Origin of the sequence: Vibrio sp. YT-18 (assembly GCF_033337345.1) — a bacterium.
In the GTDB taxonomy this organism is placed as follows: Bacteria; Pseudomonadota; Gammaproteobacteria; order Enterobacterales; family Vibrionaceae; genus Vibrio; species Vibrio alginolyticus.
This window is the reverse complement of record NZ_JAWOQO010000007.1, coordinates 57,462-284,711: the sequence shown is the minus strand read 5'-3', so window position 1 is coordinate 284,711 and position 227,250 is coordinate 57,462. Positions and strand designations below refer to the sequence as shown.

General features: G+C 43.8%; 187 protein-coding genes, 2 pseudogenes and 1 riboswitch (1 of these 190 cut by a window edge). Of the genes and pseudogenes, 83 read left to right on the top strand and 106 right to left on the bottom strand.

The genetic code is table 11. From position 1 onward, the window contains the following. From R7M72_RS12350 to R7M72_RS12340, 3 genes are all read right to left on the bottom strand, one after another. On the bottom strand, positions 1-351 hold a 351-nt coding region (locus R7M72_RS12350; RefSeq protein ID WP_318056204.1), incomplete at its 3' end, for a DUF1293 family protein. A 3-nt stretch (positions 352-354) separates the two neighbouring features. Beyond that, positions 355-1,503: a replication initiation factor domain-containing protein gene (locus R7M72_RS12345; protein ID WP_318056203.1), complete on the bottom strand. Its 1,149-nt coding sequence runs from the start codon at positions 1,501-1,503 to the stop codon at positions 355-357. Beyond that, the gene (locus R7M72_RS12340; protein ID WP_025526117.1) at positions 1,487-1,702 is read right to left on the bottom strand and encodes a hypothetical protein; all 216 of its coding nucleotides are present in this window, start codon (positions 1,700-1,702) and stop codon (positions 1,487-1,489) included. The genes R7M72_RS12345 and R7M72_RS12340 overlap by 17 nt, the downstream gene beginning before the upstream one ends. 156 nt (positions 1,703-1,858) lie before the next feature. Here R7M72_RS12340 and R7M72_RS12335 point away from each other — a divergent pair, with 156 nt between their 5' ends. Next, positions 1,859-2,227 carry a DUF3693 domain-containing protein gene (locus tag R7M72_RS12335; RefSeq protein ID WP_005490072.1) on the top strand — a complete coding sequence of 123 codons (369 nt, stop codon included), beginning with the start codon at positions 1,859-1,861 and terminating at the stop codon, positions 2,225-2,227. 167 nt (positions 2,228-2,394) lie between these two features. Here the strand turns inward: R7M72_RS12335 and R7M72_RS12330 are convergent, their stop codons facing one another. The 3 genes and pseudogenes from R7M72_RS12330 to R7M72_RS12320 all read right to left on the bottom strand — a co-directional run bounded on the left by R7M72_RS12330 (position 2,395) and on the right by R7M72_RS12320 (position 5,757). Further along, a complete protein-coding gene (locus R7M72_RS12330; RefSeq protein WP_017634894.1) occupies positions 2,395-4,116 on the bottom strand; it encodes an ATP-binding protein in 1,722 nt (573 codons plus the stop codon). Continuing rightward, positions 4,106-5,287, bottom strand: a complete 1,182-nt coding sequence (locus R7M72_RS12325) for an FIST signal transduction protein (protein ID WP_017634895.1) — start codon at positions 5,285-5,287, stop codon at positions 4,106-4,108. Before R7M72_RS12325 ends, R7M72_RS12330 begins: the two co-directional genes overlap by 11 nt. Positions 5,288-5,400: 113 nt before the next feature. Further along, positions 5,401-5,757 (bottom strand): annotated as a pseudogene (locus R7M72_RS12320) (hypothetical protein). Positions 5,758-6,014: 257 nt separating this feature from the next. Between R7M72_RS12320 and ccoN the strand changes: the two are divergent. The 10 genes from ccoN (at position 6,015) to uspE (ending at position 15,016) form a co-directional block, all read left to right on the top strand. Next, positions 6,015-7,442 (top strand): cytochrome-c oxidase, cbb3-type subunit I, encoded by a 1,428-nt coding sequence (gene ccoN / locus R7M72_RS12315; protein WP_005396488.1) that lies wholly within the window; start codon positions 6,015-6,017, stop codon positions 7,440-7,442. 12 nt (positions 7,443-7,454) lie between these two features. Continuing rightward, positions 7,455-8,075: a cytochrome-c oxidase, cbb3-type subunit II gene (ccoO, locus tag R7M72_RS12310; RefSeq protein ID WP_005377475.1), complete on the top strand. Its 621-nt coding sequence runs from the start codon at positions 7,455-7,457 to the stop codon at positions 8,073-8,075. Positions 8,076-8,084: 9 nt separating this feature from the next. Continuing rightward, positions 8,085-8,258 (top strand): cbb3-type cytochrome oxidase subunit 3, encoded by a 174-nt coding sequence (locus tag R7M72_RS12305; protein WP_005377485.1) that lies wholly within the window; start codon positions 8,085-8,087, stop codon positions 8,256-8,258. After that, positions 8,258-9,232: a cytochrome-c oxidase, cbb3-type subunit III gene (ccoP, locus tag R7M72_RS12300; protein ID WP_017634897.1), complete on the top strand. Its 975-nt coding sequence runs from the start codon at positions 8,258-8,260 to the stop codon at positions 9,230-9,232. Before R7M72_RS12305 ends, ccoP begins: the two co-directional genes overlap by 1 nt. Before the next feature lie 105 nt (positions 9,233-9,337). Continuing rightward, positions 9,338-9,814 carry a FixH family protein gene (locus R7M72_RS12295; protein WP_005377489.1) on the top strand — a complete coding sequence of 159 codons (477 nt, stop codon included), beginning with the start codon at positions 9,338-9,340 and terminating at the stop codon, positions 9,812-9,814. A 4-nt stretch (positions 9,815-9,818) separates the two neighbouring features. Next, the gene (locus R7M72_RS12290) at positions 9,819-12,182 is read left to right on the top strand and encodes a heavy metal translocating P-type ATPase (RefSeq protein ID WP_054576883.1); all 2,364 of its coding nucleotides are present in this window, start codon (positions 9,819-9,821) and stop codon (positions 12,180-12,182) included. Positions 12,183-12,197: 15 nt separating this feature from the next. After that, positions 12,198-12,362 carry a cbb3-type cytochrome oxidase assembly protein CcoS gene (gene ccoS / locus R7M72_RS12285; RefSeq protein ID WP_005377493.1) on the top strand — a complete coding sequence of 55 codons (165 nt, stop codon included), beginning with the start codon at positions 12,198-12,200 and terminating at the stop codon, positions 12,360-12,362. Between the two features lie 8 nt (positions 12,363-12,370). Next, positions 12,371-13,051, top strand: a complete 681-nt coding sequence (locus tag R7M72_RS12280; RefSeq protein ID WP_213968829.1) for a sulfite exporter TauE/SafE family protein — start codon at positions 12,371-12,373, stop codon at positions 13,049-13,051. A gap of 90 nt (positions 13,052-13,141) precedes the next feature. Further along, the gene (locus tag R7M72_RS12275; protein WP_005377497.1) at positions 13,142-13,888 is read left to right on the top strand and encodes an FNR family transcription factor; all 747 of its coding nucleotides are present in this window, start codon (positions 13,142-13,144) and stop codon (positions 13,886-13,888) included. 180 nt (positions 13,889-14,068) lie between these two features. Next, positions 14,069-15,016, top strand: coding sequence for a universal stress protein UspE (uspE, locus tag R7M72_RS12270; protein WP_005377500.1), 948 nt, complete (start codon positions 14,069-14,071; stop codon positions 15,014-15,016). Positions 15,017-15,156: 140 nt separating this feature from the next. Here uspE and ttcA read toward each other — a convergent pair whose 3' ends face one another. The 4 genes from ttcA to R7M72_RS12250 all read right to left on the bottom strand — a co-directional run bounded on the left by ttcA (position 15,157) and on the right by R7M72_RS12250 (position 18,552). Continuing rightward, complete coding sequence (gene ttcA, locus R7M72_RS12265) at positions 15,157-16,050, bottom strand: tRNA 2-thiocytidine(32) synthetase TtcA (protein WP_005377502.1); 894 nt, start codon at positions 16,048-16,050, stop codon at positions 15,157-15,159. Between the two features lie 199 nt (positions 16,051-16,249). Next, positions 16,250-16,912, bottom strand: coding sequence for a DUF2987 domain-containing protein (locus tag R7M72_RS12260; RefSeq protein ID WP_025766641.1), 663 nt, complete (start codon positions 16,910-16,912; stop codon positions 16,250-16,252). Between the two features lie 13 nt (positions 16,913-16,925). Further along, the gene (locus R7M72_RS12255) at positions 16,926-17,762 is read right to left on the bottom strand and encodes a glucosaminidase domain-containing protein (protein WP_025766642.1); all 837 of its coding nucleotides are present in this window, start codon (positions 17,760-17,762) and stop codon (positions 16,926-16,928) included. Next, positions 17,755-18,552 (bottom strand): hypothetical protein, encoded by a 798-nt coding sequence (locus tag R7M72_RS12250; protein ID WP_005389175.1) that lies wholly within the window; start codon positions 18,550-18,552, stop codon positions 17,755-17,757. The genes R7M72_RS12255 and R7M72_RS12250 overlap by 8 nt, the downstream gene beginning before the upstream one ends. A gap of 400 nt (positions 18,553-18,952) precedes the next feature. On the opposite strand from R7M72_RS12250, the gene potA reads away from it, so the two are divergent. From potA to R7M72_RS12225, 5 genes are all read left to right on the top strand, one after another. Beyond that, complete coding sequence (gene potA, locus R7M72_RS12245) at positions 18,953-20,068, top strand: spermidine/putrescine ABC transporter ATP-binding protein PotA (RefSeq protein WP_017634901.1); 1,116 nt, start codon at positions 18,953-18,955, stop codon at positions 20,066-20,068. Then, on the top strand, positions 20,049-20,909 hold the full coding sequence (gene potB, locus R7M72_RS12240; protein ID WP_005377512.1) for a spermidine/putrescine ABC transporter permease PotB: 861 nt from the start codon (positions 20,049-20,051) through the stop codon (positions 20,907-20,909). The genes potA and potB overlap by 20 nt, the downstream gene beginning before the upstream one ends. Continuing rightward, entirely contained in the window at positions 20,909-21,679 is a 771-nt protein-coding gene (gene potC / locus R7M72_RS12235) for a spermidine/putrescine ABC transporter permease PotC (RefSeq protein WP_005389180.1), read from the top strand. The genes potB and potC overlap by 1 nt, the downstream gene beginning before the upstream one ends. Before the next feature lie 102 nt (positions 21,680-21,781). Then, positions 21,782-22,813 carry an extracellular solute-binding protein gene (locus R7M72_RS12230; RefSeq protein ID WP_171344706.1) on the top strand — a complete coding sequence of 344 codons (1,032 nt, stop codon included), beginning with the start codon at positions 21,782-21,784 and terminating at the stop codon, positions 22,811-22,813. 249 nt (positions 22,814-23,062) lie between these two features. Next, entirely contained in the window at positions 23,063-24,100 is a 1,038-nt protein-coding gene (locus R7M72_RS12225; protein ID WP_025766646.1) for an extracellular solute-binding protein, read from the top strand. A gap of 88 nt (positions 24,101-24,188) precedes the next feature. Here R7M72_RS12225 and cobB read toward each other — a convergent pair whose 3' ends face one another. Further along, on the bottom strand, positions 24,189-24,920 hold the full coding sequence (cobB, locus tag R7M72_RS12220; protein ID WP_005377522.1) for a Sir2 family NAD+-dependent deacetylase: 732 nt from the start codon (positions 24,918-24,920) through the stop codon (positions 24,189-24,191). Between the two features lie 118 nt (positions 24,921-25,038). Here cobB and R7M72_RS12215 point away from each other — a divergent pair, with 118 nt between their 5' ends. After that, complete coding sequence (locus tag R7M72_RS12215; protein ID WP_005377524.1) at positions 25,039-25,212, top strand: hypothetical protein; 174 nt, start codon at positions 25,039-25,041, stop codon at positions 25,210-25,212. A gap of 32 nt (positions 25,213-25,244) precedes the next feature. Here the strand turns inward: R7M72_RS12215 and R7M72_RS12210 are convergent, their stop codons facing one another. The 12 genes from R7M72_RS12210 to R7M72_RS12155 all read right to left on the bottom strand — a co-directional run bounded on the left by R7M72_RS12210 (position 25,245) and on the right by R7M72_RS12155 (position 41,438). Beyond that, positions 25,245-26,465 (bottom strand): ammonium transporter, encoded by a 1,221-nt coding sequence (locus R7M72_RS12210; protein ID WP_064368422.1) that lies wholly within the window; start codon positions 26,463-26,465, stop codon positions 25,245-25,247. Positions 26,466-26,807: 342 nt separating this feature from the next. Beyond that, positions 26,808-27,710 (bottom strand): immunity 49 family protein, encoded by a 903-nt coding sequence (locus tag R7M72_RS12205; RefSeq protein WP_318056202.1) that lies wholly within the window; start codon positions 27,708-27,710, stop codon positions 26,808-26,810. A gap of 2 nt (positions 27,711-27,712) precedes the next feature. After that, positions 27,713-32,098 carry an RHS repeat-associated core domain-containing protein gene (locus tag R7M72_RS12200; RefSeq protein ID WP_318056201.1) on the bottom strand — a complete coding sequence of 1,462 codons (4,386 nt, stop codon included), beginning with the start codon at positions 32,096-32,098 and terminating at the stop codon, positions 27,713-27,715. A 423-nt stretch (positions 32,099-32,521) separates the two neighbouring features. Continuing rightward, positions 32,522-32,938 carry a membrane protein gene (locus R7M72_RS12195; protein WP_005377532.1) on the bottom strand — a complete coding sequence of 139 codons (417 nt, stop codon included), beginning with the start codon at positions 32,936-32,938 and terminating at the stop codon, positions 32,522-32,524. After that, entirely contained in the window at positions 32,922-33,974 is a 1,053-nt protein-coding gene (locus tag R7M72_RS12190; protein WP_182016360.1) for a formate dehydrogenase subunit gamma, read from the bottom strand. The genes R7M72_RS12195 and R7M72_RS12190 overlap by 17 nt, the downstream gene beginning before the upstream one ends. Positions 33,975-33,988: 14 nt before the next feature. Next, entirely contained in the window at positions 33,989-34,597 is a 609-nt protein-coding gene (gene fdh3B / locus R7M72_RS12185; protein WP_005377536.1) for a formate dehydrogenase FDH3 subunit beta, read from the bottom strand. 11 nt (positions 34,598-34,608) lie between these two features. Then, entirely contained in the window at positions 34,609-37,464 is a 2,856-nt protein-coding gene (locus R7M72_RS12180) for a formate dehydrogenase subunit alpha (RefSeq protein ID WP_172563266.1), read from the bottom strand. Positions 37,465-37,474: 10 nt separating this feature from the next. After that, complete coding sequence (locus R7M72_RS12175) at positions 37,475-37,675, bottom strand: twin-arginine translocation signal domain-containing protein (protein ID WP_005377542.1); 201 nt, start codon at positions 37,673-37,675, stop codon at positions 37,475-37,477. A 73-nt stretch (positions 37,676-37,748) separates the two neighbouring features. Then, on the bottom strand, positions 37,749-38,375 hold the full coding sequence (locus tag R7M72_RS12170; protein ID WP_017820684.1) for a molecular chaperone: 627 nt from the start codon (positions 38,373-38,375) through the stop codon (positions 37,749-37,751). Between the two features lie 9 nt (positions 38,376-38,384). Beyond that, the gene (locus tag R7M72_RS12165; RefSeq protein WP_017634908.1) at positions 38,385-40,046 is read right to left on the bottom strand and encodes a 4Fe-4S dicluster domain-containing protein; all 1,662 of its coding nucleotides are present in this window, start codon (positions 40,044-40,046) and stop codon (positions 38,385-38,387) included. Between the two features lie 308 nt (positions 40,047-40,354). Next, the gene (locus R7M72_RS12160) at positions 40,355-40,984 is read right to left on the bottom strand and encodes a DUF3306 domain-containing protein (RefSeq protein WP_258474870.1); all 630 of its coding nucleotides are present in this window, start codon (positions 40,982-40,984) and stop codon (positions 40,355-40,357) included. Continuing rightward, positions 40,974-41,438: a DUF3305 domain-containing protein gene (locus R7M72_RS12155; protein WP_017634910.1), complete on the bottom strand. Its 465-nt coding sequence runs from the start codon at positions 41,436-41,438 to the stop codon at positions 40,974-40,976. Before R7M72_RS12155 ends, R7M72_RS12160 begins: the two co-directional genes overlap by 11 nt. Positions 41,439-41,761: 323 nt before the next feature. Between R7M72_RS12155 and R7M72_RS12150 the strand changes: the two genes are divergently transcribed. After that, positions 41,762-42,586 carry a formate dehydrogenase accessory sulfurtransferase FdhD gene (locus R7M72_RS12150; RefSeq protein ID WP_005377552.1) on the top strand — a complete coding sequence of 275 codons (825 nt, stop codon included), beginning with the start codon at positions 41,762-41,764 and terminating at the stop codon, positions 42,584-42,586. A gap of 240 nt (positions 42,587-42,826) precedes the next feature. On the opposite strand, the gene R7M72_RS12145 is transcribed toward R7M72_RS12150, so the two are convergent. From R7M72_RS12145 to R7M72_RS12135, 3 genes are all read right to left on the bottom strand, one after another. Further along, positions 42,827-44,419: an ABC-F family ATPase gene (locus R7M72_RS12145; RefSeq protein WP_258479536.1), complete on the bottom strand. Its 1,593-nt coding sequence runs from the start codon at positions 44,417-44,419 to the stop codon at positions 42,827-42,829. A 216-nt stretch (positions 44,420-44,635) separates the two neighbouring features. Next, positions 44,636-46,675: a cache domain-containing protein gene (locus tag R7M72_RS12140; protein WP_315957034.1), complete on the bottom strand. Its 2,040-nt coding sequence runs from the start codon at positions 46,673-46,675 to the stop codon at positions 44,636-44,638. Beyond that, the gene (locus tag R7M72_RS12135) at positions 46,665-48,116 is read right to left on the bottom strand and encodes a sigma-54-dependent transcriptional regulator (RefSeq protein WP_025766656.1); all 1,452 of its coding nucleotides are present in this window, start codon (positions 48,114-48,116) and stop codon (positions 46,665-46,667) included. The genes R7M72_RS12140 and R7M72_RS12135 overlap by 11 nt, the downstream gene beginning before the upstream one ends. A 334-nt stretch (positions 48,117-48,450) precedes the next feature. Between R7M72_RS12135 and R7M72_RS12130 the strand changes: the two genes are divergently transcribed. The 6 genes from R7M72_RS12130 (at position 48,451) to R7M72_RS12105 (ending at position 53,425) form a co-directional block, all read left to right on the top strand. Further along, positions 48,451-49,269 (top strand): substrate-binding domain-containing protein, encoded by an 819-nt coding sequence (locus R7M72_RS12130; RefSeq protein ID WP_005389522.1) that lies wholly within the window; start codon positions 48,451-48,453, stop codon positions 49,267-49,269. 6 nt (positions 49,270-49,275) lie between these two features. Beyond that, positions 49,276-49,974: an ABC transporter permease gene (locus R7M72_RS12125; protein WP_315957033.1), complete on the top strand. Its 699-nt coding sequence runs from the start codon at positions 49,276-49,278 to the stop codon at positions 49,972-49,974. A 50-nt stretch (positions 49,975-50,024) separates the two neighbouring features. Continuing rightward, positions 50,025-50,744: an energy-coupling factor ABC transporter ATP-binding protein gene (locus R7M72_RS12120; RefSeq protein ID WP_025766658.1), complete on the top strand. Its 720-nt coding sequence runs from the start codon at positions 50,025-50,027 to the stop codon at positions 50,742-50,744. After that, entirely contained in the window at positions 50,722-51,309 is a 588-nt protein-coding gene (gene mobA, locus R7M72_RS12115; RefSeq protein WP_005389527.1) for a molybdenum cofactor guanylyltransferase MobA, read from the top strand. The genes R7M72_RS12120 and mobA overlap by 23 nt, the downstream gene beginning before the upstream one ends. Continuing rightward, a complete protein-coding gene (locus R7M72_RS12110; protein ID WP_053303075.1) occupies positions 51,306-53,084 on the top strand; it encodes a bifunctional molybdopterin-guanine dinucleotide biosynthesis adaptor protein MobB/molybdopterin molybdotransferase MoeA in 1,779 nt (592 codons plus the stop codon). The genes mobA and R7M72_RS12110 overlap by 4 nt, the downstream gene beginning before the upstream one ends. 74 nt (positions 53,085-53,158) lie before the next feature. Next, positions 53,159-53,425, top strand: a complete 267-nt coding sequence (locus tag R7M72_RS12105; protein WP_005377584.1) for a DUF2960 domain-containing protein — start codon at positions 53,159-53,161, stop codon at positions 53,423-53,425. A gap of 214 nt (positions 53,426-53,639) precedes the next feature. On the opposite strand, the gene nagK is transcribed toward R7M72_RS12105, so the two are convergent. Next, positions 53,640-54,548, bottom strand: a complete 909-nt coding sequence (gene nagK, locus R7M72_RS12100) for an N-acetylglucosamine kinase (protein WP_182016366.1) — start codon at positions 54,546-54,548, stop codon at positions 53,640-53,642. A gap of 175 nt (positions 54,549-54,723) precedes the next feature. After that, complete coding sequence (locus R7M72_RS12095) at positions 54,724-55,473, bottom strand: tRNA-uridine aminocarboxypropyltransferase (protein WP_021033873.1); 750 nt, start codon at positions 55,471-55,473, stop codon at positions 54,724-54,726. Between the two features lie 140 nt (positions 55,474-55,613). Here R7M72_RS12095 and R7M72_RS12090 point away from each other — a divergent pair, with 140 nt between their 5' ends. Further along, on the top strand, positions 55,614-56,429 hold the full coding sequence (locus tag R7M72_RS12090) for a sterol desaturase family protein (protein WP_031777247.1): 816 nt from the start codon (positions 55,614-55,616) through the stop codon (positions 56,427-56,429). A gap of 103 nt (positions 56,430-56,532) precedes the next feature. Here R7M72_RS12090 and R7M72_RS12085 read toward each other — a convergent pair whose 3' ends face one another. The 4 genes from R7M72_RS12085 to R7M72_RS12070 form a co-directional block, all read right to left on the bottom strand. Next, a complete protein-coding gene (locus R7M72_RS12085; RefSeq protein ID WP_005389537.1) occupies positions 56,533-56,751 on the bottom strand; it encodes a hypothetical protein in 219 nt (72 codons plus the stop codon). Between the two features lie 48 nt (positions 56,752-56,799). Continuing rightward, positions 56,800-57,180: a hypothetical protein gene (locus R7M72_RS12080; protein ID WP_033905266.1), complete on the bottom strand. Its 381-nt coding sequence runs from the start codon at positions 57,178-57,180 to the stop codon at positions 56,800-56,802. A gap of 211 nt (positions 57,181-57,391) precedes the next feature. Next, positions 57,392-57,805, bottom strand: coding sequence for an NUDIX hydrolase (locus R7M72_RS12075; protein ID WP_033905265.1), 414 nt, complete (start codon positions 57,803-57,805; stop codon positions 57,392-57,394). Positions 57,806-58,075: 270 nt separating this feature from the next. After that, positions 58,076-60,094, bottom strand: coding sequence for a methyl-accepting chemotaxis protein (locus tag R7M72_RS12070; protein ID WP_213971251.1), 2,019 nt, complete (start codon positions 60,092-60,094; stop codon positions 58,076-58,078). A gap of 134 nt (positions 60,095-60,228) precedes the next feature. Here R7M72_RS12070 and R7M72_RS12065 point away from each other — a divergent pair, with 134 nt between their 5' ends. Further along, positions 60,229-60,723 (top strand): NlpC/P60 family protein, encoded by a 495-nt coding sequence (locus tag R7M72_RS12065; protein WP_171342971.1) that lies wholly within the window; start codon positions 60,229-60,231, stop codon positions 60,721-60,723. Between the two features lie 44 nt (positions 60,724-60,767). On the opposite strand, the gene R7M72_RS12060 is transcribed toward R7M72_RS12065, so the two are convergent. The 3 genes from R7M72_RS12060 to R7M72_RS12050 all read right to left on the bottom strand — a co-directional run bounded on the left by R7M72_RS12060 (position 60,768) and on the right by R7M72_RS12050 (position 63,239). Beyond that, positions 60,768-61,112: a DUF3802 family protein gene (locus tag R7M72_RS12060; protein ID WP_005377620.1), complete on the bottom strand. Its 345-nt coding sequence runs from the start codon at positions 61,110-61,112 to the stop codon at positions 60,768-60,770. Positions 61,113-61,302: 190 nt separating this feature from the next. After that, positions 61,303-62,265: a GGDEF domain-containing protein gene (locus tag R7M72_RS12055; RefSeq protein WP_005377621.1), complete on the bottom strand. Its 963-nt coding sequence runs from the start codon at positions 62,263-62,265 to the stop codon at positions 61,303-61,305. Next, positions 62,265-63,239 carry a response regulator gene (locus tag R7M72_RS12050; protein ID WP_021033872.1) on the bottom strand — a complete coding sequence of 325 codons (975 nt, stop codon included), beginning with the start codon at positions 63,237-63,239 and terminating at the stop codon, positions 62,265-62,267. The genes R7M72_RS12055 and R7M72_RS12050 overlap by 1 nt, the downstream gene beginning before the upstream one ends. 224 nt (positions 63,240-63,463) lie before the next feature. Between R7M72_RS12050 and R7M72_RS12045 the strand changes: the two genes are divergently transcribed. After that, positions 63,464-64,330: a fructosamine kinase family protein gene (locus tag R7M72_RS12045; RefSeq protein ID WP_005377623.1), complete on the top strand. Its 867-nt coding sequence runs from the start codon at positions 63,464-63,466 to the stop codon at positions 64,328-64,330. Positions 64,331-64,583: 253 nt separating this feature from the next. Further along, positions 64,584-64,778 carry a CPXCG motif-containing cysteine-rich protein gene (locus R7M72_RS12040; protein ID WP_017634925.1) on the top strand — a complete coding sequence of 65 codons (195 nt, stop codon included), beginning with the start codon at positions 64,584-64,586 and terminating at the stop codon, positions 64,776-64,778. Between the two features lie 75 nt (positions 64,779-64,853). Here the strand turns inward: R7M72_RS12040 and R7M72_RS12035 are convergent, their stop codons facing one another. After that, on the bottom strand, positions 64,854-65,465 hold the full coding sequence (locus R7M72_RS12035) for a riboflavin synthase (RefSeq protein WP_065274526.1): 612 nt from the start codon (positions 65,463-65,465) through the stop codon (positions 64,854-64,856). Positions 65,466-65,857: 392 nt separating this feature from the next. Between R7M72_RS12035 and R7M72_RS12030 the strand changes: the two genes are divergently transcribed. Both R7M72_RS12030 and R7M72_RS12025 read left to right on the top strand, forming a co-directional pair. Then, on the top strand, positions 65,858-67,228 hold the full coding sequence (locus R7M72_RS12030; RefSeq protein WP_005377626.1) for an MATE family efflux transporter: 1,371 nt from the start codon (positions 65,858-65,860) through the stop codon (positions 67,226-67,228). 134 nt (positions 67,229-67,362) lie between these two features. Next, positions 67,363-68,361 carry a DUF3080 domain-containing protein gene (locus R7M72_RS12025; RefSeq protein ID WP_318056200.1) on the top strand — a complete coding sequence of 333 codons (999 nt, stop codon included), beginning with the start codon at positions 67,363-67,365 and terminating at the stop codon, positions 68,359-68,361. Between the two features lie 15 nt (positions 68,362-68,376). Here R7M72_RS12025 and R7M72_RS12020 read toward each other — a convergent pair whose 3' ends face one another. Next, positions 68,377-69,222, bottom strand: a complete 846-nt coding sequence (locus R7M72_RS12020) for a DNA ligase (RefSeq protein ID WP_053307085.1) — start codon at positions 69,220-69,222, stop codon at positions 68,377-68,379. Positions 69,223-69,643: 421 nt separating this feature from the next. Here R7M72_RS12020 and R7M72_RS12015 point away from each other — a divergent pair, with 421 nt between their 5' ends. The 16 genes from R7M72_RS12015 (at position 69,644) to R7M72_RS11940 (ending at position 88,052) form a co-directional block, all read left to right on the top strand. Then, positions 69,644-69,964: an STAS domain-containing protein gene (locus R7M72_RS12015; protein WP_017634929.1), complete on the top strand. Its 321-nt coding sequence runs from the start codon at positions 69,644-69,646 to the stop codon at positions 69,962-69,964. A gap of 26 nt (positions 69,965-69,990) precedes the next feature. Then, the gene (locus R7M72_RS12010) at positions 69,991-70,857 is read left to right on the top strand and encodes an OmpA family protein (RefSeq protein WP_318056199.1); all 867 of its coding nucleotides are present in this window, start codon (positions 69,991-69,993) and stop codon (positions 70,855-70,857) included. Then, positions 70,854-72,956: an SLBB domain-containing protein gene (locus tag R7M72_RS12005; RefSeq protein WP_315957029.1), complete on the top strand. Its 2,103-nt coding sequence runs from the start codon at positions 70,854-70,856 to the stop codon at positions 72,954-72,956. The genes R7M72_RS12010 and R7M72_RS12005 overlap by 4 nt, the downstream gene beginning before the upstream one ends. Continuing rightward, positions 72,956-73,642, top strand: a complete 687-nt coding sequence (locus R7M72_RS12000) for an AAA family ATPase (protein ID WP_005377635.1) — start codon at positions 72,956-72,958, stop codon at positions 73,640-73,642. The genes R7M72_RS12005 and R7M72_RS12000 overlap by 1 nt, the downstream gene beginning before the upstream one ends. 11 nt (positions 73,643-73,653) lie before the next feature. Next, on the top strand, positions 73,654-74,034 hold the full coding sequence (locus R7M72_RS11995; RefSeq protein WP_005377636.1) for an Hpt domain-containing protein: 381 nt from the start codon (positions 73,654-73,656) through the stop codon (positions 74,032-74,034). 307 nt (positions 74,035-74,341) lie between these two features. After that, on the top strand, positions 74,342-75,868 hold the full coding sequence (locus R7M72_RS11990; RefSeq protein ID WP_042522937.1) for a sigma-54-dependent transcriptional regulator: 1,527 nt from the start codon (positions 74,342-74,344) through the stop codon (positions 75,866-75,868). Beyond that, positions 75,843-76,913, top strand: a complete 1,071-nt coding sequence (locus tag R7M72_RS11985; protein ID WP_318056198.1) for a glycosyltransferase family 4 protein — start codon at positions 75,843-75,845, stop codon at positions 76,911-76,913. The genes R7M72_RS11990 and R7M72_RS11985 overlap by 26 nt, the downstream gene beginning before the upstream one ends. A gap of 144 nt (positions 76,914-77,057) precedes the next feature. Then, complete coding sequence (locus R7M72_RS11980) at positions 77,058-78,242, top strand: glycosyltransferase (RefSeq protein ID WP_213903963.1); 1,185 nt, start codon at positions 77,058-77,060, stop codon at positions 78,240-78,242. An 11-nt stretch (positions 78,243-78,253) separates the two neighbouring features. Beyond that, a complete protein-coding gene (locus R7M72_RS11975) occupies positions 78,254-79,426 on the top strand; it encodes a glycosyltransferase (protein WP_138939127.1) in 1,173 nt (390 codons plus the stop codon). Continuing rightward, positions 79,419-80,849, top strand: coding sequence for a lipopolysaccharide biosynthesis protein (locus R7M72_RS11970; RefSeq protein WP_318056197.1), 1,431 nt, complete (start codon positions 79,419-79,421; stop codon positions 80,847-80,849). The genes R7M72_RS11975 and R7M72_RS11970 overlap by 8 nt, the downstream gene beginning before the upstream one ends. Continuing rightward, entirely contained in the window at positions 80,846-82,210 is a 1,365-nt protein-coding gene (locus R7M72_RS11965; RefSeq protein WP_175413444.1) for an O-antigen ligase family protein, read from the top strand. Before R7M72_RS11970 ends, R7M72_RS11965 begins: the two co-directional genes overlap by 4 nt. Positions 82,211-82,325: 115 nt before the next feature. Further along, on the top strand, positions 82,326-83,450 hold the full coding sequence (locus tag R7M72_RS11960) for a glycosyltransferase (RefSeq protein ID WP_318056196.1): 1,125 nt from the start codon (positions 82,326-82,328) through the stop codon (positions 83,448-83,450). Further along, positions 83,447-84,880, top strand: coding sequence for a GumC family protein (locus R7M72_RS11955; RefSeq protein WP_005377649.1), 1,434 nt, complete (start codon positions 83,447-83,449; stop codon positions 84,878-84,880). The genes R7M72_RS11960 and R7M72_RS11955 overlap by 4 nt, the downstream gene beginning before the upstream one ends. A 221-nt stretch (positions 84,881-85,101) precedes the next feature. After that, the gene (locus tag R7M72_RS11950) at positions 85,102-86,220 is read left to right on the top strand and encodes a glycosyltransferase (RefSeq protein ID WP_182016378.1); all 1,119 of its coding nucleotides are present in this window, start codon (positions 85,102-85,104) and stop codon (positions 86,218-86,220) included. Further along, positions 86,213-87,403 (top strand): glycosyltransferase family 2 protein, encoded by a 1,191-nt coding sequence (locus tag R7M72_RS11945; protein ID WP_025766681.1) that lies wholly within the window; start codon positions 86,213-86,215, stop codon positions 87,401-87,403. The genes R7M72_RS11950 and R7M72_RS11945 overlap by 8 nt, the downstream gene beginning before the upstream one ends. Positions 87,404-87,413: 10 nt before the next feature. Next, a complete protein-coding gene (locus R7M72_RS11940; protein ID WP_005377654.1) occupies positions 87,414-88,052 on the top strand; it encodes a sugar transferase in 639 nt (212 codons plus the stop codon). A gap of 19 nt (positions 88,053-88,071) precedes the next feature. On the opposite strand, the gene R7M72_RS11935 is transcribed toward R7M72_RS11940, so the two are convergent. From R7M72_RS11935 to hrpA, 5 genes are all read right to left on the bottom strand, one after another. After that, the gene (locus R7M72_RS11935) at positions 88,072-88,461 is read right to left on the bottom strand and encodes an ATP-binding protein (RefSeq protein WP_315957024.1); all 390 of its coding nucleotides are present in this window, start codon (positions 88,459-88,461) and stop codon (positions 88,072-88,074) included. 126 nt (positions 88,462-88,587) lie between these two features. Further along, on the bottom strand, positions 88,588-90,168 hold the full coding sequence (locus R7M72_RS11930) for a BCCT family transporter (RefSeq protein ID WP_005377659.1): 1,581 nt from the start codon (positions 90,166-90,168) through the stop codon (positions 88,588-88,590). Between the two features lie 362 nt (positions 90,169-90,530). After that, positions 90,531-91,046 carry an outer membrane beta-barrel protein gene (locus R7M72_RS11925; protein WP_005377661.1) on the bottom strand — a complete coding sequence of 172 codons (516 nt, stop codon included), beginning with the start codon at positions 91,044-91,046 and terminating at the stop codon, positions 90,531-90,533. Between the two features lie 199 nt (positions 91,047-91,245). After that, on the bottom strand, positions 91,246-91,725 hold the full coding sequence (locus R7M72_RS11920) for an outer membrane beta-barrel protein (protein WP_021033871.1): 480 nt from the start codon (positions 91,723-91,725) through the stop codon (positions 91,246-91,248). Between the two features lie 182 nt (positions 91,726-91,907). Beyond that, the gene (gene hrpA, locus R7M72_RS11915) at positions 91,908-95,894 is read right to left on the bottom strand and encodes an ATP-dependent RNA helicase HrpA (protein WP_315957023.1); all 3,987 of its coding nucleotides are present in this window, start codon (positions 95,892-95,894) and stop codon (positions 91,908-91,910) included. A gap of 185 nt (positions 95,895-96,079) precedes the next feature. On the opposite strand from hrpA, the gene R7M72_RS11910 reads away from it, so the two are divergent. After that, positions 96,080-96,664, top strand: a complete 585-nt coding sequence (locus R7M72_RS11910; protein ID WP_017634939.1) for an FMN-dependent NADH-azoreductase — start codon at positions 96,080-96,082, stop codon at positions 96,662-96,664. Between the two features lie 94 nt (positions 96,665-96,758). Here R7M72_RS11910 and R7M72_RS11905 read toward each other — a convergent pair whose 3' ends face one another. Both R7M72_RS11905 and R7M72_RS11900 read right to left on the bottom strand, forming a co-directional pair. Further along, positions 96,759-97,148: a hypothetical protein gene (locus R7M72_RS11905; RefSeq protein WP_236147214.1), complete on the bottom strand. Its 390-nt coding sequence runs from the start codon at positions 97,146-97,148 to the stop codon at positions 96,759-96,761. A gap of 62 nt (positions 97,149-97,210) precedes the next feature. Next, positions 97,211-98,515 carry a MipA/OmpV family protein gene (locus tag R7M72_RS11900; protein WP_154204608.1) on the bottom strand — a complete coding sequence of 435 codons (1,305 nt, stop codon included), beginning with the start codon at positions 98,513-98,515 and terminating at the stop codon, positions 97,211-97,213. Between the two features lie 235 nt (positions 98,516-98,750). On the opposite strand from R7M72_RS11900, the gene R7M72_RS11895 reads away from it, so the two are divergent. The 3 genes from R7M72_RS11895 to R7M72_RS11885 all read left to right on the top strand — a co-directional run bounded on the left by R7M72_RS11895 (position 98,751) and on the right by R7M72_RS11885 (position 101,675). After that, the gene (locus R7M72_RS11895; RefSeq protein WP_017820645.1) at positions 98,751-99,095 is read left to right on the top strand and encodes a hypothetical protein; all 345 of its coding nucleotides are present in this window, start codon (positions 98,751-98,753) and stop codon (positions 99,093-99,095) included. Between the two features lie 9 nt (positions 99,096-99,104). Next, positions 99,105-101,045: an alkaline phosphatase D family protein gene (locus R7M72_RS11890; RefSeq protein ID WP_017634943.1), complete on the top strand. Its 1,941-nt coding sequence runs from the start codon at positions 99,105-99,107 to the stop codon at positions 101,043-101,045. 189 nt (positions 101,046-101,234) lie between these two features. After that, complete coding sequence (locus R7M72_RS11885; protein ID WP_017820644.1) at positions 101,235-101,675, top strand: TerB family tellurite resistance protein; 441 nt, start codon at positions 101,235-101,237, stop codon at positions 101,673-101,675. 241 nt (positions 101,676-101,916) lie between these two features. Here the strand turns inward: R7M72_RS11885 and R7M72_RS11880 are convergent, their stop codons facing one another. Together R7M72_RS11880 and R7M72_RS11875 are read right to left on the bottom strand one after the other, a co-directional pair. Further along, positions 101,917-102,447, bottom strand: coding sequence for a 3'-5' exonuclease (locus tag R7M72_RS11880; protein WP_258657652.1), 531 nt, complete (start codon positions 102,445-102,447; stop codon positions 101,917-101,919). An 83-nt stretch (positions 102,448-102,530) separates the two neighbouring features. Beyond that, complete coding sequence (locus R7M72_RS11875) at positions 102,531-104,072, bottom strand: sensor domain-containing diguanylate cyclase (protein ID WP_318056195.1); 1,542 nt, start codon at positions 104,070-104,072, stop codon at positions 102,531-102,533. A gap of 291 nt (positions 104,073-104,363) precedes the next feature. Between R7M72_RS11875 and R7M72_RS11870 the strand changes: the two genes are divergently transcribed. The 3 genes from R7M72_RS11870 to R7M72_RS11860 are packed head-to-tail and all read left to right on the top strand — an operon-like array spanning position 104,364 to position 109,841. Continuing rightward, positions 104,364-104,996 (top strand): DUF2760 domain-containing protein, encoded by a 633-nt coding sequence (locus R7M72_RS11870; RefSeq protein ID WP_005389474.1) that lies wholly within the window; start codon positions 104,364-104,366, stop codon positions 104,994-104,996. Then, the gene (locus tag R7M72_RS11865) at positions 104,996-106,960 is read left to right on the top strand and encodes an Hsp70 family protein (protein WP_315957022.1); all 1,965 of its coding nucleotides are present in this window, start codon (positions 104,996-104,998) and stop codon (positions 106,958-106,960) included. The genes R7M72_RS11870 and R7M72_RS11865 overlap by 1 nt, the downstream gene beginning before the upstream one ends. Before the next feature lie 55 nt (positions 106,961-107,015). Continuing rightward, positions 107,016-109,841: an Hsp70 family protein gene (locus tag R7M72_RS11860; protein WP_053350568.1), complete on the top strand. Its 2,826-nt coding sequence runs from the start codon at positions 107,016-107,018 to the stop codon at positions 109,839-109,841. Positions 109,842-109,926: 85 nt separating this feature from the next. Here the strand turns inward: R7M72_RS11860 and R7M72_RS11855 are convergent, their stop codons facing one another. Next, positions 109,927-110,121, bottom strand: coding sequence for a hypothetical protein (locus R7M72_RS11855; RefSeq protein WP_005377692.1), 195 nt, complete (start codon positions 110,119-110,121; stop codon positions 109,927-109,929). 86 nt (positions 110,122-110,207) lie between these two features. Between R7M72_RS11855 and R7M72_RS11850 the strand changes: the two genes are divergently transcribed. Further along, on the top strand, positions 110,208-110,894 hold the full coding sequence (locus tag R7M72_RS11850) for a DNA-3-methyladenine glycosylase I (RefSeq protein WP_213893828.1): 687 nt from the start codon (positions 110,208-110,210) through the stop codon (positions 110,892-110,894). A gap of 82 nt (positions 110,895-110,976) precedes the next feature. On the opposite strand, the gene R7M72_RS11845 is transcribed toward R7M72_RS11850, so the two are convergent. Beyond that, the gene (locus R7M72_RS11845) at positions 110,977-111,954 is read right to left on the bottom strand and encodes a Gfo/Idh/MocA family protein (protein WP_104979153.1); all 978 of its coding nucleotides are present in this window, start codon (positions 111,952-111,954) and stop codon (positions 110,977-110,979) included. Between the two features lie 11 nt (positions 111,955-111,965). Then, a complete protein-coding gene (locus R7M72_RS11840) occupies positions 111,966-112,253 on the bottom strand; it encodes a putative quinol monooxygenase (RefSeq protein ID WP_115385959.1) in 288 nt (95 codons plus the stop codon). Positions 112,254-112,356: 103 nt separating this feature from the next. Here R7M72_RS11840 and R7M72_RS11835 point away from each other — a divergent pair, with 103 nt between their 5' ends. From R7M72_RS11835 to R7M72_RS11810, 6 genes are all read left to right on the top strand, one after another. Continuing rightward, entirely contained in the window at positions 112,357-113,235 is an 879-nt protein-coding gene (locus tag R7M72_RS11835; RefSeq protein WP_025766692.1) for a LysR family transcriptional regulator, read from the top strand. A gap of 425 nt (positions 113,236-113,660) precedes the next feature. Next, positions 113,661-115,004: a sodium/glutamate symporter gene (locus R7M72_RS11830; RefSeq protein ID WP_158159647.1), complete on the top strand. Its 1,344-nt coding sequence runs from the start codon at positions 113,661-113,663 to the stop codon at positions 115,002-115,004. Between the two features lie 203 nt (positions 115,005-115,207). Then, a complete protein-coding gene (locus R7M72_RS11825) occupies positions 115,208-115,699 on the top strand; it encodes a type II secretion system protein (protein WP_318056194.1) in 492 nt (163 codons plus the stop codon). 271 nt (positions 115,700-115,970) lie between these two features. Beyond that, entirely contained in the window at positions 115,971-117,710 is a 1,740-nt protein-coding gene (locus tag R7M72_RS11820; RefSeq protein WP_005389070.1) for an ABC transporter transmembrane domain-containing protein, read from the top strand. A gap of 3 nt (positions 117,711-117,713) precedes the next feature. Further along, a complete protein-coding gene (locus tag R7M72_RS11815) occupies positions 117,714-119,489 on the top strand; it encodes an ABC transporter transmembrane domain-containing protein (RefSeq protein WP_315957021.1) in 1,776 nt (591 codons plus the stop codon). Between the two features lie 250 nt (positions 119,490-119,739). Then, a complete protein-coding gene (locus tag R7M72_RS11810; protein ID WP_017820633.1) occupies positions 119,740-120,288 on the top strand; it encodes a hypothetical protein in 549 nt (182 codons plus the stop codon). Positions 120,289-120,330: 42 nt separating this feature from the next. Here R7M72_RS11810 and R7M72_RS11805 read toward each other — a convergent pair whose 3' ends face one another. The 8 genes from R7M72_RS11805 to R7M72_RS11770 all read right to left on the bottom strand — a co-directional run bounded on the left by R7M72_RS11805 (position 120,331) and on the right by R7M72_RS11770 (position 130,977). Further along, positions 120,331-122,553, bottom strand: coding sequence for a TonB-dependent siderophore receptor (locus R7M72_RS11805; protein WP_315957020.1), 2,223 nt, complete (start codon positions 122,551-122,553; stop codon positions 120,331-120,333). A 200-nt stretch (positions 122,554-122,753) separates the two neighbouring features. Continuing rightward, positions 122,754-124,730, bottom strand: a complete 1,977-nt coding sequence (gene fhuB / locus R7M72_RS11800) for a Fe(3+)-hydroxamate ABC transporter permease FhuB (RefSeq protein WP_170893809.1) — start codon at positions 124,728-124,730, stop codon at positions 122,754-122,756. Continuing rightward, positions 124,727-125,611 (bottom strand): iron-siderophore ABC transporter substrate-binding protein, encoded by an 885-nt coding sequence (locus tag R7M72_RS11795; RefSeq protein WP_005377718.1) that lies wholly within the window; start codon positions 125,609-125,611, stop codon positions 124,727-124,729. The genes fhuB and R7M72_RS11795 overlap by 4 nt, the downstream gene beginning before the upstream one ends. Before the next feature lie 11 nt (positions 125,612-125,622). Further along, the gene (locus tag R7M72_RS11790; RefSeq protein WP_005377721.1) at positions 125,623-126,387 is read right to left on the bottom strand and encodes an ABC transporter ATP-binding protein; all 765 of its coding nucleotides are present in this window, start codon (positions 126,385-126,387) and stop codon (positions 125,623-125,625) included. Positions 126,388-126,711: 324 nt separating this feature from the next. After that, positions 126,712-126,930, bottom strand: coding sequence for a hypothetical protein (locus R7M72_RS11785; RefSeq protein WP_005377723.1), 219 nt, complete (start codon positions 126,928-126,930; stop codon positions 126,712-126,714). 87 nt (positions 126,931-127,017) lie between these two features. Beyond that, positions 127,018-128,142, bottom strand: coding sequence for an HD-GYP domain-containing protein (locus R7M72_RS11780; protein ID WP_054574122.1), 1,125 nt, complete (start codon positions 128,140-128,142; stop codon positions 127,018-127,020). A gap of 274 nt (positions 128,143-128,416) precedes the next feature. Further along, positions 128,417-129,622: an aromatic amino acid transport family protein gene (locus R7M72_RS11775; protein WP_033905238.1), complete on the bottom strand. Its 1,206-nt coding sequence runs from the start codon at positions 129,620-129,622 to the stop codon at positions 128,417-128,419. Between the two features lie 161 nt (positions 129,623-129,783). After that, positions 129,784-130,977 carry an iron-containing alcohol dehydrogenase gene (locus R7M72_RS11770; protein ID WP_315957019.1) on the bottom strand — a complete coding sequence of 398 codons (1,194 nt, stop codon included), beginning with the start codon at positions 130,975-130,977 and terminating at the stop codon, positions 129,784-129,786. 629 nt (positions 130,978-131,606) lie between these two features. On the opposite strand from R7M72_RS11770, the gene R7M72_RS11765 reads away from it, so the two are divergent. Continuing rightward, positions 131,607-132,872, top strand: coding sequence for an HD-GYP domain-containing protein (locus R7M72_RS11765; RefSeq protein WP_318056193.1), 1,266 nt, complete (start codon positions 131,607-131,609; stop codon positions 132,870-132,872). A gap of 54 nt (positions 132,873-132,926) precedes the next feature. On the opposite strand, the gene R7M72_RS11760 is transcribed toward R7M72_RS11765, so the two are convergent. Together R7M72_RS11760 and R7M72_RS11755 are read right to left on the bottom strand one after the other, a co-directional pair. Next, entirely contained in the window at positions 132,927-133,529 is a 603-nt protein-coding gene (locus tag R7M72_RS11760; protein ID WP_262644971.1) for a 2OG-Fe(II) oxygenase, read from the bottom strand. A gap of 160 nt (positions 133,530-133,689) precedes the next feature. Then, on the bottom strand, positions 133,690-134,460 hold the full coding sequence (locus R7M72_RS11755; protein WP_054579462.1) for a TerC family protein: 771 nt from the start codon (positions 134,458-134,460) through the stop codon (positions 133,690-133,692). Between the two features lie 411 nt (positions 134,461-134,871). Here R7M72_RS11755 and R7M72_RS11750 point away from each other — a divergent pair, with 411 nt between their 5' ends. Continuing rightward, positions 134,872-135,810, top strand: a complete 939-nt coding sequence (locus R7M72_RS11750; protein ID WP_005377737.1) for a LysR family transcriptional regulator — start codon at positions 134,872-134,874, stop codon at positions 135,808-135,810. Positions 135,811-135,829: 19 nt separating this feature from the next. Here the strand turns inward: R7M72_RS11750 and R7M72_RS11745 are convergent, their stop codons facing one another. From R7M72_RS11745 to R7M72_RS11730, 4 genes and pseudogenes are all read right to left on the bottom strand, one after another. Continuing rightward, positions 135,830-136,711: a YjjW family glycine radical enzyme activase gene (locus R7M72_RS11745; protein WP_170890610.1), complete on the bottom strand. Its 882-nt coding sequence runs from the start codon at positions 136,709-136,711 to the stop codon at positions 135,830-135,832. Positions 136,712-136,733: 22 nt separating this feature from the next. Then, positions 136,734-138,273 (bottom strand): annotated as a pseudogene (locus R7M72_RS11740) (YjjI family glycine radical enzyme). A gap of 211 nt (positions 138,274-138,484) precedes the next feature. Next, complete coding sequence (locus tag R7M72_RS11735; RefSeq protein ID WP_213986791.1) at positions 138,485-139,108, bottom strand: LysE family translocator; 624 nt, start codon at positions 139,106-139,108, stop codon at positions 138,485-138,487. 201 nt (positions 139,109-139,309) lie between these two features. Then, positions 139,310-140,527 (bottom strand): HD-GYP domain-containing protein, encoded by a 1,218-nt coding sequence (locus R7M72_RS11730; protein ID WP_170890609.1) that lies wholly within the window; start codon positions 140,525-140,527, stop codon positions 139,310-139,312. 487 nt (positions 140,528-141,014) lie between these two features. On the opposite strand from R7M72_RS11730, the gene R7M72_RS11725 reads away from it, so the two are divergent. Continuing rightward, positions 141,015-142,718 (top strand): putative bifunctional diguanylate cyclase/phosphodiesterase, encoded by a 1,704-nt coding sequence (locus R7M72_RS11725; RefSeq protein WP_138939414.1) that lies wholly within the window; start codon positions 141,015-141,017, stop codon positions 142,716-142,718. Positions 142,719-142,825: 107 nt separating this feature from the next. Here the strand turns inward: R7M72_RS11725 and R7M72_RS11720 are convergent, their stop codons facing one another. The 5 genes from R7M72_RS11720 to R7M72_RS11700 all read right to left on the bottom strand — a co-directional run bounded on the left by R7M72_RS11720 (position 142,826) and on the right by R7M72_RS11700 (position 147,156). After that, positions 142,826-143,299 (bottom strand): response regulator, encoded by a 474-nt coding sequence (locus R7M72_RS11720; RefSeq protein ID WP_053303110.1) that lies wholly within the window; start codon positions 143,297-143,299, stop codon positions 142,826-142,828. Further along, positions 143,286-144,623 (bottom strand): ATP-binding protein, encoded by a 1,338-nt coding sequence (locus tag R7M72_RS11715; protein ID WP_005389108.1) that lies wholly within the window; start codon positions 144,621-144,623, stop codon positions 143,286-143,288. The genes R7M72_RS11720 and R7M72_RS11715 overlap by 14 nt, the downstream gene beginning before the upstream one ends. A gap of 3 nt (positions 144,624-144,626) precedes the next feature. Further along, positions 144,627-146,045, bottom strand: coding sequence for an SLC13 family permease (locus R7M72_RS11710; RefSeq protein WP_054576918.1), 1,419 nt, complete (start codon positions 146,043-146,045; stop codon positions 144,627-144,629). 248 nt (positions 146,046-146,293) lie between these two features. After that, positions 146,294-146,758 carry a GNAT family N-acetyltransferase gene (locus tag R7M72_RS11705; protein WP_017820619.1) on the bottom strand — a complete coding sequence of 155 codons (465 nt, stop codon included), beginning with the start codon at positions 146,756-146,758 and terminating at the stop codon, positions 146,294-146,296. Positions 146,759-146,793: 35 nt separating this feature from the next. Then, positions 146,794-147,156, bottom strand: coding sequence for a hypothetical protein (locus tag R7M72_RS11700; protein WP_054576919.1), 363 nt, complete (start codon positions 147,154-147,156; stop codon positions 146,794-146,796). Between the two features lie 479 nt (positions 147,157-147,635). On the opposite strand from R7M72_RS11700, the gene R7M72_RS11695 reads away from it, so the two are divergent. Further along, entirely contained in the window at positions 147,636-148,193 is a 558-nt protein-coding gene (locus tag R7M72_RS11695) for a DUF3750 domain-containing protein (RefSeq protein WP_054574115.1), read from the top strand. A gap of 51 nt (positions 148,194-148,244) precedes the next feature. Here the strand turns inward: R7M72_RS11695 and R7M72_RS11690 are convergent, their stop codons facing one another. The 11 genes from R7M72_RS11690 to R7M72_RS11640 all read right to left on the bottom strand — a co-directional run bounded on the left by R7M72_RS11690 (position 148,245) and on the right by R7M72_RS11640 (position 172,458). Further along, positions 148,245-149,822, bottom strand: a complete 1,578-nt coding sequence (locus R7M72_RS11690) for a sensor domain-containing diguanylate cyclase (RefSeq protein WP_005389121.1) — start codon at positions 149,820-149,822, stop codon at positions 148,245-148,247. A 184-nt stretch (positions 149,823-150,006) separates the two neighbouring features. Beyond that, positions 150,007-150,477 carry a heme-degrading domain-containing protein gene (locus R7M72_RS11685; RefSeq protein ID WP_054576920.1) on the bottom strand — a complete coding sequence of 157 codons (471 nt, stop codon included), beginning with the start codon at positions 150,475-150,477 and terminating at the stop codon, positions 150,007-150,009. Then, entirely contained in the window at positions 150,474-151,514 is a 1,041-nt protein-coding gene (locus R7M72_RS11680; protein ID WP_054576921.1) for an oxidoreductase, read from the bottom strand. The genes R7M72_RS11685 and R7M72_RS11680 overlap by 4 nt, the downstream gene beginning before the upstream one ends. A gap of 11 nt (positions 151,515-151,525) precedes the next feature. Beyond that, the gene (locus R7M72_RS11675) at positions 151,526-152,299 is read right to left on the bottom strand and encodes a DeoR/GlpR family DNA-binding transcription regulator (protein WP_053306490.1); all 774 of its coding nucleotides are present in this window, start codon (positions 152,297-152,299) and stop codon (positions 151,526-151,528) included. 177 nt (positions 152,300-152,476) lie between these two features. After that, the gene (locus tag R7M72_RS11670) at positions 152,477-153,319 is read right to left on the bottom strand and encodes a phosphate ABC transporter substrate-binding protein (protein WP_213896343.1); all 843 of its coding nucleotides are present in this window, start codon (positions 153,317-153,319) and stop codon (positions 152,477-152,479) included. Then, positions 153,309-153,929, bottom strand: a complete 621-nt coding sequence (locus R7M72_RS11665; RefSeq protein ID WP_053303115.1) for an OmpA family protein — start codon at positions 153,927-153,929, stop codon at positions 153,309-153,311. The genes R7M72_RS11670 and R7M72_RS11665 overlap by 11 nt, the downstream gene beginning before the upstream one ends. Next, a complete protein-coding gene (locus R7M72_RS11660) occupies positions 153,922-155,235 on the bottom strand; it encodes a TolC family outer membrane protein (RefSeq protein ID WP_005377756.1) in 1,314 nt (437 codons plus the stop codon). The genes R7M72_RS11665 and R7M72_RS11660 overlap by 8 nt, the downstream gene beginning before the upstream one ends. A 15-nt stretch (positions 155,236-155,250) precedes the next feature. Further along, positions 155,251-156,564 (bottom strand): HlyD family type I secretion periplasmic adaptor subunit, encoded by a 1,314-nt coding sequence (locus R7M72_RS11655; RefSeq protein WP_021033865.1) that lies wholly within the window; start codon positions 156,562-156,564, stop codon positions 155,251-155,253. Beyond that, positions 156,561-158,732 carry a type I secretion system permease/ATPase gene (locus R7M72_RS11650; RefSeq protein ID WP_238855375.1) on the bottom strand — a complete coding sequence of 724 codons (2,172 nt, stop codon included), beginning with the start codon at positions 158,730-158,732 and terminating at the stop codon, positions 156,561-156,563. The genes R7M72_RS11655 and R7M72_RS11650 overlap by 4 nt, the downstream gene beginning before the upstream one ends. Then, the gene (locus R7M72_RS11645) at positions 158,729-170,869 is read right to left on the bottom strand and encodes an Ig-like domain-containing protein (protein ID WP_318056192.1); all 12,141 of its coding nucleotides are present in this window, start codon (positions 170,867-170,869) and stop codon (positions 158,729-158,731) included. The genes R7M72_RS11650 and R7M72_RS11645 overlap by 4 nt, the downstream gene beginning before the upstream one ends. Before the next feature lie 152 nt (positions 170,870-171,021). Next, positions 171,022-172,458, bottom strand: coding sequence for an arylsulfatase (locus R7M72_RS11640; protein ID WP_225478180.1), 1,437 nt, complete (start codon positions 172,456-172,458; stop codon positions 171,022-171,024). A 247-nt stretch (positions 172,459-172,705) separates the two neighbouring features. Here R7M72_RS11640 and R7M72_RS11635 point away from each other — a divergent pair, with 247 nt between their 5' ends. After that, a complete protein-coding gene (locus R7M72_RS11635; protein ID WP_005377761.1) occupies positions 172,706-174,223 on the top strand; it encodes an arylsulfatase in 1,518 nt (505 codons plus the stop codon). A 107-nt stretch (positions 174,224-174,330) separates the two neighbouring features. Here R7M72_RS11635 and R7M72_RS11630 read toward each other — a convergent pair whose 3' ends face one another. From R7M72_RS11630 to R7M72_RS11620, 3 genes are all read right to left on the bottom strand, one after another. Beyond that, a complete protein-coding gene (locus R7M72_RS11630; protein ID WP_054579698.1) occupies positions 174,331-175,329 on the bottom strand; it encodes an HAD family hydrolase in 999 nt (332 codons plus the stop codon). Positions 175,330-175,491: 162 nt separating this feature from the next. Beyond that, entirely contained in the window at positions 175,492-176,589 is a 1,098-nt protein-coding gene (locus R7M72_RS11625; RefSeq protein WP_136976956.1) for a hypothetical protein, read from the bottom strand. A 53-nt stretch (positions 176,590-176,642) separates the two neighbouring features. After that, complete coding sequence (locus tag R7M72_RS11620; RefSeq protein WP_318056191.1) at positions 176,643-177,968, bottom strand: anaerobic sulfatase maturase; 1,326 nt, start codon at positions 177,966-177,968, stop codon at positions 176,643-176,645. A gap of 238 nt (positions 177,969-178,206) precedes the next feature. Here R7M72_RS11620 and R7M72_RS11615 point away from each other — a divergent pair, with 238 nt between their 5' ends. Then, a complete protein-coding gene (locus R7M72_RS11615; protein ID WP_372081184.1) occupies positions 178,207-178,935 on the top strand; it encodes a formylglycine-generating enzyme family protein in 729 nt (242 codons plus the stop codon). A 45-nt stretch (positions 178,936-178,980) separates the two neighbouring features. Here R7M72_RS11615 and R7M72_RS11610 read toward each other — a convergent pair whose 3' ends face one another. Further along, positions 178,981-181,311, bottom strand: coding sequence for a tetratricopeptide repeat protein (locus tag R7M72_RS11610; RefSeq protein ID WP_206970117.1), 2,331 nt, complete (start codon positions 181,309-181,311; stop codon positions 178,981-178,983). 389 nt (positions 181,312-181,700) lie between these two features. Between R7M72_RS11610 and R7M72_RS11605 the strand changes: the two genes are divergently transcribed. Continuing rightward, positions 181,701-183,266, top strand: a complete 1,566-nt coding sequence (locus tag R7M72_RS11605; protein WP_086046732.1) for an arylsulfatase — start codon at positions 181,701-181,703, stop codon at positions 183,264-183,266. A 188-nt stretch (positions 183,267-183,454) separates the two neighbouring features. On the opposite strand, the gene R7M72_RS11600 is transcribed toward R7M72_RS11605, so the two are convergent. From R7M72_RS11600 to R7M72_RS11570, 7 genes are all read right to left on the bottom strand, one after another. Further along, positions 183,455-184,876, bottom strand: a complete 1,422-nt coding sequence (locus R7M72_RS11600) for an aspartate kinase (protein ID WP_086046731.1) — start codon at positions 184,874-184,876, stop codon at positions 183,455-183,457. A gap of 86 nt (positions 184,877-184,962) precedes the next feature. Then, the gene (locus tag R7M72_RS11595; RefSeq protein ID WP_005377769.1) at positions 184,963-185,349 is read right to left on the bottom strand and encodes an ectoine synthase; all 387 of its coding nucleotides are present in this window, start codon (positions 185,347-185,349) and stop codon (positions 184,963-184,965) included. A gap of 14 nt (positions 185,350-185,363) precedes the next feature. Further along, entirely contained in the window at positions 185,364-186,629 is a 1,266-nt protein-coding gene (gene ectB, locus R7M72_RS11590) for a diaminobutyrate--2-oxoglutarate transaminase (protein ID WP_017820939.1), read from the bottom strand. 34 nt (positions 186,630-186,663) lie between these two features. Continuing rightward, the gene (ectA, locus tag R7M72_RS11585; RefSeq protein ID WP_005393379.1) at positions 186,664-187,197 is read right to left on the bottom strand and encodes a diaminobutyrate acetyltransferase; all 534 of its coding nucleotides are present in this window, start codon (positions 187,195-187,197) and stop codon (positions 186,664-186,666) included. Between the two features lie 314 nt (positions 187,198-187,511). After that, positions 187,512-189,170 carry a BCCT family transporter gene (locus R7M72_RS11580; RefSeq protein ID WP_005377772.1) on the bottom strand — a complete coding sequence of 553 codons (1,659 nt, stop codon included), beginning with the start codon at positions 189,168-189,170 and terminating at the stop codon, positions 187,512-187,514. 192 nt (positions 189,171-189,362) lie between these two features. Then, complete coding sequence (locus R7M72_RS11575) at positions 189,363-190,109, bottom strand: 3'-5' exonuclease (protein ID WP_017820938.1); 747 nt, start codon at positions 190,107-190,109, stop codon at positions 189,363-189,365. Further along, the gene (locus R7M72_RS11570; protein ID WP_005377775.1) at positions 190,109-191,989 is read right to left on the bottom strand and encodes a DUF294 nucleotidyltransferase-like domain-containing protein; all 1,881 of its coding nucleotides are present in this window, start codon (positions 191,987-191,989) and stop codon (positions 190,109-190,111) included. The genes R7M72_RS11575 and R7M72_RS11570 overlap by 1 nt, the downstream gene beginning before the upstream one ends. Positions 191,990-192,427: 438 nt before the next feature. Here R7M72_RS11570 and proV point away from each other — a divergent pair, with 438 nt between their 5' ends. From proV to R7M72_RS11540, 6 genes are all read left to right on the top strand, one after another. Continuing rightward, the gene (gene proV / locus R7M72_RS11565) at positions 192,428-193,615 is read left to right on the top strand and encodes a glycine betaine/L-proline ABC transporter ATP-binding protein ProV (RefSeq protein ID WP_182039013.1); all 1,188 of its coding nucleotides are present in this window, start codon (positions 192,428-192,430) and stop codon (positions 193,613-193,615) included. Between the two features lie 4 nt (positions 193,616-193,619). Continuing rightward, entirely contained in the window at positions 193,620-194,705 is a 1,086-nt protein-coding gene (gene proW / locus R7M72_RS11560) for a glycine betaine/L-proline ABC transporter permease ProW (protein WP_005377778.1), read from the top strand. After that, positions 194,698-195,705, top strand: a complete 1,008-nt coding sequence (gene proX, locus R7M72_RS11555; protein WP_005385703.1) for a glycine betaine/L-proline ABC transporter substrate-binding protein ProX — start codon at positions 194,698-194,700, stop codon at positions 195,703-195,705. Before proW ends, proX begins: the two co-directional genes overlap by 8 nt. A gap of 194 nt (positions 195,706-195,899) precedes the next feature. Beyond that, entirely contained in the window at positions 195,900-197,849 is a 1,950-nt protein-coding gene (locus tag R7M72_RS11550; RefSeq protein WP_315957007.1) for an LTA synthase family protein, read from the top strand. A gap of 145 nt (positions 197,850-197,994) precedes the next feature. Next, the gene (locus R7M72_RS11545; RefSeq protein WP_315957006.1) at positions 197,995-198,360 is read left to right on the top strand and encodes a VOC family protein; all 366 of its coding nucleotides are present in this window, start codon (positions 197,995-197,997) and stop codon (positions 198,358-198,360) included. Between the two features lie 99 nt (positions 198,361-198,459). Next, a complete protein-coding gene (locus R7M72_RS11540) occupies positions 198,460-198,843 on the top strand; it encodes a hypothetical protein (protein ID WP_005377782.1) in 384 nt (127 codons plus the stop codon). A gap of 90 nt (positions 198,844-198,933) precedes the next feature. Here R7M72_RS11540 and R7M72_RS11535 read toward each other — a convergent pair whose 3' ends face one another. Then, positions 198,934-199,668, bottom strand: coding sequence for a chromosome segregation ATPase (locus R7M72_RS11535; RefSeq protein WP_017820934.1), 735 nt, complete (start codon positions 199,666-199,668; stop codon positions 198,934-198,936). Positions 199,669-199,699: 31 nt separating this feature from the next. Then, positions 199,700-199,858: a hypothetical protein gene (locus R7M72_RS11530; protein ID WP_005377784.1), complete on the bottom strand. Its 159-nt coding sequence runs from the start codon at positions 199,856-199,858 to the stop codon at positions 199,700-199,702. Positions 199,859-200,385: 527 nt separating this feature from the next. Continuing rightward, positions 200,386-200,485, top strand: a riboswitch (glycine riboswitch). Positions 200,486-200,608: 123 nt separating this feature from the next. On the opposite strand from R7M72_RS11530, the gene R7M72_RS11525 reads away from it, so the two are divergent. Continuing rightward, positions 200,609-201,985: a sodium:alanine symporter family protein gene (locus tag R7M72_RS11525; RefSeq protein WP_318056190.1), complete on the top strand. Its 1,377-nt coding sequence runs from the start codon at positions 200,609-200,611 to the stop codon at positions 201,983-201,985. A 118-nt stretch (positions 201,986-202,103) separates the two neighbouring features. Here the strand turns inward: R7M72_RS11525 and R7M72_RS11520 are convergent, their stop codons facing one another. Both R7M72_RS11520 and R7M72_RS11515 read right to left on the bottom strand, forming a co-directional pair. Then, on the bottom strand, positions 202,104-202,670 hold the full coding sequence (locus tag R7M72_RS11520) for a hypothetical protein (protein ID WP_005385713.1): 567 nt from the start codon (positions 202,668-202,670) through the stop codon (positions 202,104-202,106). Then, positions 202,670-203,305 (bottom strand): LysE family translocator, encoded by a 636-nt coding sequence (locus R7M72_RS11515; RefSeq protein ID WP_017820932.1) that lies wholly within the window; start codon positions 203,303-203,305, stop codon positions 202,670-202,672. Before R7M72_RS11515 ends, R7M72_RS11520 begins: the two co-directional genes overlap by 1 nt. Before the next feature lie 223 nt (positions 203,306-203,528). Between R7M72_RS11515 and R7M72_RS11510 the strand changes: the two genes are divergently transcribed. Continuing rightward, positions 203,529-205,001 carry a carboxypeptidase M32 gene (locus tag R7M72_RS11510; protein WP_315957003.1) on the top strand — a complete coding sequence of 491 codons (1,473 nt, stop codon included), beginning with the start codon at positions 203,529-203,531 and terminating at the stop codon, positions 204,999-205,001. A gap of 70 nt (positions 205,002-205,071) precedes the next feature. On the opposite strand, the gene R7M72_RS11505 is transcribed toward R7M72_RS11510, so the two are convergent. The 3 genes from R7M72_RS11505 to R7M72_RS11495 form a co-directional block, all read right to left on the bottom strand. Then, complete coding sequence (locus R7M72_RS11505) at positions 205,072-206,022, bottom strand: LpxL/LpxP family Kdo(2)-lipid IV(A) lauroyl/palmitoleoyl acyltransferase (protein WP_064369089.1); 951 nt, start codon at positions 206,020-206,022, stop codon at positions 205,072-205,074. A gap of 420 nt (positions 206,023-206,442) precedes the next feature. Continuing rightward, entirely contained in the window at positions 206,443-206,778 is a 336-nt protein-coding gene (locus R7M72_RS11500) for a DMT family transporter (RefSeq protein WP_069593657.1), read from the bottom strand. A gap of 123 nt (positions 206,779-206,901) precedes the next feature. Then, the gene (locus R7M72_RS11495) at positions 206,902-207,288 is read right to left on the bottom strand and encodes a DUF6559 family protein (RefSeq protein ID WP_005377791.1); all 387 of its coding nucleotides are present in this window, start codon (positions 207,286-207,288) and stop codon (positions 206,902-206,904) included. Positions 207,289-207,628: 340 nt separating this feature from the next. Between R7M72_RS11495 and metA the strand changes: the two genes are divergently transcribed. The 7 genes from metA (at position 207,629) to R7M72_RS11460 (ending at position 217,740) form a co-directional block, all read left to right on the top strand. Next, positions 207,629-208,570 carry a homoserine O-acetyltransferase MetA gene (metA, locus tag R7M72_RS11490; protein WP_005377792.1) on the top strand — a complete coding sequence of 314 codons (942 nt, stop codon included), beginning with the start codon at positions 207,629-207,631 and terminating at the stop codon, positions 208,568-208,570. 179 nt (positions 208,571-208,749) lie between these two features. After that, positions 208,750-209,475, top strand: coding sequence for a type IV pilus biogenesis/stability protein PilW (pilW, locus tag R7M72_RS11485; RefSeq protein WP_062730688.1), 726 nt, complete (start codon positions 208,750-208,752; stop codon positions 209,473-209,475). Between the two features lie 267 nt (positions 209,476-209,742). After that, positions 209,743-210,672, top strand: coding sequence for a phosphate/phosphite/phosphonate ABC transporter substrate-binding protein (locus tag R7M72_RS11480; protein ID WP_005385723.1), 930 nt, complete (start codon positions 209,743-209,745; stop codon positions 210,670-210,672). Beyond that, positions 210,672-212,828 carry a GGDEF domain-containing phosphodiesterase gene (locus R7M72_RS11475; protein ID WP_206949100.1) on the top strand — a complete coding sequence of 719 codons (2,157 nt, stop codon included), beginning with the start codon at positions 210,672-210,674 and terminating at the stop codon, positions 212,826-212,828. The genes R7M72_RS11480 and R7M72_RS11475 overlap by 1 nt, the downstream gene beginning before the upstream one ends. A gap of 156 nt (positions 212,829-212,984) precedes the next feature. Next, positions 212,985-216,161, top strand: coding sequence for a response regulator (locus R7M72_RS11470; RefSeq protein ID WP_080773706.1), 3,177 nt, complete (start codon positions 212,985-212,987; stop codon positions 216,159-216,161). Between the two features lie 9 nt (positions 216,162-216,170). Beyond that, positions 216,171-216,647: a hypothetical protein gene (locus R7M72_RS11465; RefSeq protein ID WP_017633987.1), complete on the top strand. Its 477-nt coding sequence runs from the start codon at positions 216,171-216,173 to the stop codon at positions 216,645-216,647. 1 nt (position 216,648) lies between these two features. Further along, positions 216,649-217,740, top strand: a complete 1,092-nt coding sequence (locus tag R7M72_RS11460; protein WP_318056189.1) for a sulfate ABC transporter permease — start codon at positions 216,649-216,651, stop codon at positions 217,738-217,740. Positions 217,741-217,890: 150 nt separating this feature from the next. Here R7M72_RS11460 and R7M72_RS11455 read toward each other — a convergent pair whose 3' ends face one another. The 4 genes from R7M72_RS11455 to R7M72_RS11440 all read right to left on the bottom strand — a co-directional run bounded on the left by R7M72_RS11455 (position 217,891) and on the right by R7M72_RS11440 (position 219,818). After that, entirely contained in the window at positions 217,891-218,202 is a 312-nt protein-coding gene (locus tag R7M72_RS11455; protein WP_005377799.1) for a hypothetical protein, read from the bottom strand. A gap of 202 nt (positions 218,203-218,404) precedes the next feature. After that, positions 218,405-218,839, bottom strand: a complete 435-nt coding sequence (locus R7M72_RS11450; RefSeq protein ID WP_005377800.1) for a DUF962 domain-containing protein — start codon at positions 218,837-218,839, stop codon at positions 218,405-218,407. A gap of 119 nt (positions 218,840-218,958) precedes the next feature. Next, a complete protein-coding gene (locus R7M72_RS11445) occupies positions 218,959-219,312 on the bottom strand; it encodes an MmcQ/YjbR family DNA-binding protein (protein WP_054577888.1) in 354 nt (117 codons plus the stop codon). Positions 219,313-219,335: 23 nt separating this feature from the next. Next, positions 219,336-219,818 (bottom strand): MarR family winged helix-turn-helix transcriptional regulator, encoded by a 483-nt coding sequence (locus R7M72_RS11440; protein ID WP_017633984.1) that lies wholly within the window; start codon positions 219,816-219,818, stop codon positions 219,336-219,338. A gap of 110 nt (positions 219,819-219,928) precedes the next feature. Between R7M72_RS11440 and R7M72_RS11435 the strand changes: the two genes are divergently transcribed. Beyond that, positions 219,929-220,816: a DMT family transporter gene (locus R7M72_RS11435; protein WP_005385740.1), complete on the top strand. Its 888-nt coding sequence runs from the start codon at positions 219,929-219,931 to the stop codon at positions 220,814-220,816. A 132-nt stretch (positions 220,817-220,948) separates the two neighbouring features. Here R7M72_RS11435 and R7M72_RS11430 read toward each other — a convergent pair whose 3' ends face one another. The 5 genes from R7M72_RS11430 to aguB form a co-directional block, all read right to left on the bottom strand. Further along, entirely contained in the window at positions 220,949-222,271 is a 1,323-nt protein-coding gene (locus R7M72_RS11430) for an EAL domain-containing protein (protein ID WP_081007901.1), read from the bottom strand. A gap of 520 nt (positions 222,272-222,791) precedes the next feature. Next, a complete protein-coding gene (gene gabT, locus R7M72_RS11425; RefSeq protein WP_318056188.1) occupies positions 222,792-224,063 on the bottom strand; it encodes a 4-aminobutyrate--2-oxoglutarate transaminase in 1,272 nt (423 codons plus the stop codon). A gap of 14 nt (positions 224,064-224,077) precedes the next feature. Beyond that, positions 224,078-225,505, bottom strand: a complete 1,428-nt coding sequence (locus R7M72_RS11420) for an NAD-dependent succinate-semialdehyde dehydrogenase (protein WP_054574098.1) — start codon at positions 225,503-225,505, stop codon at positions 224,078-224,080. Positions 225,506-225,559: 54 nt separating this feature from the next. After that, complete coding sequence (aguA, locus tag R7M72_RS11415) at positions 225,560-226,642, bottom strand: agmatine deiminase (RefSeq protein WP_318056187.1); 1,083 nt, start codon at positions 226,640-226,642, stop codon at positions 225,560-225,562. 12 nt (positions 226,643-226,654) lie between these two features. Then, a protein-coding gene (gene aguB / locus R7M72_RS11410) for an N-carbamoylputrescine amidase (RefSeq protein WP_132936616.1) crosses the window boundary here: on the bottom strand, positions 226,655-227,250 show its 3' portion. It continues 271 nt past the right edge of the window; 596 of the gene's 867 nt are visible here — the last part of the coding sequence; its start codon lies beyond the right edge, outside the window; its stop codon occupies positions 226,655-226,657.

Here is a 227,250-nt window from a genome sequence, read left to right as displayed (position 1 = left end):
AACTGTTTTCATTGAAGCTTCAAAGTGCTTCTTAATTTCTTGGTCGACTGGAATAAGCTCAGTCACGATAGCGCCTGACAATGGGTCTTCTGGGTTAATCTCCAAGCGCAATTGGTATTCACGGCGAGGAACGAGAGCACCAGTGCGCTCAAGAAGCAGGGCATATTCATGGTCAATCATCAACGGTTGATCCCATTGGGGATTCACATCACCGGATTCACCGATAGTGCGGCGTTTGAATTTCTCCGAGTTGATTTCACGTAGAGGTCGTGACACGTTCAGTTGAGCACTGTCACCACGTGCTGAGTTCCAAGTGATATCCATGCCAAGTACAAAAACGGATTTAGCCATTTGTTAAGTCTCCAATATGTGAGTCACCAACTTGCCGTAGGTATCGGGGAAGGTGAATTTAGTTCCATCACGGACAAGGGAACCGACCACGGTTTCAATGTCGCCCTCATGGAATTCGATTAAAGAGTTCAGAATTTTCCCGTACTGGCGACGCATCCAGTGCGCAGAGGCCAACAGGTCTAACGCCGCGCGTTTCGTCGGGACAGGTTTGGTATTGAATTTCTTTGCAGTAGAAATTGACGCAGCGAAATCATTGAGCGCGGCATACGCGCCAGCTGGATTCAGCAACACATCAACATTCCATTTTTTAAGCTCGACTTCGGAGCGGTACCAGACAAGACCCGTGTTTGCGAGTTTCTGCTCAAGAGCTTTGTTGTAGATACGCCAGTAAATGCGCGAGGTACGCGAACCAATCGAGTATTGTTCTTTGGTGTAAATTGGTTTGCCATCTTTGCCGATACTAGCAATGGTCATGTCTTCATGAAGCACCGGACCACGACCACGTTCAGCGGTGCGGAAACAGTCGTCACGCCACGCCTTGTAAGCGTACTCGCAATCGAAAATCCCGTCGTAATCGTCATAGGCCAAGTCAACACGCGCCAGAGTTTGCACACCAAGTACATTGGTCAGCCAGTCATGCAGCGACCACGCAGGACGACGGGCAAATACATGCTTGCATCCCGTTCCGTTGATTTGGAAATGCACCGTGTCATTGTTACCGCCGATACCAACGAAGCCGCAAAAGTCTTCACCATCTGGCGACGTCAGTTTCATGGATTCGGTGTAGAACTGAAAACCCAAACCGCGAGGCGCAGACAACGACAAACCAAGCACTTGATTGGTGAAGATTCGCAAGCAGTCTTCCAAATAGTTGCGATAGCAGATATCAAACGCTTTGTTGTACGCTTCAATTTCCTCAGACGTCTTAGCGACGGTCGGATTAAACACAGGTGGAGCAGGGAACTTAGGTGCACGACAGTGACGCTGTAACAGCCCTGATTTGGCAAAGCCTTTGTATTCCTCATGCTTGTGCAATCGACGAACCGCATCATGACAATGGCGTAAGTCTTTCACTGCAAACGTAAAACACAGGTAATCAATATGAACGCTTTGCTCATCGAAACTTTTAAGGATGTTAGTTGCGATAGTCATCGAACACCCCCATATTGATACGTTGTTCAACGGTCGTGTTGGTGATGGACACCAACTCATAAGAAGCGAACTGAGACGAAGCCCAAGACTCAAGATGAGACATGGATTTAAGCAAATCCCATTCGTCGCAACCTTTGACCAACACAGAAACCGTGTAGTCAGGCAGCAAGTCGTAATAGATGATTTGAGCTTCGTTCATGAAATCGCCTTGACCAGTTCCGAACGACCATCCAAGAGGTCGAGTACATTAAATTCTGTAGCGATTAAATACAGAATCTTATGTATCGTCAATACAGCAAATTATGTGTTAAAAGACTAAAATCGGTTTAATGACGTGAATTGAGGATGCTACAAAATGTATACAAACAAGCTGCTCGACGCTTATAAAGACAAGATGAACTACGTTCAATACAAACAAATAGCTCATGACTTGGGTGTAAGCCCGCAAATGATCACTGAAGTTAGAAAAGGTCGAACATTTCTTAACGAGAATCAGATACTTATGCTTGCAGACGCTGTAGGCGAAGACAAAGAAAAAGCTCTGATTGGCTTAGCGATGGATAAAGCAAAAACGCACGAAGCGCAGACACTGTGGCAGAACATAGGAAAAAAGTTTAACGGACTTGGATTATCAAGCATTTCAATGGCTTGTGCTGGATTGGCCTTAGTGATTGCAAGTCCACAGGAACCCCTATATCAGTGCGCATTATGTATATTATGTTAAATTGTATATTGCTGTACGCTAAATGTTGTCTGAGTATGCTCCTATTCCCTTGCAGATTTTAAATTTAAGGGCTTTAGCATTAAACATAATGGTTATTTACCATAAAATACTTAATATAGATCTTAATAATCTATCGATTGTTAAGATCTATATTAACGCCTTTTTACTTATTGAAATGACCGTATAGCTTCAAATATATCTTGTCTTCTAACAGGCTTGGAAATGAATCCGTCCATCCCGGCATCCAGGCATTTATCTCTATCGCTTTCTAGCGCATGTGCAGTTAACGCTATAATTGGAGTCTTGAGGCCTTTATCTCGAATAAGTCTTGTTGCGGTAATTCCATCCATCACTGGCATCGAGACATCCATGAGAATCAAATCGATTAAATCCTCATTCTCCTCTAAAAATGTTAATGCCTCTGCTCCATGGCTTGCGATATGAACATTATGGCCAAGCTTATTTAAGATAAGCTTTATTACGAACTGATTCGACTCGGTATCTTCTACGACGAGAAGTTCCATTGCTTTTGTCGGTTGATTGGTTTCGATTCTAACTGGACGATTTTGATTGCAACGAGTCAAAACTGGAATCGAAATCGTAAAGGTTGAACCAACATGCTCATCACTTTTAACGGCAATCTTGCCACGCATCATTTCAACTAAATGCTTGGTTATTGCGAGCCCCAGTCCTGTACCACCGAAGCGTCTCGTGATGGAACGGTCTCCTTGATGAAATGCCGTAAACAAGTGCTCTTGCTTTGCTTTAGATATACCAATTCCAGTGTCAGATATTGAGATCACAAGTTCAGCATCTTGCTCAGATACAGAAACTTTTACTTCACCTTCGTCTGTAAACTTTATTGCATTCCCTATTAGATTAAACAGAATTTGAGATAACCGCGTGGAGTCAATCCAAAATTGTTTGTCATTAGTGACAGTACAGTTGAGCTTGAATTTAAGATTTTTCTTCTTAGCGATTTGTTTTTGCTGAGAAATAACAAAAGTGACAGTGTCTCTTAAGTTAATCCATTGTTCATTGAGCTGAAAGCGACCTGACTCGATTTTAGAAAGATCAAGAATGTCACTGATTATCGCGAGAAGTAACTCTGCAGAGCACTCCATTTGGCTCAAAGCATCAATTTGTTCTTCTGACAAGGTTGATTGCTTCAGTATATCTAGCACTCCAAGAACGGAATTTAAAGGGGTTCTTATTTCATGGCTCATCATCGCTAAGAACTCCGACTTAGAGCGGTTCGCAAGCTCTGCTTCTTCTCTTGCTTTAGCGAGCTGAGTTGTTCTTACCTCAACGATACGTTGTAACTTCTCTTTGGTCTCGATATCAATGACCGCCCTTTCAATTAAGGGACGAAACCGCCTCAAGGTTTCCTTATTCTCTATGCTAAAGTGCCCTTTCTGAGCTCCAATAAGTAGGATTACGGTTTGCGTTACTTCTGAACGTATACCAGTTAAAACGACCGAGTTTACATGGCTTTTTATAAAGCTGTTTAAGTTAACAAACTCAGCGAGTTTATCTGGCTCGAACAGTAGAATGCATTCACCATTGAGAGCTCTTTGATAGGTGTTACCGTGTAACCAGGATACATTGTCAAATACGCTATTAGTTGATATCAATGTCCTGAAGGGATATCGCTCACCATCGCGAGTCAGTACAATAAAATCATCGAAGTTGATGTACTTTTTGAGGACATTGTTTAATCCCGTAAATATCTCATGCCGATTCTTTGCCTCACTCATCGCAGATATCGCGGAAAGAATGGCCTTGTTTTCATCGGCGAGTAGTCGTTCTCTTTGTCTAGCCTGCTTTAGCTCAACTAACGCTTCTTGAAGCGCTTCCTGTTGATATATGTCTAAGTATTTATCTTTCATAAGGTTTATGGAATATAGCCGATGAGATCATCAGGTTTCCATGTCCATTCTCACCACCAATAAATCTACCTTGCTCGCCGAAAGTAAAAGGGCAAATAAAAGGCAAATGTTCTAGTTCTTGGTTAATTTGTTCACAAACGCTATTCATGTCTTGCATTAAGTGCAACATGGGACCTGCGCAAAAGATATTTATCACTCCAATTTTTCGAGACTCTTCTAATTTTTGGTTAAAAGCGGCATTGACGACTTTTGCAGCGCGCGCAACGAGATGCTCACGACTTCCTTTCATTAATGTGAGCTCGTCACCCTCTTCTATTCGTGTAAACAACTCGATTCCACCATCTGGCGTCTCACGGATCGGATGGGATAACTTGTAATATGGGCGATCATAGAGATGACCTGCGATCCGCCCTAATGGATAAGCACTCGAGTTTGTAAACAGCATATTATCTTTACCTACTTGGTTATCCTGGTGATTTGTCCACCTTCTATAAACATTGAGCGCAGGTTCATTATCAATTTCAAGTAAGCATCTATCGTTGGTCTTGGTTGCAACACCTTTGATATTAGTTGGTGTATGCCCAGCGCTAAAAGCGATATCAACAGGTTGAGAGGAGTAAAAGAGAGTTAAGCTTAAACCTGAAGTTTGAGAGCCTTGGGCGGTTATCACAGACCATTTCCCAGCGATGTTATTATCAGCGGCCGAACCACCAATAATTGGAATTAGAGTTCCAAATCTTTCATCTATAGACGCAATGATTGATTCCTCTTGCCCTGGTGTAGCATGAAGTAGAATTAAGTTTGGTACCTCTCCTACACGGTTTGCGTTCTCAAGGGCCATATCCAAAGCCTTGGTGACGCTGTCACCTGAGTTGTGATTAGAAATACCAGTACCATAAGCATGAGGACCTGTATCATAAACAGCAAGTGCCGCAATTACTGGTCCTGTATGAAAGCCCTGATCTGTCATTACGGCTTGACATGAACTGGCGCCATGAAAAGGCACACCAGGAAAATGCGCAAGAAACGCTTCTCGAATCAACTCGAAATTGTATTCTTCCGTGTAGTAACACATCACGTAAGACAAGTTCTGTTGTGTCAATTCGGACCTGAGCGTTTTTATCGCTGAGTCTTCATCTTTAATATGAGTAAAAACTGATTGGCAATGCATACGATTTTATAATTGGATATCACTCTGCTGTTATACCATTCCAACCAATTTTCTCTAGGTAAGAAGGTGTTAATTTCATTAATAAGTTACGATTATCTCGTGATAGATCGTATTTATAATTGAACTACAACAATGTTTTCACCTTTTTTAAAGGTGATTTTTTTCGATTCAGGCATGATGTCTCATTCTACTGACTTATGCTTTTCGTTGAGATTGATAAAATTACCAGATTGATTTAGATCAATTTTTAGAGTGCTACTTTCTGTCGTTTCGAGCGAAATTCCCATTGAGTCACTATTAATCGTGATTATTTCTCCTTCAATTGTTACATCGCATCGTTCTTTTTGTGAACAGTCAACGCTATTAACACTCTCGTGTGTAAAGGTACGCCAGAAAAATGCGCCTATTAAAACACTGAGCATGATTAAGATTTGTGCAAGTCGCGCCTTTGTTAACTTTTGTGCAGGCATAATTACTAATATCCTTGTTACAAACTTCAAACTTTTTAAATAAAAAATGATTTCCAGAGGTCCAGTAAGGTTACTACCCTGTCATTGAATTGTTAATTCAAGTATAGTGTCACGCTGAAAATGCCACTTTTTATTAAAGTCAGCAATGGAAATAAGGTGATGATAACACTTGAATTCTAGAGTTTACTTGGGTGGTGTTACGACGCAAGTCGTGTTGGAAGTAAAAGTGTAGTTAATTAGAAATTGGAAGCATGCAAATGAGCCAAGTAAAGCAGCTTGAACAAAACTACAACTATACAGTCGTTCGCCAATTTACCCTTGTGACCATTTTATGGGGCATAGTTGGTATGGCTGTTGGTGTTTTGATTGCCGCTCAATTAGTTTGGCCACAGCTAAACTTTGATACGCCGTGGTTGACGTACAGTCGCTTACGTCCACTGCATACTAATGCGGTAATTTTTGCGTTTGGTACCAGTGCTCTGTTCGCAACGTCTTATTATGTTGTACAGCGCACATGTCAAACACGTCTTTTTGGTGGCCCACTCGTTGCCTTCACCTTTTGGGGTTGGCAAGCAATCATCCTGGCAGCAGCCATTACTTTGCCTCTCGGTTTAACATCGGGTAAAGAGTATGCTGAGCTAGAATGGCCTATTGATATCGCAATTGCGCTAGTATGGGTATCATATGCGGTGGTGTTCTTCGGCACACTAGTGAAGCGAAACACGTCACATATTTATGTGGCAAACTGGTTCTTCGGTGCCTTTATTATCACAGTAGCAGTACTTCACATCGTGAACAGCATGGCTATTCCTGTGTCACTTGGTAAGTCTTACTCGATTTACTCGGGCGCAGTGGATGCGATGGTTCAGTGGTGGTATGGACACAATGCGGTAGGTTTCCTACTGACCGCTGGTTTCCTAGGTATGATGTACTACTTCGTTCCTAAACAAGCTGAACGTCCTGTTTATTCTTACCGTCTATCTATCGTTCACTTCTGGGCACTTATTTCTCTATATATTTGGGCAGGCCCTCACCACCTTCATTATACAGCGCTACCAGACTGGACTCAGTCTCTAGGTATGGTTATGTCGCTGGTTCTATTTGCTCCTTCTTGGGGTGGTATGATCAACGGTATTATGACGTTATCTGGTGCATGGCATAAGCTTCGTTATGACCCTATCCTACGTTTCCTAATCGTTTCACTGTCGTTCTACGGTATGTCTACCTTTGAAGGCCCGATGATGTCGATTAAGACGGTTAACGCACTTTCTCACTACACAGACTGGACCATTGGTCACGTTCACTCTGGTGCGTTAGGTTGGGTTGCGATGGTTTCTATCGGCTCTGTATATCACTTGGTACCTCGCCTATTTGGCCAAGAGCGTATGTACTCTGTTGGTCTAGTTAATGTGCATTTCTGGCTAGCAACAATCGGTACCGTTCTTTACATCGTTGCGATGTGGATCTCTGGTGTAATGCAAGGTCTTATGTGGCGCGCGGTTAACTCTGACGGTACGCTAACTTACAGCTTTGTTGAGTCTGTAGAAGCGTCTTATCCGTTCTACTTTGTACGTTTCCTAGGCGGATTTATCTTCCTATCTGGTATGTTCCTAATGGCATACAACACGTACAAAACGGTAAGTGCACCTAAAGAAAGCCTAAAAGCTATCCCACATCCGGCATAAGGAGATTTAAGAATGAGTAATAATTCTAATAATCGCCATGAAATCTTAGAACGTAATGTCGGTTTGTTGGCTATTTTTATCGTGTTTGCTATCAGTTGGGGTGCTCTTGTAGAGATCACTCCTCTGATTTTCCAAAAGCAAACGACTGAACCTGTAGAAAATCTGCGCGCTTACACTCCTTTGGAGATGGAAGGCCGTGATATCTACATCCGTGAAGGTTGTAACGTCTGTCACAGCCAGATGGTTCGTCCTTTCCGCTCAGAGACTGAACGTTACGGTCACTACTCTGTTGCTGGTGAGAGTGTTTGGGAACACCCATTCCTTTGGGGCTCTAAGCGTACAGGCCCGGATTTAGCTCGTGTTGGTGGTCGTTATTCTGACGAATGGCACCGTGTTCACCTGTTAGATCCTCGTGAGCTTGTACCTGAGTCAAACATGCCAGGTTTCCCGTGGCTAGCTGAAAACGTTTTAGACGGTAAGCTAACTCAGAAGAAACTTGAGCTATTTCGTGATCAGTTCGGCGTTCCATACACTGATGAAGAGATCGCGAATTCGGCTAAAGAAGTAGAAGGTAAAACAGAGATGGATGCAATCATCGCTTACCTTCAGTCTCTTGGTCATGCAATGAAGTAAGGGGATCATATGGATTTCGGTACAATTCATAGTATTTATACCGTTGTACTCTTCGCTAGTTTTATTGGCATCGTATGGTGGGCATTTAGTAAAAAGCGTAAAGCACGCTTTGAAGAAGATGCCAACTTGGTGTTTGCTGACGAAGAACAAAAGACCCCTAATAACCAAGGAGTGAAGAAGTAATGACTACATTCTGGAGTCTCTGGATTATCGTGATTACTGTCGGTACGCTAGTAGGCTGTGCGATTCTCCTGACTTGGTGCGCTAAAGATAAAATGGGCGTCGAGGAAGGGGAAGACATGGGCCACGAGTACGATGGTATTCGCGAGCTAAACAACCCTCTACCAAAGTGGTGGACTTACCTGTTTGTAAGCACATTTGTGTTCGCAGCAGTTTACCTTGCCCTATTCCCAGGTCTAGGTAGCTTCAAGGGCTTTTTAAACTGGCAGAGTTCGGCTCAAACCGTTCGCTCACTAGAAGAGTCAAAAGAAGCCATCGCTGCAGCACAAGAGAACAAGCAACTAAACCAATATGCAAAAGAACTGGATGATGCCGACGCTTACTTCGGCGAAGCATTCCGTAAACTTGCGCACAATGACAGTGGTCTACGCCCAATTCCTGAAATTGCGCAAGATCCTGAAGCATTAAAAGTTGGTCAGCGTTTGTTTTTGCAAAACTGTTCTCAATGCCATGGCTCTGATGCACGTGGTCAGAAAGGCTTCCCTAACCTGACTGATGATGCATGGCTATATGGTGGCGAGCCATCAGCGATCGTTACAACCATCATGCACGGCCGTATTGGTCAAATGCCAGCATGGAAAGATGCCCTTGGTGAGCAAGGTGTTCAAGAAGTTGTAAGTTACACACTTAGTCTATCTGGTCGTAAAGTAAATGCTCGTGAAGCCGCGGCAGGTAAAGCACGCTTCGTAGTGTGTGCTGCTTGTCATGGTACGGATGGTAAGGGTAACCCTGCAGTCGGTGCGCCTGACCTTACAGACCAAGACTGGTTATTTGGTGACTCTCGTGCAGCTGTAACAGAAACCGTAATGAACGGCCGCTCGGGTGTAATGCCCGCGTGGAAAGACATTTTGGGTGAAGATAAAGTTCAGCTCGTTGCCTCTTATGTCTGGAGCTTAAGTAACTCAGAGAGTAAGTAACTGAGATATTAAGTAACATAGCAATAACAGCCCCTTTCATAGGGGCTGTCTTTCCTTTAAATTTAACGCCTTACATTTTTTCATTTAGCTGTTGAGAACTTTTTTATGGTAAAGCCTTGGTATAAACAATTTTGGCCGTGGTTCCTAATCATCCTTCCTCTTACTGTCGTAGTTTGGACTGTGATTACTGTGGTCGTTTTCTCGAACAACTCTGTTTCTTTAGTCGCCGAGGATTACTATAAAAAAGGCAAAGGCATTAATATCGACATTAGTAAAATGAATGTCGCTCGTGACCTAGGTCTTAACGCTGAGATTTCCTCTGAAAATAACAATGTTGTGATTGTTTTCGCTAAAGGGAAGCTACCTCATTACCCTGCTCTAACGGCCACTTTCACTCATCGTACTCTTCCTGATCGTGACTTCACAAAGCTTGTAACAGCGGATGCATCTGGTAATTACCGACTAAAAGCTGAGGAATCTATTCAAGGACCATGGTTTGTTGAACTACAACCACACGACAAGCAATGGATGATCCAAGGTAAAGTTGAGTTTCCTGCCTCTTCAACACCGTTAATGAAGTAAGCATATGTGTAAATCCTGTTATCACTGCGGTGAAGATGTACCAGCCAACACGGATTTCAAAGTAGAAATATTGGGTGAAATTCGCGACATGTGTTGTCCGGGCTGCGAAACTGTGGCGCAGACTATTGTAGATAGTGGTCTTGTATCATATTACCAATACCGCACTGCGCCTGCAGAAAAGGCAGACCTAGTACCAGAGCAACTCCAAGCTTTAATTCATTATGACAATGCGGATGTACAATCTGAATTCGTACGAAATCGCGAAAATGTTTCTGAAGTAACCCTTTCTTTGGAAGGCGTTTCATGTGCCGCTTGTGCGTGGTTAATCGAAAAGCAAGTTTCTAATACGGCCGGGTTGGTATCTATCCGTGTTAATACAACCACCAATCGAGCGTTACTAGCCTGGGATAAAACTCAGGTACGGTTAAGCGAGCTCCTTTCCGTTATTCATAAACTTGGTTACAAAGCTGCACCTTTTGAAGCAGATAAGCAAGAAGCCTCTTACCATCGAATGATGAAGCAATATCTATATCGACTAGGTATTGCAGGTTTAGCAACCATGCAGGTCATGATGCTCGCCGTTGCACTGTATCTCGAAGTCTTTGGTGATTTAGAGCCAGAGTTTAAAAGTTACTTTCGTTGGGTAAGTTTGATTTTTGCTACTCCTGTTTTGCTTTATTCCGCTCTTCCATTTTACTTAAACGCATGGCGTAGTATCAAAGGTCGAACCCTTGGTATGGATGTCCCGGTTTCTATCGCGTTGATCTTTGCCTATGTTGCAAGTTTAGTTGCAACAGTAACTGAACAAGGCGAAGTCTTCTTTGAATCTATCTCGATGTTTACCTTCTTTTTGTTAGTAGGTCGATTCTTAGAGATGCGCGCTCGTCGCAAAGCTGCTGCAGCGAGTGGTAACCTTCTTAAGTTGATTCCTGCAATTGCTACAACGCTGGACGGTGATCAGATCCCCGTGAAGACGCTAAAAGTTGGCGATCGTATTCGCGTTCTACCTGGTGAACATATCCCCGCTGACGGTAAAGTTATTTCAGGCCGTATTCATATTGATGAATCCATGTTAACGGGTGAGTCAGTGCACGTTGTGAAACGAGAAGGCGATGTCGTCTATGCGGGAACACTAAACGGAGACGAATCATTTGAACTTGAGGTAGTAAGCTCAAAGGCCGATTCAATGATTTCTAACATCGTGCGTTTACAAGATGAAGCTCAACACTCCAAACCTAAAATTGCGGAAATTGCAGACATTGTCGCCCGTTACTTTGTTGGTGTGATTCTTATTATCTCTGCTGGTACTTGGTTTTACTGGCATCAAACAAAACCAGATGATGCGTTTTGGATCATGCTGTCTGTGTTAGTCGCTACATGCCCATGTGCGCTATCTCTGGCTACTCCGACCGCTCTCACTTGTGCTACCTCTAGAATGGGTAATTTTGGCATTTTGCTTCGTAAAGGCCATGTGTTTGAGACACTATGTAAGATCAACCACTTAGTTGTAGATAAAACAGGCACTCTAACGAAAGGTGATATTGAGATCTGTGAAACAAAGGTACTTAGTGATCTCCCACAGAAAGATTGTCTATCACTAGCTGCAGCTTTAGAGGCTCATGCAAACCACCCTATCGCTCGTTCTTTTGCAACTTACACCAATGATGACTTTATCGTGTCTGACGTGCAAAACGTGATTGGTTCAGGGATTGAGGGTATGTGGAATGGCAAAATCGTTAAGATAGGTAGTGCTGCTTTTGTTCAAGGCAAAGAAAGTGGTGAAAGCCAGGCGGTCTATCTGTCGGTTGATGGCAAGCATGTCGCTAGCTTTTACTACCGCGACCCTATCCGAAAAGAAAGCAAAGCCTTTATTCAACGTTTTGCTGACGCTGGAATTAAGACAACCCTGCTAACTGGTGATTCTCTCTCAAACGCCCAACCAGTGGCGAATGAAATTGGTATCGATCACATCGTCGCGTCAGCAAAGCCAGAAGATAAGCTTGCATACCTTAAGAGCTTGGACGAAAACAGTATCACTATGATGGTTGGTGATGGAATCAATGACGCGCCGACTCTCGCCGGAGCTCACCTTTCTGTCGCAATGGGCGGTGGTACAGATGTCGCTAAAGCTTCTGCAGATATGACGTTACTTGGGGATAATCTCGAAAAGCTACTAGAAGCACGTTTGCTTGCACTGCGTACAAGAAAGATTATTCGAGAAAACTTGGCTTGGTCTTTGGGTTACAACCTGTTAATTTTGCCTTTGGCGGTCGCAGGTTTAGTGGCTCCCTACATTGCAGTAGTTGGCATGTCTGCAAGCTCAATTATCGTTGTATCTAACTCTTTGCGCCTGCTCAAAGAGAAATAAGTAGAGAAAGCAAACATGGAAAGTCTTTATATATTGATTCCCATCGCTATCGTTCTCGTTTGTGTTGCTGTCGCCGTTTTTCTTTGGGCGGTAAGAAGCGATCAGTTTGAAGATCTTGAACGGCAAGGGCACAACATTCTTCTCGACGAAGAAGACCAATCTAATAGTGATAAAAAGTAGCGACCTTTATGACTCCTGATTTTATCGGTGCGTTGATGATCGGCTTAGTAGGAGCCGGTCATTGTATGGGTATGTGTGGTGGTATCGCGTCTCTGCTTACCATGGGCTCTTCTGCTAAAAATAAAACTACCCCTCTTATCCCCCTCTTCTACAACCTCGGACGATTGATCAGTTATACCTTAATAGGTGCATTAGTGGGTGGTGCTATATCAGGTTTATCTGAGCTTAGTGGGTTAACGCACTCTCTTGTTTGGTTAAGGCTGATTGCTGCGTTATTCATGATCCTGGTCGCGCTGTATATTGCTAAATGGTGGCAAGGCTTACTTTTAATAGAAAAGCTAGGGCAGTATATCTGGCGCTTTATCTCGCCGGCAGGGAAGAATCTGTTGCCACTAAAGCATCCTCTTCACGCGTTGCCATTTGGCTTTATTTGGGGTTGGTTACCATGTGGCTTAGTTTATTCAGCCCTTACTTGGTCGGCGGTTTCTGGTAGTGCGATGAACGGCGGCCTAATTATGCTTGCGTTTGGGCTCGGAACGCTACCTGCAATGCTTATTATTGGATACGGTGCCAATCATTTTCAGAAATTACAAAAATCATTAATATTTAGAAATATTTCAGCATTAATCCTTATTGGCTATGGTACGTATACCGCTGTAGGAGCCTTAGCGTTACTCGGTTTCATATAACGTTAAACTCTATTGAGGTGACATTTTTGCTACCCTTTAGGATTAAGCGATGCTAAAATATTGATGTATATCAAATAGTGAAAGGTTGTTATGATTTCTGAAAAACCTGCAACAAAGCGTATCCAATCAGGCGGTTGCGCCATTCATTGCCAAGATTGTAGCATTAGTCAACTGTGTATCCCGTTCACTCTAAATGAGGCAGAACTTGACCAGCTTGACCAAATCATCGAACGTAAGAAGCCTATTCAAAAAGGACAAGAGCTTTTTAAGGCCGGTGATGAGCTAAAATCGCTATACGCTATCCGCTCTGGTACCATCAAGAGCTATACGATCACAGAGCAAGGTGATGAGCAAATCACAGCGTTTCACTTAGCTGGAGACTTAGTCGGTTTCGATGCTATCACTGGTGACTCCCACCCTAGCTTTGCTCAAGCACTCGAAACGTCGATGGTATGTGAAATCCCATACGAAATTTTAGACGATCTATCGGGTAAGATGCCTAAACTTCGCCAGCAAATCATGCGTTTGATGAGTAACGAAATTAAAGGTGATCAGGAAATGATTTTGCTTCTTTCTAAAAAGAATGCAGAAGAGCGACTAGCTGCTTTCCTTTACAACCTATCAACGCGTTTTTCTCAGCGTGGCTTCAGCCCTAGAGAGTTTCGTTTAACTATGACTCGTGGTGATATTGGCAACTACCTTGGTCTTACAGTCGAAACGATCAGTCGTTTGTTAGGTCGTTTCCAGAAATCTGAGATCCTAAGCGTAAAAGGTAAATATATCACTATCTTAGACCACGATGCATTGATGGAACTTGCTGGTGTAACTAAAGAATAATACACCCTAATTATTGATGTAGCTCGAAAATGAGCTACATCATATTTCTCATAAATTCCTTTCGAAAGTCCTCAAAAAGTTCTCCAAACTAAGCTACAGTAAAAATGTACGGTGAGTACTCCAAAATACTGATTTAATTTACATTCAGTATCTGGTTTTGCAATAGAAGTGGGCTTAGTTATGAGTATATACAGTAAGATCCTTGTTGTAGCTGACATCAATAATGATGAGCAGCCCGCACTTGCAAGAGCTGTTCAATTAGCTCAGAAAAGTGTATCTAGAAGCCGAATCACTTTCTTTTTATCCATTTACGATTTCTCGTATGACATGACGTCAATGCTATCAGTGGATGAAAGAGATGCTATGCGTCGAGGTGTCATTCATCAGCGTGAGCAGTGGATGCGTAAAATTGCTCAACCATACCTAAACGATGGCTTCGACTTTGATGTTTGTGTTGTCTGGCACAACCGCCCTTATGAGGCGATTATTGCTGAAGTCTATGCAGGCAATCATGACCTAGTCATCAAAGGCACACGTAAGCATGATGTTTTAGAGTCTGTCATTTTCACACCGACAGATTGGCACTTGTTGCGAAAATGCCCTATTCCAGTGCTTCTTATCAAGAATGCTGCTTGGCCGGAACAGGCAAGTATCCTCGCCTCAGTACATGTGGGCTCAGAAAACCCGACTCATATTGATCTCAACGATACGATGGTCGAGCGATTAAAAGAAATCACCACTCGGCTTGAGGCCAAGCCATATCTTGTTAACGCCTACCCCGTTACACCGGCGAACATTACGATTGAACTTCCTGAATTTGACCCAACGACTTATACCGATGCGGTGCGAGGTCATCATTTAACGGCTATGAAAGCACTACGCCAAAAACATGGTCTTGATGAAGAGCAAACGATAGTTGAGCAAGGTTTACCTGAAGATGTCATTCCGGCAGCTGCAGAGCGCTTGAACGCAGCAATGGTTATTTTAGGTACCACAGGGCGAACAGGGCTTTCTGCTGTCTTTATTGGTAATACAGCGGAGCACGTAATTGATAAAATAAATTGCGATGTGTTGGCTCTAAAACCAAAAGGCTACATTAGTCCTCTCGATCCAAATACAGCAACCTAATCTCTCTTTAGTATTGTTATGTATTGAGCGCTTTCAAATAAGCGCTAATAAATCCCCCCAATACAGGGGGATTTTTGTTTGGGAACAGTTAAAGCATTGGGTACAAAAAAGGAGGTCTAATTGACCTCCTTTTTTACGAGTTAGATGTTCGTAACATCGATGAACATTGATTCATCAATATTCGTCGAAGAAACGACAGCCTCATTAAATTCATACTCTTCGCGGTTACCTTCACGATCTAGCGGTAAGTTAACAAAGTCGAACAATTCGCGGTCTGCTAGTTGGCTTGGGCTTACGTTTTGAATTGATTTAAAAATTGCTTCCACACGCCCTGGCGTCTTCTTATCCCATTCAATCAACATTGCTTTTATAGATTGACGCTGAAGGTTCTCTTGAGAGCCACAAAGGTTACACGGAATTATTGGGAAATCCTTGTGCTCAGCGTATTTGATCAAATCTTTTTCACGACAGTAAGTCAATGGACGAATGACCACGTTACGACCATCATCAGAGCGTAGCTTTGGTGGCATCGCTTTAAGGCGAGAGCCGTGGAACATGTTCAAGAACATTGTTTCGACGATGTCATCCATGTGATGACCTAGCGCAAGCTTAGTTGCACCAATCTTCTCTGCAAATGAATACAGCGTACCACGTCGCAGGCGTGAACAAAGACCACAAGTGGTTTTGCCTTCTGGTACCTTCTCTTTTACGACGGAATACGTGTCCTTATCGACAATATAGTAAGGGATATTCAGTGTTTCGAAATACTCTGGCAGAATGTGCTCAGGGAAGCCCGGTTGTTTTTGGTCTAGGTTTACTGCAACCACTTCAAATTTGATTGGCGCAGCTTTTTGAAGATTCAACAGGATATCAAGCATCGCGAATGAATCTTTACCACCGCTAATACATGCCATCACAACATCGCCTTCTTCGATCATGTTGTAATCAGTAATGGCATTTCCAACATGTCTTCTCAGGCGTTTCTGAAGCTTGTTGAATTCTAGGGTTTCTTTTCTTGTATCTATTTGGTTCATTGCGGGCTCTCACATCGCCGATAAATCGACTAGGACTTCCTAACATGGGTTTCTTTGGGGCGTGGATTATACGAGCTTTTTACACAGGATTAAATGCTTGTCTTATTGAGTCTTTAAGAAAAGAGTGTGAAAGATACTTTAGTTACGGTCACAAATGAAAAAAGAGCTGCGATTGCAGCCCTTTCTAAACGTTCAGTGTTCATTTCTTTGCGTTAGGTAGGTAAGGTAACACTCGCATCGTCGGTTCTGGTAGTGTCATTGTGCCACCTTGCCCTATTTCACTTAGTGCGACTTGTATCTTGCCATTGACAATTGGCTTTTCGGTTCCGTTTGAGAAAATCACTTTATCATTCAGTTGATTTGCAAACTCCATCGTCACACCTTGAACCTCCGGTGTAAACCAACCCGCAAACATACCGCCTAAATCTTCCAGCATCGTCTGCATTTGAGGTAGAAGAGGCTTAAGTTGGTCGTAAGAAACGTTACCCTGTAATGGTTCTTTGGTCATCACGACAAGTGAGTAATCGCAACGTGTATCTTTTGGGGTATCGACAAAAACCAACGGATTCGCTGACTTTAAGTTTTTATCAACAGGTAAAGGCAACTCTTGTGAAGCAGGGATAACAAACTCTTCATAGTGCTCTTCTTTTTCCATCCAAGCTTTTTCTATCATACAAATTTGTTTAGTTTTTGCGTCCACAAAAAAGACACCAACTTTCACATCGTCATGCCCTTCTTTATTGTTGTTTTTTAGTTGAGTATATAACTTTGAGTACGTGAACATGTACTCTTGAGCTTGGGTTATCGGCGATGCAAGAATTAGCGCCGCACTTCCCAACAGACTTAGGCTTAACTTTTTCATTTTATCCGTTATTTTATTGCGTCCAGTAGGCGTTGTTATGACGAATCATAGCGCGAAGATCGTGTACATAGGCGATGCCACGTTCAGAATAGGCTAGCAACCCATGCGTTAACTCTGACGCGGTTGCGACCGTTAACAAGCCCTTGTTCTTTTCAGCCAGAGATGTTCTGATTTCACGCAGGTCTGCATACGCTGGGTTTCGATTAACGTTCATAAAGTAGCCATGAACAGACTGTTGTACAGAATCGAATTTTTCAACTTCATGAACTTTGTTAGCGCCACGTTGCGCTGGAACAATTCCACAGCCCTTTTTATAACACCATTGGCCGAACAAGTTGTTTGCTTGAGTAGCAAAACGAGAAGTGCCCCACGCAGATTCATTTGCCGCTTGAGTTAGAACCAAGGCTTCAGGTAAGACGTTCACTCGCACAAGCATCTCATCTAGCCACGTTTGATCAATCTTATCGTTACTCAAGGGCAACGAATACAGAGATGATAACCGCTGAGCATACTCTTGTTGTTCTTGCGTCACTTGTCCCACCTTTAAAGAGGTAAGAAAGGCCCGCTCATGACGAATTCGTTGATTCTCAAGAGCAATTTTAGGCCTTAAAAAATCAAAAAAAGCAGCTTTTTTCTCTTTCGTATCTTTTATTGAATTGAAGTCTGGGATATCACCGATGTAGGGCAAGTGTGATAAATCGACATGCTTAATCTTGCCAGAGAGTACGTCAGGATTTTCCACATATTTAAACTGTTTCTCGTAGTGTAAATATGGGCCTATAGAAATGAAAGTGGCGGCTATACAGGTTGCCGCCACTCGTAAACTTATTGATTTCAAAGAATTAGGCATCAAACACCTGTGAGTTACCATCGTGATCATTATCGTTTTTCTGTGTTGTAACGATCTTAAGCTTAATTCCAAACATTTCGCGGTAGAGTATGCCTTTCAAATGGAAGAAGAATGGCAGCACAAAAATCAAGCCAATACCGTAGAACATTGCTGCAATAATAAACATTAACATCACGCCTAAGTAAAGCCCCGCGACCACAAAAATCTTCTTGTTGATTGCGCGAAGTGATAACAGCAACGCTTGCATTGGTGGCACCCTTTTCTCACAAATCAACAAAATAGAGTGACTAAATGCCAAGGAAAGATACAGCGACAGTAAAGGAAAAATCATACCAACCACACCTTGTAGCATTAAGCTCATGAGCGTTGCTAGAATAACAGGAATGGTGAACTGCAACCCCTTTCCAACATGGCGCAACTTAGTCTTCAGGCCAGCGACATGGCTCATAGCCATCAAGCTGATCCCCGCATAAATTGGGGCGCTAATCACCTCATAACTGAAATTCGCGACATAAATAGAAGACACAATATCGTTTGTGAACGACTCTGGGTTCTCAAATGCATCAAGAATAACGCTCAAATCGCCCAACTGCAGTTTTAATGCAATATAGAAAATACCTAACTGGACAAAAAGCAATACAATAATGGCAGGAGAAAATGATAAAAAGTGCTGGATGGTTGCTCGCCAAGCTTCGTTAAAAACCGCGCCAGCTTTAAGCTCGTAGTTGCCAGACAAAGCTCGCTCTACACTCCCCCCAAGATTGAAATCTTTCTCAAAATCGTCGTTCATAGTTTATCCAAGACTAACTTGTAAAATTTTGACTGGAATTCCAGCCAATTAATGTAATCGTCATTATAAAGAAATCTTTCCACATCTAACATCACAACTCACCTACAATCCTTGCAATCTCAACTGTATGGTTGATAATTAACCACTTTCAAGGTCATGAAATTGAAACAATTGTTGAACAAAGTTTAGTGCTATCAAACTGTGTCTAGATGCCAATTAATCTCATAAAAACAGTATGGTAAGGAATGATGGCTTTTTCCTGCAAAATTATTTCTGTTTCAAGATAAGAAAATGCTTTAATTTCACACTTTTGGTGATTATGATGCGCGCCTCAAAAGTGAATGGTTAGTGTCACATCAGCTGGGATAATCCCGGCTTGAACGTGGGGGAAATACAGACGTTGAACGCAAAACCGCAAGCAGGAAAGCCAGTTATTCGTTTATCTGGTATTAGTAAAAGTTTCGATGGTAAGGAAATCATCGGTAATTTAAATCTGGATGTTAATCATGGTGAATTTCTGACGATTCTCGGGCCTTCTGGTTGTGGTAAGACAACAGTTTTACGCATGATTGCAGGTTTTGAAACGGCAGATAACGGTCAAATTATTTTGGATGACCAGGATGTAACACAGGTTCCTGCAGAGCAAAGGCACGTCAACACGGTATTTCAAAGTTACGCATTGTTTCCACACATGACCGTATATGAGAATGTCGCTTTTGGTCTTCGTATGCAGAAAACGCCTACTGCGGACATTGAACCACGAGTAATGGAAGCACTGCGCATGGTGCGCCTAGAAAAAATGGCACAGCGTAAGCCTCATCAGCTTTCTGGTGGTCAGCAACAACGTATCGCCATTGCGCGTGCGGTTGTTAACAAACCAAAAGTACTGCTGCTAGATGAATCTCTATCTGCACTTGATTACAAACTGCGTAAGCAAATGCAAATTGAGCTTAAACAGCTTCAGCGTCAACTTGGTATTACCTTTATCTTCGTTACGCACGATCAGGAAGAAGCCCTATCGATGTCTGACCGCATTATTGTAATGCGCGACGGTGTTATTGAGCAGGATGGTTCTCCACGTGAGATTTACGAAGAGCCGAAGAACCTATTTGTTGCTCGCTTTATCGGTGAGATCAACGTATTCAACGCAACCATGCTAGAGCGTATCGACGAGAAACGTATCCGTGCAGAAATCGAAGGTGTCGAGTCTGTTGTTTACTACGATCAGGAAGCGCAAGCAGGTGAAAAACTGCAAGTACTACTTCGCCCAGAAGACTTACGTATCGAAGAGATCAAAGAGTCTGAAGAAAAAGGCATCGTAGGTCACGTAACAGAGCGTACCTATAAAGGTATGACGCTTGATTCAGTTATCCAATTGGATTCGGGCATGCGTGTAATGGTTAGCGAATTCTTTAACGAAGATGATCCTGATGTGGACCACTCACTTGGCCAGAAAGTCGCTATCACTTGGGTTGAGAGCTGGGAGGTAGTCCTCAATGATAAGCAAGAAGATTAATCTTCAAAACGCGATCATTACCTTAATCGTCGGTTGGCTAACACTTTTCGTGTTGGTACCAAATGTGATGATTATCGGTACGAGTTTCTTAACGCGTGATGAAGCAAACTTAATCGAAATGACATTTACTTTCGACAACTACTTACGTCTACTCGACCCCTTGTATGCGAAAGTGCTGATGCACTCGTTCTACATGGCGATTGTGGCGACGTTGTTGTGTTTAGTAATTGGTTACCCATTTGCTTACATCATAGCGAAAATGCCAGAGAAATGGCGCCCATTCATGTTGTTCTTAGTTATCGTACCTTTTTGGACAAACTCTCTTATCCGTACTTACGGCCTGAAGATTGTTCTGGGTACACAAGGTATTTTGAACAAATCATTAATGGCGATGGAAATCATCGATAAGCCATTACGTATTATGTACACCGAAACAGCAGTAATGATTGGTCTTGTGTACATCCTGCTTCCATTTATGATTCTGCCGCTTTACTCGGCAATCGAGAAGTTGGACAACACTTATATCGAGGCGGCGAAAGATCTTGGTGCGAACAAGTTCCAAACCATTACGAAAGTGATTCTACCTCTTACAATGCCTGGCATTATCGGTGGTTGTTTGTTGGTTCTGCTACCAGCACTAGGTATGTTCTACATCTCTGACCTTCTTGGTGGTGCGAAGAACCTACTGATTGGTAACGTTATTAAGAGCCAAGTATTGAACGCTCGTGACTGGCCATTTGGTGCTGCGACCAGTATCGCCCTCACCTTCGCAATGGCTGTGATGCTTTACGCTTACTACAGAGCAGGCAAACTATTGAATAAGAAAGTGGAGCTAGACTAATGGGACGCACAGTTAGATTTAGCTTTATGGCGCTGGTGTATGCATTTTTGTATCTGCCAATCATCGTCTTAATTGTTAACTCATTTAATGCCAACAAATTTGGTATGAAATGGGGTGGTTTCACCACGAAATGGTACGAAACCTTAGTAAATAACGACAGCCTAATGCAAGCTGCATGGCATTCATTGAACGTAGCGGTATTCTCAGCGACAGCAGCAACCATCATTGGTAGCTTAACGGCCGTTGCCCTATTCCGTTACTCGTTCAAAGGTAAAGGTGCGGTAAACGGCATGCTGTTTGTCGTGATGATGTCTCCCGATATTGTAATGGCGATTTCATTACTTGCTCTGTTCCTAGTATTAGGCGCACAGCTTGGCTTCTTTACACTATTGATTGCTCACATCACCTTTTGTCTACCATTCGTTGTGGTAACTGTATACAGCCGCTTAAATGGCTTTGATGTGAAAATGTTGGAAGCAGCAAAAGACCTTGGTGCAAGCGAGTGGGTTATCTTGAAACAGATCATCCTTCCTCTCGCTAAACCAGCGGTTGCCGCAGGTTGGCTATTGAGCTTTACCTTGTCTTTGGACGATGTGATCATCAGCTCGTTTGTAACGGGTCCAACATACGAAATCTTGCCATTGAAGATTTACTCCATGGTTAAGGTGGGCATTTCACCGGAAGTTAACGCCCTAGCAACGGTGATGTTGATTGTTTCTTTGGTCTTGGTAGTAATTTCTCAGTTGCTAGCAAGAGAAAAAGTGAAGTAGAATCCGCACCTGTTAACATCACGAAACAGAATGGTTACATGCCATTCTGTTTTTCTATCTATCGTCCAAAATTGGACAACGTTTGGTTTGGAGCTAACGTCAATGAAAAAATGGGCTACTCTATTAGCTGGTAGTGCATGTGCGCTTTCTCTGTTCTCTGGTACAGCGACAGCGGATGATAAAGAACTAGTATTTATGAACTGGGGTCCTTACATCAACAGTAATATCCTAGAGCAATTTACTAAAGAAACTGGCATCAAAGTGATCTACTCGACTTACGAGTCGAACGAAACTTTGTATGCAAAGCTAAAAACCCATAACCAAGGTTATGACCTAGTAGTACCTTCAACGTACTTCGTGGCGAAGATGCGTGACGAAGACATGCTACAAAAGATCGATAAGACTAAGCTGAAAAACTTCGGCAACCTAGATAAAAACTACCTAGACAAGCCTTACGATCCAAATAACGACTACTCTATTCCACACGTTGTTGCGATTACAGGCCTAGCGGTTAACGCAGATATGTACGATCCAAACGACTTCCAAAGCTGGGCTGACCTATGGAAGCCTGAGCTTGAAGGTCAAGTAATGTTGATGGACGACACTCGTGAAGTGTTCCATATCGCTCTGCGTAAACTTGGCTACTCAGGTAACTCAAAAGACCCTAAGCAAATCGATGAAGCGTACGCTGAGCTACAAAAGTTGATGCCTAACGTTTTAGTTTTCAACTCTGACAACCCTGGCGCACCTTACATGTCTGGTGAAGTGGGCGTTGGTATGCTTTGGAACGGTAGCGCCGCAGCGGCACAAAGTGAAGGCCTGAACCTTAAACTCGTTTTTCCTAAAGAAGGCGGTATCGGCTGGGTTGATAACTTCGCTATCTCTTCCGGTGCGAAGAACGTAGAAGCCGCTCACAAGATGATTGACTTCCTACTGCGCCCAGAAATCGCAGAGCAAATCTCTCGTGATACTGGCTACCTAACGGCGGTGGAAGAATCGAATGCTAAGTTTAAAGACGTTGCCCCACTGTTCCCTTCTCAAGAAGACCTTGACCGTGTTGAATGGCAAGATGCGGTTGGTGATCTAACCGTTAAGTACGAAGATTATTTCCTCAAGCTGAAAGCGGGACAATAATCTAGCTTGTGTAACAAGTCATCAACCATAGGAAAATAGGCAGCAATACGCTGCCTATTTTTGTCTTAGGCTGATATAATCGCGCGTTGCTAGGTTTATTTGTCTTGGTATCATAGATTTATCGTCTCATAACAAGGAGACAACGATATTCAAGCTAAATGAACATATTTGTGCTTACTGCGATTTGGCTCAACTCGATAACTCCAGCTAGTATTGACTTGTCCAATCGCGAAACAAAACGGAAAACAAATGAAAAGTAAATTCTACGCAAGCGCTCTATGTGCAGCGACGCTCATCGCTACCCCTGCAATGGCTGCTGATCAAGAACTGTATTTCTACAACTGGTCGGAATACATTCCAAACGAAGTTCTTGAAGACTTTACAAAAGAAACCGGAATCAAAGTTATTTACTCTACATACGAATCTAACGAGAGTATGTACGCAAAACTAAAAACTCAAGGTTCTGGTTACGACTTGGTAGTACCGTCTACCTATTTCGTCTCTAAAATGCGTAAAGAAGGCATGCTACAACAGATCGACAAAGAGAAATTATCTCATTTTGCCGATCTTGATACTAACTTCCTAAACAAACCGTTCGATCCGAACAACAACTACTCTATCCCATACATTTGGGGTGCGACCGGTATTGGTATCAATGCTGACATGCTAGACAAATCATCGGTTACTAAGTGGGATGATTTTTGGGATAGTAAGTGGGAAGGTCAACTAATGCTGATGGATGATTCTCGCGAAGTATTCCACATTGCATTGACTAAGCTTGGTTACTCACCAAACACGACTAACCCAGAAGAAATCAAAGCCGCTTACGAAGAACTGAAAAAGCTAATGCCAAACGTATTAGTATTTAACTCAGACTTTCCTGCAAACCCTTACCTTGCGGGTGAAGTTTCACTAGGCATGCTTTGGAACGGTTCTGCATACATGGCTCGTCAAGAAGGTGCGAACATCGACATCATCTGGCCAGAAAAAGGCACTATCTTCTGGATGGACAGCCTAGCAATTCCAGCTGGTGCGAAGAACGTTGATGCAGCTCATAAGATGATCGATTTCCTACTACGTCCTGAGAACGCAGCTAAGATTGCACTAGAGATTGGTTATCCTACGCCAGTTAAAACGGCACACGATCTGCTACCGAAAGAATTTGCTAATGATCCAAGCATCTTCCCACCACAAGAAGTGATGGACAGCGGTACTTGGCAAGATGAAGTTGGCGAAGCGAGCGTAATGTACGATGAGTACTTCCAAAAGCTAAAAGTGAACAACTAATTCGTTAGTTTTAAAGATATGAAAAAGCGGCTCATGAGCCGCTTTTTTGTTCTTAATGACAAGACAAAAACTCTTCCTGTTGAAGTTATTACGCTCTTTCTTTTCCTTCTAGAGCCAGTATCTCGTCAACTAATTTTGGAACCTCAACGCTTGCTTTTCCGTAGCGTTTTTCCTCAAATTCACTTTCTACCGCACTAGGTTCTAGGTTAATTTCAATGGTATGTGCGCCGTGCATTTTTGCATCATGAACAAAACCTGCTGCGGGATACACAACGCCAGAAGTCCCAATAGAAATAAACAAATCTGCTTCTTCTAATGACGCGTAGATATCCCCCATTCGCAGTGGCATTTCACCAAACCAAACAATATGTGGTCGCATTTGTGAAGGGATCTGACAACAGTGACAAAGTTCGCCTGTCTTAATGTCCTCATTGTGCTCTACTACTTGGTTAGATTCACTACAGCGCGCCTTGAGCAACTCACCATGCATGTGAATCACATTCTGACTGCCGCCTCTTTCGTGAAGGTTGTCTATATTTTGAGTGATGACCGTCACTTTACCTTCTAACTCAGCCTCTAAACGACCTAATGCTTCATGCGCTGCATTAGGCTTTATCGCATTATCTTGAAGTTTCTTGCGGCGTTGGTTGTAAAAGTCTTGAACAAGGTCCGGATCGCGAGCAAACCCTTCAGGCGTTGCTACATCTTCGATACGGTGATTCTCCCATAGGCCATCTTGCGCACGAAATGTTTGAATACCAGATTCGGCCGAGATACCTGCACCAGTAAGTACTACAATATTTCTATAAGGGAAATTCATAACTCATCCTTGCTGTTTTTTCATTAGCTTAACACTGAAAGAATAGCAACAGTAGTAATATGGATTAGACCATAGTCGTAATGGTCACTATTAGAATTACAATTTAAGAGGAACAGCAATGAGACAAGTATCTCTAACGTTTACATTGCTTCTGACTTTGGCAGGCTGTCAACTTACCAATGTTGAAGGCGAAGTCGATGATGTAAAGGTAAGAGTCAGCACCAATGATGATGACCATCGAGGTAATGGTAATTTCTGTCCTCCGGGCCAAGCCAAGAAAGACAATTGCTAAAAGAGCGGCTTTATGCCGCTCCCATATTGGCCTCAATCCTCGTTGGTCGAAGATATTTTATGAATGGCTAGGTCAGCGCCATTGAATTCGTCTTCTTCTGAAAGCCTCAGTCCCATACTGGTATTAATCGCACCGTAGACTACAAGTGCACCAAGCACTGCGATGGAAAGGCCCAAAAGCGTTCCTAGAAGCTGAACGATAATACTCACGCCACCTAGCCCACCCAATGCGCTTTGACCAAAAATCCCAGCGGCAATACCACCCCAAGCGCCACATACACCGTGTAAAGGCCAGACACCTAGCACATCATCAATCTTGGTTTTGTTTTGTAGGTGGGTAAAAAGATAAACAAATAGCACGCCAGCAATCGCACCTGTCACTAAAGCACCGATAGGATGCATTAAGTCTGAGCCCGCACATACAGCAACCAAGCCAGCTAGTGGGCCGTTATGAATAAAGCCAGGGTCATTCTTACCAGCCAACAGTGACGCGACAATGCCCCCGACCATTGCCATCAATGAGTTCATAGCCACCAAGCCACTTATGCCTGACACAGTTTGAGCTGACATGACGTTGAAGCCAAACCACCCCACACATAAGACCCAAGCTCCCAAAGCCAAAAACGGAATATTCGAAGGTGCAAAGTTGGTGTGCTTTCCTGCTCGAACTCTGCCTTTTCTCATGCCCAAAAACACGACGGCAACAAGCGCTATCCAGCCGCCAACACCATGCACAACGACTGAACCTGCAAAATCGTGGAAGCCATAACCAAAGCTATTTTCAAACCAAGCTTGAACACCAAAGTTTCCGTTCCAGATCATTCCCTCAAATAACGGGTATACGATGCCGACAGTGAAAAATGTTGCGATTAGAATCGGATAAAAACGAGCTCGCTCTGCGATACCACCAGAAACAATAGCAGGAATCGCTGCAGCGAAGGTCAGCAAGAAAAAGAACTTCACCAACTCGTAACCATTGCCTTGAGATAACGTCTCTGCATCAGCAAAGAAGGTGCCGCCATAAGCGACCCAGTATCCAATGAAAAAATACGCAACGGCGGAAATACCGAAATCGGCCAAGATTTTAACTAAAGCATTAACTTGGTTCTTTTGGCGCACGGTTCCTACTTCAAGAAAAGCAAAACCAGCATGCATCAAAAAAACCATGATTGCGCCAAGTAGTAAGAAAAGTGTGTCGGAACTTTGCGTGAGAGTTTGTACAGCGCCGTGTACCTGATTGGCAGTTACACTCATTATGATTGTCTCCGTTGATCTGTAGCGCACTTATCCTGTGCATCAAAGTTAGGCTCATCACCAATTTGGTGAACTTAATTTATAGAGCGTCTAACAGAGCAATTCTCATTCCATAATTTATATTTCTAACACTTACGCTTTAATTTATTGTTTTGTATGAACTTTAATAAAATTACGTATTCTTGAAATGGTGTTTAACATGCTAATAAATGCACCAATATGGTTTTAGTGCACCAACATAATGCGCACTATATGGTTCAACAAACAGCAAACTCTCTACCATAAACGTAAAAGCCACCCCATGAGAGGTGGCTCATATACGGAATTGCTAACTAAAGGGGTTTATCGAGTGATCTTCCCTGCTTTTACATCTTCTAACCAACGTCCTTCGACAAGATAGGGAGGAAGCCAACCAGTTTCAACAGATAGACGGTTGCCTTTGTCGTACCACATGCAAGCCATACCAAGTAGAGGGAAAGAGATGAAAGTTTCTATAGAAATCAAGTCCTCTGGCTGATCGAGCCTCATTTGGTATTGCTCTTGGAATTGAAGGTTCTTAATGAGTACATCTTCGAAATCATAACCGATGTCGGTTGTCAGGGCGGCAAAAGTTTCCAAAATACCCATGGCAATTTCTAACGCCCAATCATCACCCTGAGCAACTGCCGTGTCCATCGCGGCCACCAATTTATCAGGGTAGTCTGCTGTACGGTTATGGAAAGACTGAATCACATCCACCAGCATATAAGACAGCTCACCCGCTTTGGTAGAACTCTGTCTCATCAAAGAAATCGGAAAGTTTGCCAACACATCCATACTAGCTTTGTCACGGACGATTACAGAGGTAAAATAGGTATCCAGCCACATTGAAGGACAAATGAAGCCCATCTCTAAGATACCTTCACCATCCCATGTTACTTCTGGGTAACCGAGTATCTTAATAGTTAATGACTCATTCGGAAACATAGTAAGCCGATGATAACAAGCGCCCATTAGAGAAGTTTCATAAAGACGCAAGGTACATATTTGTTCATCTTCATGTGAGGTTTGGAACCAGGTATACCAGCGAACCTGGTCGATGGCAAAATCACCAAGACTGATTAGATTTTCCCTCCTGACTTTAAGACCTTCTTTTCTGTTATCTAGGACCCTGTTTATAAATTTTTTTTTACTCGCAATGGCTTGTGCGTCAAGTTCAGGATTTGCTTTGCGCTCTACGATCTTGATCGATTCATTACTTTGCATTTTTACTTTAATCCTTTGGAATTAATTTTAAACTCTGCCACTTCTAGTTTTAAGTCCGAGGCCTTTCCACTTTCAGGGATGCTTGCTTGAGTATGTATATATCGAATAGGTCTGCCGGATAAAGCGGCGTATTGAATTTCGTCGGCAGCTACTTTTTCCGTCGTTCCTTCTATATTTTTCGACATTAACTTAACTATTTCCGCCGCATATTTACTTGTACCTTGCTGATATGCCTCGTTTCCAATCTTACGGCTACCCAGCGGGCTGCTCCCCCCTTTGGCCTCAACAATGATAATTTCACCTGGTGGTGGCTCTTCCACCTCGTAAACCATGTCAAAGTCGCCCGGCTTCGAAATTGAAGTTCCAATATTTTTGGGATGAAGCAACTTAGCATTGGGACATTTATTTCGAACAAAGTCATCCGCGGCCAACTCACCAATTTTTGCAGACTGTTGGTTAATATTGCCGATTTGAGCGTTATATCCCTCTTCGCCAGTTCGAGCGTCCATAGCCTTTTGACGCTCTTTCAAACATTCATCAATTTTTGCTTTGTTTCTTTCTGTTAGCTCATAACCACTCGTATTGAGTTCTGAGTTTTCTTTATACTCAGCTTTATTCAGCACAAGATCTTCAGTAAAGATCGTGCAACCTTCTTCCCCGCCAACTTTCTCTGAGTCAAAAACATGCGCATTGACAAACTCCTCAATCCCAACAACATACTGCACTTCGTGTCGGCTGCCATCTGAATGATTGATATGACGATAAAAAGTAATCTCGTTTCTTTCGCAATCAATATGGTCTAAATCGTATTCATATCGAATATGATTTTTACCTTTGGGTTTTCGGATTTTGACTTGCGAGCGAACGCCATCTTCTCCGACGGATGATTCTTTTGCTGCCTCTAAAATCTGATCGCAAACCTCTTGGGGGACATCGCTTTGCGCCTGATACTCTGCCAACATTTGACCCAAGCGTTTTAGCCCTTCTTCACAAAGGAAACCTGTTGGATCAATCCACTGGATAGGGTTGACTGCATATTGGTAATGATTAATACCACCAGCAATAGATATCGGATCTTGTTGGATAAAGCGTCCTAGCTTAGGATCGTAATACCGAGCGAGGTTGTAGTGTAAGTCGGTTTCTTGATCGAAGTACTGCCCTTGAAAACGCAGTGGATTTGCTACATTTTCAATATGTACATGAGCAAAGCCGTGAGCATCGTAACTGGCACTCCATACAACATTCCCTTCGCAATCGATCAGCCGCTCTGGTTTACCAACTTGATCACACTGGTACCAATAAATAACGTCGTTTTCTAGCAGTGCCACTGGCGTGTAGGTTTCTGGTTGATATAGGTACCATCGGAAAGCACCTGAAGAGCGTTCACCAATTAAACGTTCCCCTTCCCACAAGAACTCCGTAACGCCTTGTTGTGTAATTTTCTTCGTCCTGCGCCCTAATGCATCATATTCATATTGACTGATGCCATCGTCGGTGTGAACTTCAATGAGCTGATTTAACGCATCAAATACGCGAGTCTGAACATGTCCTTGCCCCTCACGTTTTGTCTGGTTTCCTTGCGCGTCATATTTGAACCGGACATCATCGTGTACTTCAATACGATCAGCGAATACCTCTGAAGATGGCAAAGTAGGATTGCCAAAACTATCGTATTCAAATTTAGTCACTTCTCCGGAAGCATTGACTCGTTTCAGTTGTCCTAAGGCATCGTACTGATAGTGTGTTGCTCCTGCCGTATTATCAATGATTGATGAAATACGGTTTTGCGCATTGTAAACGTACTTTTTCTCTCTATCAGGCCAATGTTGTTCGACCAAACGACCAACACCATCATAAATGATGCGCTCATTAAAATGTGCCGTTTCAATTTGGGAAACTCGTCCCATTTCATCGTAATGAAATTTGATTTGAGGTAAATCTAGGTTTCCAAACCGAATCGCTGAAAAACGCCCATATCGATCATAAGAGAAGTTCAGCTCCGTATTATCTGGCAGTACCTGAGATACGCGTTGGCCAACTCTGTTAAACTCCTGCGCTATCTCAAACTGACCTTGAATGCGCTTTGTTAAATGCCCGAATGAAGAGTATTGGTATTGCAGTGTTTGATGGCGATTGGATGCGAAAGTAAGTCGCCCACTAAGCGTATAATTGAAGTGGTGCTCTACAATACTGCTAGCATTTCCTGCTTTGACGTGCTTGAGATAACCCGCAGCGTCATAGCGGTACAGCACGGTCCTATCGGCGACTTGCTTACGATGGATCCGCCCCATATCGTCATAATCAAATTGGCTTTGTAGATTATCAAACCCAATAGTTCCTGATAGCTGGCCTTCATCGTCATACAGGAATTCGAACTCTAAGCCGTCACTCCGAACTAATTTAGTCAGGTTACGTTGTTGATCGTATTCGTAAGAAATATGGCTGCCATCGGGAAAGATGACTGCTTCTTGTTGCGCGAGTGCTCCCCATTGATACGAGGTAATGCCTGCTGGCGTCCGAATCTGAGCAACACGACTGTGCTCATCGTAAGAATATTCTTCGCTATAACCGACTTTGTCTTCGTCGTTAAAATAACGAACTGATGTACGCCTGCCGAATTGATCATAAGCGAGTTGAGCAATACACCCATCGGGATAAGCGACGCCATTCACTAGATCTTCTTCGTTGTAGCTGTAACGAAGTAATGTACCGTCTATTTCATTCGCGATAAGTCTTTGTTGTTCATCCCACCACCACTGACTTTTCTTACCATCTTCAGACTCTTTTTTGACGACTTGACCGTGTTTATCGTAATCATACTCCGTGACACAGCCGAACTGATCGGTATCCCAAACTCTTTGACCGAGACTATTGTAGTAAGCCTTCTCGATATCCCCGTCAGGTGAAACCGTTTTAACTAACTTACCTAAGCCGTCATAGCCATATTGAATTTCTTTGCCAGAGGAATGAAACTTAGAAACTAATTGACCATGCTGATTATATTGATAATTGACCGTTGACTGATCAGGATAGATAGCTTGTGCTTTTCGTCCCAATTCATCATATTGCCATCGCCAAGTTCTACCTGTGGGGCTTATTTTCTCGAGTAAGTTACCCTGCTCGTCATGCAAGAAAGACCATTGATGATCTAACGAGTCAGAATAAGAAGAATGATTTCCCTGATAATGGAAGCGATAGTCATAAATTCCTGCGTCCCCAACGTTTCTGATGCACTTCGCTTTTGCACCTTCGCCATCCCATTCAAAATAATGAGTAAAGCCAGTTGGTCGTACACGCTTAATAATTAAATGGCCGAGGTATTGATACTGTTCCTTTAGGCCCAAATGATTAGTTGCACTGACCAAATCATCGTGCTCATCATAGGTATAAGTTGCCAGAACTTTTTGGGACTTTGCATTAAGCAGTTCTACAAGGCGTCCTTGCTTATCATATTGACATTCAAGAACCGGACGCTTGTTATATGCGATCTCGATCAATCGATGGTTTCGAGAATACTGCAATTGAAACGTTGAAAACGTGCCATTTCTAACTTGTTTAGCTAGCCAACGATCATCTTTTTGCTCAAACCGATATTGATGCCCACTAGCGAGCGTTACAATCCGAGTTGTTGAGCTCAGGAAATAACAGCTCGCACCAGCGTATATCTGGTAACTTGTTGCTCCAATATCTACTGGCTCAAATTCTGTGATATCTGCCTTATCGTCAACAAACTCCCAAGCGATAACGTTGTCTTTCTCGTCCGTCTTCTCGCGTAATTCAAACTGAAATGCATGTCGCCAACCAAAGCCCATTCCATGATTTACATCCGACTGCGAAGAGCGGTAAGTACGCTGCCAAGTAGTACCTTGTTGTAGCTCGATATCATAGAGTTCGAGAATTTCTTCACCCGTCACAAGTGATACAGGATCACCGGCTTTCTCATGTTTTTCGCTGCTTTGTTGCTGAGGCTTGGCGGATGCGGCACTTCTGCCACTCTTTTTATTCGACTTCCCCTTTCCCTTCGATGGTTTTGCATTGACGGTATTTTGAGTCGGTGGAGGCGTAACCGCTGACGAGAGTGCGTAGTTTTCGCCGGTAGGTACAATTCGAGCGACATGCAAATCACCGTTCACCAAAGCATTGGCAAACGTTGAATTATAGTGTTGGGAAGTAAGCTCACCGTCAGGTATGTTTGGCTTGAATTGACCAATCGCATAGAACAAGTCCTCGACAGAGCGAAGGTCAAGCTCACCAAAGCTCTCAAGAAACTCTATTGCCTCTTGTTTGGTCACGAATGTTTTAGGTTCGCCGCTAGTAAGTAACTGACCAGAGAAGTGATAACTTTCGCCAAAGCGATTCGTGATAGGAATGACGAATTGAGGGATCATAGCCGTAACGTGTTTGTCCTTTTCTTACCTTGCCGCATCATTTAATGCTCGTTTCGCTCTTTTTATTTGTGAGAGCAAGATGCCTTAATCAAACATCCTCCGATAGAGATTCCTCTGTATGCGTAGACTGAATGTATTGATGGCAATTTTCACGTATGCAACTCTTTGAATTTCTGAGCGCAGCGTACTTTAACGGGACGATGAATCCTGAGTAAATGAACAATAGCGTGAGTGAGACTAATGTCTCATCGTGACGCGATTTTTTTACATGTTTCTTACTTAACTATGATTTTCTGCCCAGTTACGTAAATTCACTCAATAAGTTGCATCAAGTATCACCACTGCGACTAAGTGCTTCATATTTGAGACAAAACAGCAACAAAAAAACCGCCTATTACGGCGGTTTTGCTTAAAGAATACTGATTAAAGGTTTGGACCTGTCGATGGTCTGTGTGGTTGGTTATTGAGCAGTTGCTGCATCCCTTGAAACATTCGCATAAACCACACCAAGATGGCTAATGCAGCAAACACCATCCCTACCCAAGGAATAAAGTAAGCGATGGTTTCAAGCAAAGTACTATGCAACCAATAATCACTCACGCCAACGAGTACACCGTTAGAAGTCGCGACGGTGACGATCAACACAACAAAAAACGTCAGGTAGAGAAAGAAGGTGCGAATTAAACCGTAGTAATGAGAAATCACTACGTCGCTGTCTTCTCCCTTATCTAATCGGTAACCCGCATAGATAATTGCGATAACGCCTGAGATCAGAAACGTAAACGGGGTCAGACAGCTCAGGATGTACGCAACCCAAATCCCGTTATGAGGTTTGTTCATTCGCTTTCGCTCCTTTTACTTCCGTTTGTGCCGTATCTGTTTCACCCATCGCTTCTTTGGACTTCACTTCCTCATACCAAAGATCGTGATGCTCTTTCGCCCATGTTTCATCAACTTCACCTGTCACCATGCCTTCTAGCGCACCTTCCATACCGAATAGACCAATATAGATGTGGAAGATAAAACCACAGATTAGAATCAGCGCCGAAATCGCATGAACTAAGTTAGAAAGCTCCATGTCACGGCGAGTTTGGCCAAAGATAGGAAAGTCCAGAACTAAGCCACTCACTGCCGCGATAGCACCAAAGAAGATTAACAACCAATAGATTGCCTTCTCACCACCGTTTGAGAAACCAGCTGACGGATGTGTGCCTTTGTGTTTACCAACCATGCCGCCCATTTTCATAAACCAACGAACATCTGTCATGTTTGGAATCGACTTGCGCCACCATTTAAAGAGCACGAGCATCAGTAAAATGAAGAACAATGGTCCCATGTAATTGTGGTAATGCTTCGCCAACATGACGATAAAGCCCCAGAACTCAGTAGGAACGTACGGTTTTAAGAAGTGCTTACCGTAAACCAGCATCAAACCACTGAATGCCAGCGTTAAGAATGTAAACGCCATACTCCAGTGAAGCGCGCGGTCTAAACGAGACCAACGCTTCATTTTTTTACCAGTACGCGGCTTGCTAAGCATCAAAGGACCAACGAATACGTAAGCCATGATTACCATTGCAATACTGCCGAAAATCGCGACAGCACCCGCTGGAGACATCCATTTCTCTTTTAGAATGTACCAAGTCTCACCAGGTTTACTGATCAATACGCCATGTTCTGGCGATTGAGACGTGGTGTAGCCTTCTTGCCCCTCTCTGACTTCGCGCCAATAGTCTGCCCCGGCGAGTTGCGTGATCTCCTGTTGAATAACTTTAGAAGATTGTTCCTCTGCTGAAGCAGGCATTGCGAAAGTCAGCAGCAATGCTGTCATCATTGACAGCATTGCTAAAGATGCACGTTTAAGCGTGTTTAACATGTGCCTCTCCTTACTTAGCTTTTCGTCGCATCGTAAGAAAGATCGTTTCCGTCTGTCCAACCTGCGTTTTTCGCGCCGCGTTCTACCACACGTTGACGGAAAATGTCAGAGACTTTCTCTGCGTCACCCGCAAGCAGCGCTTTAGTTGAACAAAGCGATGCACACATCGGTAACTTGCCTTCTGCGATACGGTTCGCACCGTATTTTTGACGTTCTTCCTCAGAGCCAGGCTCTGTTTCTGGGCCGCCCGCGCAGAAAGTACATTTATCCATTTTGCCACGTTCACCAAACGCTTCTTGTTTAGGAAATTGAGGTGCGCCAAACGGACAAGCAAACAAACAGTAACCACAACCGATACACAGATCTTTATTGTGAAGAACGATGCCGTCTTCGGTATGTTCGAAACAATCAGCTGGACAAACTGCCATACAAGGCGCATCGGTACAGTGCATACAAGCAACAGAGATAGAGTTTTCACCAGCTTCACCGTCGTTTAGTGTTACCACGCGGCGACGTTGAATGCCCCATTCAAGCGCATCGTCGTTTTCGTTCTTACATGCAGTAACACAGCCGTTACACTCGATACAGCGTTTGGTGTCACATAGAAATTTCATTCGTGCCATTGTCAGACTCCTTACGCTTTACGAATGTTACATAGGGTTACTTTGGTTTCCTGCATCAAGGTAACCGGGTCGTAACCGTAAGTGGTTGCCGTGTTAGCCGATTCGCCAACAACGTAAGGTTGTGTACCTTCTGGGTATTTAGGGCGTAGGTCTTCACCTTCGAACTTACCGCCAAAGTGGAACGGAATGAACGCCAAACCAGGTTTCACACGACGTGTTACCATCGCTTTCACCTTGATTCGTCCTTTCTCTGCACCTTCAACCCAAACATCATCACCATCTCTAAAGCCAAGATCGTTTGCGTCTTTCGGGTTCACTTCAACAAACATTTCTTGTTGAAGCTCGGCAAGCCAAGGGTTTGAACGCGTCTCTTCACCACCACCTTCGTATTCAACCAGACGGCCAGAAGTCAGAACGATTGGGTACTCGCCCGATTTGTCTTGCTCTTGAATGGATTTATACAACGTAGGAACACGGAAGATTGCATCTTTGTCTTCCCAAGTTGGGTAATCCGTTACAAGGTCACGACGTGGTGTGTAAAGTGGTTCACGATGCAGTGGCACACGGTCTGGGAACGTCCAAACAATCGCACGCGCTTTCGCGTTACCAAATGGAATACAACCGTGCTTGATCGCGACACGCTGAATACCGCCAGAAAGGTCAGTCTTCCAGTTTTTACCCTCTGCTGCCACTTTCTCTTCAGCAGTTAGATCGTCCCACCAACCAAGTTGTTTCAACAACTTGTCAGTGAACTCTGGGTAACCGTCTTTGATTTCACAGCCCTTCGAATAGCTGTCTTCAGCAAGTAGGCTCTTGCCTTCAAATTCCACACCAAAGCGCGTACGGAAGTTACCGCCACCTTCTGCAACCGTCTTAGACGTATCGTACAGAATGTGCGTGCCTGGGTGTTTCATTTCTGGTGTACCCCAACATGGCCAAGGTAGACCGTAGGTTTCACCGTTGACAGGGCCACCTTCCGCTTCCAATGTGGTTTTGTGGAACGTATGCCAGTTTTGTTGGTGCGCTTTCAAACGCTCTGGGCTTTGGCCTGTGTAACCAATCGTCCACATGCCTTTGTTGAATTCACGCGTTAGGTCTTCAATCACCGGCTGGTTGTTTTCAACACGGATGTTTTTGAACAGAAGATCGGAATAGCCCAGTTTCTTCGAAAGCAGGTACATGATTTCGTGGTCTGGTTTTGATTCAAACAAAGGTTCAATCACCTGCTCACGCCATTGTAGAGAACGGTTAGATGCGGTAACGCTGCCGTGTGTTTCAAACTGTGTTGTTGCAGGAAGCAGGTAAACGCCGTCGGTACGGTCGTTCATTACCGCAGCAACCGTTGGGTAAGGGTCCACAATCACCATCATGTCCAACTTCTGCATCGCTTTTTTCATCTCAACACCACGTGTTTGAGAGTTCACTGCGTGTCCCCAGTAGAACATTGCACGGATGTTTTCGCGCTGACGAATGTTGTCTTTGTTCTCCAGTACACCATCAACCCAACGAGATACAGGAATACCTGCACTGTGCATTGGTTTCTGACCGCTGTAAGCGTTGTCATCGAAACGACCTTTGATCCATTCGTAATCGATTTCCCACACTTTTGACCAATGACGCCAAGCGCCTTCAGAAAGGCCGTAGTAGCCAGGCAGCGTGTCAGAAAGTACGCCAAGGTCGGTTGCGCCTTGTACGTTATCGTGACCACGGAAGATGTTTGCACCGCCGCCTGATTTACCAATGTTACCAAGCGCTAGCTCAAGCACACAGTAAGCGCGTGTGTTGTTGTTACCAGTAGTATGCTGAGTACCACCCATACACCAAACAATACAGCCCGGGCGATTTTCAGAAAGCAGTTTTGCTGTTTGGTAAACGTCTTCTTCGCTTACGCCTGTTACGCGCTCAACTTCTGCTGGCGTCCATTTCGCTACTTCAGCACGGATTTCATCCATACCGAATACACGTTGACGGATGAACTCTTTATCTTCCCATTGGTTTTCGAAGATGTGCCACAACACACCCCAAATAAATGCTACGTCAGAACCAGGACGAAGTGATACATAGTGATCCGACTTTGCTGCCGTACGTGTACGACGAGGATCCGCTACGACGATCTTACAGTTGTTCTTCTCTTTCGCGATCAGAATGTGCTGCATCGCTACTGGGTGTGCTTCAGCTGGGTTTGAACCAATGAATAGCATCGACTTACAGTTGTGCATGTCATTGAAAGAGTTGGTCATCGCACCGTAACCCCAAGTGTTCGCTACACCCGCCACGGTTGTTGAGTGACAAATACGCGCTTGGTGGTCAACGTTGTTCGTACCCCAAAGTGATGCCATTTTGCGGAACAAGTACGCTTGTTCGTTGCTGTGCTTTGCGCTTCCCAAGAAGTAAACCGAATCAGGGCCGGACTCTTTACGGATGTCCATCACCTTGTTACCGATTTCTTCGATCGCTTGATCCCAAGAAAGCTTTTTCCACTTACCGTTTTCAAGCTTCATTGGGTATTTAAGACGGCGCTCACCGTGGCCATGTTCACGCAGTGCTGCACCTTTTGCACAGTGACCACCGGCGTTAAATGGGTGGTCGAATGCAGGCTCTTGACCCGTCCAAACACCATTTTGAACTTCTGCGTAAATACCACAACCCACTGAACAGTGAGAACAGATAGTACGTTTTATTTCTGTTTTCGCTTCTGGATCGACAGATTTTGCTTGCGCTTTTTTCATCATTCCCGGTGCAAATAGACTAGCACCAACCACTGCGCCACCAGCGGCAAGCGAAGTGTTTTTCATGAATGCACGACGAGATACGCCAAGCTGGTTCGTTTCTTTGCTCACACTGTCGGAGCGTTTGACAAGTTTCATCCGTTATCTCCTAAAGTGTGTCGTAGTAATCGCGAATGTGTTGAGTTTCACGATACCCTTTCTTCTTCACGTCGTTTTCAGAAGGCTCAACCGTTTCTGAAGCAACGGCCACTTTCGTGGTTCCCGCAACAACAGCACCGGCAACGGCAGCGGTTGTGAAGCCTTTTAGGAGATCCCTACGGCTTGTGTTTATTTCTTTATTATCTTTCATCATTGCTTCCTTACCTTACGGTAGATCTTTGGAGACTCATGCCTCTCTATCGATATGACCAAGTACTGCTCGATTACTCGTAATCAGTGACGTTTTTCACATCAATTTTTAATTTGTTCTTACTGCTTTTGGTGTTCACGCTAAAGCGGACTTGCTCTAACGTTAAAAATGCATCGCAAAGCTGTGCAGCTGGCTTGTAGAAGTTCACGCTTTCGGCGCTCTCTAGTTGGCGCGTAAAAGATTGGAACCAAGGAGCAATGTGTTTGTTAAACACCGCTTGTTGAAGTTCTTCCTCTTCACCTGTCAGCATTGCCATCACTTCGCACAGTGCAGAAATATGGTCTTCAGGCTCTTTCACGTTCTCTTCTCGTTCGATGCCTAAAAGATCCAAATCGCGACGAATTTCCGCTAACGGTTTTTCCATCATCGAGCCAGTGCGATGCCAAGATCCGAATGGCACAACTTCACCACGTCCAATGCCAATAAACAGATCTTGATATTCTTCTTCTAACGCTTCTCGCTGCGCTTCGTTCGCGGCTTGTTGCAGTGCGAGCCAAGCTTTTTGCATCGCGCTCTCAGACGGTTCAATTTCTAGCGATTTCAGGAACGCCAGCATTTCATCACTAGGCGCACTACGAAAAAGTGCGGATAAAACGAGATAAATGTCTGTTCTCAGTGTTTGTTCTTGTTGTGTGTCCACTGCGAGCTCCTAGTATTTCAGTTGTTTCATTGGGTCTTCTGCCATCGACTCAAACATGTCGATCACACGGCAGTCTTCACACATCGCGATACGATTGATCGCCGCTTCATCAGAGAAATGAGAGTGACCGCGTAACTTGTTTTGTAGCATGTCGATCATCGATTGCGGAGCAAAGGGCTTGTGACAACGAATGCACTCGGCTGCCTTTTCTTCATGAATCACAACCGCTTTCTGGCGTTCTTCTTTCACCCAGTTCATACGAGGAGTAAGCGTCAGCACTTTCTCTGGACACGCTTTCTCGCACAGCCCACATTGAATGCAGTCTTGCTCGACGAATTTAAGCGACGGAGATCGACCGTCCGTATGCAATGCACGTGTTGGACACACCGCCACACAGCTCATACACAACGTACAACCTTTACTTTCACAAGAGACTGTGCCGTAAGGTGCGTTCGCTGGAAGTTCAACAATGTTCTCAACTGGAATACGTGATGCGGACAACGCATCCAACGCCGTAAATAGACGCTGACGTTTGTTGCCTTGCAAGTCTCCTAATGCCAAATCAAAAGACTCGGTACAAAGTGTCGGAGCACCTTCACGTAGTGACTCTAGATACAGAATGTCGATGGTTTCTTTGGCGATACCAAGCTGACCGAGCAGCTCTTGAGCAATACCTACTTCGCTATTAAGCACACGAATAATGGTTTGAGGCATAAAACGTGAAGCCGCAAACAGCACCTGAGTAGCACCATTCACAAGCGCGGCGAACCAAGTATCAATACCAACCGAAGGCAGTTCTTCCACCACAATTGGAATCACATTATCTGGCAGTGCTTTTAGTGCCATCACGTTGTAGCTCTCGTGGCGAGAACTGCAAATCAATACGATAGGATCTAAACCACCCGCTTGCTCATAGTTGGCGAGCGTACGTTCAATAAACTTTTGCGTATCTTCAGGGTTTGGCAGTGCGTAATGAATCGCTTCTGTCGGACACGCTGTAGCACAAGTACCCACGCCTTGACATAGGTATGGGTTGATCTCGATGCGATGGCCCGTTTTGTCGCTGCCTTCACTCGATAGTGCCCCTGCCGGACAAGCATCCACACACCGTTCGCAACCTTTTACGCCACGAGAGCTGTGTGCACATAAATCGGTATCTAAACGGAAGAATTTCGGTTTATCGAACGTCCCCATTAAGGTTGGAATCTCTTCCAACGCTTCAGCCAGTTTCGGATAGCCACGACCTACTGGGTAGTAGCCCGGTACTGGGACTTCTTCCGACATGCAGCTGTTAAGGCAAAGATCGAGTACGATATCGAAACAATCGCTATTGATCGCGACCTTGGCAAGATTGTTGGTCGAACCATGATTTTCAATCAGAACTTCAAACGTACCTAAGAACCCTGAAACCTGAACCGAATTGGCGTAATAAAGCTCGGGATTTGTGCCCTTTTCGCCATCGGTAGAAAGCAGCGTTAGGCTGTTCATTTGCGACAATTGCGCTGCCGCACTTTCGATGATTGCTGTTGGGCCCACAATCAAAGTATTACCACCGCTTTCATAGCTTACGGTTGGTGGAATAAGATTGGTCAACTCTACGGTATTTTCGAAAGCGTACAGCCTCGCTTTACCGTTATTGGAAGTTGCTTGTTCTAATAATTGTTTCAGCATTGCTCAATTCCATTTATGAACATGGATAGTCTTTTCCATCTCTTAGTGTAGTTAGCGCCGGAGATTCTGCTGATTAACTTATCAATGAGCATTCTTATTCCGCCATCTATAGGCGATGAATACTACGCAGTGCGTCCGTACTAACTTCAACCAGATTGGTATTGAGCAACAGATAGCAAGTGTCATGCCAATAAAATATCAACTAAAAATCAATAGGTTATCAATTTTACTGACAAATAGTAGGGATAAAAAAACCGGTTGAGACATTTTGTCTCAGCCGGCTCATTGAGTGTTTAGTCAAAATGTACCTATTCTTTGTGTGGTATATTTTGTCTCACCTCGTTAGGCTGTGATTCTTCAGCAAAAGTATCACTTTCGCCAGGAACTGTATTTATATACAGTTCATTTTCATATTGAGTAATTTGGCCACTTTTGTCGGTGTTTGACTCTGCGTCTTCAACTACCCCAGATGCGATATCGTTAACGTTAAGCTCAGCCCCTTGCGCAGTTTCAGCGTCTGGTTCGTCTTCCACTTTGTCTTTAACCCAATCACGCAGCGTCTCAGCGACGTCTTGAGAAAGTGACTTTAAGTTACTGTAATCATCATCGTAATCGTCTAGGCCGTCACGCACGTTAAATTCTTCGGACAAGAACATTTTGCGCAGCGCAGCTTTCTTGACGCTTTCTGAGGCTTCAGAAACCAGCAGTTGCGCCACAGACATTTCTTCGGTTTTTTCAGTCTCTACACTCGCGGTAATGTCTGGAGCCTGACTATCCTCATTGACGTTCAAAGCATCTGAGCTTTCGTCAGCGTTTGAAAGCGCTGTGACACTATCTTCGGATTGCGCCGTCTCTGCTATCGGCGTGATCTCTTCATCATGTTGGGAAGATTCTTCTAACTTACGTTTCGACCAACGGCTTAAAAAACTAGTTGCCATTTGCTCTGCCCGCTCCTTTGCGTTTCTTACGTCTTACTTCTAACAACTCACCGTGGCGACCGATAAAGGCTTCCATCCAAGCCTGAACGGCTAACGGCATATCGTTAGATAGTACAAGGTTATCACCATCCATATATTGCGCCGCAACAGATTGTGAAGCCGTCAGTAACTGTATCGCTGGTTTTTCACCAGACTCGACGTTATCCATCACTAAAAAGAGTTTAGGTTGCAGAGAGCTTAAGTTAAAGCGGTAGTCTGTACGTTCATCTTTATGTAATTGCAACGGACAAACATCTGGAGTCTCTTCCGTCGGATTCAGCGCAAATCCTGTCAACTGCCATTGGGTTGTCACCCAAATCCCTGTACTGATCTCATGCTCAACAAGCTCTACGCCGATTGGCCATGTATCCTCAGTCTTTTCGTAATTTTTTTCGAAATCTTTCTTATCCGACATAACTCACCCAGTCTTTCTATTTTTGGTCTGAAAACACACAGGACATTTTGCCCCCGTTTTCGACCATTTTTATTGTCTTCGAAGCAATAAACGCGCCAAGCTGATATAACTTAGTCTATATACTCCCTCAGGCTATAAGTACCAAACTAGACGAAACTCAAATGTATTGATGTGTCATTACTGCGAACTCGCAGTTTTAATGCATTGTTGACATAAAACCTCGCAACTTCTGTGGGAACCGCTATTTTGGAATGAGATTTGCTAGCCACTTAACAAGCTAAAATGCGTAGCAACCTAACGCTCTTAATCACTAGGACACGACTGTGCTGAAACCAAATATTATTAAAACCAGTGAAAATCCCCTGCAAACCATTGAAGTCGATGTGTACGACGAGTACGGCGAAAAGCTCACGAAGCAAATCGCTTGCGAGCGTCCTCTTACGGTCATGCTGAACTGGAAAGAAGTGGTCACGCTCATGACGCTAGGTTCGCGTCCAGAAGCACTAGTACTGGGTTATTTAAAAAACCAAAGCTTCCTGTCCGATCCAGCCGCGATTGAATCCGTTATTATTGACTGGGAAACGCATTCCGCAGCGGTGATTACTAAAGAAAACACTGAACACTTAGAAGGCGCCCTGAAAAAGAAAACCGTCACCTCAGGTTGTGGCCAAGGCACTATGTATGGCAACGTGATGAAGCAGCTTGAAAATTATCAAGTGCCTCAAGTTTCTCTTAAGCAGTCAGAAATTTATTCTGCGCTGGAAGCGTTAACTCATTACAACGACACCTACAAAAAAGCGGGCGCAGTACACGGCTGTGCGGTTTGCAAAGGTAATGAAGTGTTGTCATTTGTGGAAGATGTCGGCCGTCACAACGCAGTGGATACACTTGCAGGTGAGATGTGGCTCAAAGAAGAAACAGGTGAAGATAAAATTTTCTACACAACTGGTCGCCTTACATCAGAGATGGTGATTAAAGTGGCTCAAATGGGCATTCCTGTTCTGCTTTCTCGCTCTGGCGTTACTCAAATGGGGTTAGATCTAGCGAAGCAATTTGGTATTACGACCATTGCGCGTGCGAAAGGTTTGCGCTTCCAAGTGTTTACAGGAGCCGACAAGGTTGAATTTGATGTAAAAGGCAACCAATAACACCTTTTCAGTGTAAACTAAAACCAATAATGCGGATTCACAGAGGATGTGGACTATGAATAATGACCAATTGTGGAATTTTCTGCTTACGCCCAGCGGTATCATGCTTTCTATGATTATTACCTTTGGCGTGGTCGGAATCTATGCGTATATAACCGGTCAGTTTAAGGATTAAGGCCAAATATTAAAAAAGCCTCGCTAAATAGCGAGGCTTTTGCTTTTTAAACGCTTTGCGAGTAATTACGCGTCAACACCACGAGATTTTAGGAACTCAGAGTAAGTGCCTTTAAAGTCTGTGATTTTACCATCGCGGATTTCGATAATACGCGTTGCTAGTGAGTCTACGAATACACGGTCGTGAGAGACGAAGAACAACGTGCCTTTGTATTGCTCAAGCGCAGTGTTCAAAGATTCGATCGATTCCATGTCCATGTGGTTGGTTGGTTCGTCCATTAGCAGCATGTTTGGCTTGTGCATCATTAGCTTACCAAGCAGCATACGACCTTGCTCACCACCAGACAGTACTTTTACTGACTTCTTAATGTCATCTTGACCAAACAGCATACGACCAAGGAAACCACGAACGACTTGCTCGTCATCACCTTCTTGACGCCATTGCCCCATCCAATCCGTTAGATTCATGTCTTCTGCAAAGTCATGCGCGTGGTCTTGCGCGTAGTAACCGATGTTTGCATTTTCAGACCATTTGAACTCACCAGCACGCGGTTCAAGTACACCAGCAAGCGTGTTTAGAAGTGTTGTTTTACCCACACCATTTTCACCGATGATCGCAACGCGCTCTCCCACTTCAAAAATTGCATTGAAGTCTGAGAACAAGTCCTCTTCAAAACCTTGGCTCAGGCTTTCTACAATCAGAGCGTTACGGAACAGCTCTTTAGACTGTTCAAAACGAATGAATGGGTTTTGACGGCTAGACGCTTTCACTTCGTCCAATTTGATCTTGTCGATTTGCTTCGCACGAGATGTCGCTTGTTTTGCTTTCGATGCGTTTGCAGAGAAACGTGCAACGAACGTTTGTAGCTCAGCAATTTGTGCTTTCTTCTTCGCGTTGTCGTTTAGTAGACGTTCGCGAGCTTGAGAAGCCGCCGTCATGTACTCGTCGTAGTTACCAGGGTAAACGCGTAGCTCACCGTAGTCCAAGTCAGCCATGTGTGTACATACTGAGTTTAGGAAGTGACGGTCGTGCGAAATGATGATCATTGTGCAGTTACGCGCGTTTAGCGTATCTTCCAACCAACGGATTGTGTCCATGTCCAAGTTGTTGGTAGGTTCGTCAAGAAGCATCACATCTGGGTCTGCGAATAGAACCTGCGCTAGAAGCACACGAAGTTTCCAGCCTGGTGCTACTTCACTCATTAGACCGAAGTGTTGCTCCATTGGGATACCTACAGCAAGAAGAAGCTCGCCCGCTTTGGCTTCTGCCATGTAGCCGTCCATTTCAGCAAACTGAACTTCTAAGTCAGCCACTTTCATGCCGTCTTCTTCGCTCATTTCAGCAAGTGAGTAGATGCGGTCACGCTCTTTCTTCACTTCCCATAGCTCTTTATGGCCCATGATGACGGTATCGATTACCGTAAATTCTTCGTAAGCGAACTGGTCCTGGTTCAGTTTTGCAACGCGCTCGTTTGGATCGTAGCTTACGTTACCGCTGGTTTGCTCAAGCTCGCCGCTGAGGATCTTCATAAAGGTTGATTTACCACAACCGTTAGCTCCAATTAAGCCATAGCGATTGCCTTCGCCGAACTTAACTGAAATATTTTCGAATAGCGGCTTAGCGCCGAATTGTTGAGTAATATTCGCTGTGGAGATCAAAACCTTTACCTTAGCAATTGGGGTGTATTTAGAAAAACCGGGCAACGGTACTTGTTCATGCTACATACTGCAAGTGTTGTTTTTATTAATTCACTCCAAGTGAAATCATTGTTAGGTTTCTAAGAAGCAAAAGCGTAAACATAAATGCGTCATTAAATACAAAAAAGAGCCACTATCGTCAGTGACTCTTTTTCCATTAATACTTCAAAAAAGTGACTAAGCGATGTTCGTCACCTCTAGGATCAGTTCGGCTTTTTTAGGTAAATAAATACTGAATTTACTGCCTTTTCCCCATTCAGACTCTGCTTTTAGCTCACCACCCGTTTGGCTGAGGATACTTTGAGAGACCGACAGCCCTAACCCTGTGCCTTCTCGCTTCGTCGTGTAAAATGGTGAGAAGATTCGATTCAAGTTTTCTGGTTTAATACCGCAGCCCTCATCGATAACATGAATCGCGGCTCCTTTCACTTCGCCCTCTTCAATCCAGTCTTCACTGACTACTGTTAATGTTCCTTTACCGCTCATTGCGTGAATGGCGTTCATTTGCAAATTAACTAAGATTTGTAGCAAGTGGTGACGGTTTATCTCAACGGACGTATGCGCTTGTAGGTCAGTCACAAACTCGACGTCGCGTTTCTTGGTGCCAGTTTTAACCAAGGTGATGCTTTCATCAATGATAGGATTGACATGTTGCCAAGTGATTTCATCTTGAACACCACCTTGGCGACTGTATTGCAATAAACTGCGCGTGATATTGCGGATACGATCAATTTGCGCGTGAATCGCATCAATCTCCTCTTGTACTCGACTTGCATCGTCACCCAATTCAAAATGGATCAATTCTACGTTGCCAAGAATCACGGCGGTTGGGTTATTAATTTCGTGAGCAATCCCCGCGGTGAGTTCTCCCAATGCTGCCAGTTTTTCATGAACAACGAGTTTGTCGCGAGTTTGGTTAAGCAATTGAATATGCAGCTCAAGATCTTGGGTTTTTTCTCTCAGGCTTGCCGTACGCTCTTGAACTTTGCATTCAAGTTGAGCTGCGGAGTTTTTCAATTCAATTTTGCGCTCTTCTAGCGCGTCTAACATATCATCAAACTGTCTGGCTAACTGCGCAAGTTCATGATCGGCATCTAATCCTAACGGACCAATCCGTTTTTCTTTACCTTGTTGGACCTGCTTCACCACTTTATGAATGCGTTCGATCGGTCGAAACAGATCATAAGAACCGCGATATACCATCACGCCGGAAACCAGCAATAACATAACCGTAATCAAGCTGATTTCGGCAATGTTCGTCATGTAGGCTTTAACGAATGGCCACATGAGGTAACCCGTATAAAGCATACCAATAACATTGTCGTATTGGTCTTTGATTGGTTGATACGCCGTAATATACCAAGCGTCATACACATAAGCGCGATCAACCCACTGTTCACCCTTCGAAAGTACTTGGTTATACACTTCTGCACTCACGCGAGTTCCTATGGCGCGCCCTAGCTTATGATCGCTGTCTAAAGGAACGTTGGTGCTCACACGCAAATCATCGAGAAATACCGTCAACGTACCCACAGGGCGAAGGCGGTCATTATCACTTAAGTATATGAGATCGCGGATTTGATCCACCAGCACTGTACTATTGTTAAGGAGCAAACCACCATCCAGAAAGCCGATCAAATCGTTCGCTTGGCTGTATACCGGAATCACGGTTCGACTGACTAACCCACGCGCCTCCCTGTCACCATCAGCAAGAATAGGCACTTCTGCTCGTTTGGCGAGTTCAGGATCGAGGCGTTCGAGTTCTTCTTTATTGAGTACATCAAAAAACGATTCGCGCTTGGTGAGATCCATAAAGCGGAATTTGTTTTCCATGGAATTAACGCGTTGGAAAGAGAGAAAATCTAAAGCATATCTTTTCTTCTGCTCTGTGACCCACTTTTGCAGGTCACCTTGTGGCGTTCCTTTATTAATGCGAATACGGAAATCGTACGAATCGGCAAACGCCCGCACGTAATTGGCTTGCTTTTGCTGTAACAACGTTACACTGTTATTTGCAACACCAAGACGTTCCGAGACATCAAGCAGCGCATTTTGCCACGTGTAATGAATAGACCAATAAATGGTAATGCCGATCAGAGCTAACAACGTGAGGAAAATCGGCGCAGAGGTTAAGAATAACAAACGATAACGCACCATGGTTTTAAAACGGTGCGTCCATTTTGACAATCCTTTGTGCTGTGGGCCGTTAGTCGGCATATTCCTCATCCTCAGAATCCCATTCTTTGTATTTACGTTCTAAGGTCTTGCGAGCTACGCCCAAGTCGCGAGCAGCGGCTGATTTGTTGCCTTCGTGCAAGTTAACGACTTGTTTAATATGTGCTTTCTCGACTTCTTTTAACGTCCAGCTGTTTGGATAGCCCTCGCCAGTAAATTCTTTGCCTTCTTTAAAGGTTGGTAACTCAGCTGAGTGAGAAACAGTAATCGATACATTAGGCAGTGAATGCCCGCCATTCAGCTCTCGCCAATAGTGTGCAGGTGGTTTGCCAAGCAAGATACAACGCTCAATCAAGTTTTTCAGCTCACGAATGTTTCCCGGCCAATCGTACTCACTCATGGCTTCCATGTCCTCGTGCGCCCATTTGGGCGCAGGCATACCGAGCTCGCGCGTCAGCATGTTGCTGAAAAATGGCACCAACTCAAATAAGTCGGTTTTGCGCTCTCGCAGCGGACACACTTCAATTTTCAGAACGTTTAAACGGTAATAGAGGTCACTGCGGAAATTACCTTGATTGACCTCTTCTTGCAGGTTTCGGTTGGTTGCCGCTACGATACGGACATCAATACTGATCTCTCTTTCTGAACCGACAGGGCGAATCGTACGCTGCTCTAACACACGTAATAATGATGCCTGCATTGCAAGTGGCATCTCCCCGATTTCGTCAAGAAATAAGGTGCCACCGTTCGCAACACGGAACAAACCTTCGCGCGATTTTTTTGCACCGGTAAACGCGCCCGATGTATGACCAAATAACTCACTTTCTAAAAGCTCTGGTGCAATCGCACCGCAGTTGATTGGCACAAACGGGCCCGTTCGCCCACTCGCCTGGTGGATACCTCGTGCAACTAGCTCTTTACCCGTACCCGACTCACCTTCCACCAAAACAGAAGCACGTGATGGTGCAAATTGGTTAATAAGTTGCTTAAGCAGACGCGTTTTTTCTGAGCCGCCGATGATCTCTGAGGTATTGTGACGTTGGTAATCGCGTGTCATGGCGTACTGCATGCGTTCGTTCAAACGGCGATCCATACAGCGACTGACCGCTTTTAACATCTGCTCAAGGTTGAATGGTTTGAGGATAAAGTCGGAAGCACCGAGCTGTAGCGCTCGAATGGCAATTTCTAAATCCGCATAACCCGTCATAAAAATCACATCGGCACGTTTGTCATCATCTTCAAACGCTTCTTCCCACTCAATTCCAGAACGCCCTGGCAGATTAATATCCAGTAAGATCAGATCATAATGTCGAGAATTACGCAGTTGTTCTGCTTCTTCGATGCTACCAGCTGTATCGACATGTGAAAAAAGCTTACCCAATGCCTTTTTCAAGATGGCTTGCATGCCTAATTCATCATCGACGACCAGTACGGAAAAGGCGCTATATTGTTGGTTTGTACTAAGATGGGATTGAGTAGACATATTTACCCCAGATGGATTTCGATGGGACAGAGTGTACCAAGTTTAAACAGAGATACCCTACAAAAAGTGCGACATTTTGTACCAACGCAAACTTTTATGCAAATAACCCCATGATTTAGTGCATAAACCAAGCACTTTAAGCTTGTAAAAGGTTGGCATCTTGTTTGCTATAAGGTGGATACGGAGCGCATTTAAGTGATCTCAGGATGTTGATGTTTGCTTATTCCAACACCCTAAGACAACTTGCGTATTACGCTAATCGCTCTCGTCCAAAAAGGCTTCTCCCTAAAACCTGGAGAGATTCCAAAGAATCATTGGAAAGGAACACATAAAAATGAAAAAAATTGCGCTAACTCTGGCTGCAACGTCTATCACGCTTGTAAGTTACTCTGCGTTTTCTGCTCAAGACGGAGAACATGTTCGCCTTGCAACCACAACCAGTACTTACCATTCAGGTTTACTTGATTACCTGCTTCCACAATTTGAAAAAGACACGGGCTACAAAGTCGATGTTATTGCTGCAGGTACGGGTAAAGCCTTAAAAATGGGCGAAAACGGTGACGTAGATTTGGTGATGACACATGCACCAAAAGCTGAAGGCGCATTTGTTGAGAAAGGCTACGGCGTTTTACCTCGCAAGCTAATGTACAACGACTTTGTGATTGTAGGCCCGAAAGCTGACCCAGCAACAATCAAAAATGACGAAGGCGTGTTAGATGTATTCAAAGAGATCGCAAACAAAAACGCAACGTTCATCTCTCGCGGCGATGATTCTGGTACGCACAAAAAAGAAATGGGCTTCTGGGCTCAAACTAAAATCGAACCGAACTTTGGTGGCTACCGTAGCGTAGGTCAAGGTATGGGCCCAACTCTAAACATGGCGTCTGAAATGCAAGGCTACACCATGACGGATCGCGGCACATGGCTGGCTTACCAAAACAAATTGGATCTAGAAATTCTGTTCCAAGGCGATGAAAAACTGTTTAACCCGTACCAAGTTATTCTTGTTAACCCTGAGCGTTACCCAACGATTAACTACCAAGGTGCGAAGGCATTCAGTGATTGGTTGGTAAACCCTCGCGGACAGGAACTTATCAATGGTTTCCGCCTAAACGGTAAACAACTGTTTGTTGCGAATGCTGAGAGCAAATAACGCAATATGAATCTTGCTGATACAACACTGGAAGCGCTTCGCTTACTGGTGAATTTTGATGCAGACCTATGGGAGATCGTTGCGGTCTCCTTTAGTGTTTCTATCACGGCAATATCACTAGTGGTATTGCCGGCTATTTTGATGTCCTTTGTACTGGCGTATACCGACTTTCGCGGTAAATGGTTTTTGTTGTCGATCGTAAATACGCTGCAAGCGGTCCCTACAGTGGTGATTGGCCTGTTGCTGTACATGTTGCTGTCGCGTGCTGGCCCTTGGGGAGACTGGCAAATGCTGTTCACTCAGAAGGCAATGATCTTCGGCCAAATGGTGATCTGCTTCCCTGTTTTGGTATCGATGATGCATGGTGCATTACAATCTAGCGACCGTCGTGCAGTGGAAACTGCCATCACGCTGGGCGTCTCCATTCCGCGCTTGGCAGCTACGATGATTTGGGAAACCCGCTTTCCTGTACTTGCGGCTATCATTGCAGGGTTTTCACGTATCGTGACCGAGGTGGGCTGCTCAATGATGGTTGGTGGGAACATTATGGGCGTGACGCGAAATATTCCCACGGCTATCGCAATGGAAAGCAGTAAAGGTGCTTTTGCGCAAGGAGTTGCATTAGGAATTGTATTACTATCTTTAGCGTTGGCTCTAAACTTCTTCTTATCAAGCATGAGAGGCAAAGGCTACCTCAGAACATAGAACATGAAGCAAACAAACGACTCACCATTAACCCCATGTCGAGGCGAATTATGACTATAAAAATCACCGCCGAACAGTTATCCATGCGCTTTAAAGAGCGTGTGCTTTTCCACATCCCTGAGTTAGCCATCGGCCCAAATGATGCCATTTATCTCAAGGGTGACAATGGTGTGGGCAAAACTACCCTACTCAAAATCCTTGCTGGCTTGCTCAAACCCTCTACTGGTGATGTTGTTGCGCCAAAAGATACGTGGCTAAAAAGACTGACGCGTCGCAATGGTCGTGTCGATGTGATTTATCTCCACCAATCCCCTTACCTTTTTGACGGCACTGTATATGAAAACGTAGTCTATGGAGTGAAATATCAACAAGACACGCAAAAAGATAAGCGAGCTCAAGTTATTCACGCGCTGCGCATGGTAGGTTTAGAAACCTTAGCGGACGAACATATTTCCGTGTTGTCCGGCGGTGAAAAACAGCGCGTTGCCATGGCAAGAGCTTGGATCTTAAAACCGTCGATTTTGTTGATGGATGAGCCAAGTGCGTCTTTAGACCAAGAATCCATTGAACGATTGGTGGTGATGGCGAAAGATCTTTTGGATCGTGGTTCCAGTATCGTGGTGACAAGCCATCAGGCCAACGCACTGACCGACTTATGTAAAAAACAGTGGTGGATTAAAGACAAGACTTTGATAGAGTCTCCTCTGTTGTATGTCATACCAAAAGAAACATCCCAAGAGAATGCATATGCTTCAACCAACACAAACTAGTTGGGTCATTTTGGCTGGTGGCCAAGCCAGCCGTATGGGTGGAAAAGATAAAGGTCTGATTGAGTTAAATCAGAAGCCACTCATCGAGCACGTTATTGAACGTTTATCTCCACAAACTCCACGCATTTTAATTAATGCCAACCGAAACCAAGATGCGTACAGCAAATTTGGTTTCGTATTTAGTGATCAATTCAAAGATTTCCCTGGGCCTATGGGCGGTATTCACGCGGGTTTGATGCATTCTGAAACCGACTGGGTCGGATTTGTACCTTGCGATAGTCCACAAATTAACACCGACCTTGTCGAGCGTTTCTGCCAGGCCGTCAAAGAAGACAGCGATATTTTGGTCGCGCATGATGGTGACCATCAGCAACCTGTTTTTACGCTCTACCACAAGCGCGTACTGCCAAAACTCACCGCGTTTTTAGAACGTGGCGACCGCAAAATCATTCTGCTCTACAAAGAGTGCAACACCAGTTACGTTGACTTTAGCGACTCACCAAACTGTTTCGTCAACTTGAACACTCCGGAAGAACTGGCGCAATTTGGACAATTAGAATCATGAAACACACGCTAAACATTCCTATTCTTGGTTTTGCAGCTTATTCAGGCACAGGCAAAACCACGCTACTTGAAGCCCTATTGCCAAAGCTGACCGAAGCAGGTTTACGCATTGGCATGCTAAAACATGCGCACCACAACTTCGATGTCGATAAGCCGGGTAAAGACAGCTACCGTTTACGCAAAGCTGGCGCATCTCAAATGCTGATTGCTTCTCGCAACCGTTTTGCGTTAATGACAGAAACGCCAGAAGCCGAAGCGGAGTTTGAATTCCTATTAACACGTTTTGATGAAGACATGCTTGATGTGGTTTTGGTCGAAGGCTGCAAAAACATCGCGTTTCCTAAAATCGAATTGCACCGTGAAGAAGTCGGCAAGCCTTGGCTTTATCCAAACGATGAAAACATCATCGCTATCGCTTCAGACGGCGGCGAGTTGGACTCTGAACTGCCACAAATGAACATCAATGATCTTGAAGCGATTGCTCAGTTCGTTATTCAGTATGTTCAAGAAGCGAAAGCACCAAAAAACAAAGAGAAAGAAGCCGCATGTTGCGACACACTTTCTCCTGCTTTCCTTTCTGTGGTTCAAGGCCAAGAGAAAATCCTTTCTTTGGTGAACACGGTTTCGGAAATAGAAGCATGCAAGATTGAAAACGCCTATGGCCGCGTTCTTGCGGAACATATCGTTTCACCAGTAAATGTGCCGCAATACACCAACTCCGCGATGGACGGTTATGCCATCCGCAGTGATGATGTTGACCGTGATAGCTACCAAGTGGTTGTTGAAGTGATGGCGGGCCATGCTTACGATCAACCTCTGGACGTTGGTCAAGCGGTGAAGATCATGACTGGCGCACCAACACCACGTAACGGCGACACAGTGGTCATGCGTGAGCAAGCCTCTCAAGAAGGTGACAAGGTCACCTTTAACGGTGCGAATATCAAAGCAGGCCAAAACGTTCGTCAAGCAGGTGAAGATCTCGCTATCGGCAGTGACGTCTTTACCGCAGGCACTCGCCTAGCCTCTCCAGAAATGGGCATGATCGCTTCGCTTGGTTTTGGTGAAGCGAATGTGTTCCGCAAAGTGAAAGTTGCCGTGTTCTCCACCGGTGACGAAGTACAAGCGCCGGGAACAGAGCAAAAAGCGAATTCTATCTACGATTCCAACCGTTTTACCATCATGGGCATGCTTGAAAAGCTCGGCTGCGAGATCTTGGACTTCGGTATTCTGGAAGACAACGAAAAGTTAATGATTGAAGCGTTGGAAAACGCATCGGCGCAAGCGGACGTGGTTATGACTTCTGGTGGCGTATCTGTTGGTGATGCGGATTACATCAAACTTGCCTTGGATAAACTTGGTCAAATAGATTTTTGGCGAATCAACATGCGTCCGGGACGTCCATTAGCGTTTGGTCAAATCAACAACAAGCCGTTCTTTGGTCTGCCGGGCAACCCTGTTGCCGTGATGGTTTCATTCATCAACTTTGTCGAGCCTGCACTGCGTAAGATGCAAGGCGAACAAGGCTGGAAGCCTCTGAAAGTGAATGCCATCGCGACTGAAAACCTTCGCTCTCGACAAGGTCGTACCGAGTTTAGCCGTGGCGTCTATGAACTGGATGCAACTGGCCGTTTAACCGTTCGTACAACAGGCAAGCAAGGATCTGGTATTTTGCGTTCAATGAGTGAGGCGAACTGTTTGATCGAAATCTCCCCAGCTATTGATACAGTTAAAGCGGGAGAAAGCGTGACAATTATCCCACTTCAAGGCAGAATCTAGCTCAAACTAGAAATTCAAAGGTCAGCGAGTCTGGCCTTTTTGTTTAATACCGAAACCTTTTCAGAGAGACAGCTATGGCTCGCACCATTCTTTACACTTACAAAGACCAAGACAAAGAACTGACGTTCTCATACCAGCAACACCGCAACATTCAAGAAGCAGTTGCAGAAGCCGAAGGTATCGATATCACTGAGTTCCTAAAGATGGAGCAACAAATCGAAGCAGTGTCTGACACTAAAGCAGTGCGCAACTACCGCGACAACTACTTCAGAAAATTAGGCTTTAGTAAAATCACCCTAGCTCAAAAAGAAAACCTCGGCGTAGGCAAAAAGAATAAATAAGCTTAGCTGCAAACAGAAAACTCACGATTCGCCGTGAGTTTTTATGCATGCTACTTTTGTTCATGATCCATACCCGAGCATACCGAAATTACTTAGGTATATGAGTTACTTGGGTATATGAGTTACTTCGATTATAAGTAAAAAGCCCCGTTTACCTTGATGGTCTAAACGGGGCTTTAAATTTCTTACTTTGTATCGAGTAAGGTTTCAGTCGCTACTTGATGTTTAAGAACGCAGCGCCGCGTACACCACCTGAATCACCGTGTTTTGCTTTGATGATCTTAGGACACTTAGCCACAGACAATAAGTGTTTAGGGATGCGTTTTGGCACCTCTTCGTAAATCAATTCGAAGTTAGATAAGCCTCCACCAAGTACAACGGTGTGTGGGTCTGTTGCAGTAAACAGGTTTGCAAAGCAGATTGCTAGCAGCTCCATAAAGCGCTCGACGTGCTCTACTGCTTTCTCTTCACCCTCTGCGTGCGCTTTAATAATGTCGATCGCTTTCTTCTCTTCGCCGTAGTAATGCGCGTAAAGAAGCTCGAAACCACGACCCGATAGGTAACTATCTAAACAGCCTTTGTTGCCACAGCCACAGCCAAGTAATGGTGCGTTTTCGCCCAGGTGGAACCATGCGTCGATAGGAAGACGTGTGTGACCCACCTCACCCGCTACGTGGTTGCGGCCAGAGAATACTTTGCCTTCGTAGATAAAGCCGCCACCAAAACCAGTACCAAGGATCAAACCTAGTACAGATGGTTCATCTTGAAGATCTTCGTCCCAGGCTTCAGAAAGCGCGAAACAGTTTGCATCGTTTTCAATTTTTACGCTGCGACCGATTTTAGCTTCCAGATCAGCACGAAGTGGTTTGCCTTTTGCCGCAGGAACGTTAACTGTTAGTACCGTTGCATCATCGGCGTCTTCCATACCTGGTAGGCCAAGACCAATCGTACCTTCGCAGCCAAACTCTGTATCGTATTTGTTCACCAATTCCGCAATGGTATCAACCAGCAGCTCGTAGTTGTCTGTTGGTGTAGGTACACGTTCCGTCGCTACACGCTCAAGCTTCTCGTTAAATGCACCAAATTCAATTTTAGTGCCGCCGACATCAAAGCCGTAATACATGTATTTCTCTCCTAAAAAATGCTTCAAACGACTCTCAAAAATGGCTAGAGTCAAAAGTATAAACTGATGGCATTATCCATATCTGTACGCCTGCAAACCGTGACCGAATGCAGATTTATCCCCTCACCGAAGCCAGTTGAACAACATACCATCAACAAAAGCTCATTCCTTAGAGTCAGCTCTCGGTTTTCATCCACTCTTTGAAACGTTTCAAGTGTGGCTGGTTAGGGTCGTTTTTGACTCGAGTCTTGCTCAGCATGTAAGTTTCTCTGAAGGCTTCAAACCACAATTGAAGGCATTCCGCAGCTTTCGGCTCACCAGCTTGTTTTAAAACTAATGTCGCGACTTCGGCGGTTGAAAGATGCTGCTCATTCTCGGAGCGGCGCATGATGTATTCAGACAGAGATTCCGGCTCAATGGAAAGCACAGGCAAAGATTTAAGAAAATCAGAACGACGGAATATCTTTCGCGCCTCACGCCAGCTACCATCAATAAAGATCAGCAACCATTTTTTGTTCTCGACATCTTCTTTTACCAATCGCCCTGGCTCTAGATCTTCAATTAAACGAGAGGGATCATCCACATAGTCTGCAGGAAATACAATCACCGGTTGGTAACTGTCATCCTGTAGTAGCGCTAGCATCTCTTCAGACGGTTCTGTTCGGTTCCATTGATACACGTAAGTCTCTTGAATCGTATCAGCGATTAGACGACCGGTATTACTTGGCTTAAACACTTCGTTTTCAGAAACAATCAACATACATGCAATATTGGCCTTGATGTTTGGCTGAAGGTCGCACAAACAGTGTTGCTCAGAAACCTGGCAATATTGGCAACGAACCACTTTACATCCACGCGCGTTGAAAGGCTTGGTTGAGATAGATTGTCGGTACTGATATAAACGGTGGAAAGCGTGAATTCTCATGGTAAGTAATGCCAAGTAAAAAGTAGAGCGCGATTCTACTGATATTATGGTTTCGCCTCAAGATAAGCCCATCAGCAGTGTGTTGAAATAATTTCACTCTTATCTCGGTCATAGATAAAGAAATAAATAAGGGAATGACAGTGACAGAAACGACATTTCAAGAACCCTCATGGCTCAGATTAGGCTTTTTCCTTGGCGTATTATTGCTTTGTGCCATTTGGGAGAACAAATTGCCTAGAAAAACACTGACCGCTTCGCGCAGGTTTCGCTGGGTCAATAACTTGTCATTGGTTGCTTTTAACAGCCTAGTTATTGCTTTAATCATGCCTATCGCCGCCTTTCAAGCTGCGGTCATAGCTCAGGAGCAACAATGGGGGCTGCTGAATATTCTGTCCCTCCCCGCTTGGTTAAATATTTTTCTAACCGTCATTTTGCTTGATTTCGTCATTTACGCTCAGCATGTTGTCTTTCATCATGTAAAACCGCTGTGGAAGATTCACCGAATGCATCACGCCGATCTCGACATAGACGTCACCACAGGCGCACGCTTTCATCCCTTCGAAATAATCATTTCAATGGGAGTAAAAATTGCAGCCGTGTTTATCTTAGGTGTTTCACCTATCGGAATTGTGGTATTTGAAATTGTGCTTAATGCGAGCGCGATGTTTAATCACAGTAATGCAAAACTGGCTTTATCTATGGACCAAAAACTGCGAAACGTCATCGTTACACCAGACATGCATCGCGTGCACCATTCAGTGATAGTAAAAGAGACCCACTCAAACTTTGGTTTTTTCCTTTCAGTTTGGGACCGCTTTTTTGGGACATACCGAGCTCAGCCTAAGTTGGGTCATGAAGATGTTGTTATTGGTGTGCCGGAAATTAGAGACGAAGAAGAGCAAAGATTAGATAAGCTGTTAACGCAGCCCTTTCGCTACAATAAAGAGAAGAAGTAATGGTTGAAAAAATATTGTTGGATGAAGTATGTCAACAAAACGAATAGACCAAGCCTAAACCCCTGTTAAACACTACTTCATCCTCATGATGTGTAAGAACAGATTAGTTTTCTGCTAGCTGACGCTTTTTGTTTAACTGAGTAATACCAACAAATAAACCAACAACACCAAGCACTGCACATGCCAAAGCATTGGTGTTCATTACTTGCTGTGCCTCTATTGAGCTGTATAGAAAAGCAAGGCTGAAGAAAGTGGTGGCAAAGCTCAAACCTGTCAGTACGCTGAAACCAGCAAAACTGGCCAAGTCTTTAAAATCGTTCATAACGAGTCCCTGTTTACAATCCTTAATCGAGTGTTGTGAAAATAATAATTAACGAAATATTTTGCGCGATTGACTATGTTTTCGCGCATTCCATAACCAGATAGATACCCCAAATGAGAACCCTAAAAACAGTGTCTTCATTTGTAGGGCGACGTTGTTATCTAATATTTCTAATGTATAGTGAGCGTGGGAACTAAAGATAACATTGGTTATAAGAATCAATAACATAACGACTAGGCCAGAGCGGCGATGCTTGACCAATAGATACGCTGCTAATAAGTCCAATAGTCCCAAAGCGCTCCAATACATATTCAACCAGCGTGGCGCAAAATCGTAAGGTAAAAAGCCACCAACAATGTTGTCATAAAGATGAACCACTCCGCCAACTGTCATAAAAAGGCATAAGAGAAACACGACGAATTTATCCATTACCGTTTCCTTATCTGAATGAATGAGCAAAGCATATAGAAGTCACTTAAACATTTGTAATCTCATCGCCATTTTTGAGATCGACAGTGCCATTATCAACACGATGAGAACAGTAACGGCTACTCTACCTTCTTTATTTGCTTCTAGTAGAAGCATAGTGTTTGCTTTGGCGTTTCGCCCAAATCCGCCAATGCAATGACAGAATCCTCCTTTAAATCACGCCTTGGTCTATCAGTTTTCGAACTTTTTCCAGTCCGTGCTGAAAAACAGTATGCGCCTGTGAGGAAATATCGCTCCCTATATCGTGCCAAAAAAACGCAAAATCATGTCCGCCATCGTCTTGTGTATGAAACAGCCATGAATTAGCGAGGCCAGCACACTCACACAAAACAAAATGCCATACTTGATTTTGAAAGCCACTGTCCCATGAGCATAAATATCGTGCGGAACGAACATGTGTGATACCAGACTCCTCAGCGAGCTCCCGCTTGGCCGCTATGATGTAACTTTCATCAAACACTTCAACAGTGCCCTTGACGAGCTGAACACCCGCCAACGGATGTTTAAAAAGTAGGATCTCTTGATTTTGATTACGTAGAACGACGGGGCAAACTTTATCGATCACAAAACCACTCCTTCTTATGGCTTTAGCTTTCTCTGGATATAAAAAAATCGCATGAAGCTGCATGATTCATTCCTTTGAATTCTGGCGACATTCTAGTCAACGAGTCCCTCGAACAAAGCATTAACATCACGTTGTGATAACTAAACCCTTTAGAAATGAACGAGATGAGATGTAACTCACTTTTGCGATGCAAATAGGAGCCATTAAATGAGTAGCCGTAACAAAAAAGCAGAACCGAGGTTCTGCTTTTAGTCGGTGGAAACATCTCATTTACTTGGTCTGATGAAGCTCATACTTGTGCAGCATTGCTTGCTGGTGCCCAGCAATTTCCGCCACTTGCTCAGAACTCTCAACCATAGACTCAAGCTGCAGCTTTGTGCGTTCGCCAAGATCAGAAATATGTGTGATGGATTGAGATACATCTGCCGTCGCTCGTTCTTGTTCTTCTGTAGCAACTGAGATTTGCTCAACACGTTCTTGAATGTGCTTAACCGCGAGGTTGATATCAGAGAATGTCGATTTCACTTCATTGCTGGACTGTAGCGCGTGGGTCATTTCTTCTCTTGAATCATTAACTGCTTGGCGCGAACGCTCTGCGGCAGTAATAAGCTCGCTCATCATTTCTCGGATGTTCGTAGTTTGTTGAGAGGTATCACTTGCAAGTTTGCGAACTTCATCAGCGACAACCGCAAATCCACGCCCTTGCTCACCAGCACGGGCAGCCTCTATTGCTGCGTTGAGAGCAAGTAAGTTGGTGTTGTCCGCGATCCCACTGATCATATCGACCATTTCACGAATCTGTTTTACACGCTGGTCTAGCTCTAACATTGACTGTTCATTTACATCCAAAGAGCTTTCTAATGACTCCAAACGTTCGCGGTTTTGTTCCACGACTTGAACCCCTTTTTCAGTGTGCTGGGTTGCAAGGAGCGAGTCCTGTGAAGATGCATTTGTCACCATTGCTATTTCACGAATAGAGGCTTCAAGCTGCGTTATGGTCGTGATCATACTAGACAACGCTTCATTTTGTGTTGCCAACCCATCACTTGTTTGTTCGGCTGCACTGTGACTTACTTCTGCCGTCTGATAAAGCGTTTCACAATTGCGCGTCACCGTTTGAATGGAGTCGTGTGTGGAATCGATTACTTGATTCAACTTTCGTGCTACTTCTTTCAGCTCATAAGGGCCGACTTCTTCTGCCTTGTCACGAAAATCATGTTCGGTAAGTGCTGAAAGACGCGTTAGTACATTCCTTAACCCTCGGTTTGTCCATGACTTGAGACTAAACCAAGTAACCAGAATAATAAAAGAAATCACACACGCCGCAAACACGAGCACAACGCTCACCGATTCAATGGTCTCGTTGACCACCCGCTCTTTTTCATCGATCAACTGACCAGCGGTTTGGGAGATTTGATCAAGTAACCGCATGGTTTCATCCGCAAGCATCGAAGCCTGTTTAAACTCTGAACGTTGCAATTCCCCTTGTTCTAGTTTGGCGAGGATCAAACGCAGCACGCCCTTTTCACTAAAGCCTTGTTTCACCATCTCATATGGTGCGGTTAAGCTTGCATATTCACTTACTTCAGGATGAAAAGATTGGAAGTCTTCATAGGCGAGTTTAATACCTGCTATGCGATTTCGCATTTCTCGGTATTCTTTTTCGGCTTTGTTTAATTCTGAGTGCATCATCATGACTAAGAACGTACTTTCCATTGAGCTTGCAGAAGCAATGAAACGGTTAGCGGCATCGCTCGACTCAGGATTATCAGCACTAAGGAACGAACTGATTCGATTCATTTCCGGGCCGATAGAGCTAAGCCCATAGCGAAAACCACCAACAGCGGCATCAATATCCATTTGAATTTGTATCACCGAAGATTGCTTCAACAAAATGGACTGCGTGATGTTATGTAAACGCGCTAGTTTGGTGTCTAACTCCTCCGAGAGTTGCTGAGCTACACCAGACGCTTTCACAACCAAAGTTGTGCTTTGAGTTGCAAGAGAGTCGATTTGCTCTTTTATGAGAGGCAACTCTTTCGGCTCAGTAATCTGCATACCATGGTTGAGTAGCTTAACCATCTCCAATACATTCCTGGTTAACTTTGCGTTTGCCATCGCGATTGGTAATGCTTTTTGCGACAAGTCTTCAAATTGTTCCCCTACCTGTTCCATTCCTTTGAAACTTGAGACAGAAAGGGCTATAACAAGAACAATGATAGTTAAAAATGTTGCACTGACAGCCTGAATCAGTGAAAGTGATGTGCGTGAGCGTTTTCGCTTTGCCATAATCAATTTTTATTCTTTCTTAAGGTTGAATCGGTTCTGCAGTGATTCCGTCACATTTGTGAGACAAAACCGTGATTTGCAGCCCATACTATGGATTGGTTATGACACTAATATTTCAGTTGTGAGTCATAGAGATGACAGGTGGTGATTTGCGTCGAGTATATTTTCCTTTGATAATCAGTGTGCTACTAAGCGCCTGCTCTTCTGGGCCTGAGCCTAGTGAGCAAGCACAGGTGACAACACCTACAAATCAGCTATTGTCGGACAACCCTGACTTGTTCGACTTTTACTCAGAGTGGCACGGCACGCCTTATCGCTTAGGCGGGACACAGAAATCTGGAATTGATTGCTCAGCATTTGTACAAAAAGCGTTTGTTGAGGCTTATCAGCTCTCGTTACCAAGGACAACGAAGCAGCAATCAAAGCAAGGTGTGGAGTTAAGTTGGACGGATGCCAAGCAAGGGGATCTAGTGTTTTTTAAAACAAGACGTACAACTTATCATGTCGGAATTTACTTGGGTAACAAGCAGTTCATGCATGCATCGACGTCTAGAGGTGTGATTATTTCAAGAATCGACAACCCATACTGGGCATCTAAGTTTTGGCAAATAAGAAGAGTTACAATGTAACTCTTCTTACTCTTAACCGGACATTGCTGTAAGTTAAAACAATATCAGTCGTAAGTCGCAACAGCATTATCGAACAGATTTTTGACCAGAGCGATGTATTCATCAAGGAACGTGATCTGTTCATTGGTCGCTTTTTTATGCCATACCCCAGCCAATATCTCACCAAGATCTTCAACAACTGCATCAGCCTCTTTCAACAATTTGAAACGTACGCTCGAGTGAAGTTCTGGATTTTGCTCAAAAATCGCCATGATGTTTGAAGCCACCATATCGGTGACAACATCTTCGATGCTTTCGGATCCAGTGTCGCCAATTTCGGTCGTAAAAATATCTAGATTTAGAGACAAGTGCTCGATAAGAGCGAGATATCCATCGGTTTCTAAAACCACTGTTTTTCTCCGTTTATTGCAAGCCTTCGAAGCTGAAAGCAGAATAGTTTCAATAGTAAGACATGCCGAGAAAATTTCATTAACTTATTTCATATTAACAAACATTCACGAACCAACTGGATGATTTTCAAACAATTGAGCTTTGCTTCACTGAATTCGGATACAGGGTTTCTTCAAACCTTTTTATATTTCAGCCATTTTCATGCAAACAGGTTTGGTTACGACCATTTTCTTTTGCACGATACAGCGCAGCATCGGCACTCTTTAACCATTGAGTGTGAGTTTCAAAATAAGGCTTATACTCGCAAACACCAATACTTATCGTGTAATTAATCAAAAAATCTTCCACTTTCACGATCTCTTGCTCAATTCTTTTGCGCAAACGCTCTGCGAAATAGCAAGCTTGCTCCTGGTTTGTGTGAGGAAGTAGTACGGTAAACTCTTCACCACCAAAACGACCGCAGATGTCACTGCTTCTTGCTGTTTTTCTCAACAAGGCAGAGGTTCGACGAATGACTTCGTCCCCTGTCGGGTGACCATAAGTATCATTCACCTTCTTAAAGTGGTCGATATCGAATATTACTAATGAGCATGGTCCGTCGATAACTTTTAAGTGAGCAAACTCATCTTTCAATGATTGCTCCCAATAAGCGCGATTAAATAAACCTGTTAAACCATCTTTGCGACTGATTTCCGACAAATGTTGATTTGTTTCTTTCAAATGAATGCGATTTCTCGCAGTTTCAGAAACATCATTGACTTGAATCGCTATGTGGCTGACCTCTCCTGAGAGCCCAATTAACGGCGTGATCACGATATCTTGATACATAAAATCACTGCTGTTTGAAACCGGAGAAAAATTGTTGAACTTAAAAAGATACGGTCGGTTTTCCCAGCTAGAAAAAGAACGAGTTTCCAGATCGGCGGCAGCTTTTATCTTGGTTTCTAGCCAAGTTCTTGGCAGCTCTTCAAAATGCTCAAATAAACATTCACCAAGAATTTCTTGTGATAGAATGCCACTGTATGACTGCATAAAACTGTTCCACACACACACTTTATACTCTTGATCCAAAACAATAAGCCCTGAATCCATCGTATCGAGAATTTGTGTGACCCAATGAAAGTCTGCTATGTCCAGCGTGATATCGGACATTAGATTAGCTCCATGATTTCATAGATTATTTCTACGGATGGCTTATCAATTAAAAACAGTACCTCGCACTCGAAATCGAGCGCTTCTGCCATGTAGGTGTATTCGATAGTAAAGAGCTCACCCAACTCGCCTTGCTCTTCACAATAAGGTGTTAAGGTATCCACAATGCCTGGCTGACGAAGTGAGAACTGCTTGTCGAGTTGATCGCCCAATGATGTGAGAAATGACGAAACCAGTAGGTTAGAGATATTCAAGATGATTTCATTATGAGGCGTAAACTCAAGGAGGTAACCTAATTTTTCCCCAATCTGATTGATATCCCTACCACGTAAGCACACCAGTGCCTCTCCGTGAATACCACCACCGACAAACCTCTGCGCTACCGCAACGGAACTGTCACGCCCAACCACATCAACCAGTGTCATATGAAGCTCGCCGTAGGACAACGGTCCAACATGAGGAACAGGAAGTTGTATGAACTCATGTAAATGGTCGGCCATAATCGCAGCCCCTTTACCAAGGGCAATGTTCGCAATTTCACGGAATTTGGCTAGTAAGGAAAGCTCTTCGCAACCCTGGTTTTTAGAATCAACCGAATGACTAGGTTTGAACGCATAATGCAGCCCTAATTGTTCGTATAGTGGGAGCACCTGCTCTTCTGTCAGAGGCTTAGCGATAAAAGCTTGAGCACCAAGATCGAGACAGCGCTGTTTTGCCTCTTGTTGAACATCTCCAGAAATAATGACGATTTTGGTCGGGTACTGACTAACAGGTAATGATTCGAGGACCTCAAAACCATCCATTATGGGCATCGTTAAATCGAGAAACAAAATATCGATATTTTGCTCAGCAAGAATATTAAGCGCCTCATAACCATCTTGCGCTTCAATAAGATGCAATGATGTATCTTGTACGATAGAACGCGCAATAAGCTTTCTTGCAACAGCTGAGTCATCACATATCAGTATTTTCATGCCACCAATGGAACTAACGTCAAAAAAATCATAATACCTGTTGTAAACGTTCATCTCCATATGCTAAGCCAACAAATCAGAGGCTTATAAGCGATTTGATTCACATTTATACAAATTGACTACACTAAGAGGAAGGTTTCTTTACTAAGTATGCTCAACATAGCGCCAACTCCCTGCTATTTATCCTAAACTATTGGTGGTCAAATAGATTCGCGAGGTTTTGTATGTGGCAAGCAATATCGCAACAGCTTTCTGATACTTTATTGTTCGATTACCAGATCACGGAAAAAGTAAGGCTGTCTGGTGGGGATATCAGTGAAAGCTACATGATCAATGATGGCGAGCAACGTTATTTTGTGAAAATTAACGATCGCGAGTTTTTGTCGAAATTTGAGGTAGAAGCTGAAAGCCTGCATCTTTTGCGTGAAACATCCACCCTATTTGTACCTGAGGTGGTATTGGTTGGTAAAACCAAAAATGCCTCATTCTTAATTCTTAACTACCTTCCAACGAAACCATTAGAAGATGGTCCCAACAGCTTTAAATTTGGGCAGCAATTAGCTCACCTACACCAGTGGGGCGAGCAAAAAGAGTTTGGTTTTGATACCGACAACTATCTCGGTTCGACTCTACAGCCCAACAAATGGCACAAGAAATGGTGTGTATTCTTTGCTGAGCAACGCATAGGATGGCAATTACAGCTCCTTAAAGAAAAAGGCGTCACCTTGGTTGATATCGATGACTTTATCGATGTCGTAAAACAGCGGCTAGCAAACCATGCTCCGGAACCTTCTTTGTTGCATGGCGATTTATGGAATGGAAATGCGGCACTCACTGCATTCGGTCCTATCTGTTACGATCCTGCGTGCTATTGGGGGGACAGGGAGTGTGATATTGCGATGACGGAGCTTTTTGGTGGATTTCAACCAGAATTTTATCAAGGCTACGAATCGGTTATGCCACTTTCTTCAAGCTATGAAGAGCGTAAAGATATCTATAACCTTTACCATGTTCTCAACCATTGTAATTTGTTTGGCGGCCATTACTTGGAACAGGCTCAACTGGTTATTAATAAAATCATTTCTTATTAATTTGGAAGCCACTGCATATTTCAAGATGTAAAATCTCGAGGCACATCACTACAGAAGATCACCCTAAGCTCAAGGTTGAGTTTGGGGTCAAGTTTTGTACTTATTTCGACTCAATTAGCAACAACTCGACCTAATATCAAAGGAGACTTAACTTTGGATTGTGCCTATTTTCCTTGTAGGCAAAGTAAGTAAAGGGCTGTGCTTCCTTGATGAATAGTGTGTTTAAAAGCCCTGCGAGATTAGGAGTTGTTGTATGAAAAATTATACCGAAAGGTATGTAAAGTGCCCGCATTGCGGACACTCTATCGGCATTACATTGGATGCAAGCAATGGTGACCAAGAGTTTTATGATGATTGCCCAGCTTGTTGCCACGCTATCCACCTAAATATGCGAGTGGATGAGTTACAAGATAAGGTCGAACTATTTATCGATGACAATTACGAATAGCAGCTCGAGCATGTGAACATCAGAAATATAAAAACGCTTAAATGAAAAAGGAGCACTAGGCTCCTTTTTCTCATTCTAAAGCTGTTTTGCTGCAAGAACGCGCTCAACAGTATCAACAATTGCTTGAGTCTGAGGATCAAACTCAATATTAACACGCTCCCCTACTTGTCTCACTCCGAAAAGAGTTCGCTGCAAGGTTTCTGGAATTAGATGTACTGAAAAACGACACGCTTCAACTTCACCAATAGTTAGCGAGCAACCATCTAAACCGATGTAACCTTTCGCTAATACATATTTCATTGATTCTTGCGGCAGTTGGAACCAAATCGTGCGGTTATTGGGCGTATTGATGATATCGACAATATCTGCCGTCAAACTAATATGACCAGACATGCTATGCCCGCCTATTTCGTCACCAAACTTAGCCGCGCGCTCAATGTTTACGCTATCCCCTTCCACCAGCTGACCTAAATTAGTAAGAGCCAATGTCGCTTGCATTAAATCAAAACTGATAAGGTTGCCTTCGATCTTAGTCACAGTTAGACAACATCCGTTGTGTGCAACGGATGCACCAATTTCTAACCCTTTACAAAGTTCATCGCTTAACTCGACAACGTGCGTTTGAAAGCGTTCTTTTTTATCAATTTTAACGACCTTCGCCGTACCCTGAACTATTCCTGTAAACATTTCTTTTTACCTATTGATTTAATACCAACTGTAGTCGAAGACTAAGCCCTAAACACTGCGCTACAGGTCGGAAATAAAGACCGCAGACGATAAAGCAACGGCTTAATGAACACTGGTTTGTTCTCATGCATGCTTCAACATTACCATGATTCGCTGCTGTTCTCAGTAAAAGCGTATCCTTAGCGTGGAGAGCGTCCAGTCACTGTTATCGACTATTCACTACCTAGCTATGGAATATAAACATACAATTGTTTATCATTTGCGCGGAGTTTCTCCGAGGCATTTTTTCACCTTATCGTGACTAAAATCAACCATCAGATCCGTTCACCACATCTTTTGCCCTCGAGTACTCTCATTCTTTCAACTTATTGTTCCGCTCTGGAGTATTTTTCGTGCATCGCTATAAAGAAGAAGCATCAAGTCTTATCAAATTGGCGACCCCGGTATTGATCGCATCTGTCGCTCAAACTGGTATGGGGTTTGTTGATACCGTAATGGCTGGCGGCGTTAGCGCCACCGACATGGCTGCGGTTTCTGTCGCTTCAAGTATTTGGCTACCATCCATTTTGTTTGGGGTGGGTTTATTAATGGCATTGGTCCCTGTTGTCGCACAGTTAAATGGCTCTGGTCGTCGAGTGAAAATACCGTTTGAAATTCAGCAAGGCGTCGTTTTGGCATTGCTGATCAGTGTGCCGATAATTGCAGTCCTGCTTCAAACCCAGTTTATTCTCGGGCTGATGGATGTTGAAGCACTGATGGCTGAAAAAACAGTGGGATACATTCATGCCGTTATATTAGCAGTACCCGCTTTTTTACTTTTCCAAACGCTTAGAAGCTTTACGGATGGTATGTCATTGACGAAACCGGCAATGGTTATTGGCTTTATCGGTTTGCTGCTCAACATTCCTCTAAACTGGATTTTCGTGTACGGCAAGTTTGGTGCACCTGAATTAGGCGGTGTTGGCTGTGGTGTAGCAACCACGATTGTTTACTGGGTCATGTTTGCCATGCTATTGCTGTATGTGATGACATCAGAGCGATTGAAAAGCATCAACCTATTTGGAGAATGGCATCGCCCACAATGGAAAGCGCAAGTTCGTCTATTCAAGCTCGGCTTTCCTGTTGCAGCAGCGCTGTTTTTTGAAGTGACATTGTTTGCTGTTGTTGCACTGCTCGTTTCACCACTGGGTCCTATCATTGTGGCAGCGCATCAAGTCGCGATTAACTTCTCCTCGTTGGTATTTATGCTACCAATGAGTATTGGTGCAGCAGTAAGCATTCGTGTCGGCCATCGACTTGGTGAAGAAAACGTAGATGGCGCGCGCGTAGCGTCACGAGTCGGCATTATGGTTGGTCTAGCATTGTCCGTTCTCACAGCGATTTTAACCGTCTTGTCTCGTGAGTGGATCGCCGAGCTTTATACTAGCAACCCAGAGGTAATCACTCTAGCGATGCACCTGCTCGTGTTTGCCGCTGTTTATCAATGTACGGATGCGGTTCAAGTGATCGCAGCTGGTGCATTACGCGGCTATAAAGACATGCGAGCCATCTTCAACCGTACTTTTATTGCTTATTGGATTCTTGGGCTGCCAATTGGTTACGTCCTTGGCCGTACAGACTGGATTGTCGAGCCAATGGGAGCACAAGGCTTCTGGCTTGGTTTTATCATCGGCCTATCTTCTGCGGCCTTTATGTTAGGCGTCAGAATGCGTTGGATGCATCGCCAAGAGCCAGAAGTGCAATTGAACTTTTCAGTTCAATAAAAAGTAAAAAAAGCCAGCATCCGCTGGCTTTTTTGATCGAATAATCACACGGTTGAGTATACTTATAACAAGATTGCGAAGTGGTTGATTTTGCTCTCTAGACAACGGATACGAAGTTATAAAAAAGGATATTTGTGCGGTCTATTTTATTGTTCTTAATCTTGATTCTTAATGGTTGTGATAACTGGTTCAATCCAGAGAACGCCATGTTTGATAAGTATCATCAACGTGTAGCCAATGTATTGGACGTTCCTGCTATTCCAATAGAATTACAGTCTACGGTAACGATTCCTGCGAAACGCGTTTTGTTCGAGCCATTGCCAAGGCTATCTATTGGCCTGCTAGAGAGCTATCAATTACGACAATGCGGACTCTTTAATTTACTTGCCGAGAAAAACTCACAACTTGGAAAGGTGCAGGATGCCTTTCATGATTTTGATTATCAAACTGCCCTTTTAAGAGTCATAAATCGATGTTTATCCGAATTTCCACTTAGCGATGAAGAACGCGCGACATTGACAGAGCTTTACTCAACCAAGTGGCAACATTTAGACATTCATCTCGACAACTTACTACTCGTAAGTGATGCCATGCAGAAGCAACTAACTGCCTCTGATTGGCTATCTCAAGACACGACGAATGATATTGCACGCATTAACGATGTCTATCGTATTTTCAGCGAAATGTATGATTTACCCCACCGCGCGGTCTCACGTCTACCCGATGTGGAAGTTACGCAATATCAAGAAGAGTTAGAGAAATCTCGTTTACTCGGACGACTTTACTATTCAATGGTAAACACATCCCTTTGGTTAAAAGCGACAACTCAGCTACTTGAGCAGAACCAGAGCAATGTATTGTGCGGGCCGAAAAGAGACACCACCCAGTTCCGCTACTTAAGAAATGTCTTTCAATCCATTTACGTTGAAGAAGTGCAACCTTATTTGGCTTATTTAGACAGTACCTATCAACAACTTAATGATGGTGCCACTTTGGTGGAGAACCGTATGCAACTCCATGGTCACCAGTATGGCATCATTGAGGCACATAGGACATTTAGGCAAGAAACCCTAAACCACGTTCAGTTTTGGCAGGGTCTCTTCAAACGATGTGGCGTAACCGTTGGCAACTAGTAAGTGCAGAGCGTTCTATTCCTTCAGCCTTTCACGCAAGAATCGAGCAAAACGTGGTTTACCAGTATGTGTAAAACCGTTATATCTAAATGTAATGGTTGAACCAATTTTCGGAGGCTGGCGACGCACTTCATCGGTAAATCCGCTACCGATGTAAAACTCAATGCCATTTGGTAAGCGAACTAACATTGCTCCCATCATACCTAATAAGCGCCCTGTTCCTGGCTTATAACCCACAACTAACGCTTCATCATCTGCGTATCGTTTTAGTTTAAGCAAATCACTACCGCGTCCAGCCTGATAGCGGCTTGATACCTTTCGCAACATCACCCCTTCACCGTCGGATATTGAAATTTTATCCAACTGTGTAAACAGATGAGCTTCATTTTGAATCGCTCGGTGCTCGACATATTTGATATGAGGCTGGTCGACTTCAAGCACTAAATCTTTGATGTTGTAATAACGCTTCCGATAATCACCAGCGGAATATGGCATATCAAAGATCATAAAGTCGATGTGTCGCCAAGCAGACTCTACAGGAGTTTTATCTAATACCGTTTGCTGAACAAGATGGAAGTTACCTCTCCCAGCCCAAAGTTCACCGTCCAACGGATAATCAGGCAAAGGTCCTGTAAACCAATCTGGGGCGTAGATTCGATTACCATTTCTCGTCACGAGATGTTGCCCAGTCCAATAAGCGCGAACACCATCAAGTTTTTCGCTATACCAATATTCAGACACATCAATGCCATCCTGATAGCTTTGTGCAAGAGAAACTGGTGGTGCGAAAGACGTATCCGCTTGAGGCTGTGAAGACGCTGCCATAACAGCCAGCGCAATTAATGTCATTTTTAATGGCATAAGAAGACCTTGTACAAAAAATCGTCTTTATTGAAACGTAAGTCCTCTCGATGACCTATTTATTACTAGTCATTCTTCGACTCATAACAATCAACATTAGTAATAATTTGCAAAGATAATCATAAACTTTAGACAGGTTTTGCATTTAGTCGTTACACGTTATTCACGTAAGGCGGATGGTTCGTCAATCGAGCTGGAATCTAATCATGACGAGCCCCCAGCTCTAACGACTTCTTTCGGCTCAACACCTCTTATAAGCAAACCATTTCTCTGTACGTTTTTGATTCTCAATTTGAGAATCAGTCCTTTCTCAAATTGAACAATATCATTAACAATATTTAACTATTTGATTTTTAATTAATTTCAAATTGGCACGTTACCTGCTCTATATCCAATTAGAAAAACAAACGGAGACAGAGTCATGGAACTACGCAAACTAGAAATCAATCAAGACAAGTTAGCCATTGAGTTTTTTGGTGACTTAGATGCAAGCGGCTGTCGACAAGCACAACATCACATTGATGAGGTAATTCACAACAATCATCACAAAGAAGTCGAAATTAACCTACAGCACGTCCAATTTCTTGATTCTTCAGGGATTGGTGCCATTGTTTACTTATATAAGCGTCTAGTTGAACGTGAAAGAAGCATGAGTATTGAAAACGTATCAGGCCAACCTTTAGAAATCATGAGCTTGCTTCGTATCAACCATGCCATTCCCGTTAACTCAAAAGGACACTAAAAATACCGGTTTAAACGGAGGTTGGCATGGTAAATCTTATACGACGATATGCATTAAGCGGTCTTGTTGTCGGCATGTTTGGTTGTTCGTCGTTTGACTACCCAGAACACGGAAAAGGTGGCTTGGCGGAAAGCTATCAAGATATCTCGATCGAGAATTATCAGTTTTCCCCAGTGATGCCTGACGAGCCTTTAGGTCCAGAACATGGGTTAAGGTTTGATTGGCAACTGACCAAGTTACATCTAGACGCACTAATCCAAGAGGGCGCGCGCTGGTGTTTTCCTGCGGCAGTTGTTCAGGCCCTTGAAAAACAAAATAGAATTGCGCGCGAGTTAGAAGGTGGGCTTTTTCTCGACGCTGCCAACGACCTTGTGATTCAGCGTCGACGCTTAAACCAGCTCGAACAACAACTCGACTACGTACTGAGCCAAACCACTTGCACACCGCCCGATGATATTGAAGCGCTGCGTAGCGACCTAAACATAGTCGCGGATATCTATGCACTACTTAATATCGACAACCAGTTTGCTGTCGATTCAGCTGAAATCAACCCGAAGTACATGGGACATTTGGCAGAAGCAGCCTACATTTTACGTGACCACCCTAACCTATCTCTTGTAGTAACGGGGCATGCGGATGCAACTGGAACCCCCGATTACAACCAGAAACTTGCTCAAGCGCGTGCAGAACAAGTAAAGCGTTACCTAACCGTATTTGGTATCACTTCAGAGAGAGTCACTACCAAATCTGTCGGAGATAACCTGCCACTCTATGAAGGTGAAACATCCGCCGTGCGTTTAACTAATCGTCGAGTAAGCATCGAGGTTATTAGCCCTAATTCAGATAGCGATACCTCAATAAACCGCAACCCAACGGCAGGAGGCACGCTATGAACACGATGAAACCATTTATCCTCTTAATGTTGTTGTGTCTGGTTGCGTGGGTACCTTCTTCCATAGCGGATGAGAGCAATATTGTTAAGGTCGGTGATTTAATACAGATTAACTTACCCGGAGAGGCGTCGTTAAACCAAGGGTTTCAGGTTGATCGTCGTGGACGAATTAATTTACCAGAAGTCGGCCCTGTATTAGTGGCCGGCTACAATGAACAACAACTACAAGACGTGATTATCGACAGGCTAAAGACCGTGTATCGTGACGTTAACAACGCTCGAGTTTTTATTAAACAGCAACAGTTGTTAGTGTCCGTTCAAGGCTACGTGGTCAAACCCGGTGAATATACCTTACCTTCTGGGTCCAACATTCAAATGTTTGTGTACGAAGCTGGCGGCCTGCGCGCAGGGGCTCAGCTCGATAAAATGATAGTGAAACGTGGAAATAAAAACATTGAATTTGACTACAAACGCTTCCTTGATACGGGTGACAATAGCCAGCTGCCAAAACTAGAATCACTGGATGTCTTATTTGTCCCCGCTTCCCCACTCGTAGGGAATATTGAGCAAGAGTTTGATGCAGCAAAACTCGCGAATTCAGGTGACAGCGCAGATTCCGCTCGTGCAATCAAAGTCTTTGGTGAAGTCAACGCACCTGGCTCGTTCTCATACAAGCCAAACACCACGCTAGTTGATGTCGTAATGCGAGCTGGCGGCGTGACACGATATGCCAGTGTTGAGCAAATTCGCGTGATAACAAACAATAACCCAACCATGTTTAACCTGAAAAAGTACCTTGATACTGGAGACCAAAGCCTACTGCCAGAGATCCTGCCAGGTGCCACCATCTTTGTCCCAAAACAGGAAGAAGAAATCAAAGCAGGTGCAAATGTGGTTTACGTGATGGGTGAAGTCGCCCATCCTGGGGCATACGAAGGCAAGCAAGGCGCTAGCTTCATGGATATCCTCGCCAACGCTGGCGGGCCCACTCGCTACGCAGAATCTCGCCAAATTCGCGTTATAAAAGCCGATGGCAAAGTCATCAAATTCGATCTTACCGCGCATACAGAAGGACTATCTTCAGCCAGACCACCAAATGTTGGACCAGGAGACGCGATTTTCGTACCGGAGAAAACCGATTTCAATGAGAAGTCTTGGTTAAAAGTAGCACCTAGTCGAGCGGTCGCAGTGATGGGAGAAGTTGTTCGCCCTGGACGCATCGAGTGGTCAGACGAAATGGATTTGATTGATCTGCTTGCACACGTTGGAGGCCCAACTCGACGAGCTGATACCACCAAAATTGAAGTCGCCAATAACGGTCAAATGACACAATTTGACTTAGACCAATACATTCTGGATGGCTCGCCAACATCAAGCCTACCTCGAGTTTCCGCTGGTACAGTCGTAAGGGTACATGCATTGCCTGACGACCCATCCGATAATAAATCGCAATGGGTAAGCCAAAGCTCTGACGCATCAATATACGTTTTCGGACAGATCAATGCACCTGGGCGCTATCGTTTCACCGAAGATATGCATTTTCTGGATATTTTGTCTGCCGCCGACGGACCGACAATGGATGCAGATATTCACAACATCCGTGTCACACACCGAGGCCTAGGTTATGCCAAAGTGAGTAAATTGAATTTATCGATGTACTTTGAAACAGGCGATGAGTCAATTCTGCCCCACGTTCGTCCTGGTGATACCATTTACATTCCAGAAAAAAACAAAAACTGGTTAGATCGTTCAAAAGAGTCCACGGTACGCGTATTAGGTGAAGTAAGAGCCCCAGGGCGATACGTATTCAATGACAACATGACAGTGCTTGATCTGTTAGCGGAAGCAGGAGGACCAACTGACAATGCCTACCTTGAAAAGATCAGTGTGGTCAATATGTCTTGCTGCCAAGGCCAAGCCCGAACATTTGATTTGGTGAACTTTAGTAAAACAGCCAACATTTATGAGCTGCCAGTCATTCGCGCAGGCGACACGATTTACATTCCCCATAAAGACGAGAGCTTTGTTGAAAAAGCGAGGGCAGGATTAAGAGATATTTTACAAATCACCACAACCATCGTGTTAATAGGAGCGTTGTAATGACTATTCCTGCAACTCACGCTGAGATTGAGCAAATTTATCTTCAGAGTGAACAGAAAGGCCACAAAACGATTTGTGTTGTGGGTTGTAAATCTGAAGATGGTGTCACTTCCGTGGCGTCATCTCTTGCAGAGCGCTTGGTTTTAGCAGGCCACAATACTTTGTATGTAGACCTTAACTTATTCAAACCCGCTTATCACACTGTTCACGAATTTGATGATGACGAGAAGGTTGGCCATTTGATCACACGAGAGAATACACATCAAACTTTAGTCGGCCTCCCTGCTCCATCTCTCGCCAGCACTCAGTTAGCGTACCGAGACCCAACAACGCTGAAACAAAACATTGCACAATGGTTAACGCAGTACGAGCGCGTCGTGATAGATACATCACCACTTCTCAGTGTCAACCGAAGCAATATTGCGCCTCAAGTGATTGCTGGCGTATGTGATGCTACTTTGTTAGTAGCGCATTATGGCTCTACGACTGCAACCCAGCTCGAGCAAGCCAAAAAGCTACTCGATGCTAGCGATGCGAACTTGATTGGTTCTGTACTGAACATGAAGCACACTCCAAGCCTGAAAGATGAGTTAATCCGCCAAGTTTCCAAGCTGCGTTTCTTACCAAAAAAGTGGAAAGAAAAACTGTCTCAGCAAATTAAAAAAAGCGAACTGTTTATGTTATAGGGAGCGCTATTATGACGATAAATAACACATTGACTATCGAGCAAGAATTAGTGGATGAGCATATTCTTCAGCAAATGATCAAAGATACGTGCGCCGAAATCATCCCTACCTTGATTGATCACTATGTCGAAGAGTCACGCGATCGCATGGAGAAAATAGAGCAAGCATTAAGCACAAAAGACCTTCAAACATTAGAGTTCGAGGTTCACACACTGGGCAGCTCTGCTCTCGCTCTAGGCAATCGAACGCTTTCAAGACAAGCAAGAATGATTGAGAAGTACTGTGTCGAAGGAAAAATACCAAAAGCATTGGAGCTTTGTGAAACACTTCCTCAACTCGCCAATGAATCGTTTGATGCGTTAGAAAAGCGAAAAGCTCAAGGGTTTGAGTAGTATCAGTGTCTTACTCCCTAGCGAAGCATCGCGTTTGATAAAGCGCGATGCCGACATCATCTCAGAAATTTAGGCTCCAAATTCAGTCACCCTCGCCAAGCCACACACCTTGAAATTATTTGGGTATACTTAATCAATTAAAAAGTATGGATTTTTCGCAAATTTCCTACCTTGTGCTAATACTTAAATAACGCTTTTCTCAAATTGAGAATTTTCAGCACTAGAGAGCTATAAACCACTCATAATGCCAAATAGTAGTGCTGACAAAAATCATAAAAAATGAAACAAACTACGTTGGGATGGGACTATGAGACCAAGGGTGTTACTGGTAGAGGACTCTACTTCACTAGCCATACTTTATAAGCAGTATGTGAAAGACGAACCTTATGACATTTTTCATGTCGAGACAGGTCGCGAAGCGATTCAATTTATTGAAAGAAGCAAACCTCAGCTCATCATTCTCGATTTGAAACTGCCCGACATGTCTGGCGAAGACGTGCTGGATTGGATCAACCAGAATGACATTCCTACGTCCGTTATTATTGCTACGGCGCACGGCAGCGTCGACTTAGCCGTTAATCTAATTCAAAAAGGTGCGGAAGATTTCTTAGAAAAGCCCATAAACGCTGATCGCCTAAAAACGTCAGTTGCATTGCACCTTAAACGCGCCAAATTGGAAGATTTGGTGGAAAATATTCAATCCAAGTTTGATCGCCACAACTATCACGGATTCATCGGTTCAAGCCTCCCGATGCAGGCGGTATACAAGACCATTGATGCTGTTGCGCCAACTTCTGCCAGTGTGTTTATTGTGGGAGAAAGCGGCACAGGTAAAGAAGTTTGTGCTGAAGCCGTCCACCGCCAGAGTGACCGTAAAGACAAGCCTTTTATTGCAATTAACTGTGGGGCTATTCCACGAGATTTGATGGAAAGTGAGATTTTTGGTCACGTTAAAGGGGCCTTTACTGGAGCAACAACAGATCGAAAAGGTGCGGCGACGCTGGCACATGGTGGCACGCTTTTTCTTGATGAGCTGTGTGAAATGGAACTTGAGATGCAAAAGAAGTTGCTCCGCTTTCTACAAACGGGCACTTACACCCCTCTTGGTGGCACTCGAGAAATGAAAGTGGATGTGAGAATCATTTGTGCCACTAACCGAAATCCATTAACAGAAGTAGAAGAAGGTCGTTTTCGTGAAGACTTATACTACCGTGTGCACGTTATACCTATCGATATGCCCCCATTACGTGAACGAGGAAGTGACATCGTCACGCTTGCCAAGCACTTCTTGACCACTTACGCCAAACAGGACAAAAAGAAATTCTCAACAATCGACAGTGAAGCTCAACATATCATCAAGCATTACGAATGGCCGGGTAATGTAAGGCAACTACAAAACATCATACGTAACATTGTGGTGCTCAATAACGACGAAAAAGTCACGGTGAGCCACCTACCCGCTCAACTCACTAAAAAGTCTAAAGTTACGAAAACAACGACACCTGCGCATGTTGCTCAAGAGTCAGCAAACATTGCACCAATCACACCACCACCTGTTTATACTGAGGAACCTTCACCTTCTGCGGTCGAACCGTCGATTACCGCAGCGGAGCTGCCTGGTACACCGTCCTCTGCTGCTACCTCACCGTACTTTAACTCTGATGGAACCATTCGCCCTATGTGGCAAGTAGAGCGTGAAGCAATTCAAAACGCAATTGCGTACTGTGATGGCAACGTCCTCAACGCCGCTGTCATGCTGGAGTTAAGCCCATCTACGGTTTACCGAAAAAAACAAGCGTGGGAAGCGGATGAAATTAATCTCGAACAATCTTGATAAACCTGCCATTGGTGAAATTTGGATCTTGCTTGATAGCCGTCTATTCGGCGGCATTGAAAGTCACGTTATCGAGCTAGCTCGGGGATTAATCGCCTTTGGACACAAAGCTCGAGTTGTGCTAACCACTGAGTATTCACCAGCTGCTCAGATTGTACAGAAGGCAAAAGAAGCCGCGATCCCTGTGAGTTACTTAAACTATTTGTCTGGCGAGCCCAATAAAGCTTTAAAAATTAAACACCTAACAAGCGCCGTCGCCAATAACCAACCCTCAGTGGTTCACTCCCATGGTTATAAAGCGTCGATTTTGTCGCGCTGCGCCAAACTGCTCACCCGTACGTTTCCTCGTTTGATTTCAACTTATCATGTTGGTGAATCGTCCTCAGGGAAACTATGGCTATACGATTGGCTTGATAGAAGCTCAGGCAGCCTATCTGACCATTGCTTTGCTGTCAGTCCAAGTATTCAGCGCAAAGTTTTTTGTTCTTCAGAACTGCTGAATAACTTTGTTTCGATTCCCAACAGTCAACTCAACTATCAGGAGATCGCTTTTGTCGGCCGATTGAGTCAGGAAAAAGGCGCCGATCAATTTATTGAGGTAGCGAGGCTCTGTCCAACATTACAGTTTAGTGTGTACGGTGATGGCCCAGAAAAAGAGTCGCTTAATCAAACTGCCCCTCCAAACGTGACTTTCTTCGGCCATCAAACCGATATGGAAGGTGTTTGGGAAAATATCAGCGTACTTATCATCTCTTCTCGTTATGAGGGTCTTCCAATGGCGGCGCTTGAAGCCATGTCGAGAGGCATTGCCGTGATGAGCTTACGTGTAGGTCGCCTTCCAGATATTATCCAAACGGGTAAAAATGGTTTTATCGTCGAAGACATTCCCTCTCTTGCTAAATGTCTTCATGACTGGATGTCGATTGGTGAAGCGCAACAATCACTCATTCGCCAGAATGCTCGACAAACCATCATTGATGATTTCTCAGCGCAAAGTGTGATTCCCGTATTGCTACAAAAATATCAAATTGAAACGGATCACTAATCCATATTGATTCTCAATATGAGAATGATGAGTTCCAAACATAAATATCATATAAGATTCAATCATATAAACTAATGGCATATTTTGGCATCTCTATTGCAGCTCAGCAGTTAACGCAGATTAATGATGAGACAGAGGTGACTTATGACTACGCCAAAACGCATTCTATATGTTCATTATGGTGATAATTGGATTCGCGGCAGTGAAGTGGTGCTTCTGGATCTCATTTCAGGAATCGACCGCGATAAGTTTGAGCCATTCGTATGGTCCAACTGCCAACCATTAATCGATAAGTGCCAATCGCTCGGAATTGAAGCGGAACATTCAGCCTTCAATTTGGTGGGTGGTTGGAGCGCTCCGCGCTGGGATATTAGCGGGTGGAATAGCCTTATCAAACAAGGCTCAGCATTGATCGAAAAGCACAACATCGACTTGGTACACGTCAATAGCGGCGGCCCTTGTCAATGGATGTGTTTGGCTGCTCGCATGAATCATATACCACTTGTCACGCAACTTCATTGCCATTATACATTGCGCGATCGCTTCTCTCTCGGACTTCACCTCTCTCCAAAATTGATTTGCGTTAGCAAAGATGTTGGACGCGAAATTCTTCAGGACGGCTACCCACAAAACCAACTTCATGTCGTACACAACGGCGTGTCACTTCAAGGCGTGGATACACCCATAGACATTAAAGTTCGCCTCGGAATCCCATCACAGGCCTTTACCTTTCTGTCGGTGGGTTCGCTGATTAAGCGCAAAGGGTTCGACCGCCTTATTCGCGCAATGCGCATGCACAACTACCATCACAACAACCCTCACCTTGTTATTGTTGGTGACGGCGAAGAAAGAGAAGCATTGCAACAGCTTGCATCGGATCTTGGTATCCAAGAACGAGTGCACTTTGTCGGAGAACAACACAATGCCGGAGCGTGGATGTGTGGTAATGCAGACGCTTTTATTAGCGGCGCCTATGAAGAGGCCTTTGGTCTCGTGCTCGGAGAAGCGGCTTTAGCTCAACTGCCTATCGTGGCTCCTAAAACAGGAGGCATTCCTGAGTTGTTCGAGCATAATCACTCTGCATTGCTGTACCAGAACAGTGGAATGGCGAGCCTGTTAAACGCGATTCAACAAGTCATGCAAGACGCGGCATTAAGAAACAAGCTGGCGGAAAACGCTTACCTACATGCTAGCCAGCACTTAACGACGACTGCATCTATCAACGCTATTGAACGTATTTACGAAGGTGAACTTAATAACAACGCCATTACACCAATGCCAATGACTCACTGCATGAAGCCGCTTTCACGCTGGTTGAGCATCAATTGAGGAGCCCGGTCATGAAACGTGTATTGATGTTCGACGCCATCCCAATGCAAGGTGGATCCAAAATCGCGAATGCAGAGCTCCTTAAGCAGTGCGATAAGCTGAACGTGATTGGTTATCTACTCACTACAAATCCAGAGCATTGGGCGTCACTGCTTAGTGATACACCGCGTGTGCAAGTTATAAAAATAAAACCATCACCATTTAACTCGACTCATGGACTGACCTACTGGTTGATGAACGCTTACTACTTTCTCCAACTTCTCTACGCGTGCATGAAGCTGCCAAAAATAGATAGCTTTTTGGGCCTATCTTGCCCAAGTAATGATATGCCTTTGTACTTACTACGATTAATTAGCAAAAAGCCTGTGGTACAGATGGTTCATGGCCCTATTGGACGATCGAGATCTGCTGGCTACTGCTTAGTAAAAGCATCGGCAATTTACTACTTGGCAAACACCCGCGAATCAATGGTAGAAGCATTACAGGCCTACCTCAAAACAGAGAAGCCAGCCACCGAACGCTATTGGTGTGGTTTGAATACATCTACGTTTGTTAATGGATTATCGAAAGATCGCTGGCCAAAACAAGCGAATCCGATTTCAAGCCGCGTTTTCTGGGCAGCTAGCTTACTAAAATGGAAGAACATCGATCTTTTGCTTGATGCTTTAACACTTGATGAGTCGAAAAAGATCAAATCCACCGTGTGTTACATCAAACCTAACGTGGCAGGTGTGGAATATTCAACACCGGACTTCAACACACAAGGTGTTGAATGGCATGAGTGCCCAAACAACTTAGATGAATTGCGTTCACAGTGTGGTGTGTTTATTTCCACCAGTCTCAACGAACCTTTTGGGTTATCTATTTTGGAAGCGCTCGCTGCAGGTATGTGTGTCGTCATTCCACATGATGATAGTTATTGGGACCGCGTGTTAACTCACGGCCGAAATTGTATTAAATACACGCCTAACAATGTGGCTTCGTTACACAACGCAATTCGCCTTTTGAATGAATCGCCGTGGATGAAAGTAACGATGGGTATCGAAGCACTCAATGTTTCTCAACTATACACAGCCGAACGTTGTTATTTGCCAATCGCCCAGCACCTTGCTGCCGAAATTGCTACCAACAATGATTGCACACTCAAGACACCGCGAGACATCAAAGGATATGATCATGTCTAAAGCAATGACCAACATGACGCTATTTGCTATCGCCTTAGTGATCAATAAAAGCATCAGCCTAATCATGCTGCCTGTATTGCCCCACTTTCTCTCACCAGAACAAATGGGCAAGCTTGAGCTTCTAACAACCTTTGGTGTTGTTACGACCTTGTTTGTCAGTTTCGCTTTGCATGAAGCGCTTTATCGATTCGTCGGCGTTGAAAAGGATCAAAATACGCGCACAAGCCTACTAAACCAGCTGTACTCACTTGCTTTACTCATCGCTGGCGTCGTCGCTCTTAGCTTGCTCACTACCATTTTAATCGCCCCCATTCCCGCGCCTTTTACGCGAGTCGAATTTGCTATTGTTATGTTTGCCATCGTTCTAGAAGGCAGTATTGCAATCGGCACTGCCTGGTTAAGAACACAAGACGACAAAGCAAGAACACTGCTTAACGTCATGGTCACTACCACCATTTTTCAGGTCATTTTTATCGTCGCGGCGCTGTCTGTTCATCCCCATGTTATTTCTGTTTTGTGGGGTGGCTTGTTGGCTGCTATTACTCAATTTGCTTGGCTGCACATCGTTAACCGTTACAATGTCACCCTTCCTAAACTGACATTGGCAAAACAATACCTAAACTACTGCCTACCAATGATGATGGCCGGTTTAGTAGCATTTTGTCTCAATGGCGCTGAACGCTGGTTCATTGGTGCCAACACTTCTCTTGCGACGTTAGGGATTTACGCGATAGCGGTAAAATTTGCAGTGGGCATGTGTATTTTAGTGCAGCCGTTTGGCATGTGGTGGATGCCACGTCGATTTAACTACTTAGAAGGGCGCAAGAACACTGAAGCAGTGCGCATCACACACTTAGGTATGATTTACATTACAGGTTTGAGTGTAGTGGTCGGCACATTAGCAATGGTGATGATCACCCACTTACTGCCAGAAACCTATCATGACGCGGTACTATTCAGCTTATTCTTGCTACCTATCGCCATGTTAAAAGAATGGAGCGAGCTGATTAACATCTCCATTTTGTACAAGCGTCGTACTCGCTGGCTACTGGGTATAAATGTCGTCTCTGCGTGCGTTGCGATTGCTTTGCTGTTTGGCTTATCTTCTCTGGGCATTTATGGCGTATTCATTGCGCTTTATTACGCACAACTGTGTAAGTTGGGCCTGACTTATGTAGTAGGCCAACAATGTATGACGTTGCCTTTCCACCTAAGTCTGATGGTTTTATTACAGATTATATCCGGTGTGGCACTGTTCCTGCTTCACTCTTCACAATCAATAGGCATCGCCATCGCAATTTGCATTTTGACATGCAGTTTGCTGGCAGGGATAGCCACTCGCTACATGAGTAAAGAGACGCTCAATGCTCTCACTCGATACATAGTGAAACGGCGTGGACAGGTGAAGAGATACTCGTTATGAATGAAACCAAGGTGAGAACAAAACAGTCCATCGCAGCACTGACGATCACTGTCGGTATCGGCCTGCTTTGGATTGTTATGCCTCATCCCATTTTGATTGTTGCGTTGTGTTTCGCACCACTCGCGTTACTGTTTGTTCTCAATCAAACGTTTTGGCTTGTCACACTGTTCGTTATTTTTTCATTCTTTCGTATTCACGAAGCCTTTCCTGTTATCTATAACTTCAAGATCCCATTACTGTTATCATTGGGGGCACTCGCCGCACTCGCTTTTCACCTTCTTATAAGCCGCCAGATTACAGCTTTTTGGCACCCTTCATTAAAGTGGCTGTGTATATTTTGGGGTCTGGTGATCATCGGAATCATATTCGCTTCCAGTCGTGATATCGCAATAACGGTGTTCAAAAACACCTATTGGAAAATCATCATTATGACGTTGGCCATCACCTGGCTTATTACTAAACCTTCACAGCTCGCACAGATGTCAAAAGCAATTATTTTCGCCGGATTATTGATTGGCTTAGTGGCATTACAAAACGCTGCGAATGGCATTGATTTGGTTGAAGGGACGCGCGTGTCAATAGGACGATCCATAGGTTCAGTACTTGGCGATCCTAACGATTTGGCACTAGTGCTGATGTTTCCCCTTGCCTTTACCGTTAGTCAATTGATGGAGAAGCATTCCCCCAAGCATCTCAGGCTCTTTGCCCTTATCACCTGTTTGGTTTTGTTCTTTGCGATCATTGAGACGCAGAGCCGCGGTGGGTTACTAGGTTCACTGTCTGTATTTGCCTACTTTGCTTTTAAACACATCAAAAGCAAAACATTAGTCTTGGTACTAGGCGCCATCGCAGCGATCGTACTCTACGCATTCGCTGGTATTTCAGGACGAGAATCGGGGGGAGCCGCTGAGGATGGTATAGATGCCTCTGCGATGGGGCGACTTTATGCGTGGGAAGCGGCATTTAAAATGGCGCTGCATCATCCGTTGACTGGCGTAGGTCTAGATAACTTCTATTTTAATTACTATTTCTACAGCCCACACTGGGATGGTATCAACCACGCCGTCCATAGTACTTGGTTTGGCGTGTTAGCAGAAACGGGTTTTGTCGGGCTCGCGGTGTTCATTACTTTAATTGTGTCATTGATCCGCACCTCTTTGCATTCCATCTCATTGCTGACACCAAAATCAGATTACACCCTCTCTGTAGGAGCAAACGCCGTGTTAAGTGGGCTTATCGGGACCATCGTATCAGGCACGTTTCTGACTCAAGGTTTCACTTGGCCAATTTACATTCTAGCGGCGTTAACAGTTGTCGTTAGCCGAATTGTTCAAAGTGACTGTCAAAATGAGAAATCCTAGTTTCAAACATAAACAAAAACCATAACTCACTGTTTTAAAATGGCTAATTCCTTGGCACGCATTGTGATTACTCACTTAATTAGTAATCAAATAACCAAGACTCAAGGAGAGCCACATGACGGACATCGTAGTATTTGGAGAAGATTTTGGTGGGTTACCCTCTTCCACTCAGCATATTGTCAAGCGACTAGCAGCGAACCATCGCATCCTTTGGGTTAACTCCATTGGCCTTCGTCAACCTAAGCTGGATTCTAAAGACATACAGCGTGCGTTAAACAAACTCACTCGTGTATTTCATAACGTAGGCTCACACAAGCCAACATTGGACTCTGAAACAAGCCCAAACATTCACATCATCAACTTGCTCACCATTCCTGCCCCTAGCTCTGCATTAGCAAGAAAAGTGGCCGCTAAGATGATGAAACACCAACTCAATAAACAATTACAAGCTCTTGGTTTTGATAAGCCTGTATTTTGGACGTCGCTCCCGACTGCTGCCGATCTTTGTGCAGAAATGAACCCACGTGGACTGATTTACTATTGTGGCGATGACTTTAGCGCTTTAGCTGGTGTTGACCACGACACGGTGGCCAAGCACGAACGTACTCTTGTTAATGCGGCCAGCGTTATCTTTACGGCAAGCGAAACACTCTCCACCAAATTTCCATCTGGTAAAACCGTCACTTTGCCTCACGGTGTCGACTTTAGTCTGTTTTCTGAGCCAGCACCGAAGGCCAAAGACTTGCCTGACAACTGCCGCAAAGTGCTGGGCTTTTATGGTAGTTTGTCTGAATGGTTAGATTACGACTTAATTGCCCAAGTCGCAGACCAAGCACCCGACTGGGATCTGGTTTTCATCGGCCCCAACGAACTCAGTGACAATCCGCTACCTCAAAGAAGTAACGTTTACTATCTCGGCCCAAGAGCTCATCACACTTTGCCAAGCTACTCTCAACACTGGGATGCCAGTTGGTTGCCCTTTGTTGATAACGCTCAAATCAAGGCATGTAATCCGCTTAAACTTCTTGAGTACTTGGCAACAGGAACCCCTGTTATCAGCACACCGTTTCCTGCATTAATGCCCTACAAACATATGCTTCATGTGGTTCAAGATGTCGAAGACGTGCGTGCCAGTCTCGATCACCTCCTACCGCCACCGACAGATTCAAAGTCATTTGTTCAACAGCAAAGCTGGGAAGCAAGAGCCAACCAAGTTGATAAATTAGTGAGGGCGCTATGAACGATTTAAGAGAGAACCTTAGTGTATTACTACATGGCGCTTGGCGACGTCGTTACATGATCGTTATACCAATGCTTGTCTTACCGGTGCTGGGTTTCATCGTAAGTAAGCTGGTTCCGACGACTTATGTTGCTCATACCAGCATGCTTATTCAAGAGACAGCGAAAATGAACCCGTTCCTTCAAGACCTTGCCGTCTCAACAATGCTTAAAGACCGATTGAGCGCACTCAGTACTCTGCTAAAAAGCCGACACGTTTTGTATTCTGTCGCAAAAGAACAATCGCTGATCAATGACGAGATGAGTGCAAAAGAGCAAGAGTTCATCATAAAAGATCTTGCGTCGCGCCTGTCTGTTCAGCCACTCGGTAAAGACTTCATTCAAATTCAATTGCAAAGTGGTAAATCAGAAGGAATGGAGTCGATGCTGCTCTCTGTCAGAGAGCATTTTGTCGAACAGCTTTTGGCTCCTGAGCGTTCTTCGATTAAAGATTCGAGCCATTTTTTGACTATCCACATCAACAAACGCAGGGAAGAACTAGACAAGGCAGAGCAAGCCTTTGCAGAATATAAAAATACTTACTCAGACGCGACGCCCGAAATGCAAGCTCAAAGCCTTACTCGCCTTGCTAGCCTCAAACAAACGCTAGCCGAAAAGGAGGCGGAGCTTGCTGGTGTTTCACGAAGTCTAGGCAGTTTGGATCAACAACTATCCAAAACGAACCCGGTTATCGGTAAACTGGAAGAGCAAATCATCGACATTCGTAGTGAACTTACCCTGCTTCGCGCTAAATACACAGAGGCGCATAGTTTGGTGCAAGGTAAGTTGCGAGAATTAAACCGGTTGGAGCAGGAACGCTCGGTACTCTTGAACTCTAAACAACCAGAACTAAACAGTGCTCAACTATGGGATATCGCGAGCAATACCACAGTAAACAGTCTTGGCGAAGCACAGCCTCTACTTGTCTCCCAACTACATCAATTACAAATGATGCGCGGACGTTTTGAAGCACTTACGGAAGAAACCAACAGCTTGCGAGACATGATCCAAGAATTAGAGCGAAATGCGCACCAATTTGGGAGCACAGCAACAGAAATCAACCGCTTAGCTCGTGACGTCGCAGTGAAGAGAGAAATGTATGATGAACTCGTCGAACGCTATGAGATGGCCCAACTAACGGGTTCTTTGGGAGAGTTTGAAGAGAATAAGCGCGTAAAAATCATTGATGAACCGTTCACGCCAACGATTCCAACTAACTTACCTAGTTTTGTATTTGTCATTTTAGGATTTATTGGTGGCGCTGGTTTAGGCATTGGATTAGCGACGATACTAGAGTTAGCCGATAACTCTATCCGCTCTAAAAGAGCATTAGAAAAACACCTTGGTGTTCCTGTCATCACCACTTTACCTAACGTAGTGTACGGAAACTAACCGCCATAAGAACTCATTTACAAGCACTCGGTCGGCGAGTGCTTTTCTTTTACTACTGCCTTATACAGCCTCATAGCATGTCCACTAATATGAATCTCAAATTGAGAATAAACATAAAGCCTCACAAACATCAATATTAACTTATTGTTTTTAAATGATTAATTTTTTGGCACGCAGTCTGCAATTCCTAAATAAACAAAGAACTCAACGAGGGTTTGAAAATGGAATTCAGACAAAAACACAATAACACTAAGCACAGCAAAAAAGTGATATTACACGTCGTGCAACACTTAGCTCCTGGTGGTTTAGAAACGCTCGTACTAGAAATGCTTCGTTTTGCGCAGCCCAACCATTCCGTTTTTGTCGTGAGCTTAGAAGGAAGCAAAGAACGTGCACTACAAGGCTGGCAAAAACTATTGTCCTACCAAGGCCAACTGCACTTTCTTAATAAGAAACCTGGATTCAGCGGAAAAACCATCAGTACGCTGACTTCCATGCTCAAAGGACTTAAGCCTGATGTGGTCCACACTCACCATATCGGACCACTCTTATATGGTGGGATTGCGGCACGTTTAGCGCACGTACCTGTAGTTATTCATACCGAACACGACGCATGGCACCTTAATAACAAAAAATCAGCTCGACTGCAGTCCCTTTTGCTAACGATGATTCGCCCGCAAGTAGTTGCCGATGCTAACTTTGTCGCCGAACAAATCCAGACAAAACTGAATTACCGCAAAGTCTGCACCATACATAATGGGATCGATTGCCAGAAATTTCAAAGCGGTAACCAAGCAACCAAGAGAAACTTGTTTGGGCTTCCAGCCAACAAAACCGTGATTGGCGTTGCTGGACGTTTAGAAGCAGTTAAAGGCCATAAAGTGCTTATCGAAGCCTTTTCTCATCTTGCGCCAAACACACACCTAGCCATTGCTGGAGATGGTTCTCAGCGAGCTAAATTGGAAGCACAAGTTAGAACGTTAAAACTTGAAGATCGAGTAACCTTTTTAGGTTTGGTGGACGATATGCCCAGCTTTTACCAAAGCCTAGATTTGTTTTGCTTACCATCACTTAAAGAGGGCTTTCCTCTCTCAACCCTCGAGGCTCAAGCATGTGACATTCCTTGCGTCGCGACGGATGTTGGCGGCGTGAAAGAGACGCTCTGTCCGAACAACAGCACACTGGTTGAAGCAAATCGCGTGTTTTCGTTGGCCGAAGCGTTATCACAGCAACTGGAATCATCACGCCATTCTCCTCGAACTTTTATTCTCAAACACTTTGATATCAGAGACATGGTGAGTCGCTACTCACGTTTGGCCAAGGAGGCTAGCTATGAATGATTTACTTTGGATTATAGGGTTTGGTTTATCCGCGTTTTTGATTGTCTATCATCACGTTGGGTATCCACTGCTCCTTAAGTGGCTTCCTTTAAAACAGCAAGACGAAACCAAAGCACCATTTGTAAAGCGAGCTTACAAAGCCTCCAAAACAGACAGCCAGCTACCCTCTATTACTGTCATCGTGCCCGCCTACAATGAAGAACAATGGATAGCAGAGAAGATCCGTAACCTTGCGAGCCTAGATTACCCAAGGGATAAGTTAAGAGTAGTGATCGCATGTGATGGCTGCACAGATAACACAGCCGAGATTGCTCAAGCGACAATTCAAGAAGCAATCTGCTCTGATACTCTGTTCATTATTAATGATCACCAAATCAATCGCGGTAAAGTTGCCCTACTAAACGAAGAAATGCGTCATGTTAGCTCGGACATTACCGCACTGAGTGACACGTCGGCATTGATTTCTTGCGATTCTCTGTTGCTAGCTAGTCAGCATTATCAAAATGAGAACGTAGGAGTGGTTAACGCAACATATCAAATAATGAGTACTGATAACCAAGGTGAAGCGGCGTATTGGCGATACCAGTCTCGAGTAAAGCATCAAGAATCCTTGTTAGGTTCAACGATTGGTTCCCACGGTGCGTTTTACACTTTCAGAACCCACTTATTTGAACCACTGGAAGTCAGCACCATTAATGACGATTTTATTCTCCCTATGAGAATCGTTTTGCGAGGCTATAGCGCTATTTACGAGCCAAACATGCTGGCTCTTGAACTAGAACAGAGCTCAGACAACGCAGATTTCAAGCGGCGCCTAAGAATTTCAGCGGGTAACATGCAGCAGATCATGCAATTAAAGCAATTACTGCTACCTCGTTATCGTGGCACTGCCTTTGCATTTCTATCGGGAAAGGTTCTGCGCTTAGCAACACCCTATTTGATGATTGTTTGCTTTATTTGCTCACTACTACTGGCACACAATCCACTGTTTCAAGTAATGCTGTTCGCACAAGTTGGCATTTACAGCATCGCGCTTATCACTTACTTGATGCCAGCACTTAACACAATTAAACCTTTTAAGCTGATTAGTTACATCGTCATTGGTCATCTCGCCAACTTTATCGGCGGTATGAAATATTTACTCGGAATGGAAAATGGACGTTGGAAACGCGTCAACCAATAAGGAAAGCATCATGAAAAACTCACGCTACGATTCAAATGTATGCCACGCAAAAAGAACGTTTGATGTACTGGTTGCAATGCTTATTTTGGTCGTCACTGCACCACTATTCCCATTTATCGCGCTAGCGATCAAAACCACATCGAAAGGCCCTGTGATTTATCGCCAATTGCGAGTAGGACGCTGCACACCAGAAAAAATGGATCTTTTTCAAATCATGAAGTTTCGCACCATGTATATTGATGCAGAGCAACGCTCTGGCGCAGTATGGGCAACTGAAAATGATCCCCGCATCACGCCAGTAGGACGCTTTTTACGCAAAACGCGTTTAGATGAACTACCTCAACTGTTTAATGTGTTGAGAGGTGAAATGTCGATGATTGGGCCGCGCCCAGAACGCCCAGCTTTCTACCAGAAATTAGAAGATGAAATCCCCTATTTTGTAGAGCGCACATATGGCGTGTTACCGGGTATCACAGGCTTAGCTCAGGTTAACCAAGGCTATGATGCATGCATTGAAGATGTAAGACGCAAAGTTGGGTTTGACCACAGTTACGCACTAAGCTTAGGTTCGTTTTACTCTTGGATTTCAATGGACCTTTCAATCATGAGCAAAACATTCGTTGTGATGATTGACGGACGAGGTCAATAACTTCCGGTTCTGGTAACGGTCACTCTTGCCACTGGCGTCGCATCTTTTCTATCGTCGCTGGTGGCACATCATGAATGCTTTGATACGCTCCGTGGCACACTTTAATTTCCACCTTGATGCGCTTCTTCATGCAGTAGTCCATGTAACGCTTCATCTCCCAATGTCGAACAAACGTATTGCTCACAATCACGACTCTCCCTTTGTTCAACCACTTTCTAGTTTGCTGAAAACACCACTCATGCGCTTGAGGTAATTGAACTGGTTCAAAGTGATAATCACCTTCATCATTTTCAAAATACATGTCAGCTTCAAAATGCTTAGCACCAAGATCTATTGCCAATTGTTTTGCTAAGGTTGTTTTACCTGAACCCGGAAGTCCACGAATAAGAATGAGTTTAGCCAGTGACATAATACAGTTTAATGAGGTGGGAATAAGCCTAAACTGTAACGAAATTATTGGAAAAGAAAAGTAGAAATAAAAAATGCCGAGCACATTAGGCTCGGCATTTAAACTCAATCATGGATCGTGTTGTATTTATTTGTAAGCTGGCAGTTCTGTTCTTAACCCTTTCACCAAACTTACGCACATCAACAGCAGAACAAAAGTAAACGGTAACCCTGTTGCAACAACGCCTGATTGCAATGCTTGCAAGGCTTCTTTACCACCAACCCACAGCATTACGGCTGCAATTGCGCCTTCAATACACGCCCAGAAAATGCGTTGCGGTACTGGTGCATCAATCTTACCACCGGCGGTAATACTATCGATAACCAGCGAGCCAGAGTCTGACGATGTAATAAAGAATACCAGAATCAGCACGATAGAAAGCATTGAAATCACTGAGCTATACGGAAGCGCATCGTAAACATGGAACAGAGTCAATGAAATATCAGTTAGGCCATTTGCACCTAGCTCACCAACTTTATTCACCACTTGGTCAAGCGCGATACCACCAAACACAGACATCCAAATCAAAGTAACAACTGTAGGAATAACGATGACTGCGAATAAGAATTCTCGAACCGTACGACCTTTAGACACACGCGCGATAAACATACCAACAAACGGTGACCAAGATACCCACCAAGCCCAGTAGAATACCGTCCAGCCGTGCATCCAAGTTTCATCTTCACGACCGTGAGGGTTACTCAATGGAATAATATTTTCAATGTAAGCCATTGTTGTGTCGCGTAGCGAGCTCCACGCCGTATCAAACGTGATGAAGGTAATGAAAATAAGCAGCGCAAACGCAACCACCATATTGACGTTACTCAGTAGCTTAACACCACCATCAATACCACGAATCACTGATAGCACCGCGATAAAGGTAACGAAGGTGATCACAATCATTTGTGTACCAATGCCGCCTTCTAGACCAAAGACATGGTTAATACCACTGGTCGCCTGCTGAGCACCTAGACCTAGCGACGTTGCAAGACCAAATAGCGTCGACAAAACGGCAAGGATATCAATAACGTGACCTAACCAACCCCATGCACGGTCACCAAAAATTGGATAGAACGCCGCGCGCAATGAAAGTGGTAAACCTTTGTTAAAGGCAAAAAACGCTAATGCTAGTGCAACGAGTGCGTAAATACTCCAACCATGTACACCCCAGTGGAACATAGTGGCACCCATCGCGAGGGATTTTGCTTCTTCGGTGTATGGTACTGCGTTAAGTGGCATTCCCCACCAATCAGTGAAATACGCGGTCGGCTCAGCCACACTCCAGAACAGAAGACCAATACCCATACCCGCGGCGAAAAGCATCGACAACCAAGAAACGGTTGAGTGATCCGGCGTTGCTTCTTTGCCTCCTAAGCGGATTTTACCTAGCGGAGAAAAAAGAAGAGCAACGGCGAACAATAAGAAGAAGTTTGTCGACCACATAAAGAACGCATCAAACTGTTCGATAATTCCGTTTTTTAGACCGTTTAATACGTCACGAGCAGTGGTTGGCTCAACAAGAAGAAGTGAAATCAGGCAGAAAACAACGAGCCCCGCACTAATGCCAAAAACCGGGTTATGTATATCGAATCCCCACTTTTGAACGTTATCCTGTCCAACCTGATAATCGGTTGTATCAATACTATATTTTTTAAATGCATTATCCATAAATACAAATTTAACGTGAATTTGAAACGCCCCTCAGGTGAGAAGAACTCCAATACCGCCCTCCATTAATTTGAACTCTAAAGTTTTAAAGCGGGACGAATTTTAGCAGCAATCACATATTTTTGCAAAAAGTCGTGATTTATTGCATTTTAAGCTCAATTCAAGACAGATGAAGGGGAAATAATATCAACACAAAAATTATGAGGTCTAACGATTGATTTTGTCGTAGGTTGTAGACTAGAAAAGACACAAGAAATACTTAAGTTCATAGCCAGTCACTGCGCAAATAGAGAAGACCTGCGCTGATTTGGTTTCACAATTAACGACGAAACCAAATCAGCAAACCTTTCATCCAGCGAGCGTTATAAGAAATGGAAGGTGATGTTCCCTGTTACGCTGCTAACGGTATCGCTATCGCCTTCAATATCCACGCCAAACGCTTGATAACTCGCGCCCACAGACACATTGTCAAGCAAGAAGTATTCGGCACCAACACCATACATATAAGAGACGCCATCATCTTTGTCTAAGTTTCTCAGTCCGCCGTCATAATCAACGTTGAATGCATTGATGCCGCCTTTTGCGTAAACGTGTAACGGGCCGAAGTCGATACTAGGTTTCGCCGCTAAATAGAATGAATCAAAATCAGCACTACCCCTGCTGCCACTCAAAGATAAATCCACTTTGCCGTGGTTAAAGTAGCCTGCTTCAATGCCAATGAATGGCAAAATACCAGTACCGACATGAATACCATAAGTTGTATCATTTTCGCTGTCGATATCGGACTGACCAATTTGACCACCAGCGTAAATCCAAGAGTCAGCCATTGCTGACGTTGAGCACAACGTTAGAGCGAATAACGAGAGTGTTTTTTTCATACTATCCCTTCCTGATCGATTCCTAAGCGAAACATTACGCAAATATGCGCATTTAATCGCCACTATATATTGGAAAGCATAGGCATTTTAAGACTCTAAAAGTGAATAATTTATGTTCAACTTTTGTTTTGTGACTTCCAGACAAAAAAACACCGACATAAAGCCGGTGTGTTTCATATGGTGTTAGAAAGCTTGACGCTTATAGGAAATGTAGTGTTGCGTTAACAGAGAACGTGCTGATATCGTCTTTACCAGCAGTGTAGTTCATGTAGCTAGCACCAACAGACATTGGGCCAAAAATGAAGTACTCAGCACCCACACCGTACATTAGGTCCAAATCGTCATCGTCTTTGCCGCCTTTCACTTTTTTGTCCCACTGATGGAAACCACCTTTTGCGTACACGTGTAACGGACCGAAGTCGATGCTTGGCTTAAGTGCTGCGTAGTAAGAGGTTAGCTTAGTGTCTTGACCATTTACGTTGAACTCACCGTGTTGTGTTACACCAGCTTCAACACCAATGATAGGTAGAATGCCTGTACCAACGTGAACAGAGTATGATGTGTCCGTCTCACCTTTGTAGTCAGACTGACCTACTGTTGCACCACCGTAAATCCAAGAATCCGCCATTGCCGCAGAAGATGCGCCAAGTAGCGCCACTGCTAATAGAGTTTTTTTCATCATCTACCTTTACTCTTTATTATTCCCACGTCTGCATAACTCAGTCGTTGGTACTACAAATAAAGGGAGGCGAACTATTGCCTCCCAGAACTAAAAAATAATGCTTATTGAGTTACTAGCAATTAGTGTACCAGCAACTTCTTAAGCGATAATTACAAATCTGACACTATTTTACTGGTTGATTAGCAAGCATCAATCGCGTTTTTGACTCGTTTATCAGAAACAGGATAAGGAGTGCCTAATTGTTGAGCAAAGTAACTCACGCGAAGTTCTTCAATCATCCAACGCACTTCTTTTACATTTTCAGGAATGGCCACACCTTTCGGGATCTTGTTCAGCAACTCTTTATAGTCTTGAGTCACAGATTCAATCTTCAGCATATGTAAACGATCTTTGTTTGGATCGATTGGCAACTTCTCCATACGGCGCTCTATCGCGCGCATGTAGCGAAGAATATCCGGCAAGCGCTTCCAGCCACATTCCGTTGCAAAGCCTTTGAAGATCAAGCCTTCAATTTGTGCTTTGATATCGGACAGAGCAAACGCCATTGTGAAGTCGATCTTGCCTTTTAGCTTCTTATTGATGCTAAACGCCGTGGTCAGAATAGTCTCAACCTGTTGAGCAATCTCTACAACGGTGTCACCCAATTCAGCACGAACGTGTTCTTTCAACGCTTCGAACTTCTCTGGCTCCCAAACTAAACCACCCTGCTCTTCAATAAGCTTATCGACACCACAGGCAATGCAGTCATCTATCAGATCAAGCACTTTGCCGTATGGATTAAAGTACAGACCCAGCTTCGATTTGTTCGGTAAGTTGGCGTGCAAATATTTAATTGGCGACGGTACGTTCAATAAAATTAGGCGACGCTGACCAGCACGCATTGCCGTTATCTGCTCGTACTCTGTTTCGTAGAGTTTGATTTCAACGCTGTCTTTGCTATCAACAAGTGCCGGATACGCTTTTACATCGTAGCCGCCACGTTTTTGTTGATACACTTTCGGCAATTCGCCAAAACTCCACGTATGCAGACCTTGCTGTTCGATATCGTCATCCGCAACTTTGGAAAGCGTTTCTTGAACTTTGTCTTTCAAACTTTCTTTCAGTTCATGAAGGTCTTTATGTTCCTTCAGTTTACGATTTCGATGATCAACCGCACGGAACGTGACTTTCAAGTGCTCAGGTACTTGTTCCAAGTTCCAGTCTTCACGCAGTACCTCTACGCCCGTCATGCGTCGCAACTCTTTCTCTAATGAATCTAGCAGCGGCGCTTCCATTGGCGTGACACGTGCTAAGAATGCATCGGCATAGTTTGGCGCAGGCACAAAGTTCTTACGAATTGTCTTTGGCAACGATTTAATCAAGCTGACCACAAGCTCATGGCGCAAACCAGGGATTTGCCAATCAAAGCCCGCTGGTTCAACTTGGTTTAAAATCGGCAACGGCAAATGCACTGTGACACCGTCACTATCATCGCCTGGTTCAAATTGGTAACTCAATTTGAGCTTCAAACCATTTTGATGCCAGAAGTTCGGGTAATCCAAATCGGTCACATGGCTAGCATCACCCTTGAACAGCATCTCTTTTTCAAAGTTCAGCAGTTCCGGGTTTTCTTTAGATGCCTTTTTCCACCACGTATCGAAATGCTTACCAGAAACCACTTCGGTGCCAACGCGTTGGTCATAGAAATCAAACAGCTCATCATCATCCACTAAGATGTCTCGACGACGAGATTTATGCTCAAGCTCTTCCACTTCTTGCAGAAGCTTACGGTTTTGCTTAAAGAACGCGTGTTTGGTTTCCCATTCACCCTCAACCAATGCACTACGAATGAAGATTTCGCGACTTACGGTCGAATCGATACTGCCGTAGTTGACCAAGCGTTTCGGTACGATTGGTACGCCGTAAAGCATCACTTTTTCGTGCGCCATCACCGCAGCGCGTTTCTTCGACCAATGTGGTTCGCTGTAACTGCGTTTAATAAGGTGTTTAGCTAACGGCTCAATCCATTCTGGCTGAATCTTTGCGATGATACGACCCCAAAGTTTTGAGGTTTCCACCAACTCAGCAGACATGATCCACTTAGGCTGTTTCTTGAATAGACCTGATGCAGGGAAGATATGGAAACGAGCATTACGCGCGCCTTGATATTCATTCTTTTCTTGGTCTTTCATGCCGATGTGCGACAGCAAACCAACCAAAATGGCACTGTGTACGCCATGGTAAGAAGCGGGCTCATCGTTAAGCTTGAATTCCATCTCACGCATCGACTGATGAATTTGGAAGTACACATCTTGCCACTCGCGAACGCGCAAGTAGTTCAAATAGTCTTGCTTACACTGTTTGCGGAACTGATTGCTAGACAAGGCTTTTTGCTGCTTTTGGATGTATTCCCACAAATTCACAAATGTCAGGAAGTCCGACTCTTCATGGAAGAAGCGACGATGTTTATCGTCTGACGATTGTTGTTTATCTGAAGGACGTTCGCGTGGATCTTGAATCGACAAGGCCGCTGCAATGATCATCACTTCTTTAAGCGCACCATATTTTGGCGCTTCCAATACCATACGCGCCAAGCGCGGATCGATTGGCAAACGCGCTAATTGGCGACCAATGGAAGTCAGGCGCTTTTTCGGGTCTTTTACCTCAGAGTTAATCGCACCAAGCTCTTCCAGCAAACGCACGCCGTCTTGGATGTTACGTTTATCCGGTGCTTCCACAAACGGAAACGCTTGAATATCACCCAAACCAAGTGCCGTCATTTGCAAGATAACCGACGCTAGATTGGTACGCAGGATTTCAGGATCAGTAAACTCTGGGCGTGACTCAAAATCTTCCTCTGAGTACAGACGAATACAGATACCCTCTTCCACACGACCACAACGACCTTTACGCTGGTTCGCACTCGCCTGAGAAACTGGCTCGATTGGAAGACGCTGAACCTTAGTACGGTAACTGTATCGACTGATACGCGCCGTGCCCGGGTCGATAACATATTTAATACCCGGAACGGTTAGCGAGGTTTCTGCTACGTTGGTTGCCAGTACAATTCGGCGACCAGTGTGAGGTTGGAAAATCTTATTCTGCTCACCTGCCGACAAACGCGCGTAAAGCGGCACAATTTCCGTGCTCTTCAGATTACGTTTGGACAATGCATCTGCGGTATCACGGATTTCACGTTCACCGTTCATGAAAATCAGGATGTCACCTAAACCTTCATCGCACAGTTCATCTACCGCTTCGAAGATGCCTTCAAGCTGGTCACGATCATTGTCGTCATCACCGCTTAGTGGGCGGTAACGTGTTTCTACCGGGTAAGTACGACCCGATACTTCAATGATTGGTGCATTGTTGAAGTGTTTTGAGAAGCGTTCTGGGTCGATGGTTGCCGACGTGATGATCACTTTCAAATCAGGACGACGTGGCAGCAACTCTTTCAAGTAACCCAAGATGAAATCGATGTTGAGGCTGCGCTCGTGCGCTTCATCGATAATGATGGTGTCGTATTGATTCAAGAAACGGTCATGCTGAATTTCAGCCAACAAGATACCGTCCGTCATCAATTTGATTTGGGTATTTTCAGAGATCTGATCGTTGAATCGAACCTTGTAACCAACAAACTCACCAAGCTTGGTTTCCATCTCTTCGGCAATACGGTTAGCAACCGAACGCGCTGCAAGACGACGAGGCTGAGTATGGCCAATCAGACCAAATTTACCGCGACCAAGCTCAGCACAGATTTTTGGTAGCTGAGTGGTTTTACCAGAACCGGTTTCACCCGCGACGATAACCACTTGGTTTTCTGCGATCGCTTTCGCAATATCGTCGCGTTTTTGGCTTACAGGCAGGATTTCTGGGTATTCAATCGTTGGTTTGTAGTTGCTGCGCTGCTCTGCAACCATCATGGATTTTGCGATGTCTAATGCGATTTCGTCGAACACAGCATTACGCGCTGCGTCCTTCTTAATTTTGCTTGCACCAGAAATACGTTTACTCAAGCGGAAACGGTCGCGCATCATGCACTGATTCAGCGCTTTACGCAGAGATGCCGCGCTATTCACTTGAGCCTGAGGTGTTTGAGCTTGTTTCGCTGTCGCTTTTTGCGCACCATTTGACGGTGTCGCTTGCTCTTCAGCTAGATTCTTTTTTGGGGGCTGTGACGAAGTCAAAGCGTTTCCTATTCTTTTCATTACAAAAACTGCGCGGATTGTATCACACAAGATCTGTAACAAGATAACCGAAAGCTCATTCAATTTTTTCGAACATGTTCAGCGAATCGCTAGGCTTTTGAACTCACTTACGTTGCTTATAATGGCTCCCATAGTCGAAAGCACTTATTTAAGGAATAACCATTATGTCTCGTGTACTAGCTCTAAAATCAAGCATCCTTGGCGATTACTCTCAATCAAACAAATTGGTTGAAGACTTCATCAAAAATGTAGACCAAGACAAGCTTACTGTTCGTGATTTGGCTGCAAACCCGCTACCTGTTTTGGACTTCGCCGTTGCGACTGCACTGCGCGCTACGGAAGATCTTTCACAAGAACAGCAAGCGGTGGTCGACTTGTCTGACACCCTTATTGAAGAAGTAAAGGCCGCAGACACTTTGGTTATTGCCGCTCCAATGTACAACTTCACCATCCCGACTCAGCTTAAAAACTGGATTGATTTGATTGCTCGTGCAGGCGTGACATTCAAATACACAGAAAACGGCGTTCAAGGTTTGATTGAAGGTAAAAAGGCGATTGTAGTAACGACTCGTGGTGGTATTCATAAAGATTCACCAACTGACAACGTTACGCCATACCTACGCACTGTGCTGGGTTTTGTAGGAATCACTGATGTGGAATTTGTTTACGCAGAAGCGCTAAACATGGGTGAAGATGCGGCTGAAAAAGGCATTTCAGAAGCGCAAAGCCAACTTGCAACAATGGCGTAAGTTAGAATAAACCAGAATACAAAAGGGATCGGTTCGCGCCAATCCCTTTTTGGAGCCTGATGCCTTGATCGTATTTATAGGGTCTCTTACATCGTCAAAAACGATTCACTTTCTCCAAGTTGCGTATTGCATCGAGGTAGACTTTTTCTAAAGACCGCTCAGCTTCGCTTATCATATTCTCGATCATCGCATTAAACGCGACATCGCTACGGATTTCTATATTGTCTCCCGCCTTAACGTCAAGAGAGTTGACGTACAACACCAACCATTCATCGCCCTCCAAATGCCCTTCTCCGTGAATGGCAAAAAAGCGTTTAGCAAATTCAGCGTTGGTACAATTTATCGCTTCAATTTGAAGATTGAATGAGGAGTCGATACTCATGGTGCTCATGCCATCCGATTCATCAGATGCATCACAAACAGCCTTAACTCTGGCACGATATACGAAATTTCTCGTTGAAAGCAGCATAGTATTATTCATCATTACTCATAATGGGCGATAAATAAGTCAGTTGCAAATCCGACCTATATGCATCTCGCGATGCGCTAAAACTCGAACTGGAAATAAATAGTATTGTAGTTGCTCCCACCTTTAATTCGCCCAAACTGGGAAGCGCTTTCAAAAATCGCCGAGCGGTGATGCAATGAATAGCCCACCCACATATTGTTCCAGCTCTTTTGGTTGAAGAGATCGCCTACATTGACATCAAACGAGAAATCTAGGTAGTTGAGCAACTTGCTTGGTGTATAACCCTTGTCTTCCATTTCTGTGCCTTCAATATAGGTAATGCTATCAATGTATGACACACCTTCCGCTACACCAAATCGCCAAGTCGTAGGCCAATTAACCGTATAATAAGCCTTAATCGCCATGACGTATTCTGTGCTCGCAGACTGAACACTGGACGACCAGTGATGAACCAACCCTGGCGTTAAATAAATATCAAGGGGAAAACCAAACAGCTCATCCGTTAATGGATGCCCATAAAACAATGAAGTAAGTTGATTGTCGTATGGGTCTTTTTCTCTCTCAAAGCTAAATATTTCACCGATGTTCGAAGGCGTCGCCCAACCATGCGCAATACGTAGATATGCTTTATTGCTCAGTGTCGGTTTCGGAACTTTGCTTTTATCGTTGAAAAAGCCAAAACCGACAAACACTTCTCCCTGATATCGATCTTCTACAAGCTGACTGTTGTAGGCGTTATCATCTAAGCGAGTAACACTCGTCTCACCCAATAAATACAAATTTGAAGTTACATGGTAACGCGCTTTAATACCAAGATTGGTGTCAAGCCCAGCTCCAATTCTCTCGCCAGTAATATCCTTAAAGGAATAATATTCACTATTGAAATCAGCGTCTTTGTATCGAATCGTAATCGATGGCTCTAATTCCCAATCACCAAATACATAATTGGCAGCAAGGCGGTAATTAGAGTGAAACTGGAGTTCGTCGTCCGTCATCAACTCTACTTCTGCGCGCCAAGTGTCGTTAATGCTATAACGCACTTGCCCACCGAAATCGACTCTGTCCCCTTCATTAGCATTTTGTAGCGACATGGGAATATCGACAAATCTCAATCGCATGAGTGCGCTCGCGCGCCAGTCGGAATCACTCTCGTTATGCAAAAAAGCGCCACCTTCAATGCCATTGATATACACATGTTCGTTTTCAAAGAACATCATTGGTACAAATGTACTCACCGTAGAGTCATTATCGGCGGTATAAAACGGAATCGATGCTGTGCGATACATCGCAGCAATCCCCCACGTTTGTTCTTCTGCACCATGCGCAGAAGAAACTGCCGCAGCTAAAGGTAAAGCGAGTGTTGTTAGAATTAATCTCTTCATGAGTTCGAAAAATGTTGGTTGAGAAGCAGGCAAACATCAATGATTTGCCATTAAAAGCTTATGTTCTGCTGATGATAGCCGTTACAATGGCAAATGTTGTCATCCTCGTGACAGTTTGAGTCCCAAGATCATATTAATATTGCACGACTAGGTGAGCTTGTTTGCGAATATTTTACCATTACAACAAGCGCTTAAACTCTAGCTTAGTTCTAAATCAAACATAATGAAGTAAAAAGTGAAAGCATCAGAACTCATCTCTACCTTGAATCATTTACCCGCAGACACAGACATTGTGATGGGAGAAGCATGGCTGCCAGAGAGGTTGATAGGGACTCAACTCGATGGTGACATGTTGTTTTTGCACTTTGATAATGCACCAGAAGATGGTCAAGGTGACGAAGAAGGGCGTGGCTTCGTCGAACACGAAATCGACCTAATTAGAACTCGGCTTCAGCAAATTTTGGATGAAGACAGTGATAACGCGTCAAAAGCCGATGCGATGCTTGGTTTGTTCCTTATGGGACATGAACTTAGTAGCTCGCAAGTTATCGAAATATTAGAAGAAGAAGCTGACACATAAGGAGCCGTTTTGCCAGCATTGATGAACACGACTGAAATTTCTTCACTTCCTCTTGTCGTTGCAGGTCCGATCCTACGTAAAGTGACCGCAACTGAAATCAATATTTGGCTAGTCACCACCCAACGCTTGGAGGGTATGGTGCAAATTACGGATGAAAATGCCTCCATCCTTTATCAAGCCCCTTTAAGTGAACAAAAAGAACAGCTTCAAATCGGCCTCAATGCGTGGTGTTGCTTACTTAAATTAGAAGGCGAGTTTCCAACCCATCAAGCGTTACGCTATCAAATAAAAACGCAATATGGCTTAGTGACGGAACTGCTCCCTCACCTGACTTATGAGCGAGATAATACGCCAAACTTGGGTATTGAGTTCCTCGTTAGTGAAAAAGCGGATTATCTCTTACATGGCTCTTGCCGTAATCCCCATCACTTCAGTGATGATACATTGGTCGCTGCGGATCATAAAATCGCGTCTCAATCCATTGAAGAAAGACCAGATATGCTCATCATGAGTGGTGATCAAATCTATGCAGACCATGTTGCAGGCCCCACTCTCGATGCCATTGAGCAAGTCATAGCTTTATTGGGTTTGCCAGGCGAAGAATTCGATCAAGCTCCGATAAAAAATACCAATGACCTCTACCAACACCCTGCTTGCTATTATGGTCGAGATAAATTGTTGCCTCATTATGTGAGTGATGACAGTTTACTAAGTAAGTTTTTTCCACACCGAGGGACACCAATATTCAGCGCCAAAGAGTGTGAGAATCACCTAATAAGCTTTGCTGAGTGCTTTGCAATGTACTTATTGGTTTGGTCTCCGACCTTGTGGAAGCTTGTTCGAACGGATCGTTTATTAGAAAACGAATTTACTGTCGGCGGAGAAGTTCTTGAACCGAAATGGCAGCAGCAATGGCGCGAAGAAAAAAAACAAATTGATAAATTCGTCGCAGGTCTGGACAAGGTTCAACGCTTACTCGCTCACATTCCAACCTATATGATCTTTGATGATCACGATGTCACCGACGATTGGAATCTCACCATAGGCTGGGAACAAGCCGCATACAGCAACACGTTTGCAAAACGCATTATCGGTAATAGCTTGATTGCTTACTGGCTTTGCCAAGGTTGGGGAAATGCGCCAGAAAAATTCAATGATGAATTTATGAGCCTCGCTCAACGCTTTATCGATGAGCGAACCTCGCAAACCCAAGATGCATTTATTCAATATTTATATCGCTTTGAGAATTGGCACTACACCATTCCTACGACACCAAAAGTTGTCGTGCTAGATACACGAACCAGACGCTGGCGTTCTGAGTCTAAAATGAACAAACCTTCTGGCTTAATGGACTGGGAAGCGATGATTGAGTTCCACCAAGAACTCGTGCACCAAGACAAAGTTGTTATTGTTTCTGCCGCGCCAATGTTTGGTGTGAAATTTATCGAAGCACTACAACGTGTGGTGACCATGCTTGGTAAACCATTGATGGTTGATGCTGAAAACTGGATGGCTCACCCCGGAAGTGCGAATACTCTTATTAGTATTTTCACACACACAAAGACACCAACTAACTTTGTTATTCTCTCTGGCGACGTACACTACTCTTTTGCATACGATATTAAGCTCCGCTATCGAAAAAACAGTCCGAATATCTATCAAATCACCTGTAGTGGAATTAAAAATCAGTTCCCTACACAACTGCTCAATATTTGTGATGGCCTAGATAGACTGCTATACAGCCCTCGCTCACCTTTAAACTGGTTCACAAAACGTAAACGACTCAAGATTTACAAACGCGCACCAAGTACGCACAACTTTTATCGCTTGGTTAACCATAGTGCCATTGGTGAGCTACGTCTTGATGATGAAGGCAAACCAAGTCAAATTAGTATTCTGACGAGTGATGGTGACGAAGTTCATTTTCCACCGACACGTGCTGAAAGCTGAGTATCAATCCCAAAATGACTTGCCCTTTGTAAGAGGCAAGTCACCTTGAACTAACTCAGGAGTTTAGGTTTTTTGGGGAGAAAGTGGCCGTGCTTAAATGTCAACGGCGTGCTAAATTTGGTATCGCACCTTGAGATCTTCCGTATTTATTACCATGTTAACCAAATAAACAATAGCTCGGTGTTCATTATGTTTAATTCTCTCACATCATTATTTAAACAACTCATTGATGGCTCTGATTTAAGCCAAACCAACACACTTTCCCCTAACATGGCTATCGCGTGTTTGCTTTGTGAAGTTTCTGGTGCAGACCATAGTGTCGATGATAGAGAACAAGAAACAAAGCGCTCTTTATTGATGAAACTGCTTTCGTTAAATGAAGAAGAATCAAATACTTTGTTAGAGCAAGCGCAACAGAAAATAAAAGATTCCGCTTCGCTGTACGACTTTACCTCTCAACTAAGAGAACTGACTCAAGAAACTCGTTACAACTTAATCAAAAGCATGTGGGAAGTCGCTTACGCAGACGGCGAAATTGACCCGCTAGAAGACGCGGTGATCCGTAAAACAGCAGAGCTACTCTATGTTGATCACAGCGAGTTCATTCGAGCGAAGTTACAGTCTCAGTAAAGTGACGAGATGAGTATATAAGTCGCTGGCTAACTCTAAGCTACCCCTAGAATGACAACAGATATCGCTTCTGTAGCCATAAAAAAACGCGCACTCTGCGCGTTTTTCAATAAGCCAACGACATTGTTATTAAAATACTGGTCAAGGTATGTGTTCAGCTCTTTCCACACTAAACAGACTGCATGACAAAACAACAATGGTTGGATGATGATTTAATTACAAGCTAGCTAGGTTCGAATAACTAAAACATGGTCAAAGCAAGCTTAGCTAAGTTGTATGCATCCACATAACCGGAATGCTGACGACCTTCCCACTCGATACCTTTGGCTTCTTGCGCCGCTCTGTGTCCAATACGTTTTTCTTTAAGACGATTTTGAATTCGGTACAAGGTTGCTAAGTTAATGAACTCGGTAAATGGCGCATCAATGCCTTTTTGTTGGCACTCTTCAAGCAAGATAAGGTCATCACGTCCCCATGATGCATAAATCTTATTGCGGCCACCAAAATTCTTCAGCATCGACTTAAGCACTTCTTCTAGTGGTCGACCTTGCTTTTCAATCTTACGTGGTGTGATACCCGTTAACTCGGCACAAAACAGAGACACTTCATCGTGTTCTGGTTTCACGTAGTATTGAGCACGCTTGACTATCTCACCTTTAGACAAATCTATTTCAGCTAACCCCACTTCGATAATTTCACCCGTGCTGCCGACGCCATTTTCGTTCCAGCAACACATTTCTAAATCGAAGCATACAATACGGTTATGGTTCATAGTTTGCCTTGGTTCCTAACATAAAAATTTAAAGCGTGCGATTCTATCGTAACACGGCGTAAAACTCGAATTTGTGCGCCCATTTAATCGCCGATCGACACATTATTACGGCCGTTTTTTTTACTCAAATAGAGTTGACTATCCATTTTGTGATACAAGCTCTCAGGATCTTCTTCTTTATGGATAACAGCACCGATACTCAACGTACAGATGATTGACGCATCACCATAATCAAAAGCCGTACTTGCCACAACACTCCGTAATTTTTCTAGGTAAGCTTCTAGCACTGCTCTATCAATGACTTTAGAAATAATACAAAACTCGTCACCACCAGCTCGGTAAAACTTATCTCCCGGTTTTAAATTAGCACTGACCAGCTTAGTAACATGTTGTAACGCTTCATCTCCACCTAAATGGCCGTGTTTGTCATTAATCACTTTGAAGTGGTCGATATCAAAACCAACCAAGGCGAAGTTAACACCTTTGTTTATCTGATTAAGCAAATGATCGTTGAATGCTCGGCGATTCAGTAGTTGAGTTAGAGGGTCTCGCTCTGCCATTCTTTTTAATTCAACGGTTTTGAGCTCCAACATGACCGCTAAGCGCTCTTTTTCTCGAGACTGTAAATTCACAATCCAACTGATCAAAAAGGCGATTACCAATCCGGCTAGTGTCGTGCCCGCTAAAATAGAACGTTCCCAAGCTGAGACTGCGTCAGAAAGCTTAAAGTCAATACGCCATTCACGGTTAGGCAGTTGAATGGTCCGGCTTATAACCGTTCCTCGAATGTTGTCCCAGCTCGCACTTTGAAAGAGAACAGGGTCATCTGCTGCGTCGAATCCCAAATCTTCTACGCGCACCGACATATCGAGCTCCGTCGCGGTTTTCGTAATCAAATCCTCAAAGTAAACCGTACTTCGGATAACACCGGTCACTACTCCTAATAAATATTTGTTCTCGAAGTCGAACACTGGATGGAACACCAGCAACCCAGTCTTAGGTATGGACTTGTCATAACCATCTTGCAGCAAGCGAACTTTATCCGAGACATTCGCTCGCCCATTTTCGGAAATATCATCCAAGATTAAATCGAAGCGTTTGCGCGAAAAATAGAAACCCAATAGAGAAAGGTTTTCCGGTGTTCTTGGGTAGATATCCGACGCGATGAAAATTGGCTCATTGTGTTCAAAAATGTACCCGTAGGTTTTGGGACCATCTTTAGGAACGGTAAACGGTTGGAAGTTTGGAAATTTTTGACGGGTCTTTAAAATATGTTCATCAAGATCTTCAAATTCGACCCTTTGCATCCATTGAAGTCCAATGAGACTTCGCGAGCTGTTAATCACTTGTTCTGCATACATCGGAAACGATGGCCAATAGCTTCGCTCAATCGAATGGAAAAAGTTTGCGCCCGCACCAATGAACTTTAGATCATTCTCGACGTTTGCTTTAAGTGATTCTGCTTGTCGGTCGGCTAAAGTATCAAACGTCGTCTGTGTATACCGTTGCTGCATTGTATAAGCAGCACCAACTACACCAGCAGTGACACATAAAGTCGCCAAAAAAGCTAAAATAGAGTCTGAATGTCGTTTTATAAAGCTCTTATGAGCGGTGCTTTGTGTCATATCGTAATTTTTGATACTTCCGTAAGTTAAACTTCGGGATCTATTGAAATACTGCGTTAGCAATGCACAAACATCAAGCAACAACCTATATTGGGGAGTCTGATCGTCGATTTTTCACGCTGTTCGTACGGTATAGTCACGAATTATTACAGCCTTAAGCCTTGAATATGCTACCATCCGTCATCATTTTAATGTCTAAACTTGGTGCAAGATCGCAAAGACGATCGTTTTAGTGAACAAATATGAGCCAATACTGAGCACCAATAAATCAATAGAAAGAGAAAAAACGTCATGAACATTGATTTGAACCTAATTCCTCAAACGTTCGATATGCTTCACGCTGGCCTAACCGCATCGAGCGTTTTGCTTCTTCTAGTTGCAGTGTCGCGCAAATCAAAAGTGGTCGAGAAAGTGGTAGAAAAACCAGTCGAGAAAATCGTCGAGGTTGAGAAACCAGTTGAGAAGATCGTTGAAGTAGAAAAAGTAGTGGAAGTAGAGAAAGTCGTTGAAAAAGTGGTGGAAGTTGAATCAAAACTTGCAACCGCGTCAACGGACTCTGCAATGCAGCTGCTTTCTATCATGCAACAAGAAGCTCGCCTGATTGACTTCCTAAAAGAAGACCTAACGTCATTCTCTGATGAAGAAGTAGGCGCAGCCGCTCGCGTAATCCACACTGGCGGTCAGAAAGTACTGAACGACTACGTGACGCTAGCGCATGTTCGTAACGAAGACGAAGAAACTCGCATTACGGTTGAAGAAGGCTTCAACCCACAAGAAATCCGCCTAACTGGCAACGTAACAGGCAGCGCGCCATTCAACGGCACGCTAGTTCACAAAGGCTGGAAAGCAACATCAATGACGTTGCCTAAACTTGCTGAGAACTACGATGCTTCTGTGATCGCTCCAGCTGAGGTTGAGCTGTAATGGAACACATGAACCAAGAAAACCATTCTCAAGAAGCGTCTGTTGAAACTCAACAGACACCTAAATTCAGTGTTGGTATCGACTTAGGTACAACACACTGTGTCATGTCTTTTGTTGATACACACAACGAAGACGCTCGCGTTGAAGTGATGCCTATCCCGCAGCTTACTGCGCCGGGTACGGTAGAGACTCGTAGCCAATTAGGATCTTTCCTATACCAGCCGCACGAGCACGAAATGAACCCGCAATCACGCGTTCTTCCGTGGTCGAGCGAGCCAAAAGCTCTGGTTGGTGCAATTGCACGTAACCTAGGTTCGAAAACGCCAATTCGTCTTGTTGCAAGTGCGAAATCCTGGCTTTGCCACGCTGGTGTTAACCGTCGTGATGCCTTCCTGCCTGCAGGTAGCCCAGAAGAAGTGGAAAAAGTATCCCCTCTTCGCGCGACAGAGCTTTACCTAGAGCATCTAAAAGACGCTTGGAATCACACGAATCCAAATCACAACCTTGCCGATCAAGACGTGACTATTACGGTTCCTGCCTCTTTTGATCCTGCTGCTCGCGATCTAACAGCAGAAGCAGCACGCAACGTTGGTTTTGTGCACCTAACGCTTCTAGAAGAGCCACAAGCTGCGCTTTACAACTGGATCGATAACAGCAATGACAAATGGCGCGACGAAGTTGAAGTTGGCGACATCGTGCTTGTGGTCGATATCGGTGGTGGTACGACCGACCTTTCTTTGGTTGAAGTAACTGAAGACGACGGCAACCTAACTCTGAACCGTATCGCGGTAGGTGAACACATCCTACTTGGCGGTGACAACATGGACCTTGCACTTGCGTACCGCTTGAAGATGAAGCTAGCGCAAGAAGGCAAAGAGCTACAGCCATGGCAAGTTCAGGCAATGACACACGCATGTCGCGACGCGAAAGAAGCGCTATTGAACGACAGCGAACTTCAGTCAGTGCCAATCGTAGTACCAAGCCGTGGTTCTAAACTGCTTGGCGCAACGCTGAAAACAGAACTGACTCAAGAAGAAGTACAACAAACACTGGTTGACGGCTTCTTCCCTCAAGTTGCGATTACGGACCACCCTGTTCAACGTAACCGTGGTGCACTAACGCAAATGGGTCTGCCTTACGCACAAGATGCAGGCATTACTCGTCACATTGCTGCGTTCTTGTCTAAACAAGCCAATGCTCTTTCTACTTCAGGAAATGGCCCAGAAGCAGCCGCTCAAGATTTCAACCCATTCGCTAACATGCCTGGTATGCCAGGCGCGGATGCAGCGCAGTCAACTGACTTCATCAAGCCAACCGCAATCCTATTCAACGGTGGTGTTCTAAAATCGAGACTTCTAGCAACTCGTCTAGAAGACACGATCAACGAATGGCTAATTGAAGCAGATGCAGAAATGGCAAAACGCCTAACAGGTGTAGACCTAGACCTTGCGGTTGCTAGCGGTGCGGCTTACTACGGCTCTGTACGTCGTGGTCAAGGCGTTCGTATCCGTGGTGGTATTGCTTCGGCGTACTACGTGGGTATCGAAAGTGCGATGCCAGCGATTCCTGGCATGGCGCCTCCAATGGAAGCACTGTGTGTTGCACCATTTGGTATGGAAGAAGGTTCAAGCGTTGACGTACCAAGCCAAGAGTTTGGTTTGATCATCGGTCAGCCGGTTAACTTCCAATTCTTCGGCTCAACGGTTCGTCGTGATGACCTAGCAGGTACTCACCTAGACTACTGGGCACCAGAAGAGCTTGAAGAGCTTCCAGAAATCCAAGTAACGCTGCCTGTATCTGAAGGTCGTCGTGAAGGTGAAGTGGTTCCAGTAACCCTAGCCTCTCGCGTCACAGAGCTTGGTACGCTTTACTTAGAAGCCATTGCCGCTGATAACGGTCAAAAATGGCATGTTGAGTTCGATGTGCGCGAAGACGCGAAAAGCAACTCAGACGAAGAAGAATAAATAGAAATCAAACGGCATCCAATCGGGTGCCGTTTTTAAATACACGAAGGTTTGTATGGCATCTCCTCGTTTTCTTGTTGGTATTGACCTTGGCACCACAAACACTGTTGTGGCGTACTGTGAAATCACCGACAACCTTGAACAATCCGAAGTATCCCTATTCGACATCGACCAATTGATTGGCCCGGGTGAAGTGGTTCGTAAGCCATTGCTGCCCTCTTTCCGCTATCACCCTGCGGTTGGTCAAATCTCCCCTTCTGACCTAACACTCCCTTGGGAAAACGAGCCTGTCTCTGGCGACATTAGTAATGTGATCGTGGGTGAATGGGCTCGTGAATTAGGCGCGAAGGTGGAAGGACGTCAGGTATCCAGTGCTAAAAGCTGGCTATCGCACCAAGCAGTGGATCGTAGTTCAGACATTCTTCCTTGGGCGGGCGCGCAAGACGTAGATAAAGTCTCACCCGTTATTGCCAGCGCAAGCTACCTCAACCACATTCGTCAAGCATGGAACTACCGTCACCCTAGCAATAAGCTAGAAGACCAAGATGTGGTTGTGACCGTTCCAGCTTCGTTCGATGAAACCGCTCGTAAACTCACGCTTGAAGCTGCACAGCTGGCTGGTTTAAAGAAAATCGTCCTGCTCGAAGAACCACAAGCCGTATGTTACGACTGGTACGCACGCCACCAGCAAACCGCAGCTGATGAACTCAAAGAGTTACCGCTGATTCTGGTGTGTGATGTGGGCGGTGGTACTACCGACTTGAGCTTGATTGAAGCCAGTTTCTCTTCTCAAGATGAACTAGCCCTTGATCGTATTGGTGTTGGCGAACACTTAATGCTGGGCGGTGACAACCTCGACTTAGCATTAGCGCACCTTGCGGAGAGCCGCCTTTCTCAAAATAAAGGGGAACAAAGTAAGAAGCTCACTGCTGCAAGCCTGACTAAGCTGATTCAGCAAACTCGCAAAGCGAAAGAAAACTTGCTTTCAGCGAGTGCACCTGAAGAAGTGAAGATCACCATGCTGGGCAGCGGCTCGAAACTTCTTGGCGGAACAAAGAGTATTGGGCTGAGCAAACAAGAAGTGCACCAAATCGCTTTGGATGGCTTCTTCCCGCTTTCTGATTTCAGTGAAGTACCAGACAAACGCCGCAGCGCCGTTGTCGAGTTTGGTCTTCCATACGTTGCTGACCCAGCAGTGAGCAAGCACGTTGCCGAGTTCTTAACTCAGCACCAACAAGTTGCTCGTGCCGCTCTTGGCATTGAAGACGACAAACAAAATGCCATTCCGGTAGGTTTGCTACTTAACGGTGGTGTGTTCAATAGTGAACTTGTGACTGAGCGTGTCACTACCCTACTGTCCGATTGGCGCGGCGCTCCGGTTACGGTATTAGATAACCCACATCCAGATTGGTCTGTTGCACTAGGTGCTGTTGCGTTTGGTAAAGCACGTCGTGGTGCACAGCTAAAAATTGGTGGTGGCGCAGCGCGTTCTTACTTCTTGCATCTTCAAGAAAAGAACAAGATGGGCAAAGCGCTCTGTTTGCTCGCAAAAGGTACAGAAGAAGGTCATGAGATCCGCTTAAGTGGTCGTCGCTTCTCGCTTACCCTAGGTGAACCCGTTCGCTTTAACCTGCTGACTTCTACCCACGACACCTTAACCAATAACACCTCCATTCAAAACGGTGTGATGGTGGACGTTGATCCTGACTTATTTGCTCCTCTGCCGCCTTATATCACCACCCTTGAAGGTGAAGGTGCCGAACTGCAAGCCAACCAGAAAGAGCGCGTAGAAGTGCAACTGGCGTGTCAGTTGACCGAAGTCGGTACGCTTAAGATGGAATGTGTCAGCGCAGAAGACGATAGCAAACGTTGGGAGCTGGAGTTCGAAGTTCGTAACAAGCAAACCGATGACAGCGAGCAAGTTAAGCTTCACCCTAAACTGAACGAATGTAAGGAGCTGATCGCTCGCCTTTACAGCGGTAACAAGAAAAGTGCAGAAAGCAAAGAGATCAAAACCTTAGCCAAAGATCTTGAGAAGAAACTTGGCAAACGTGACGAGTGGGATTTCACGACCCTACGTCAACTGTTCGATACCTTTGCACAAGGTCGTAAGCGTCGTCGCCGTTCTGAACAACACGAGAAAAACTGGCTTCGTTTGGCAGGTTTTGCACTGCGTCCTGGCTTTGGCGATCCAACCGACTCATGGCGTATTGAGCAAGTTTGGGGTCTCTACCAACAAAACATTCAGTTTAAGAACCATCAAGGTTGGACCGACTGGTGGGTGTTCTGGCGTCGTATCGCAGGTGGCTTGAGCCAAGAGCAACAAGAGACCATCTTGGCGGACATCGCGAAATACCTACATCCTGGTGCGATGAAAAACCCACAATCTGCCAAAGCGGCACAAGATATGGGTTACGAGTCGATGGTACGTTTGTCAGCCTCTCTGGAGCATCTAGAAGTCGAAGACAAAGTTCTATTGGCAACGTGGTTCTTGAGCAAAGCCATCAACCATAACCAGTTTGAACAAGCACACTGGTGGGCAATGGGGCGCTTGGCATCACGTACGCCTTTGTATGGCAGTCAGCATAACGTCGTTCCTCGTGAACAAGCGGAACAGTGGTTGCCTAAGCTGTTAGAGCAGAACTGGCAGAAAGAGCCAATGATCGCGTTTGCAGCTGTAATGATTTGTCGTAAAACAGGCGACCGCCTATTCGATATCTCTGACGACTACCGTGAGCAGGTACTGGCTAAGTTGAAGCAAAGCAAGGTGCCTGAATCTTGGGTATCATTGGTTGAAGAAGTCAAAGAGCTATCTGAGAGCGAATCGAAGCGTATCTTCGGTGATGCACTGCCAAGCGGTCTGACGCTGGTAAATAACTAGGCTCTCACACTTATAAACGCAACAAAGCCCTTCTCGTGAAGGGCTTTGTTTTATCTGATTCTAATAGCTGACGAAAGACGACTCGTTAGTTCATTTCCGTATTGATCACCACATCACGCGTTTCATTATCCATATCACTGATGCCAACAACTGAGATTTCACGGTCAGATAAATTCTCAATCATGCTGTCTTCTAACCCACCGTCCGTCATCCACGCATAGAATTTTTCCGCAATACGATCCGAACCTTCTCCGACAAACGTTAATGTGACCTTCTTCATTTGTGACACTCCATCAATTTACGATTCAGCCACTTAAGCGTAGTATGTTTCGCAAATATCGACATAAACTAGGACTAACTTCTTTTATGAGTATCGAAAAATTTGACGCGATTTATCAGCGCGCTGCCGAGCGTAAAGGTGGTGAAGATCAACTTGAAGCGCTTTTGTCTCATCCACTAAGCAAAGAAGAGCTGGCAGCGATTCCCGACGACCGTTGGCTGGCCGCTTTTTCGATGAAAGTATTCCAAAGTGGGATTTCGTGGAGCGTGGTTCGCAACAAGTGGCCGAACTTCGAAGAAGTGTTCTTCGGATTTAAGGTTGAGCCGCTGTTGATGCTGTCAGACGAGCAATGGGAAACCAAAGCAACCGACAAACGCATCATTCGCCACCTCACTAAAGTCATGTCGATTCCAGCCAACGCTCGTATGATCCACGAAGCAAAAATCGAATACGGTTCGTTTGGCAAAATGGTTGCCGATTGGCCGCAAGAGAAAATCACCGACCTATGGGCGTATTTGAAGAAACGCGGTAATCGCCTAGGCGGAAATACAGGCCCTTACACACTGCGTCAAATGGGCGTTGATACCTTCATCTTGTCTAGCGACGTTGAAGCTTACCTGCGCAATTGCAAGATCATTGAAGGTGGCAAAGATACGAAGAAATCGCTCGATGCTACCAACAAAGCGTTTGTTCAATGGCAGCAAGAAAGTGGCAGAAGCCTGTCTGAAATCAGCCAAATCATTGCGTTCAGCACCGGCGATAATCGCATTTAACAGAGACTGGCCCAAAACAAAACGGCGCACTGATCATTGGATTTAGTGCGCCGTTTTTATGTTCATTGGTTCAAATACAGACTTACTTTGAAGCCAGTGATTCCCACTCAGTCAGTAGCTGCATAATACGGTGAGAGTCTTCCCATGTTGCACAAGGGTTCTCTAACGATGTACGCCCTGCTTCAACCGCTTGGCGAATATTGCGCACTTGATAGAAGAAAGCGTCTCCAGCTGCCGATACAGACACCTCGCGCTTCGACGTCTCGTAAATTTCCACACTAAACTGGTTGTCTTGCGTTGGTAGCCATGGATTCGAGTCTAACGTAATACTGCCTTTACTACCCAGAATAGTGAATTGGTGTTTCAATCCATGATCTTCGGCGGTGTGTACGCTCGCCGTTTGTTGCTCACCGAATTGCATCATCAAACTCGATTCACAGATATTCCCATCGTTACCTCGTCGACCAATCGCCGTCATAGAGCGGTTTCCAACGGCTTGTTCACCCAACATGGTTTTCACCACCAAATGCACTAATGACATTGGGTAGCAACCTAAGTTATACAAAGCACCTTTGCTGTCTGGATTAACAAACTGCGCAATCGACGCAATATAAGACGTGTGGATGGAGCGAAGTTCACCAATCTCTCCCGATTCAAGCACCGAAACCAACTCGCTGATCAACGGGTGATGTAAATACATTAAGCCTTCAGCAAAGAACACCTTGTGTGCTTCTACTGCTTGAAGTGCCAGCTCGGTTTTTTCCATATCGACAGAAAGCGACTTTTCACACAGAATCGCTTTGCCCTGCTCAGCCGCTTTGACGATAAAGTCATGATGAAGGTGATTTGGCAATGCGATGTAAATAATGTCGACTTGCTCATCGGCAATCAACGCATCGTAATCGTTGAACGTATTCTCGATGCCATATTGCTCAGTGAATGTCTTTAAGTTCTGCTCCGAACGCCCAGCAACCGCGTACAGTTCACTCTTGTCATCGCCTTGGATTGCCTCAGCCATGACACCTGAGATAAAGCTTGTGCCTAAAATACCCCATTTCATGTTCGCCTCTCCTATTGAGCTTGGGTTTCGAATGCTTGAACTAACTCCGCCATTTCAGCCGCAATAAACGCTTGTGTATGCGGCATAGCAAAATGCGCTTCAATCGCGGCTCGGTTTTCATATCGCTCCCAAAGAATCACACGTTGTGGGTCTTTCGAATCGTAGGTCGCATTCGCTTGCAAGCACCCCGCTTCGCTTTGCATATCAAGGCAAAATTGTTCAATGGCTTCAACCACTTGTTGTCTTGGCTTATCAGCATTCATTTTCAGTTCGGCGGTAACAAAAATCGTATCATTCATGATGGCTCTCTTTCTCCATTCTTAATCATACGCCCACTGTAATTAACCTCATTTGATTGATAAACTCTGCTTTAGTTATTTCTTTATCAACTCTGGGTGTGCAATGGATAAATTAACAAGCATGAAAGTTTTCGCTTACGTGGTCGAACACGGCAGCTTTCGTAATGCAGCACACCACTTTGATATTTCACCGACCATGGTTGGCAAGCACATGAGCTTTCTTGAGCAAAGCTTAGGTACGCAGCTGATTCATCGCACCACGCGCAAACAGTCCTTGACCGAAGCTGGCAGACTCTACTATCAAGAGTGCCACCGCATTATTGAAGACATCACCAACGCAGAGAACCTAATCCAGACGCTGATCAACCGCCCAACTGGAACAGTAAAAGTTAACTGCCCAGTTACCTATGGTAAAAAGGTGATTGCGCCCATCGTGGCTGACTTCTTAGCAGAATTTCCCGAACTGAACGTTGAGTTAATGTTGGATAACAGTTTGATTGACCCATATCGAAGCGAAGCAGACGTGATTATTCGTATTGGTGAGTTGGTCGATTCATCGTTAGTTGCAAGAAAACTCGGGCAATACGACATGACTTACTGCGCCTCACCCTCTTATCTTAAGCTGCATGCCCCTATCCAATCGCTTGATGACCTTGAACATCATCATTGTTTGGGATTTCAGTACCACCAAGGGGAAAGCCAACAGGTGGTGAACATGCCATCTAATACCTTTGGAAACAGCAACACCCGATTAACGTCTAATAATGGTGATGTGCTTAAGTTTGCCGCGTTAAAAGGCTCTGGTGTTCTTCTTCAACCAAAGATCTTAGTTGAACAGGAAATTCAATCTGGTGCCTTGGTAGAAATTCTCCAGCAACATGCTCCCAAGCCAAAACCTATCCACCTGCTTTACCGTTCAAAACAGCTTTCCCTTAAAAACCGTACCTTGGTCGATTTTGTTCTTTCTCATGTGAATCCATAACGTCACCCCATAAAGCGGCGACAATTTAACCATTTAATTAACTTTTGTTGTCGATATGACAAATATTATTGCTTGTTAATTGTCTTTATTTTTCATGTTGTTAGTCAGAGACACCCATTAACTAGGCATAATTTATTGATTCACACCAATTGCATTGCTCTGACAAAGTGACTAGGATTGCCGCCTTTCCTGAGTGAACTATCAAAAAATATCGAGAAATTTAATCTAATTTCTCTTCCTGTTCGTGTGCAATCACAACATTTACACTCATTTCAAATTGCATAAGCACATTCCTTTGCTTATGAAAACGACATTGATTTCTCAACGCTTTTAGTCACGTATGTGGCTTTTTGGCTTGAGAGAGATTTTTATTCAAGGTAGGTCACAAGGACGCTACCCCTTGACTGCATTTACTGGAGGATAAGATGCCTAAAGGTCTAATGCTGACTGACTTAGCCATCGCTGGCTTACTATTGATTTTGGCAAAAGTCATTCGCGTTCACGCGCCATTACTACAGCGTATGTACATTCCATCGGCGGTTCTCGCAGGATTATTCGGTCTAATTTTTGGACCAGCCCTGTTAGACGTACTGCCTTGGACCGATACGTTTACCGCTAACGCAAGCCTATTAACTGCTGCACTTTTTTCTGCGTTAGGTCTGGCAACGGATGTTCCATCACCTAAAACCGTCGCACAGCGTGCTGGCTCATTGTGGGCGTTTAACCAAATCGCTTCTGTTTCTCAGTGGTTGTTTGCGGCAATGTTTGGTCTAGTTCTCACAACCTTCTTCTGGCCAGAGATTAATCCCGGCTTTGGTGTGACAATGTCTGCGGGCTTTATGGGTGGTCACGGGTCTGCCTCTGTTGTTGGTGAAATCTTCACGGGGCTTGGCTGGGAAGATGGCTTCACACTTGGCTTAACGTTCGCAACCGTGGGTATTTTCATTTCAATTTCTGTCGGCATGCTCATGCTGCAATTCGCATTGAAGATGGGTTGGATTCGTAGCTTTACGACATTCGATAGCATGGATGAACACGAACGCAAGGGGCTCGTTAAGCCTGATGATCAAGAGCCGGTAATGAAAGACACCATGTCTTCCCTGTCGGTTGATTCTTTTGCGATTCACGCGGCGTTGGTTGTAGTGGTAACAGCTTTCTCGTATGTAGCGGCTAACTACTTATCTTCTTTCCACGATAAGGTACAAATCCCTACGTTCGTAACTGGCTTCCTTGGCGGCATGCTCGTGCGAATCGTCGCGAAACAAACGAAAGCTTCACGCTATCTTTGTGACGGTGCATTCAAACACGCTGCGGGCATCAGTACCGATTATTTGATTATCTTTGGTATCTCAGCCATCAAGATTACCGTCCTAGCCCAGTATTTAATGCCGATGGTAGTGCTTGCAATCGGCGGTATCGCCTTCACACTATGGCTAATCTTCTGGGTTGCCCCACGTATCATGGGAGAAGATTGGTTCGAGAAAGGCATTTTCTCTTGGGGTTGGTTAACCGGTACGGTTGCCATGGGTATTGCGTTGCTTCGTATTGTTGATCCAAAAATGCGTAGCAAGGTGCTTGATGATTACGCCATCGCTTATGTCCCTGGCTCAATCACTGACATCTTCATCATCTCTTTGATGCCAATCGCGATGTATAACGGCATGCACTGGCAAGCGCTTGGTGTAGGATTAGGTTACATCGCAATTGTCTTATTTATTTGGCGATTCATTTTTAAACGTAACAGCAGTGCTCTGACACACGAATCTTAGTCGCTTTACTCGGGAGGATTTTATCCTCTCGAGTTCATTCCTTGGTTTTTCTCAAAATCACTCCCCACCTCGAAAATAAGCAACTTGTTTTATATTTGAGATTTGCAATCCCGATCTCTTATTATCATTCTTTTTTAATACTTGACCTGAAAGTTTCTATATCAGAATAGCCGCCTATTCGTTTCTAAACATGGAGAAAGGCTGTGCGTCGCTCTCAAGGATTTACTCTTATTGAACTCATTGTGTGCATCATCATTCTTGGTATTGTAAGCGTCGTTGCATTTCCTAAATTTCTTGGCTTACAAAAAGATGCCAGAGTGGCGGTTCTATATGGAGCCAGAGAAGCACTCATGACCGCCAACAACTTTGTCTACACCAAAGCAGTGATTCAATCTCAAGAGACAGTAGATGGCGGCATACAATATAACATTGATCTAGATAATGACGGCCATAACGACCTAATTGGTTACTTTGGATTTATCAAAAATGTTATTCCAGCAAAAGAGCTAGCAGGCTTTGATCCGCAACTCACTATTAACACTTGGTATGGGGTAGATAGCCCAGACGAGCCCTACTTCCTTATTGGTTTTGCAAACAAGCCTGTTGGTCCAGAACATATGTGTTATGTCGAAGTTTACTACCCAGAAACTCCTGGTGGCCAAGTGAAATACAAAATACAAACTGAAGATTGCTAATTCCCATATAGAGTGGCAGTAACACTTTTACTTTTGGTGTCTTCATCGTTATTGCAAGGTAATGGCTCCAAAACAACCATTAACAACTATTTCACATAATGTCGTCGCACAGTTAGCTCATAGAGATAAAACCAGTAATTTGCGCCGACACATGGCTATAATTGAAACAATCTATCGTTTTTAAACCCGCCTATAACTTGTGCTTGTAAACTCATCATTTCGCTCAATAATAGTTCTATAACAAATTCAATAATTTAAAGCGGGAGGCGTAATGAGAATATTCTGGCAGCTACGTTGGTATTTCCAACAAAAGTGGAGGCACTATGTCGGATCCATTCTGCTTTTCGCTGTGATATCAGCACTACAGCTTGTTCCGCCCAAAGCAGTTGGCATCATAGTTGACGGCGTCGTAGACAACACTTTAGATACAAATACGCTGATTCTATGGCTCTCAGGGTTAACTGTACTTATCTTTACCATTTATGGGTGTCGCATCTTATGGCGAATTTGGCTTTTCGGCGCAAGCTGGGAGCTCGGGACCATTCTACGTAACCGTCTATATAGGCATTTATCGACACAGCCACCTCGTTTTTTTGAACGTTACAAGACGGGGGATCTGATGGCTCGTGGCACTAATGATGTGCGTAATATCGTTATGACAGCCGGCGAAGGGGTTTTAACCGCCGCAGACTCTTTGATCACTGGTATTGCGGTTTTAATCATTATGGTAACGCAAGTAAGCTGGAAGCTCACCGTAATGGCGCTTCTTCCAATGCCATTTCTTGCCATCATCATCTTCTTTATTGTGCGCATCCTACATCAACGCTTTCGTGTCGCTCAGGAAGCCTTTTCTACCATGTCAGACATGACACAAGAGTCACTTAATGGCGTGCGAATGCTGCGTGCTTTCGGATTAGAAAACCAAGAGCAGCAACGTTTTGAAGAGGTTGTGGATGATACTGGCGAAAAGAACATCGCTGTTGCAAGAGTCGATGCTAGATTTGACCCGGCAATTCAGTTAACCATCGGTCTTTCTTTCCTTCTTAGTGTCGCTGCTGGTGCTTACCTTGTTGATAAAGGTGAGATCACGCTTGGTGATCTGACCGCATTTACGATGTATTTAGGGTTGATGATATGGCCGATGCTGGCATTCGCATTCCTATTTAACATTTTAGAAAGAGGCTCAGCTGCATGGAACCGACTACAAGAGATCTTTGATGAAAAGCCAGAAATTATCAGTGGTAATAAGCCAATAGAAAATAAACCACTTCCGTTAAAAATTGATATCGACGATTTCCACTGGTCTAGTGATTTACCGCCCGCTTTGACGGAAGTAAACATCGAACTTGAACCCGGAAAAATGTTGGGAGTTGCAGGGCCTGTAGGAAGCGGAAAATCGACCCTGTTAACACTACTTTTGCGTCAACATGATTTAGAAAACGGCTCAATTAAATTCGGTGATGTCGAGATCAAGGATGCCCTACTTCCACAGTGGCGAAACCGCTTTGCTGTCGTTAACCAAAGTCCGTTTCTATTCTCCAAATCTATCTTCGACAATATTGCCTTAGGCAACCCTAATGCAGAGAAAGAAGAAGTCTATAGAGCAGCAAAGTTAGCCTGTATACATGACGATATTGAGAAGTTTCCTGAAGGCTACCAAACAGAAGTTGGTGAAAAAGGCATTACACTCTCCGGCGGGCAAAAACAACGTATTGCGATAGCACGCGCTATGCTGCTGAATGCCCAAGTGTTGGTTTTGGACGATGCACTTTCCGCTGTTGATGGACGGACCGAACATCAAATCCTTAAGAATTTGGAAACACACTACCGTGATCAAGCCCTAATCGTTATTGCGCACCGCCTCACCGCTTTGGAAGCAGCAGACGAGATCATTGTATTGAATCACGGACACATTACTGAACGTGGGCAACATAGCGCTTTATTAGCGCATAAAGGCTGGTACGCCGAGATGTTCGAGTATCAGAAACTAGAGCAGGCGATGGAGGAATAATGAATGAACCAGACCAGCACGTTTAAACGGTTAATGTCTTACCCATTATCTCAACCAAAGCCAATGATTAAAGGACTCGCCTTGCTGTTTATTGCTGCGTTAGCCAGCGCTGGCGGCCCTTGGTTGATTCAATATTTCATTGATGAGCACATCGCTAAAGGTGACTATTCACAAAATGTTCTGATTTCGCTAGCAGTAGGTTATATCGCTCTTCAGATCGTATCGGCAACATTCCAGTATTTTCAGTCATTGCAATTTAGCATTGTCGCGGCTAACACGATCAAAGCGATTCGTAAGCAAGTATTTTCTGGCGTGATTAAGCAGCCGTTATCTGCGTTTGATTACACGCCTGCTGGAAAATTGGTGTCGCGAATCACCAACGATACGGAATCTTTACAGCAATTTTATGAGCTTTTGATCGCGACCGTGGTGAAAAACGTGGTCATGATTGTCGTAATGCTTGGCGTTATGTTTTTCATGAGTTGGAAGCTCACACTCGTTGTGCTTGTATTGCTGCCGATCGTCATCGGCTTTATGTACTTGTTTAAGCAGCTAAGTACAGAAAGCTACCGAAAGATGCGTGACCTATTGACTGATATAAATGCGAATCTGAGTGAATCCATTCAAGGGATGAGTGTCATTCAATTAATGCAACAAGAAGAGCGTTTTAATAAACAGTTCAACGAGCTAACCGCAGAGCATCTGGTGGCATCTAAACGAGTGATTCGGCTAAACGGCTATCTGCTAAGACCATTAATGGACTTACTCGCTGGTCTTGCGTTGCTTTGCTTGGTTGCGATCTTTGGTTTTAATGGTATTGAGTTGATTGGTGTGGGGGTACTGTATGCATTTATCAGTTATCTTGCGCGAGTTACTGAACCACTAATTGAGATGACTCAGCAACTTGCTCTACTTCAGCAGGCGTTAGTGTCAAGCGAACGTGTTTTTGAATTGATTGACGCGAAAGAACAAACTTACGGGGACGATCATCAACCATTAAGGTCAGGTGCTATCGAACTTAAAGACCTCACATTTAGCTACGATGGTAAACAGGACGTCCTAAAAGACATTTCGTTGAAGGCCAACCACCAAGACTTTATCGCGCTTGTCGGGCATACAGGAAGCGGTAAAAGCACCTTAGCGTCACTGTTAATGGGCTTTTATCCAACGCAATGTGGTGAACTGCTCATAGATGGTCGTCCACTTCAGACATTAGGGAAAGACGTACTTCGCAAAGATGTGGCAATGGTTCAACAAGATCCACATATTCTCCCTGCTTCAGTCAGAGAAAACATCTCTCTCAGTCGGGCGGTTGATGACAATCAAATATGGGATGCGTTAGACAAGGTAGGTTTGGCAGAACAAATTCATCGTTACCCTAACGAGCTAGACACGCAGTTAGGTCAAGGCGAAACTAATTTATCTGCGGGTCAGAAACAGCTTTTGGCGTTAGCACGTGTGCTTGTGGTAAAACCTAAGATATTGATATTAGATGAAGCAACCGCAAATATTGACTCAGGAACAGAGGCTTTAATCCAAAAGAGCTTGGCGGTACTCAGACAAGACATGACGCTCGTTGTTATTGCTCATCGGCTTTCAACTATCTTAGATGCAGACCAAATCATTGTTCTTCATCATGGGGAGTTAGTCGAGAAAGGCACACACAAAGCACTCTTAACGCAAAATGGTCGTTATGCTCAAATGTATCAGTTACAGCAAGCAAACCGACACCTACAACAGATTGAAGAAGACACCAAGCAACTCGAAGAAGCGGTGTGATTTTATGCCCGTGCCTTCTTTTATTTAGTCGGCATGGGCATAATTGGTGTAACTTCAAAATTTAGCCTTGTAAGCTTCCAATTTCTTCATAATGTGAACTAATTTTCTATTTCTTACCTATTATTGACATAACCCCTCGCTATATCACGCAAGGTCGTTGTAAAATCGTACGGTACTTAAGTCTACTGCCTGTGGCATTGGGCTGAATTCCGCTTTCTAATTATGCACATTAATCTCATGACACAAGTCCATGGACAAAGATAAGTTTACTAACATCTATCGCTTGCCTGGTTCGATTCAAATTCGTATCGGTAAATGGCAAAAGACGTTCCGCGGCACCTCTGATTTAGTTTTACATCAGGCGCTAATGGAGCGTAATAAGCAATTTAAGAAGCCAGACTTTTTACCTAAAGGCTGGTGTGTCACTCCTGTTGATGAAAACGACATTACCATTACGCATCACGGTAAATATATCCAAACCGTTATGCGCACAATGCTGGACAGAAAGGTCTCATACAAGCGACTGTTCCTATCTCGAATGAGTCTCGAAGATGGTGAAAAAGTGCTCCACAATTACAAGCTGGAGTGGGTAAGAAAACATAACCAGATCGCCAAAAAGTACAATCAAATTAAAAAGAAACAATATATGAACTTTGCAAGAGAAGAAGAGGAAACCCTCTACCCTTCGATTCCAAAGGGTGAGTTTGACAAAACATTATGGAACAAACTTGTCGTATCATCGTTTGGTCCGCAGAAAAAGTACAAAAACCCGCACTTTGTCCGTAAAGCCGATTTCTAAATAAACACCCCTAAAGTTAGGGGTGTTTATTTATACGTTAACTCACCAGTCGTAAGTTAAACTTGCAATAACATTTTGTCGGTCGCCATACCAACAAAAACCATCACATGTCGCTATGTACTTTTTATCCGCGATGTTTTTAGCTGCGACTTGTAGCTTGTAATCGCCGATTCGATAACTGACCGTCGCATCCATTAAGAAATAACTTGGTACTTTTAGTCTCTCTTCATTGTCTCCGTATGACTCACCTGTATAGCGCGCGCCTAAGCCAACAGCAAAGCCATCAAGAGGTCCATCAAAGAAACGATAATGTGCCCAAGCTGATGATACGGTATTCGCCACTTGGGAAGGTGTTTTGCCAACCCATGCCTTATTGATGTCTTCTTTTATCTCTGCATCAACGTACGCAATGTTCCCGATCAATGTTAAGGATGGTGTCACATTAGCTACAGCTTCAAACTCAACGCCGTTATTTTCTATTTTTCCTATTTGCGTTAATTCACTCAAGTAGATACGAGCCAAGTTTTCTTTTGTTGCCCGATACGTTGCAATATTGAAATAGCCATCAAATGAATCCGGTTGGTATTTCATACCGATTTCAAATTGATCACCGCTTTCAGGCTTCGCTGGCTTACCATTGCTGTCTTCTTGAATAATTGGATCAAAGTACTGAGAGTAACTAAAGTATGGCGTGAAGCCAGAATTAGAAATATAAGCCGTTCCCACGCTAAACGTCCACTCTCCATTATCGACTTTCGTGCGAGCACCCGTGGTAACATTATGTACTTCATTACTTGTATCGTCGTAACGTGCGCCCAATAACATCGCCCATTTATCGTTGATCAGCATATGATCTTGAAAGTAGACGCCGAGCTGCTGATTATCGATTTTCGTTCTTTGTTTATCGGTTTCGCTCAATGGTTGTAGCGTATTCGGATCGAGTAACATTATGTTATCCGAATAAGTAGGATTAAATACATTAAACCTAGGATCGGGCAAAGCTCCCATTGGTGTGTTTAATAATGCATTACCATCAGCAACTATAGGGTCATTGGCAAAATCTTTACCATCGATACTGATCATTTGAAAATCTATGCCCAACATCAAGTTATGCTCAACACTTCCCCCATTTACTTGGTGCATCAAACGATTATCGATATTAAAAGCATCAGATGACCCATCTTCTGTTGAAGCACCCCGAAGTATGGTTTTGCGTTCATTTGATGGGTCCAAAGCCGGCCCCAACGCAGGCACGTCAGCCGAGTAAACGTACGAATACATTTGTCTTAGCTTAACATCCATTTCGCTGTAACGAGCTGCTTGAACAAATGAAGTGGTATCATTAAATGCATGAGAAAACTCATAGCCTAAAGACACCTGCTCACGCTCAAACGTCTCCCAGTTAGGATTGCCTATCGCTAAACTATCACTGATCTTTCCATTTTTGTTTGGCGTTAACGTTCCTTCAACTGGCAAAAATTGCAGATAAGGATCTGAGTCGTCTTTTTGATAGCTCGTTAGAAAGGTAATTTCAGACGTCTCATTAAATTTGTACGTCATCGATGGAGAGAGAAGAATGCGCTCTGCTTCTACCCCACTAATTCTCGTCCCATTTTTTCTCGCTAACCCTTGAAAGCGGAAAGCTAGCTGCTCACTCACCTCAGAGTTTACGTCAAGAGAAAGTTGTTTACGGTCTTCAGAACCGTACTCCAAAGATACAAGTCCTGACCCCCCATCAAATTGAGGTCGCTTACTGACAACATTGATAACCCCACCTGGAGGGTTTTGCCCATAAAGAACAGACGCTGCACCACGTAAAACTTCAACCCTCTCTAACGCAAACGGATCTATTTGCCAACTATAGAAGCCAGAAGAATATAAACGGGTACCATCTTGATACAACCCGCTGTTCGCTTGTTTAAAACCACGAATAATAAACCAATCTTGCTTGTTATCTTCGCCGAAATAATTAGTTTGAATGCTTGGTGTGTACTGTAGTGCGTCAGAAATGCTAATAGAGGCACGATCATCCATTTGCTCTCGCGTAACAACAGACACCGCTCTTGGAGTCTCATTGATAGCAATATCAGTTTTCGTCGCTGCCCGACTCTTCGCTCCGAGATAACTAAAATCTGGACCAACTGCACTGTCTTGCTGCTGGCCAATCACAACTATATTTTCATCTTCCTGAGCCAAGACATTTGGCGTTGATAAAGCTAATACAACCGCCATCGACGTTGGTGTCAGCATAAACTGCCGAGTCATATTCTTCTCCTTTTTGTCGGCAGCCAAACCAACCCTTCATGACTTCAGCGACCGCTGAAAGAAAAGCGAGTTACGGCATCGCCAGTTGTTTCCGTAAAAGACAAACCAGAGGTTTTGCATAAAGCACTCGCATAGGTTACGAATGCCACTACGAGTGCTTATTTGTATAAGTACTTTCTTGGTTGAGGCTTAGCTCATTTCTATAAGCGGCGTAAACCCCACATTAAATACAAACCGCCAATGAGAGACGCCATAAGCCCTGTTGGTATTTCTTGCGGGTAAAGGACCTGTCGTCCCAACCAATCAGCCAACAACATCACCCCTGCCCCCAGTATCGCGGCGCATAACATGTGTTGTGACGCTTTGTTAAAACCAAATAAGCGAGCTAAATGCGGAGCCAACAACCCAACAAAGCTAATCGGGCCAACAACCAATGTCGCACTGACCGTGAGACAAGCAACTAAAAGAAGCAGTATTGCGCGTGAACGATCAACTCGAATTCCAAGTGCTTTAGAGGAAGCGGCACCGACAGGAAGAATATCTAGCCATCTTACGCAGAGAAAACTCAACCCTATAAAGACAAGCGCAGATAAAGACAATGGGAGTAACGTTTCAACCGAGACATAGTAGGTAGACCCAGACAACCAAGCCAATGCTTGATAACTTCTTGGGTCACCAGTGGCTAGAATAAAGCTCTGTATTGCATTCATCAGTGCGGTTATTGCAATACCAGTCAACAAAATACGCTCCGGCTGAAAGCCTGACTTACGGTTTAGCAGCACAATGACTAATACCGTCGCTAATGCGCCTACGAGCCCGCCTAGAGAAAGAGTGAAAATTGACGAACCAAACCCAGTAAACATCGCGATGATCAATCCCATCGCTGTCCCTGAACTGATACCGATCACTTCAGGACTTGCCATTGGGTTTCCACTTAGGCGTTGAATCATGGTTCCAGCAATCGCTAACATTGCCCCCGCAATTGCTGCTGCAAATAATCTAGGTGCGCGCCATTCCAAAAAAATCCAATTTTGGCTAGCAAATAAATTTGTCCACCCTTCATTTTGCACAGCAACCGTGGCAAAAAGAACAACAGAAATTAACGTGCCGATCAACGCCAATGAGATCGCTTTAGGGTTTAGCTTGTAAACATGTTGACGGTGTCGAGTTAACACTGTTTGAGTATGGCCCTGCGTCTTTTGTGATAAACGAGGTAACAGCCATAACAGTAACGGAGCGCCCAATGCAGCCGTTGCTGCTCCCGTTGGTATAAAACTCGCCATTAGCCCTGGCAGTTGCTGAATAACCAAATCGGTTAAAGTCAATAACATGGCACCAATAAGCATTGATACCCAAAGCTTATGCTGGACTTTATTGATACCTATCAATCGAGTAATCGCTGGCGCCGCTAACCCGATGAAACCGATGATTCCTACGGCAGAAACCACCCAAGAAGTGATTAACACCGCAAGCCCAAGACAGACAAAACGCAACTTAGCTAGCGAGACACCTAAACTCTTGGCACCTTGCTCGGAGAGTTCCAACAGACTTAACGGCTTTGCAATCACAAATGCAACGACCGTAGCAAGTGCGATTCGAGGGGCAAGATACGAGAAATCTCCCCATCCACTCTGAACAAGCGAACCGGCTCCCCATATCATTAACCCATTCAGCTTTTCGGTATTCATCATCAGAATAACCGTACTTAATGATGCAAAGTACAGGTTTATCACTAACCCAGAAACGACGACAACCGTTGGAGATAACGCTCGTCGCCATGACAACAGCATCACCAACCCCATCGATATCACACCGCCGATGAGAGCAACCAAATTAGGCGCGATATCCAACATCCAAGGTGCGAATAGCGTAGCTAACATCAAAGCAAAACTTGAACCGCTCGCCACACCAAGTGTCGTGGGTGAAGCGAGAGGGTTACGCAGCACTTGCTGCATCAATACCCCAGCAACCGCTAATCCAGCACCAGATATAATCGTGGTGAAGACTCGAGGCCACCAGCTAAAGTGAAGTAAAACAGAATCGATAGATTGAAAGTTAGGCTCCCATAAACTGCTTAGAGCTAACGAAAATGAGCTTACTTGGTACAATTGGAAAGCACCAATAGAAAAGGTAAATGCCGAAAGTAACACCACAAAGCTTAAAGGCATCGTTTTCATTGTGTTAACTCCTCGACCTTACTCGCCGTAACTAACTCTGCGAAACGGAGGGCTGAAGGCATAGAACCAAAACTCCAAACGGGCGCGACTTGCATGACCTTTTCACCAGATTGTTGAACAACATATTGCCAAAATGGGTCTTGAGAGAGCTGCTCCGCTCCACCATAAGGTAATGGCTCTACGATAACGATTTGAGCTTTTATGCCAGCTAACTTGTCGATGCCAACTAGGCTGAAGCCCCAGCTATTCGTCTTTTCATTCCATGCATTACTCAGCCCAATCTTTTCGATAGCCTGGGAGTAAAGACTATTTTGACCAAAAACACGTACGTGCTTTGTATCCATAAACTGAATCATTAGAAGTGGCGGCTGGCCTTTATTTATACGCTGTTTTAATAAAGACAAACGTTTTTCATATTGTTGGATAAGCGCCTCTGCTTCCGCCTCTCTTCCCAGCTCTTCACCAAACCTCCGAGTGAAACTGGTAAGTACCGACCAATCCGTAATCCCGCTTTCATATAAGTCAATGGTGGTAACCGGGGCGATATCAACTAAGCGATGCTTCATTGAGGAGAAGTACGGGGCAATAAAAATACGATCAGGTCTGAGCTCGTAAATGCGCTCTATATTGGGTTGAGTTCTTAACCCTACATCCTTCGTTTGAGGTGGTAACGGTGGCGATTTTACCCAAGCATCGTAATCTTGCCCTTGAGCAACGCCTACAGGTACGACCCCTAAAGCCAACATCGTTTCAGTTTGTGTCCAATCAACCGACATCACCCGAGGTGATGCGTCAGCTAGTGCTTGAAAAGAACTGACCAAAAGCGCACTAAGTGAGAGAGCGAAAGAGAAATGTTTAAGTCGAGTGTTTGTACTGCTCATTATTCCAACCTTTAGCTTGGCATCGCCACCGGATAACCTGCAGGGTGGTCAGAGATCATCATCTCTATCCCATATATGTCCCTCAACTTAGGTTCAGTAAACACCTGTTCAACATTGCCTTGTGCAATCAAATCACCTTGATGTAATGCAACGATGTAGTCGCAAAATCGTGCAGCCAAGTTGATGTCGTGTAATACGATAATAACGCCCAAGCCCAGTTCTTGACTGAGTTTAGAGATAAGCTTCAACATATCGACTTGATGGCTGATATCTAGCGCAGACAAAGGCTCATCAAGAAGCAAATACTCGGTTTTTTGGGCTAACAGCATAGCTAGCCACACACGTTGACGCTCTCCTCCAGATAACGTGTCCACTAAGCGATCTGCGTATTTTAGTGTGCCTGTCATCGCCATTGCTTCTTCAACAATGTCGTGATCTTTCTTACTCAAACGTCCAAGTAAACCATGCCATGGATAACGACCAAAACCGACTAAATCTCGACCTAAAATACTGTCGGTCACTGGAAGATGCTGAGGCAAGTAGGCAATGTGTTGGGCGAACTTTTTCGCTGAGAGATCGTTAATGCTCGTGCCATGCAAAACCACATCCCCTGCAGTATATGGCTGTTGCTGTGCCAGCAACTTTAACAATGTGGATTTTCCTGAGCCATTATGCCCAACAAGAGCGTATGTTTTTCCGGGTTCAAATGTCACATCAAACGCTTTAAGCAATGACTTGCCTTCAATCTCAAACTGGAGTGCTTTAGCTTCCAACATCCCTACTTCACCTAATAGCCATTTACGAATAACAGTTATTCAAAGCTCTCATTCGTTCATCACGTTTGCCGTTCTTATTCAACAGAACGATTAATAAGGGAGGTTTTATATAACAACAAAGATACAAATGCAAACCGTTGTCATTATCATTACATCAACAAGATCATTGAGAGAATTGCTAAGTGTGAGTGATGACTTGCTCGGCTGAACTTCATTAGTAAATTATAGGCAGGTCAACGAGAGCAGCGGTCTCCCACTGCTCTCGCATAAATTTGAACGAATACTGCAGCGTATGAAGAAATGAAAAATACCGCAGTGAATACATTAATGACGAGCGTCAGCGCCAAACTCTACTTCTTTATAGATATCGGCCAGCGACTTTTTACCTTGTTTGTCTTTGGCTGAACGCTTTTTCTTAGTTTGATAATGGTATTCTTGCTCCTGAAGTGCTTGTTCGTGCTCTTTTGCTGACTCAACAAACTCAGGATTTGCAAGTGCTTGTTGGCGTAAGCGGTTTACTCTTTCAAGGGTTTCCCACAACATACTTCACCTCCAAACTCATTACTGTATATAAAAACAGTATTGTTTAAATATTCCTCCTCGTCAACATTTCAACTTTGTTACTGCTCTTCACATTAACCCCAAGCCTGTATAGTGCTCGGGATATTTGTGGATGATTTGCTTTATATAACCTTGATGCTCTCGCAGAGCATCAACACATTCTCGAGATAACCATCCCTGATATACCCATTTTTCAAGTTCTAACAATGCGTATGGGATGGACCACGCTTGTCTGTACGGATGGTGCGTCGTCATAAAATCAAAGGCATTCGCGACAGCCGTAATTTGCGCGGCGATTGGTATATCATCATTGGTTAAACCATAAGGATAACCAGTGCCATTTAAGTTTTCGTACTGATAAGTAACCATCTGCAAAAACAAAGTCACACTCGGGTGAACCGGATTTCCGATACGGGCAACTATGTCATCCGCTGAATCGATACAACGCTCAATATGTTGAATCAATATCGCCTCTTGTTCTTGAGAGTAATTTGTTCGGCGGCTAGCAATTTCAACTGGCAGCTGACTATCACCGAGCGCATGGAACTGAGCAAAAATACCAATATCTTCGACCATTTCGTCATTCAGGTGATAACGATCCGCTAACTGCGTTGCGATAATTTGACTGTAGTACTTCATGCGTTTGGTATGCGCGTAATACTCAGGTGAATAGCCTGGCATCATACATTGCATTCGGTTCGCTAGCGTTTCTATCGCATTGACTACTTGAGTCTCTGATTCAACCGCAAATCGAATCATTTCGAAATAAGGTTTAAGACCATTCAGCGCTTCTAAACTAAACGCATCACGTTGAGTGGAGTTCAAAAATACAAAACCAGTAAAAGCTTTGTTGTCATAACAAGGAATAGCAGCCGACGACTGATATCCGTGTTTGAGTAAAATTTGAACCCGAGGACAGTGATTAATATCATGAAGGTCTTCGACGATACGAGGAACCGCGTTTTTAGAGGCAATATTGAGGTGGTGGAGTTTACGGAATGCTGATTCGTGATGGGCTAAACACCAAGTGTCAAACTCACTTTCTGCAAATGATTTGAGCACATCTTGGTCTGGGTGATATTTTGCAAATGACACCCTATCAATACATGGCAAGTGCGCCTGCATCCTGCCTTTTAGCGTTTGCAGTTGCTCGTTAAGCGGTTTTGCAAACGGGTAAAAACTCCGGTGCGCCATGCTTCACCTCCACACCAAAGCAGAGAAACAAGAAAAGCTCATTGTGTTGCAAATTCAATGGTATTTTGAGCGGTTTTCTCCACTTAAATTATCGATATACCACAACTTAAGTGTACGAAATAAAAGCACATTTCTACCAATTTTTTCACCGGATATCTTACGGTAATTTGATCCAGATTAAAAAAGCCAACGAGCGAAACTCGTTGGCCTAACAATACTGATTGATTACGATGGATTCAGTAACTAGAAGTTATTCAAAGAACGTTCTAAACAACTAGCCTAGAGCAGGAAGCACACCCAGCGTAATTAACACCTGAGCGAATACGATGCCAGTGCCAGCGATGCCCGTTATCACTAACGCACCTTGACCACCTGCGACGCGGTACTCCCCAGTAAAATCATCCGATTTACGAACCTTGATCACCATAACCAAAGGCAAAAAGATGGCTAAAATCGCTAAGGCAATCGCTGCATAGCCCAAAGCCATAATAAAGCCTTGAGGATAGAAAAGTGCGAAGCCTAGCGGTGGAGTAAACGTCACTAGTGCCGCAATCAAACGATTAGGCTTATCGTTACTTCCTTTGATGGTATCACCCAAAAATTCGAATAGACCCAAACTCACGCCAAGGAACGATGTCAACAATGCCAAGTCAGCAAACACACCAACAATGCTACCCAAATTTGATTGGTGTACTGTCTGAGATAGTTGACCAATCAGTGCGCTCAACCCTCCGTTCTCAACAAGCGTACTTTGGCTAACCACACCCAACGTCACGATTTGCCAAAAGATATAAATAACGAGTGGAATCGTCGAACCAATAATAACGGCTTTGCGTAAAGAAGAAGTGTCACCGTCTAAGTAATTCACAATTGCAGGTATACTTCCGTGGAAACCAAACGAAGTAAAGATCACCGGAATCGCCGCTACAACAAGGCCTTGTTCGATTGGCATACTTAACAAGTAAGATTCCGTAACGTTTGGAGCAAGAAAAGAAAGCACCGCAACCATCGCAATGAGCTTCATCGCGAACAGGACTCGGTTTACTTTATCGACCGTACCGGTACCCACTGTCACAACTAAAGTCACAATCAAGGTAAAGATTATCGTTGATGTAGGCCCTGAAATATCGAGGTCAAACCATTGTGCAAGGCGGTCTCCGAACTGAGCACCACCGCCAGCGATATACGCTGCACATAATGAGTAGAAAAGAAACAACATCGCAAAACTTGCCACCCACTTGCCTTTTTGACCTAGGATCTGTTTCGCCAAAGTATGAAGTGTAGCACTACTCTCCGCATGTTGATGAAGCTCAAGCATAAGCAAGGCAGTGAAAGCCATCAGAGCCCATAAGCCTAGCATGATGATAATAGAAGTTGAAAAACCAATGCCGGCAGAGGCAAGTGGAAGCGCTAGCATACCAGCGCCTATTGTAGTGCCCGCAATAATTAGCGTACTACCGAATACTTTAGAACGACTCATTGTATATTAATCTTTACACTTTATTAGAAATTATCAGTATTAGATCGGGCAACGGCGGACCGAAACCAACACCATATTTGTATTGCCGTCGATATTGTAGGATCTTTAGCAGAAGATCAAGCAAAGTGTAAGGATAAAAAACCACACATGTAAACTATAATTTACACCTTACTGATATTTAACAATAACTGTGTGCATTCTTCCCTGTTCATGAACTTGGGAACAGGGTAATTCCAGTGCGCCTCTTTCAGAATTAAATCAACAAGCGCATCAGCATCTTCACGTTGAATGAGCGCACTGGTTTGCTCAATATCAATAGTTGAAAACAAGGACTCCAGATTCGCCAAAAAATGCTGAGCACTTGCGTTACCTAACTGCCCCTCGGCCGTCAACTCATCGAGCTTTCTTAGTTGAGGCTCAATCTCTGATAATGAAAAGCGCAGCACAGGCAACAAGGCTAATCCGTTTGCCATACCATGAGGTATTCCATATCTCGCACCGAATGTGTGAGCAAAGGCATGAACATAACCCAAACTCGCTTTGGTAAATGCTAAACCCGCGTAATAGGATGCCATAGCCATTTTATGACGAGCTTCGACATCATCCCCTTGCATCACAGCCCTAGGAAGATATTTAAAAATGAGTTTAATAGCGGCAACCGAATAAGCCATCGTTTCTTGAGTAGCGTTTTTCGATACATAGGCCTCAATAGCGTGGGTTAATGCATCAACGCCAGTATCAGCCGTGATCTTAGGAGGTAAACCAATCATTAAATTCGCATCTAAAGCTGCCATTAGTGGCACCAACTTTGGATCCATTAAAGGGGTTTTAATGTGTGAGGAGGGATCTGACACGACCGCAGCTATAGTAACTTCACTTCCGGTTCCAGCCGTTGTTGGAATAGCAAAAAGCGGCGCTGGCATTCGCCATACCTTCAATAGTCCAGCTAATTTTTTGATTGGCCGTTTATTGGTAACTTTCGCAGCGATGACTTTTGCACAATCCATTGCAGAGCCGCCACCCAAAGCTAATATGCCCTCACAATGAAAACGATGATAAGCCTCTAGACCGCTCTCAACCTGATCATAGGTAGGATCGGGCTTAACTTGCGAGAAAACATCTAACTGTAAATCGAGTTGTGCTGCTGCCTCAAGCACCTTATCTACAATACCGACTTGGACTAACCCTTCGTCGGTAACTAACAAAACGCGTTTAAATCCCAGCTCGGTCATCGATTCTAATAGCTCATTGATCGAACCAGGGCCGGAAAACAAGGTTGGTCTCGGCATAGGAAGGATATGGGCTGCAATTTTTAACCCAGCGGTGTAACTCCGGTATAAACGATGCTTCAACATACGAAATCCTTTTCATTTAGAGCTATCATTCTAGCTACTTTTACTACCTATGCTTACTTTGCAATCACACATTTTCAATAAACTTATCTCACTAAAAGGGCTAGCATCGCTGGGAAACCGTACCATTTTATTATCTTTCCTCAACGACATGAGCTACAGAGAAAATGTTTTCAACGACGCTCTATTGTCATGTAGTTAGCAAGCTGCTTTCCCTATTACTCTGTTAGTTACAGAGCAAGCCTCGAAGAAGTCTTCTTATTTTTTGCCTTCAAAAGCAACAATATGAATTCTGTTAATCAGACATCAATACCGTGTGTCTCTGGTTGAGCCCGAACACGATCTACAAAAATAAAAATAAGAATGCGTTACATCATGATTTATTGTCGTTTTCAAATAAGTCAACAAGAGCAACAATAATCTTTCAAAACTTATACTTAGTTCAAATATCTGACTCTTAACCATGAGCTTCAGGTGATATTATTATGCAACTAGGATTATTATCCCGCCCATAATCAAAACTATGTCTAAACGCCCACCTTTTTGGGGTCTATTCGCTGTCGTACCCAATTTTTCCTATCACCTTCTGATTTGGGTTTAGCGTGGGCTAATTAGCAATGTCGGTATAAACCATGAATCATTCTTGCCATTCCCATACGGACATGGGCTTTGAAGTCGATCTGAAACAAGCACTTATCTGGGTTGCTCGAGCACTCGACTATGTAGGTGTTGATGATACGCACCATAGCCACCGTGTCGCTTACATCGCTTACCAATGTGCTCGGGTCATGAACTGGGAACCAGAAAAAGCGGAGTTTTGCTACTTCGCAGGGATGATCCACGATTGTGGGGTCTCCGAAACACAAGAACATAAAATGTTACTTGAGGAGTTGGTGCCACAAGATGTAAAAACACATTGCTTAAGAGGATACCGAAGCCTCAAGCAGTGTCGTTTGTTGCGTCAGTTTGCGACACCTGTTCTTTACCACCATACACATTGGAGTGAACTAAAATATCTTGATTTACCGCCTTTTGAAAAAGAGGTCGCTGCCCTACTCTATTTTGCCGATCGTCTCGATTTTATGCGTTCCAAATACGTCATGAACTGCCACTGTGACATTGTCACACTTCATGAAGAACTAATTGCAGAATGCATCATGGCAAACGCTGGAACTTTGTTTAATCCAGACATGGCTAAGGCAATGGTTAAGCTCGTTATGACCGACGCATTTTGGTTCGCGATGGAGTCTGAAAATATAGAAACCATCGGATTAAACTTTAAAAGCATTGATTGGCTTCAAAAACAGCTCACCATCCAAGATATGAATAGTTTGGGCATGTTTATCGCTCGAATTGTTGACGCAAAAAGCCCATTTACTTATCAACATTCGCAAAAAGTGGCGGAGTTATCTCGGTATCTAGCCATCAAGCTTGGGCTCTGTGAGCACGACCAAGAGATGTTATTTATTGCTGGGTTGGTGCATGATATCGGAAAGTTAAAAACACCAGATGAGATTCTTCATAAAGAAGGCTCTCTTAATAAACAAGAGTATACGCGTATTAAACGCCATACAATTGATACTCAGCTCGCATTACACAAAGTGTTTCCCAACACTAAAATAGCGGAGTGGGCCTCTAATCATCACGAGCGTTTGGACGGTTCTGGCTATCCTTATCATAAAACAGGAGACGAACTCGATGTACCATCGCGTATTGTCGCGGTTGCCGATGTTTTTCAAGCTCTGTCTCAGGACCGTCCCTACCGTGGACGAATGGCTCAAGCACAAATCGCCGCGATTATGGGCGAGCAAGTCGCTAAACAAGAACTTTGTTCTGACGTCTATGCAGTGCTAGAGCGAAACATGACCGAGTGTTACGAGCTATCAACTAATGTTTAATCGATAAAGGGCGTATCTACGCCCTTTGCTGATTTTGTGCAGGTTGCAAACCAATCATTTTGCAATATCAAGTACATTGTCTCGCACACCATTGATTCTGAACCAACCTGCAATGCTGAACCGCTCTGCGGTGGTCGGTAAAACCTCATGCGGGAATTGCTCAGATAAGAATAAAAGTAAGCGTCCTGATTGAGGAGGGATGGTTGCTATCTTATTATCATTTAGATCGTAAACCACCAATTCACCTGCATCCTTTTCCGTCCAAGATTCGTTCATGTAAAAAACGGTTGTCAATCGACGGTTTTCATTGCCCTTAAAACAATCTAGATGCTTTTGGTAGAAATCCCCTTCCTCGTACTTGGCAAAGTGAGCTTCATACTCAAAAAGTCCCAGAAACAAGTGACGGTTCACTTCTTGGCGTATTTCTTCCATCTTATCTAAGTAAGAAGTAACCGCGTGCCCCATATTGGGCGATAACCATTGAATTTTGTCACTTCGAATTGACTCAATACGAGTCACATCGTCATTACGACCAATACGCGCTTTTTTCCAGTTACTTGGAATGCAGTCTCGCAATTGATCCACTTCTTGTTCAGAAAGAAAATCATCCCAGATGTAGTAACCATGGGTTGCTAACGCATCGATCATTTTATTCATTATTGTCGTTCACTCATATTAGTTGGGCGGTCTATATAAAAAATCTTCAACCCCACAACAAATGCGATTTTTTGTCGAAACGACAACAAAATAAAAAGAGAGTAAAAATAGGTGATGACGAATATAAAAATGCCGCTCATATGAGCGGCAATATCTTTTATTATTGACGAGCTTCTAATCTGGTTGGATGAACTCGCAACGGACTAAGACGTTTAATAGTCGGGCGTTGTTTGTTTTTTAACTGGATATGACAAAGTTCCAGAATTAAGCCGAATGCCATCGCAAAGTACACATAACCTTTGTTGATATGAATTTCGAAGCCTTCTGCCATCAATAAACCACCTAACAAAACAAGGAATAACAAAGCAAGTGTCTTAAAACCAGGGTAACACGACACCAGGTTATTGATTTTTTCGGCTGTCATGACCATCACGATAGCTGACGAAACAATCGCTGCGACCATAAGTGGGACATCACTTGTCAAACCAACGGCGGTTATCACCGAGTCCATCGAGAATACAGCATCCACGGCAACAATCTGCAACAGAACTACCGCTAAACCAGTGCGGGCGTGAGTTGAGTGAGCCGACTCGTTGTGATTTAACCAACTCCACAACTCTTTCAGGCTTTTAGCCAAGAGGAATACACCACCCGCAATCATGATGACGTCTCTTCCGGTAAACGCTTGGTTCGCCAAAGAAAATAGCGGTTGAGTCAGTTGCATGATCCAAGAGATTGAAAACACTAAACCAATACGAGCAATAACAGCAAGACCAATACCAAGGTTTCTTGCCAGCTTACGTTGGTGCAGCGGCAGTCTTTCACATAAGACAGAGATAAAAACGACGTTATCAACGCCTAAGACAACTTCAAGCGCAAACAAAGTGGCGAAAATAGCCAAAGCTTCTGGTTGCATAAAAAGTTCTAGCATGAGCATGTCTCCAATAATAAGAAGACATATGGTGAAGGGTTTTGTCGACTAAAGGGGTCGTCCATTAATTATTTATACCTTTGTTACTGAGGGATCATGAGTAAATCACCAAACAATCAACAAAACAATATCTATTTTAATTAACAAGGAACAAGTTTAATTCGTGTACAAATCAATCAACTCCTCCAAATTGATTAAAATTACATAGAAGCTTTAGAATTGAATAAATGAAAGCATTAAAGTCCAACAAAACTAAGATAAATTTCTAGACTTATAAGCACCATCAATCCTTATGCAACCCATTAAATGCATTGAGCTCAAAGAGAAACAGGCGTGTTTCCGAGATAAACAATAGTAAAAATTTGTTTCATGCTGATATACTGCCAAAAATCATAAGAAACCATGCTATTTATGGACTACATTGCTCTTTCGCGTATAAGCCTTAAACATCTAACTGTTTTACATATGTTGTTAACCACTCACAGCGTCACACTTGCGGCAGAACGCTTGTGTGTAACACCATCGAGCGTCAGTAAAACGCTCGGACAGTTGCGCGAAACGCTAAAGGATGACCTTTTTTACCGTGATGGCACTCGCTTAGTGCCGACAGCATTTGCGCTGCATATAGGCCCATCAATCCATGGCATACTCTCCAGTATGAATGGGTTATTACATCAAGGCTCTTTTAATCCGGCTTACTATCAAGGTAGTTTTTCATTAGCAATGCGTGAAAGTTCGTTTGAGCTCTTTGCGCCAGTTCTACAGCATCTGTCCCAACAACTGAGCAATCACGCGCACTTGAATGTCCATGCGAAAGAGGAAATGAGCTTCGATGCATTAGCAAGAGGTCAAGTGGATTTTTTGTTGCTTCCTCACGATCTCAGCCAACCACCCACACAAAATAAAGACTTGGTCTGGAAAACCATTTTGAAAGACGAAATGGTTTGCTTAATGAGAGCATCGAACCCACTCGCTGAGCAACCCCTATCTGTTGAAAGTTACCTTTGTGCAAGACACATCGGTATTCATGATAAAGATCTGTCACAACCTTATTTTGAGCAAAATCTCACCCAAAGGCATTCAAAGCGAAACTTGGCCATGCGTGTAGCCGACTTTGGTTCAGCTGCGGTGATGTGTCAGCACTCGGATTACTTGTTCACATGCTCCAAGCTTTGGGCAAGAGCGGCAATGCAAGCAAAAGGTTTGGTTGAGCAAGCTCTTCCATTCGATTACGGGCAAGTAGCCTACAGCCTCGTTTGGAACAAAGCGAGCTTAAACGATCCCGCTTTAAAATGGTTACAGCAACAATTACTCGACGCTTGCGCCATGTTAGATGCCTGTGATGCGTAAGCATAGATAAACAACGGTACTACGTGAGTACTGTCGGCACTGTGATAGGGTTACTCACGTAGCATCGAAGCTCTGATTTTAAGCGTTCGATATCATGATGAGAGCACATATCCCAAGTTAACGCCTCCCCCACTACTCCTTGATGCTGAAAGGCATTTAAACGGATAAGCACCGATTCAGGAAGAGTACTCAAGTAACGTCCAATTGCTACGATTTCTATATCTAAATCACTTTTTCGGGGAATATGCAGTAAGCGGACCTCGTACAATTTTTCGTGCTCAACAAGGTACTGAAGGGTTTTAAATACACGATGATTATCACGCCCAGTTAGCCACTGATGCGTCTCCGTCTGCCACGCTTTCAAATCGATCATTGCGCCATCCAGAAAAGGTAGAATACGCTGCCAACCAGCAACCGCTAAAGAACCGTTACTGTCGATGAAACAAGAGAGGTGCCGTAATTCAGGATCTTGTTTTATCCCTTTAAACAGCTCAATAATGAAAGGAAGTTGTAAGGTAGATTCCCCACCGGATACAGTAACACCACTGATGAAAAAGCGATGTTTGCGTATCAAATCGAGCATTGTTACTACAGAGTAGTCAGTAATTTTTGGATTAGATTGGTTCTGACATATCTCTATACAATGATCGCAGTGGGTGCACTCCTCTTTAAGCCAAACAACGTTGTTGTTTTCGTCGAACTTCAATGCGCCTGCTGAACATTCACTCACACACTCACCACAATGATTACAATGGTTTATCGTGTGAGGATTGTGGCAGTTCAAACACTGATAGTTACAACCCTGTAGAAAGATGACTAGACGATTTCCTGGCCCATCAACACAAGAGAAAGGAAGGATACGAGTGACTTTTGCCAAAAGGCTTCCACTTCGTCTAGACATCTTGTTCTTTCCTAAACCGAACTTATGCCTGCGTGTAAGTCGGTGTTACTTCATGACTCACCACACGTGGCGAGCGTTCTAAAATTTTGGTATTTTTTGCTGCTTCTGCACCTAGAAACGTCGTGTTGGTTCTCGAACCTTCTTTATCATATTTCGCGACATCTGAAAGTTTGATCATGTAGCCTGTCACGCGAATTAAGTCATTTGAAGTGACATTCGCGGTAAACTCACGATAACCAGCATTTAGTGCCCCTTTACATAAATTGAACATCGCTTCTGGATTAGATTTCACCGTTTCATCAATCGTCAAAATATCGCTGATACCCGCACGATAATACTGATGATGCTTCGCCGTTGCTTGTACATAAGTGACAGGGTCTGGCTCTGCACCATAAGGCAGACGTACACCTGGCGTAACATCATGATCTAAGCTAATGCCGCCTTGTGCATGTAAGAGCGCTTTGCCATCTAAACCATATTTCACCGGGGTTGAGTCCACCAGTTTAGCCAGTGTTGCTGAAACATCATGAGCAAAAGTATTTGCTCGATCATTTTTTCCGTATCGCCCTATTTGCCTTTCTTTTTCAAATAGAAGGTTTACCGCTTCGGCCATGCCGTAAACGCCATACATTGGCGCGAAATAGGACTCTTTTATCAACCCTTCTTGCGTCAAAAAGCCTTGAAAGAAGTTCGATTTTTCATGCAAGTGCGTGCTTCTTGCGTTTATGAGCTCGACCATTAATCGATGGTAAGAAGGCAACGCACTGTTTAAGAAGTCGGTCTGATGCTCGTTTTGCAACTTCTTTTAAATTCATTCGCACCAATGTGTTCGAGCCACCTGCTAATGGAAGCGAGTTGTAGCAACTTACAATACCAAAGCGTGAGCCGTTGTAGGCTTTCGCGTGCATTGGGTAATTGGCGATATGCGGTTTACTGCATTCACAAATGTTCTGTGTCGCTTGACGAAGTAAATCATCAGGTGTAACTGTCTCGTCGTACATAAAGGTGAGATTCGGTGCGATCTGCTTGAGCTCCGCATCTACTTTTAAAACAGTGCGACAAATAATGTTGTCTGTCGGTCCGACATTCACATGCATAAACGCATCTGGCAATGTGCGATCCAGCATGATCCAAAAATGTTTTAACTTTTTGTAAATCTGGCTCTCTGTTAGGTCGCCTATGTAAGGCAACAAGACATCATCTAACTGGCCTAAGTAAACCGGAATGTTCGTTACCGAAGGAACATGATGGTAAATGATGGTCAGCATGTTCAACGCATCATCGAAATCATCAGCCGGAGACAACTCTAAATAGTCTGAGCCTTGCGATAGAAATTTAGCGTAATCAGGCAACACGTAGCGAGGTTTAAACGGTGCATGACCTTCAAACATATCGCAGATGATGCCTTCATCCATTGCTTGTCTCAGTGATGAAGATACGGTCATGTAAGGAATGCACGCTTCCGCCTCTAAAGCTAAAAAACTCGACTTCTGTTTTGGAGAAAGACGGACGTCGGTCGCGATATCTAGAAAACGTTGTTGTAGTTTAGAAAGGCTTGTCATCTAAGATATTCCTACAAAGTAACCACAAGCCCACAAGACAAAATACGAGCTCTACCCCTAAAGAGTAACGTGATTTTACTCCTGCTTGGCTGTTGCCACTAATGAAAATAAACAAAACGCCTATTTCCATTCTGGAAATAAGACAAAGCTAAATTAGCGCATTCCAACTTACTATATGGGAAACCTAACTGCGTACCGAAGTCTGTCTTATTTATCGGTTTGCCGTCGACAACATCACGCCTGCACCAATAAATACTCCACCAGTCAAACGATTAAACAACTTCGCTCTTCCAGCGACAAACAACCAATCGGAGGCTTTTACCCCTAACAATGCATAAAATGTTAGCCAGCTAAGCTCAAAAACCACAAATGTAGACGCGAAAATCGCGTATTGAGCCAGTAGCGGTGCGGAAGGTTCAATGAATTGAGGAAACAAAGCGGTGAAAAAGACTATCGCTTTGGGGTTACTAGCGCCAACAATGAAACCACTACTAAACGCGCTGAACGCTGTCGCGGAACTTTGAGTCGTTGCCGTTTTATTAAAATCTGTCTGAGATGAGCGCAACGCTTGAATACCTAACCAGATTAAATAAGCGGCACCACACCATTTGATAATATTAAAAACTAACTCAGATGAAGCAATGACAACTCCCAGCCCGGTAAATGAGAGCGTAAGGATGATCGTAATCGCAGACAAACTGCCAAGCGCAGTCATGAAAGCAATACGAAACCCACTACTCACTCCTTTACTCAAACACAACAGTGAGCTTGGTCCTGGTGAAGCTGTGAGCACGAGAATGGCAAGAGTGTAAAAAATCCATGTATCTATTTGCATTGGCATCCCTTCCAGCAAAATGAGGTTTATAGCCCATTGTGTAGAACTATTTTATCGCCCGGTTTCTATCCATGAAGCCGGGGTGTTTAATAACCATCTTGCATCTAAATAACTTAGAAAAAATTAATAGATAGTTATGCAAATAAAATACGATCTACATGCAAGGATGTAAAGCCTGTTGTATAAGCTTATCTATTTCTCTTAATCATAAAAAGGCTTAGGATCGATCTCTAACGATGAAGGCGCGATCGCTCTTTCAATTTTGTACGCACTCGTTTTTAAATCCACCATCGTGACATCAATATATCGTTTATACTTGCGGGAGTAGAAACATTTCACTTCTGGCTTTAATGCTTGAGATTCATTTGAAGACCAAACAATACCAACACGCCCATCGTTCAACTCGACAATGGAGCCTACGGGATACATCCCAATGCAATTAATGAATTTGTAAACTAAGTCGGCGTCTAAATGAAATGGCGTTAGACTCAACAAGATTTTAAACGCTTCGGCAGAACTCATGCCTTTTTTGTAACAGCGATCAGCCGTTAGCGCATCGTAGATATCTACAATACAGCTCATACGGCCGTGAATTGGAATCTCATCCCCCTTCAAGCCTCTAGGATAACCATTGCCATCTAACTTCTCGTGGTGCATCAAACAAACATCACGGCTTACTTCACTAAGCCCTTTTACGTGAAGGATAATCTCACCTGCGAACACTTGATGTAGCTTCATATGTTCAAATTCTTCAGGCGTTAGCTTCGCTGGCTTGTGCAAGATCTTATCATCGACTTTAATTTTACCTACATCATGAATAATGCCACCTACAGCAAGCTGTTTTAGCGTTGGCTTATCCAAGCCCAAGTACTTACCGAATGACACTAAAAGACAAGCGACATTGACGGAGTGTTCCAATAAGTAAGAGTCTTTTTTTCGGAGTGCAGAGACACACTGCAACGCATCTGAGTCAATCAAAACACTTTCAATGACATCGTCAGCCCAAGCTTCTACTTCATCAACTTCAATGATTTTTCCTTCAAAAGTTTGATTCAATAGTTTCTGCGCCAAATCTTTTGCTTCAGCGATCAGCTTTTTGGCTCGCTTGTGTTGGATGTCTCTCGAACGATAAGCTCGTTGACCCCTCTTAAAATCGGAGTGTTTCTGCTCTCTCGTCTCTTTAGTGGCATCAGTTGATTCATCTACAGGCTTGAAGACACACTGCTGCGAAGATAATGTTTGATCTACCCAAACATACTTTACGCCACTTGTAGCAAGCTTCTTAATGCCTTCAGGGCTAGATATCCGCCCTGCATTGGCTAAATTGACGCGCTTGTTGTGCTCTATCGCGGTAACAAACATACCAACGCCGATATCAGCGAGCGCAATTTTGATTGAATTTTTCGGATCGTACTGCATATAAAGAAGGCTTACTCGATATTAACGTCCGCATTATAAGAGATTTGATTACTTGGCGTGATAATAAATTTGAATTGATTACAATTAATGAGCATCCTGTCAATTAATAATCGGTCGCGCTCATTAAGTCCTTTTTGTTATTATGGTTTTATCCAAGATAGCATATATACAAATGACGTTAAAAAACCGCACATTGATACCGACACAACTGAAAATAACTTTAGGATAATTATTCATAAATATTTATAGATTGCGGACGGCATCAATAACTGTATTTTATAAATGATTTTTACTGTTGACTATTTTTTATAAATGTCGATGATTAGCCGCCTAATCTTAGTATGTTATTAACCTAGTAGCGCATAAAATGATAGCCAAACAATTTGAACTGACACTTTTGTGATTGTAATGTACGCCAGCAGATCAACTCTATGTTATCAACCCCAACACTCATCTCTGATGCTAAAAGGCTCGAGGAGGAAATATCTTGACCACCCTATTTGACCAACAAGTCTCAGATAGTGACCGAGAGTTCCTAAAAATCGTCGAAGAACGATTCATTCATATCTTCGATGTATTTAACGAAGGCCTCTTTTACATGGATGAGTTTGGCACCATGGTATTTTATAACAAGGGCTTTTATGAGCAGCTTGGTATCAACGCTGGTCGAATCAGCTTAGAGCAATGGTTAGACCTTGTTCACCCTCTCGATCGAGAAAGACTCTCCACTCGGGTCGATGCTCACATCATTACCAACAACACGAGGGTCACAACGACCTACCGCGTGCGTAAACCCAATGGACAGTACGTCTGGATTGAAGGCGTAGCCATGACCAAAGAAACAGAACATGGTCATTATATGGTTGGTAGCCACCGTGATATTTCTGAACGCAAGCTGATGGAAAGCTACATTCATCAAGTCGCATTTCATGACAATGCGTCAGGTATGGCTAATCGCGCCCATCTCTTGCTGGATATTGAAGATAGTGTTCGAGCCACCGATTCTTGTGCATCTATCTGTTACATTCAGATAGAAGAGATTAAATCTTACTTAAATCAATATGGCAGCGAGTTGGTCGATGGGTTAGTGGAAAAATTGCTACAAACTCTCAGTCACCTACCTTCTCCAAATAGTTCTGTATATCGCGTACATGATGATGACTTTGCGATTTTGATTCACGATGAATGCTCGGTAGAAACGCTGCAAAGTTATGCCGAAAGTTTAAAGGAAACCTACCACGAGGCAGTGATTGAAGAGGGCCAATACTTAGGAAGTAACATTAGTATTGGTTTGTATCCTTGCATAGATCCAAGTCACTCAGCAGAGGAAATATTACGTAAAGCAGCACGAACTTGTCAGTACGCAAGCGAGCAGAATAAAGACCGTGTTGCGGTTTACAGTGAGAAAACTCAGCATGCCGTAGACCGTTATTTCTTTATTGAGCAAGGTCTAAAAAGTGCACTAGAAAAACAGACATTAAGCGTTAAGTTTCAGCCAATTATTGACGCCAAAAGCTCAAAAGTGGTGAGCTTCGAATCTCTGGTTCGCTGGCGTAGCAAAGAGTTTGGCGAAATTTATCCAGACGAATTCATCCCCGTCGCAGAGAACAAAGGTTTGATTGTCGAACTCGGATATCAAGTCTTTGCCAAAGCGTGTGAATTTATCAAAAACTACCGTGAGCGTTACCAAAACCAAGTTCGTGTCAACGTGAATGTTTCTGTACTTCAGTTAATGAATAGTGAATTCCCTGCGCGAATTAAAGCCATGGCGGATGAGGTTGGTGTCGATCCTGAGTCTATTGTGTTGGAACTAACAGAAACGTTTATTTTGGATAATAATCAGACAGCCATTGCCCCTCTGAATACCCTCAGGGAACTAGGATTTGCACTCTCTCTGGATGACTTTGGATCCGGTTACAGTTCATTAAATAGCTTCTTCGACCTCCCGATGACACAAATCAAAATTGATAGGTCGATGGCGTGGAAAACACTAACCAACCGCTCTTCACAAGAATATCTGAAGTTTCTTATCACTATGTGCCAGGAAAATAATATTGAAGTAGTGATTGAGGGAATTGAAGACGCCAAAATGTGTGAGTTTTTTACCGAAATGGGCGTCGATTATCTGCAAGGTTATTGGTTCTCTAAGCCACTTTCTGTTGCCAGTGCAAGCCGCTATTCGTTGAGTTAAGCATACTAGAGCAATATTCCGCACGGCCACGTTAAACATGCTGAACTATTCACTATAGATTTCAGACACTAACTGGCCGTGACGAAAACAAAGCTTAATGCCCCCTATTAACGTAGGCGTTCAAACACCACACTCTGATCTAAATGTTCGTGATACTGAGTGTAATCTAAGCCCACATCAAAGATATATTGGGTCACCAGGTTTCTAACGCACTCTATTAATTGGCTTGCTTGCCATGGTTTTTCAAAGTAGCGGTCAATGCCTGCGGAGTTGATCGCATTAATCGTATCGGTGTGCGTCGCTTGCCCGGTAAGAAGCACTTTCCTCGTAAAGCCAAAACGACCGTCTTTTGATACATCGGTCAGCAGTTCTACTCCCGTTTTACCTGGCATCACATGATCGGAAATAATCAATGCGATCATCTCGCCTTCTGCATCAAATTCATCCATCAGTTCTAGAGCCTCACCTGCTGATTCGCAGTCTTCGATATTCAACCATTGATTTAACGGCTCTAAATCTTGTAGAACCGCGCTTAGTACCTCTCGTTGGTCATCAACGCAAATTACATTAAGCTTCTCCATGTTCACCCTCTACTGGTAACTTGATTCTAAAAATCGTTTTTTCACTGTCGCTCTTTACCACAATAGAGCCGTTATATCCGGCGATAATGCGCTTCACAATCGACAGACCTAACCCTAAACCAAACGACAATCCTCCCTTTTTAGTGGTGAAGTTTGGCCGGAAAATTTTTCTACGTGTCGCTTCATCAATTTCTGGTCCGTTGTTAGCAATCGTGACCAAAATTTTACCCTTACTCTCCCGAGTATGTATTTCGATACCGGGTTTCTCCGTTTCACCAAGCGCATCGCACGCATTCTTTAAGATATTTACCCAAACTTGGACGAGTTCGGTTTGAGAACCAATAAAAGCAGGTAAATCCGCAGGGCTAAAACGAACACTCACTCGTCTTAAGTCACTTTGCAATAGAGCCAAGGCGCGATTGATTGAATCATTGATGTTAATCGCTTCATCCAAGTCGATATCCGTGCGCCCCAATTGTTTTACGGATCGCACAATGCCAACGGTATGTTTAGAAGCGATGCGTAAGTCATGGAGATCTCGCCCCATTTGCCAGAAACGTATCGCTTCTTCTGGTCTTTTTAGCCAATGTTCCGAAAGGAAATTATTTGGAACGGCACGTGCAAGATCACGAGCAACCTCCTTGGTTAAACCGTAGTATTTTTCGAAGTGGCGCCCCCGCTTTCTCGCTTCGCTAGAAGAGACTTTCTGCCCTTGCATTAAACCAAAATCAAAAAATTGACTCGCTTCCGGATGAACTTCTTCAAGCAGTTCCATGATAACTGTCTCTAGCCGTTCTGATTTACTGCTTACAACGCCTATCGCATTGTTCAACTCATGAGCAATACCCGCTGCAAGCTGCCCCAACGTTGTCATTTGCTCTGCGGTATGAAGCTTTTGTAGTGCTTTTTCTTTAGCCAATGCCTCTTGCATTGCGCGCCGTTGACGACGAGATAATTCGTTAACCATCACAGGCATAAATTGTGTCGTCAATGGTCCGTATGTCGCCTCTTCCACGGCAGGCGTATCACGCTGTATCCAAGCCAATTCAACATCTGTTTGAGCAATCACTGTCGAAGAGGCAGTCCACGTACCAGAAAAGAAACTATGTACGCCAATAAACGCACCTTGAGACGCAGAAAATACCTGAATCGGTTTCTTGTCATCTTCCGCGTAATAGCCCGCAAGTTCTCCCGACAGCACATAGTACAAGCGATCGTTGTAGCCAGCTTGCTCAATAAGCACCGACCCGGATAGAACCGTTAATCGGCGTTCAAGGTGATTAAAGTAGCGTTGTACTAACGCGTCTAACTTCGTTTCGTACATGGGTTATCCAATATGCCCAACAGTATGTAAAATCCACACCATCACAAAGCTGAGTAATACGCCAATCACGCCTAGCACGGCACCGATACGAGCCATTTGGCCGCTCTCGACATGCCCTGTTGCATGAGCTAACGCGTTTGGTGGCGTACTGATTGGTAACGACATACCGAGTGAAGCGGCAAATGTCACGACCAAGATCAGAGTAACTTCACCGCCGAGAGGCGTTAACGAAGCCATAGAGGTACCTAACGCAGCCATAATCGGCATCAGCAAGTTTGCGGTGGCTGTATGCGACATAAAGTTTGCCATTAACAAGCACAAGAAAGCCGCACCAAACAAGACAACATATGGCGAGAACTGATCAAACGGAATGCTGTGTACCACCAGCTTCGCAAGCCCGGTTTTATCTAGAGCAAGGCCCAGAGCAATACCGCCTGACACCAACCAAAGCACATCCCAAGAGATTTTCTTCAAGTCTTCTTTGTTGATGATGCCCGTCAATGAGAACACTGCCACCGGAATTAATGCTACTGTGTAAGAATTCATTCCATGTGCAGAACCCATCAACCAAAGAATAATCGTGCCGGCAAAGGTGACGTAAACCATTATTGCTTTGGGTGTTTTCAAAAACTTGCTTTTAATGTTCAGATCGATGGTGGTTTGTTCGGCTTTATACAAAAAGCCAATCAGAAACCAGGCTAACGCCATCATCACGATAACGAATGGCACACCAAATACCATCCATTCACCAAACGTAATTAAGTTGTCACCAACCAAATATTTTAGGGCGATGGCATTCGGTGGCGTGCCGATTGGAGTACCAATGCCACCAATGTTGGCCGCAACAGGAATACACAAAGCGAATGCAATTCGACCTGGGTCTTTAGGCCCGAAAACCGCTATCACAGGGGTTAAAATGGACAACATCATCGCTGTTGTTGCGGTGTTTGACATAAACATGGAAAAAACAGCGGTGATCAGCATCAACCCCAGCATAACGAACTTTGGTTTTTGTCCAAATGGTTTGAGTAACACTCGGGCTAAGTTGACATCTAACCTGTACTTTGTCGCCGCCATAGCCAAAAAGAAACCGCCGAGGAAGAGCATGATAATCGGACTAGCGAAGGTCGCCATTATCTCGTTGTATTGTAATAGCTCACCAAAATGTGGCTGCCCTTCTTGCAAACGAAAGAGCACAATACCTTTATTTGATACAAGCAATAGCTCTAGGACAATGATCACAACCGACGTGGCGTAGATTGGAATTGGCTCGAATACCCAGCAAAGTGCGGCAAGCAAGAAGATTGCAATCACTCTTTGCTGGATGATAGTAATGCCATCAAATGGGAACGCAGAGAGAGGCATTAACCAAACAAGCAATGGTATCAATGTTGGAACAACGTATTTGAGATAAGGGCGCATAGTACTACTTCTCTTCCTGAGATGGTTAGCCAGACACATTTGGCGTTTGGAACGCTATTACCCGCCGCAAAACCAAAACTTTCAGACTGTTTTTAAGCCTTCAGAGACGAAATGCGGTAATGGCGTTCCAGAGAAGATTATGTACACTGTTTTCAAACAAAACATTGGTGCGAGATCAATGAACTCGCTTTCACATTGGAAAACATTTTATATCTGTGTTCAAGCTCACTAAATGCTCACTATTTAAGTTAAATATACTTTTCCATCATAAAGTTAGTTAAGGTTTCTCCCCTAACCTCAACACGTTGTCGAGACTTAACTGTGAAACCCATTTTCTCGTAAAAAGGTCGGGCGGTAATACTCACTTCAGAATACAGTCGTTTTATCCCCTGTACTTTCGCCTGTGAAAAAAGAAAAGACATCAAATCACGACCAACACCTTGTCCTTGGTATTCATGATGGCAAAAGAAATGATCAATCAAGCCGTCACCTTGCAAATCACAATAGCCAACGACCTGCCCTTCTATCTCCGCGACATAGGGTTGAATATCGTCCATTTTGCGTTGCCACACATCGAGGTCAAAATCTGATGGTGCCCAAGCGGAAACTTGTGATTCCGTGTAATCGCGACGATTAATGATTCGCACAGTATGGTAAAAGAGTGCCCACAGTGTTGGGGCATCCTCGGTGCGATAGCAGCGTATTGAGAGCATCAACTTCCTCATTCCTATTCAATAAATACTAAGCATTAACGCAAAGTGATACTAGTGAACTCATTATTTTCAATGCCAATCACTAAAGGCTTCCCAATCTGATCACTGTTCATCAATACGGTTGTATTCAGCTCTCGGCTTGATCTGCGTATATTGCTTTTTCTTATGATATGAATATTCACAATATAATCGGAATACTCCTTTGTGATTCCGCCGGAAAATTCTACGTGCTCACTTTCATTGTCTCGGACAACATGAAATTTTCGATTGGCTTGAATATCAGTACTGATGGAGGAGTCACCATAGTTCAGCACAACGGACGTTGGTTCGCTATCTTGATTGGCAAAACAGCTAAATGCGAACATGCTTAATGCGAGTATACTTTTTGATTTAAACATTAATTATTCTATTTCTAGTTATTTTTCTGCTATTTGCATGACCAAACAGCACTTGTTCTGTGAGCGCCTATTGTGCCATAGCTGAACGCTGACTCTAAACGCGCAAAAAGATGAGCGATGAAAATTCCGTCCAAAACAAGCAAATGTGAGACAATGTGAGGGTCCCAAACTCACTCAACCAGTCAAAGGCCACTGTAAACCTCTGTTTTTTTATGCTTTTAATTCATGAGACCGTGTAAGGAATACATACAACCTCTTACTTTTTCATACGCAACTAGACGAATCGTTCGAGAAATACGGCATCGTCTATGCCACATGTTACAAATCGGCTTACCTTATTATTACGTATGAACTGGAATTATGGCACTAACTTCCCTCTCTCTTTTAATAAGGAGAGGATTTCAACAATCAGACTTGCCACGTTTTTATAGCTAAAATCAGTAGAGCGTTACCAACATCGGTTGGTCTAGGAGCAATAAATGAAAGACCTTCTCAACTTTACTCACCTTGTAAAAATTGGGTTCATGTCAATCGCGGTTATGCTGGGTGGATGCACTCAAGGAGATTGGCGTACTGCTAGCAGAGAACCTGCGGGTATCGCACCCGACCCTTCTAATGTTAAGCATGCTGTGATTGAGTTTTACGCCGCAGATGCGTTTGGTTGGCGAGGCTGGTTTGCTGTTCATACATGGTTTGCAATAAAGCCTGAAAATGCGAACGAATATACAGTGTATGAAGTAGTCGGCTGGAGAGTGAATCGCGGACAACCCGCTCTATATCAGTACCAAACTGGGACGCCAGATCGATATTGGTATGGTGCAAAACCAGAAAAGATCCTCTCCATACAAGGTGAAAAGGCCCGCCAGCTTATACCTAAAATACAAAGTGTTATTAACCAATACCCTTGGGCTGAAGAATATACGCTGTTTCCAGGGCCAAATAGCAATACATTTCCGGCTTGGGTGGGTAAACAAATTCCAGAGTTAGAGCTAAACTTGCCGTTTCGCGCAATTGGTAGCGGTTACGCCAGCGATTAACAGCAAAGGTTAGTCACTGGCTAGTTTTATGTTCAGCATAAAGCGCAATATCTATTGTGCGTCGTCACCCAACTCCGTTCTATTTCTTCCATTATGTTTCGCTTTATACAGTGCATTATCGGCGTCTTTCATTACCGCTTCAATTGGTGTGTCATTGCCTTTCCAGTGAGAAACGCCCAACGAAACCGTGACCTTACCAACCACCTGAAAGTCATGTTGTTCCACGTTGTGTCTAATACGCTCTGCAACATCCATAGCGTGGTTTACGTCTGTTTTTTCCAAAAACATCATAAACTCTTCACCGCCAGAACGACACAGGTGATCATTAGAGCGAGCTTGGTCTTTCATTAACTGCGCAAACTCTCTAAGTAAGTTGTCACCCACGTCATGGCCATAGTTATCGTTTACGCTCTTAAAGTGGTCAATATCTAGCGCCAAAACAGAGAACGCGGTATTTTCCTGCTTAAACAAACCAAGAACTTTATCTAATCCACGTCGATTCAATAATCCAGTCATCGAATCTGTTAATGTATCCAGTTGCAGCTTATCAATGGTTTTTGACACGATACCAAATGCTTTAAGAAAACTAAGCTTCAAATGTGAGACCTCAAAATACCAAGACTTAACCAGTTTGAGGTCATCGATAGATGATGAATGTTCTTCGACACCTCGCACAGCACCAGCTAACTGCCAAAGTGGTCTAGAAATAAGAAGGGACAAGAACCAAATTAGTAACAAAGTTAATAAACCAATTGGAATCGACTTAAGGAAAACATTCCACATCTGTTCATCTAGCACAGATAACGTCATCGATTTCGGGCGCTGAGCAACAATTCCCCATCCTGATGACTTTACTGGTGCATAACCAGCAAGCATTTCGACGCCGCGAGAGTTAACAATTTCTTTGTTACCGCTCTGCCCCATCGTCACCGCTTTGATTGCCTCATTATCGTCGATTACTTCACCAACTCTCGACTGATCTGGGTGATAAATCAGAGTGTTACTCTCATCGACAACGTAAAGGAAAGAACCATCTTTGTATGCGTGCTGGCTGAGTAACTCTGCAAGAATATTTTCTTTTTCTAGATAAATAGTGCCGCCGATATAACCTAAATATTCATTAGATTGAGAAAATATAGGGTATGAGATGGTTAACAAGTAATTTCCAGCTGGCGATATAAATGGTTCAGTAACAACCGGTGCTTGAGCGTTTAAAGACTGGCGTTTTCTTTCACCCACTAACCTTACACCTTTCACCTGAAGTGTTTCAGGGGATACAGAAATAATAACCCCTTTTGCATTAACGACAACCACAGAGTTAAATGATTTGGTTTGCGTTCTTAATCTCTCAGCCTCTTTATCAAGAAGCTGAGCGTCATGCATCTTGTCTTTTAGCACGTTCGCACTGTATTTTAGCTGCGACATTGAGCTTTCTATGAAAGAGTCTGTCATTTCAGACATTTTTTGGGCGTAAACACGGTTTGATTCTAACGTGTTATTGATGATGAGATCCCTTTGAACACGATAAATCGAGTAGAATGCGTTGATCAAAGTGACAAGCACACTGAACACACATAGGGTGACAATAAGATTTCTAAGATTGAGTTTTTCTTTTCTTCTAAAAGACATTGCCAATGGCCAACTTTGAAGGCTTTCTATATAAATGAGCGTATAGGTTATATGAAATTGATTTGATTTTCAGGTAGTAAGTTGGGATCAATGTTAATATTTGCTCACATTAAAGAACACTTTATGAGCTAAAAAGAGAATTCAGTAGCACGATAAAGAACCGTGCTACTTTCATATTTGGCGTTTAAGAGGATTTTGTCTCTGTCATCGTTTTTAATATATCCACAACTAGCTGATGATCATCTAACTGCGGTAAACCCGATACCGTCACAACCCCAACTAAACCAGACCCAGAAAGCCGAATTGGGAACGCGCCACCATGAGCACAGTACTCACGAGCATCGAGATGAGGCTGATTTTCGAAATCACGTTGCTTTTGCTTGTTGTACAGAGAAAGATAGTAAGAGCTGTGGCCATACCTCAATACTGAGTTTCGCTTCCTACGGACCCAATCTAAATGATCAGCACAGGTTCCTGCCATCGCGTATTGAAATAGCGTTTGTCCAAAGCCGTAAACCTCAATAGCAATAGCCGCGCCGCGAGCTTCAGCCTCTTCTTTTAGAGCGAGGCCGATAGACCACGCAATATGGTGATTAAATTCCGCCGACTGAAGTTCATGCTCTTGCCGGGCCACGAGTTCAAGCGTCAAACTCATGGTTTCACCTGAATCGTTTTACCCGTTTTACTGCTTTCCAATGCCATCTCAATCAGAGCGATATTCTGTACTGCTTGAGCGGCAGGGACCGGGTTATCAGTGCCCAAGCGAATGGCGTCTGCCACACCAACAAAGTAAGCTTGGTACGCGCCTCTCTCCGTTTTGATAGTTTGCGCACCGTCTTCGTCGTAACGGACGCCGTATAACGCCTCATCTTCTTCCGACCAAGCATCGTTTTCCGGCAAACGGCCTTCTTTTAAGTAGCCCTCTTGAGGATCTAATCCAAACTTTTCATATTTAGCTTCCGTACCCAATACTTTGTAGCGGAGATTCGGCTCTGGGCTATACAAGTTTGAATGCAAGTGCACAATATGCTCAGGGTAATGAAGTATCAAGTTGTAATAATCAATCGTCGTCGCACCCGGGCGCATCATTCGACATTGTGCGTCTATCGCATCTGGCAAGCCAAACAACACCAATGCTTGATCGAGAAGATGAGGAGCAAGGTCGAATAAAATACCACCGCCATCTTGAGCCTGCTCTCGCCAGCGTTGACGAACTTCAGGACGGTAACGGTCAAAGTGTGACTCAAACAGCTTTATATCACCTAACTTACCTTGTTCGATAAGAGATTTAACCGTGAGAAAGTCTCCATCCCAACGTCTATTGTGAAAAACGCTCAGCACCAGACCTTTCTCTTCGGCTAATGCGATAAGTTCATTACCGTCTTCTATCCGAGTAACAAACGGTTTCTCGACGATGACGTGTTTCCCATTGTTCAACGCACGCTTTGAAAGTTCGTAATGTACGTCATTTGGCGCAGTAATGATTACGAGCTCTGCATCACTATCATCGAGTAAAGTATTCGCATCAGAAAACCACTTAGCATCTGGCCAATCATTTTGAACCGCCTCCTGTTGACGAGAGCTTATCGCGCTCAGCGTTAAATTTGGTAGCGATTTAATGAAGGGTAAATGAAACGTTTTTGCTGAATATCCGTAACCAATCACAGCGGTTTTTACGGGATCGTAAGCCATTGTAAGATTCCTTATTTCGGTGATACAACAATACATTCAATATCATTGTGATCGAGGAGTTGTTGAAAATCTGATTGAGGGGGATGGTCTGTAATAATGATGTCGATCTTTGACAAATCACATACGTGGTGGAAATTGTCGCTACCAATTTTTCGGGATTCACAAACGACGATGACCTGCTGAGCTTGAGCAATCATCGCTTGTTTCATTGTTGCTTCTAACAAACTATTTGTTGTCAGCCCTCGGGATGACAACGCACACACGCCAATGAACGCTTTGTTCACGTGATAATGCTGCATTTGCTGCTCTGCTTGCGCCCCTAAAACTGCTCTGGCATAAGGGTCAAAGTGTCCGCCTAAGAAATAAACGTCCATTGTGTCGTTTGTCTCAGCAGCGGTCAGCACATCAATGCTGTTAGTAACGACGTTGAGCTTGTTTTCTCCACAACGCGCTTTTCCTGCATAGAGTGGGAGCAGAGATAAAATGGTGCTGGTATCAATAACAAGATGGTCGCGCTCATCCAACAACGCTGCGGCAGATTGAGCCAGTCGATGTTTAACGTCACTCACGGGTCGACTCGCGTATGCCTCGGTATGGGAAGAGATCGGCGCAAGCATGACACCACCTCGTATTCTTTGTAACCCAGGTTGCTGACTCAACTTAACTAAGTCTCGGCGAGCTGAATCTCGCGAGATACCAAAGTACTCACAAACTTCAGACAACGTTACTTTGTTTTGCTGCTCCAGCTTCGCTCTGAGCGCTACGAGTCTTTCTTCTTGTGTCATAACTTAAATTCACTTAAGTAGTTTTAAGTAAACTTGCCACAATGATAGAAAAATTACCAACAAAACCACTTACAACCAACTCAATTGACCAAAGGTTAACCAAAGATAAATGAGCAGCAAGGCAAACTTCCTAGAGCGGTACGTTCACTCAAGCCCACATAGTTAGGCGTATGAAGTTTATTTATACCCGTTTAAAACAACTGGCTCATCTAGCCCTAACTTCACCCTATTTATTTTAATAAGCGCTTTTGGTAGTGGAATAAACCCAGCATTTCGTACCTGTTGTGTATTGTTGTCGGTTGTAAGGAGTTCAAATAGCTTTGATTTTTTGATCTTCTGATTAGTGTCGAATTGTTTATTTATATAAACGTAATAGACCACGGAAAATGGATAGCGAAGAGAATAGATGCAATCTGTGCTCAAAGAGCATGAGTCATCGTTATGATGAACAGAGAGAGCCTTGTAGCTCGACCACTGTTCTGAGTATTTAAAATCGGAGTATCGCATATAAGCTTTGGCTGACAAGTCGTCGCTTAAAGCCCGTTTCAATCGGTCTTCATCAAGCATTTGAATCGATGATTGACAACCATTAGAGCTCACATCTGGGTTACTTAAACGCATCTCCCCGAAAGCATACGTATTTGCATCACAGCGTTTCAATTCACTAACGGAAACACTATCTACCGTACTCTTTTGACTATTGATTACGACAATAGCGTTTGCCATTAAAAACAAACGTGTAGGCCTGTGGCCTCTTTCTCGTTGAAATCGGGAGATGTTTTCATCTGACCATTTCTTAGATGTGATCGCAATAGAGGCTCCGTCATTTAGCATGTCGTTAAAACCACCAGACTGAGATGCAAGCGCTACATTTACACTTGGCTCATCTATCAATGTTTCTATCGTTTCTAGTATCTCTGGTTCGACAAAAATCGATGTTCGAGCCTCAGAGTCAGCAAATGCCAGCGGTGAAATCAAACATGAAGTTAGAGCAAGGAAAGGCAAGACTTTAATTTTCATAATTCAGCTCCAACTTCGAATTAGGTGTCAACTCGCTGTCCGAACTAAATATAGTCCACGCTTGTTCAGTACTTTCAGCTTTCGTGTTTACAACAGCAATTGTGCGCCTTTCCCGTTTTTTTAGTTGTACCGTCAATGCCGTATTCTGATAAAACTCTTGCTCTTCAATTCGATTATCTTGAATGCCGTTTCTCACTAGCAATTCTCGTATAGCTGCCGTCCTTTTCTTTGCCAACGCTTTGTTGTATTCGAGTGACGCTTCAGGGCTTGTGTCTCCTATCAGTATGACTTGCGCATTTGGGTTACTCTGAAGCAGTGCTTTCAACTCGCTTAGCGGCATATCATGAGATGGCGTTACCTGATGCTCATCCATCGCAAAGAAAAAGCTGATCAGGTGTGTCTGCGAGTCGTTGACCCAATTCGCACAGCCTTCACTGTCAACAACCACACCTTTTGGCGTATCTGCGCAGTTATCTCGTTGGTTTATCACGCCATCACTATCATTGTCTTTAAGGTCGTTGTACTGGTAAGTGGTCAACGTCGTATTCGGTGATTCAGCACAGCCTGCTAACATGAAAACTAGAAGACTCGTCACTGCGAATTTATCCATTATTGTTCTCCTTCCAGTTCTCTGGATACTCAACTCGCAACGCATAAGTCAGAATCCCCATCGAGTTGAATAAACGGTAAGTGGCAACCAAATGATCGTACTTTGTTCGGGTGTAGTTCCGTCTCGCAACAAACGTTTCAACTTTGGCATCTAATACATCTAACAAACTGCGTCGCCCTACATTGAACTGCTGGATGTACCCTAATTCAGTTACTTTCGCCGCATCAACGTTGACTTTTAAAAACTCCATTTGCTGTTGAAGCAATGTATGTGCGTCCCATGCCAGCCTTACACCTTCATTCGCATCTAGTTCTGCATTTGCTCGAATAGCCCTCGCCTCCTCTACTCGCCAGGCAGATGACTCCACTCGGGAGTCTGTAGAAAAGCCGTTAAAAAGATCGTAGTTGACCGTCAGCATAACCTTTGCATCTTCGTTAATGCCTTCAATATTATCCACGTTGTCTGTTTTGTTGGCTGACAGCTCAAGCTTGAGCTCTGGGTAGTAATCCCCCTTTTCTCTTTTTACTTCATGTCGAGCCGCCTCTAAATCTTTCATCGCCGACTGTATGGATGGGTGCAACCTAACCGCTTGTTTGAGTGCTTCGTCAAGCTTATTCGGAAGCAATTCCTGCGGGTAAACAGGCTCAACTAAGTTTTGCGGCGCTCGACCAACCAAACGTACAAATCTTGTTCTAGCATCGGAAAGATTGTTTTGGGCGGCAATCAATGAGGACTGTGTTGTCGCGACACGCGAAGAAACCTGCGCTAAGTCGGAGTTGCTGGTTAAACCTTTTTCTTTTTTATCTAGAATGAAACGGTAGATCTCTTGGTGTTCATTTAGGTTTCTTTCTGTCAGTTTCATCAACTCTCGGGCATGTAAAACATCCACATACGCTCTGACAGTATCTAATGCAACATTTTCCGCAGATGCCAATAAGTCCAAGCGTTCAGCTTCAGCCTCGTAAGATAGGCGATCAACATCAGCACTTGTTTTAAATCCATCAAATAACAGTTGGGAGATTCTTACGCCCATCTCCGTTCTTTCTAATGTTCTATCTTCACTGTCGATGTAGTTTCCGTTGTTATATCGAGTACCTTCGTACCCTGCTGCTGCATACAAATTAACCTGAGGAAGAAATGAACCATTTATGGCATTTCGGTCTCGTACCATCGACTCATAGCGAGAATAGCGAGCAAGCAAACTGGGGGAGCTATCGAGAGATAACGTAACTGACTCTTCTAAAGTCAAAGCGTTTGGCGACGATGATACTGCAAACAAGACCAATAACGTTGATTTAAGCCGCATCTTATATCCTTATGTCTATCTTTCTCTGAGCGAATTCTCTTTCGCACGTAATATAGGTTTTAACCAATAATTCAGTACTGTTTTTTCTCCTGTAAGAATGTCTACCACAACCTGCATTCCCGGGATGATCGTAAACTTATCATCAACCTTGAAAGTAACGTTGGCACGGTAGTAGGCATTGCCCTCTTCATTTTGAAGTGCATCGGCGCTTACGTAGGTCACTTCTCCTTCTAGGCCTCCGTAAATGACAAAGTCATAGGCAGACAACTTTACCGTTGCCGGCAGGCCAGGCCTTATGAAGGCGATATTCTGAGGAGAAATTCTCGCTTCAACGATTAACGTGCTATTACGAGGGACTATTTCTAAAATAGGCTCACCCGGCTTAACCACACCTCCGATGGTTCTGACAAAAACATCTTTGATGGTTCCATCGACCGGAGAAAGTAACTGCGTTCGATTCAACTGATCCGCAATCGCCTGACGACTTTCATTGAGCTGCGCTAGTTGCGTCACAACTTCATTGAGCTGCCCTTGTGCCTCTGCCCTAAAAGCAAGCGCAGTACCACGATAATCTGCGATGGATTCAGAATACACAGCCCTTTGCTTTTGGGCAGCAGCTTGTGAACTCGCGATGTCTCCTTTGAGCTTTATAACGTCTCTATTCAGTTTTAATAATTCCACTTCAGCCACCGCGCCACTAGAAACCACCTCTCTCAACATATCTCGCTCTTTCGAGACAATAACCAGACTGCTTTTTAGTGTTTGAATGGTATTCAAGGTATCTAGATAAGCTTGCGATTGTTGCTCAATTCGCAATTTAGCCTCCTCCAGCTCAGACTCCAGTTGGCTCAACCGCTCAAGATAGTTTGCTTTGGCATTCAGATAGGCAGAGTGGCCGGTCATCGAAATATCAAATGGCTGAGGCTCGATACTCACTTGTTGTTTCCAATCCAGTTGGAGGCTATTCACTTTTACCGTTTCTAATTCAATTTGAAGCCTCTGCTTTCTGGCGAGCAAAGATTCAACTTGTTCAGAGGTCTCCGAATAGGTCGACTTAAACCTTGTATCATCCAGAATAGCGATGGTTTGCCCCTTAGTGACGCTTTCACCAGGCATGACAAGTAACTCCTTTAGAATGCCTCCCTCTAAGCTCTGAATCGTCTGAACAGACAAAGTAGGAACAACCTTTCCTTCGCCGACAACCACTTCGTCTAACCTCGCCCACGAGGCCCAAATAATCACACTTAGCACTAACGCGGCAGACAACCAAATCAACGTTCTCGAACGGTTTGCTAAATGAGCATTACTCCAACGAACTGTGCTCATCATTGACCTCCTTCGCGTACAATTGATACTGCGCGTACTCTGTTCGTTTTCGCGTTAGACTGTTGTTTAGCAAAAATTTCTTGGGGCGCTCCTTCCCTCAAAATTGTGCCTTTATCAAGCACAACAATTCGATCACAAAGCGATAATAAGGAATGTTTATGAGAGCTAATAATCATCGTCGTCGAGTGCGGCAACGATTTAAGAGCATTAAACAACGCATTCTCAGCTGGCTGGTCTAAGGAACTGGTTGGCTCGTCTAAAATTAATGCTGCAGGGTTTCGATAAAACGCTCTTGAAATCGCTACAGCTTGCCTTTGCCCCCCCGACAAATAACGCCCTCCTTCTCCGACTTGCGTTTCTAGACCATGAGGAAGGCGGCTCATGTACTGGTTCAAACCCGATAATTCTATCGCACGGCGTAAACGTTCTTGATCAATAACATGATGTCCTAATACTATGTTTTCCATAATGCTGCCGTATATAAGATGCGAATCTTGGCCAACCCAACCCGTTTTCTCTCTTATCAATTCGGCGGGCCAAAGCTGACTGTCAATGTCATCAAAATAAACGCTACCCTGTAAGGCACTGAGTTGATTGGTAATAATAGAAAGGAGTGTAGACTTTCCTGCTCCTGCACTACCAATAACGCCAACGCGTTCGCCTTGCTTGATAGTAAGATTAATATCTCTCAAACATGGCATATCAACATCTGGGTATTGGAAGCTCACGTTTTCTAAACGTATATTCCCTGTAAATTCGGCAGACGTAATGACCTGACTGCGTTGCACCTCCTGAGGTAAAGACATGATAGAATTTAAGCCTTCAACCGCTGTTTTTGTCTGTTGATAGCGAAGTAACAGCATAGCTAACTGGTTAATCGCCCCTGCAGCACGACCGCTAAGCATGACAATAGCAATGAGCCCCCCCATGCTGAGCAATCCCTCAGAAATTCTGTACACGCCTGTTACAAGTAACATTACGGTAATTATCTGCTGGCTAGATTGAATGGAGTAAGCAACGATATTCGAATAGTTTCGCGATTGATTTTGCCAATCAGAAAGCATGGATACCGTTTGCTCCCAACGCTTTTGTGCTTCTCCCGTAGCGTTATTTTGCTTAATCTCTTTTAAAGAGGACAATGAATCAAACAAGTGAGCTTGTCGCTTCATGGATAGTGCAGCACTTTCCGTATGTGATTGTTCTATTTTTGCTTTTACCGCAAAGCCAAGGATCAGCAGGATAAACATGACGGCAATAGGTATGAACATCATTGCCCCACCTAGCCAACCTATTAAGACTAAAAATAACAACGTAAATGGGAGATCAACTAAGGTCACAAGAGATGCAGAAGTAAAAAAATCGCGAACACTATCAAAATCTTGTAGTTGTCGAGCGAATGCACCGACTGATGCAGGACGGTGTTCAAGTTTCATCCCCATAACTTTAGAAAAAAGTATCGAAGAAAGCTTGTTATCGATGTACTTACCCGCGGTATCAGTGACAACTCCCCTTGCTTTACGCAATAGCCAATCAAAAATAATGATGACGGAGACACCAGCGACCAAAACCCATAATGTACTGAAAGCTTGATTAGGCACTACACGATCGTAAACGTTCATAGTGAAAAGCGGAATAACTAGCGCTAGCGTATTGATAAGGAAAGAGGCAATCAAAAGATCTCGATACCACGGAGACATTTCTTTCACTACGGCGAAAAGCCAATGTTCATTATAATCCGCTTGAATAGAACTTATCCGTTTGTCCAGCTCTGGACGCATAGAAACTTGCCATGCTTGAGGCTGGAATTGATTATGCAGCTCCTCGCTCGTGACGTATTGCGTTTCACCTTGATCTTCACTAAATAACGTGACTTGATAATCGCTGTTATGTCGCTCAGATATAATAGCGGGTTGTAACGTCTTCCTATTGATTACCACCAATGGAAAGCTCAACATTGCGGTGGATTTTAAATCGATTAATGTGAGTTCAAGATCGGCTCGCTCAGCGGCTCTGATGAATAAGTCACTATCCAATCTACCCTCAACAAGAGGTAATCCAGAAAGCACCTTTTTTGTATGGTGTCTAACCTCAAAATAACGCATCAACCAAGTTAACGATTGCCCCCAAGGATCGTTAGTCAGCTCACTTGATGAGGATGAGTGATGCTTCATGACATACCACCTACTAGCAAGTTGTTGTCATCAATCATCTTCTGTAAGACATTTTCTTCGGCTACGCCAGTCGAGTCACCTTTGTAAAGCTGATCAAGAGTGACGCCCTGCATAAGAATCTGTTGTTTTGTCCCCGTCTCTTCTGGTTTTATGTGAAGCGTTACGCCATCATCATTCTCTGTTAAATCGAGCTTATTATCGACTTCTGTTATCGAGGTAGCGGTGATTATCGAGGCGATGTCAATTGTGTCATTATCATCACCAATAACGGATATTTGGAAATCGTTGATCACATCGTACGAGGGCTTTAACTCGTTACCGAGCCCTGAACTGTCAAACTGGAATACATCGCTGCCACTTCCTCCAATAAGCAAATCATTAGCATCTGTCGCAAGTAATGTTTGGCCCCCCTCTTCCACTAAGGCAACATTGACTACCTGAGCAGAACCTTCTGCGACAGTGGCGCCCAGTGTTGCAATCGGTTTTATCGACAACGTAAAATCACTTGCACCGCTAAACCCGCCAACGATGGAAAGATCAGCGACATCCTCTTGATCAACAGCATAAATGCCGTTCAATCTTTCACCATGACTCAACTCTAGATCTGTTGGTAATCCGCGAATCTCCACACTTCCAAACTCTTCGGGTGCAGGGTTGACTAAATTCATGCTCAACCCTAAAGGAATACTCCCAGACGCTTCAGACACAATAGACTGATAATCGGCCGTTAGTGTTGGCTCATCAGCTTCAGGGGTAACAACAATGGTTAGATCGGTGGTTTGCACATCTCCAAAATCGGTTTCGAGTGTCCCTGACACTATCGCTTGATCAAACGTTCTAACATTGAGAGCAACATCCATCGTTCCAAATACATCCTTCGGAACGAACTCCAAACCTGACACTTCATTTGCTCGCACTAATACCGTCGCCACGGCATTGCCCGCGTCATCGAAGGTAAAGGATGAGAATTGAGTTCCAATACGAATCCTACCTAAGCCTTCCAATGCAGAGGGTTCAGAGCTTGCTTTGATCAACATCGACACTTCTATATATTCGTTGCTATTTGTTTCAAAACCGCTCGCTAAAAAGTCAATCGAAACGGAATCACCTTCATCTCCAGTGAACGTGTTAGAGGTTGTATTCAACGATACATCGTCGCCAATCGGTTTTACGCCGACGTTGAACTGAGAAGTGGTATAGTTATAGTCGTTTGATCCAGACTCTTGGGTAATAGCTTGCAGTGTTAATGAAATATCCCCACTAAAATCTAGTGGCGGTAGAAAGTAAACCTTATCAAGTTGTGCTTGAGTTAGCTGCCACTCCTTGCTCTCACCATCCGTTGAACCGTTATCAGGGAGTAATTCGAACGTCCCATTATTGTCCCAAACCAACACGGCTCCGTCTGGCACTCCTGTCATGACCAAAGACATCGACTCAGAACCATCTTGATCGATTAATGATGCAGATAAGTTTCCTAAATAAATATAATTATCTTCATTACCAACTACGTCTTCTGTTTCCAGAACCGCTTTATCAACCACTGGGGCAATGGTAACGGTAACTTCTGTTGATTTAGTTTGAGTATCTTTCGCACTGTCAGTACTTAAACAACTTCCCGTGACTTCATCAGTAATGTTTGCGTCAACGGAAATAACAAGCTCTCCACTGTAGTTTTCAGGTGGGATTAACTGAATTTCGTTTAGACGCGTAACATCTGTCACTACCCATGTTCCATCACCGTTGTCAATGAGTAGGCTCGGGTCCACGGCAGTAAACCGCGCATTCTCGTCAGACACCGATAAAGAAACCCAATTGACACTTTCAAGGCCAGTCGCTGCGTCACCTTCTCCAGTAATGGACTGCATTGGCCCTTCACTATCGCCCAATACAAGAGCAAGATTCAGGTTGGTTATAGTATCTTCTTGAACCGTAACTTGGCTTGGTGCTATCGCGATATCATCGACAACAGGAGAGATTTGTACCGTAATGGTCTGAGCGGTTGTTTTCGAGTCACCATCGCATGGGGCCGTTTCTGTCACTTCTAAATTGAAAGTAATGCAACCAGCAAAGTCCTCATCCACGCCAGTAAGCGTCAAGGAAGACAATCCAGCGCTAGAAATTGAATAACCCAACAGATTGCCCGTATTATCATAAGCAGGTATCACACCTTCGCCAGTAAGCTCGACTCCTTCAGGTAAAGAATCTGCGGCGACAAAGAAGGAAACTAAGTTATCATCACTACTCGCCACATCAGGGTTTAAAAACGCCCCAATTGAGACATCTTCACCTTCTTTACCTACAATATCCCCACTTTGAACGCTTCCCGGTTCACCAGGATCAGCACACTGGTCTCCATCTCCTTCATGGCCAGTAATTTGAATTTGGAACTGACCTGTGATGTATTGAGCATCCGTTCCATCTCGAACATACGCTAACACATTCACATCAAGTATCTCTGTGTTAGATGGGCTATAAATCGATGCGCCAGCAAGCAAATCTTGAGCGGTTTCCAACACGCTATCACTTGTGATTCCTTCCATTGGAATCAGCCAGTTCCCATCGGCATCTTGAGAAGCACCATTCGGATGAGTAACAATGAGGTCTTGACCCTGCGGTATCTGTAAAACGATGTAATCGAGATACTCTGAACCATCAATATCCGCTTCTGTAAATGTAATGCCTCCACTCACGTCAACAGCAGACCCATCCGTACTTGTGAATACTTCAGTCGCGCCTTCTAAACGTGTTTTGTCAATATCTTCATTACCAATATCCACTTTTCCAGAAACCACGACGCTCAAAGAGCCATTGATTGCCTTTACATCAGTCTCCATCGTCGGAGACGTGTCTGTCACTTCGTACTGAACTTCCAGGCTAAACGTCCCACTTAGGTCTTCATTAGCTTTTACAGTGATTCGTCCACTGTTTAACAACTCAGATAATGTTGCCGAGCTACCATCGAGTAGTTCATTGAGTTCTAACGGTAAATTACTTTCCTCTACTGCATTACCATCAAAGTAAAGTGTTAAGCCATCTGAAATGGATACAATGGTGTATCCTGTCAAGGACTCACTAGAATCTATATCTTGATTAACGACAGGCTCAAGATTTAGTGTGATGAAATTGTCCTCAATACCATTGCTTTGTAATTCTTGACCGTCAGTTTGATCAACAATAGGTAAGATTTCCATTTCCACTTTAAGAGGGGTTTCAGCAGAATCACCATCCGGCTCTGTTGAAACGACGATAACATCCATGCTCAGTGTTCCACTAAAATCTTGCTCTGTTTTGAGGTAAGTGTTTTCAAGAACAGCGTTCGAGACCTGATAAACTGGCCCCGTTATTGGGTCCACGTATGCAATTGGAAGAGCAATAGGGTCACCATTTACATCTGTCAGTTGTGTTCCCACAGGGATGTTCTGAAGCAAGATATTAATTTCTTCTGATAGATCGTCGTCTGATGTCTGGATGATAAAATCCAGTTGTATCAGGTTATCTTCGTCTAACGTAGAGAGATTACTAATTACTTTAGTCGCTTGATCATATTGCCAATTCCCCTGTCCACCATCTAGGACAATTGGTTCATCGACCACGCCTTTTAGCTTAATGTCAATGGTTGCAGATTGGCTCTCGGCGGTTTCATTAAGAGGTGCTAAGCCATCAATAGTCGACTCTGTTGAAATGGCGGTTACTTGAAGGGATAGAGATTCAGTAAATGAGCTGATATCCGATTTTGGTTGAAGTAACGCCTCCGAATTGGCTAGAGCATTGGAGGTCACTAGGTAGGTATTAATACCGATAAGCGTAATCCCAGCTCCGACAGGCAATGTCCAACCATCTTGAACTTCTATGCGATAAGACAGAGACTCCGAGCCATCTGTGTCAGTGAGCCGCCCTAAGATGTACTCTTTTAAGTCAATCGCTTGGTCTTCAAGCCCCTGAATGTTTTTAACGGTCAGCGCAGGCACATCGGCATCTGGAGATATATCGATAACAACTTGCTCAGTGATCTCCGCTGTTTTATCTTGCTCATCGGCAAACACACTACCCGACTCAGTCGTTACTGCCGTTACATCAAAAGTAAATCTTCCGGCTAAGTTTTCGTTAGATGTGATTTCAATTTGATCTAACTCGGATTGGCTATACGATTTCCCTTCCTCAATAGCACTTCCGTTAAGTGTTAATATAAGTCCATCTGGAATATTCGAAATTTGGTAGTGGAGCGTTTCAGAACCGTCTTGGTCAAACTTTTCAGCGACAATATTGAGCGAAAGTGATTCAGCGGAATCTTCAACACTTTGATAAGAAAAGTCCGAATCATTAGACCACTCTGGCAAATCTGCAACCGGTAAGACGTTAACATTTAACGTGTTATTGCCTTGTAATACAAAACCATCTGGTTCGACATCAGATACGATTAATGCAGACACTGCTAACGAAACTTTGATAGTGTTGCCCGACAGGTTTAGCGCTGGTTGATAAGTGAGATCACCATTTGGAACGGTGAATATACCCACCCCCATTAGCTCTGTACCAGAAAGACTAATAAATCCGTCATTATCATCATCTTCAAGGCGCACTCCGTCTAAAAACAGAGCCCCTCCTTGTAGAGATTCAACAGAGATCCTTATCGCTTCAACACGCTCATTATTCTCCGTATCCCCAGGAGAAACTCTAATCGGTAACGCGACTGGCGTGGGGTCTCCACTATTATTCGCGCCATTATCTTCTAACGTATCTACATTAACGGTTCGAATAAAACCCCTGGCATCATCAAGAATTAATTGAGCTTCACTGCTTGCTTGGTCACCGTCTGCATCCGTCACAGTTATCGTTAGATCATCAAGCAAACCACCTACAGGCGTATTAACAATAAGCTCGGTAGTTAGCGTAAATGTCCCATCTTGAGCAATAGTCAGCGTTCCATATTTTAAGTTACCATCACTACTATTGATTAAATCGATGGTCCAAGCATCATTGCTAAATACCGAACTCGCCGTATCGTATGTTTCACCTGCATAGGTCAAACTTGAAATCAACGTGCCATCTGAACTGATTAAGTCGGCATTATTGCTAAACCAGTTTCCCGAAAACTCATCCCCCTCGGTAAGTTCAATTTCTATTGGTGAGCTTGTGTCTTCAGGGATATCATCTACTACACTAACGGTATATGTCTCAGCTTCAGACTGGTCGCCATCCTTATCAACGGCATAAATTGAAAAACTGAGTTCTAATGTGTTCTCGTCCGCTGGAACACCGTCAGGTTCATCGTGTTCAAGTGCACGGTATAGATCAAACTCGACAGTCCCATCGGTATTAAATCTAATTCTAAAGACGTCTTGCTCGCTTTCATCTCTTGCATATAACCAACCATTCGAGTCCGGTGAATCAAGCGAAACCAGGCTACCACTACTTGTTTTATAGCCGAGCGCATTGAACATATCGATATTCACGCTCACACTGGCGATAGAGTCTGAACCTTGTAATAGCGTAATGGATGGTGACGAGCCCTCGATGCCAGAATCAAGCGAATCATCATTCAACCCGCTTTCATTGACTGTGATTCCCTCTGTAATTACTAGTTCCGGAAACAAGCCATCATAGACCAGTATGTTGGACTCCGTAGAGATCTCGCTTCCATCAGAATCTCTCGCCACGATGGGCATAGAGATCGACAATTGCGTCCCATCACCTAAAACATGGTCAAGCGAGTGATAAAGCTCTACAGTTACATTAACGGTAGACGTATCATTTGATGGCAAAGAGAAGTCACTAGGTAACGTGACCCTAAATACAACGTCTCCAGTGTCTGAAATTGCGTCAAAGCTTCCATCATTGTTATCGTACCAAGTGACAGCCTCTCCGTTATAAGTAACAGCATCACCAAGCGTAGTTTTGACAGTATCTCCATCATTTATGTCAACACCCAGATACACAATCGGATCGAATGATGACGTAACTATCACATCCGTATTCGCTATGGCTGAAACCCCATCAGGAGCAATGTTTGTATCGACAGGTGTTTCGGTTAACTCGACATTGCCACTATTGATTAGCGCTTGTCCATTGTCGTTATCTATCACATTAATGTCTAAAACGACCGACGTGTTATCTTGGTCTGAGTCCATTGCAGTAACAACGAGAGGTACGTTTGGATCAGTATTTTCTTGTTGGTCGAGAGCCTGAAAAAGCTCAAAGGAGTAGGTAATGTCGCTATTTGCATCAATAGGTAATGAAGCATTGAGGGTAGCTTGAAAGATGGGAATCTGAGTTTGCCCATCTTCGTCAAGAATATAACCATCAAGTGTTTTGCCATCCGCAGAGACTTGATAAAGCACAACTTGTTCACCACTCGTCAACAAGGGTTGTTCAGAGACGATGAACGACAAAGATTCGAGGTAATCACTGCCAACCTCAACTTGAAAATTCCCTGAGCTCAACACACTTCCATTTGCGAGATCAGATTCTTTTACTTCTACCCCATTCAAATTATTTAAAGTTGGGTCTGCACCATCCTTTAGAACATAATCAATTTCATTCTCTACAAGCGGTGTGGCATCTAAATCTACGCCGCCAATGGTCAACGGGAAAGTGACCGTATCACTGCTATTGAATTGATCGATAGGATGCTCAAGAGTAAGCGAAATTGAAGCTAATACATCATCACCCGATTCAACGCCACTCAATGTTAACGTAAATACAGTGACACCATTGGCAAATGCTGTGATTTGCTTTCCACTGGAGCTTAACGTGTAGCTAAGCTCATTATCAGAGACTGAGCTTGTAAGCCCTAATGCTTCTAACTTAGTAATAGATGACCCACCGAAATACAAACTACTCGGATCCGGATTGTCAGATCCCGCGACAATATTAACAGTTCCTTCAGAGTTCAGTATCGGGCCATCCAAAGGGACTTCTGTTACGTCTATAGTCGCATTGCCTACGTAACCTGCTTGTCCATCAGTAATGTCAATGGTCGCGTTAGCCAAGCCATAGTCTTGGGAGTCATCTGCAGCTAAATAGCTGAAAGAAACACTTTGCTCGACCGAATGATCTAGGTTTCGATCTGCATCAAACTGCCAAGAGCCATCAGAAAATACGGTTAATTCGCCTTTTTCTAAACTAAAACTTACGGATCCCCCCTCTAGAATTGACTTCTGCTCCCCGCCAGCCTCTACAAATTTCACATAAAGTGTTCCATCAAGATCAATATCATTTTCAAGTAGATTGCCCGTAATTGTTTGATCTTCTACGACTGAGTATGTGTCATCTCTAATCACCGGATCAGAGTCATAAATAGTAATCGTTAACGGTGCCACAACCGTCTCTTGTGTACCGTCAGCATCACTTTGAATGCTTTCAACCAATACGTTAGTCACCAGCTCATCTTGACCTACACCATGATCAATCGCTTCATAAAAAGTAATTTGAACCGTACCATCATCATTGACTTCTGCTGAGAAAACTAATCGGTCGTCAGTCGATGTTCCTTGTAAGCTCAACCCATCTTCTGCAACAACAACGTTAATAGATTGACCGACCGATGTAAGCGCACTCAAACTTGGTTGCTCTGCATGCAGTGCTGGCACACCATTTTCTATGTTGATGGCTGCCGAGCTGCTTTGCTCACCAAAAAATCCAACGATGTTTTCAGAAAATACCGTTGAACCGGGTAGCACTATTGTCGGCATGGTATCGACCGCATGGTTGCCGGCGGCATCCAACACTTCAGCTTCAATGGTCCACGTGCTGTTTAGATTGAGAGTGTTTACGTCAATTCCGGTTACTGTCCACGAACCTGATGCATCAACAAGGCCAGTAAAATTCAGCGTGCTGTCTCCGTCACTTACCCGAATCGTCACCGCCAGACCTTGCTCTACACCACTGGTTGTCCCTCTCATTTCCGTGACTATACCCTCACGGAAATCATCAATGGCAAGACCACCGCTAATATAAAAATCCGTATCGATATCAATGGTGGGAGCAGTGGCATCTATGGTCGTAGCCTCATCCATCGCTTTCGCTTGGTTGCCCGCCACATCATTCACGGAGGCAGATACGGTTAACGCCCCATCGGCTAACGTGGATAAGTTCGCCCCTTCGACTTGCCACATACCATCAACGACAACGGCATTGAACGAGAGCATCGCCCCCAAGCTGTCTTGAACCGTGACAGAAACCGTCTGACCATTTTCAACATCACTGACTTGCCCTGACAAAGTGACAGATTGGCGCTCTTCAATGTTTAAATAGCCGTCTCCGCCATCGTCAACGTCCACCGTCACACTTGCGAGCGTATCTTTGATGATGGTGTTTTCACTGGTTGCAGGGTTGCCCGCTATATCTATACTCTCAGCAACAACGGTCAGCGTACCTTCAGACAATCCAGAAAGGTCAACGTCGTCCAGAGACCAACTTCCACCAGTCACCACCGTTTCTAAGTTTATGATCGCTCCTAACGAGTCGGTTACCGTAACTTGGATACGCTGGCCATCTTCAATGTTTTCAATCGTTCCTTCGAGGCGAGTAGTCGCGATTTCGTACTGATTTAAATACTCATCCCCTCCACCATCAAAATTGACGTTCACCGTTGCAAGCGTATCTTTAATGGTCGTATCGACGGCGTTCAGGTTATTGCCATAAATGTCAGAAACCACAGAAGTCACCGTAAGCGGCCCTTCAGCAAGAGAAGACAGATCAACGCCTGATAGGGTATACGCCTCATTCTCTACGGTCGTTGTAACAGTAATGGAATTATTGAGGCTGTCGGTAATGGTGATAGTAACAAGCCACTCATCGCTTATCTTGAGTGCGTCACCTTGAATCGTGACACTAGGAACTTCAAACTGGTTTTCGTATCCATCGCCGCCATCAAGAATATCCACCGTTAAAGAGGCATCATCGTTCAAACCTTCAATTGCCTCTAAGGTAATATCCAATGTTACGGAGGTGGTGTCACCGTCTGAATCTGTTGCATTAACTAACAATGGTATATCCAGGATTTGATCTTTTGACAGATCGAAAGAGCGATATAATTCAAAGGAATACTCTATTTCACTACTCGACTCTAAAGGTAATGTGGATAATAGTTTCGATTGAAAAATATTTACTTCCACCCCACCTTCTAAGATATAGCCAGTAATTGTCGTACCGTCATCAGACAGACGGTAAAGCAACTCACTTTCACTACTCACTAATGTGGGCTGGTTTAATTCGCTAAATCGAAGAGAGTCAACATAATCACTCCCGATATCGAGTTGAAGGCTCCCAGTCTTAAAGATTGCCCCACTTTCTAGATTAATCTCCTCGATTGCAACAACAGTCAAGTTGCTCAACGTAGGATCAACACCATCTTTCAACACGAAATCAATTTCATTCTCTACAAGCGGTGTGGAGTCTAGATCTGTCCCTCCAATGGTCAGCGGGAAAGTGACCGTATCACTACTATTGAATTGATCGATAGGATGATCAAGAGTAAGCGAGATTGAAGCTAGTACATCGTTACCCGACTCAATGCTACTCAATGTTAACGTAAATACAGTCACACCATTGCCAAATGCTGTGATTTGCTTTCCACTGGAACTTAACGTGTAGCTAAGCTCATTATCAGAGACTGAGCTTGTAAGCCCTAATGCCTCTAACTTAGTAATGGATGCCCCACCAAAATACAAACTAGTCGGATCAGGGTTATCAGAGCCAGCAATCACATTAACACTGCCTTCGGTGGTTAATAATGCCTCTCCCAGAGGTACTTCTGCTGTGTTTATAGTAGCGCTGCCTACATAACCCGCTTGGCCATCTATAATGTCGATAGTTGCGGTTGCTACACCGTAATCTTTTGAATCATCGGCTGCGAGATAATCAAAAACGAGACTTTGCTCAACCGTGTGATCTAAGTTGCGACTGGCATTCAACTGCCAAGAGCCATCTGAAAATACGGTTAATTCACCCTTCTCTAGACTAAAACTTACTGAGCCACCATCAGGGACAGACTGGATCTCTCCTCCGGCTCTGACATATCGAATGTACAAGTCACCATCAATATCAATGTCATTCTCCAGTACATTGCCAGAAATGACTTGGCCTTCGGTTACACTATATGACTCATTTGCGATCACTGGATCGGTATCAAGGATGGCGATTTCTAGGGGGGCCACAACAGCCTCTTGTGTACCGTCAGCATCACTTTGAGTGCTTTCAACCAATACGTTAGTCACCAGCTCATCTTGACCTACACCATGATCAATCGCTTCATAAAAAGTAATTTGAACCGTACCATCATCATTGACTTCTGCTGAGAAAACTAATCGGTCGTCAGTCGATGTTCCTTGTAAGCTCAACCCATCTTCTGCAACAACAACGTTAATAGATTGACCGACCGATGTAAGCGCACTCAAACTTGGTTGCTCTGCATGCAGTGCTGGCACACCATTTTCTATGTTGATGGCTGCCGAGCTGCTTTGCTCACCAAAAAATCCAACGATGTTTTCAGAAAATACCGTTGAACCGGGTAGCACTATTGTCGGCATGGTATCGACCGCATGGTTGCCGGCGGCATCCAACACTTCAGCTTCAATGGTCCACGTGCTGTTTAGATTGAGAGTGTTTACGTCAATTCCGGTTACTGTCCACGAACCTGATGCATCAACAAGGCCAGTAAAATTCAGCGTGCTGTCTCCGTCACTTACCCGAATCGTCACCGCCAGACCTTGCTCTACACCACTGGTTGTCCCTCTCATTTCCGTGACTATACCCTCACGGAAATCATCAATGGCAAGACCACCGCTAATATAAAAATCCGTATCGATATCAATGGTGGGAGCAGTGGCATCTATGGTCGTAGCCTCATCCATCGCTTTCGCTTGGTTGCCCGCCACATCATTCACGGAGGCAGATACGGTTAACGCCCCATCGGCTAACGTGGATAAGTTCGCCCCTTCGACTTGCCACATACCATCAACGACAACGGCATTGAACGAGAGCATCGCCCCCAAGCTGTCTTGAACCGTGACAGAAACCGTCTGACCATTTTCAACATCACTGACTTGCCCTGACAAAGTGACAGATTGGCGCTCTTCAATGTTTAAATAGCCGTCTCCGCCATCGTCAACGTCCACCGTCACACTTGCGAGCGTATCTTTGATGATGGTGTTTTCACTGGTTGCAGGGTTGCCCGCTATATCTATACTCTCAGCAACAACGGTCAGCGTACCTTCAGACAATCCAGAAAGGTCAACGTCGTCCAGAGACCAACTTCCACCAGTCACCACCGTTTCTAAGTTTATGATCGCTCCTAACGAGTCGGTTACCGTAACTTGGATACGCTGGCCATCTTCAATGTTTTCAATCGTTCCTTCGAGGCGAGTAGTCGCGATTTCGTACTGATTTAAATACTCATCCCCTCCACCATCAAAATTGACGTTCACCGTTGCAAGCGTATCTTTAATGGTCGTATCGACGGCGTTCAGGTTATTGCCATAAATGTCAGAAACCACAGAAGTCACCGTAAGCGGCCCTTCAGCAAGAGAAGACAGATCAACGCCTGATAGGGTATACGCCTCATTCTCTACGGTCGTTGTAACAGTAATGGAATTATTGAGGCTGTCGGTAATGGTGATAGTAACAAGCCACTCATCGCTTATCTTGAGTGCGTCACCTTGAATCGTGACACTAGGAACTTCAAACTGGTTTTCGTATCCATCGCCGCCATCAAGAATATCCACCGTTAATATAGCATCGGGATTCAACCGCTCAGGAGCCTGAGTCTCAGAAGTTGGGTTCTCTCTTTCTTGCACTGCTGGCCTAGTAACATAGCCATTAGAAACGAGTTGCTCAGGTAAAACAGCGCGAATATAGGCAACAAAACTTAACCCACCAGAAGACTCACTAAAATCTCGAACGCTCTGATTAAAAGTGGATTCAATACCGTTTTGAGATGCAATTAAAAGATCATTCGAACTCGATTCATCCTCACTTGTTGTATCTTCATTAAATGCAATATCGAGAATGTCAGTATTAAGAACAACCACCTCTACTTCTGGAACTAATTGTTCGTTGGGCAACATTTGGATCCAAGAACCGTCACTTAAAACCGCCCAAAGAACATTACCGATTTGAATGTAGAGTATTGGCTGCATAATTCGCCCCATATGAAACAACGAACTTTAAGTATGGTCGACGAATATGACTGTTCAAATGAAACTAGAAAAAACATGGCCCTAAATGGCTCTAATGAGATATTGAACCAAAAACATACCTCATGTATGCGAGAAAGAGCCATTGGGGTAAACTACTTCTGGCGTAATCCATCCACTGGAAATTGATTGAAATTCCCCTTGCTACAATCGGGCTCATATCCAAATGGAGCAGGGAAAGGAATCGTATCGCAGCTTGTTGAAACGGAAGATTCAAACTTTACTCTCTTTCCTATCATGATAGGAAATAACCATGTGGCATTATTTCTTAAATCAAACTCCTCTTTAGGGTCATCAATCAAATTGTATATTTCAGGGATCTGTAATGGGCGCCCTTTCTCCGGCATGATATCTTGATCAATAAAGTGCATCTTGTAATTTTCCCACTTATAAGCGTAGGTTTCAGATCCATTGTTAACGATGAAACCATCTCGATTAGACTTTTCACTATCTCCCTTTAAAAAGGCCCACTGATCAATACTATCTATTGTTCTATCGCTTGGTAATTTGTATCCACCGACATGAGAAAGTGAGGCAAATAGATCCACAACATGGATAATTTCATCACTCACTCTGCCCGGTTTGATGTGGTTAGGCCAAGAGGCAATAAATGGTGTTCGGAGAGAGCCTTCAAGAGCCGTAAAGTACGCACCACGCCATGGTCCGCTAGAGCCTTGGTATGGCATATGCCACTCTGGACCGTTGTCAGAAAACCAAATCACTAGTGTATTGTCTTTAATTCCTGCTTTTTCTATTGCACCAATAACTTGCCCAGCTCGAAAATCTATCTCAGCTAACACATCTGAGTAATTTCCTTTGCCTGTTTTACCAATAAAATCAGGATGAGGTAGCGTCGGTAAATGTGGTTGAGTAAAAGTAATTACAGAGAAAAATGGCTTATTCTCTTTCACATTTCGATTTATAAAATCTGTGGCATGTTCAACTAGCTCACTGTCAATCGTTCTACGTGAGTCCAAATTATATTCTTTGACCCCTTTAGGATCCTGCCCTGCTCTAGCTGAAAGGATTTGAGGTTTAGGTAATATAGCTTTATAACCGGGTTGAGAGCTATATTCTGACTCATCCGTCGTATTTGCAATGCCATACCATTCATCAAAGCCTTGATCCGTTGGAAAGCGCCCTTTTTGGTCTCCCAAATGCCATTTCCCGTAAAGGCTCGTGTTATATCCTTGTTCCTTAAACTTCTCTGCAATGGTTATCTCCCAGTTCACCATACCGTAAGGCACTCCCCAAACAACCTTATCTGTCCCAGATCTAAGCGCTCGCCTCCCCGTCATGAATGAGGAGCGAGTTGGCGTGCATTGCGGTTCCACATTAAAATTAGTAAGGCGTACACCTTCTCTAGCAAGTTGATCTAAGTTTTTAGTTTCAACACCTCTGGTACTCCCATAGGAACTTAGTTCCCCCCACCCAAGGTTATCAACCAACATTACCACGACATTTGGTGTCTCTTCCGCAACCACTTCTAACGGGATACATAGAAACAGGATAGTTGCTAGTTTATTTTTCATAGTGTCGCCTTTCATTGAAATTCAATCCTGTAAGTGCGTCTTATCACACTTAAAACACACTAAAGTCTAGTCCATGTTAGTTAACATTTTTGAAAAACAGGGATTACTTGGAAGCAACAAAAAACCTCTACTATATTCAACTGACTACATTGTCTCATTTGGTGTCATCTCACTCGACTTCGCCATGATGAACACAATTAGTAACGTTATATAACGATAATGGATTCATTTATCGCGGAGGATTTTCATGCGAAACTCGATTAAAAAGGTAATGGCATTGGTCGGTACATTAGCTGCGTCCACAGCCTTTGCTGCCGATAAGCCCAACATCCTTGTGTTCTGGGGTGACGATGTAGGTGTATACAACATTAGTGCATATCACAATGGTATGATGGGAGGGAAGACTCCTAACATTGATAAAATCGCCAATGAAGGTGCCATTTTCACAGACGCTTACGCACAACAGAGTTGTACTGCCGGACGAGCCTCATTTATTCTGGGTCAACATCCGTTTCGTACCGGTCTATTGACTATTGGTATGCCCGGCGCAAAAGAGGGTATTCAATCGAAAGATCCTACTATCGCAGAGTTACTTAAAAATCACGGCTATGTGTCTGGTCAGTTTGGTAAAAACCACCTTGGTGATCAAGATGAGCACCTACCAACTAACCATGGGTTTGATGAGTTCTTTGGTAACCTATACCATTTAAACGCGGAAGAAGAGCCTGAGTCTGAGTTTTATCCAAAAGATCCAGAGTTTCGTAAAAAATTCGGACCTCGAGGCGTGTTGAAGGCGACTGCGGATGGCAAAATCGAGGACACAGGTCCCCTTACTCGTAAGCGTATGGAAAACGTAGACCGAGAGTTCATGGATGCTAGCTTGGCCTTTATGGAAAAAGCAGTAAAAGAAGACAAACCATTCTTTATTTGGCATAACTCAACCCGTATGCACGTCTGGACACATTTGAGTGAAGAATATCAAGGGAAGTCAGGTTACGGCTTATACGCCGATGGCATGATGGACCTAGATGATCAAGTAGGTGTCATGCTTGATAAACTTGAAGAGCTAGGCGTAGCAGATAACACCATTGTTGTTTTTAGTACTGATAATGGCGCTGAGAAATTTACCTGGCCAGATGGTGGTACTACACCGTTCAAGGGCGAAAAAGGTACGACTTGGGAAGGCGGATTCCGCGTTCCGATGATGGTACGCTGGCCTGGAAACATTAAACCAGGAACGGTTATCAACGATATCTTTTCACAAGAAGACTGGATGCCAACTCTACTCGCAGCTGTGGGCGAACCTGATGTGAAAGAAAAACTATTGAAGGGTCATAAAGCAGCGGGCAAAACCTTTAAAGCACATTTAGATGGCTACAACCAACTTGATCTGCTGACTGGTAAAGCTGATGAAGGCGCACGCAAAGAAATCTTTTACTTCGATGCTGGTGGTAATTTAAACGCCGTTCGTTATAAAGACTGGAAGATCCACTTCAGTATTATGGAGGGTGCCATTAATGAGGCATACCGCAAAACACCTAGTTGGCCTTTGATTGTAAACCTTCGTATGGATCCATTTGAGGTCGGTCCAGATGCAGCACTTTACGTCAGACATTTTTACGCTGATCAAATGTGGATGTTCGTTCCTGCTCAAGCTATCGTGCGTAAGTTCCTAGAGACATTTAAGGAGTTCCCTGCAACGAAAGGTAGCTCGTTAAGTATTGAAAAAGTGGTAGAAACAATGACACAGCAACCTAGAAACTAGACCCTAGGTATCGAAGCTATTGTGGAATTAACTAAGGCCTCAATTGTGAGGCCTTTTATTTCGTTGCAATTGTTTGGTTGCAGCAAGTTATGGTCAAACAAAGATTATCATTTAGTGCTCTCTTTAAACACTTGATTCCAATCTTGTTTCATATCGACAAATAGCCAACCTTGCTCTTCACCTACTTTAAACGATTTATCTAACTTACCAACATGAGAATCTTTATCATACGCCCATTCACGCTTGTCATCCGTGTGATGGATAATCGCAGAAAATCTTGGACCTGAACCTGCTTTCGTCCACTCTAACATCTGTAAATCACCATCAGAATTACCGAACGCCATTACCGGACGTTTGCCAATGAAGTTTTGAATCGTCACAGGCTTTACTGCTTTGTCATTGACAAAGTCTATTTCCGGCATGCGTTGGATGGTAGGTTTTCCATCAACACTTTGATATTCCGCCTTTAACGTCGTCCCCACGATGTTTTGCGTTGGAATGCCGTATACTTCCGGCGCCCAAACGCGCATAAATTCAATACCGCCTCCAGAAACGATGTAGGTCTGATAGTCGTTCGCTCTTAAATAGTCGAGCAGTTCGAGCATAGGTTGATAGACCATTTCAGTGTATGGTCTACCCGTTGTTGGATGGACAGCCGTTTTCAACCATTCCTTAACTTCTTGATGAAACTGTTCAGTAGACATTCCAGAATGGGTTGCCATAACAAGCTTCATTACACCTTCGAGTCCTTGTTTACCAATCCCCTCCATGTCACCTTTTAATGCGGAAGCAAAGGGTTCGGTTGTCTTCCAATCAGGATGCTCAGAGGCCATTTCTTTTACTCTATCGATCGCAAAAAACAACTGTAGATAAACAGGCTTTTCTGCCCAAAGTGTTCCATCATTATCAAACGTCGCGATTCGTTGGCTTTCAGGAACATAGGAATCCGAACCTTGGGTCGTTGTTTTCGTAACAAACGCCACAATAGCTTGCTTAGCGTCAGTGTTGTTCCATGACGGAAGTGGATCTTGCATATCAGCAGCAACAGCGTAACTAGACAGAGCAAAACCTGTTGCTAAGACAATCGCCTTTAACTTTATAGCCATCTTAATTCCTTATATTGAGGTGCTAGGTGCGAATCCAATCAAAAGTATAGTTCAATTGAAACAGGCGCATATTGAACTGAAATATGCAACGGCCACCAAAAAGTGACAATGTCACCAATCTAGTCCACTATTTTATTAAAATAGAAACATGGAATTTAACGATTAGAGTTTAAATTCATTGGCTTCAACTGATGTAGGGGCACTTTTACGTCCCTTTTTCTGATTGAGCTCTTCAATAACATAGTCGGGAGCGACCTTCGTTAGCTCTGTTAAACAGTCATCCGTTTTAGGGTTGCCGTATCTAACATAGATGTCACACACGGCATACAATTGTTCTGGAGCACCGGATATCAAATACGCTTGCTCAAAAGCGTTGACAGACTTCTTCAAGTCTAACTCTTCTTGCAGAACACCATTTAAGTACCAAAAGTAACTGTTCGTCTTTGCCATCGTCGCAGCTTTGTCTATTTCAAACGCCGCTTCTTTCTTTTTGTCTAATCTAACCAAAGCGAGAGATTTAGAATAATGCAGCGAGGCATCTTCTGAATTTAGCTTGATACCCTCGTCAAGCACGTTGATAGCTTTTTGGTCTAGCTGTTGCGCTCGGAAGTTGTCTGCGTAGCTTAACCAAACTTGAGGGTTGTTTGGCTCAAGCTTAGTTAACTCTGGGTATATCAGCGCCGCTTTATCCCAATCACGATGCCAACGGTAAACGTCTGCAAGTAATAACTTGGAAACATTATCGTTCTTACTGGACAAGTGTGCTGTCAGCTCTGAAACAGGCCCTTCAAGTGACTGCTGTTGCTCTGAACTCAAATTGGCGTAATCTCGAACGAGGTTAATCGCTGCTGTAATTCGCACCATGGCGGCGTCATCACTCAATAATGGTGAAATCAAACGCCAACGGTGCTCAATCATATATGGCTGTGCTCCCACAATCGCAGCTTCGCGAATACCTGCATCTTCATCCTGCAACCCACGCGCAACTGCAACCAATGCATTTTGGCTTGGATAGTTGGCTAACTCACGTAAAGCATCAATACGTTTTTCTGAAGACAACTTTTTATTTTGCGAATCATAAGACAGCTTTTCGACTCGTTGCGCCGGTGTCATTTGCGCTTCTTGTGGAGTGACAACCGTTGTCGGCGATACTTGATCTGGGTCTAGCAATGTTGTTTCTTGTGCCACTGCTGCTTGACTCGCAGCAATGCCGATCGAGATCACGAGTAATGATTTAGAGAGCAGCTTAATTTTTTGCATTCAATAACCTATATTCTTTCATTTCCGGGCCTGTAGCAGGCGTAGTGACTATCTTAAAACTTCGTTTCAAACACAGTCTGTGTTTGAGTAGCTTGCTGGCGTAGAATCTGTTCACTGTATTTACCGTGAACAACTGGGTTACCTGTCGCTCGTAAGATGTACGCCATCGACTGATCAACATGGGTAAAAAACTTCTTCCAACCCGCGCAGAGATAATTAAGACCAGGCTCACCTTGCCTAGTACGGATAAAACGGTTTTTGGGACATTCTCCAAAACATGCAAATTGATAATCACATTGAAGGCACTGTTGGGGCAGCGTACGACTTTTAGCAAACCCAAATTTCTGCTGCTCAGAGCTATAAGCGAGCGTATCGAGCTTTTCGTGATGAATGTTTCCAACCTTATATTCTGGGTACACGTAATGATCACACGCAAACACATCACCATTAGGCTCCATTGCTAAGCCCTTCCCGCAGATTTCACCTAACGTACACAGTGGGTTTTTTCTGCCCATCCAGGTTTCGATACTGGCTTCAAAGTACTGCACAAACACGTTGCCGATATCGTGTAAAACCCATTCATTGAAAATCGCGATCAGAAAATTTCCCCATGCTTCATCCGCAACGCAAAAAGGCTCAACAACGGCATCTTTATGACCTGGGATCAACCGTTTATCTCCTTGCTTTAGTTGCTCGTTTGGCTCCCAAGTTTGAGGGGCGGTTGTTCTGAATGTTTTCTGCTCAACTATTGGAATAAACTGCATTTGAGGGGAGCGTACTTCATCTCGCAAGAATCGGTACACTTCAAGTGGGTTACGTCCGGTCAAGTTGTTAACACAAGTGAGCGTAGCAAACTTTACTTCGTGCTTATGTAATAATTCAACCGCATTCATAACTTGCCGGAATGTGCCTCTACCAGCTCGGTTTGTTCGGTAAGCGTTGTGCATCATTTCTGGGCCATCAATGCTTAAACCGACGAGAAAGTTGTTCGCCTTTAAAAACTCACACCATTCATCGTTAAGCAGTGTGCCATTAGTCTGGAGATCATTGGAGATCGTAATGCCATCGGGACGGTATTTATTCTGTACCTCAACAATTGTCTTGAAATAATCCAAACCTAGCATTGTCGGCTCACCACCCTGCCAAGAGAAAATGATTTCAGGTGTATTCTGTCCCGCTATATATTGACGGATATAGGTCTCTAGCGTTTCCTCATCCATGACTGGTGAGCAGCCTGGCTTGTACTCAAGTAAATCTTGTTTGTTTAGGTAATAACAATAGGTGCAATCGATATTGCACACTGCACCGATAGGTTTCGCCATGACATGTAATCGCTTGGATGCTTTTCCATTGAACTGCGGACCTTGAGTTATGTGCATTCATCACCTTCTTAGTTGCTAGCCTGTGCCCAACGGCGTTAAGACTAATCATTAAGTTAATCGCCTAGTGTGATGATAATGTTCAATTATTCGTGGCGCTTGTTATAGTGTGTATAACTGTTTTTCATAGACTTGCTTGATAAAATTCTTTGATCATAAATGTTGATGGAGCTCCCCTATGAAGCATTCCAAAAGTAATACTCTTTACCTTGGTGCCGCTATTTCGATTTCGCTAATTATGACTGGATGTGCAACAACACAACCTAGCCCTCTTGCTCAAAAAATCGCTCAAGATATGGTTCTTATTGAAGGTGGACAATTTATGATGGGCTCGGATAATCCATCAGCAAATAAATCCGAGCGCCCGGCTCGCACCGTTCGCGTGGATGATTTCTATTTGGCAAAATTTGAGGTAACCCAAGAGTTATTCGAATCGGTTACAGGCTCTTCTCTGAGTTATTTTAGAAACCCAAATACGCCCGTGAATAACATTAGCTGGCAACAAGCCAATTATTTTATAAAGAAATTGAATGAAAAAACGGGAGAGCACTATCGTTTACCCACCGAAGCAGAATGGGAGTTTGCAGCGAAAGGGGGGAATCTAAGTCAAGGATTCACTTACGCGGGGTCTGATGATATTAACGACGTTGCCTGGTATGCCAGTAACTCAAACAATAAGGCACACAAGGTAGGTCAGAAAAAACCGAATGAGCTTGGCTTATACGATATGACGGGTAATGTTGGTGAGTTTGTTATTGATGCGTTTGATGAAGGCTATTACAAATCAGCACCAAGTGATAATCCGGTAAACGCAAAAGATGAAAAAGAAAGCCTGGCACACAAGTCTGTACGAGGTGGTAGCTTTGCCTATGATGCTGACGAATCCGAAAACTATCGTCGCGATTTTGCTAGCCAGTCAGTCATCATGTCCGACATGGGGCTGAGATTAGCGAAAGACGCTGATTAAACCAAGTAAGAAAAAGTGGAGCGATAAAAGCTCCACTTTTGGTAATTAGCTCCTATTGACCCCAACAATAGAGGCTTTAAGCTGATCAATAGCTTGTTTAGGTGCATAGTGACTAAGCTCTTGTATGCACCTATCGAAAGCAAAAGCGACAGCACCTTTTTTATGATTTCTCGCTAGAACCTCGCATTGAGCAAACAAGTGTTGTGGATTGCCACCGACTTCAAATGCTGTATGCAACGCTTTACTGGCTTCTAGAACATCGCTTTTTTCTAAAGCTAGACCGTACACGTACCAATAATGCGCATTAGTTTCACCAATTTCTGCGGCGCGTCTAAGTAGCTTTTTCGCATCATCGGCTTTGCCTTGACGTAACAAAGAAAGACCTGCGCTGTATGGTAATGTGCTGGATTTAGGTTGAGCTTTCATCCCTTGTTGTAGCACCGTGATCGCAGCTTCTTCTTTACCTAGGTGGCGATACAAATCTGCTAGGTTAACGTAGCTATTTTCGAAGTAGGGTTCGATGCTGATCGCTTGTTTATACAGCTCGGCCGCTTTGTCGATTTCACCTAAGCTGCGGTACACATTCGCCAAATTGGTTCTTCCGAAACCACGATCGGCATTAAACTCTTGAATTTCCATGTACTCTTCTAAAGGCGATTTAATTATATCTTTTTGTAAAGGGGTCATTTGTGCGTAGTTCGCTACCAGCGCCGAGGCAGCTTCCGCTCTCACTGAAAGCACCGGGTCACCAAGTAATGGCTCTAGAATCCGCCACCGGTCATGAAATTCATAACCAGACGAGCCTGAAATTGCCCCTAATCGAACCATTTCATTCTCATTCTTAACGGCCCTAGCCAAAGATACTGTTGTATTTTGGTCAGTGTTGCCCCCCATTCTCTCCAGGGCTGAAGCACGAATAATGTCTTTTAACGACGAATCCTGAGCAGAGTATGCCAACGCATTTGCTGCTCCTTGATGACCAATTGAATCCGCATAAAATGCGACAGCAAAATGTTGTTGATTACGATACTTCGAATTCGGGTACCATTCTGCTATCTGTTCATCGGCCCATTGATTGCTTTTATCTTCATGGCATGACATGCAAACATTGGGCGTTCCAATGTGTTTGCTCAAATCCGGTCGTGGAATATGCCAACTGTGGTCTCTACGAGGATCGACTTGCATGTAAGTCGTTTCTGGCATGTGACAAGTCGTACATTGCGATGCTTCAGATTCAGCCTTATGAAAGGTATGCTTTTCAGGTGTATATTCCGATGCAATATGGCATTGCGAACATACTGCCTCTTCTGGGATCGTTAACTCTGCCGTGTGTGGATCATGGCAATTAGTGCACGTGACCCCTTTCTCCGCCATTTCAGATTGAAGAAACGAACCATAAACATAATCTTCGTCGTAAATCTGTCCATCATGATAGTAGAGTTCAGGTGTTATAAGGCTTAAGCGATATTTATCAAAAAAGGAACCTTTAACATGATCACCTGTTTCATTTAACTGGGTTCGGCGACTATGGCATTGAGCGCATGTTTGCACTTGATTGGTTGCTTCAATTGATTTCGGCTGTAACGTACTATGGCCTTCCTCAAACACCCAATCCAACACTGCTTTAGACAAATTTCGATCAAAGCCATAATGGCTGTCATGCTCAAAAGAAGTGCCAGCATTTTTGTATTTCTTGGCCAGTTCTATGTGCTGACTAGCGGGACCATGGCATGCTTCGCATCCCACATTAATCTCTGACCATGAGCTGTTGTAAGTGTTTTTGTCAGCGTCGTAATTCTTCTTTAGGTTCGTTGAATGGCAATCAGCACACATAAAGTTCCAATTTTGCCCGGTATTGGTCCAATAGAATTCATCCGTTGTTGTCGTTTCTGGATAAAGATGAAACCAACGCTGTCCCCCTTCAACTTTAGCTCTTGTGTCCCAAGCAAAAGGAATAAGCTGCACGCGGCCATCTTCAAACTCGACCATGTACTGCTGTAATGGCTCCCAACCAAATGTATAGCTGATCTTATAGTCATGCCATTGCCCGTCAGCACCTTGAATATTGACCCAAAATTCGTCGCCTTTTTTAAAAAAACGATTAGGCATTCCTTTGTGTGTTACAACATGGTTATCAAAATTACCACGCACAGAGGTTGTACTTGCATGCTTCATGGCCATATCGTGATGTGACCCTTTCCAGGCCTCCACTTCGTTTTGGTGGCAATCTATACAAGCTTGTGTGCCAGCATATTCTGGATTTAAGCCTGAAGGAATATTTGGTTTCTCTGTTAATAACTCTTGAGAAAAAGCCATAAAACTGACAACAACGTTGACCAGCAATAAAATGCGAAACCGGCCTGCCCACTGACTCATAGATATCCTTATATTTATAATGTACAACCTAAATCAATATAGACACTAAATCACTGGTTATACAAATAATTACAAGCAATACATAACGACTTTAGTATTGCTTTAGGGCCGTAAAACAAGCGAGCATCCTATTGTTTTTCATTTCCATCCCCCTCTTCTACTACGCAATAAAAATAAGGCTCTTCAGTGATCTAAATCTACTTTACGAATCTCTACAAACTAACAGAACAATCCTATTTCTTCTTAATTAACAAATGGTTACAACCTAGCAATAACTTATGGTTATATCGAGTATAAGAGGATTTTTCTATATACATCATTAACTTATGCAGCAACTAAGCATAAGGCTCACTTGTGCTTATCTTTACTCTCAACAATCTGGAGTTTTTATGGCAAATCAATTGAGCAAAATCGCTGTAGGCGCAGGACTGTTAGCGGCGTCTAGTGCTGCTATGGCAGCCGACAAACCGAATATTCTGGCAATTTTTGGTGACGATATCGGCTACTGGAATATCAGCGCATACAACCAAGGTATGATGAGTTACAAAACGCCAAACATCGACCGTATCGCGAATGAAGGCGCGTTGTTCACAGATCACTACGGACAACAGTCTTGTACTGCTGGTCGCGCTGCCTTTATTACGGGTGAAGAGCCATTTCGTACGGGTTTGTTAACAATTGGTATGCCAGGATCTGACCACGGCATACCTGATTGGGCGCCAACCATTGCAGACCTGTTAAAAGAACAAGGTTACATGACGGGTCAATTTGGTAAAAACCACTTAGGTGACCAAGATAAGCACTTACCGACAAAACACGGCTTTGACGAATTCTTCGGTAACTTATATCACCTAAACGCAGAAGAAGAGCCTGAAACTTATTACTACCCTAAAGACCCAGAGTTTCGTAAAAACTATGGCCCTCGTGGTGTCATTAAGTCTTATGCCGACGGTAAGATTGAAGACACTGGCCCGATGACACGAAAACGTATGGAGCACGCAGATGAAGAGTTCCTAGAGAGCTCTTTGGCATTTATGGAAAAAGCAGTTAAGGCGGATAAACCCTTCTTTATTTGGCATAACGCCACTCGTATGCACGTTTGGACTCGCTTGCAGGAAAAATACCAAGGCAAATCAGGTGTAAGCATTTATGCCGATGGTATGCTGGAACACGATGATCATGTAGGTGTTTTACTCGACAAGCTGGATGAGCTAGGTGTTGCAGACAACACTATCGTTATCTACTCAACGGACAACGGCGCAGAAACCATGACTTGGCCAGATGGTGGCGCAACACCATTCCATGGTGAAAAAGGCACAACTTGGGAAGGCGGTATGCGTGTTCCTCAACTGGTTCGTTGGCCAGGCGTAATTAAGCCAGGAACCAAGATCAATGAAATGATGGCACACCAAGACTGGTTGCCTACATTATTGGCAGCTGCTGGCGTACCTGATGTAAAAGAAAAACTGGCAGAAGGCTACAAAGCAAATGGCAAAGAGTGGCGTGTACATTTAGATGGTTATAACTTCATGCCATACTTTGAAGGTAAGGAAGAAAAAAGCCCTCGTGAGTCGCTGCTTTACTTTACGTCTAATGGTGAATTAAACGCTGTCCGTTGGAATGACTGGAAACTTCACTTTGCAACGCTTGAAGGGAACCTAAGTAACGCAGTTCGTTTTGCTCCGAACTGGCCTAAAATCATCCATCTACGCGCTGACCCATTCGAGAAAGGCCCAAGCGAATCACAAATGTACTTGCGTTGGATGGCTGACAACATGTGGCTATTTGTACCTGTACAAGACGTTGTGGGAGAGTTCTTTAAAACACTTCCAGAATACCCAATGCAACGTGGCACAGCGATGAACCCTGCTTCACTAAACTACGACTCTCTAAAAATGCAAGAGAAGCTGCAACAACTAGACAAAGTTGAACAAGAAATCAGCAAGTTTAAGTAAACTAAGTTAACGTCAGTTAATCAGTAACATAAGCCAGCAGACCATTCTGCTGGCTTATGTGTATCGCCACATAGGAACTTACTTAAATCGCCTGTTTAGCCTATACAAAGTGGGCATTGTGAGTACAAACTGAAAAACAAAAAAAGGAGAGCTAACCTGCTCTCCTTTGTATTTTAACCGTGGATAAACTAAGCCACATTAACCGATTTAGCTAAACTGCTACTTTGGAAAAACTCATCATGCAATGCGCAAATCGCGTGCTGGTATTCCTTATCACCGACAACAAATTGAACATTTACATTTCTCAATGATGAGTGCAGTGCAACTGGCGTAACGCCATTATTCATCAATGCAAGCACACCTTTCGCCAACGTCTTATTGGTATCAATTTGAGAACCGATGGCTGAGATAAGCGCGACCATACGGCCTTTAATCGAGGCATTCGGATAACGTTTCTCGGCTTTATACAATGCTTTGTTTAAGCTATCAGTACTGCCACCTAGATAGTAAGTAATAGAGTTAGCGTTCATCTCTTTACCAACCAAACTTACACGAGCATCGGAGATGATTTCCATCAATTCGTAACTAACGTTATCGGCTTTTCCTACCATTGCTTGGTCAAACAAATGCAGTGCAAATACTTTCTCTTTACCTGCGATGATCTCGACTTTGTCTTCTTCTGGGCGGTAGCTTGAAGAGATCAAAGTACCTTCGTGTTCAGGTTCGAATGTATTTTTAATCTGTAGCTCAATACCACTTTCACGTAAACCCGCAGCGGCATTTGGGTGAATCGCTTCCATGCCAAGGTTAGCAAGTTGGTCTGCTACGTCATAGTTTGTACTACCAATTGGTAATACTTTTTCAGGGCCAACAACGCGTGGGTCTGCTGAGCTCAAGTGGTACTCTTTGTGAATTACTGCTAAATCCGCTTTTGTTATTGCTGCAATTCGGCTAAATGTCATCTCACTATAACCTCGGTCATAAGTGTGCATTAGGCCCTCTTTACAGTAAGCATAACCTGTCACGATTGGCAGTTCTTTTGATACATCGATATCAGCAAACGCGTCACTGATCGACTCATCAAGGCTTCTTGGCGCTTGATTATCCCAACCAGACAGGTCAACGAACTTAGCGTTAATACCCATATTTTTTAGTTTTAGTGCTGTGTTGTAAGCACTATGTGCCTCACCGATAGACGAGAGAAACTCTCGAATTTGAGGCAAGTACTGGCGCAACGAAAATTGACCGTACTGACAGGTTTCTAAAATATTCGCGATACAGTTTTTCGCTTCAGCAATGCGGGAGCGAATGAATTTATCCGCACGGATACGATTCATTGGGTCCGCAAAAATATTTTCATTGGTCAGCAACATACGGCTTTCAACGTACGCTAACGCTTCTTCCCATTTGTCGTCGCGTTTCGCGATAAGCTGATAAACGCCTGGTTTACTGGTTTTTTTACACTCGAGCAGCGCATCGGTCATACCACCGTATGCAGATACGACAAAAATACGATTGTATGGTGTTTTGGGACGAAGAATAATATTGTCGAGAACAGCATCAAATGCTGTCATTGATGTACCGCCGATTTTTTCTACGGTAAATGTCATGATAAGCCTTTTTTGATTGGTAACTTTAAAAAGAAAAAAGAAGAGATAGTAAAGTGTGGGGTGGCAAAGCACCCCACCATCATCTTTTAGTCAACGAGAGGATAAACACCGTTTTCATCGTGCACTTCAGCGCCAGTAATCGGTGGGTTAAACACACACGCCATTACCATTTCTTTATTCTTATAAGCTCTCAAGTAGTGCTCATCGTGTTTATCAAGGATATATAATGTACCTGGTTTGATTGGGTACGTTTCTCCACCTACAACTTCAATCTCACCTTCACCACTCATACAAAACACCGATTCAAGGTGGTTTTGATAGTGAATATGAGTTTCTGTATCTTCATAAATCGTTGTGATGTGGAAAGAGAAACCCATGTTGTCGTCTTTCAACAACATGCGGACACTTTCCCAGTTATCTGAAACAACACGTCGTTCGCTGTTGCGGCATTCATCTAGAGTTCTGACGATCATAATTAAAATCCTTATTAAGATGCTTGTTTGAAATGTTTCGCAGCGATAGTCTCTACTGCATTTTCAAAGATGCTTAGTCCTTGATCTAGCTCTGATTCGCTGATGGTTAGTGGACAGAAGAACTTCACAACTTCATCGTCTGGACCCGCTGTCTCTATCACCATTCCATTCTCGAAACAGTTTTTCGCGATTTCAGATGCCATGTCACCATTGATACATTCAATACCAACCATCATGCCGCGGCCTTTTTTCTGCACAAACATTTGTGGAAAGCGACGAACACAACGGTCAATCACTGCACTCACCTTGTCTGAACACTGCTTGATGTGTGTTTCAAAATCATCGTTTGCCCAGTAAATTTCTAGTGCTTTTGCAGCAGTAATAAAGGCGTGATTATTGCCACGGAACGTACCGTTATGCTCGCCTGGCTTCCACTGGTCAAGCTCAGGCTTAAGTAATACGACAGCCATCGGCAAACCGTAACCACCGATCGACTTCGATAGCGTCACGATATCCGGTTGGATACCAGACGGCTCGAAACTAAAGAAAGTACCGGTACGTCCACAACCTGCTTGAATGTCATCGACAATCACAAGAATGTCATTGGCTTTACAGATTTTGCTCAAACGTTGTAACCACTCGTTTGAAGCAGCATTTAAACCACCTTCACCCTGCACAGTTTCAAGAAGTACAGCGGCTGGTTTATCCATACCTGCAGAGTTATCATTTAGCATGGTTTCGAACAGCGCAAGACCATCTACGCCAGCGTAACCTTCAAATGGAATACGAGTGACGTTACTTAGACTAGAACCGTTACCTTGTCTGTGATGCTGGTTACCCGTTGCAGCCAGTGCGCCAGCAGTACAACCATGGAAACCGTTAGTAAACGCAACGACGCTGTCGCGGCCTTTTACTTTTTTAGCCAGCTTCAATGCCGCCTCAACAGCGTTAGTGCCTGTTGGGCCCGTAAACTGAACCTTGTAATCCAAGTTTCTTGGTTTAAGGATGTAAGTATCCAACGCTTCCAGAAACGATGCTTTCGCTTCTGAGTGCATATCCAAACCGTGAGTAATACCGTCCATTTCAATGTACTCAAGCAACGCTTGTTTTAGTACTGGATTGTTATGGCCATAATTTAGAGATCCCGCTCCAGCAAGGAAGTCTAAGTATCGTTCACCTTGTTCTGTTTCTAGCCAGCAGCCTTTCGCTTTACGAAAAACGACCGGGAAATTGTTTGAATATGAGCGTACGTTGGATTCCTGCTTTTTGAAAATATCCATGATGAGACCGTTTTTAATTCCTATTGTTTGAGGATTATTTGAGAGGAATGCGATACAAATATTCTGTATCGTGTTTGCCTTTAAAGTGGGCTTCTTCATCCAAAAATGTGCTTACTTGGCCAGAATTGCCGTTCATCGCATCTAACTTTTTGAACAGTGCCCAAGAGGCTTTATTATCTTCCGTGATGGTAGTTTCTACCGATTTAACACCGCCTAATTCCTCTCGGGTGAGAAGTTCTTTCAACATGCGGAATGCTAAACCATGACCTCTAAAGCGAGGTGAGACTGCAACTTGCCAGACAAATAAAACGTCTTGCTCGTCTGGTTTCTGATAACCGGAAATGAAACCTGCGATTTCGCCTTTTTGCTCAACCAAAATACTGGTTTTGCTGAAATGCGTAGACTGTAGGAAATTGCAATAAGATGAGTTCATGTCCAATGGAGGACAGTCTGCAATCAAGCTGTAAATGTCGTCACCATCAGAGATTTTAGGCTCACGAAAAATCCATTTTTTACTTGAGTCTTCTCCAATCTCTGGATAAAGGACCCAAGGTGCTGATGTGATCATGTGAAAATACATATCCTTTGAGGTCTAATTAAATTTCCTTTTTATTATGGGCATCCCTCGCGACTAAAAATCAAATAATCCGCCTTTTTATCGGTATTTTTGTGACACATATCACAAAAACAAGCCTATTAACCAAAAGTTAAAATAGTTCGAGGTCTAATTTATTAAATAGTCACCTAAATACGAAGTACAAAAAACAACCAGAATAAGACCATTTTCCATGCTGTTCATTTCTCAGAGAAAAATAGAAATCCAAAAAAAAGCGGCATGCTTTCGCATACCGCTTTTATCAATAATTTAATTGCTGATACTAGTTATTTTGATTTCTTAGAAACCGCCTTTGGACGAGGTTCATCCATCAAACCTTTTATCAAAGATACCGTTGCAACAAGCAAAACAATAGTAAATGGTAAACCAGTCGTCACCGCCATTGCTTGAGCAGCAGCTAGACCACCACCCAACATCAATGCAATCGCAACCAAACCTTCAAACGTACACCAGAACACGCGTTGTGGCGTTGGTGCATCGACCTTACCGCCCGCAGCAATAGTATCAATAACCAGTGATCCTGAGTCAGAAGAGGTAATGAAGAACACCACGACTAAGATAATGCCGACAAAAGATGTTATCTCAGCCAATGGCATAACATCTAACATGGCAAAAAGTTTTAAAGGTAGTTCTGCGTTAAACACCGCCTCGTAGCCATCATTAACGTATTGGCTAATTGCGTTACCGCCAAAAGCCGTCATCCATAACACACAAACTGAAGATGGGATAAGAATAACGCAAATAATAAACTCACGAACTGAACGACCGCGAGACACACGTGCGATGAACATACCCACAAATGGTGACCAAGAAATCCACCACGCCCAGTAAAACGCCGTCCAGCCTTGAGAGTAATTCACATCCTCTCGACCAAATGGCATAGATAAGGCAGGGATATTAGCCACATAGGAAACGATGTTCTCGAAGAAACCAGTTAAAATCGCAATCGTCGGGCCAACAACAATAACAAATAGCAATAGCAGCGCTGCAAGACCCATGTTGATTTCAGATAAGATTTTCACGCCCTTATCGAGTCCAGCCACAACAGAGATTAAAGCGAGCGCAGTAATACCAATAATCAATATAACCTGCGTGGTATTGGTCATTGGGACATCAAACAGGAAGTTCAAACCCGTTGCGGCTTGAGACGCACCGTAGCCTAGCGATGTTGCTAAACCAAAAACCGTCGCTACCACTGCAAGAATATCGATAATATGACCAGTCCAACCCCATACACGTTCACCAAACAAAGGGTAAAAAATTGAGCGCATGGTGAGTGGCAAACCTTTGTTAAATGAAAAGATAGCCAGTCCAAGAGCCAAGAGCGCGTATATTGACCACGGATGAAGTGCCCAGTGGTAAATCGTCGCAGCCATCCCTAATGCCGAAGCTGCAGTTGCATCGCCCTCTGCACCACCTAGCGGTGCCCAGTCAGTACGTACACCATTCTCAACGCTCACGCCACCAATCGCAGAACTAAAATGGGACATCGGTTCTGATACACCGAAGAATACGAGACCAATGCCCATACCTGCAGCAAATAGCATTGCCAACCATCCGGCATAGGAGTAATCCGGTGTTGCTTCAGTACCACCGATTCGCACACGGCCCAATGGTGTGAAGATCAATCCGACACAGACAATGACAAAAATATTACCTGAAGCGAGAAAAAACCAGTCTAAATTGTGTAACAAACCCGCTCGTAGGTCTGCAAAAAACGGCTCTACCTGTTCTCGGAATAATAGTGTTATCACAACAAACATGACGATTGCTAAGCCAGAAATTGCAAAAACACGGTTGTGAATATCAAGGCCAAATGGGCCTACCTTTAGCGCAACGTTATCCTGACCAATTTGATAGTCAGTATCTATTGCGTTTACTTTTCCATCGGGGCGTTGAATGCCACCGTTATTATCGGTGCTCACGGATAATCTCCTTAAAAATACGTGACCAAGTTTAAATTACTTTCGTCGGAGTTCGAGTAATGAAACGTCTTCATCACTACCAAGCACATGTTCATAAAACATTGTTCTTATAAGCGGTTACTCAATCCGCCATCATAATCTTAAAGCCCCCTATCTCTCATTGCATTTTATTGTTTTCACCATAAATAACGCCTATTGCCAAACCGAAGATATTGGCATGTTTCGATTAAAGTGATACTGCAGTTGTGCTTGAAACAGCTCCGCAGTTGCTAACGCATCCGTCAGGGCATGGTGAGGTTGATAAGCAGGGAGGCCATATCTTTCACGAGCGTGCCCTAATCGTACAGAACCGGGTTTCTTGCCTTTCAACTTATTGATAAAACCTCTGCATTCACGGCGTTGTATCGCATACTCAATATCTAACGTATCAACAACAGGAAACTGTATCCCCTCTCCGATGCTATTTAGCAAGGCGTTATTAAAGAACTGCCTTTCAATGTTCTTGTAGTGAACAAGTACCACTTTACCTGACAACGCATCCAATATTTCACCCAAGATCTGAGACAGCTGCGGCGCGTTTTTAACCTCAGAGTCAGTGATACCGTGAATAATGACAGACTCGTGGTTTAACTCTCTGTTTGGGTTAACGACCCAATGAGCAGAACCATTACATTGAACACGATCAATAGTGAACGGCACAAGTCCGATCGTGAGAATGACATCCTCTTCCGAGTTCAATCCTGTTGTCTCAAAGTCTACCGAGACAAATGGCACTTGTTCAATTGGTGTTTCCCCATTAACCATCGGTGTCGAATAGTAGCGTTTGAGCCTCTCGTCTTTCGCTTCTTTAGCTAGTTGTTTGAACAACATTGACCACTCTGGCGTCTGGGATGTATCCAACAACGGCTGTTCTTTTTCTACTTTTTTTGAGAACCACATTATTTGCTACTTCTCTGGTATCGAAACTTAATGAAGTTCTGAGCGTTACTTAGAATTTGAAATGCTGCTTTTAAGTTTCGACGTTCAAATTCAGACATGTTCTCCGGCTCAATATTGTTGTCTGGCTCTTCTCCATTTTCTATATCAAGGGCTTGGTGACGAATTCGAACCATGTAGATTAGCTCCATCGCATCCCTTAAATCCAAACCTCGACCTTTCGGTAAAATGCCAGCATCATTAATGTCATCTAAACGGTCGAAAGAGTTTTGCGATCGCGAACCGATTGCCAGAGAATGCACCCGTATTAAATCGGCCAACGGAGCCGTCCCCCTTCGCTTCAAGTTAATCGAGTTGCGATGACGACCATCTTTCTCCATCACAAAGTCTTTGAAAAAGCCCAGTGGAGGCGTCCTACGTATTGCGTTATACGCCATACAAGCAAGAAAGCGGTTATTTCTTTTCGCTCGTCTCACAATAAAGCTGCTTAATTGCTCCGCCCATTTCACTCGCCCATGCACACCGAGGAGATCAAAAAAGATATTACTATTTAACAATCTCTCAGGGGTTGGATTGTCTATCCAGTTTCCAAAGCATTCCTCCCATTCTGCACGAGTTTTTCGCCATTCTGGGTTGGTAGCCATAATGTCTCCAGTACAATAAGCATAGCCGCATGCCGCTAAACCATCACAAACAAATTTAGCAAACTTTTCAAAGTACTCTCCGTGAATCTCAACGTCATAACTGTTATCGAGAATAAGCGCGTTATCTTGATCCGTTACAATTAGCTGCTCATCCCTCGCCATTGAACCCATTGCGACTAAACAATAAGGAATGGGCGCTGGGCCGAACTCTTGCTCAGCTAATTCAGCGAGGCGTTGTTTGAAACTACTGCCTATAACCGACATGGCTCGACCAATCATGTGCGCGTTGGCATCTTCATTGACCATTCTTACGAAACAGTCTTTTACTTGTTCAGAAACCTGCTTGAGATCCTCGACACTGGTTTGCTGAAAAATAGAGCTCACTAGCAATAGGCTGTTCTGAGATTCGTAACGAACGATGTCCGTCATGCCAATAATTCCTATCGGCTTTTTATCTTTTAAAATTGGTAAATGATGCACGTTGTAACGCAACATGGTTAACATGGCCTCAAACACATAGGCGTTATAATCCAATGAAACCACGTCATAACTCATGACCTCACTCACTGGAATATTGGTATCAATACCTTGAGCTAGTACGCGAATGCAAAGATCGCGATCAGTCAATATTCCAAGCAGCTGTTCATCATCTTCTTCTGTGAGCTCCTCTGTCGGGCGAATAATGAGCAGAGAGGTGACATTTTCCTCTGCCATTAGTATCGCAGCTTCCTGAATTGAAGCCGTTGCCTCCAGAGTTACTGGATCTCTTGCTAAGATTTTACGTGCCTTAGCGGTGGTAAAGTCATTGCTTTCGGAGCGGCTAGATATTGCGCTTCGCAAACGCGCGCTATCTTCCAGTTCCATGTAGTCCGCAAAGTTTTCAAACTCATCACAAAGTTCATTGAAGATGTTTTCCGGAATACAGTAAACGAGAGTGTCTTCTATCGCTTTGGCTGGCATACGTACGCGGTTGTTCATCAACAACCCCATCTGACCAAACAGTCCACCAGCATCAATCCTGTTGTAAAGTTCACCTTTACGTCGATAAATCTCTACCGCCCCACTTCTCACCATATACAAGTCGCGGATCGTATCTCCGAAGTTAAGGATTTTTGTTCCTTGCCGAAAGTATGCAACCTCGGCATTGAGAGCAATTTTTCTAAGCTGCTCTTCAGGTAGGTCATCAAAAGGTGGGTACTGGCTAATGAAATTGAGCACTTCTAACTGTTCGGCTTCCATTTTTTATTCCATACGTTGCCTAAACTACAGCGATAAATATCACCCTGAGTGAAATCAAGCAATAAATAAATCTAAGGATAACAGTACCTAACCGATTTCACAGGACCAAGCCTTAACCAAAAATTAGAGCTCTAACCTTTTTATATGTAGAGTTCTAAGCTATCACAGCTTATATCTATGCAAGCGAGTTGAGTTGAAATGTACAAAAAAATTCAAAATAAATTCAACCCTACGTCAGGGCAACGTTATGGCGGATAAAAACACATCACAAGCAATTGTTTTAAATATAAAAAATAAGAATTGAACATACCTTGCTCAACGAATTCTCTATGCACGGCAGAACTAGTTAACCAACCCCCTTTCGTTGAAAGTTGAACTAAAATTAATTAGAGTACAAATCGTTAAACAGTTATAAACACACGAAAAAGGACAGATAACATGGATCCCATACTGGAAGTTAAGGGACTGTATAAAGTGTTTGGAGAAGACCCAGAGAGAGCCTTCTCGCTTATCGACAAAGGCGTCGATAAAGACGGTATTTTTGAACAGACAGGTTTAACAGTCGGCGTAAACGATGTATCTCTCACCATAAATGAAGGGGAAATTTTCGTAATCATGGGCCTTTCTGGCTCCGGGAAATCCACCCTTGTTCGACTTCTTAACCGGCTCATTGAGCCGACTAAAGGTAGTGTTTATCTCAAAGGAAGAGATATCGCCCACATCTCCGAGAATGAACTTCGAGAAGTTCGTCGTAATAATATCTCAATGGTGTTTCAAAGTTTCGCACTCATGCCACACATGACGGTGATTGAAAATGCCGCCTTTGGTTTAGAACTTGCCGGCATCGATGTTAATGAGCGTCAGAAAAGTGCCCTTTCCGCCTTAGAAAGAGTGGGTTTAGACCCTTATGCAGAATCTTTCCCTGACGAATTATCCGGTGGTATGAAACAGCGCGTTGGTTTAGCGAGAGCGTTAGCCTGTGATCCTGACATCCTATTAATGGACGAGGCGTTTTCCGCTTTAGACCCATTGATCCGTTCTGAGATGCAAGATGAGCTTATTCGTCTACAGAACGATGACAAACGCACAATTGTCTTCATTTCTCATGATTTGGATGAAGCAATGCGCATTGGCGACCGTATCGCCATCATGCAAAACGGTGAGGTTGTTCAGGTTGGTACACCTGATGAAATATTACACAGTCCAGCAAATGATTATGTCGAAGCCTTTTTCCGCGGCGTAAACATCGCAAGTGTCTTGACAGCAAAAGATATCGCGCGCAAGAAGCCAGCGGCTGTTTTTAAGAAATCGGAAAATGACGGTCCAGGCTCTGCGATGCAGATTCTGATGGATCACGACCGTGATTACGGCATTGTCGTCGATAAAACTAGTCGATATTCCGGCATCGTATCTCTTGATTCACTACGTTTGGCTCATAAAGAAAACCGTTCGTTAGCCAGTGCTCAATTACCGGATGAAGTTACTCTTCAGCCTGATCAGTCAATTAATGACATTTTGGGTCTGGTTGCTGGTGTTCCTTATGCCGTGCCTGTCGTAGATGAGCAAGGAACTTACTTTGGTGTCGTGACTAAATCACGTCTTCTACAAACACTAGATAAGGATTAACACGATGTCTTCAGAGCAAACTAACAATGATCCCTGGTCAAATACTGCTCCTGCGCAAGATGATCCTTGGTCGCAAGGTACAGAGGCCGCGCCAAGTAATGATTGGCTCAACTCAGAAACTGTAGAGCAAGCGCCATTCGATATTATGAACCCATTCCAAGATGCGGTTTTACCCCTCGATAGCTGGGTAGAATCCGGTTTGAACTGGCTGGTGGAACATGGTCGACCTGTTTTCCAAGCAATACGAGTTCCAATCGACTTTATTCTAACGTCGTTTGAAACTGCTTTGGTGTCTACACCTGCGCCTATAATGGTACTCATTTTATTTTTGCTAGCGTGGCAGTTTTCCAATGTAAAACTTGGTTTTTCTACTCTTGTATCCCTTGTTTTCATCGGCCTAATTGGTGCGTGGTCACAAGCGATGACAACGCTAGCACTGGTGTTAACCGCCGTTTTCTTCTGTTTGCTTATAGGGCTACCAATGGGGATATGGTTGGCAAGGAGCCAAACCGCTGCCAAATTTGTTAGGCCAATATTAGATGCAATGCAAACGACTCCCGCGTTCGTTTACCTTGTGCCAATTGTTATGTTGTTTGGTATTGGTAACGTTCCTGGCGTAGTAGTAACGATCATTTTCGCCCTGCCTCCCGTTGTGCGCCTGACTATTTTGGGTATTCAGCAAGTACCTGAAGAGCTTATCGAAGCTGGCCACTCTTTCGGGGCAAACAAAAAACAGATGCTTTATCGCATCCAGTTACCGTTGGCGTTACCAACCATCATGGCAGGTGTAAACCAAACCTTAATGCTGTCACTTTCTATGGTAGTGATTGCTTCAATGATTGCTGTTGGCGGCTTAGGCCAAATGGTACTTCGTGGTATTGGCCGACTTGATATGGGTCTTGCTGCCGTTGGTGGCTTAGGCATCGTTATTCTTGCGATTTTGTTAGACCGTATCACCCAGGTGTTAGGGGTTAATGCGGGCAACACTAAACTTCGCTGGTATCACACAGGTCCTGTTTCATACCTATTAAAACTGAAAACAAAGACGAACCAAGACGATCTAAAACTTAGGAGAAACATCAATGAATAATTCATGGAAGAAAGCGCTCTCTGTTGGAGCTCTAAGTACTATCGCATTTTCAACTTATGGTGTGGCAAGTGAACTACCGGGTGAAGGTGTCACTGTTCAGCCTGTTCAATCAACCGTTGCAGAAGAAACATTTCAAACGTTGATCGTAAACCGCGCACTTGAAGAGCTTGGTTACGATGTTAAACCGACCAAAGAAGTGGACTACAACGTAGGCTACACCTCTATTGCTAAAGGTGATGCTACTTTCTTAGCGGTTGGTTGGTTCCCTCTTCACGCCGATAAGTACACGATGTCTGGCGGTGATGATAAGTTCTTCCGTAAAGGCCAATACGTAAGTGGTGCTGCGCAAGGTTATTTGATCGATAAGAAAACCGCGGAAAAATATAACATCACGAACATTGGTCAGTTAAAAGATCCAAAATTGGCGAAGCTATTCGATGCAAACGGCGATGGCAAAGCGGACTTAACTGGTTGTAACCCAGGTTGGGGTTGTGAAATGGTTGTTGAGCATCAGTTGGATGCTTTCAAACTTCGTGACACAGTAACACACAACCAAGGTAACTACGCAGCGATTATCGCTGATACGATCTCACGTTACAAAAAAGGCGATCCGATTCTTTACTACACTTGGACACCGTACTGGGTAAGTGGCGTTTTAGTTCCAGGGAAAGATGTTGTGTGGTTAGAAGTGCCATTCTCTTCACTTCCTGGTGAGCGTAAGGACATTGATACGACACTAGAGAACGGTAAGAACTACGGCTTCGAGATGAACTCTATGCGCATCGTTGCCAATAAAGAGTTTACAGAAAACAACCCTGCTGCTGCAAAGCTGTTTGAAATCATCAAACTAAATATCAATGATGTTAGTGCTCAGAATATGATGATGAGCCAAGGTAAGAACAGCTCAGCGGACATCGAGTCTCATGTAAATGGCTGGATCAAAGCGAACCAGAAAAAGTTCGACGCATGGGTCGAAGAAGCGAAGAAAGCCGCAATGTAATCATGCCTTTATCAACCTCTAGAGCCAGTTGGTGTTATCAACTGGCTCTTTTTTTACACAAACGCCCCTCCCCCTTACATAGACATACCAACACTTACACTACTCGACCATAAACCCACATTATAATTCACGTTTATTTCACGCTTGCTTTGCTAAAAACAACACAACATAACAATTAAACTATTCGAATAAATATGAAAAACTTATCAAAGAGCTCTGTGTGGGGGCCTTTGCAGCCAATTGCTGCCTTTTCTTTGTTTTCGCTTCTATTTCTGTCTATCTCAAGAGTTTTGCTAGCTTTTTGGCAGATTGACCGTATTGACTCTCTAAACGACTTAATTTACATCCTAGGTCAAGGTTTGCGCGTAGATATTGCAACGCTTTGCTGGTTATTTATTCTTCCAGCACTGTTTTCAACCTTCATGCCATTAACCGGTAAGATGGGAGAGTGTTGGAAGCGAATATTACGCATATGGATGGTTTTAGGGCTTTGGGTGCTTGTATACATGGAGCTCGCAACAGCGCCATTCATTCAGGAATACGACCTACGTCCAAACCGCCTGTTTGTGGAATACTTAATCTACCCAAAAGAAGTCTTGAGTATGCTCTGGACTGGCTACAAATTAGAACTGTTTATTGGTGCGTTAGGTACAGTTTTAACCATCACTTTAGGTTGGAAGTGGAGTAAGAAACTGACCGATAAGGCGCAGCAGGTCAACTGGAAATGGCGACCACTATTGGCACTGTTCGTTGTTCTTTTTGGGGTTGCTGGTGCTCGCTCATCTTTAGGTCACCGCCCGCTAAATCCTGCTATGGTCGCCTTTTCTAACGATCCACTGCTTAACGACTTAGCACTGAACTCATCTTACTCATTGTTGTTTGCGGTTAATAGCATGAAGTCAGAAAAGAGTGCTGAGCAGTTCTACGGAAAAATGGACACTCAAAAGATGTTGGAATTAGTTCGCACTTCATCAACAAAGTCCGACTTCACCCCTTCATTACTCCCAACCATGAACAGTAACCCCGCGACTTACCAAGGTAAACATAAAAACTTAGTGATTTTGCTACAAGAAAGCTTAGGCGCCCAATTTGTCGGTGCTTTGGGTGGTTTGCCTCTAACACCAAACCTTGATGAACTCATGAAGGAAGGTTGGCAGTTCACACAAATGTACGCCACTGGTACTCGTTCTGTTCGTGGAATTGAAGCCGTAACCACGGGCTTTCCTCCATCTCCGTCTCGCGCGGTAGTGAAGCTGAGTAAAAGCCAAACGGGTTTCTTTACCATCGCGGACTTACTGAAAGCTCAAGGCTATCACACGCAATTTATTTACGGCGGTGAAGCCAACTTTGACAACATGAAAACTTTCTTCTTTGGTAACGGTTTTGATCAAATAGTAGAAGAAGACGATTATAACAACCCAAGCTTTGTTGGCTCTTGGGGTGTTAGTGATGAAGATCTATATAACAAAGCAAACGAAGAGTTTGAACGCCTTTCAAAAAGCGACAAACCTTTTTTTAGCTTAGTTTTTACGTCAAGTAATCATAGCCCTTATGAGTATCCAAAAGGCAAAATTGAGCCATACGATTCAGAATATATGACGCGTAACAACGCCGTTAAATATTCCGATTACGCTTTGGGCACTTTCTTTGAAAAGGCGAAAAAGTCATCTTATTGGGATGATACCATTTTCATTGTAATTGCAGATCATGATGCACGTGTTTCTGGCGCTAACCTTGTTCCAGTTAAGCACTTTCACATTCCAGCATTGATCCTTGGTAAAGGCATTCAACCACGTAAAGATGACCGCATAGCAAACAACATAGACATGCCGCCTACACTGTTATCTCTGATTGGGGTAGATGCTAAAACACCGATGATTGGTCGTGATTTAACGAAGCCACTGGCTCGCGAAGATGAACGCGCAATGATGCAATACGACAAAAACTTTGGTTATTTAACGCGCAACAATCTCGTTGTGCTTTCCCCTGGTGAAAAGATATCGACCCTGGCGTACGACTTTAAAGACCAAACCATGAAGCCGCTAGAGGTGGACGAGTCTATTATCGAGCGTGCAAAAGCAAACGCATTATTTGCATCTAAAGCGTATCAAAACAACTGGTATTCTTCCAAACACACTCATTAATACCAATGATTCCGCTGATAAAAAGGAGCTAAACGGCTCCTTTTTCTTATTCTGTCACTCACCTCGGGAATGTTCTACTGACAACTCCTGTCGTTCCTTTACGTTAGATTGCCCCTACTATTTCTAATTGATTAAGGAACAAACCATGCTGACTATCAATTCATTCGTTCTCTACGTTGAGGACATCCACATAAGCCAAGTTTTTTATTCGAAACTGTTCGAACACAAAGTCACGCAGTTGTCTCCAACCTTTGCCGCTATTCCACTGACCGAAGGCTTAACGTTGACACTCAAGCAAAGAGATAATCTTTCACCCTACAGCGGAATTAGAGGTGGTGGTACCGAGTTGTCTTTATCGGTGCCCAATAGTCATATGCTAGAGCGCATTTACAAGCGCTGGAAAGACCTAGGTGTTGAGTTTGTTCAACCACCAGCGACATCAGTGTATGGGTTAAATTTTATGGCTATCGATCCAGATAAGCATCGCATTCGTGTTTTCATAAATGAATAAAAATGCGTTAAAAATGCTTTTTACCCATTCCCAATGTGACTTCAATAAATTAGACTCAAGGAAACATCAAAAGCGGCGTAGTAATAAGAAGGAATGCCCATGAGCTCAAGTATGATCCTTAGCGAATCCCTAATCGAGAGCGGAAGAGATATCCCCCTCAAAGAACTGCTTTATGCAAAGCGCGTGCTGGATAACTACATGGCAGTAGCCAAAGAAAGTAGCCCGCTTGAGCTATTAACTGAGATGAAATCGGCAGCAAAGCAAGTAGAATACTTTACAACGACGAGTAACCCGTGTGAGGCTCGTAATGTCATCAGTCAGATGATTGATAAAATCGACACCGCGGAATCTTTTGCTTCGTTCAAAGCATTAGCAGGTAAGCCATCTCAAGCACTCAATGAACTAATTGAAGATCGAGCTCAGCTGATTAAACACGAACGAGAGCTCCTGCTCGCCTCAGGCTATGACGCCTCACGAATCTAATATACGCGACAGGCTAAAAGTCATAGCTAACAACGAAAAAGGAGCTCTTAAAGAGCTCCTTTTGCTTTTCAAAAATCGGATACAAAAGACTTAAAGGCCGATATCTTCCGTTATTGCTTTGATTTGTTTGAGGTCCATTTTATAGACTTCAATCATTTGATCGACCTGACTTAGTCGTGAATTAGCTTCATCATGTTTATCACACGCGTCCGACTTCACGTCCCAAGATTTGCCTTCTAAAAATACGTCACACTCTTTCTTGAGTTTCTCAATCTTAGGTAATAATTTCGACCGTTCTTTCTCGAGAGACTCTAATTCTTGCGAAATTTTTAGCTCTTTCTGGAATACTTCGCGGGACCGCTCAAACATAGTCGCTTGCATATCCGCTTGACGACTCAACTTCTCATTTTCTGACTTCGTCGTGTTGATCTTATCTGCCTGCTGCTTCAATTGAGACTCTAGTGACAAGTTAACCTTCTCGACCTCAGTCAACTGCTTTTGCAACTTCTTAAGTGCTTTCTGGTGCGCTTCGTCTTTCGCGGCGAGTAACTCACTAACTTGGTTTTGTATTTCTTGGTCGAGCGCCTCTTCACGCACTTTTACTTGAGATGCCAACTGGGTTTTATCTTGCGTTAGTGCTTGATACTTTTCTTCTAATACGTGGTAAGTCGATTCCCACTTGTTCGCAGTGACAACCGATCCAACAAGGCCACCAAATGCCAAGCCTAACACCGCAGCGATTGCGATATAGATATGCGTACGTTTGTCACGCTCTTCAATGACAACTACGTCGTCTTGCTCTTCCATTTTGTTCTGAGAACTCACCGTATACTACTCCAAGGACTCTTTTACTTTGCTAGCGGATCAATTCCGCAAACATAATTGATGCTGTATAAATCAGAAATGCGCCAATTAATGTTATAACGGTCGCTTTTTGGACTTTTTCATTGGTTCGATAACGAAACAGCACAAATGCTACTGCAATCAACACCGCAATGGCTAATAATCTGGTCATACCGCCTCCTTGTCCACTCATGAAAAACTGCCTAGGTCCGTAGACTGTTTCACAAAGATTCATTGTAACCCATTTATACGTACCATAAGGTCAACTTAGCGTAGATTTTAAAATAAGTGCTCCGATTTTAATCAATTTTGTGTTCTTAATTGAATAACTTATGTCGTAACGATCGAAACACATTTATCGTTCTGAAGTGTTTTTGGGTTCTATTCCCTAACCCAATAAATTTTATTTATGCCGTGACTCGCACAAAAAGATTGGCAAACATACCTTCATGAAAATAGATGAGGTTATTTCATTGAAAATAAATTGACATAGGGTGTTGAAATGGACCAAAAACATGATAGAGTTCACACGTTAATGATGACCAGCATCATTAACTAACCTTTACTCATTTAATTGAGTAATTGTTCCGATGAAGACTGCAGGAGAGTGGTTATTAATCAAATTTTAACATTTGATTAGCATAACTCGCCGAAGAATTAACTATTTCAGGTGCTACCTAGGTAGCGGGGACTGTAGTTGGAGGAACCTCTGGAGAGAACCGTTAAATCGGTCGCCGAAGGAGCAAGTCTTGCACTCACGCAAGGTGAAACTCTCAGGCAAAAGGACAGAGGAGTGGAAAGTTACAACCTAACTATTTTGGCTTGGCCTTCCCGCCTACAACCAATAGCTTAGTTCTTTTAGAGATCGTTGATCTCGTCCTTTCCCTCTTCTCCTTATTAGTTGTTTTATTAAGGGGAAATCATGAACAACCTACAATCTTTACTACAAACCATCGATAATTTTGTCTGGGGTCCACCGCTGCTTATTTTGCTAGTAGGTACAGGTGTTTACTTCACTTTTAGCCTTGGCTTGATCCAGTTTAAACACCTCCCTACAGCGCTAGCGATGGTATTCAGTAAAGATAAGTCATCTAATACTCAAGGTGACGTTTCTAGCTTTGCAGCTCTTTGTACTGCGCTCTCAGCAACAATTGGTACTGGTAACATTGTTGGTGTTGCCACAGCAATCAAACTCGGTGGACCAGGCGCTCTATTCTGGATGTGGCTCGCTGCCCTTTTCGGAATGGCGACTAAATACGCCGAATGTTTGTTGGCGGTTAAGTACCGAAGAGTCGATGATAAAGGCCAAATGATTGGTGGCCCAATGTATTACTTGCAATACGGTGTTGGCTCAAAAGCTCTCGCGATCATGTTTACAGTCTTTGCTTTGGGTGTTGCTTGTTTTGGTATCGGTACGTTTCCACAAGTAAACGCGATTCTGGATGCAAGTGAGATATCTCTTGGTGTTAACCGTGAGCTATCTGCCTTTGTACTAACTCTTTTGGTTGCTTTCGTAACTTTGGGTGGCATCAAATCCATTGCTAACGTTGCAGGAAAAGTGGTTCCTACCATGGCTGTATTTTATGTGTTGGCGTGTTTAAGCGTGATCATCATGAATGCAGACCAATTGTTCAATGCCGTTGAATTAGTGCTGGTTTCAGCCTTTACATCAACAGCAGCGACTGGTGGTTTTTTAGGTGCAAGCATCATGCTGGCAATCCAATCAGGTATCGCTCGCGGTGTGTTCTCAAATGAATCAGGTTTGGGTAGCGCGCCTATGGCAGCAGCAGCAGCAAAGACAGACTCTTGTGTTAAACAAGGCCTAATTTCAATGACGGGTACCTTTTTCGATACCATCATTATTTGTACCATGACAGGCCTTGCTCTAATCCTGACCGGTGCATGGCAAAGTGACCTAGCAGGCGCCGCGATGACGACTCATGCTTTTGCGGTGGGTTTAAATGCAGATACATTTGGCCCTATGCTCGTCTCAATCGGTTTGATGTTCTTCGCTTTTACCACCATTCTTGGTTGGAACTACTACGGTGAGCGTTGCGTTGTGTTCCTGTTCGGAACTAAAGCTGTGCTTCCATACAAACTGATTTTCGTTGGCTTGGTGGCATCTGGTGCATTCCTTCACCTCGATATGATTTGGCTACTGGCTGATATCGTAAACGGTCTGATGGCAATTCCTAACCTGATTGGTTTGATCGCACTGCGTCACGTCGTACTGGCAGAAACCAAACTGTTCTTTAGCTCAACATCGCAATCAGGTGAAGTTGAAGCAGTGAAAGCTTAGTGAAACGACAGCTGTTCGGTCACAAACTACCAGTAACGGAGAGCAAAGCACATTAGAAATGGTAAAAACATAAAGCCCGCTATTATTTAGCGGGCTTTATTTATCTTCGGTTAAATGGTTAATCTCTCAACCATTGATGCTCAACGTTTTCTCCACGTTCTTCAAAAAACTTCGCATTTTTTTGCTTGAATTGATCCGCTTTCAACTCTGATAGCGGCCAGTCTAAAAATGCTTCTGTTACAAACGAGTCGCCGACACCAACCTCAATCGATTCCAGATGTTTCCCGATGTAGCGATAAAAGTAGCCTTGCCCAAACGCATCGCACACCATAGGTACATGCCTGACACGTTGATGATTGACAGAGACCGAAGCCCAAGTCGTCGTTTTAGGTTCACAGGTTTGCTCTTTTACAACGTCGACCTCAAATTTATTGTCCATAGTTGTCGAAACAAAAACGACAATAGCGTCATGCAAATACACACGCCTGAGCAATAACTGTTTAGTGTCTTGAGTTCGCGTTTGTTGTATTCCATTAGCAAAAGGCTCGAAGTAGCCCCAGTGCCAAGACCAGATCATGCCGCGTTGCGCAAACTGTACTTGTGGCCACGTATGCCAAGCAACAGCGGCACCTATCCCCACAATAAATACAGCGAGTAGTATCAACAATCGATAAATATTACGCATTAAACGGGTTTTTCAATTAATAACTTCACACCAAGTGCGACTAATACTGCGCCCGTCGCGCCTTCCATCCACTTCATAAAGCTTGCATTCTTTAGTAGATTTTTAGCCGAGTTAAGCGCGCCAGCTAAACCACACTGCCAAACCATCGCAATAGCAAAGTGTACAGATGCCATCATCATTGATTGAAGCAAGGGTGAACCTTCTGGATTCACAAACTGTGGCAAGAAAGCCAAATAGAAGACCGCCGTTTTTGGGTTCAAGACGTTAGAAAGAAAGCCCTCTCTAAAAGAGCGCTTACCATTAAACACTTCGTGAATCTGCTCGGTCACGGTCAATCCATCTTTCGACGACATTAGCGCTTTTAAACTGCTCAAACCAAGCCAGATAAGATAAGCTGCGCCAATCATTTTTACGATTTGGAACAACTCTGCTGATTGCGCAAGAATCGCCGAGATACCAACCGCAGAAAAAAAAGCATGTACGAATAAGCCAAAGCAAATCCCTAGACTGGTTGTACATCCATCTTTTAGGCCCGATCGGCTAGTGTTACGGATAACAAGTGCAGTATCTAAACCTGGCGTTAACGTTAAAATCGTAATGGCAATAATAAATGCCTCGAAATTCAAAATATCCATATTATCGTGATAATTAATTGTCAATCCTTCATCAATACCGCCAATCCACAAGATTCGCAAGCTTCTTTTTTAAGAGAGCTATACAACTGGGTGAGTTTATGGACAATGGGTTGGAGTTAATTGTTAATTATTAGTAAATTAACGCAGGTTGCTTAGTGCAACACCATATGAAGGACCCGTTATCGGGTGTTTAGGGAAAGAACAAAAGAATAAGAGTAGTCACATGAACGCATTTACAAAACTCGTTGAACATTCCAAAAAAGTGGCAAATTTTGAGCATCTATCTGCCATCATAGATTGGGATCAAGCAGCGGTCATGCCACCTGGTGGCGCTGAAGCACGCTCGAATGCCACGGCAGAGCTCGATGTACATATCCATTCTTTAATGACTCAACCGCACTTGGGAGAGCTTTTCGCTCAGGCAGAAGAAGAGACGCTGTATACAAAAGAAAAATCTATCCTAAGAGAAATGAAGCGTGGGTGGCAGCAAGCTAACTTACTACCAGAATCATTAGTTCAAGCTCAATCTCTTGCTGGCTCCAAATGTGAACATGCATGGCGTACACAACGTGGAGAAAATGACTGGGCTGGTTTTGAAAAGAACTGGGCTGAAGTCGTAAAGCTATCGCAGGAAGAAGCGCAAATTAGAGCCGAAGCAAATGGCACGACTCCTTATGATGCCATGCTCGATGTTTATGAACCTGGCACAACATCTGCGTCGTTAGACATTCTTTTTGCTGACGTGAAAACCTGGCTTCCTACTTTGATCGATGAAGCGCTTGAAAAACAACAATCAGACAACATCTTATTGCCAACTGCACACTACCCTGCGGAAAAGCAAAAAGCGCTCGGTTTGGAAGTCATGAAGCTACTTCAATTCGATTTTGAACACGGTCGACTTGATGAGAGTACCCACCCATTTTGTGGCGGTGTACCGACAGATGTGCGTATTACGACACGTTATAATGAAAACGAGTTTGTCCAATCACTGATGGGGATTGTCCACGAAACTGGCCATGCTCGATACGAGCAAGGGCTACCAAAAGATTTATCAGGAACACCCGCGGGAGAAGCTCGCTCTATGGGTATTCATGAATCACAATCACTCTTCTTTGAAATGCAAATAGGACGAAGCAGCGCGTTTATCGATCACCTCGCTCGACTGGCTTCTAACCATTTTTCTGGTAGTGAATTCGAAAAAGACAATTTAGCCAAAATTTACACTCGCGTAGAAAAAGGCTTTATTCGCGTAGATGCTGACGAACTAACATATCCTGCTCACGTTATTCTTCGATATGAAATTGAGCGAGATCTCATGAACGGCGTCATCAAACATACAGATGTACCAGAACTCTGGAACGAAAAGATGAAAGCGTACTTGGGGCTATCAACCGAAGGAAACTTCAAAAATGGCTGTATGCAAGATATCCATTGGACAGACGGAAGTTTTGGCTATTTCCCGTCCTACACGCTCGGTGCGATGTACGCTGCACAATTTATGGCAGCAATGAAACAAACCGTCGATGTAGATGCGGTTATTCGTTCTGGCGACTTAGCTCCGATATTCAATTGGCTCTCGGAAAACATCTGGAGTAAAGGTAGCTTATTCACCACTGATGAGTTGGTAAAACAAGCCACGGGTGAAACACTGAATGCTAAACACTTTCAAGCTCACCTAAAAGATCGCTACTTATAAAGCGAAAAGAATAGAAAGTAAAAGCCCAAGGTTCGTATGTTCCTTGGGCTTTTTGTAGGCTCTCTATGTGTTATGCCAAGCTAGGGATGAGCCTAGGCTTGTACAAACAGTCCTCACCCTCTGGTCTAGTTTTAAACCGACGATGAAGCCACATATACTGGCTCGGACTTGCCATGATTGATGTTTCAACTATTTGATTCACGAATGCGGCGGCACGTTGATGATCCTCTTTCGGGAAACCTTCGACGGGCGCACTAATGGTTAGGGTATAGTGTCCGTCTTTTCCTCTTACCATCGTAAAAGGCACAATGGCGCAATCTGTAGAATCAACCAACAAACTTGTGCCTGTCGTAGTACAAGCATTTTTAACGGCAAATAACGGTGCAAATGTCGAGCGTCGGTTACCATAATCGTGGTCCGGTGCATACCAAACCCGCTCACCCGTTTTAAGTGCTTCAAGCATGGCTTTGACGTTTTTACGATCAATCAGTGTACGATTAGAGCGAGAGCGTCCCTTATACTGAAAATAATCAAAGCACGGATTATTGTTTGGGCGATAAACACCGGTTCCAGACTTTTTAATGCCAAAAGCTCGAGCACCTAACTCTAGATTCATTGAGTGTACGGCCAACATTAATGCACCTTTGCCTGACTTCTCTAAAGCCTCTAGATGCTCCATGCCTTTTATCGTGACGTGTTTGTTTACCCGTTTATCTGACCAAAACCATGCCATTGCGGTCTCAAAAAGTGCGATGCCAGTATTGTCGATGTTGTCTTTTAGAATTGCTTCGCGTTGGCATTCTTCCATATGAGGGAAGCAAAGCTCAAGATTGCGTCTGATCGTAACTTGACGTTTTCTCATGAGTCGCATAGCTAAACGACCAATGTTGCGTCCCAAAGCTAGTTGAACTTTAAAAGGAAGGAGGCTAAGTAAGTACATCACGCTAATGATAATTAACGTTCCCCAGTAACGAGGCAAAAGAAATTCGGCCTTGAATGCAGGCTTTTTGTATTTGTTCATGTAAGTATTGTCAGATGTGCCCATCTATAAGTGATAAAAACAATGATAATGGACTGCACTTTTATCATTGATAACGCCAATAACATAAATTAAAGCGCGCGGATTCTATGGTTCTTCGACACACTACACAATAAGAACTTTGCAGAAATATGTAGGGAATGAAAAAGCAGTAAAGATGAGTCGCCACGTTAACATCTATCGGAGTGATTTATCTACTGCCCTTTCCTAAAGTTTGAAGAAACATAACTTTGTATTTTCAATGCGCTAAATAATGCCTGTTTTTCAATCACATAATGCGACCGTGATGAATGCAACAATAAGACATCATATCAATACTCGCCATTAGCGATTGAATTTGCACTAAAAAGCCGCAGCAATTTCTCGCTGCGGCTTCTTATTCACTTAACAAGTAGAGTGGCGTTATTCGTGCCCTACTGTTTTGGATAATAAATTTACGATCAACACACCAGCGATGATAAACCCAATACCAACTAGGGCTGGTAAGTCTAGACGCTGTCCGTAAACAAAGTAACCAACCGTCGCAACCAAAACGATCCCAGCACCACTCCATATGGCATAAACAACCCCGACAGGCATTGTTTGCACTGTGACGGAAAGCAAGAAGAAAGCGATGCCGTAACCAATCAAAACGACTGTGCTCGGCATTACTTTCGTAAATTGCTCTGTTTTGGGAATATAAGAAGTGGCAATCACTTCACATACAATCGCTATCGACAGCGCCAACATTGGTGGCATAGAGACAAGCATTTTGAACATAAGGCATTAACGCTCAACAGAAATGTAACCGACAACATGTCCGGATAATTAGGCCGCGCATTATACCCAACTCATCTCACGATGGAATACCACTAACGATGTTTACACACCATCACTTTCGCTTACTTTTTGATGACCAGGTGAAAGGCTGACGTTTTGGTGCTGACGAGAAATTTCAAAGTAGATATGCATATCAATCGGCTCAGGTGTATTGAGTAGCATCTTACCTACTTCACGTTGGAAATGACCATAATTACCTAGCTCATCCGTTAGTTCTAGGAGCTCGTAAGAGGCTTCATCGGCAAACATTCCATACGCATACTGATAATGACTGATATCCTTGCTCTTATCATAACCCAGCTTTTGAAGAGCTTGATCAATCTCTTCCGGCGTATAAATGTCTTTATCACCAAACGAATGCAGTAGCACGCAAGGAACTTCTTGAGCGATGCTCTGAATCTTTGTCTTTCTCTTGAAAATACCGAACATAATGTCCTCCACTGACGATGTTTCCAAACATGCACATTAATGCAAAATGGTGAGCTGATTGTTTTTAGTATGGCTCATTAATTTGAGACTTCCTTACTACGAAGTCACCTTCACATATTAACGTGATCGCATAATTACCAGCAAATAGTACACACTGCGTTTCAAACCTATCTCATCAGAAACTCTGCTTTAGTCACAATTGTGTGACAACCCCGAGTACGGTTTACCATAATGTAAAGAGTAGATTGAAAAGTCGGATTTCGTATCGACATCTAAACTTAATTAAGTTAGCTTTAGAAGTATAGACGTCTAGATTGACTATGCTTAGGGAGAGAAAGTCGTGCCAATTAGAATTCCAGATCAATTACCAGCTACCGATGTATTAAGGACAGAAAACATCTTCGTGATGAGTGAAACGCGTGCAGCGAGTCAGGAAATACGTCCTTTAAGAGTGCTGATCCTTAATCTGATGCCAAAAAAAATAGAGACTGAAACTCAGTTTCTGCGTCTACTCTCAAACAGCCCACTACAGGTTAACGTCGAATTACTGCGCATTGATAACCGCCCGAGTAAAAATACGCCAACTGAACATTTAGACACGTTTTATCGCCAATTTGAAATGGTGCGAGATAAAAACTTCGATGGCATGATCATTACTGGGGCTCCATTAGGTTTGGTGCAATTTGAAGATGTCATTTATTGGGATCATCTCAAAACCATCATGGAGTGGGCAAAAGATCATGTGACATCCACTCTTTATGTTTGCTGGGCTGCGCAAGCAGGGTTAAAGCTACTCTACGATCTACCTAAAAAAACGCGTAAAGAAAAACTTTCAGGCGTGTATCATCATCAAATCCATCATCAGTTTCACCCTATCTTACGCGGATTTGATGACACGTTTTTGGCTCCTCACTCGCGTTACGCAGATTTTTCGCCTCACTTTCTAGAAGAGCATACTGACTTAGACATTTTAGCGACATCGGATGTCGCAGGTGTGTACTTGGCCACCACAAAAGACAAACGCAATGTCTTTGTCACAGGACACCCTGAGTATGATTCTCACACCTTACATAATGAATATATCCGAGATTTAAGCGAAGGTATGGAGCCCGCTATTCCTGTCAACTATTACCCAAACAACAACCCAGATAACCCACCAATTGCAAGCTGGAGAAGCCATGGACACCTCCTCTTTTTAAACTGGCTGAACTACTGTGTTTATCAGCAAACACCGTACGATCTCGATCACTTCAGTGAAGATGCTTTCACTAAAGACGATTAGCTTCAAAATAAGCAAACAAAGCACTCATCATTACCGAAATGTAATATGTGAACCAAGCCGCCATATGGCGGCTTTTTCATAACAGTTTGCAAACCTGATCGCATAGTGTTTTTTCCTCAATAGGCTTTTGCTAAGTAATTCATATCATGCAGAAAGATTCAGGGATGTAGGGATAAAGAATGAAAACAGCAAAGCTCGGTGCACTATTATTATTGTCTCAGTTTGCACTCGTGGGTTGCGTGACGGTGAAAGAAGATGGAAGCCCTGTCGTTAAAGCCGATCCTGTGGCAATGGCAGAATCACGTATCGCACTTGGCTTAGGTTATTTAGACGGCGGTAACATGATTCGCGCGCATGATAACTTACAACAAGCCTTAAACCACGCACCTCAATACTATCGCGCGCAATTATCTATGGCTCACTACTACGAAACGGTTGGTGAAGATATTAAAGCCGAACAGATGTATAAACGCTCTCTACGCCAACACACTAAAAACGGAAATGTGCTCAATAACTACGGTACTTTTCTTTGCAAGCGAGGTGACTTCGAAAAAGCCGATCAGATGTTTAATCGAGCCATTGAGCAGCCTTATTACTACCTTATTCCAGCGAGCTATGAGAATGCAGCTTTTTGTGCGCTAAAATCACAAGATAAAGACAAAGCGAGATACTACTTTACTAGAGCTATCGATCATGACCCTCATAGACCAAAATCGATTTTGCAACTCGCTAAAATAGAAATTGATAGCGGTGATTATACTGAAGCTAGAATTCGATTAATGAGATTCAATCAAATGTATGGTGTAAAGAAGCCTTCTTTGCAACTCATGATTCAACTTGAACGTGCAGCAGGCAATGAAGCTCTCGAGAAAAAGTATCAAAAACAATTGGAAAAATTTTCTTAGTACAAAATAGCGATACATAAGGCGCATTAGCTCACAGCCAATACAGCGCTTGACCAAGAATCCAGTGAATTCAGACTCACGGTGATACATTCATCCTGTACATAAACGTCAAATTCGGTACTATTTGAACGGAATAAGTGACCAAGTCACATTATAAAAAGTGCGCACACAACGAAATTTGTACATCATACTGTTTTTAAGATTGATTTCGGCACATTGATAAATACTAAATATTACTGACATGCACCAGAAGGAAGTTGAAGCCGGATGAAACCTGCCTGCACTCTGTTATTACTCACTTTGCTGAGTTCACCTTTTGTCGTCAGTGCACAAGAAAATATTGAGAAAACATTCACGTTTGGCATTGTGTCCAATAAAGCCCAAAGCAAAATCAAAAAAGCGACGCCCCTTACTCAGTATGTAACTGAAAATATGGCTGAATATGGTTACGCAAAAGGGGCAGTAAAGGTATTTAAAAATTATCGTCAGCTCGCGGTTGCGCTTGAAAATGGCACCGTTCAAATTGCAACGGCGACCCCCTTTAATGCGATGACCTTAGAAAAGGAGTCTAATAGCCAAGTTCTTGCTATACGATGGAAAAAAGGCCTGCAAAAATATCATACTGTGTTCTTTACTAATAAAGAGAGTGGGATTGAGTCACTTTCTGACCTGCGCGGAAAAACGCTTGTTTTTGAAAAGCGCACGTCTACCAGCAGCTATTACCTACCTGCGATTACATTGCTGAATCACGGAGAAAAACTGCAATACCTTCCCTCTCCTGATGACAAACCGGCCAAAGACAGTATTGGTTATTTATTCCTTGATGAGCAACTCGCTCAGTCAAATGAAATCAACCTATCTGTATGGGTATATAAACAGAGAGTTGCGGCAGGAGCATTCAGTAACTTCAACTGGAACAATCCCAAAGATTTGCCAGAGAACATGAAAGACAAACTAGCGATTTTTTCTCGTTCTGTTGAAATACCCAGGGATTTGATTCTCGCTTCTCCAAGCATGAGCCTAGAGCAACAGCGTAAAATCACGTCCATACTGCTTGATATGGATACAACTCACGAAGGCTCTCTCGCACTTAAAAAGTTTCAGAACACCAAAAAATTCAGCGCACTTACTCCAGAAATGCGAGCCTCCTTAAGTACAGTGCGCAAGTCAGTTCACTTGTTACCGAAGGTGGATTGATGTTTCAAAAGCTCTCACTCGAAACCAAATACATTTGCTCGACAATGTTCGTTGTCTTGTTTGTTGTGGTGATAAATCTTGCGTTATACATGCACGGTTACGATGCGTATTCAAATAGCTTAACTCAACAAATCACGAACAACTCTCAAGAAAAAACCGAATCTTACGTTAAGCAAAAAGGGTTGGTTTATGCAGAGCTATTATCAAAACAGCTTTTTGATCCACTCTATACAGACAATATCAGTCAAGCGTATGAGCAAATTAAGGCAACATTGAGCCAGCCAGATGTCTCGAAAATACATGTTGTTGACAATGAAGGGCTAATCTTTCACGACGGCACTACTCAGCTAAGGATGTTTGCCCAACCCCATTACCGCTCTCCTTTTATTTTGAAAGCAATAGAAGAATCCAGAACTCTCGTTTCCTTTTCCAAGCATCAGTTGGAGATCGCAGCGCCGATTCAGCAATCAAATATTACTCTTGGGGCGGTATATCTTGAGCTTAACTTGATACATCTACTGGAAGAGAAAGAACAGAACATTGAACAAGTCCAAGCGATTACCTCAAACGATAAACAGAAGATGTTTAACTTGCTGCTAACGATCAGTGGGATATCCGTTCTATTCGGTAGCATCATCGCTTATGCTTTGGGGCGGTCGTTAACTAAGCCACTCAAGCAACTAAAAGATCAATTTTCAGAGTCAAATACCCAAGCGCTGCCAGTCACCGACATACAAAGCAAAGATGAAGTGGGAGAACTTATTTCGGCGTACAACAAAATGTCAAACAAAGTGAACCGATACACCAGCCGAGTTGAGTTCATGGCATACCACGATATTCTGACTTCCCTGCCAAACCGAGAAAAGTTACTCATTGATATTCAAACGCAAATAACTGACCACAAATCCCCCTCACTCGCGGTTGTGTTTATTGACTTGGATGACTTTAAGCACATTAACGATAACTATGGACATAACATTGGGGATAAATTGCTAGGCCATCTTGCCTCAGAGCTTCAAGGCCGTTTGCCGAGTTATTTTAAGCCGCTTTACCGCCTTTCTACCATCGTAAGTCGAGTAGGTGCGGATGAATTTGTACTGGCCTTTCCGTGCTCGGACAATCATGAAGCTAGAGAAAAAGCGAACGATATTCATCGCCAACTACTCTCTCCCTTTAGTTTGGAAGAGAACGATATTCAAATTACGGCAAGCCTCGGAATTGCTGTGTATCCAGAATTTGGTTCAAACGCTGAGTCTCTTTTACAGCTTTCCTCTCTTGCGGCGCAGGAATCTAAAAGACGCGGTAAAGACATTATGACGATATACGATTCCACGTTTGATGAAACGATTAAACAACGTTTATACATAGAACGAGAACTGCGTCGTTCAGTACGTGACTTGTCTCAATTCGAGCTGTGGTATCAACCACAATTTGATCTAAAAACCTATCGCCTAATTGGGGTCGAAGCATTGGTTAGGTGGAATCATCCCGAGAAAGGCTATATCAGTCCAGAATCGTTTATCCCGATCGCAGAGCAAAGTGATTTAATATTGGAGCTTGGAGAACATATCATTGAGACGGCAATTGCTCAGCGGGCAATGTGGGCAGAACATTTCGGTACGGATTTTCACATCGCATTAAACTTGTCCCCAAGACAAATCTATCGCCAAGATTTAAGTCAATTATTTTCTAAGTATTTACGACGACATGATGTCGCCCCTCAAACCATTCATGTTGAAGTGACAGAGTCACTTTTTATTGATGATACAGAGAAAGCTCAATATGTGCTTAAAAAACTACAAAGTATCGGAGTGGAAGTTTGGCTAGATGACTTTGGTACGGGGTATTCAGCCCTTGCCTACCTACAACATATGGCTTTTAACGGGCTCAAGATTGATCGTTCATTTATCGCTCAAATCCGAAAAAGCGATCAAGACGATTCATTAGTTCGCGCGATTGTATCCATGGCTCACAACCTAAGAATGAAAGTAGTAGCCGAAGGCGTAGAAACTCAAACTCAACTCACACGAATGGAGTCTCTCCACTGTGACGTCGTACAAGGTTTTTTCTTAGGTAGACCTGTACCTGCCGAGGAATTGATTGCATTTGAATACCAACGAGGGAGTGGCGCTCAAAGCGTCAATCACTTTGCTTAGAACGCCGTTTTGTTAACTATTGCCGCTTAGCGCGTTAGTACTCGTAATGCAATATCGGTCACACTTCCCCCACCTCGTTAATATGAATTTTCTCTTAAAATCTAACATCTGAGATAAATAAACTACACTTTTCATATCAACTTCTTGGATATGGAAATGCGCGTGGTAGGAATCTTTTCTTGGAACAACCTGTCGGTAAAACAAAAGCTATTTGGGTTGGTTTTGCTGCCAATTTTATTGTTGCTTGTCCTCGCGGGTAAACATGTACAAAGCCTTTCTATCCAGGCTCAGGAACTACAAAAAGCACAGTTATTCTCTGTCTACATAGACCGCGTATCTTCGCTTTATCACCTACCGAATAACCCTGATGTAATAGATAAGCAACTAAAAACTCAGCAGATATCTCAATTGTTACGCGACACTGCAGCACCAGTATTCGGTGAAAACGCTGAGATACTAAACCAGTTGACAAGCTTTGAGGAAGCAACCCTCTCGATGCTCTCTTCGCAAAATCAAGAAGAAAAGTTAGATGCGGCAGAGTGGCGCGCTGATACGTTCAAAGAAATCCTCATGAGCTTAGACAAAGTCTATTTTAGAAATGTGAGTTATGAAACAAACACTCACCTTTCTTCTTTGATGCAACTTGAATGGTTGATGTTTTGGTCCACTGAAGAGCATAGATTAAGCGAATATTTGATTCGATCTTCAGAGGAAAATAACGAGTATGACCTCACAACACAGGCTTCTATCCAATCTTTAATCCAGAACCAACAACTATTTCTAGAGCGTTTTGTGACGCTAAATGCCAATCAACAACAAGTAGATCTGCTCATTGAGACGTTTACGGGTGAAGTCTTTATCAAAAGCCAAGAGTTTCGTGCTTATTTATTGCAACCAGCTCAACTCAAATCATTAACCCCGGATGAGATTGATGCGGGGTTATCTGCACTCAACAAACGCTTATCGTTATTACAAAGTGTTGACGACAAAATGGAACAGCAGCTGAGTGATGATATATCAAAGACAATCAACACGACGACACAGCACCGCTTTACCTTTATCGCAATGATGAGCCTTTTAACGCTGTTGGTCGTAAGTTTAACGCTAAGATTGGTGCGAAAAGTTACTGGAAACTTGAATCTAGTCCTCAAATTTCTCAGTAACGAAAGCAATGAACAAAGTAACACTGAAAATTCACCTCTTGCTCAACTAATAAAGGGTAAAGACGAGCTGAGTAAGTTTGCTCGAGAGGTAAAAAAGCTTAGTGATGAGCGGATGTTGTCCAGACTAAAGCTCACACAAGCTAAAGAAGATGCAGAACAAGCAAAAGATGATGCAATTAAGGCGAGTAAAGCCAAAAGTAGCTTTTTGGCCAACATGTCCCACGAGATCCGCACGCCGCTAAATGGCGTTATTGGTATCTCTGAAGTCTTATCCGATACTTCCCTGACTGCCACACAACGCGATTACGTCGATACGATTGAAACCTCCTCCCAACTGCTTTTGAGTTTAATTAATGACGTTCTAGACTTCTCAAAAATTGAATCTGGGATGTTGCTCATTAGCCCACATTCAACTTGTGTTCGAGAGTCTATCTATGACATTGCTTCTATCATTTCACCGAAAGCAAAGGAAAAAGGCATCGATGTGCAAGTCAACATTAGCCGTAACACGCCTTACCACGTAATGTTGGATGACCATCGTATACGCCAAGTTGTCATGAACTTCATGTCTAACGCGGTAAAATTTACCGAACAAGGCAGTGTAGAGCTATCGGTCATCACCCGCGAAATAAAAAATGGTGAAGCGGTCATCGAGTTTTCCGTTAAAGATTCTGGGATTGGTATTGATGCCCAGCAGCAAAAGAAAATATTTGCTCCATTTGCCCAAGAGGATAACTCTACTACCCGACAATTTGGGGGAACTGGACTTGGGCTTGCCATTAGCACGCAATTAGTTGAGCTAATGGGTGGAGAAATTCAACTTGAATCCGAGAAAGGTAAAGGCAGTCGCTTCTTCTTTGAACTAACTGCTCCTGTTGTGACGCAAGAGTTTAACGCTTATCACGCTCTGAATCACAACGACATATGGATTGTATGCAGCAGTACTCAACTAGAACAAAAACTGCGTAACGAGTTAAGTTTTTTCAACATCAATATAACGCAGTCAGTAGATACCTTAAGTGCGTTGCCAACGTGGATTGATAACGAGCGCGTTATCGTTATTCATGTAGAAGGATCACCAAATGCAGCGGCGATGCATATCGATGAGATAGAAAGCCTTTGTAAACGAAACATTCGTGTCTGCCTCATCAAGCACCTTCATAGCCCACAATTCGACTTTAGAAGCAGTATCAGCGCCTTGGTCACTCAGCCACTACTAGGGCAGCGCTTAATTAAAGCACTTGAAAGTTGTGCGGCAAATTTCTCGCACGCACAACAAGAGAGCATTTCAGCGCAACATGTTAAATCTTTGCCGAAAATTTTGGTCGTTGATGACAATACGGTCAATCAAAAAATCGCGGGGCTACACGTCACAAAAGCTGGCTTCGACTTTGATGTCGCAGTAAACGGACAAGAAGCGGTTGAGAAATTTCAACAGAATCAATACAGCCTAATTTTAATGGACTGCATGATGCCCGTAATGGATGGATTTGAAGCCACCCAAATAATTCGTCAAATAGAAGTAAAAGAAAAACGCGCTTTCAGAATTCCGATTATTGCTCTAACGGCAAGTGTGGTCGATGACGATATACAAAAATGCTTTGACGTTGGAATGGATGACTATGTGCCCAAACCGTTTAAAGCAGGGTTGCTTAAAGAGAAGTTAGATAAGGCAATTGGGTTACGTGTTTCCAACACGACGCCTGCTGAACCACACCAAGAGAACACTACTCTCGATACAACTCATAAACTACCTGCGAGTTCAGAGCAACCAGAAGCAACGGTAACGCCTATTCGCTCCGAACGTATCTTGCTTGTCGAAGACAATAGAGTGAACCAGAAAGTGGCTTCTCTATTGCTATCTAAAGCAGGCTATCAATTCGAAGTCGCAGAAAACGGACAAATTGCAGTCGAAATGTTCCAAAAAGATGGAAAGTTTGATGTTATTTTGATGGATTGCATGATGCCCATAATGGATGGGTTTGAAGCTTCTAGGCAAATTAGAGCTTATGAAGCGAGTAAAGGATTAGCTAAGACGCCCATTATCGCATTAACAGCAAGCGTCGTTGATGATGATATTCAACGCTGCTTTGATTCAGGAATGGATGCCTACGTACCAAAGCCTGTGCGCAAAGAAAAACTGTTGTATCAAATTGAACAAGCAATGTAGGTGGATTCTATGAGTAGAAATCATTCTCGCGTTGCTTTTCCTTTGCGTTACATAAAACGCTATCTGTTTATTCTGATTGCCCTTCTTTCATTAAATTGCCAAGCTCTCGCTGCAGAGAGCTACGCCGTTTTCTCATTTAATGACGAATTCTCTCCGCTCACTGTCAATAAAGCGCGAAAGTTGTACAGAGGGAAGACGCAACTTTTACAAGGCCAGCGAATTGAACTCTCTGACTGGCCTGCGACATCAACAGAAAGAGCTGAGTTCTATCGTTATCTTCTCAACAAAAATTTAGCGCAAATGAACGCGCATTGGGCAAGCTTGTCTTTTTCAGGTAAAGCTAGACCGCCAAAAGTGATTGCACGCTCCAGCATTGATGACCTCATAGCATGGATGCAAGAGAAGCCCAATAGAATTGGTTATGCCCCAACATCGAGCGTCCCTAGTAATGCTCATGTTTTATGTGTGGTTAGCTCGGAGAATTGATATGAAAAAATATTTAACCATGTTATCGCTGAGTATCGCGACCTTTCCGAGCTCAGCCACGATTGAACTAACAGAACAACTTTCTTTAAGTGGTTTTGGCTCTACTTCGTGGGCAAAATCCGATAACCCAACTACGTTACTAGTTAACCGCTTTATTGGCGATGAATCTTGTTTCGATTGCGATACCACTTTCGGCATGCAGCTCGATTATTTTCACAAGGCATTTCGGGCATCCGCACAAGTCGTAAAGCGCCCGCAAGACCATTGGAGCTCGCCTCAGCTCGAGTGGGCGTATTTGGCTTATACCTATCAAAACATAGAAATACGAGGAGGACGCTTAAGACTGCCACTGTTTTTGATGTCTGAGTACAACTATGTCGGCCACGCTTTTACCCAAGCCCGCCCACCGAATGAGGTATATGACAGCATTCTAGGTATCACGGCTTATAACGGCCTATCTGCACGCTGGATTCATGACCTCAATGAGCAAGTCGTACTTACTGCCATGCCGTTTGTCGGGTTTAAAGACAATAGTGACGTAACCATCAATGAACGTACTGAATTGGAAATTGAGTCAAACAATACTGCAGGGATGAACTTAACGCTAAGCGGAGAGAGCTATCGTTGGAATTTTTCCTACCTCCACGGCGATTATGATCAAACAACGACGCTCTCTAACATTGAGCAGTCCACTCCCGGTGGCGGAACCACAATCATTGACCGTCTAGTTGAAACAGAAAAAAACAACACGATCGATCTGTTCTCTCTAGGGTTAAGATACGAGCTCGATAACATTGTGATTATGGCAGAAGGACAGACCAGCAATCTTTCCTCATCTTGGTACGCGACAACAAGTTATAATGTAAAAAAGTTGACTCCTTATATTGTTTACGGTCAGCAGTTTAATAGTCGGGATAAAAAAAGTGGAGACAGTTTCTTACTCGGATTGAGATACGACCTAGATTACAACGTTTCCCTAAACGCAGAATGGCAAAGGTTCAACGCCTACAATAATAGCTCTGGCGCGTTTTCATCAGCCCCAAAGGATGACAGTGCGAGCCTTTATACGCTAATGCTCAACTTCGTTTTTTAATGTTTCTTACAGTACCAACTTCCACAACACTGGGGGCTGTTTGTTGTATTAAGAAGGCTTTTTGCAACACGTAACTAAACGCTAAACAACTGGAAGGGATAGAATCGATCAGATAGGTAAGTGGCAATCCAAACAGAGACAAAGGTTACTCTATTTCGGTTTATTTTGATTGCCTTTTAACCGCTTTTCTTTGCGTCGCAGTGCCCGGAAAAACTTTGACTCTTCGTGGTACCAACCAAGGACACTAATTGGAAAGCCCACGAGCATCATAATAAAAACATCCGCTGGGAGTTGTTCCCAAATGTCGCTTAAAGAATGCAGCTCTCCAAAAATGAACAAACCGATGACTTTACCAAGCAGTAATGCACAACAAATCATAAAGAAGGACTTTAATATATAGTGCCATTTGCCTTTTTTACGCTCTTCTCTCCAATAGGCATATTTATATTGTCGGTCGTACATTCATCCCCCTAAAGTAAACTTGCCGTAAGTTTAAGTATCTCGATAGCGTAAAGTGCGTTGGCACCTCTTTAATCATAGTGCGTATCTAAAGTGAATGCTTGTCGTGGCAATAAGAAGGAGAGGTATTCTGTAGTAAGAGCTACATAATCTCTGAACGTTATATGTCTTGTGTCATTCGGATGATGCCTGATTTTGCTTATCGCTAGTGTTTTCTGAACACCCAAATCGGGCCGATGAGTAGAAACTGTAAATCCTCAAAAAACGACGGTTTTTTACCTTCAATCTTGTGACCGATAAATTGCAATATCCACAATACACCAAACAAGAGCATAGAAATATGCAGAACGGGCAACATCAATACCTCTAGAGACCAAATAAGGCCAATGCACGCTAATGTGTAGCCGATCATCATCATGAATACGCTCAGAGACAAACGAAAATAGAAAACCCAAGTGGGGATCACCGCTACCCAAACCCAATTAAGTTCGAAGCCTAATAATGAAATCTGGGGAATCGACCAAATAAGTCCAACCACAGAAAGGTAAATACCTGGAACTGCGATTGTGTGAATCTTTTGGTTGATAGGGTTTTGGTGACTCTCCCCGTATTCTTTTAGCCATTCAGATAATGCTCGCATATCATTCCCCTTTTCCACCTTCTTATTCTTATATAGCCCGAGGATGAAAAAGGTGCGAATTTTTCCGTAAAGGCTACGAGCAACGAGCGACAAAACAACAGAGGCCAGTGCGTTGCCGATTACTCACCAAGCAACGCTCGTTGTGCTTTCGGCAGCTTGGCAACGACAAGAGCATAAGAGCGTTCACACAAATCTTGAATCAACCCATCCTCGACATCACCGTTAAAATAAACCGTTATCCAATGACGCTTATTTAAGTGATAACCCGGGATAATGTCCGTAAACTGCGACGTTAAGACTTCTCCATCTTCTGGTTTTACTTTTACGCTGACATACTCCCGACCTTTTCTCTCTGCAATGATGGCAAACATCTTGCCTTTGATTTTGTAAACAAGCGCTTCAGGCCCAAATGGGAAATCGCTTTCTGCACACATGAAGGTACTTAAGTATTGTTCTAGTTCTTTGCTTTTCATATCCCCTGCCTCCTTCTGCGTTCTCATTCAAATTGTGGCAATAGCAATTTTAACGCCTGGTTAACCTGCTCTTTTTCATTGCCTTCTAAACCATGCAATAACGATTGCTGAACGTCTACATGCTCCAAAATTAGCTTGTCAATTAAGGTTAAGCCTTGCTCTGTTAGTTCAACGGTGACGCTACGTCGGTCTTCTTTGCTATGGGTTCTGGTAATAAACCCTTTCTTCTCTAGTTTATCTAAGCGATTAGTCATCGCACCCGAAGTGAGCATCATCGACTCTATTAACGCTGAGGGAGTAAGACAATATGGTGAACCAGCTCGACGCAGTGTCGCTAACACATCAAATTCACCCATTTTCAGATCGTACTTCTTATGTAGCTCGGCGACCCTAGATTCCATGTGTTTTGCAATTCGCATTAGTCGACCCATTATTGCCATCGGTTCAGTGTCGAGGTCTGGCTTCTCCCTCGCCCACTGCTCTACCACTCTATCAATTGCATCCATTATTTCTCTCCAAACATCATATATTTTTTATTTTAACATAAAGATACTTTACAAAAAGCCACCTTGCCGATATCGTTACATTTAATTATCTCTACATAAAGATATTTAACATGAACATTTTACTTGCGATGATTCCTGCCTTTTTTTGGGGGACGACTTACGCTGTTACTCAGTTTACTCTACCGGACTGGCCTCCCGTTTTACTTGGTGCTCTAAGGGCACTGCCTGCGGGTCTTTTGTTGCTGGCAATAAAGCCCTCGTTTCCAAAAAGAAGTGAGTGGAAAGTGCTGCTTGTTTTAGGAACCATCAACATCGCTTGCTTCTTTGGTCTCATTTTTGTCATGGCGTTGACGCTTCCTTCTGCCATCTCTGGTGTTGGTATGGTTTCGGTCCCCGTTTTTGCGATGCTGTTTGGTTGGGCGGTCTACAAACGTCAGCCTAGTGGCATTCAAGCGATAAGCGGCGCAACTTTGATTACTTTAGCTTGGTTCTTATTTGATCCTAGCTCTATTTCTCTCGAACCCGTGGGCTTACTTGCGATGATCTCCGCCATTATGTGCATCGTGATAGGAAGTAGCGTAACAAAGTCACTAGGTACAAAAATGCACTGGTGGACAGTGCTAACATGGCAGCTCATTTTGGGTGGCGTGATTATGTCTATCGCAACAAGTGTGCTGGCGATAAACAATCCAGAGCCATATGTTACGGTCGTTCAGGACGTATCCATGACGAATATTCTAGGGTTACTGTGGGTAATTATTCTGAACACTGCATTAGGGTATGGCATGTATGTATGGTTATTACAGCGGATGTCGGTCGTAGATTTTACCTTTGGTGGTATTGCAAACCCTGTCGCAGGCATTGTTTCGGGCCTACTGCTATTGGGGGAAACGTTCACTCCTCTGCAATACAGCTTAATGCTAGGAATGATCGTAATGTCATTACTACCTCAGCTCATTACGTCAATCAAAACGAAAAGAGCCGCACTCTCCTCCTAAGTAACGTTAATTCCTAACACTCTAGAAGTAATGAGAGTGTTAGGAATCCTCAAGTGTAACCCCATCAGCAGAAATCAGCGCTAACCTAGGCAACTGACACCTTTAAAACGGTACGTTTTGACATTATGGCTGTTAAGCGCTTGCAAGGTTAGTCAGGGGCTCTGGTTTAGCGTAAACATAACCTTGAATAAGGTAAATCGCATGCTGAGCCAGATATTCGACTTGAGCCTGGCTCTCTACACCTTCTGCAATCATCTCACATTCCGCTTTGTTCGCTGCAGACACAATTGAGTCCAGCACTTTCAATTTTTGGTCGTCAGATCCTATTGGATCAATAAACATCTTATCCACTTTTAAACATCGGATGCCCAAATCTTGTAGGTAAGAAAAGCCACCATATCCGGTACCAAAATCGTCAATTTTGAACTTGTAGCCTTTATTCGTTAAATACAAAATCTCTTTTTTCGCGGCCTCAGTGTCTTTTACTGGTATTCTCTCGGTCAATTCAAAATGAATTCTATTAGAGATTGGCCAATTTAACTCCGACAGCAACTTCGTTAATACACCTGACTCTAAATGGGAGGAAACAATATTGATGCTGACCCACGTATGCTCGGGTAAGTCACTTAAGTCTTGTATGATTTTACGAATAAGCTGATTGGTCATCGGGATAATCAGGCCACTTTCTTCTGCAGCACCAATAAACATATTTGGTGGCACCATTCCATCACGTCGCGACCATCGAATCAGAGCTTCATATCCTACTGTCTTACCATCGCGACTATCGACAATCGCCTGGTAGTAAGGAATAAATTCTGCATTACTAATCCCATTTTCAATTAGACCTGTAATGGATTTTCTCAAGCTTTTACCAGATATGTATGCAAAGGCAGTCACAAGACCAGCAAGCACACTTACAAGACCGCCCCACAAAAGTACTCTTTCCTGAGCATAATTTTTAAGTTTTTCACCGCTGAATATCTTGATGAGCATGTTGGCTTGAGACTCTCCTGAAAAGAAAAACTCTTTTGAGAGTGCGTTTTCTTCTCCTGCAATATTCGCTTTGCCACGGCTTATCGTTAAATCACCAAATATTGGTTCATCATACTTAAACTCTACAAATAGGCAGTCTTTGCAAGGCGTTTTTATTACCTCGTTAACCCAACTGTTATCAAGCACCCAGAAGACTTCAACGTGTTCATTATCATAAATGACCATCCACTCTATTTGGTCATTCTGTTGCGGCAAAATAAGTGATGCGAAAAAGTTCTCATCCATCTGAAATCGTTCACTACTAGATGGGCGAGACACTTCACTACCAACCGTGGAACACGTTTTTCCGCCTTTTGTGGTCATCGCAATAAAACGAATGTAACGGTTATAAAAACGTGGGTCGCGTAAAGTTCTTACATCACTATCACTACAAGTAAAATCTAACTGAGCAATCTGCTTCACTATTGCTCCGTCCAAATAGGCAGACCTTTGATTTAAATAATCTACGTAAGCATCTATTTTCGACGCTTTTACCGAGTTGACGTAAAAGTTGGTTATCGAATGAAAGGCCACTACAAATATGGCGATGGGAACTAAGCCGAGTAAAATGGCATACCTTGTATTCTTTGTTATCAAAGTTCGTCCTGCTAATCTGTCAAGCAACCTAAGTGGGATATGAATACTATCTCATTTCTATAGTCCAAAAAGTGAGGAATGACGCTCAATAAAATTATAGACTCAAGTGGCTTTCAGATGTCGGGATTTAGAATGTGAGCACCAAACCACATTCGAGGAGAACAAAGTAGCGACTAAGTGGAAAGTAAGAACGAGCCCAACTGTTAAGTCATCCGTAATAAGAGTGACAACTTGGAGCTTGAGCAATACTTTTTAGATAGGCAGCAGATACGTTAAAAAAATAAAAAGGAAACGATTGATGCCAACCGCTTCCTTGATTTGTTATTGCTATTTAAAAGTGCGTGAATTACGCCACTTCAAGAATCACTTTTTCCAACTTATCTAGGCCTTCATTTAGCACGTCAGATTCGATGGTCAATGGAGGTAACAGACGAATCACGTTCGCTTTTACTCCACAAGAAAGCAGGATAAGACCATTTTCTTGCGCTTTAGAAATCACCGCTTTGGTCATCTCTTGCAGTGGTTTGCCTGATTCTGGGTCAGTAAACTCAATCGCCATCATTGCACCCGTGGTACGGATTTCACCGATAGCAGGCACTGATTGTTGCAGTTTCGTCATACGAACATTGACCACTTCACCGATGCCCATTGCTTTAGCACACAAGTCTTCTTCTTCGATGATTTTCAGCACTTCAAGACCTGCAACACAACCAAGTGGCGAGCCCGCATAAGTGCCACCTAAACCACCGGGTAGTGCAGAGTCCATCACATCCGCTTTCCCAACTACCGCTGAGATTGGGAAACCACCAGCAATGCCTTTCGCCATTGTCATTAGGTCAGGTTCAATGCCTAGATACTCTGTTGCAAACATTTTACCGGTACGAGCAAACCCTGTTTGGATTTCATCGGCAATCAGCATGATACCGTGCTTATCACACAGCTGACGCAAGCCTTGTGCAAACGCTTCAGGTGCTTTGTAGAAGCCGCCCTCGCCTTGCACTGGCTCGAAGATAATCGCCGCAACGCGTGAAGGTTCAATATCGCAAGCAAATAGATCGTCGATCGCTTGTAAGCTTTGCTCAACGCTGATGCCTTGGAACGCATTTGGGTACGGCGCGTGGTAGATTTCGTTCGGGAAAGGACCAAAGCCCGCTTTGTACGGCGCAACTTTACCAGTTAACCCCATCGTCATATTTGTGCGACCGTGAAAGCCGCCTTTAAACGCTATCACGCCGCTACGGCCTGTATGAGCGCGTGCCACTTTTACGGCATTTTCGACCGCCTCGGCGCCAGTGGTTAGAAAGATCGCTTTCTTCTTAGTCTCACCTGGTGCAAGTTCTGTCAGCTTTTCAGCCAGCTCTACGAATGACGCGTATGGCGTAACCATCGCACACGTGTGCGAGAAGTTGTCCAACTGAGCTTTTACCGCTTCACTGATACGTTTGTGAGAATGCCCGGTGTTAGTCACCGCAATACCCGCTGCAAAGTCGATGTATTTGTTGCCTTCGATATCCCATACGTAAGCGTTTTCTGCTTTCTCGACGTAAAGTGGGTACAGTGCGCCCATGCCTTGAGCGATAACTTGGCTTCTTCTTTCGTGTAGTTGTTGGTTTGTCATTGTTTTGTCCTTAATTAGTTGCCGCCAAAGCAGAGATATTTCACGTCCATGTATTCATCGATACCTTGTTTTGCTCCTTCACGTCCGATACCGGACTGCTTAACACCACCGAAAGGAGCCACTTCAGTAGAGATCATACCTTCGTTAATGCCGACCATGCCGTATTCGAGCGCTTCTGCGATTTTCCAAACACGGTGAATGTTTTGGCTGTAGAAGTACGACGCGAGACCGTAGATGGTGTCGTTCGCCATTTCGACTAGCTGTTCGTCGCTGTCAAAACGAATCACTGGCGCGACAGGGCCAAAGATTTCCTCGGAAACAATCTTCATGTCGTGAGTAACGTCTTTGAGAACCACTGGCTGCATAAATAGACCATCGAGCTTTTTAAGCTCTGAAACCGGCTTCGCGCCTTGCTCGATAGCACCATCAATAAGCGTCTGAATGCCTTGCTTCGCTGACTCGCTGATCACTGGACCAATGTTGACCCCCTCTTCCAATCCGTTACCAACTTTGAGCTGCTGAACCGCAGCGTCAAACTTAGCAACGAATTCGTCATACACTTTGCTGTGTACATAGAAACGGTTCGCACAAACACACGTTTGACCTGCGTTACGGAATTTCGACGCCATCGCGCCTGCCACAGCTGCATCAATATCCGCATCATCGAATACGATAAATGGCGCGTTGCCACCGAGCTCCATTGAGGTACGTTTGATGTCAGCCGCGCTTTGCTGCATCAGCACGCTACCGACTTGAGTAGAGCCAGTGAAAGACAACTTACGAATCAACGGGTGTGAAGTGAAGATAGCACCGACCTGACGGGAGTTTTCCCCCAATACCACTTGCAGCACATCGCGTGGGATACCCGCTTGATAGGCAAGCTCTGCAACCGCAAACGCAGACAGCGGCGTAGATTCAGATGGTTTTACCACAAAGCTACAGCCTGCTGCTAAAGCTGGCCCTGCTTTGCGCGTGATCATCGCAATTGGGAAGTTCCAAGGTGTAATCGCACAGGCGACACCAATTGGCTGTTTGATGGTCACCAAACGCTTGTCCGCACTTGGCGCAGGAATCGTCTCACCGTAGGTACGCTTCGCTTCTTCAGCAAACCATTCGATAAAGCTCGCGCCGTAAAGCACTTCACCTTGAGCTTCCGCTAGCGGCTTACCTTGCTCTAACGTCATCAAACGGCCAAGGTCGACTTTGTTTTCTAACAGGAGTTGGAACCAACGATTGAGCATGCCAGCACGCATTTTTGCTGGCAGTGCCGCCCACTCTTTCTGCGCCACACTGGCACGTTCAATGCCATTTAAAATGTCGTTTTCGGTTGAAACTGGTGCGTACCCGAGAAGTTCTCCGGTCGCCGGATTAGTCACTGCAATGCCCTGTTGTGGATTCGCTACCATAAACGAAACAAGGCTTTGGTTTTGTATCTGTTGCATGGTCATTCCTTTTGACAACTCATCATCGCCGCTAAGCCAGCGGCGAGTTTATGTTTAAGCAGGGATCTGCTGCGTAATACAGTGAATGTTCCCTCCGCCGAGTAGAACCTCTCTCGACGGTATCGCGATGATTTGGTATTCCGGCATCGCGTTTTGCAAAATATCGATCGCCATAGCGTCGGTCTCTTCGTCCAGCATCGGCAAGAACACATGCTCGTTGACGATAAGAAAGTTCGCATAAGAGGCACTTAGGCGTTCGCCAGCTTGTCGACTCATTCCCGAACTGGCGTCAATGCCATTGGCTTCGCGCTCGCTGTAATGCAACGGACCCGGTAATGGCAAACGGACAATTTCAATATTGCGCCCTTTCGCATCGTGCTGAGATTTCAGTACTTGTTCCGCTTGACGAGATAACGCGTATTGCGGATCACTTGGGTCATCGGTCCAACTTAGTACCACTTTACCCGGTGCGATAACGTGCATCAGGTTGTCGATATGGCCGTCTGTTTCGTCATTGAATAAACCATTTGGCAACCAAATGACTTTTTCGATACCGAGGTACGCCTTTAACTGCTCTTCGATTTGCGCTTTGCTCAACTGCGGATTACGTCCTGGGCTGAGTAAGCACTCCTCTGTGGTGTAAAGGGTGCCTTCACCATCGGTGTGAATCGCCCCACCTTCAAGTACAAACGGTGCACGGTAATAATCAATACCGATGATGTCGCACACCGAGCCAGCGACAAGATCGTCCTGCTGCCAGTTATCGTAAAGCCCGTTGTATTCGCCGCCCCACGCGTTAAATTGCCAACTAATCCCACGGCGCTCACCCGCCTGATTCACAAGCACGGTCGGCCCAATATCGCGCATCCACGCATCGTTAAATGGGATTTCCACCAAACGTACGTCTGAATGGAGCATTTGACGCGCTCGGTCAAAGTTGTGCGAGCATACCGCCACGCACACCTTGGTCACTTCCGCGATTAAGTTCGCGATTCTGGCAAAGGTTTCTTGCGCGGGTAATGCGTCATCACGCCAATTGTCTTTCCTTTCTGGCCACGCTAGCCAAACTTCACTAACCGGCTGAAACTCAGCCGGAAAATAGAAGCCATCCTGCGCTGGTGTTGTCGATAACTTCATTTTAACGCCTCTTTAAACGGCTAGTTTGCCAACGCTGGTGTAAAGGTCTGGACGACGGTCGCGGAACAAGCCCCACGCGTGACGCGCTTTCGCTGTCGTAGTGAGGTCGATTTCTGCGTAAATGATGGTTTCACCTTCACGCGGTGCTTCGGCAATTTTTGCACCAGTGTGGTCAGTGATAAAAGAAGAGCCGTAGAACGTGGTCTCGATACCATCATCGACTTCAGTGCCCACTCGGTTTGACGCAATCACTGGAACGAGGTTTGCTGCCGAGTGACCTTGCATTGTACGTTGCCAGTGGTCACGTGAATCCAGTGTCGGATCTTGAGGCTCAGAACCGATTGCAGTTGGGTAAAAAATCGCTTCCGCGCCGTGCAGAGCCAAGCTGCGTGCAAGCTCTGGAAACCATTGGTCCCAGCAAATGCCAGCACCGAACTTACCGAACTTGGTTTGCCACACTTTGAAACCGGTATCGCCAGGGCTAAAGTAGTACTTCTCGCTGTAGCCCGGGCCGTCAGGAATGTGTGACTTGCGGTAGTTATCTAGTACCGTACCATCGGCATCAATCATCACTAGCGAGTTAAAAAACGTATTGCCCGCTTTTTCAA

Coding starts and splice junctions, on each gene's coding strand:
- R7M72_RS12345 (WP_318056203.1), bottom strand. CDS start 1,503: ATGACTATCGCAACTAACATCCTTAAAAGTTTCGATGAGCAAAGCGTT.
- R7M72_RS12340 (WP_025526117.1), bottom strand. CDS start 1,702: ATGAACGAAGCTCAAATCATCTATTACGACTTGCTGCCTGACTACACG.
- R7M72_RS12335 (WP_005490072.1), top strand. CDS start 1,859: ATGTATACAAACAAGCTGCTCGACGCTTATAAAGACAAGATGAACTAC.
- R7M72_RS12330 (WP_017634894.1), bottom strand. CDS start 4,116: ATGAAAGATAAATACTTAGACATATATCAACAGGAAGCGCTTCAAGAA.
- R7M72_RS12325 (WP_017634895.1), bottom strand. CDS start 5,287: ATGCATTGCCAATCAGTTTTTACTCATATTAAAGATGAAGACTCAGCG.
- ccoN (WP_005396488.1), top strand. CDS start 6,015: ATGAGCCAAGTAAAGCAGCTTGAACAAAACTACAACTATACAGTCGTT.
- ccoO (WP_005377475.1), top strand. CDS start 7,455: ATGAGTAATAATTCTAATAATCGCCATGAAATCTTAGAACGTAATGTC.
- R7M72_RS12305 (WP_005377485.1), top strand. CDS start 8,085: ATGGATTTCGGTACAATTCATAGTATTTATACCGTTGTACTCTTCGCT.
- ccoP (WP_017634897.1), top strand. CDS start 8,258: ATGACTACATTCTGGAGTCTCTGGATTATCGTGATTACTGTCGGTACG.
- R7M72_RS12295 (WP_005377489.1), top strand. CDS start 9,338: ATGGTAAAGCCTTGGTATAAACAATTTTGGCCGTGGTTCCTAATCATC.
- R7M72_RS12290 (WP_054576883.1), top strand. CDS start 9,819: ATGTGTAAATCCTGTTATCACTGCGGTGAAGATGTACCAGCCAACACG.
- ccoS (WP_005377493.1), top strand. CDS start 12,198: ATGGAAAGTCTTTATATATTGATTCCCATCGCTATCGTTCTCGTTTGT.
- R7M72_RS12280 (WP_213968829.1), top strand. CDS start 12,371: ATGACTCCTGATTTTATCGGTGCGTTGATGATCGGCTTAGTAGGAGCC.
- R7M72_RS12275 (WP_005377497.1), top strand. CDS start 13,142: ATGATTTCTGAAAAACCTGCAACAAAGCGTATCCAATCAGGCGGTTGC.
- uspE (WP_005377500.1), top strand. CDS start 14,069: ATGAGTATATACAGTAAGATCCTTGTTGTAGCTGACATCAATAATGAT.
- ttcA (WP_005377502.1), bottom strand. CDS start 16,050: ATGAACCAAATAGATACAAGAAAAGAAACCCTAGAATTCAACAAGCTT.
- R7M72_RS12260 (WP_025766641.1), bottom strand. CDS start 16,912: ATGAAAAAGTTAAGCCTAAGTCTGTTGGGAAGTGCGGCGCTAATTCTT.
- R7M72_RS12255 (WP_025766642.1), bottom strand. CDS start 17,762: ATGCCTAATTCTTTGAAATCAATAAGTTTACGAGTGGCGGCAACCTGT.
- R7M72_RS12250 (WP_005389175.1), bottom strand. CDS start 18,552: ATGAACGACGATTTTGAGAAAGATTTCAATCTTGGGGGGAGTGTAGAG.
- potB (WP_005377512.1), top strand. CDS start 20,049: ATGATAAGCAAGAAGATTAATCTTCAAAACGCGATCATTACCTTAATC.
- potC (WP_005389180.1), top strand. CDS start 20,909: ATGGGACGCACAGTTAGATTTAGCTTTATGGCGCTGGTGTATGCATTT.
- R7M72_RS12230 (WP_171344706.1), top strand. CDS start 21,782: ATGAAAAAATGGGCTACTCTATTAGCTGGTAGTGCATGTGCGCTTTCT.
- R7M72_RS12225 (WP_025766646.1), top strand. CDS start 23,063: ATGAAAAGTAAATTCTACGCAAGCGCTCTATGTGCAGCGACGCTCATC.
- cobB (WP_005377522.1), bottom strand. CDS start 24,920: ATGAATTTCCCTTATAGAAATATTGTAGTACTTACTGGTGCAGGTATC.
- R7M72_RS12215 (WP_005377524.1), top strand. CDS start 25,039: ATGAGACAAGTATCTCTAACGTTTACATTGCTTCTGACTTTGGCAGGC.
- R7M72_RS12210 (WP_064368422.1), bottom strand. CDS start 26,465: ATGAGTGTAACTGCCAATCAGGTACACGGCGCTGTACAAACTCTCACG.
- R7M72_RS12205 (WP_318056202.1), bottom strand. CDS start 27,710: ATGCAAAGTAATGAATCGATCAAGATCGTAGAGCGCAAAGCAAATCCT.
- R7M72_RS12200 (WP_318056201.1), bottom strand. CDS start 32,098: ATGATCCCTCAATTCGTCATTCCTATCACGAATCGCTTTGGCGAAAGT.
- R7M72_RS12195 (WP_005377532.1), bottom strand. CDS start 32,938: ATGAACAAACCTCATAACGGGATTTGGGTTGCGTACATCCTGAGCTGT.
- R7M72_RS12190 (WP_182016360.1), bottom strand. CDS start 33,974: ATGTTAAACACGCTTAAACGTGCATCTTTAGCAATGCTGTCAATGATG.
- fdh3B (WP_005377536.1), bottom strand. CDS start 34,597: ATGGCACGAATGAAATTTCTATGTGACACCAAACGCTGTATCGAGTGT.
- R7M72_RS12180 (WP_172563266.1), bottom strand. CDS start 37,464: ATGAAACTTGTCAAACGCTCCGACAGTGTGAGCAAAGAAACGAACCAG.
- R7M72_RS12175 (WP_005377542.1), bottom strand. CDS start 37,675: ATGAAAGATAATAAAGAAATAAACACAAGCCGTAGGGATCTCCTAAAA.
- R7M72_RS12165 (WP_017634908.1), bottom strand. CDS start 40,046: ATGCTGAAACAATTATTAGAACAAGCAACTTCCAATAACGGTAAAGCG.
- R7M72_RS12160 (WP_258474870.1), bottom strand. CDS start 40,984: ATGGCAACTAGTTTTTTAAGCCGTTGGTCGAAACGTAAGTTAGAAGAA.
- R7M72_RS12155 (WP_017634910.1), bottom strand. CDS start 41,438: ATGTCGGATAAGAAAGATTTCGAAAAAAATTACGAAAAGACTGAGGAT.
- R7M72_RS12140 (WP_315957034.1), bottom strand. CDS start 46,675: ATGCCGACTAACGGCCCACAGCACAAAGGATTGTCAAAATGGACGCAC.
- R7M72_RS12135 (WP_025766656.1), bottom strand. CDS start 48,116: ATGTCTACTCAATCCCATCTTAGTACAAACCAACAATATAGCGCCTTT.
- R7M72_RS12130 (WP_005389522.1), top strand. CDS start 48,451: ATGAAAAAAATTGCGCTAACTCTGGCTGCAACGTCTATCACGCTTGTA.
- R7M72_RS12125 (WP_315957033.1), top strand. CDS start 49,276: ATGAATCTTGCTGATACAACACTGGAAGCGCTTCGCTTACTGGTGAAT.
- R7M72_RS12120 (WP_025766658.1), top strand. CDS start 50,025: ATGACTATAAAAATCACCGCCGAACAGTTATCCATGCGCTTTAAAGAG.
- mobA (WP_005389527.1), top strand. CDS start 50,722: ATGCTTCAACCAACACAAACTAGTTGGGTCATTTTGGCTGGTGGCCAA.
- R7M72_RS12110 (WP_053303075.1), top strand. CDS start 51,306: ATGAAACACACGCTAAACATTCCTATTCTTGGTTTTGCAGCTTATTCA.
- R7M72_RS12105 (WP_005377584.1), top strand. CDS start 53,159: ATGGCTCGCACCATTCTTTACACTTACAAAGACCAAGACAAAGAACTG.
- nagK (WP_182016366.1), bottom strand. CDS start 54,548: ATGTATTACGGCTTTGATGTCGGCGGCACTAAAATTGAATTTGGTGCA.
- R7M72_RS12095 (WP_021033873.1), bottom strand. CDS start 55,473: ATGAGAATTCACGCTTTCCACCGTTTATATCAGTACCGACAATCTATC.
- R7M72_RS12085 (WP_005389537.1), bottom strand. CDS start 56,751: ATGAACGATTTTAAAGACTTGGCCAGTTTTGCTGGTTTCAGCGTACTG.
- R7M72_RS12080 (WP_033905266.1), bottom strand. CDS start 57,180: ATGGATAAATTCGTCGTGTTTCTCTTATGCCTTTTTATGACAGTTGGC.
- R7M72_RS12070 (WP_213971251.1), bottom strand. CDS start 60,094: ATGGCAAAGCGAAAACGCTCACGCACATCACTTTCACTGATTCAGGCT.
- R7M72_RS12065 (WP_171342971.1), top strand. CDS start 60,229: ATGACAGGTGGTGATTTGCGTCGAGTATATTTTCCTTTGATAATCAGT.
- R7M72_RS12055 (WP_005377621.1), bottom strand. CDS start 62,265: ATGTCCGATATCACGCTGGACATAGCAGACTTTCATTGGGTCACACAA.
- R7M72_RS12050 (WP_021033872.1), bottom strand. CDS start 63,239: ATGAAAATACTGATATGTGATGACTCAGCTGTTGCAAGAAAGCTTATT.
- R7M72_RS12045 (WP_005377623.1), top strand. CDS start 63,464: ATGTGGCAAGCAATATCGCAACAGCTTTCTGATACTTTATTGTTCGAT.
- R7M72_RS12040 (WP_017634925.1), top strand. CDS start 64,584: ATGAAAAATTATACCGAAAGGTATGTAAAGTGCCCGCATTGCGGACAC.
- R7M72_RS12035 (WP_065274526.1), bottom strand. CDS start 65,465: ATGTTTACAGGAATAGTTCAGGGTACGGCGAAGGTCGTTAAAATTGAT.
- R7M72_RS12020 (WP_053307085.1), bottom strand. CDS start 69,222: ATGCCATTAAAAATGACATTAATTGCGCTGGCTGTTATGGCAGCGTCT.
- R7M72_RS12015 (WP_017634929.1), top strand. CDS start 69,644: ATGGAACTACGCAAACTAGAAATCAATCAAGACAAGTTAGCCATTGAG.
- R7M72_RS12010 (WP_318056199.1), top strand. CDS start 69,991: ATGGTAAATCTTATACGACGATATGCATTAAGCGGTCTTGTTGTCGGC.
- R7M72_RS12005 (WP_315957029.1), top strand. CDS start 70,854: ATGAACACGATGAAACCATTTATCCTCTTAATGTTGTTGTGTCTGGTT.
- R7M72_RS12000 (WP_005377635.1), top strand. CDS start 72,956: ATGACTATTCCTGCAACTCACGCTGAGATTGAGCAAATTTATCTTCAG.
- R7M72_RS11995 (WP_005377636.1), top strand. CDS start 73,654: ATGACGATAAATAACACATTGACTATCGAGCAAGAATTAGTGGATGAG.
- R7M72_RS11990 (WP_042522937.1), top strand. CDS start 74,342: ATGAGACCAAGGGTGTTACTGGTAGAGGACTCTACTTCACTAGCCATA.
- R7M72_RS11985 (WP_318056198.1), top strand. CDS start 75,843: ATGAAATTAATCTCGAACAATCTTGATAAACCTGCCATTGGTGAAATT.
- R7M72_RS11980 (WP_213903963.1), top strand. CDS start 77,058: ATGACTACGCCAAAACGCATTCTATATGTTCATTATGGTGATAATTGG.
- R7M72_RS11975 (WP_138939127.1), top strand. CDS start 78,254: ATGAAACGTGTATTGATGTTCGACGCCATCCCAATGCAAGGTGGATCC.
- R7M72_RS11970 (WP_318056197.1), top strand. CDS start 79,419: ATGTCTAAAGCAATGACCAACATGACGCTATTTGCTATCGCCTTAGTG.
- R7M72_RS11965 (WP_175413444.1), top strand. CDS start 80,846: ATGAATGAAACCAAGGTGAGAACAAAACAGTCCATCGCAGCACTGACG.
- R7M72_RS11960 (WP_318056196.1), top strand. CDS start 82,326: ATGACGGACATCGTAGTATTTGGAGAAGATTTTGGTGGGTTACCCTCT.
- R7M72_RS11955 (WP_005377649.1), top strand. CDS start 83,447: ATGAACGATTTAAGAGAGAACCTTAGTGTATTACTACATGGCGCTTGG.
- R7M72_RS11950 (WP_182016378.1), top strand. CDS start 85,102: ATGGAATTCAGACAAAAACACAATAACACTAAGCACAGCAAAAAAGTG.
- R7M72_RS11945 (WP_025766681.1), top strand. CDS start 86,213: ATGAATGATTTACTTTGGATTATAGGGTTTGGTTTATCCGCGTTTTTG.
- R7M72_RS11940 (WP_005377654.1), top strand. CDS start 87,414: ATGAAAAACTCACGCTACGATTCAAATGTATGCCACGCAAAAAGAACG.
- R7M72_RS11935 (WP_315957024.1), bottom strand. CDS start 88,461: ATGTCACTGGCTAAACTCATTCTTATTCGTGGACTTCCGGGTTCAGGT.
- R7M72_RS11930 (WP_005377659.1), bottom strand. CDS start 90,168: ATGGATAATGCATTTAAAAAATATAGTATTGATACAACCGATTATCAG.
- R7M72_RS11925 (WP_005377661.1), bottom strand. CDS start 91,046: ATGAAAAAAACACTCTCGTTATTCGCTCTAACGTTGTGCTCAACGTCA.
- R7M72_RS11920 (WP_021033871.1), bottom strand. CDS start 91,725: ATGAAAAAAACTCTATTAGCAGTGGCGCTACTTGGCGCATCTTCTGCG.
- R7M72_RS11910 (WP_017634939.1), top strand. CDS start 96,080: ATGTCTCGTGTACTAGCTCTAAAATCAAGCATCCTTGGCGATTACTCT.
- R7M72_RS11905 (WP_236147214.1), bottom strand. CDS start 97,148: ATGATGAATAATACTATGCTGCTTTCAACGAGAAATTTCGTATATCGT.
- R7M72_RS11900 (WP_154204608.1), bottom strand. CDS start 98,515: ATGAAGAGATTAATTCTAACAACACTCGCTTTACCTTTAGCTGCGGCA.
- R7M72_RS11885 (WP_017820644.1), top strand. CDS start 101,235: ATGTTTAATTCTCTCACATCATTATTTAAACAACTCATTGATGGCTCT.
- R7M72_RS11880 (WP_258657652.1), bottom strand. CDS start 102,447: ATGAACCATAACCGTATTGTATGCTTCGATTTAGAAATGTGTTGCTGG.
- R7M72_RS11875 (WP_318056195.1), bottom strand. CDS start 104,072: ATGACACAAAGCACCGCTCATAAGAGCTTTATAAAACGACATTCAGAC.
- R7M72_RS11870 (WP_005389474.1), top strand. CDS start 104,364: ATGAACATTGATTTGAACCTAATTCCTCAAACGTTCGATATGCTTCAC.
- R7M72_RS11865 (WP_315957022.1), top strand. CDS start 104,996: ATGGAACACATGAACCAAGAAAACCATTCTCAAGAAGCGTCTGTTGAA.
- R7M72_RS11860 (WP_053350568.1), top strand. CDS start 107,016: ATGGCATCTCCTCGTTTTCTTGTTGGTATTGACCTTGGCACCACAAAC.
- R7M72_RS11855 (WP_005377692.1), bottom strand. CDS start 110,121: ATGAAGAAGGTCACATTAACGTTTGTCGGAGAAGGTTCGGATCGTATT.
- R7M72_RS11850 (WP_213893828.1), top strand. CDS start 110,208: ATGAGTATCGAAAAATTTGACGCGATTTATCAGCGCGCTGCCGAGCGT.
- R7M72_RS11845 (WP_104979153.1), bottom strand. CDS start 111,954: ATGAAATGGGGTATTTTAGGCACAAGCTTTATCTCAGGTGTCATGGCT.
- R7M72_RS11840 (WP_115385959.1), bottom strand. CDS start 112,253: ATGAATGATACGATTTTTGTTACCGCCGAACTGAAAATGAATGCTGAT.
- R7M72_RS11835 (WP_025766692.1), top strand. CDS start 112,357: ATGGATAAATTAACAAGCATGAAAGTTTTCGCTTACGTGGTCGAACAC.
- R7M72_RS11830 (WP_158159647.1), top strand. CDS start 113,661: ATGCCTAAAGGTCTAATGCTGACTGACTTAGCCATCGCTGGCTTACTA.
- R7M72_RS11820 (WP_005389070.1), top strand. CDS start 115,971: ATGAGAATATTCTGGCAGCTACGTTGGTATTTCCAACAAAAGTGGAGG.
- R7M72_RS11815 (WP_315957021.1), top strand. CDS start 117,714: ATGAACCAGACCAGCACGTTTAAACGGTTAATGTCTTACCCATTATCT.
- R7M72_RS11810 (WP_017820633.1), top strand. CDS start 119,740: ATGGACAAAGATAAGTTTACTAACATCTATCGCTTGCCTGGTTCGATT.
- R7M72_RS11805 (WP_315957020.1), bottom strand. CDS start 122,553: ATGACTCGGCAGTTTATGCTGACACCAACGTCGATGGCGGTTGTATTA.
- fhuB (WP_170893809.1), bottom strand. CDS start 124,730: ATGAAAACGATGCCTTTAAGCTTTGTGGTGTTACTTTCGGCATTTACC.
- R7M72_RS11795 (WP_005377718.1), bottom strand. CDS start 125,611: ATGAGCAGTACAAACACTCGACTTAAACATTTCTCTTTCGCTCTCTCA.
- R7M72_RS11790 (WP_005377721.1), bottom strand. CDS start 126,387: ATGTTGGAAGCTAAAGCACTCCAGTTTGAGATTGAAGGCAAGTCATTG.
- R7M72_RS11785 (WP_005377723.1), bottom strand. CDS start 126,930: ATGTTGTGGGAAACCCTTGAAAGAGTAAACCGCTTACGCCAACAAGCA.
- R7M72_RS11780 (WP_054574122.1), bottom strand. CDS start 128,142: ATGGCGCACCGGAGTTTTTACCCGTTTGCAAAACCGCTTAACGAGCAA.
- R7M72_RS11775 (WP_033905238.1), bottom strand. CDS start 129,622: ATGAGTCGTTCTAAAGTATTCGGTAGTACGCTAATTATTGCGGGCACT.
- R7M72_RS11770 (WP_315957019.1), bottom strand. CDS start 130,977: ATGTTGAAGCATCGTTTATACCGGAGTTACACCGCTGGGTTAAAAATT.
- R7M72_RS11765 (WP_318056193.1), top strand. CDS start 131,607: ATGAATCATTCTTGCCATTCCCATACGGACATGGGCTTTGAAGTCGAT.
- R7M72_RS11760 (WP_262644971.1), bottom strand. CDS start 133,529: ATGAATAAAATGATCGATGCGTTAGCAACCCATGGTTACTACATCTGG.
- R7M72_RS11755 (WP_054579462.1), bottom strand. CDS start 134,460: ATGCTAGAACTTTTTATGCAACCAGAAGCTTTGGCTATTTTCGCCACT.
- R7M72_RS11750 (WP_005377737.1), top strand. CDS start 134,872: ATGGACTACATTGCTCTTTCGCGTATAAGCCTTAAACATCTAACTGTT.
- R7M72_RS11745 (WP_170890610.1), bottom strand. CDS start 136,711: ATGTCTAGACGAAGTGGAAGCCTTTTGGCAAAAGTCACTCGTATCCTT.
- R7M72_RS11735 (WP_213986791.1), bottom strand. CDS start 139,108: ATGCAAATAGATACATGGATTTTTTACACTCTTGCCATTCTCGTGCTC.
- R7M72_RS11730 (WP_170890609.1), bottom strand. CDS start 140,527: ATGCAGTACGATCCGAAAAATTCAATCAAAATTGCGCTCGCTGATATC.
- R7M72_RS11720 (WP_053303110.1), bottom strand. CDS start 143,299: ATGGAGAAGCTTAATGTAATTTGCGTTGATGACCAACGAGAGGTACTA.
- R7M72_RS11715 (WP_005389108.1), bottom strand. CDS start 144,623: ATGTACGAAACGAAGTTAGACGCGTTAGTACAACGCTACTTTAATCAC.
- R7M72_RS11710 (WP_054576918.1), bottom strand. CDS start 146,045: ATGCGCCCTTATCTCAAATACGTTGTTCCAACATTGATACCATTGCTT.
- R7M72_RS11705 (WP_017820619.1), bottom strand. CDS start 146,758: ATGCTCTCAATACGCTGCTATCGCACCGAGGATGCCCCAACACTGTGG.
- R7M72_RS11700 (WP_054576919.1), bottom strand. CDS start 147,156: ATGTTTAAATCAAAAAGTATACTCGCATTAAGCATGTTCGCATTTAGC.
- R7M72_RS11695 (WP_054574115.1), top strand. CDS start 147,636: ATGAAAGACCTTCTCAACTTTACTCACCTTGTAAAAATTGGGTTCATG.
- R7M72_RS11690 (WP_005389121.1), bottom strand. CDS start 149,822: ATGTCTTTTAGAAGAAAAGAAAAACTCAATCTTAGAAATCTTATTGTC.
- R7M72_RS11685 (WP_054576920.1), bottom strand. CDS start 150,477: ATGAGTTTGACGCTTGAACTCGTGGCCCGGCAAGAGCATGAACTTCAG.
- R7M72_RS11680 (WP_054576921.1), bottom strand. CDS start 151,514: ATGGCTTACGATCCCGTAAAAACCGCTGTGATTGGTTACGGATATTCA.
- R7M72_RS11675 (WP_053306490.1), bottom strand. CDS start 152,299: ATGACACAAGAAGAAAGACTCGTAGCGCTCAGAGCGAAGCTGGAGCAG.
- R7M72_RS11670 (WP_213896343.1), bottom strand. CDS start 153,319: ATGAAAATTAAAGTCTTGCCTTTCCTTGCTCTAACTTCATGTTTGATT.
- R7M72_RS11665 (WP_053303115.1), bottom strand. CDS start 153,929: ATGGATAAATTCGCAGTGACGAGTCTTCTAGTTTTCATGTTAGCAGGC.
- R7M72_RS11660 (WP_005377756.1), bottom strand. CDS start 155,235: ATGCGGCTTAAATCAACGTTATTGGTCTTGTTTGCAGTATCATCGTCG.
- R7M72_RS11655 (WP_021033865.1), bottom strand. CDS start 156,564: ATGATGAGCACAGTTCGTTGGAGTAATGCTCATTTAGCAAACCGTTCG.
- R7M72_RS11650 (WP_238855375.1), bottom strand. CDS start 158,732: ATGAAGCATCACTCATCCTCATCAAGTGAGCTGACTAACGATCCTTGG.
- R7M72_RS11645 (WP_318056192.1), bottom strand. CDS start 170,869: ATGCAGCCAATACTCTACATTCAAATCGGTAATGTTCTTTGGGCGGTT.
- R7M72_RS11640 (WP_225478180.1), bottom strand. CDS start 172,458: ATGAAAAATAAACTAGCAACTATCCTGTTTCTATGTATCCCGTTAGAA.
- R7M72_RS11635 (WP_005377761.1), top strand. CDS start 172,706: ATGCGAAACTCGATTAAAAAGGTAATGGCATTGGTCGGTACATTAGCT.
- R7M72_RS11630 (WP_054579698.1), bottom strand. CDS start 175,329: ATGGCTATAAAGTTAAAGGCGATTGTCTTAGCAACAGGTTTTGCTCTG.
- R7M72_RS11625 (WP_136976956.1), bottom strand. CDS start 176,589: ATGCAAAAAATTAAGCTGCTCTCTAAATCATTACTCGTGATCTCGATC.
- R7M72_RS11620 (WP_318056191.1), bottom strand. CDS start 177,968: ATGCACATAACTCAAGGTCCGCAGTTCAATGGAAAAGCATCCAAGCGA.
- R7M72_RS11615 (WP_372081184.1), top strand. CDS start 178,207: ATGACTGGATGTGCAACAACACAACCTAGCCCTCTTGCTCAAAAAATC.
- R7M72_RS11610 (WP_206970117.1), bottom strand. CDS start 181,311: ATGAGTCAGTGGGCAGGCCGGTTTCGCATTTTATTGCTGGTCAACGTT.
- R7M72_RS11605 (WP_086046732.1), top strand. CDS start 181,701: ATGGCAAATCAATTGAGCAAAATCGCTGTAGGCGCAGGACTGTTAGCG.
- R7M72_RS11600 (WP_086046731.1), bottom strand. CDS start 184,876: ATGACATTTACCGTAGAAAAAATCGGCGGTACATCAATGACAGCATTT.
- R7M72_RS11595 (WP_005377769.1), bottom strand. CDS start 185,349: ATGATCGTCAGAACTCTAGATGAATGCCGCAACAGCGAACGACGTGTT.
- ectB (WP_017820939.1), bottom strand. CDS start 186,629: ATGGATATTTTCAAAAAGCAGGAATCCAACGTACGCTCATATTCAAAC.
- ectA (WP_005393379.1), bottom strand. CDS start 187,197: ATGATCACATCAGCACCTTGGGTCCTTTATCCAGAGATTGGAGAAGAC.
- R7M72_RS11575 (WP_017820938.1), bottom strand. CDS start 190,109: ATGTGGTTCTCAAAAAAAGTAGAAAAAGAACAGCCGTTGTTGGATACA.
- R7M72_RS11570 (WP_005377775.1), bottom strand. CDS start 191,989: ATGGAAGCCGAACAGTTAGAAGTGCTCAATTTCATTAGCCAGTACCCA.
- proV (WP_182039013.1), top strand. CDS start 192,428: ATGGATCCCATACTGGAAGTTAAGGGACTGTATAAAGTGTTTGGAGAA.
- proW (WP_005377778.1), top strand. CDS start 193,620: ATGTCTTCAGAGCAAACTAACAATGATCCCTGGTCAAATACTGCTCCT.
- proX (WP_005385703.1), top strand. CDS start 194,698: ATGAATAATTCATGGAAGAAAGCGCTCTCTGTTGGAGCTCTAAGTACT.
- R7M72_RS11550 (WP_315957007.1), top strand. CDS start 195,900: ATGAAAAACTTATCAAAGAGCTCTGTGTGGGGGCCTTTGCAGCCAATT.
- R7M72_RS11545 (WP_315957006.1), top strand. CDS start 197,995: ATGCTGACTATCAATTCATTCGTTCTCTACGTTGAGGACATCCACATA.
- R7M72_RS11540 (WP_005377782.1), top strand. CDS start 198,460: ATGAGCTCAAGTATGATCCTTAGCGAATCCCTAATCGAGAGCGGAAGA.
- R7M72_RS11530 (WP_005377784.1), bottom strand. CDS start 199,858: ATGACCAGATTATTAGCCATTGCGGTGTTGATTGCAGTAGCATTTGTG.
- R7M72_RS11525 (WP_318056190.1), top strand. CDS start 200,609: ATGAACAACCTACAATCTTTACTACAAACCATCGATAATTTTGTCTGG.
- R7M72_RS11520 (WP_005385713.1), bottom strand. CDS start 202,670: ATGCGTAATATTTATCGATTGTTGATACTACTCGCTGTATTTATTGTG.
- R7M72_RS11515 (WP_017820932.1), bottom strand. CDS start 203,305: ATGGATATTTTGAATTTCGAGGCATTTATTATTGCCATTACGATTTTA.
- R7M72_RS11510 (WP_315957003.1), top strand. CDS start 203,529: ATGAACGCATTTACAAAACTCGTTGAACATTCCAAAAAAGTGGCAAAT.
- R7M72_RS11505 (WP_064369089.1), bottom strand. CDS start 206,022: ATGAACAAATACAAAAAGCCTGCATTCAAGGCCGAATTTCTTTTGCCT.
- R7M72_RS11500 (WP_069593657.1), bottom strand. CDS start 206,778: ATGCCACCAATGTTGGCGCTGTCGATAGCGATTGTATGTGAAGTGATT.
- R7M72_RS11495 (WP_005377791.1), bottom strand. CDS start 207,288: ATGTTCGGTATTTTCAAGAGAAAGACAAAGATTCAGAGCATCGCTCAA.
- pilW (WP_062730688.1), top strand. CDS start 208,750: ATGAAAACAGCAAAGCTCGGTGCACTATTATTATTGTCTCAGTTTGCA.
- R7M72_RS11480 (WP_005385723.1), top strand. CDS start 209,743: ATGAAACCTGCCTGCACTCTGTTATTACTCACTTTGCTGAGTTCACCT.
- R7M72_RS11475 (WP_206949100.1), top strand. CDS start 210,672: ATGTTTCAAAAGCTCTCACTCGAAACCAAATACATTTGCTCGACAATG.
- R7M72_RS11470 (WP_080773706.1), top strand. CDS start 212,985: ATGCGCGTGGTAGGAATCTTTTCTTGGAACAACCTGTCGGTAAAACAA.
- R7M72_RS11465 (WP_017633987.1), top strand. CDS start 216,171: ATGAGTAGAAATCATTCTCGCGTTGCTTTTCCTTTGCGTTACATAAAA.
- R7M72_RS11460 (WP_318056189.1), top strand. CDS start 216,649: ATGAAAAAATATTTAACCATGTTATCGCTGAGTATCGCGACCTTTCCG.
- R7M72_RS11455 (WP_005377799.1), bottom strand. CDS start 218,202: ATGTACGACCGACAATATAAATATGCCTATTGGAGAGAAGAGCGTAAA.
- R7M72_RS11450 (WP_005377800.1), bottom strand. CDS start 218,839: ATGCGAGCATTATCTGAATGGCTAAAAGAATACGGGGAGAGTCACCAA.
- R7M72_RS11445 (WP_054577888.1), bottom strand. CDS start 219,312: ATGAAAAGCAAAGAACTAGAACAATACTTAAGTACCTTCATGTGTGCA.
- R7M72_RS11440 (WP_017633984.1), bottom strand. CDS start 219,818: ATGGATGCAATTGATAGAGTGGTAGAGCAGTGGGCGAGGGAGAAGCCA.
- R7M72_RS11435 (WP_005385740.1), top strand. CDS start 219,929: ATGAACATTTTACTTGCGATGATTCCTGCCTTTTTTTGGGGGACGACT.
- gabT (WP_318056188.1), bottom strand. CDS start 224,063: ATGACAAACCAACAACTACACGAAAGAAGAAGCCAAGTTATCGCTCAA.
- R7M72_RS11420 (WP_054574098.1), bottom strand. CDS start 225,505: ATGCAACAGATACAAAACCAAAGCCTTGTTTCGTTTATGGTAGCGAAT.
- aguA (WP_318056187.1), bottom strand. CDS start 226,642: ATGAAGTTATCGACAACACCAGCGCAGGATGGCTTCTATTTTCCGGCT.